Source organism: Pantoea sp. At-9b (genome assembly GCF_000175935.2).
GTDB lineage: Bacteria > Pseudomonadota > Gammaproteobacteria > Enterobacterales > Enterobacteriaceae > Pantoea.
In genome coordinates this window covers 1211102-1441787 of the sequence record NC_014837.1, presented here as the reverse complement: position 1 = coordinate 1441787, position 230686 = coordinate 1211102, and the positions used below count along the sequence as shown (strand labels likewise).

The 230686-nt window shown below is 55.8% G+C and carries 211 protein-coding genes, 10 tRNA genes and 1 riboswitch (1 of these 222 only partly in view); of the genes, 90 read left to right on the top strand and 131 right to left on the bottom strand.

What is annotated here, in order from left to right; genetic code table 11:
- The 3 genes from PAT9B_RS06545 to PAT9B_RS06535 all read left to right on the top strand — a co-directional run.
- Window positions 1-159, top strand: the end of a protein-coding gene (locus PAT9B_RS06545) for an MBL fold metallo-hydrolase (protein ID WP_013508470.1). It extends 618 nt beyond the left edge of the window; 159 of the gene's 777 nt are visible here — the last part of the coding sequence; the start codon falls outside the window, past its left edge; it ends in the stop codon at window positions 157-159.
- A gap of 15 nt (window positions 160-174) precedes the next feature.
- On the top strand, window positions 175-1137 hold the full coding sequence (locus tag PAT9B_RS06540; protein WP_013508469.1) for a GlxA family transcriptional regulator: 963 nt from the start codon (window positions 175-177) through the stop codon (window positions 1135-1137).
- A 128-nt stretch (window positions 1138-1265) separates the two neighbouring features.
- Window positions 1266-1529, top strand: a complete 264-nt coding sequence (locus tag PAT9B_RS06535; RefSeq protein WP_013508468.1) for a GrxA family glutaredoxin — start codon at window positions 1266-1268, stop codon at window positions 1527-1529.
- A gap of 40 nt (window positions 1530-1569) precedes the next feature.
- Here the strand turns inward: PAT9B_RS06535 and ybjM are convergent, their stop codons facing one another.
- Entirely contained in the window at window positions 1570-1935 is a 366-nt protein-coding gene (gene ybjM, locus PAT9B_RS06530; RefSeq protein ID WP_013508467.1) for an inner membrane protein YbjM, read from the bottom strand.
- Window positions 1936-2189: 254 nt separating this feature from the next.
- Here ybjM and PAT9B_RS06525 point away from each other — a divergent pair, with 254 nt between their 5' ends.
- The 3 genes from PAT9B_RS06525 (at window position 2190) to ybjG (ending at window position 5427) form a co-directional block, all read left to right on the top strand.
- Window positions 2190-3878, top strand: a complete 1689-nt coding sequence (locus PAT9B_RS06525) for an aspartate:alanine antiporter (RefSeq protein ID WP_013508466.1) — start codon at window positions 2190-2192, stop codon at window positions 3876-3878.
- Between the two features lie 200 nt (window positions 3879-4078).
- Window positions 4079-4822 (top strand): phosphatase PAP2 family protein, encoded by a 744-nt coding sequence (locus PAT9B_RS06520; protein WP_013508465.1) that lies wholly within the window; start codon window positions 4079-4081, stop codon window positions 4820-4822.
- A complete protein-coding gene (gene ybjG / locus PAT9B_RS06515) occupies window positions 4822-5427 on the top strand; it encodes an undecaprenyl-diphosphate phosphatase (RefSeq protein ID WP_013508464.1) in 606 nt (201 codons plus the stop codon). Before PAT9B_RS06520 ends, ybjG begins: the two co-directional genes overlap by 1 nt.
- 54 nt (window positions 5428-5481) lie before the next feature.
- On the opposite strand, the gene PAT9B_RS06510 is transcribed toward ybjG, so the two are convergent.
- Window positions 5482-6687 carry a serine hydrolase gene (locus tag PAT9B_RS06510; protein WP_013508463.1) on the bottom strand — a complete coding sequence of 402 codons (1206 nt, stop codon included), beginning with the start codon at window positions 6685-6687 and terminating at the stop codon, window positions 5482-5484.
- Window positions 6688-6965: 278 nt separating this feature from the next.
- Between PAT9B_RS06510 and PAT9B_RS06505 the strand changes: the two genes are divergently transcribed.
- Window positions 6966-7622, top strand: coding sequence for an HAD family phosphatase (locus PAT9B_RS06505; RefSeq protein WP_013508462.1), 657 nt, complete (start codon window positions 6966-6968; stop codon window positions 7620-7622).
- Here the strand turns inward: PAT9B_RS06505 and PAT9B_RS06500 are convergent, their stop codons facing one another.
- The 3 genes from PAT9B_RS06500 to PAT9B_RS06490 form a co-directional block, all read right to left on the bottom strand.
- Complete coding sequence (locus PAT9B_RS06500) at window positions 7623-8759, bottom strand: PQQ-dependent sugar dehydrogenase (RefSeq protein ID WP_013508461.1); 1137 nt, start codon at window positions 8757-8759, stop codon at window positions 7623-7625.
- 75 nt (window positions 8760-8834) lie between these two features.
- The gene (locus PAT9B_RS06495) at window positions 8835-9491 is read right to left on the bottom strand and encodes a DUF3313 domain-containing protein (protein WP_013508460.1); all 657 of its coding nucleotides are present in this window, start codon (window positions 9489-9491) and stop codon (window positions 8835-8837) included.
- A 118-nt stretch (window positions 9492-9609) separates the two neighbouring features.
- Window positions 9610-10245: a carbonic anhydrase gene (locus PAT9B_RS06490; protein WP_013508459.1), complete on the bottom strand. Its 636-nt coding sequence runs from the start codon at window positions 10243-10245 to the stop codon at window positions 9610-9612.
- 239 nt (window positions 10246-10484) lie between these two features.
- Between PAT9B_RS06490 and rimO the strand changes: the two genes are divergently transcribed.
- Together rimO and PAT9B_RS06480 are read left to right on the top strand one after the other, a co-directional pair.
- The gene (gene rimO, locus PAT9B_RS06485) at window positions 10485-11810 is read left to right on the top strand and encodes a 30S ribosomal protein S12 methylthiotransferase RimO (protein WP_013508458.1); all 1326 of its coding nucleotides are present in this window, start codon (window positions 10485-10487) and stop codon (window positions 11808-11810) included.
- 129 nt (window positions 11811-11939) lie between these two features.
- Window positions 11940-13601 carry a methyl-accepting chemotaxis protein gene (locus PAT9B_RS06480; RefSeq protein WP_013508457.1) on the top strand — a complete coding sequence of 554 codons (1662 nt, stop codon included), beginning with the start codon at window positions 11940-11942 and terminating at the stop codon, window positions 13599-13601.
- Window positions 13602-13645: 44 nt separating this feature from the next.
- Here PAT9B_RS06480 and gsiD read toward each other — a convergent pair whose 3' ends face one another.
- From gsiD to PAT9B_RS06455, 5 genes are all read right to left on the bottom strand, one after another.
- Window positions 13646-14551 carry a glutathione ABC transporter permease GsiD gene (gsiD, locus tag PAT9B_RS06475; protein ID WP_013508456.1) on the bottom strand — a complete coding sequence of 302 codons (906 nt, stop codon included), beginning with the start codon at window positions 14549-14551 and terminating at the stop codon, window positions 13646-13648.
- Between the two features lie 9 nt (window positions 14552-14560).
- On the bottom strand, window positions 14561-15481 hold the full coding sequence (gene gsiC, locus PAT9B_RS06470; protein WP_013508455.1) for a glutathione ABC transporter permease GsiC: 921 nt from the start codon (window positions 15479-15481) through the stop codon (window positions 14561-14563).
- A gap of 48 nt (window positions 15482-15529) precedes the next feature.
- Window positions 15530-17065 carry a glutathione ABC transporter substrate-binding protein GsiB gene (gene gsiB / locus PAT9B_RS06465; protein WP_013508454.1) on the bottom strand — a complete coding sequence of 512 codons (1536 nt, stop codon included), beginning with the start codon at window positions 17063-17065 and terminating at the stop codon, window positions 15530-15532.
- 68 nt (window positions 17066-17133) lie between these two features.
- Entirely contained in the window at window positions 17134-18990 is a 1857-nt protein-coding gene (gene gsiA / locus PAT9B_RS06460) for a glutathione ABC transporter ATP-binding protein GsiA (RefSeq protein ID WP_013508453.1), read from the bottom strand.
- A gap of 10 nt (window positions 18991-19000) precedes the next feature.
- On the bottom strand, window positions 19001-19966 hold the full coding sequence (locus tag PAT9B_RS06455) for an isoaspartyl peptidase/L-asparaginase family protein (RefSeq protein ID WP_013508452.1): 966 nt from the start codon (window positions 19964-19966) through the stop codon (window positions 19001-19003).
- 237 nt (window positions 19967-20203) lie between these two features.
- Here PAT9B_RS06455 and PAT9B_RS06450 point away from each other — a divergent pair, with 237 nt between their 5' ends.
- From PAT9B_RS06450 to moeB, 3 genes are all read left to right on the top strand, one after another.
- Window positions 20204-20626, top strand: coding sequence for a universal stress protein (locus PAT9B_RS06450; protein WP_013508451.1), 423 nt, complete (start codon window positions 20204-20206; stop codon window positions 20624-20626).
- Between the two features lie 66 nt (window positions 20627-20692).
- Window positions 20693-21928, top strand: a complete 1236-nt coding sequence (gene moeA, locus PAT9B_RS06445) for a molybdopterin molybdotransferase MoeA (RefSeq protein WP_304413507.1) — start codon at window positions 20693-20695, stop codon at window positions 21926-21928.
- On the top strand, window positions 21929-22684 hold the full coding sequence (gene moeB / locus PAT9B_RS06440) for a molybdopterin-synthase adenylyltransferase MoeB (RefSeq protein ID WP_013508449.1): 756 nt from the start codon (window positions 21929-21931) through the stop codon (window positions 22682-22684).
- 77 nt (window positions 22685-22761) lie between these two features.
- Here moeB and PAT9B_RS06435 read toward each other — a convergent pair whose 3' ends face one another.
- From PAT9B_RS06435 to mntR, 8 genes are all read right to left on the bottom strand, one after another.
- Complete coding sequence (locus PAT9B_RS06435) at window positions 22762-24354, bottom strand: ABC-F family ATPase (protein WP_013508448.1); 1593 nt, start codon at window positions 24352-24354, stop codon at window positions 22762-22764.
- 172 nt (window positions 24355-24526) lie between these two features.
- On the bottom strand, window positions 24527-24928 hold the full coding sequence (locus PAT9B_RS06430; protein ID WP_013508447.1) for an H-NS family nucleoid-associated regulatory protein: 402 nt from the start codon (window positions 24926-24928) through the stop codon (window positions 24527-24529).
- Between the two features lie 395 nt (window positions 24929-25323).
- A complete protein-coding gene (locus tag PAT9B_RS06425; RefSeq protein ID WP_013508446.1) occupies window positions 25324-26805 on the bottom strand; it encodes a sugar porter family MFS transporter in 1482 nt (493 codons plus the stop codon).
- A 250-nt stretch (window positions 26806-27055) separates the two neighbouring features.
- Window positions 27056-28579 carry an efflux transporter outer membrane subunit gene (locus PAT9B_RS06420; protein WP_013508445.1) on the bottom strand — a complete coding sequence of 508 codons (1524 nt, stop codon included), beginning with the start codon at window positions 28577-28579 and terminating at the stop codon, window positions 27056-27058.
- Between the two features lies 1 nt (window position 28580).
- The gene (locus PAT9B_RS06415) at window positions 28581-30149 is read right to left on the bottom strand and encodes a DHA2 family efflux MFS transporter permease subunit (protein WP_013508444.1); all 1569 of its coding nucleotides are present in this window, start codon (window positions 30147-30149) and stop codon (window positions 28581-28583) included.
- A complete protein-coding gene (locus tag PAT9B_RS06410; protein WP_013508443.1) occupies window positions 30146-31285 on the bottom strand; it encodes an HlyD family secretion protein in 1140 nt (379 codons plus the stop codon). Before PAT9B_RS06410 ends, PAT9B_RS06415 begins: the two co-directional genes overlap by 4 nt.
- A gap of 185 nt (window positions 31286-31470) precedes the next feature.
- The gene (locus PAT9B_RS06405) at window positions 31471-32580 is read right to left on the bottom strand and encodes an SLC13 family permease (RefSeq protein WP_013508442.1); all 1110 of its coding nucleotides are present in this window, start codon (window positions 32578-32580) and stop codon (window positions 31471-31473) included.
- Between the two features lie 21 nt (window positions 32581-32601).
- Entirely contained in the window at window positions 32602-33060 is a 459-nt protein-coding gene (gene mntR, locus PAT9B_RS06400; RefSeq protein ID WP_013508441.1) for a manganese-binding transcriptional regulator MntR, read from the bottom strand.
- 190 nt (window positions 33061-33250) lie between these two features.
- Here mntR and PAT9B_RS06395 point away from each other — a divergent pair, with 190 nt between their 5' ends.
- Complete coding sequence (locus PAT9B_RS06395) at window positions 33251-33445, top strand: hypothetical protein (protein WP_013508440.1); 195 nt, start codon at window positions 33251-33253, stop codon at window positions 33443-33445.
- A 153-nt stretch (window positions 33446-33598) separates the two neighbouring features.
- On the opposite strand, the gene ompX is transcribed toward PAT9B_RS06395, so the two are convergent.
- Window positions 33599-34108 (bottom strand): outer membrane protein OmpX, encoded by a 510-nt coding sequence (ompX, locus tag PAT9B_RS06390; RefSeq protein WP_013508439.1) that lies wholly within the window; start codon window positions 34106-34108, stop codon window positions 33599-33601.
- A gap of 379 nt (window positions 34109-34487) precedes the next feature.
- On the opposite strand from ompX, the gene rhtA reads away from it, so the two are divergent.
- From rhtA to ybiO, 6 genes are all read left to right on the top strand, one after another.
- Entirely contained in the window at window positions 34488-35396 is a 909-nt protein-coding gene (gene rhtA, locus PAT9B_RS06380; RefSeq protein ID WP_013508438.1) for a threonine/homoserine exporter RhtA, read from the top strand.
- Between the two features lie 319 nt (window positions 35397-35715).
- Entirely contained in the window at window positions 35716-36219 is a 504-nt protein-coding gene (gene dps, locus PAT9B_RS06375) for a DNA starvation/stationary phase protection protein Dps (protein ID WP_041525750.1), read from the top strand.
- A 323-nt stretch (window positions 36220-36542) separates the two neighbouring features.
- Window positions 36543-37289 (top strand): glutamine ABC transporter substrate-binding protein GlnH, encoded by a 747-nt coding sequence (gene glnH / locus PAT9B_RS06370; protein ID WP_013508436.1) that lies wholly within the window; start codon window positions 36543-36545, stop codon window positions 37287-37289.
- Window positions 37290-37373: 84 nt separating this feature from the next.
- Window positions 37374-38033 (top strand): glutamine ABC transporter permease GlnP, encoded by a 660-nt coding sequence (glnP, locus tag PAT9B_RS06365; RefSeq protein WP_013508435.1) that lies wholly within the window; start codon window positions 37374-37376, stop codon window positions 38031-38033.
- A complete protein-coding gene (gene glnQ, locus PAT9B_RS06360) occupies window positions 38030-38752 on the top strand; it encodes a glutamine ABC transporter ATP-binding protein GlnQ (RefSeq protein ID WP_013508434.1) in 723 nt (240 codons plus the stop codon). Before glnP (PAT9B_RS06365) ends, glnQ (PAT9B_RS06360) begins: the two co-directional genes overlap by 4 nt.
- A gap of 117 nt (window positions 38753-38869) precedes the next feature.
- Window positions 38870-41143: a mechanosensitive channel protein gene (gene ybiO, locus PAT9B_RS06355; protein ID WP_013508433.1), complete on the top strand. Its 2274-nt coding sequence runs from the start codon at window positions 38870-38872 to the stop codon at window positions 41141-41143.
- Between the two features lie 2 nt (window positions 41144-41145).
- Here the strand turns inward: ybiO and rlmF are convergent, their stop codons facing one another.
- Window positions 41146-42072, bottom strand: a complete 927-nt coding sequence (gene rlmF, locus PAT9B_RS06350) for a 23S rRNA (adenine(1618)-N(6))-methyltransferase RlmF (protein ID WP_013508432.1) — start codon at window positions 42070-42072, stop codon at window positions 41146-41148.
- Between the two features lie 185 nt (window positions 42073-42257).
- Here rlmF and PAT9B_RS06345 point away from each other — a divergent pair, with 185 nt between their 5' ends.
- Entirely contained in the window at window positions 42258-42890 is a 633-nt protein-coding gene (locus PAT9B_RS06345) for a flavin reductase family protein (RefSeq protein ID WP_013508431.1), read from the top strand.
- Here PAT9B_RS06345 and hutH (PAT9B_RS06340) read toward each other — a convergent pair.
- From hutH (PAT9B_RS06340) to hutI, 7 genes are all read right to left on the bottom strand, one after another.
- The gene (hutH, locus tag PAT9B_RS06340; protein WP_013508430.1) at window positions 42887-44377 is read right to left on the bottom strand and encodes a histidine ammonia-lyase; all 1491 of its coding nucleotides are present in this window, start codon (window positions 44375-44377) and stop codon (window positions 42887-42889) included. The two genes, PAT9B_RS06345 and hutH (PAT9B_RS06340), sit on opposite strands and share 4 nt — an antisense overlap.
- Complete coding sequence (locus tag PAT9B_RS06335) at window positions 44374-45168, bottom strand: ABC transporter ATP-binding protein (RefSeq protein WP_013508429.1); 795 nt, start codon at window positions 45166-45168, stop codon at window positions 44374-44376. The genes hutH (PAT9B_RS06340) and PAT9B_RS06335 overlap by 4 nt, the downstream gene beginning before the upstream one ends.
- 1 nt (window position 45169) lies before the next feature.
- A complete protein-coding gene (locus tag PAT9B_RS06330; RefSeq protein WP_013508428.1) occupies window positions 45170-45898 on the bottom strand; it encodes an ABC transporter permease in 729 nt (242 codons plus the stop codon).
- A gap of 11 nt (window positions 45899-45909) precedes the next feature.
- Window positions 45910-46629 carry an ABC transporter permease gene (locus PAT9B_RS06325; RefSeq protein WP_013508427.1) on the bottom strand — a complete coding sequence of 240 codons (720 nt, stop codon included), beginning with the start codon at window positions 46627-46629 and terminating at the stop codon, window positions 45910-45912.
- A 12-nt stretch (window positions 46630-46641) separates the two neighbouring features.
- Window positions 46642-47490 (bottom strand): transporter substrate-binding domain-containing protein, encoded by an 849-nt coding sequence (locus PAT9B_RS06320; RefSeq protein WP_013508426.1) that lies wholly within the window; start codon window positions 47488-47490, stop codon window positions 46642-46644.
- A gap of 419 nt (window positions 47491-47909) precedes the next feature.
- Window positions 47910-48698 (bottom strand): N-formylglutamate deformylase, encoded by a 789-nt coding sequence (gene hutG / locus PAT9B_RS06315; protein ID WP_013508425.1) that lies wholly within the window; start codon window positions 48696-48698, stop codon window positions 47910-47912.
- Window positions 48695-49912 (bottom strand): imidazolonepropionase, encoded by a 1218-nt coding sequence (gene hutI, locus PAT9B_RS06310; RefSeq protein WP_013508424.1) that lies wholly within the window; start codon window positions 49910-49912, stop codon window positions 48695-48697. The genes hutG and hutI overlap by 4 nt, the downstream gene beginning before the upstream one ends.
- A gap of 88 nt (window positions 49913-50000) precedes the next feature.
- Between hutI and PAT9B_RS06305 the strand changes: the two genes are divergently transcribed.
- Window positions 50001-51356 carry a formimidoylglutamate deiminase gene (locus tag PAT9B_RS06305; RefSeq protein ID WP_013508423.1) on the top strand — a complete coding sequence of 452 codons (1356 nt, stop codon included), beginning with the start codon at window positions 50001-50003 and terminating at the stop codon, window positions 51354-51356.
- Window positions 51353-51895 (top strand): HutD family protein, encoded by a 543-nt coding sequence (locus PAT9B_RS06300; protein ID WP_013508422.1) that lies wholly within the window; start codon window positions 51353-51355, stop codon window positions 51893-51895. The genes PAT9B_RS06305 and PAT9B_RS06300 overlap by 4 nt, the downstream gene beginning before the upstream one ends.
- Here PAT9B_RS06300 and hutC read toward each other — a convergent pair.
- On the bottom strand, window positions 51879-52634 hold the full coding sequence (hutC, locus tag PAT9B_RS06295; protein ID WP_013508421.1) for a histidine utilization repressor: 756 nt from the start codon (window positions 52632-52634) through the stop codon (window positions 51879-51881). The genes PAT9B_RS06300 and hutC overlap by 17 nt on opposite strands.
- A 317-nt stretch (window positions 52635-52951) precedes the next feature.
- Between hutC and hutH (PAT9B_RS06290) the strand changes: the two genes are divergently transcribed.
- Entirely contained in the window at window positions 52952-54508 is a 1557-nt protein-coding gene (hutH, locus tag PAT9B_RS06290) for a histidine ammonia-lyase (RefSeq protein ID WP_013508420.1), read from the top strand.
- Window positions 54509-54519: 11 nt separating this feature from the next.
- Window positions 54520-56205, top strand: coding sequence for a urocanate hydratase (gene hutU, locus PAT9B_RS06285; RefSeq protein ID WP_013508419.1), 1686 nt, complete (start codon window positions 54520-54522; stop codon window positions 56203-56205).
- Between the two features lie 87 nt (window positions 56206-56292).
- Here hutU and PAT9B_RS06280 read toward each other — a convergent pair whose 3' ends face one another.
- The gene (locus tag PAT9B_RS06280) at window positions 56293-57174 is read right to left on the bottom strand and encodes an Rpn family recombination-promoting nuclease/putative transposase (RefSeq protein WP_013508418.1); all 882 of its coding nucleotides are present in this window, start codon (window positions 57172-57174) and stop codon (window positions 56293-56295) included.
- 341 nt (window positions 57175-57515) lie between these two features.
- Here PAT9B_RS06280 and PAT9B_RS06275 point away from each other — a divergent pair, with 341 nt between their 5' ends.
- Window positions 57516-58673 (top strand): M20 aminoacylase family protein, encoded by a 1158-nt coding sequence (locus PAT9B_RS06275; protein WP_013508417.1) that lies wholly within the window; start codon window positions 57516-57518, stop codon window positions 58671-58673.
- Window positions 58674-58676: 3 nt separating this feature from the next.
- On the opposite strand, the gene ybiB is transcribed toward PAT9B_RS06275, so the two are convergent.
- Genes ybiB through PAT9B_RS06255 form a run of 4 tightly spaced genes read right to left on the bottom strand, consistent with a single transcriptional unit; the run spans window position 58677 to window position 63394 of the window.
- On the bottom strand, window positions 58677-59645 hold the full coding sequence (ybiB, locus tag PAT9B_RS06270) for a DNA-binding protein YbiB (RefSeq protein WP_013508416.1): 969 nt from the start codon (window positions 59643-59645) through the stop codon (window positions 58677-58679).
- On the bottom strand, window positions 59632-60285 hold the full coding sequence (locus tag PAT9B_RS06265; RefSeq protein ID WP_013508415.1) for an FMN-binding negative transcriptional regulator: 654 nt from the start codon (window positions 60283-60285) through the stop codon (window positions 59632-59634). Before PAT9B_RS06265 ends, ybiB begins: the two co-directional genes overlap by 14 nt.
- Before the next feature lie 2 nt (window positions 60286-60287).
- The gene (gene dinG, locus PAT9B_RS06260) at window positions 60288-62441 is read right to left on the bottom strand and encodes an ATP-dependent DNA helicase DinG (protein WP_013508414.1); all 2154 of its coding nucleotides are present in this window, start codon (window positions 62439-62441) and stop codon (window positions 60288-60290) included.
- Window positions 62442-62497: 56 nt separating this feature from the next.
- Complete coding sequence (locus tag PAT9B_RS06255; protein ID WP_013508413.1) at window positions 62498-63394, bottom strand: LysR family transcriptional regulator; 897 nt, start codon at window positions 63392-63394, stop codon at window positions 62498-62500.
- Window positions 63395-63612: 218 nt separating this feature from the next.
- Between PAT9B_RS06255 and speB the strand changes: the two genes are divergently transcribed.
- Window positions 63613-64572, top strand: a complete 960-nt coding sequence (speB, locus tag PAT9B_RS06250) for an agmatinase (RefSeq protein WP_013508412.1) — start codon at window positions 63613-63615, stop codon at window positions 64570-64572.
- Window positions 64569-65651, top strand: a complete 1083-nt coding sequence (locus tag PAT9B_RS06245; RefSeq protein ID WP_013508411.1) for an iron-containing alcohol dehydrogenase family protein — start codon at window positions 64569-64571, stop codon at window positions 65649-65651. The genes speB and PAT9B_RS06245 overlap by 4 nt, the downstream gene beginning before the upstream one ends.
- A gap of 67 nt (window positions 65652-65718) precedes the next feature.
- Here the strand turns inward: PAT9B_RS06245 and PAT9B_RS06240 are convergent, their stop codons facing one another.
- The 7 genes from PAT9B_RS06240 to argH are packed head-to-tail and all read right to left on the bottom strand — an operon-like array spanning window position 65719 to window position 72727.
- Window positions 65719-67077, bottom strand: coding sequence for an MmgE/PrpD family protein (locus tag PAT9B_RS06240; RefSeq protein ID WP_013508410.1), 1359 nt, complete (start codon window positions 67075-67077; stop codon window positions 65719-65721).
- Entirely contained in the window at window positions 67070-67948 is an 879-nt protein-coding gene (locus PAT9B_RS06235) for a polysaccharide deacetylase (protein ID WP_013508409.1), read from the bottom strand. The genes PAT9B_RS06240 and PAT9B_RS06235 overlap by 8 nt, the downstream gene beginning before the upstream one ends.
- Window positions 67941-68786: a polysaccharide deacetylase gene (locus PAT9B_RS06230; protein ID WP_013508408.1), complete on the bottom strand. Its 846-nt coding sequence runs from the start codon at window positions 68784-68786 to the stop codon at window positions 67941-67943. The genes PAT9B_RS06235 and PAT9B_RS06230 overlap by 8 nt, the downstream gene beginning before the upstream one ends.
- A gap of 13 nt (window positions 68787-68799) precedes the next feature.
- Window positions 68800-69621, bottom strand: coding sequence for an ABC transporter substrate-binding protein (locus PAT9B_RS06225; RefSeq protein ID WP_013508407.1), 822 nt, complete (start codon window positions 69619-69621; stop codon window positions 68800-68802).
- An 18-nt stretch (window positions 69622-69639) separates the two neighbouring features.
- Window positions 69640-70404: an amino acid ABC transporter ATP-binding protein gene (locus tag PAT9B_RS06220; protein WP_013508406.1), complete on the bottom strand. Its 765-nt coding sequence runs from the start codon at window positions 70402-70404 to the stop codon at window positions 69640-69642.
- A gap of 12 nt (window positions 70405-70416) precedes the next feature.
- The gene (locus PAT9B_RS06215) at window positions 70417-71289 is read right to left on the bottom strand and encodes an amino acid ABC transporter permease (protein ID WP_013508405.1); all 873 of its coding nucleotides are present in this window, start codon (window positions 71287-71289) and stop codon (window positions 70417-70419) included.
- A 10-nt stretch (window positions 71290-71299) separates the two neighbouring features.
- Window positions 71300-72727, bottom strand: a complete 1428-nt coding sequence (argH, locus tag PAT9B_RS06210) for an argininosuccinate lyase (protein WP_013508404.1) — start codon at window positions 72725-72727, stop codon at window positions 71300-71302.
- Window positions 72728-72874: 147 nt separating this feature from the next.
- Between argH and PAT9B_RS06205 the strand changes: the two genes are divergently transcribed.
- On the top strand, window positions 72875-73846 hold the full coding sequence (locus tag PAT9B_RS06205; protein WP_013508403.1) for a LysR family transcriptional regulator: 972 nt from the start codon (window positions 72875-72877) through the stop codon (window positions 73844-73846).
- A gap of 549 nt (window positions 73847-74395) precedes the next feature.
- On the opposite strand, the gene PAT9B_RS06195 is transcribed toward PAT9B_RS06205, so the two are convergent.
- Genes PAT9B_RS06195 through PAT9B_RS06185 form a run of 3 tightly spaced genes read right to left on the bottom strand, consistent with a single transcriptional unit; the run spans window position 74396 to window position 75944 of the window.
- Window positions 74396-74860: a GNAT family N-acetyltransferase gene (locus tag PAT9B_RS06195; protein ID WP_013508402.1), complete on the bottom strand. Its 465-nt coding sequence runs from the start codon at window positions 74858-74860 to the stop codon at window positions 74396-74398.
- Window positions 74857-75384: a GNAT family N-acetyltransferase gene (locus tag PAT9B_RS06190; protein ID WP_013508401.1), complete on the bottom strand. Its 528-nt coding sequence runs from the start codon at window positions 75382-75384 to the stop codon at window positions 74857-74859. The genes PAT9B_RS06195 and PAT9B_RS06190 overlap by 4 nt, the downstream gene beginning before the upstream one ends.
- A complete protein-coding gene (locus PAT9B_RS06185) occupies window positions 75381-75944 on the bottom strand; it encodes a helix-turn-helix transcriptional regulator (RefSeq protein WP_013508400.1) in 564 nt (187 codons plus the stop codon). Before PAT9B_RS06185 ends, PAT9B_RS06190 begins: the two co-directional genes overlap by 4 nt.
- A 149-nt stretch (window positions 75945-76093) precedes the next feature.
- Here PAT9B_RS06185 and PAT9B_RS06180 point away from each other — a divergent pair, with 149 nt between their 5' ends.
- Window positions 76094-76834, top strand: a complete 741-nt coding sequence (locus PAT9B_RS06180) for a MerR family transcriptional regulator (RefSeq protein ID WP_013508399.1) — start codon at window positions 76094-76096, stop codon at window positions 76832-76834.
- A gap of 165 nt (window positions 76835-76999) precedes the next feature.
- Here the strand turns inward: PAT9B_RS06180 and PAT9B_RS06175 are convergent, their stop codons facing one another.
- The 4 genes from PAT9B_RS06175 to PAT9B_RS06160 are packed head-to-tail and all read right to left on the bottom strand — an operon-like array spanning window position 77000 to window position 80728.
- On the bottom strand, window positions 77000-77731 hold the full coding sequence (locus PAT9B_RS06175; RefSeq protein ID WP_013508397.1) for an ABC transporter permease: 732 nt from the start codon (window positions 77729-77731) through the stop codon (window positions 77000-77002).
- Window positions 77731-78666, bottom strand: a complete 936-nt coding sequence (locus PAT9B_RS06170; RefSeq protein WP_013508396.1) for an ABC transporter ATP-binding protein — start codon at window positions 78664-78666, stop codon at window positions 77731-77733. Before PAT9B_RS06170 ends, PAT9B_RS06175 begins: the two co-directional genes overlap by 1 nt.
- The gene (locus PAT9B_RS06165; protein WP_013508395.1) at window positions 78659-79816 is read right to left on the bottom strand and encodes an ABC transporter permease; all 1158 of its coding nucleotides are present in this window, start codon (window positions 79814-79816) and stop codon (window positions 78659-78661) included. The genes PAT9B_RS06170 and PAT9B_RS06165 overlap by 8 nt, the downstream gene beginning before the upstream one ends.
- 3 nt (window positions 79817-79819) lie before the next feature.
- Complete coding sequence (locus PAT9B_RS06160; RefSeq protein WP_013508394.1) at window positions 79820-80728, bottom strand: ABC transporter substrate-binding protein; 909 nt, start codon at window positions 80726-80728, stop codon at window positions 79820-79822.
- A gap of 230 nt (window positions 80729-80958) precedes the next feature.
- Here PAT9B_RS06160 and PAT9B_RS06155 point away from each other — a divergent pair, with 230 nt between their 5' ends.
- Window positions 80959-82431: an MFS transporter gene (locus PAT9B_RS06155; protein WP_013508393.1), complete on the top strand. Its 1473-nt coding sequence runs from the start codon at window positions 80959-80961 to the stop codon at window positions 82429-82431.
- Window positions 82432-82468: 37 nt separating this feature from the next.
- Here PAT9B_RS06155 and PAT9B_RS06150 read toward each other — a convergent pair whose 3' ends face one another.
- Window positions 82469-83206 (bottom strand): GntR family transcriptional regulator, encoded by a 738-nt coding sequence (locus PAT9B_RS06150; RefSeq protein ID WP_013508392.1) that lies wholly within the window; start codon window positions 83204-83206, stop codon window positions 82469-82471.
- 95 nt (window positions 83207-83301) lie between these two features.
- Window positions 83302-84408 carry a sugar phosphate isomerase/epimerase family protein gene (locus PAT9B_RS06145; protein ID WP_013508391.1) on the bottom strand — a complete coding sequence of 369 codons (1107 nt, stop codon included), beginning with the start codon at window positions 84406-84408 and terminating at the stop codon, window positions 83302-83304.
- Between the two features lie 526 nt (window positions 84409-84934).
- Here PAT9B_RS06145 and PAT9B_RS06140 point away from each other — a divergent pair.
- The 7 genes from PAT9B_RS06140 (at window position 84935) to PAT9B_RS06110 (ending at window position 92054) form a co-directional block, all read left to right on the top strand.
- On the top strand, window positions 84935-86050 hold the full coding sequence (locus PAT9B_RS06140; RefSeq protein ID WP_013508390.1) for an ABC transporter ATP-binding protein: 1116 nt from the start codon (window positions 84935-84937) through the stop codon (window positions 86048-86050).
- Window positions 86051-86065: 15 nt separating this feature from the next.
- Complete coding sequence (locus PAT9B_RS06135) at window positions 86066-87115, top strand: PotD/PotF family extracellular solute-binding protein (protein ID WP_013508389.1); 1050 nt, start codon at window positions 86066-86068, stop codon at window positions 87113-87115.
- A gap of 9 nt (window positions 87116-87124) precedes the next feature.
- A complete protein-coding gene (locus PAT9B_RS06130) occupies window positions 87125-87952 on the top strand; it encodes an ABC transporter permease (protein ID WP_013508388.1) in 828 nt (275 codons plus the stop codon).
- Window positions 87945-88766, top strand: a complete 822-nt coding sequence (locus PAT9B_RS06125; protein WP_013508387.1) for an ABC transporter permease — start codon at window positions 87945-87947, stop codon at window positions 88764-88766. Before PAT9B_RS06130 ends, PAT9B_RS06125 begins: the two co-directional genes overlap by 8 nt.
- A gap of 28 nt (window positions 88767-88794) precedes the next feature.
- Window positions 88795-90219 (top strand): M24 family metallopeptidase, encoded by a 1425-nt coding sequence (locus PAT9B_RS06120; protein WP_013508386.1) that lies wholly within the window; start codon window positions 88795-88797, stop codon window positions 90217-90219.
- A gap of 1 nt (window position 90220) precedes the next feature.
- Window positions 90221-90877 carry a flavin reductase family protein gene (locus PAT9B_RS06115; RefSeq protein ID WP_013508385.1) on the top strand — a complete coding sequence of 219 codons (657 nt, stop codon included), beginning with the start codon at window positions 90221-90223 and terminating at the stop codon, window positions 90875-90877.
- Between the two features lie 97 nt (window positions 90878-90974).
- A complete protein-coding gene (locus tag PAT9B_RS06110; RefSeq protein WP_013508384.1) occupies window positions 90975-92054 on the top strand; it encodes a porin OmpC in 1080 nt (359 codons plus the stop codon).
- Between the two features lie 43 nt (window positions 92055-92097).
- Here PAT9B_RS06110 and idi read toward each other — a convergent pair whose 3' ends face one another.
- The 3 genes from idi to PAT9B_RS06095 all read right to left on the bottom strand — a co-directional run bounded on the left by idi (window position 92098) and on the right by PAT9B_RS06095 (window position 95983).
- Window positions 92098-92631, bottom strand: a complete 534-nt coding sequence (gene idi, locus PAT9B_RS06105; RefSeq protein ID WP_013508383.1) for an isopentenyl-diphosphate Delta-isomerase — start codon at window positions 92629-92631, stop codon at window positions 92098-92100.
- Between the two features lie 196 nt (window positions 92632-92827).
- A complete protein-coding gene (locus PAT9B_RS06100) occupies window positions 92828-94723 on the bottom strand; it encodes a methyl-accepting chemotaxis protein (RefSeq protein ID WP_013508382.1) in 1896 nt (631 codons plus the stop codon).
- A gap of 147 nt (window positions 94724-94870) precedes the next feature.
- Window positions 94871-95983: a suppressor of fused domain protein gene (locus PAT9B_RS06095; RefSeq protein WP_013508381.1), complete on the bottom strand. Its 1113-nt coding sequence runs from the start codon at window positions 95981-95983 to the stop codon at window positions 94871-94873.
- A 224-nt stretch (window positions 95984-96207) separates the two neighbouring features.
- Here PAT9B_RS06095 and PAT9B_RS06090 point away from each other — a divergent pair, with 224 nt between their 5' ends.
- Entirely contained in the window at window positions 96208-96501 is a 294-nt protein-coding gene (locus PAT9B_RS06090; RefSeq protein WP_013508380.1) for a hypothetical protein, read from the top strand.
- A 3-nt stretch (window positions 96502-96504) separates the two neighbouring features.
- Here the strand turns inward: PAT9B_RS06090 and PAT9B_RS06085 are convergent, their stop codons facing one another.
- Window positions 96505-97368, bottom strand: a complete 864-nt coding sequence (locus PAT9B_RS06085) for an oxygenase MpaB family protein (protein ID WP_013508379.1) — start codon at window positions 97366-97368, stop codon at window positions 96505-96507.
- 144 nt (window positions 97369-97512) lie between these two features.
- Window positions 97513-99810 carry a beta-glucosidase BglX gene (gene bglX / locus PAT9B_RS06080; protein WP_013508378.1) on the bottom strand — a complete coding sequence of 766 codons (2298 nt, stop codon included), beginning with the start codon at window positions 99808-99810 and terminating at the stop codon, window positions 97513-97515.
- A 157-nt stretch (window positions 99811-99967) separates the two neighbouring features.
- On the opposite strand from bglX, the gene dld reads away from it, so the two are divergent.
- On the top strand, window positions 99968-101677 hold the full coding sequence (gene dld / locus PAT9B_RS06075) for a D-lactate dehydrogenase (RefSeq protein ID WP_013508377.1): 1710 nt from the start codon (window positions 99968-99970) through the stop codon (window positions 101675-101677).
- A gap of 50 nt (window positions 101678-101727) precedes the next feature.
- On the opposite strand, the gene PAT9B_RS06070 is transcribed toward dld, so the two are convergent.
- The 3 genes from PAT9B_RS06070 to PAT9B_RS06060 form a co-directional block, all read right to left on the bottom strand.
- Window positions 101728-104169, bottom strand: a complete 2442-nt coding sequence (locus PAT9B_RS06070; protein WP_041525748.1) for a DUF3772 domain-containing protein — start codon at window positions 104167-104169, stop codon at window positions 101728-101730.
- Between the two features lie 177 nt (window positions 104170-104346).
- A complete protein-coding gene (gene pbpG, locus PAT9B_RS06065) occupies window positions 104347-105300 on the bottom strand; it encodes a D-alanyl-D-alanine endopeptidase (RefSeq protein WP_013508375.1) in 954 nt (317 codons plus the stop codon).
- Between the two features lie 196 nt (window positions 105301-105496).
- Window positions 105497-106084 carry a Yip1 family protein gene (locus PAT9B_RS06060; RefSeq protein WP_013508374.1) on the bottom strand — a complete coding sequence of 196 codons (588 nt, stop codon included), beginning with the start codon at window positions 106082-106084 and terminating at the stop codon, window positions 105497-105499.
- Between the two features lie 167 nt (window positions 106085-106251).
- Here PAT9B_RS06060 and PAT9B_RS06055 point away from each other — a divergent pair, with 167 nt between their 5' ends.
- Window positions 106252-106827, top strand: a complete 576-nt coding sequence (locus PAT9B_RS06055) for a DedA family protein (protein ID WP_013508373.1) — start codon at window positions 106252-106254, stop codon at window positions 106825-106827.
- Here the strand turns inward: PAT9B_RS06055 and PAT9B_RS06050 are convergent.
- A complete protein-coding gene (locus tag PAT9B_RS06050) occupies window positions 106824-107606 on the bottom strand; it encodes an SDR family oxidoreductase (protein WP_013508372.1) in 783 nt (260 codons plus the stop codon). The genes PAT9B_RS06055 and PAT9B_RS06050 overlap by 4 nt on opposite strands.
- Window positions 107607-107724: 118 nt before the next feature.
- On the opposite strand from PAT9B_RS06050, the gene PAT9B_RS06045 reads away from it, so the two are divergent.
- Complete coding sequence (locus PAT9B_RS06045; RefSeq protein WP_013508371.1) at window positions 107725-109539, top strand: glycoside hydrolase family 15 protein; 1815 nt, start codon at window positions 107725-107727, stop codon at window positions 109537-109539.
- 187 nt (window positions 109540-109726) lie between these two features.
- Window positions 109727-110791: a L,D-transpeptidase family protein gene (locus tag PAT9B_RS06040; RefSeq protein ID WP_013508370.1), complete on the top strand. Its 1065-nt coding sequence runs from the start codon at window positions 109727-109729 to the stop codon at window positions 110789-110791.
- Between the two features lie 155 nt (window positions 110792-110946).
- Here the strand turns inward: PAT9B_RS06040 and PAT9B_RS06035 are convergent, their stop codons facing one another.
- Window positions 110947-111972 (bottom strand): CorA family divalent cation transporter, encoded by a 1026-nt coding sequence (locus tag PAT9B_RS06035; RefSeq protein WP_013508369.1) that lies wholly within the window; start codon window positions 111970-111972, stop codon window positions 110947-110949.
- Between the two features lie 163 nt (window positions 111973-112135).
- Between PAT9B_RS06035 and PAT9B_RS06030 the strand changes: the two genes are divergently transcribed.
- Window positions 112136-113746, top strand: coding sequence for an inorganic phosphate transporter (locus PAT9B_RS06030; RefSeq protein WP_013508368.1), 1611 nt, complete (start codon window positions 112136-112138; stop codon window positions 113744-113746).
- Window positions 113747-113758: 12 nt separating this feature from the next.
- Entirely contained in the window at window positions 113759-114676 is a 918-nt protein-coding gene (gene ppk2, locus PAT9B_RS06025; RefSeq protein WP_013508367.1) for a polyphosphate kinase 2, read from the top strand.
- On the opposite strand, the gene PAT9B_RS06020 is transcribed toward ppk2, so the two are convergent.
- The 4 genes from PAT9B_RS06020 to PAT9B_RS06005 all read right to left on the bottom strand — a co-directional run bounded on the left by PAT9B_RS06020 (window position 114673) and on the right by PAT9B_RS06005 (window position 118864).
- Window positions 114673-115878 carry an MFS transporter gene (locus PAT9B_RS06020; RefSeq protein WP_013508366.1) on the bottom strand — a complete coding sequence of 402 codons (1206 nt, stop codon included), beginning with the start codon at window positions 115876-115878 and terminating at the stop codon, window positions 114673-114675. The two genes, ppk2 and PAT9B_RS06020, sit on opposite strands and share 4 nt — an antisense overlap.
- A 76-nt stretch (window positions 115879-115954) precedes the next feature.
- A complete protein-coding gene (gene dusC, locus PAT9B_RS06015; RefSeq protein WP_013508365.1) occupies window positions 115955-116911 on the bottom strand; it encodes a tRNA dihydrouridine(16) synthase DusC in 957 nt (318 codons plus the stop codon).
- A 4-nt stretch (window positions 116912-116915) separates the two neighbouring features.
- On the bottom strand, window positions 116916-118271 hold the full coding sequence (gene rhlE, locus PAT9B_RS06010; protein ID WP_013508364.1) for an ATP-dependent RNA helicase RhlE: 1356 nt from the start codon (window positions 118269-118271) through the stop codon (window positions 116916-116918).
- A 200-nt stretch (window positions 118272-118471) separates the two neighbouring features.
- A complete protein-coding gene (locus PAT9B_RS06005) occupies window positions 118472-118864 on the bottom strand; it encodes a YbhQ family protein (protein ID WP_013508363.1) in 393 nt (130 codons plus the stop codon).
- A 176-nt stretch (window positions 118865-119040) separates the two neighbouring features.
- On the opposite strand from PAT9B_RS06005, the gene PAT9B_RS06000 reads away from it, so the two are divergent.
- Genes PAT9B_RS06000 through PAT9B_RS05990 form a run of 3 tightly spaced genes read left to right on the top strand, consistent with a single transcriptional unit; the run spans window position 119041 to window position 122035 of the window.
- Window positions 119041-119802, top strand: coding sequence for an endonuclease/exonuclease/phosphatase family protein (locus tag PAT9B_RS06000; RefSeq protein WP_013508362.1), 762 nt, complete (start codon window positions 119041-119043; stop codon window positions 119800-119802).
- Entirely contained in the window at window positions 119799-121043 is a 1245-nt protein-coding gene (gene clsB / locus PAT9B_RS05995; RefSeq protein WP_013508361.1) for a cardiolipin synthase ClsB, read from the top strand. The genes PAT9B_RS06000 and clsB overlap by 4 nt, the downstream gene beginning before the upstream one ends.
- Window positions 121043-122035, top strand: a complete 993-nt coding sequence (locus PAT9B_RS05990) for a lysylphosphatidylglycerol synthase domain-containing protein (RefSeq protein WP_013508360.1) — start codon at window positions 121043-121045, stop codon at window positions 122033-122035. Before clsB ends, PAT9B_RS05990 begins: the two co-directional genes overlap by 1 nt.
- A gap of 62 nt (window positions 122036-122097) precedes the next feature.
- Here PAT9B_RS05990 and PAT9B_RS05985 read toward each other — a convergent pair whose 3' ends face one another.
- The 7 genes from PAT9B_RS05985 to moaA form a co-directional block, all read right to left on the bottom strand.
- A complete protein-coding gene (locus PAT9B_RS05985) occupies window positions 122098-122805 on the bottom strand; it encodes a Bax inhibitor-1/YccA family protein (protein ID WP_013508359.1) in 708 nt (235 codons plus the stop codon).
- A gap of 58 nt (window positions 122806-122863) precedes the next feature.
- Window positions 122864-123961 (bottom strand): DUF1615 domain-containing protein, encoded by a 1098-nt coding sequence (locus PAT9B_RS05980; protein WP_013508358.1) that lies wholly within the window; start codon window positions 123959-123961, stop codon window positions 122864-122866.
- A gap of 15 nt (window positions 123962-123976) precedes the next feature.
- Window positions 123977-124429: a molybdopterin synthase catalytic subunit MoaE gene (gene moaE, locus PAT9B_RS05975; protein ID WP_041525747.1), complete on the bottom strand. Its 453-nt coding sequence runs from the start codon at window positions 124427-124429 to the stop codon at window positions 123977-123979.
- A 2-nt stretch (window positions 124430-124431) separates the two neighbouring features.
- The gene (moaD, locus tag PAT9B_RS05970) at window positions 124432-124677 is read right to left on the bottom strand and encodes a molybdopterin synthase sulfur carrier subunit (RefSeq protein ID WP_013508356.1); all 246 of its coding nucleotides are present in this window, start codon (window positions 124675-124677) and stop codon (window positions 124432-124434) included.
- Window positions 124670-125155, bottom strand: coding sequence for a cyclic pyranopterin monophosphate synthase MoaC (gene moaC, locus PAT9B_RS05965; RefSeq protein WP_013508355.1), 486 nt, complete (start codon window positions 125153-125155; stop codon window positions 124670-124672). Before moaC ends, moaD begins: the two co-directional genes overlap by 8 nt.
- Before the next feature lie 2 nt (window positions 125156-125157).
- A complete protein-coding gene (moaB, locus tag PAT9B_RS05960) occupies window positions 125158-125673 on the bottom strand; it encodes a molybdenum cofactor biosynthesis protein B (protein ID WP_013508354.1) in 516 nt (171 codons plus the stop codon).
- Between the two features lie 16 nt (window positions 125674-125689).
- Window positions 125690-126694 (bottom strand): GTP 3',8-cyclase MoaA, encoded by a 1005-nt coding sequence (gene moaA / locus PAT9B_RS05955; protein WP_369700782.1) that lies wholly within the window; start codon window positions 126692-126694, stop codon window positions 125690-125692.
- A riboswitch (molybdenum cofactor riboswitch) is annotated at window positions 126666-126801 on the bottom strand. It overlaps the preceding gene by 29 nt.
- Window positions 126802-126994: 193 nt before the next feature.
- Here moaA and yvcK point away from each other — a divergent pair.
- Window positions 126995-127897, top strand: coding sequence for a uridine diphosphate-N-acetylglucosamine-binding protein YvcK (gene yvcK, locus PAT9B_RS05950; RefSeq protein WP_013508352.1), 903 nt, complete (start codon window positions 126995-126997; stop codon window positions 127895-127897).
- Window positions 127898-127973: 76 nt separating this feature from the next.
- On the opposite strand, the gene uvrB is transcribed toward yvcK, so the two are convergent.
- Window positions 127974-129995: an excinuclease ABC subunit UvrB gene (gene uvrB / locus PAT9B_RS05945; RefSeq protein WP_013508351.1), complete on the bottom strand. Its 2022-nt coding sequence runs from the start codon at window positions 129993-129995 to the stop codon at window positions 127974-127976.
- Window positions 129996-130891: 896 nt separating this feature from the next.
- Here uvrB and PAT9B_RS05935 point away from each other — a divergent pair.
- Entirely contained in the window at window positions 130892-131608 is a 717-nt protein-coding gene (locus tag PAT9B_RS05935; protein ID WP_013508350.1) for an ABC transporter ATP-binding protein, read from the top strand.
- Window positions 131609-131627: 19 nt separating this feature from the next.
- Here the strand turns inward: PAT9B_RS05935 and bioD are convergent, their stop codons facing one another.
- From bioD to bioB, 4 genes are read right to left on the bottom strand one after another with little or no spacing between them, the layout of a single operon-like run.
- Window positions 131628-132299: a dethiobiotin synthase gene (gene bioD / locus PAT9B_RS05930; RefSeq protein ID WP_013508349.1), complete on the bottom strand. Its 672-nt coding sequence runs from the start codon at window positions 132297-132299 to the stop codon at window positions 131628-131630.
- On the bottom strand, window positions 132296-133051 hold the full coding sequence (gene bioC / locus PAT9B_RS05925) for a malonyl-ACP O-methyltransferase BioC (protein WP_013508348.1): 756 nt from the start codon (window positions 133049-133051) through the stop codon (window positions 132296-132298). The genes bioD and bioC overlap by 4 nt, the downstream gene beginning before the upstream one ends.
- Window positions 133032-134186, bottom strand: coding sequence for an 8-amino-7-oxononanoate synthase (gene bioF, locus PAT9B_RS05920; protein WP_013508347.1), 1155 nt, complete (start codon window positions 134184-134186; stop codon window positions 133032-133034). The genes bioC and bioF overlap by 20 nt, the downstream gene beginning before the upstream one ends.
- Window positions 134186-135217 carry a biotin synthase BioB gene (gene bioB, locus PAT9B_RS05915; protein ID WP_013508346.1) on the bottom strand — a complete coding sequence of 344 codons (1032 nt, stop codon included), beginning with the start codon at window positions 135215-135217 and terminating at the stop codon, window positions 134186-134188. Before bioB ends, bioF begins: the two co-directional genes overlap by 1 nt.
- Window positions 135218-135303: 86 nt before the next feature.
- Here bioB and bioA point away from each other — a divergent pair, with 86 nt between their 5' ends.
- Window positions 135304-136596 (top strand): adenosylmethionine--8-amino-7-oxononanoate transaminase, encoded by a 1293-nt coding sequence (gene bioA, locus PAT9B_RS05910; protein WP_013508345.1) that lies wholly within the window; start codon window positions 135304-135306, stop codon window positions 136594-136596.
- 153 nt (window positions 136597-136749) lie between these two features.
- Window positions 136750-137655: an Rpn family recombination-promoting nuclease/putative transposase gene (locus tag PAT9B_RS05905; protein ID WP_013508344.1), complete on the top strand. Its 906-nt coding sequence runs from the start codon at window positions 136750-136752 to the stop codon at window positions 137653-137655.
- Between the two features lie 100 nt (window positions 137656-137755).
- Here PAT9B_RS05905 and pgl read toward each other — a convergent pair whose 3' ends face one another.
- On the bottom strand, window positions 137756-138754 hold the full coding sequence (gene pgl, locus PAT9B_RS05900) for a 6-phosphogluconolactonase (RefSeq protein WP_013508343.1): 999 nt from the start codon (window positions 138752-138754) through the stop codon (window positions 137756-137758).
- 144 nt (window positions 138755-138898) lie between these two features.
- Here pgl and PAT9B_RS05895 point away from each other — a divergent pair, with 144 nt between their 5' ends.
- Entirely contained in the window at window positions 138899-139717 is an 819-nt protein-coding gene (locus PAT9B_RS05895; protein WP_013508342.1) for a pyridoxal phosphatase, read from the top strand.
- On the opposite strand, the gene modC is transcribed toward PAT9B_RS05895, so the two are convergent.
- The 4 genes from modC to PAT9B_RS29615 all read right to left on the bottom strand — a co-directional run bounded on the left by modC (window position 139718) and on the right by PAT9B_RS29615 (window position 142523).
- A complete protein-coding gene (gene modC / locus PAT9B_RS05890; protein ID WP_013508341.1) occupies window positions 139718-140776 on the bottom strand; it encodes a molybdenum ABC transporter ATP-binding protein ModC in 1059 nt (352 codons plus the stop codon).
- Window positions 140776-141465, bottom strand: a complete 690-nt coding sequence (modB, locus tag PAT9B_RS05885; RefSeq protein WP_013508340.1) for a molybdate ABC transporter permease subunit — start codon at window positions 141463-141465, stop codon at window positions 140776-140778. The genes modC and modB overlap by 1 nt, the downstream gene beginning before the upstream one ends.
- Window positions 141462-142235 (bottom strand): molybdate ABC transporter substrate-binding protein, encoded by a 774-nt coding sequence (gene modA / locus PAT9B_RS05880; protein WP_013508339.1) that lies wholly within the window; start codon window positions 142233-142235, stop codon window positions 141462-141464. The genes modB and modA overlap by 4 nt, the downstream gene beginning before the upstream one ends.
- Before the next feature lie 129 nt (window positions 142236-142364).
- Window positions 142365-142523 (bottom strand): AcrZ family multidrug efflux pump-associated protein, encoded by a 159-nt coding sequence (locus PAT9B_RS29615; RefSeq protein ID WP_013508338.1) that lies wholly within the window; start codon window positions 142521-142523, stop codon window positions 142365-142367.
- A 118-nt stretch (window positions 142524-142641) separates the two neighbouring features.
- On the opposite strand from PAT9B_RS29615, the gene modE reads away from it, so the two are divergent.
- The 6 genes from modE (at window position 142642) to gpmA (ending at window position 149351) form a co-directional block, all read left to right on the top strand.
- Window positions 142642-143424, top strand: a complete 783-nt coding sequence (gene modE / locus PAT9B_RS05870; RefSeq protein WP_013508337.1) for a molybdenum-dependent transcriptional regulator — start codon at window positions 142642-142644, stop codon at window positions 143422-143424.
- A 76-nt stretch (window positions 143425-143500) separates the two neighbouring features.
- Window positions 143501-144976 carry a molybdate ABC transporter ATP-binding protein ModF gene (modF, locus tag PAT9B_RS05865; protein WP_083810324.1) on the top strand — a complete coding sequence of 492 codons (1476 nt, stop codon included), beginning with the start codon at window positions 143501-143503 and terminating at the stop codon, window positions 144974-144976.
- A 255-nt stretch (window positions 144977-145231) separates the two neighbouring features.
- Complete coding sequence (gene galT, locus PAT9B_RS05860; RefSeq protein ID WP_013508335.1) at window positions 145232-146275, top strand: galactose-1-phosphate uridylyltransferase; 1044 nt, start codon at window positions 145232-145234, stop codon at window positions 146273-146275.
- Window positions 146276-147424: a galactokinase gene (galK, locus tag PAT9B_RS05855; protein WP_013508334.1), complete on the top strand. Its 1149-nt coding sequence runs from the start codon at window positions 146276-146278 to the stop codon at window positions 147422-147424.
- A complete protein-coding gene (gene galM, locus PAT9B_RS05850) occupies window positions 147418-148452 on the top strand; it encodes a galactose-1-epimerase (RefSeq protein WP_013508333.1) in 1035 nt (344 codons plus the stop codon). Before galK ends, galM begins: the two co-directional genes overlap by 7 nt.
- A 146-nt stretch (window positions 148453-148598) precedes the next feature.
- Window positions 148599-149351 carry a 2,3-diphosphoglycerate-dependent phosphoglycerate mutase gene (gene gpmA, locus PAT9B_RS05845; RefSeq protein WP_013508332.1) on the top strand — a complete coding sequence of 251 codons (753 nt, stop codon included), beginning with the start codon at window positions 148599-148601 and terminating at the stop codon, window positions 149349-149351.
- A 50-nt stretch (window positions 149352-149401) separates the two neighbouring features.
- On the opposite strand, the gene aroG is transcribed toward gpmA, so the two are convergent.
- Window positions 149402-150454: a 3-deoxy-7-phosphoheptulonate synthase AroG gene (aroG, locus tag PAT9B_RS05840; protein WP_013508331.1), complete on the bottom strand. Its 1053-nt coding sequence runs from the start codon at window positions 150452-150454 to the stop codon at window positions 149402-149404.
- A 291-nt stretch (window positions 150455-150745) separates the two neighbouring features.
- Between aroG and PAT9B_RS05835 the strand changes: the two genes are divergently transcribed.
- Window positions 150746-151102, top strand: a complete 357-nt coding sequence (locus tag PAT9B_RS05835) for a YbgS-like family protein (protein WP_041525745.1) — start codon at window positions 150746-150748, stop codon at window positions 151100-151102.
- A 44-nt stretch (window positions 151103-151146) separates the two neighbouring features.
- Here PAT9B_RS05835 and PAT9B_RS05830 read toward each other — a convergent pair whose 3' ends face one another.
- The 7 genes from PAT9B_RS05830 to PAT9B_RS05800 all read right to left on the bottom strand — a co-directional run bounded on the left by PAT9B_RS05830 (window position 151147) and on the right by PAT9B_RS05800 (window position 157393).
- On the bottom strand, window positions 151147-152166 hold the full coding sequence (locus PAT9B_RS05830; RefSeq protein ID WP_013508329.1) for an acyl-CoA--6-aminopenicillanic acid acyl-transferase: 1020 nt from the start codon (window positions 152164-152166) through the stop codon (window positions 151147-151149).
- Between the two features lie 21 nt (window positions 152167-152187).
- Window positions 152188-152910 (bottom strand): glutamine ABC transporter ATP-binding protein GlnQ, encoded by a 723-nt coding sequence (gene glnQ, locus PAT9B_RS05825; protein ID WP_041525911.1) that lies wholly within the window; start codon window positions 152908-152910, stop codon window positions 152188-152190.
- Window positions 152911-152912: 2 nt separating this feature from the next.
- The gene (gene glnP / locus PAT9B_RS05820; RefSeq protein WP_013508327.1) at window positions 152913-153569 is read right to left on the bottom strand and encodes a glutamine ABC transporter permease GlnP; all 657 of its coding nucleotides are present in this window, start codon (window positions 153567-153569) and stop codon (window positions 152913-152915) included.
- A gap of 51 nt (window positions 153570-153620) precedes the next feature.
- A complete protein-coding gene (gene glnH / locus PAT9B_RS05815; protein WP_013508326.1) occupies window positions 153621-154373 on the bottom strand; it encodes a glutamine ABC transporter substrate-binding protein GlnH in 753 nt (250 codons plus the stop codon).
- A gap of 137 nt (window positions 154374-154510) precedes the next feature.
- Complete coding sequence (locus tag PAT9B_RS05810; RefSeq protein ID WP_013508325.1) at window positions 154511-155062, bottom strand: carboxymuconolactone decarboxylase family protein; 552 nt, start codon at window positions 155060-155062, stop codon at window positions 154511-154513.
- A 2-nt stretch (window positions 155063-155064) separates the two neighbouring features.
- Window positions 155065-156402 (bottom strand): aspartate aminotransferase family protein, encoded by a 1338-nt coding sequence (locus tag PAT9B_RS05805; RefSeq protein WP_041525910.1) that lies wholly within the window; start codon window positions 156400-156402, stop codon window positions 155065-155067.
- 133 nt (window positions 156403-156535) lie between these two features.
- Window positions 156536-157393, bottom strand: a complete 858-nt coding sequence (locus tag PAT9B_RS05800) for a MurR/RpiR family transcriptional regulator (RefSeq protein WP_013508323.1) — start codon at window positions 157391-157393, stop codon at window positions 156536-156538.
- A 120-nt stretch (window positions 157394-157513) separates the two neighbouring features.
- Here PAT9B_RS05800 and PAT9B_RS05795 point away from each other — a divergent pair, with 120 nt between their 5' ends.
- The 3 genes from PAT9B_RS05795 to zitB are packed head-to-tail and all read left to right on the top strand — an operon-like array spanning window position 157514 to window position 162082.
- Window positions 157514-158098 (top strand): response regulator transcription factor, encoded by a 585-nt coding sequence (locus tag PAT9B_RS05795; protein WP_013508322.1) that lies wholly within the window; start codon window positions 157514-157516, stop codon window positions 158096-158098.
- Window positions 158095-161154 carry an ATP-binding protein gene (locus PAT9B_RS05790; protein WP_013508321.1) on the top strand — a complete coding sequence of 1020 codons (3060 nt, stop codon included), beginning with the start codon at window positions 158095-158097 and terminating at the stop codon, window positions 161152-161154. The genes PAT9B_RS05795 and PAT9B_RS05790 overlap by 4 nt, the downstream gene beginning before the upstream one ends.
- Complete coding sequence (gene zitB / locus PAT9B_RS05785) at window positions 161123-162082, top strand: CDF family zinc transporter ZitB (protein ID WP_013508320.1); 960 nt, start codon at window positions 161123-161125, stop codon at window positions 162080-162082. Before PAT9B_RS05790 ends, zitB begins: the two co-directional genes overlap by 32 nt.
- Here the strand turns inward: zitB and pnuC are convergent.
- From pnuC to PAT9B_RS05770, 3 genes are all read right to left on the bottom strand, one after another.
- Window positions 162079-162798 (bottom strand): nicotinamide riboside transporter PnuC, encoded by a 720-nt coding sequence (gene pnuC, locus PAT9B_RS05780; protein WP_013508319.1) that lies wholly within the window; start codon window positions 162796-162798, stop codon window positions 162079-162081. The genes zitB and pnuC overlap by 4 nt on opposite strands.
- 30 nt (window positions 162799-162828) lie before the next feature.
- Entirely contained in the window at window positions 162829-163890 is a 1062-nt protein-coding gene (nadA, locus tag PAT9B_RS05775) for a quinolinate synthase NadA (RefSeq protein WP_013508318.1), read from the bottom strand.
- Window positions 163891-164047: 157 nt separating this feature from the next.
- A complete protein-coding gene (locus PAT9B_RS05770; protein WP_013508317.1) occupies window positions 164048-164533 on the bottom strand; it encodes a methylated-DNA--[protein]-cysteine S-methyltransferase in 486 nt (161 codons plus the stop codon).
- A gap of 158 nt (window positions 164534-164691) precedes the next feature.
- On the opposite strand from PAT9B_RS05770, the gene PAT9B_RS05765 reads away from it, so the two are divergent.
- Window positions 164692-166179, top strand: a complete 1488-nt coding sequence (locus tag PAT9B_RS05765; RefSeq protein ID WP_013508316.1) for an AlkA N-terminal domain-containing protein — start codon at window positions 164692-164694, stop codon at window positions 166177-166179.
- Between the two features lie 34 nt (window positions 166180-166213).
- Here PAT9B_RS05765 and PAT9B_RS29610 read toward each other — a convergent pair whose 3' ends face one another.
- The 23 genes from PAT9B_RS29610 to sdhC all read right to left on the bottom strand — a co-directional run bounded on the left by PAT9B_RS29610 (window position 166214) and on the right by sdhC (window position 190611).
- The gene (locus PAT9B_RS29610; RefSeq protein ID WP_071883896.1) at window positions 166214-170359 is read right to left on the bottom strand and encodes a rhamnan synthesis F family protein; all 4146 of its coding nucleotides are present in this window, start codon (window positions 170357-170359) and stop codon (window positions 166214-166216) included.
- Between the two features lie 536 nt (window positions 170360-170895).
- Window positions 170896-170971, bottom strand: a tRNA-Lys gene (locus PAT9B_RS05750).
- 33 nt (window positions 170972-171004) lie between these two features.
- Window positions 171005-171080 (bottom strand) — tRNA-Lys (locus tag PAT9B_RS05745).
- Window positions 171081-171132: 52 nt separating this feature from the next.
- A tRNA-Lys gene (locus PAT9B_RS05740) sits at window positions 171133-171208 on the bottom strand.
- A gap of 166 nt (window positions 171209-171374) precedes the next feature.
- Entirely contained in the window at window positions 171375-172184 is an 810-nt protein-coding gene (gene cpoB / locus PAT9B_RS05735) for a cell division protein CpoB (protein ID WP_013508314.1), read from the bottom strand.
- A gap of 9 nt (window positions 172185-172193) precedes the next feature.
- Window positions 172194-172706, bottom strand: coding sequence for a peptidoglycan-associated lipoprotein Pal (pal, locus tag PAT9B_RS05730; protein WP_013508313.1), 513 nt, complete (start codon window positions 172704-172706; stop codon window positions 172194-172196).
- A 64-nt stretch (window positions 172707-172770) separates the two neighbouring features.
- Window positions 172771-174066, bottom strand: coding sequence for a Tol-Pal system beta propeller repeat protein TolB (gene tolB / locus PAT9B_RS05725; RefSeq protein ID WP_013508312.1), 1296 nt, complete (start codon window positions 174064-174066; stop codon window positions 172771-172773).
- Window positions 174067-174182: 116 nt separating this feature from the next.
- Complete coding sequence (gene tolA / locus PAT9B_RS05720) at window positions 174183-175442, bottom strand: cell envelope integrity protein TolA (RefSeq protein ID WP_013508311.1); 1260 nt, start codon at window positions 175440-175442, stop codon at window positions 174183-174185.
- A gap of 25 nt (window positions 175443-175467) precedes the next feature.
- Window positions 175468-175896 carry a colicin uptake protein TolR gene (gene tolR / locus PAT9B_RS05715; protein WP_013508310.1) on the bottom strand — a complete coding sequence of 143 codons (429 nt, stop codon included), beginning with the start codon at window positions 175894-175896 and terminating at the stop codon, window positions 175468-175470.
- A 13-nt stretch (window positions 175897-175909) separates the two neighbouring features.
- Window positions 175910-176596: a Tol-Pal system protein TolQ gene (gene tolQ / locus PAT9B_RS05710; protein WP_013508309.1), complete on the bottom strand. Its 687-nt coding sequence runs from the start codon at window positions 176594-176596 to the stop codon at window positions 175910-175912.
- Window positions 176593-177015, bottom strand: coding sequence for a tol-pal system-associated acyl-CoA thioesterase (gene ybgC / locus PAT9B_RS05705; protein ID WP_369700778.1), 423 nt, complete (start codon window positions 177013-177015; stop codon window positions 176593-176595). Before ybgC ends, tolQ begins: the two co-directional genes overlap by 4 nt.
- Window positions 177016-177205: 190 nt before the next feature.
- Entirely contained in the window at window positions 177206-177499 is a 294-nt protein-coding gene (gene ybgE, locus PAT9B_RS05700) for a cyd operon protein YbgE (protein WP_013508307.1), read from the bottom strand.
- Entirely contained in the window at window positions 177499-177612 is a 114-nt protein-coding gene (cydX, locus tag PAT9B_RS29605; protein ID WP_013508306.1) for a cytochrome bd-I oxidase subunit CydX, read from the bottom strand. Before cydX ends, ybgE begins: the two co-directional genes overlap by 1 nt.
- 15 nt (window positions 177613-177627) lie before the next feature.
- Window positions 177628-178767, bottom strand: a complete 1140-nt coding sequence (cydB, locus tag PAT9B_RS05695) for a cytochrome d ubiquinol oxidase subunit II (protein ID WP_013508305.1) — start codon at window positions 178765-178767, stop codon at window positions 177628-177630.
- A gap of 11 nt (window positions 178768-178778) precedes the next feature.
- Window positions 178779-180350 carry a cytochrome ubiquinol oxidase subunit I gene (gene cydA, locus PAT9B_RS05690; protein WP_013508304.1) on the bottom strand — a complete coding sequence of 524 codons (1572 nt, stop codon included), beginning with the start codon at window positions 180348-180350 and terminating at the stop codon, window positions 178779-178781.
- A 663-nt stretch (window positions 180351-181013) separates the two neighbouring features.
- Window positions 181014-181889, bottom strand: coding sequence for a succinate--CoA ligase subunit alpha (gene sucD / locus PAT9B_RS05685; protein ID WP_013508303.1), 876 nt, complete (start codon window positions 181887-181889; stop codon window positions 181014-181016).
- Window positions 181889-183055, bottom strand: a complete 1167-nt coding sequence (gene sucC, locus PAT9B_RS05680) for an ADP-forming succinate--CoA ligase subunit beta (RefSeq protein ID WP_013508302.1) — start codon at window positions 183053-183055, stop codon at window positions 181889-181891. Before sucC ends, sucD begins: the two co-directional genes overlap by 1 nt.
- A gap of 75 nt (window positions 183056-183130) precedes the next feature.
- Complete coding sequence (gene odhB / locus PAT9B_RS05675) at window positions 183131-184354, bottom strand: 2-oxoglutarate dehydrogenase complex dihydrolipoyllysine-residue succinyltransferase (protein WP_013508301.1); 1224 nt, start codon at window positions 184352-184354, stop codon at window positions 183131-183133.
- A gap of 15 nt (window positions 184355-184369) precedes the next feature.
- Window positions 184370-187177, bottom strand: a complete 2808-nt coding sequence (gene sucA, locus PAT9B_RS05670) for a 2-oxoglutarate dehydrogenase E1 component (protein WP_013508300.1) — start codon at window positions 187175-187177, stop codon at window positions 184370-184372.
- Between the two features lie 205 nt (window positions 187178-187382).
- Window positions 187383-188099 (bottom strand): succinate dehydrogenase iron-sulfur subunit, encoded by a 717-nt coding sequence (locus PAT9B_RS05665; protein WP_013508299.1) that lies wholly within the window; start codon window positions 188097-188099, stop codon window positions 187383-187385.
- Window positions 188100-188113: 14 nt separating this feature from the next.
- Window positions 188114-189880, bottom strand: a complete 1767-nt coding sequence (gene sdhA, locus PAT9B_RS05660; protein WP_013508298.1) for a succinate dehydrogenase flavoprotein subunit — start codon at window positions 189878-189880, stop codon at window positions 188114-188116.
- The gene (gene sdhD / locus PAT9B_RS05655) at window positions 189881-190228 is read right to left on the bottom strand and encodes a succinate dehydrogenase membrane anchor subunit (RefSeq protein WP_013508297.1); all 348 of its coding nucleotides are present in this window, start codon (window positions 190226-190228) and stop codon (window positions 189881-189883) included.
- Entirely contained in the window at window positions 190222-190611 is a 390-nt protein-coding gene (gene sdhC / locus PAT9B_RS05650; RefSeq protein ID WP_013508296.1) for a succinate dehydrogenase cytochrome b556 subunit, read from the bottom strand. The genes sdhD and sdhC overlap by 7 nt, the downstream gene beginning before the upstream one ends.
- A 638-nt stretch (window positions 190612-191249) precedes the next feature.
- Between sdhC and PAT9B_RS05645 the strand changes: the two genes are divergently transcribed.
- On the top strand, window positions 191250-192533 hold the full coding sequence (locus PAT9B_RS05645; protein ID WP_013508295.1) for a citrate synthase: 1284 nt from the start codon (window positions 191250-191252) through the stop codon (window positions 192531-192533).
- A 52-nt stretch (window positions 192534-192585) separates the two neighbouring features.
- On the opposite strand, the gene nei is transcribed toward PAT9B_RS05645, so the two are convergent.
- From nei to PAT9B_RS05590, 11 genes are all read right to left on the bottom strand, one after another.
- A complete protein-coding gene (nei, locus tag PAT9B_RS05640; protein ID WP_013508294.1) occupies window positions 192586-193374 on the bottom strand; it encodes an endonuclease VIII in 789 nt (262 codons plus the stop codon).
- Between the two features lie 11 nt (window positions 193375-193385).
- Entirely contained in the window at window positions 193386-194033 is a 648-nt protein-coding gene (gene pcp / locus PAT9B_RS05635) for a pyroglutamyl-peptidase I (protein ID WP_013508293.1), read from the bottom strand.
- 7 nt (window positions 194034-194040) lie between these two features.
- A complete protein-coding gene (locus PAT9B_RS05630) occupies window positions 194041-195033 on the bottom strand; it encodes a DUF979 domain-containing protein (protein ID WP_304413506.1) in 993 nt (330 codons plus the stop codon).
- Entirely contained in the window at window positions 195030-195758 is a 729-nt protein-coding gene (locus PAT9B_RS05625; protein WP_013508291.1) for a DUF969 domain-containing protein, read from the bottom strand. Before PAT9B_RS05625 ends, PAT9B_RS05630 begins: the two co-directional genes overlap by 4 nt.
- Window positions 195759-195915: 157 nt before the next feature.
- Window positions 195916-196653: a 5-oxoprolinase subunit PxpA gene (gene pxpA / locus PAT9B_RS05620; RefSeq protein WP_013508290.1), complete on the bottom strand. Its 738-nt coding sequence runs from the start codon at window positions 196651-196653 to the stop codon at window positions 195916-195918.
- Window positions 196643-197575 (bottom strand): 5-oxoprolinase subunit PxpC, encoded by a 933-nt coding sequence (pxpC, locus tag PAT9B_RS05615; protein WP_013508289.1) that lies wholly within the window; start codon window positions 197573-197575, stop codon window positions 196643-196645. Before pxpC ends, pxpA begins: the two co-directional genes overlap by 11 nt.
- Window positions 197569-198225, bottom strand: a complete 657-nt coding sequence (pxpB, locus tag PAT9B_RS05610) for a 5-oxoprolinase subunit PxpB (RefSeq protein ID WP_013508288.1) — start codon at window positions 198223-198225, stop codon at window positions 197569-197571. The genes pxpC and pxpB overlap by 7 nt, the downstream gene beginning before the upstream one ends.
- 163 nt (window positions 198226-198388) lie before the next feature.
- Window positions 198389-199132 (bottom strand): type 2 GTP cyclohydrolase I, encoded by a 744-nt coding sequence (locus tag PAT9B_RS05605; RefSeq protein WP_013508287.1) that lies wholly within the window; start codon window positions 199130-199132, stop codon window positions 198389-198391.
- A 17-nt stretch (window positions 199133-199149) separates the two neighbouring features.
- Window positions 199150-200577, bottom strand: a complete 1428-nt coding sequence (gene phrB, locus PAT9B_RS05600) for a deoxyribodipyrimidine photo-lyase (RefSeq protein ID WP_013508286.1) — start codon at window positions 200575-200577, stop codon at window positions 199150-199152.
- Between the two features lie 13 nt (window positions 200578-200590).
- On the bottom strand, window positions 200591-201547 hold the full coding sequence (locus PAT9B_RS05595; RefSeq protein ID WP_013508285.1) for a 2-thiouracil desulfurase family protein: 957 nt from the start codon (window positions 201545-201547) through the stop codon (window positions 200591-200593).
- A gap of 151 nt (window positions 201548-201698) precedes the next feature.
- Window positions 201699-201899 carry a DUF2517 family protein gene (locus PAT9B_RS05590; RefSeq protein WP_013508284.1) on the bottom strand — a complete coding sequence of 67 codons (201 nt, stop codon included), beginning with the start codon at window positions 201897-201899 and terminating at the stop codon, window positions 201699-201701.
- Between the two features lie 240 nt (window positions 201900-202139).
- Between PAT9B_RS05590 and kdpE the strand changes: the two genes are divergently transcribed.
- Window positions 202140-202814: a two-component system response regulator KdpE gene (kdpE, locus tag PAT9B_RS05585; protein WP_013508283.1), complete on the top strand. Its 675-nt coding sequence runs from the start codon at window positions 202140-202142 to the stop codon at window positions 202812-202814.
- A gap of 155 nt (window positions 202815-202969) precedes the next feature.
- Here the strand turns inward: kdpE and pgm are convergent, their stop codons facing one another.
- Window positions 202970-204610, bottom strand: a complete 1641-nt coding sequence (gene pgm, locus PAT9B_RS05580; protein ID WP_013508282.1) for a phosphoglucomutase (alpha-D-glucose-1,6-bisphosphate-dependent) — start codon at window positions 204608-204610, stop codon at window positions 202970-202972.
- A 25-nt stretch (window positions 204611-204635) separates the two neighbouring features.
- Window positions 204636-205178, bottom strand: a complete 543-nt coding sequence (gene seqA, locus PAT9B_RS05575; RefSeq protein WP_013508281.1) for a replication initiation negative regulator SeqA — start codon at window positions 205176-205178, stop codon at window positions 204636-204638.
- 247 nt (window positions 205179-205425) lie between these two features.
- On the opposite strand from seqA, the gene ybfF reads away from it, so the two are divergent.
- From ybfF to fur, 4 genes are all read left to right on the top strand, one after another.
- Window positions 205426-206190: an esterase gene (ybfF, locus tag PAT9B_RS05570; RefSeq protein ID WP_013508280.1), complete on the top strand. Its 765-nt coding sequence runs from the start codon at window positions 205426-205428 to the stop codon at window positions 206188-206190.
- Between the two features lie 169 nt (window positions 206191-206359).
- Window positions 206360-206635: a LexA regulated protein gene (gene ybfE, locus PAT9B_RS05565; RefSeq protein WP_013508279.1), complete on the top strand. Its 276-nt coding sequence runs from the start codon at window positions 206360-206362 to the stop codon at window positions 206633-206635.
- Window positions 206636-206761: 126 nt separating this feature from the next.
- The gene (gene fldA / locus PAT9B_RS05560) at window positions 206762-207292 is read left to right on the top strand and encodes a flavodoxin FldA (protein WP_013508278.1); all 531 of its coding nucleotides are present in this window, start codon (window positions 206762-206764) and stop codon (window positions 207290-207292) included.
- 356 nt (window positions 207293-207648) lie between these two features.
- Window positions 207649-208095, top strand: coding sequence for a ferric iron uptake transcriptional regulator (fur, locus tag PAT9B_RS05555; RefSeq protein ID WP_013508277.1), 447 nt, complete (start codon window positions 207649-207651; stop codon window positions 208093-208095).
- A gap of 58 nt (window positions 208096-208153) precedes the next feature.
- On the opposite strand, the gene PAT9B_RS05550 is transcribed toward fur, so the two are convergent.
- The 3 genes from PAT9B_RS05550 to nagE all read right to left on the bottom strand — a co-directional run bounded on the left by PAT9B_RS05550 (window position 208154) and on the right by nagE (window position 212631).
- Window positions 208154-208549, bottom strand: coding sequence for a hypothetical protein (locus PAT9B_RS05550; RefSeq protein WP_013508276.1), 396 nt, complete (start codon window positions 208547-208549; stop codon window positions 208154-208156).
- A 235-nt stretch (window positions 208550-208784) separates the two neighbouring features.
- On the bottom strand, window positions 208785-210452 hold the full coding sequence (glnS, locus tag PAT9B_RS05545) for a glutamine--tRNA ligase (protein WP_013508275.1): 1668 nt from the start codon (window positions 210450-210452) through the stop codon (window positions 208785-208787).
- Window positions 210453-210603: 151 nt separating this feature from the next.
- Window positions 210604-212631 (bottom strand): N-acetylglucosamine-specific PTS transporter subunit IIBC, encoded by a 2028-nt coding sequence (nagE, locus tag PAT9B_RS05540; RefSeq protein ID WP_041525907.1) that lies wholly within the window; start codon window positions 212629-212631, stop codon window positions 210604-210606.
- Window positions 212632-212974: 343 nt separating this feature from the next.
- Here nagE and nagB point away from each other — a divergent pair, with 343 nt between their 5' ends.
- The 12 genes from nagB to PAT9B_RS05480 all read left to right on the top strand — a co-directional run bounded on the left by nagB (window position 212975) and on the right by PAT9B_RS05480 (window position 219865).
- Window positions 212975-213775, top strand: coding sequence for a glucosamine-6-phosphate deaminase (gene nagB / locus PAT9B_RS05535; RefSeq protein WP_013508273.1), 801 nt, complete (start codon window positions 212975-212977; stop codon window positions 213773-213775).
- A gap of 60 nt (window positions 213776-213835) precedes the next feature.
- A complete protein-coding gene (gene nagA, locus PAT9B_RS05530) occupies window positions 213836-214984 on the top strand; it encodes an N-acetylglucosamine-6-phosphate deacetylase (protein WP_013508272.1) in 1149 nt (382 codons plus the stop codon).
- 7 nt (window positions 214985-214991) lie between these two features.
- Window positions 214992-216212 carry an N-acetylglucosamine repressor gene (locus PAT9B_RS05525; protein WP_013508271.1) on the top strand — a complete coding sequence of 407 codons (1221 nt, stop codon included), beginning with the start codon at window positions 214992-214994 and terminating at the stop codon, window positions 216210-216212.
- 40 nt (window positions 216213-216252) lie between these two features.
- Window positions 216253-217005 carry an HAD-IIA family hydrolase gene (locus PAT9B_RS05520; RefSeq protein ID WP_013508270.1) on the top strand — a complete coding sequence of 251 codons (753 nt, stop codon included), beginning with the start codon at window positions 216253-216255 and terminating at the stop codon, window positions 217003-217005.
- 305 nt (window positions 217006-217310) lie between these two features.
- Window positions 217311-218978 (top strand): asparagine synthase B, encoded by a 1668-nt coding sequence (gene asnB / locus PAT9B_RS05515; RefSeq protein ID WP_013508269.1) that lies wholly within the window; start codon window positions 217311-217313, stop codon window positions 218976-218978.
- Window positions 218979-219195: 217 nt separating this feature from the next.
- Window positions 219196-219272, top strand: a tRNA-Met gene (locus PAT9B_RS05510).
- A gap of 8 nt (window positions 219273-219280) precedes the next feature.
- A tRNA-Leu gene (locus PAT9B_RS05505) sits at window positions 219281-219365 on the top strand.
- 21 nt (window positions 219366-219386) lie between these two features.
- Window positions 219387-219461 (top strand) — tRNA-Gln (locus tag PAT9B_RS05500).
- 34 nt (window positions 219462-219495) lie between these two features.
- A tRNA-Gln gene (locus PAT9B_RS05495) sits at window positions 219496-219570 on the top strand.
- Between the two features lie 31 nt (window positions 219571-219601).
- Window positions 219602-219678: transfer RNA gene (locus PAT9B_RS05490), tRNA-Met, on the top strand.
- Window positions 219679-219686: 8 nt separating this feature from the next.
- Window positions 219687-219761 (top strand) — tRNA-Gln (locus PAT9B_RS05485).
- A 29-nt stretch (window positions 219762-219790) separates the two neighbouring features.
- A tRNA-Gln gene (locus PAT9B_RS05480) sits at window positions 219791-219865 on the top strand.
- A 101-nt stretch (window positions 219866-219966) separates the two neighbouring features.
- Here PAT9B_RS05480 and ubiF read toward each other — a convergent pair.
- Window positions 219967-221139 carry a 3-demethoxyubiquinol 3-hydroxylase gene (gene ubiF / locus PAT9B_RS05475; RefSeq protein ID WP_013508268.1) on the bottom strand — a complete coding sequence of 391 codons (1173 nt, stop codon included), beginning with the start codon at window positions 221137-221139 and terminating at the stop codon, window positions 219967-219969.
- A gap of 160 nt (window positions 221140-221299) precedes the next feature.
- Here ubiF and miaB point away from each other — a divergent pair, with 160 nt between their 5' ends.
- The 9 genes from miaB (at window position 221300) to PAT9B_RS05430 (ending at window position 230632) form a co-directional block, all read left to right on the top strand.
- Window positions 221300-222724, top strand: a complete 1425-nt coding sequence (gene miaB / locus PAT9B_RS05470) for a tRNA (N6-isopentenyl adenosine(37)-C2)-methylthiotransferase MiaB (RefSeq protein WP_013508267.1) — start codon at window positions 221300-221302, stop codon at window positions 222722-222724.
- A gap of 208 nt (window positions 222725-222932) precedes the next feature.
- Window positions 222933-223997, top strand: a complete 1065-nt coding sequence (locus tag PAT9B_RS05465) for a PhoH family protein (protein WP_013508266.1) — start codon at window positions 222933-222935, stop codon at window positions 223995-223997.
- Complete coding sequence (gene ybeY / locus PAT9B_RS05460) at window positions 223994-224467, top strand: rRNA maturation RNase YbeY (protein WP_013508265.1); 474 nt, start codon at window positions 223994-223996, stop codon at window positions 224465-224467. Before PAT9B_RS05465 ends, ybeY begins: the two co-directional genes overlap by 4 nt.
- Before the next feature lie 82 nt (window positions 224468-224549).
- The gene (gene corC, locus PAT9B_RS05455; protein WP_036624428.1) at window positions 224550-225431 is read left to right on the top strand and encodes a CNNM family magnesium/cobalt transport protein CorC; all 882 of its coding nucleotides are present in this window, start codon (window positions 224550-224552) and stop codon (window positions 225429-225431) included.
- Between the two features lie 4 nt (window positions 225432-225435).
- Window positions 225436-226962, top strand: a complete 1527-nt coding sequence (gene lnt / locus PAT9B_RS05450) for an apolipoprotein N-acyltransferase (protein WP_013508263.1) — start codon at window positions 225436-225438, stop codon at window positions 226960-226962.
- A 437-nt stretch (window positions 226963-227399) separates the two neighbouring features.
- Window positions 227400-228326, top strand: coding sequence for a glutamate/aspartate ABC transporter substrate-binding protein (locus PAT9B_RS05445; RefSeq protein ID WP_013508262.1), 927 nt, complete (start codon window positions 227400-227402; stop codon window positions 228324-228326).
- 162 nt (window positions 228327-228488) lie between these two features.
- A complete protein-coding gene (locus PAT9B_RS05440; protein WP_013508261.1) occupies window positions 228489-229229 on the top strand; it encodes an amino acid ABC transporter permease in 741 nt (246 codons plus the stop codon).
- The gene (gene gltK / locus PAT9B_RS05435) at window positions 229229-229906 is read left to right on the top strand and encodes a glutamate/aspartate ABC transporter permease GltK (protein WP_013508260.1); all 678 of its coding nucleotides are present in this window, start codon (window positions 229229-229231) and stop codon (window positions 229904-229906) included. The genes PAT9B_RS05440 and gltK overlap by 1 nt, the downstream gene beginning before the upstream one ends.
- Entirely contained in the window at window positions 229907-230632 is a 726-nt protein-coding gene (locus PAT9B_RS05430; protein WP_013508259.1) for an amino acid ABC transporter ATP-binding protein, read from the top strand.
- Window positions 230633-230686: the final 54 nt, after the last annotated feature.

Sequence of the window (230686 nt, the reverse complement as noted above, 5' to 3'; positions counted from 1 at the left end):
ACCCATCAGTTACTGCCCTCCGCCACGATCGTCGCCTCACATATGGAAGCGGTGAATCATTGCCTGCTGAGTCGCGCAGAATTACGCGAGTTTGCGCGTGAACAGGGTATTGAACAACAGATCCGCGTGCCGGAAGATGGTGAAACGCTGAACTTTTAACCAAGGTGGGAAACGATGTCTGCATTGCATGTGGTGGTGATAGCCAGTCGGGGGTTCAGCCCGTTCCACTTTTCGGTGCCATTAATGGTGTTTGGTAAAGCCATGCCGCAGGAGGACCTGTTCCGGGTGACGGTTGCCGCAGAACAACCCGGGTTGATTGCGTCTGACAATGGTCTCTCCATCCAGGTAGAACACGGCCTGGCATCGCTTGCCGAAGCCGATATCGTGATAGTGCCGTTCTGGCAACATCCGGAAGAACAGCCGTCAGCCGCTTTATCAGGCGCATTAATTGACGCCTGGCAAGGTGGCGCGGAAGTCGTGGGGCTCTGCCTTGGTGCCTATGTGCTGGCATATAGCGGGTTGTTGGATCACCGCCGGGCGGCCACGCATTGGGAATTTGAACAGGATTTCGCCGCACGCTTCCCACAAATTCAGTTGGACAGCAACGCGCTCTATACCCGCGACGAACGTTTGATCACCTCAGCAGGCACCGCTGCCGGAATCGATTGTTGCCTGCATCTGGTGCGCGAACATTATGGCACGGCCATCGCGAATCGGGTCGCCAGAAGAATGGTGATTCCCCCCTATCGCGAAGGCGGCCAGGCGCAGTTTATCGAACGCGCGGTGCCGGACACCACGCGTGATAGCCAGATCAACGACCTGATCGATTATTTACGTCACCACCTTGATAAGCCACACGATGTGGCTTCGCTGGCGCACGCGGTCAACATGAGCAGGCGCACGCTGACGCGCCATTTCTCACGAGCCACCGGCATGACGCCAGCAGAATGGCTGAGTGCCGAGCGCCTGCGGCGCAGTCAGGAATTGCTGGAAACCACCGACCACAGCATTGAGGTGGTTGCCAGCCTGGCGGGTTATCAGTCACCCATTTCATTTCGCCAGCGCTTTAAGGCGCACTTCAACGTCAGCCCCCGCGAATGGCGGCGTACTTTTCGTGGGCCGGGCGGGCAAATCTGAAGACCGTGCACATCAGAACAACAGGCAAATCCTTCTTTCTTTCACCGACATCAACGGGCATCATGTTCCCCATTATTCACGCTGTGATGTGACATCCATCACAAAACAGCAGCGGAAGGAGAGAAGCAATGTTTGCAGTGATTTTTGGTCGTCCCGGCTGCCCTTACTGCGTTCGCGCCCAGGAACTGGCCGCCAAACTGACCACCGAGCGTGACGATTTTAACTATCAATACGTCGACATTCAGGTGGAAGGCATTACCAAAGCCGATCTGGAAGCCCGTGCGGGTAAACCGGTCACCACCGTGCCACAGATTTTCCTCGACCAGCAGCATATCGGTGGTTATACCGATTTCGCCGCCTGGACTAAAGAGAACCTGGATTTCGCGGTATAAGCCAGTGGTCACGGTGCGTGTTTCGCGCCGTGACGTATCTTCAGGACCGCATCGCCAACATGATGCGCAGCAGACGCACCAGCAACGCACCACATCCCGCCCAGAACAACGCACTCAATCCCCACATGACCATCCAGCCATTGTGACGAAGGTCCAACACCAGCAGCACCCACAGCATACCGAGCACCGTTCCCGCCAGTGCCACCCACAGCGTGCTTTTTAATGGACTTTCAGGTTGCAGTAGCGCCACCAGCATGCCCGGCAGCAAAAACAGCAACAACTCAGGCTGACCACCGATCGACTGTTCACCCGGCGAGACCCAAAAGTGGTGGGCAAAAATAAACACCAGCGTATATAGCATTACGCCCAGCACCGATGCAGGCCAGCGATTATTACGCTGCGACATAACCAACCTCAACGTCAATGTTAACAATATTGAAACTTTTAACTGCCCTGGCACACGTGTGGAAATAAAAAGAAACAGCTGGATGCGGAAGGAATGAAAACTGCCGATAGCTGAGGATGTTAATTATGATTAGAATGACGCCGCTTCAAAATTCGGTCCCTGCCTTCCCGGCAAAACGGGCACCTGCGGTCGCCACAAGATAGCGAAAAACGACCTTTTCATCAACATGTTACAGGTAAATAAGAAGTTAAAGCGTGAATATTAACGTCGCAGATTTGTTAAGCGGAAATGACGTCCTGTTATTATTTGTGGTTTTAGCCCTCGGCCTCTGCCTGGGTAAATTACGACTTGGCTCTGTCCAGCTCGGAAATTCCATTGGCGTATTAGTGGTATCGCTTATTTTAGGTGAACAACATTTCGCCATAAATACCGCCGCCCTGAGCCTCGGTTTTATGCTGTTTATTTTTTGTGTCGGTGTCGAAGCAGGCCCCAACTTTTTTTCGATTTTTTTCCGTGACGGCAAAAACTATTTTATCCTGGCGATTGTGATGGTGGTCAGCGCCCTGCTGCTGGCGTTGATGCTGGGCAAAGTGTTCGGCTGGGATATTGGCCTGACCGCCGGTATGCTGGCCGGTGCCATGACGTCGACGCCGGTGTTGGTTGGTGCCGGGGACACCCTGCGGCATAGCATCAGCGACAATCAGCAACTGAACCTGATGCAGGACCATCTCAGCCTTGGCTATGCCATTACCTATCTGGTCGGTCTGGTCAGCCTGATATTCGGCGCACGCTACCTGCCGCGTTTGCAACATCAGGATCTGCCGACCTGCGCCCAGCAAATCGCGCGGGAACGCGGTCTGGATGCTGACAGCCAGCGTAAAGTTTTCCTGCCGGTGATCCGTGCTTATCGTGTGGGACCTGAGTTGGTGGAATGGAGCGGTGGCAAAAACCTGCGTGAGTTGGGCATCCATCGCCAGACCGGTTGTTACATCGAACGTCTGCGCCGCAACGGCATTCTTGCCAGCCCGGATGGGGATGCGCAACTGCAACTCGGTGACGAGATTTCATTGGTCGGCTATCCCGATGCCCATGCCCGCCTCGACCCCAGTTTCCGTAACGGTAAAGAGGTGTTCGATCGCGATCTGCTGGATATGCGTATCGTGACTGAAGAGATTGTGGTGAAGAACCACAACGCGGTGAATAAACGTCTCAATCACCTGAAGCTGACCGATCATGGCTGCTTCCTCAACCGGGTGATCCGCAGCCAGATCGAGATGCCGATTGATGACAGCATTATGCTGAATAAAGGCGATGTGTTGCAGGTGAGCGGCGAGGCACGTCGCGTGAAAAGCCTCGCGGATCGTATTGGCTTTATCGCCATCCACAGTCAGATGACCGATCTGCTGGCCTTCTGTGCTTTCTTTATTATCGGTTTGATGATCGGCATGATCACCTTCCAGTTCAGCAACTTCAGCTTTGGTATCGGCAATGCGGCCGGGCTGCTGTTCGCCGGGATTATGCTGGGTTTCCTGCGCGCCAACCATCCGACTTTTGGTTATATTCCGCAGGGCGCGCTGACAATGGTCAAAGAGTTCGGCCTGATGGTCTTTATGGCGGGAGTCGGCCTGAGTGCAGGCAGCGGCCTGCAACATGGCCTGGGCAGTGAAGGGGCATTGATGCTGCTGAGCGGTTTGCTGGTCAGCCTCGTACCGGTGGTGATTTGCTATCTGTTCGGTGCTTATGTCCTGCGGATGAACCGCGCACTGTTGTTCGGCGCCATTATGGGCGCACGCACCTGCGCCCCGGCGATGGAGATTATCAGCGATACCGCGCGCAGCAATATTCCGGCGCTGGGCTATGCCGGAACCTATGCCATTGCTAACGTGCTACTGACGCTGGCGGGTACGCTGATCGTCATCATTTGGCCGATTTTGCCCTTATAAAAATTTTTTGACTGAGTCCAGAACTTTTTTTCCGGGGTGCAGTCTGAATTATTGCCACTGCTTTTCTTTGAAATCCCCAAGTTGAGGAGCCCGCCAGTCACTGACTGACGGGTTTTTTTATGTCTGTCGCTTATCACTTAAGGTTCTCTTAAGCGCAAATTGCGACCCTGTGACTCTGGTTTCACTATCCGCAAACATTCATGTCGCTGTCATCAAAACTAAACAATTCAACAACCCGCATCAGGATTCAGAACCCGGCTATTTACCCGCTGTCGCGCCGCTTTTACGCTATCAACTTTATTTTGCTGGCATTTTTAGCATCGGTTTTTTTGCTGTGGTCGCGCCACGAAAGCCTCGATATCGCCATCAGCCAATTTTGGTTTGATCCGCTAACGCAGCGCTTTCCGTGGCAACACAACCGCTGGCTGGACCTGATTAACCATCGCCTGTTGAAGGATGCGATCATTGCTGGCGGCGTACTGATGTTGCTGCGTGGCATACAACTACGCGATGGCCGACGGGTATTGGTGGCCCTGCTACTTGGGCTGGGTCCGTTAGTGATCGGCGTACTGAAGGCGCACAGCGCTCATTCCTGTCCGTGGGATTTGGCGATGTTCGGTGGTAAAGCCGCGAACTTTACCTTGCTCAGTGCGGTGCCGGCCAACAGCGGTCCAGGCCAATGCTTCCCCGGCGGCCATGCGTCGAGCGGTTTTGCCGTGATGGGACTGTTTTTCCTGTGGTGGCCTGAGAAACCCGGTCGCGCCCTGCTGGCACTGCTGGCCGGTATTGCCCTCGGATTATTGATGGGCTACGGCCAGGTGATGCGCGGTGCGCACTTCTTCTCCCATAACCTGTGGGCGGGATGGTGGGTATGGCTGACCCAGATGCTGATTTTTGCTGGCGTTTCTTTTTGGGTAGACAAGACGAGGAACAAAAGAGCGTAATGGAAGAGATCAACCGCACGCTATTTTTATGGATTAACGCCACGCCGGATTCACCGGAGTGGCTGCTGAGTCTGGCGACCTTTATCGCACGGGACCTGATTGCCATTGTACCGCTGCTGATTGTGGCGCTGTGGCTATGGGGACCGCGTGAACAGGTGGCTTCACAGCGCACGCTGGTATTAAAAACCGGCATGGCGCTGATTTATGCGCTGAGCATCTCCTGGTGCATCAGCCAGTTGCTGCCCCATCCGCGCCCCTTTGTGATCGGGCTGGGTCATCAGTTCCTGTCGCATGCCGCTGATGACTCCTATCCCAGCGATCACGGCACCACCATTTTCACGTTTGCGCTGGCATTTGTGTGCTGGCACCGGGTGTGGTCGGGTGTGATTTTGCTGCTCACCGGCATCGCCATCGCCTGGTCACGTGTTTATCTTGGCGTGCACTGGCCGCTGGATATGCTGGGTGGTTTTCTGGTGGGGATGCTCGGCTGCCTGGCATCGCATCTGGCATGGCAGCTGTATGGTTCGCGCATGTTGGCGCTGACCCATCAGATCTACCATGTGTTGTTCGCGCTGCCGATTCGTAAGGGATGGATTCGCGGTTAACCGCCTTTGCCAGGCCGCCGCGGCGCGATAAATTGCGCCGCGGCGGTATGACGGTTAGTTAAACCATTTACCGAATACGCTATCGAATTTCATCACGATGAAATCCCAGATACGGCTGATAAAGCCACCTTCCTGCACATCTTCCATCACCACCAGTGGACGTTGTTCCACGCTTTTGCCATCCAGTTGAAAATCGATAGTACCGACTACCTGATTTTTCTTCAGCGGCGCTTCCAGCTGCGGCGAGGTCAGGGTGTAACTGGCTTTCAGGTTGTTCATCTGCCCTTTAGGAATGGTAACCGAGGCATCTTTCGCTACGCCGAGGTTGACCTGTTTGCGGTCACCAAACCAGACGCGCTGCTGAGCAAAGGGTTTATCCGCTTTGATCGGTGTGACGGTATCAAAGAAACGGAAGCCCCAGGTGAGTAACTTTTCACTCTCCCGGAAGCGCAGTGCATCCGTCTCCGCCCCCAGTACGACCGAAATCAGACGCATATCACCGTCAGTCGCGGATGACACCAGGTTATTGCCCGCGCCCGAAGTATGACCGGTTTTGATGCCGTCCACTTTCAGGTTACTGCTCCACAGCAGGCGGTTACGGTTCATCTGCTTAATGTTGTTGAAGGTAAACTCTTTCTGTTTATTCAACGCGTACTCTTCCGGCACATCACTGATCAGTCGTTGGCCGATGATCGCCATATCACGTGCGGTACTGTACTGCCCATCGGCATCCAGCCCGTGGACGGTCATAAAGTGGGTATTTTGCAGACCAAAAGCTTTGGCGTAGTTGTTCATCAGGCCGATAAAGGAATCCTGACTGCCCGCCACATAATCCGCCATCGCGATACAGGCATCATTTCCCGACTGAATCACGATGCCTTTGTTCAGTTCAGCAACCGGGATACGATCGCCGGGCTTGAGGAACATCAGTGACGACCCTTTCAGTTTCGGGTTACCGGTTGCCCAGGCATCCTGACCAATCGTCACCATGTCGTCGTCATGAATTTTGCCCGCCTTCAGCGCCTGACCAATCACATAACTGGTCATCATTTTGGTCAAACTGGCGGGATCAAGGCGCTGATCGGCGTTGGCCTCAGCCAGTACCTTGCCGCTGTTGTAATCCATTAAAACCCAGGCTTTGGCATCAATCTGTGGAGCGGCTGGCGCCTCTTCAGCCAGAGCGGAAACCGGGAGAAGCATTAATAAAAGGGAGGAGGCAGCAAAAGGCCGCCAGACAGAAGCGTTAATTAGTTTTTTCATGTGTATGACCAGATAATTGTCCTTGTTAAATCGTGGCTCAATCCTGCAAGACGCACGTTGTATAAAAAACTACCGCTTTGTGCCGCAGAAAAAAACCGTCTATCGGTAAAGTTTTATAGAAATTATTACAGTAACCCTGGCACCAACGCCGCCGGGCTGCCACCTTTGATCTGTCGCCATTTGTGAGAAATTGCGTGAAATTCCGATTTTTCGCAGATCAGTTAAGCCAGTCACAAATTTCCGCTAACCTGATTTCAGTCAGCCTGAGGAGAATCATGATGGACTTAGCCGTGTTCGATCTCGACGAAACCCTGATTTGTGAAGACAGCACCAGCCTGTGGCTACGCTGGTTGGTTTCACAGGGTTTTGCCCCCGCCGAACTGATTAGCGCCGAGCAGTCGCTAATGACCCAGTATCACGCCGGTACGCTCTCAATCGAAGAATATATGAACACCACCCTTGCCCCACTGGCCGGGATGGCAACCATGACGGTCTCTGGCTGGGTGCGGCGTTTTATTCACCGCGACATCCTGCCACGTGTGTTTCCCGCCGCACGCGAACGCATCAACTGGCATCAGCAGCGTGGCGATACCGTGATGATTATCACCGCCAGCGGCGAACATCTCGCCGTACCGATTGCCGAGCGTCTTGGCGTGCATGGCGCGCTGGCGATTGGCGTGGAGATTGTCGATGACCGCTACAGCGGCCTGACCTACGGCACCATGACTTACAAAGAAGGCAAGGTGGCACGGCTGAGTGACTGGAAAGCCTTGCAGCAGGAGAGCCATTTTGAACGCACCTGGGCTTACAGCGACTCCATGAACGACCTGCCGTTGCTGGACCATGCCGATCATGCGTATGTCATCAACCCGGACACACTGCTGCATCAGGAAGCGCAGCAGCGTGGCTGGCAAGTGTGTAACTGGGTGCGCTAACTACCCGCGTGGAGCGCTGGCGTTCGCCGCCAGCCCCACTTTCAGCAATTTGCCGTTGCTCTCGTCAGTCAGCACATACAGGAAGCCATCCGGTCCCTGACGCACATCCCGAATACGCTCCCCTCGTTCCGTCAGCAGACGCTGCTGCTCCACCACTTTTTCGCCATTGACCCGCAGGCGAATCAGGCTTTTTTCCTTTAACGCGCCAATAAACAGCGAGTTTTTCCACTGTGGAAAACGCGCGCTGTTGTAAAACGCCATCCCGCTGATAGCCGGTGAAACCTTCCAGTAAAAGACCGGCTGCTCGGTGCCCGCCACCACGCTACCCTTTGATTCCGGGACTTTTTGCCCGCTGTAATCAATGCCCCAGGTCGCCAGTGGCCAGCCATAGTTTTTGCCCTTTTCCGGGATATTGACTTCATCGCCCCCGCGTGGACCGTGTTCGCTTTCCCACATCTGCTGAGTCCACGGGTTCCACGCCAGCCCCTGCGGATTACGCATGCCATACGACCAGATTTCGCCACGTGCGCCCTGGTGCCCGACAAAAGGGTTATCCGGCGGAATGGTGCCGTCAGCCGTCAGACGCACAATTTTTCCCGACAGCTTGTCCAGCTCCTGCGCACTGCTGCTGGCAAAGTTGTCGCCAAAAGCAATCCACAAAAAACCTGCGCGGTCGAATGCCAGTCGCGTGCCGAGATTGGCCCCGCTGGAGAGCTTCGGCGTTTGTTCCAGCACCACGCGGAAGTCACTCAACTGGCGATTATCGTCACTCAGGCGACCATAACCGACCACCGCGCCCGCGCGGCCCGCCGCATCGGCGGTGGTATAGCTGAGCCACACCCGGCGACTTTGCGCAAAATCCGGTGCCAGCACCACATCCAGCAAACCACCCTGGCGCTGCGCCCACACGCTGGGCACGCCGCCAATCGGCGCGGATAAGCCTTTCCCGGGCTGCCAGCTGCGTAGCTGGCCCGAACGTTCCGTAATCAGCAAGGTGTGATTGTCGGGCAGAAATGCCACCGACCAGGGGTGATCAAGTTGGTCCTGCAAAACCTGAACCTGCACATCCGCTGCCAGCGCGGGCAGGGAACCACTTAGCACGCTGCCGAACAGCAACGCGGCACGCATTAATCGCATAGGTGTCTCCTTTTTAATCCACTGCCGTTAAGGGTAGTCAGTCGGTAAAAAAGGATGTGCAGGATTTACAAAACATTAAGGGGCAGTGAACGCCACGGTGTCCCGGACCATCTCGTCAATCCCCGGACGCAGGTCATCAAGGGTGATCGGGGTGCTGTTGTTTGGCAGGTTTTTACCAAAGGCTTTACGCACCACTTTGATTAACGGTTTACCGGTTTGCGCGTCAGTCGCTTCCACTTCCAGGAACAACGCGCTGTTCTGGGTACGATGACCGGTGGCGGCCATGGTACTGGCAACCACCGCTGCCACCGGCACCACTTCATAGAACTGAATACCCTCATCTTCCGCCGTCACGGCGGTGATTGCGCTGCGCACCACCAGGGTGTGCGGCCCTTTCTGCGCCACCAGGGTTTTATGTGTCGCAATCGCGGCTTTCAGTCGCTGATCGGTATATTGGCGTATGCCATCCAGCGTCTGCTGGCTAATTCGCGGCGTGGGATGCGCGGCCGGATAGTAAACCACCGGGGTGTACACCACATTGCGATAATCCGCTCCATGATAATCCGGTGAAATCCAGCGCAGGGTCGGTTTACCGCTGGGCGACTGTGCCGTTTGTAGCTGGCTGTAATCACCCAAAAAACCGGAGAATTGTTTTTTATCAGCAACATGAGATGTACAACCCGCCGCCAGCAAGGCCAGCGTCAGCACAGAAACACCAAGAGGTAAGCGCATAGGTAAGCCCTTGTAAGAAGTCATTGCTTCTCAAGCTTAGTTGGGCCGATTCACCACGGTGAGAAAATTTGAGGAAGTGTGAAAGATAACCACCTGCAAGTGCAGGTGGTTAGGGGAATTATTCGAAGCAAGTCTCAGGGTTTTCGGACAGAGACACAAACTCATCGCCGCCTTTGGTCAGCGCCATGATCTTGCCGCTCTCAATGTCATAAACCCAGCCGTGCAGGCGCAGCATGCCTTTACGCAAGGCAACCGCAACTGATGGATGTGTTTTGATATTGTGGAGTTGAGCGATGACGTTCTCTTTTACCATCTCATTGAGCTTGGTTTCCGGGTTGTCATACTTTTTGTTCTCCACCACCGCGCGCGCCGCATCGGCGTAACGCAGCCAGTGTTCCACCGCAGGCATGGTATCCATGCAGGAGCATTCGGCAATGGCTTTCATCGCACCACAGTTGGAGTGGCCACAAATGATGATTTCGCTCACGCCCAGCGCCACGACAGCATACTCAATGGTCGCTGATACACCGCCTGGCTCCGGTCCGAATGACGGCACAATATTGCCCGCATTACGGATCACGAACAGTTGACCCGGCTCCTGCTGTGTCACCAGTTCCGGCACCAGACGGCTGTCTGAGCAGGAGATGAACAGGGCTTTGGGATTTTGGTTGGACGCCAGGCTTTTGAAAAGATCCTTCCTTTCAGGAAACACATTCTGTTGAAAACTCAGAAAACCTTTGATGATCTCTTTCATTTCTCTGCTCTCACATTATCCACTTCTGCCCTGGCAGTGAACCCAGTCACCGTCAGCGCGGCATCATTTTTTCTTGTATCGATAATAGCTTACACGCACCAACCGGGCATTTAAGCAAAATCACCCGGTGAAGACAACCCCGAGCATGTTGCGGCATTAAAACAGACTATACAATTTCCCCGCAGACACCTGTACAATCGCCCCCCTATCCACACTAATTATGATGAATTTTTATTCTTATGAGCCATGTCACCAATCCTCCACGCGTGGGCTTCGTCTCACTCGGCTGCCCAAAAAACCTCGTTGACTCGGAACGTATCCTGACGGAACTGCGTACCGAAGGTTATGACGTGGTACCACGCTACGATGATGCGGAGATCGTCATTGTTAACACCTGTGGATTTATCGACAGTGCCGTGCAGGAATCCCTGGAAGCGATTGGTGAAGCCCTGAACGAAAACGGCAAAGTGATCGTCACCGGCTGCCTCGGTGCCAAAGTGGACCAAATCCGCGAAGTGCACCCGAAAGTGCTGGAAATCACCGGCCCGCACAGCTACGAGCAGGTGCTGTCACATGTGCATCACTATGTACCGAAGCCGGAGCATAACCCGTTCCTCAGCCTGGTGCCGCAGCAGGGCGTGAAGCTGACACCGCGCCACTATGCCTATCTGAAAATTTCTGAAGGCTGCAACCATCGCTGCACCTTCTGCATCATCCCGTCCATGCGTGGCGATCTGGATAGCCGTCCGATTGGCGCGGTGCTGGATGAAGCCAAACGCCTGGTGGAAGCCGGGGTGAAAGAGCTGCTGGTGATTTCTCAGGATACGTCTGCCTATGGCGTCGACGTGAAACACCGTACCGGGTTCTGGAACGGTTCACCGGTGAAAACCAGCATGGTCAGCCTGTGTGAACAGCTGGCAAAACTTGGCGTCTGGGTGCGCCTGCATTACGTCTACCCGTACCCACATGTGGATGATGTCATTCCGCTGATGGCCGAAGGCAAAATCCTGCCGTATCTGGATATTCCGCTGCAACACGCCAGCCCGCGCATTCTGAAACTGATGAAACGTCCGGGTGCGGTTGAACGCACGCTGGAGCGTATTAAGCGCTGGCGCGAAATTTGTCCGGAATTGACGCTGCGTTCCACCTTTATCGTCGGCTTCCCGGGTGAAACCGAGGAAGATTTCCAGATGCTGCTCGATTTCCTGAAAGAAGCGCGCCTCGACCGTGTTGGCTGCTTCCAGTACAGCCCGGTGGAAGGCGCTACCGCCAACCAACTGCCGGACCCGGTGCCGGATGACGTGAAACAGGCGCGTTTCGAACGCTTTATGCAGCTGCAACAGCAGATCTCCGCTGAACGTCTGCAAGAGAAAATCGGTCGCGAAATTCTGGTGATCATCGATGAAGTCGACGAAGAAGGTGCTGTGGGTCGCAGCATGGCCGATGCGCCGGAAATTGATGGTGCAGTCTACCTGAACGGCGATCGTCAGGTGAAAGTCGGTGATGTGGTGCGCGTTAAAGTCGATCACGCCGACGAGTACGATCTCTGGGGTACACGCGTGTAATCCCCTGCTCCCCCATGCCCGTCATGGGGGAGATCATTTTCCGCTGAAATTATTTTTCTCCGACAGTAAAGCGCCTTTCTTTTACACCGATAACCTCTGTACACGCCCCTTTTGCCCAGAGAGTTCAGGATGCTTAAAAGAATGAAAGTCGTGACCGCCATTGTCGTGATTCTGGTGGTCTTTACAGCCATGCAAGTCGTTTCCGGCTCGTTATTTCTGACCTCGCTCATGGCGGGTCAGCGTAACTTCACCACCAGCGATCAATTATCCCACCAGCAGCGCGAACTGGCCGATGGCTGGCAAACGCTGGTAAAAACCCGTGTCACCATCAACCGCGTCGCTATTCGTATCCTGAAAAAGCAGACCGACGAAGCCTCACTGGCCGCCATTGATAAATTGCTGACGGCGGCGGGTGCATCGCTGAATGAAGCGCAGCAGCACTTTGCCCAGTATAAAAGCCTGCCGCGTATCAAAGGCCAGAGTGACGCTGCCGCTGCGCTGGTCGAGGCCAAATTCAGCGCGATGGCGGATCTGCTGCAACAATCTGCCGCCTTTCTGAAAGCCAATGATTACCCTTCTTACGGTAACCTTGATGCCCAGCAGGCGCAGGATGATCTTGAAGATGCTTACAAGCAGTGGCGTGCGCAGAACGTCGAACTGCTGGCACAAGGCAGCGCCGAGAATGAAAGCGCCTGGCAGCATGTGCTGGCGATGGTTGCCGTGATGGCCGTGGTGGTGTTGCTGCTGCTGGCGGCGGTATGGGTGTTGGTGCGCCGTATTTTGCTCATCCCGATGAAGCAACTGCAAAAACAGATGGAGCGTTTTGCGGAAGGCGATCTGTCCGGCAGCCTGCACGTGGAAGGACGCAGTGAAATGGCAGCGCTGGCCGCCAGCCTGAACCATATGCAACAGGCGTTGCTCAGCACCGTCAACAACGTCCGGGACAGCGCCGATGCGATCTTCAGCAGCGTCAGCGAAATCGCCACCGGCAATAACGATCTCTCGTCACGCACCGAACAACAGGCCGCCTCACTGGAGGAGACTGCCGCCAGTATGGAGCAGCTCACCGCGACGGTGAAACAAAACGCCGATAACGCGCGCCAGGCCACGCAGCTGGCCAGAACCGCCTCCGATACCGCCGATAAAGGTGGCAACGTGGTGGCGGGTGTCGTGAAAACCATGCATGACATCGCCGACAGCTCGAAAAAGATTGCGGATATCACCAGCGTGATCGACGGTATCGCTTTCCAGACCAATATCCTCGCGCTGAACGCGGCGGTCGAAGCCGCGCGTGCCGGTGAACAGGGCCGTGGCTTTGCCGTGGTGGCGGGCGAAGTCCGCAACCTCGCCCAACGCAGCGCCCAGGCCGCGAAAGAGATCAAACTGTTGATTGAGAACTCAGTCCAGCGGGTCAATCTGGGGTCGCAACAGGTTGGCAGCGCCGGTGACACCATGCAGGAGATTGTCAGCGCCGTCACCCGCGTCACCGATATTATGGGGGAGATTGCCTCCGCATCGGATGAGCAGAGCCGTGGTATCGACCAGATCGGCCAGGCGGTGAACGAGATGGATCGCGTGACCCAACAGAACGCCACGTTGGTGCAGGAGTCAGCCAATGCTTCGGTATCGCTGGAGCAACAGGCCAGCCGTTTATCTGCGGCGGTAGCGCGCTTTAACACCGGCGCGCGTCAGGCGACTGCGGTGCTGGTGCGGCCATCAGCACCGGTGGTCGCGCCGCGTGCGCTAAAAGCCCCTGCCGCTGCCGGCAATGACAACTGGGAAACGTTTTAAGCTAAGCACGGCGCGATTTATCGCGCCGTTCTGCACACACCCGGTCAGGTTTTCAACTTCGGATCGAGCGCATCACGCAACCCATCGCCCAACAGATTAAACGCCAGCACCGTCAGGAAAATGGCGAGGCTGGGAAAAATCGCCACATGGGGAGCAATCACCATATCCGCACGTGCTTCATTGAGCATCGCCCCCCACTCCGGCGTAGGCGGCTGCGCGCCCAGTCCGAGAAACGACAGGCTGGCGGCAGTGATAATCGAGGTGCCGATACGCATGGTGAAGTAGACCACAATCGATGAGACCGTACCCGGCAGGATATGGCGCATAATGATGGTCCAGTCCGATGCACCGATACTGCGCGCCGATTCAATGTAAGTCTGATGTTTGAGTACCAGCGTGTTGCCGCGAACCAAACGCGCAAACGCCGGGATACTGAAAATTGCCACCGCGACAATCACGTTACTCATCCCGCTGCCCATAATCGCCACCACGGCAATCGCCAGCAAGATGCCCGGAAACGCAAACAACACGTCGCAAACACGCATGGTGATACGATCCCACCAGCCTTCATAGTAACCGGCCAGCAATCCCAGCAAAGTCCCGATCACCGTTCCTATCGCCACGGAAAAGAAACCGGCAATCAAGGAAATACGGGTGCCGACCAGCACACGACTAAAAATATCACGCCCAAGCGAATCAACACCGAACCAGTGCATCAGCGATGGCCCTTCATTTAGCCGGTCATAATCGAAATAGTTTTCGGCATCAAAGGGGGCAATCCACGGGGCAATAAACGCCACCACGATCAATAGCAACACAAACACGCCAGCCAACATCGCCACGTGCTGACGCCGAAAACGTCGCCAGAATTCACGCCACGGTGTGCGCACCCGGTTTTCCGTCATCGTCGGCATGATTTTTAGTGCCGCCTCGCGTCGCCAGTTTTTCATTGCGACTCCTTACCTGTAGCGAATAGCCGGGTTGATCGCCGCGTACAACATATCGACAATCAGGTTAATCAGAATGAACTCCAGCGAGAACAGCAGCACCTCGGCCTGGATCACCGGGTAATCACGCATCTCCACCGAATCCACCAGCAGGCGGCCCAGACCAGGCCAGTTGAACACCACTTCCACCACAATCGAGCCACCCAGCAGAAAACCAAATTGCAGCCCCATCATGGTCACCACCGGAATCATGGCATTGCGCAGCCCATGTTTTGCAACCACCAGCGTTTCACGTACCCCTTTGGCCCGCGCGGTGCGCATATAATCTTCCTGCATCACCTCAACGAAGGAGGCACGGGTGAAGCGCGCCATCACCGCCGCAACGGCTGCGCCGAGGGTGATGGAGGGGAGGATGTAATGCTGCCAGCTGTCGGCCCCCACCGTTGGCAGCCAGCCTAAATCCACCGAAAAAATTTGCATCAGCAGCATGCCGAGGGCAAATGCCGGAAAAGAGATACCCGAGACCGCCAACGTCATACCGAGTCGGTCCGGCCAGCGATTACGCCACACCGCAGAGACGATGCCAATCACCATGCCAAACAGCACCGCCCAGACCATGCTGCTTAACGTCAGCCACAGCGTTGGAAAAAAACGCGTGGCGATCTCCTCGGAAACCGGGCGTTTCGAGACCATCGACTGACCAAAATCTCCCTGCACCGCATTCAGAATGAAGTGCCAGAACTGCTGGATCAACGGCTGATCAAGACCCAGTTCCTGACGTACCAAGGCCACCACCTGGGCATCCGCATCGGAACCGGCGATCAAGCGTGCCGGATCGCCCGGCAACAGGTGAACAAACAGGAACACCAGCACCGCCACAATCAGCAGCGTGGGAATCAGTCCCAGTAATCGTTTGAGAAAATAATTCAGCATGCGAAGTCCTGCACGGTGAGGGTCAGCCACGCGGGCTGACCCTCAGGGTTACTTCAGGTCGGCCTCATCAAAATTAAATGAGGTATCAGGCATGACGTAAAAACCGCTCAGGTTTTTGTTATTGGCAGACAGCAACTGTTCCACCACCAACGGAATCCACGGATGATCGTTCCAGATGCGATCCTGTGCATCTTTGTACAGTTTGGCTTTCTGCTCGCGATCGGTGGTTTTCAGCGCATCGGCCAGATCTTTATCAACCTGCGGATTGCTGTAAAACGCGGTGTTGAAGATAGCTGGCGGCCAGGAACTGGTGGCAAACAGCGGCGTCAACGCCCAGTCGGCTTCACCGGTCGAGGCAGACCAGCCAGTATAGAACATGCGCACCCCGCTCTCTTTCTGACCTTTGCTTTCCACTTCCGCCGCACGCTGACCGGCATCCATCGCCAGCACCTTCACTTTAACCCCAACCTGCGCCAACTGCTGCTGCGTGAACTGCAACACCTTCTGCGCCGTACTGTGGTTATGTGATGACCAGAGCGTGGTTTCAAAACCGTTCGGATAACCCGCCTCTTTCAGCAGTTCACGCGCTTTAGCCGGATTGTAAGCAATGGCAGGATACTTCTGCGCAAAATCGATAGCGGGCGGCACAATACCGGTCGCTGGCGTGGCATAACCGGCAAACGCCACTTTCGCCAGCGCCTGACGGTTGATGGCATACTCCAGTGCCTCACGTACCTTCGGGTTGTCGAACGGCTTTTGCGTCACGTTCAGGCTGATATAACGCTGCATGATCGACGGGGTGGTGACCACATCGAGCTTGCTGTTTTTCTCCAGCAATGTGGCCTGTTCGAACGGCACCGGGAAGGCAAAGGTGGCTTCGCCGGTCTGCAACATCGCCGCACGGGTGTTGTTATCCACTACCGGACGCCAGGTAATGCTGTCGAGCTTCGGATAGCCCTTTTTCCAGTAGCCATCCCACTTCTTCACTTTCACGAAGTCAGTCTGGTTCCAGGTGACAAATTCAAACGGCCCGGTACCCACCGGATGGAAACCAATGTCCTTGCCGTATTTTTTCAGCGCCGTCGGGGAAATCATCACCGCCGCCGGATGCGCCAGGTTATTGATAAAGGCCGAGAAGGGTTGCTTCAGGGTAATTTTCACCGTCAGCGGATCCACGGCCTCAGTGCTGGCGACATATTTAAACAGGTTATAACGCTTGAGGTGATTATCCGGGTTGCTGGCACGATCGAGGTTAGCCTTCACCGCCTCCGCATTAAAGTCGGTACCATCCTGAAACTTCACGCCCGGGCGCAGTTTGATGGTGTAGGTCAGGCCATCGCTGCTGGTTTGATAGCTCTCAGCCAGCACGTTGGTCAGCTTCATATCTTTATCGAAGCCAAACAATCCCTGATAGAAAGACTTCGCCACCGCCTGCGACAAGGTGTCGTTGGCATCGTAAGGATCGAGGGTGGTAAATGTTGACGCCACGGCAATCACCGCATCTTTCGCTGCCCAGGCCGGTAGCGCCAGCGCCGAACTTAACAACCCGGCAGTGATAACCCCTTTACGCATAATATGGTGCATCGTTATCGTTCTCCTGTAGTCCCTGTCTTTGCGCACACCAGCCGGTGACGCGGATGAGTTGCTGCTGTTCAGGTGCCGCTGATGGCATGACGGGCGACAAAATGGCCCGGTGCCACCTCAATCAATGGCGCGACTTCCGGCTCATCGCCCAACGGGCGGATCGGACTGGGGATTTCATCCACCAGCAACGCCCGTTCCCGACGCCGGTGTGCCGGATCGGCCACCGGCACTGCGGCCATCAGTTTTTTGGTGTAGGGATGGCGCGGCTGCTCAAACACCGCCTGGCGCGGCCCCATCTCCACTATCTGTCCGAGATACATCACCGCCACGCGATGGCTGATGCGTTCCACCACCGCCATATCGTGCGAAATAAACAGAAACGCGATGCCAAATTCGCGCTGCAAATCGAGCATCAGATTGATGATTTGTGCCTGAATCGACACATCCAGCGCCGAGACCGACTCATCGGCAATCACCACTTTAGGGTTCAGCGCCAGCGCGCGCGCAATGCAGATACGCTGACGCTGACCACCGGAAAATTCATGCGGGTAACGTTGCGCATGCTCCGGCAGTAAGCCAACGCGCTCCAGCAACCACGCCACGCGCTGCTCGGCCTGACGTCGGCTCATCGTCCGGTGCACCAGCAGCGGTTCCATAATGGAGAAGCCCACCGTCAGACGCGGGTCCAGCGAGGCGTAAGGATCCTGAAAGATAAACTGAATATCACGGCGTAAGGTGGCCAGCGCCCGCCCTTCCAGCGCATCAATGCGTTGTCCGTCGAAGGTGATGGTGCCGCCCTGACTGGCTACTAACCGCAGCAATGAACGGCCAGTCGTGGATTTACCACAGCCGGATTCCCCCACCAGAGCGAGGGTTTCACCGGCATAAAGATCGAAACTGACCTTCTCCACCGCGTGGACCCGTCGCTTCACCCGATTAAGCAAACCACTGCGGATATCGAAGCGCGTCACCAAATCACGCACCTGTAAAACCGGAGGGCGATCAACACGCACGGTATCCTGGGGCGTCTGGGCTTCTTCACGACCATCACGATGAATCAACGGGAACTTAGCCGGGAGCGGTTGTCCATTCATCGCCCCCAGTTTAGGCACTGCGGAAAGCAGCGCCCGGGTGTAGGGTTGCTGCGGCTGGTTAAACAGTTGCTGCACCGGCGCACGCTCGACCACATCGCCGCGATACATCACCTGCACCCGGTCCGCCATTTCCGCCACCACGCCCATATCGTGGGTGATAAAGATCACCCCCATTTGCATCTCTTTTTGCAGTACGCGGATCAATTGCAGGATTTGTGCCTGGATGGTGACATCCAGCGCGGTAGTGGGTTCGTCGGCAATCAGCAGCGCAGGTTTACAGGACAATGCCATGGCGATCATCACACGCTGACGCATCCCACCAGAGAGTTGATGCGGATAGCGCGACAACACGTTTTGCGCCTCGGGGATGCGCACCAAATCGAGCATATGGCGCGCTTCGGTCAGCGCCTGTTGATGGCTTTTCCCCTGATGCAGACGGATGGATTCGGCGATCTGTTCCCCGACGGTGAACACCGGATTCAGTGAGGTCATCGGCTCCTGAAAAATCATCGCCATATCCGCACCGCGTACACGACGCATCTGACTGGCGGGGGCACGCATCACATCCAGCAATTCGCCGTTACGCCGCCGCAGGGTGATTTCACCGCTAACCTCCCCTCCTGCCTGTTGGATCAACCGCATCAACGCCAGCGAAGTGACCGATTTACCGGAACCGGACTCCCCCACCAGCGCCAGGGTTTCACCACGATGCAGATCAAGCGAGAGCTGGCGCACCGCTTCGGTGATACGTCCTTCATGCTGGAAACTTACGTTCAGGTCCCGTACTGCCAGAACCTGGTCTGGCGTTAATTGCAGCTGCCGATCCGTCATGCCTGCTCCTTTAGCTATCGCGGTAAATGGCTACCTCAACTTCGCCGCCTACATACGCGAATCCGCGGTACATACCTTCACTGTTAAACGGCAACGCCACATTGCCTTCGCGGTCAACCGCAATCAGCCCGCCACTGCCGTCCAGCTCCTGGACTTTATCGTGAATCACACTGGCACTGGCCTGTTGCAACGTGCGTCCGGCATAACGCATTTGCGCCGCCACGTCATACGCCGCCAGCGTGCGGATAAACACCTCACCCGTGCCGGTACAGGAAACCGCCACCGTGTCGTTGTTGGCATAGCACCCAGCACCCACCAACGGTGAATCACCGACACGCCCTGCCTGTTTGTTGGTCATGCCGCCGGTGGAGGTCGCCGCGGCCAGGTTGCCGTGCACATCCAGCGCCACGGCACCGACCGTACCAAATTTACGATCGGGGTCCAGCGGGTCGTCACTGTGGCTCTGGGCTGCGCCGTCATGATCCAGCACCGCCTGATCGCTGCCAAGCGCCCGTTGCAGCTGTTCCCAGCGCTCTGGAGTCGAGAAGAAGTCTGCGGCGACCATCTCCAGCCCCTGCTGGGTGGCAAAGGCTTCAGCACCGGCACCGATAAACAGCACATGCGGGCTGACCTCCAGCACCGCGCGCGCCGCCAGCACCGGGTTACGAATATGGTTAACCCCAGCGACCGCCCCCACCTCCAGCGTGCGCCCATCCATAATGCTGGCATCCAGTTCATGTGTCCCCTGATGGGTAAACACCGCCCCTTTACCGGCGTTAAACAGCGGGCACTCTTCCAGCAGGCGCACCGCTTCGGTCACCGCGTCCATCGCGCTGCCGCCGTCGGCGAGAATTTGCTGACCGGCAGCGACAATCGCCGCCAGTTGCTGACGATAATAGTGTTCTTTTTCGGCGCTCATCGCCGCACGGGTGATCGCACCCGCGCCGCCGTGAATAGCGATAACTGCTTTAGTCATACCGGTTACCCTGTCAAGTAATCAGAACCAAAAACACTGATTTAGAATGGTTTTCATTATTTTTTGGCAACTTTCGAATATAGAAAGGCGTTCCCGCCTTGTAAAGAGAAACTGTGTTGCCGGGTCATAACCTTTTATTGTGGTTTATGCCTTTAAGTTTGACAAAAGCGTGAGCAGTGCCCGGTTTGCCTGGGGTGAAACACTATACTCACAGCAACGATGCTGGCGGAGAAACCCATGAACAGTTATACCCATGCCCTGGTGCTGGTTCAGGGTAATCAGGATGGCACATTACTGCTTAACCAGGCGGCGAAACTGGCGGAAAAACTGGCGATGAAAATCACGCTGGCACACATTAGCGATGATTATCGGGAGATGAATTATGTCTCGGATAGCCTGATGAATGATGTGGTGTCAGACGATGTGATTCGGGCGAAAGCGCTGATGAGCAAACTCTCCGCCAGCGTACCTGTGCCGGTTAAATGCCATGAACTGGTCACGCTACGGCGCTTTAAAGATGTGGAAAAATGCATTGCTGAACAACATATCGATTTAGTCATTGCCGGGCACCATAACCGTTTCATGGGGATCCTCACCTCCAATTCAATGGAATACATCAACCGCTTAAACATCGATGTGCTGATAAAACATTTGCCGTAATAATGCGGCGGCAGGCATTTGCCTGCCATAATAGGCAGCATCTGACATAACCAGGCTGATATGGACATGGAACCCTTTACTGCGGGCTTAATCTCCCTCGAAGACGCCCAGCAAAAAATGCTGGCGCAACTCACCCCGATTACCGACTCTTTGCAGGTATCGTTATTCGAAGCCGCCGGGCGCATCACCGCCCAGCCGGTATTATCGCCGCTGGATGTTCCCCCGTTCGATAACGCCGCGATGGACGGTTACGCGGTGCGTCTCGCCGATTGCACACCCGAACGCGTGTTGCCGGTTGCGGGCAAAGCCTTTGCCGGTGCACCGTTCAACGGGACATGGCCCGCAGGCAGCATCATCCGTATCATGACTGGCGCACCTGTCCCTGCCGGCTGCGAGGCGGTGGTGATGCAGGAAGAAACCGAACAACGTGACGGTGGGATAGTCATCACCGCGCCGGTCAAAGCCGGACAGCATATTCGCCGCAGCGGTGAAGATATTCAGGCAGGCAAACAGGTACTGGACGCGGGCGTGCGTCTCGGCGCGGCAGAGCTGCCATTGCTGGCCTCGCTGGGGATTGCTCAGGTCAGCGTGCTGCGTAAATTGCGGGTAGCGATTTTCTCCACCGGCGATGAATTGCAGGCCGTAGGACAACCGCTGGCAGCAGGACAGATTTACGATACCAATCGCTTTACCGTGTCGTTAATGCTGAACCGCCTCGGTTGCGAAGTGATCGACCTGGGTGTGATAGGTGACGATCCGCTGGCGTTGCGCCAGGCATTCAGCGAAGCGGATCGTCAGGCCGATGTGGTCATCAGCACCGGCGGGGTTTCGGTGGGTGAAGCTGACTTCACCAAAGCCATGCTGGAGGAGTTGGGGGCGATTACCTTCTGGAAGCTGGCAATCAAACCCGGCAAACCCTTCGCTTTTGGCCGACTCGCCAACAGCTGGTTCTGCGGCCTGCCCGGCAACCCGGTTTCAGCCGCAGTGACCTTCTATCAACTGGTTCAGCCGCTGCTCGGCACCCTCACCGGGCAGCAAGCGCCGTTGATGCCGCCGCGGTTACGCGCCCGCGCCAGCCAGCGCCTGAAAAAATCACCGGGACGTCTCGATTTCCAGCGCGGTATCTTCAGCCGGGGCGCAGACGGCATGCTGGAAGTGCGCAGCACCGGGGCGCAAGGTTCACATGTGTTCAGTTCCTTCGCACAGGCTAACTGTTTTATCGTGTTGGAGCGTGAGCGCGGCGATGTGGAAGCCGGTGAATGGGTGGAAGTCGAAGCGTTTAACAGCCTGCTGGAGGGATAAATGCACGCGGAGTTGAGCGATGAAGAGATGCTGCGCTACAACCGGCAAATCGTGTTGCGTGGCTTCGATTTTGACGGCCAGGAGCAGCTTAAAGCATCACGGGTGTTAGTGATCGGCCTGGGCGGTCTGGGCTGTGCCGCTGCGCCTTACCTCGCTGCAGCGGGCGTGGGTCAGCTTACCCTGCTGGATTTCGACACGGTTGCGCTGAGTAATCTGCAACGACAAATTCTGCATCGTGACAGCACCATTGGCATGGCGAAAGTGGATTCTGCCGCGCAGCAACTGGCCACCATCAATCCCCATTGCCAGTTAACAACCCTGCATGCGCAGCTGGATGATGCGGCACTGGGTAGCTTGATTGCCCGCCATGATGCGGTACTGGATTGCACAGATAACGTCGTCACACGTGAACAGATCAACCGCCTGTGCTGGCAACACAAAGTCGCGTTAATTTCGGCCGCCGCCATTCGTATGGAAGGCCAGTTAAGCGTATTTACCTGGCAACCCGGCACGCCTTGCTATCGCTGTATCAGCCGCCTGTTTGGTGAACAGGCACTGAGCTGCGTTGAGGCGGGGGTGATGGCACCGCTGGTCGGTGTTATGGGGGCGATGCAAGCGATGGAAGCCATCAAAGTGTTGACGGCATTTGGCACCCCGGCCAGTTCACGGCTGCTGATGTACGATGCCTTGAGTGCGGAGTTCCGCAACATGAAAGTGGCGCAGGATGCGCATTGCGAGGTGTGCGGGGGCACATAAAAAAACCGCCGCTTCCCGTTGCGGTGGGCGCGATAAATCGCGGCGCAACGGGAGGCGGCGGTGATCAGTCAGCCGGGTTACACAATGCCCTGGCTACGCAGATAATCTTCGTAGTTACCGGTGAAGTCCACCACGCGATCGCCTTTGATTTCCAGCACACGGGTTGCCAGCGAGCTGACGAATTCACGGTCATGCGAGACGAAAATCAGCGTACCTTCATACATTTCCAGCGCCATGTTCAGCGATTCGATCGATTCCATATCCAGGTGGTTGGTGGGTTCGTCCATCACCAGGATATTCGGTTTCTGCATCATCAGCTTACCGAACAGCATACGTCCCTTCTCACCACCGGACAGGACTTTGGCGGGTTTCTTGATGTCGTCCTGGCTGAACAGCAGTCGACCCAGAATGCTACGCACCGCCTGCTCGTCGTCGCCATCCTGTTTCCACTGGCTCATCCAGTCAAATACCGTCAGGTCATCGGCAAAATCGGTGGCGTGATCCTGCGCGTAATAACCAATGCGCGCATTCTCGGACCATTTCACGGTGCCGCTTTCCGGTGTCAGTTCACCCACCAGGGTTTTCAGCAGGGTGGTTTTACCAATACCGTTAGCACCCAGCACCGCCATTTTTTCCCCGACTTCCAACAGCAGGTTCAGGTTTTTGAATAGTGGGCCGTTATCAAAACCTTTCGTGATGGCTTCGACTTCCAGCGCATTGCGGAACAATTTCTTATCCTGGTCAAAACGGATATACGGGTTCTGACGGCTGGAGGCTTTGACTTCATCCAGTTTGATTTTATCAATCTGTTTTGCGCGCGAAGTTGCCTGACGTGATTTGGAAGCGTTAGCACTAAAACGGCTGACAAAAGATTGCAGATCGGCAATTTGCGCTTTCTTTTTCGCGTTATCCGCTAATAAACGCTCACGCGCCTGGGTCGCCGCGGTCATATATTCGTCATAGTTACCCGGATAAACGCGCAGTTCACCGTAATCCAGATCGGCCATATGGGTGCAGACCATATTCAGGAAATGGCGGTCATGCGAAATGATGATCATGGTACTGTTACGTTCGTTCAGTACCTGTTCCAGCCAGCGAATGGTGTCAATATCCAGGTTGTTGGTCGGTTCATCGAGCAACAGAATATCCGGGTTAGCAAATAATGCCTGTGCCAGCAACACACGTAATTTCCAGCCGGGCGCAATTTCGCTCATCGGCCCGTAATGTTGCTCTACCGGGATGCCCACACCCAGTAATAATTCCCCTGCGCGGGATTCAGCACTGTAACCATCCATTTCACCGTATTGCACTTCGAGGTCAGCAACTTTATAGCCTTCCTCTTCGCTCATTTCCGGTAACGCATATATCCGGTCACGTTCCTGCTTCACGGCCCATAATTCGTGGTGCCCCATAATCACGGTATCGAGCACGCTATATTGCTCAAACGCAAACTGGTCCTGACGCAACTTACCGATACGTTCATTCGGGTCGAGGGAAACATTTCCCGCGGTTGGCACCAGGTCGCCGCCCAGTATTTTCATGAAGGTCGATTTACCGCTGCCGTTTGCACCGATTAAACCGTAACGATTACCGCCGCCAAATTTAACGGAGATATTCTCAAACAGCGGCTTACTGCCGAACTGCATGGTGATATTGCTGGAAACTAACACGGCATTGACCTTTGTTACGCAGTGGAGGAAAAAACAGCGGGCATTATGCCAGAAGCAGGCACCGGGATGCCACCATTGCGCAGATCAGGCGCAACAACCTGTTGTTTATCCCCCCAATAAAAAAGCCGAAGGTGATGTCACCTTCGGCTCCCGCTTACAAGGATTGTGCAGATTATTTGATCAGGAAGCTGTCGAGGCTTTTGCCTGCGTCCAGTGCCTTTTTAATCGCGGCTGGGGTACGGCCCTGACCGGTCCATGACTTCTCTTCACCGTTTTCATCAGTGTAAGAATATTTTGCCGGACGTGGTGCACGCTTGGCGCGTTTTTTACCGGTTTCCAGGGCACCCAGTAATTCGTTCGGATCAATGCCGTCAGCCAGCAACATTTCGCGGTATTTAGACAATTTCTCTTCTTTTTCGCGATTCTGCGCTTCTTCAGCTTCTACTTCTTCACGACGCTCGGTCACGACGACGGTTAATTTTTCCAGAATTTCTTCCAGGTCAGCCATCGGCAGCTCACGAGCCTGCGCACGTAATGTGCGAATGTTGTTCAGAACTTTAAATACGTCACTCATCACAATGTCCTTGCTTAAGGGGGTTTAAATAAACTGTAGTGGCAAGATTACCCAATTCAAATAAAAAAATAAATTAATTTTACAACGCGGATAATTCCTAAGGTGGGAGGATATTGATTGCCTGCTTGATTAAACCAGGTGGACCGCTTTATTTACCCCAAATTAACGCTGACAACTTGTACCTCGGGCAGAAAACTGCATCGTTTTTCAGACGATATTCTTTCTGCCGCAGAAGTGAGCACAAAGGTAAACAAAGATTAATGGGATGACGAAAACATGTTTTTAGCCTTACGATTTTTATTTAACGCATAACCTGACTACGTCACATTTTCACGCCACACAGACATAAAAAAGCCGGTATTTCACCGGCCTGTGTCACATTTCCATCCGCGTGTTCAGGTACTTTTCTTCAGGGTTGTCGTCAGTGAAGGTTGTTGTTCTTCATCAGATAACCAGTCGTGCAAATAATGCTCAATCTGTTCCAGCGAACGGTTGCGGGTCTCCGGTACACAGCGAATAACAAAAATCGCGCCACCAATGCCGATGAAGGCAAAAATAAAGAATGCGGCGGATAAACCGACCGATGCCAGCAGAATCGGGAACATCAGCGAGATAAGGAAATTGGCGATCCACATCGCAAATACTGCCCCGCCCATGAAAATACCCCGCAAGCGGGTGGGAAAAATTTCCGACAGCAGTAACCAGGTCACCGGTGACAGCGCCCCTTGCTGGAAACTCAGAAACATCAACATCCCCAGCAGCACCATATAACTGCGCAATGCATCGGGCTGTCCATTAATGGTTTCCGGCATCAGCAAACTTATCGCACCAATAAAGACCAGGCAGGCGGTACAACCAAACTGACCGATCATCGTCATCGTGCGCCGTCCAATACGCCCCAGCAACCAAATCCCGACAAAGGTCATCAGCACCGAAATAGCACCATTGGCGATGGTGGCAAACAACGCGGCGTTATCACTCATCCCGACGGCTTTTAACATGGTGGGGGCGTAGTACATGATGGTATTGACGCCGGTTAACTGCTGAATCACCGCAATGCCCAGCCCAATGAAGAATAACTTCATCAGCCACGGTTTGCGCAGCTCGCGCAGACGCGGACGCTGCGTTTGCTGCTCCTCGGCGAGCGTTTCTTCGATTTCAGTCAGTTCCCAGTCCACATCCTGTGGCGCACGGGTGCGTTCCAATACTTTACGCGCCTCAGCCAGACGTCCCTTCATCGCATACCAGCGCGGAGTATCGGGCATAAACATCATGCCAAACCACAGCAGCACGGCAGGCAGTGTTGCCACCGCCAGCATCCAGCGCCAGGTGGTATCGCCGCCCCACGCCGCATTGAAACCGGCGTTGGAGATATAGGCCAGCATTTGGCCCGAGACGATCATCAATTCCTGTAGCGTCACCAGTTGACCACGTTTATTTGCCGGGGCAATTTCAGCGATATACACCGGCACCGTCGCCGATGCCCCCCCAACGGCCACGCCCAGCACCAGGCGGAAGAAAATCATCCAGTCGACATCGGGTGCCATGGCGGTGCCGATCGCGCCAATCGCAAAGATGACGGCCAGCACCAGAATAATTTTTCTCCGCCCGGCGGCGGCGGCAAAGTGACCGGCAGCCAACGCACCAAAGGCTGCACCGAATAGCAGACTGCTGGTAACCAGACCGGTAGTAAACGGGGTGAGATGCAGGTCATCCCCCATAAACAGCAGTGCGCCAGAAATGACGCCAGTGTCATAGCCAAACAGCAAGCCACCGAGTGTGGCAATCAAGGCAATCACCTTCACAAAGGGTTCAGTGCGCGTTGAGCTGTTCGGCCCTGATGCTTTGTTGGGGGTAAGATAGGTTTCCCGTGACATTATCGACTCCTTAGCGGATGAGAGATTCGATAAAAATAGATTATTTCTGTCACTTGGAATAATAATGAAATTTAAATTTTGCGTAGCATGTCATAAACACAAAGTTTACATGGGACTCAGATCACAAAAAAGCCACGCCGGGGTGGTAATTATCCCAACCCCGTTCAGATAAAATTTTGCATTCGACATGAAATGAAAATTTTCATTTCATTAAAGGATGCCGCGACGTTGCCGTCGCGGCTTTGGCAGATTATTTAACCGCCGTGGCCGGACCAAACACCGCATAATCGGGTAGATTGACCGTTTGATACGGTTCCCAGCCACCGCCGAGGGCTTTATACAGCGCCACCAGATCCAGCGCCGTTTGCATCCGTACCTGGGTGGATTGCGCCTGCGCCTGGGCTAACTGGCGTTGCGCATCCAATACCTCAAGGAACGTGGAGATCCCCTGACGATAGCTGTCCGTGGCGAGATCAAAGGCACGTTGCAACGCACCGGTGGTTTCATCCAGCGCCGTGACCTGCTGTTGGTCAGCGCGATAACTTACCAGCGCATTTTCGACGTCCTGTAACGCCGTGAGCACCGTCTGACGATACGCCAGCGCTGCATTCGCCTGTTGCGCGCGCGCCAGTTTTACGTTGGAGACCAGTTGCCCGCCCTGGAAGATCGGGATCGAGAGCGACGGGCCGATACTATAAAAGTGGCTGCTCCAGTTATCGAGGTAGCTGGCATCCGTGTTGCGTACACCAAGCTGCCCGGTCAGTGACAAGCTGGGGAACAATTCCGCCACCGACACACCAATATTGGCGGTTTGCGCGTGCAAGGTGGCTTCCGCCTGACGGATATCCGGCCGACGGCGTGCCAGGGTTGCAGGAATACCCACTGACACCAGTTTTGGCAACGCGGGCAGCGGTTTTACACTCGCCAGCTCGCTGTCTAACGCGCCAGGGGTTTTCCCCAGCAGCACCGCCAGGCCATTCATTGCCTGACGTTCCTGCGCCTGATATTGCGGCAACTGGGCATTGAGTGATGACAACTGTGCGCGGGCATTCTCGACATCGGTGAGCGGTGCCATGCCATTGCGTTGTTGGCTTTGCGTCAGTTCCGAGGTTTGCTGTGCAATGGCAATCTGTTCCTGTAAGGTTTGCAGCACCGCCTGCGCCCCGCGCAGTTGCAGATAGGCACGCGCCACTTCGGCCTGTAACGACACCAGCGCGTCGTTGCGTTGCTCAATCGCCGCCTGCTGCTGCGCATTGGCCATCTCAATCTGCCGCCGTACTTTGCCCCACAGATCCAACTCCCAGCTGGCATCGAAACTCCCCTGATACAAATTCACCGAATGCGTCAGGCCATTGAGCTGATCCGCGACATCACTGTCGACCTTGTCGTACACCCCGTTCGATTCCAGTAAACCTTTCAGTCCGAGCTGTTGGCGCGTGACCTTGGCCGAGCCGCTCAGAGTGGGTAACAGGCCGCCGCCCGCCTGCGCCAGTTGCTCACGCGCCCCGGCAATGCGCAACACCGCCTGTTGCAGCGTCAGGTTATCGGCAATCGCCCGGGTGATCAGGCTATCAAGCAGCGGATCATTGAAACTTTGCCACCACAGTGGGTTGGTCGCAGCTGACAATGGTTTTGACGCTTCCTGGGAGGGTAAATCACGGTAGCTGGTGGGCGTTTGCGCATGGGGTGGCTGATAATCGGGACCAACCGCACACCCGGCAAGCAGCAGCGCCAGCCCATTCAGCAACGGTGCAAAGCGCACTGGCTTATTCATTTTAATGTGCTCCTGCACTGCCTTCGCTCTTGATCGGCGAAAGCAACCAACAAAAAGGAATCAACAGCACGGCCACAATACTCAGTCCCATAAAGACATCGATATACGCAAGGATGCGCGACTGGGCAATCATCTCCTGATAAAGCTGCCCACTGGCCAGTTGCAACGGATCGCCCACCGCCGTGGTGTAATCACGGATCGCCTGCGCCCAGTGCTGCAACGTGAGGTTAAATGGCTCATTGAGCGGCGTCATGTTGTGCACCATATTGGCGGATTGCGTCTGCATACGTTCGGTGATCGCCGCCGTCGACAGTGAGATACCGATGGATCCCGCCACGTTACGGAACATGGTAAATAACGCGGCTGCATCGGCGTTTAAGCGCTGCGGAACGGTGACAAACGCAATGGTGGTCAGCGGGACAAACAGGAAACCGAGGCCAATCGACTGGGCACTGCGCATCAGGACTAAGGTGGTAAAATCGACGTTGGGCGTCAGACGGGTGGAATAGCAAAACGCCAGCGCCAGACAGCTGAAGCCAAAGGCAATGATGTAACGGGTCTGCACGATCGGCATCAGCTTCAGCACCAGCGGAATCGTCAACACAATCAGCACCGCGCCGGGCGACAGCACCAACCCGGACCAGGTGGCGGTATAGCCCAAATCCTGCTGCGCCAGTTGCGGTAACACCACCGAACTGCCGTAGAGAATCATCGCCATCCCCGCCATCAGCAAACCGGCCACCCAGAAGTTACGGTCTTTCATCACCGTCAGATCCACCACCGGCTTACGCACGTACAGCAACCAGTAAACTGCGCCGACAATGCCCACCACCGCCAGCCCGGCAAACAGGCGGATAAAGTGGGAGGCGAACCAGTCTTCATCTTCGCCACGATCGAGCATCACCTGCAAACATCCGAGGCCGATAGTGATTAACCCGATACCGATGTAATCAATCTTCAGGCGGGCTTTATCCCACTTACTTTCCCACGGGGGATCTTCCAGCAACTGATAAATCGCCAACACCGTCAGGATGCCGACCGGAATGTTGATAAAGAACACCCAGCGCCAGCTGTAGTTATCGGTGATCCAGCCGCCCAACGTCGGGCCAATCACCGGCGCGACGATGATCGCGATGGACGAAAGACCAAATGCTTTGCCGCGATCTTCCGGTTTGAAATAGTCGAGCAGCACCGATTGCTGCGTGGGTTGCAAACCACCGCCGAAAAAGCCCTGCATCACGCGAAACAGAATGATTTGCCACAGCTCTGTCGCAATGCCGCACAGAAATGAACAGACGGTGAACATCACAATACAAATCAGGAAAAATTGTTTACGACCAAACAAGCGGGTAAAGAACGCCGAGATCGGCAGAACGATGCCGTTCGCCACCAGGTAGGAGGTCAGCACCCAGGTAGATTCGTCATAACTGGAGGAGAGCGACCCGGCAATATGCGGCAGCGCAACGTTAACGATGGTGGTGTCGAGGATCTCCATAAACACCGCCAGCGTTACCGTGATCGCCACCAGCCAGGGATTGCTGGCGGGTTTCCAGCTCTGGCTCGCACTCATTCCACAGTCACCTTCGGTTCAACCGACAGCCCCAGCGGCAACGGATGATTGGCATCAAGACCTTTGTCGATGACAATTTTCACCGGCACGCGCTGCACGATTTTCACATAGTTCCCGGTGGCATTCTCCGCCGGGAAGGTGGAGAAACGCGAACCGGTGCCCATCTGGATACTGTCCACATGCCCTTCCAGCTTAAGGCTTGGCCAGGCATCAACACTGATGTCAACCTTATCGCCTGGATTCATCCGCTCCAGTTGCGACTCTTTAAAGTTGGCGGTAATCCAGATCTCGGGCGAGACCAGCGAGAACAACGCGGTGCCTGCCTGCACCAGTGAACCGATGTGGACATTACGTTTGGTGACGAAACCGTCATAGGGTGCGCGCACCTGGGTGTAAGAAAGATTCAGCTCAGCGGTATTCAACTGTGCCTGCGCCTGCTCAACCTGCTGCTGACGCGCTTCGACATTGGTTTCCTGCGCACGCAGTTGCAACTGTACCTGCGATGCCACTTCCACCTGCGCCTTCACACTCAGCAACTGTGCTTCAGCCGAGCGTAATTGCACCGTGGCACTGTCTATGTTGCGCTGTGAAGTGGCACGCGGATCAACTGCACGCTGCCGACGGTAATCGGCCTGGGCATTGAGCAAGTTGGCCTGCGCTTTGGCTTGATCGGCTAACGCCTGGTCACGCTGCGCCGGATATTGCACGCGGGATAGCGCCAGTTGCGCCTGCGCCTGATGCAGTTGTGCTTGTGCCAGCCCAAGCTGGGCCTGTGCCTGATCGCGTTGCGCCACGTTATCCCGTGGGTCAATCTCTACCAGAAGATCGCCTTTTTTCACCCGCTGGTTATCACGCACCAATAGATTCACCACATAACCCGCCGCCTTTGGCGCGATGGTTACCGCATTGCCTTCCGTAAAGGCATCATCGGTGGTTTCAATGTTGCGGTTACTGAACCAGAACCAGAAAATAATCAGCAGCATGATCACGGCAACAATCACGAGGATAACCAGCGGCTTTTTACCGGGGCGTTTACGTTCCGGCTCATTGTTTTCTGATGAATTGGCGTGCGATTCTTCTGGCTGATGTGGATGTTGTGCCGCGGGCGCGGGCGGCTGATTTTTATTATCACTCATAAATTGTCATCTTAATCTTGGCCCCGATCCCCGGGCGTAAGCGGTCAAGTTAACCTTAGATAACAAACTGACAAATTCCAGTATTTCTTTACAAAACGGTGAAAGCACGCATTTTCAGCTAAAATGCGCGATAACATACTGAAAAGGCGGTGACTCACCGCCCGGTTCGAAGAGAATTCGCTGGCTTAACGCAGCCAGTGCAGCAATAGCCAGCCGCTGAGCATCGACCACGCCAGCATGGGCAGGGAAAAGAGATGGAAGCGCCACCAGACACGGCGATCCTGTGCCATACGTAACGCAATCAGGTTTGCCAATGAGCCCGGCAACAGGCCAAATCCGCCAATATTGACCGCCCAGGCAACCACCTCGGAGGGTGGCACTTTTTGCAACAGCAGGATGGTTGCGGGCACATTGCTGATAATTTGCGACAGGCCAATCGCCAGCAGATACAAGCCGCCCTGCCCCAGGTTGCCAATGGCGGCGAAATGCGGCTGGAGCAGCGACAGATGCATCAACAAAAAGACATCGATAAACATCACCACAAATACCAGCAGCAGACTCCAGTCAATGCTGATCAGGACCTGACGCGCCAACAGTAAAAAACAACCCGCGACCAGCAGCAGCGCCCACCCCGTTAGCTTCAGCTCCAGCGCCACCACAAACACCAGGTACAGCACCACGCTGAGGATAAACAGCGGCTTTTGCCATTGGTGTTCCTGACTGGCTTCATGTTTCTGGATAGTTCGCGGTGAAAAACTCCACCAGGTCAGCGCCATCAGTGTCAGCATCAACCAGGCCGCAATCGGCAACATTTGCCCAATAAAGGCCGATACGCTCAGCGATCCGTGACTCCACAACAGGATATTTTGCGGATTGCCCACCGGCGTTAGCATCGATCCCGCGTTGACCGCCAGCGCTTCGAAAATGATCAGGCGCGAGATGGGCAGACGGGAAAATTTACGCAACGTCAGGGTGAGCGGCACCAGAATAAACAGCGCAACATCATTGGTGAGAAATGTCGAAAGCAGTGCCGCAGCACACACCATAAACAGCGCCAGCGCCCGTTCATGCTGGAAACGCTGGATCAATCGCGCGCCCAACACATCGAAATAGCCACTGTTTTCCAGCCCCTTGGTCAACATTAACAGGCCGGTCAGCGTCATGATGGTATGCCAGTCAACCGCAGCAGGTAACTGCTGCCAGCGGAAGTCCGCAAACGGCAGCAATATCACACCCAACAGCAACAACAAATGCAAAATGCGATCACGCATGAAAGAACGAAGCACGATGGGCATGATGGCGGAAGGCCTTAAAAGTTAGCGACTCTCGTAAAACTTCTTGAACACGGCGAGGGTTTCATCACTGACGTGATGCTCAATACCTTCCGAATCGCGACGCGCCGTTTCAGGGCTGATGCCCAACGCCAGCAGAAAAGTTTCCACAATGTGATGACGCGCACGGCTCTCTTCCGCCAGTTTCTCACCTTCGCGCGTCAGGAAAACACCGCGATACGGCACCTGTTCCACCAGCCCGGTGCTGCCGAGACGCTTGAGCATTTTCGCTACCGTCGGTTGCGAAACCCCAAGACGTGCAGCCATATCTACCTGGCGCGCCTCGCCAAATTCACGAATCAAATCAGAGATTAACTCAACGTAGTCATCAATTAATTCACGACGATGCGCTTCGCGCACCTGGCGAAATCCTTCGACATGCTCCTCGATATCTTTAAGCGGTCCCTGCGGCGGGGTGATGGCGCTCTTGGCACGACGACTCATTCAGCTTCCTCTTTATTATTTGCCATACCAGAACTGCGGTACGGATTAGCTGCGCTCATTGTAAACCAGGCACAAATAAGCACAAAATTTTCCTAAATAGCCTTGGCTAAAGGGTATAGCCGGTGCTATATTCGCTGATAATGTAAGCAGCAATGCTCACAAATACGTCGTCAATAATCGGGAGGTGTACATGACCACCATGAAAAGCTGCCTCGACTGTGGCAAATGCTTCCAGGCGGAAAAAAGCGCGCCAGCTTTCGAGCTGAAATCGCTGCTGTGCCTGTTTAGCCGCTCACCGTTCGCGCTGCGTCTGATGTTGATCGAAAAGCTGACCGGCAAAAAACTTGCCGAACGCCCCTGCCCGAATCTGATCTGGCGCGGTTAAGCGCATCCTCTGACCGTTATTGTGTTGCGGCGCGATTTATCGCGCTGCTTTTGTGCGTCTGCGATACACCAGATAAGACAGCGCAACACGGCAGGCATAAAAAAACGGCCCCATCGGGGCCGTTTCGTTTGCAACTCTGGTCTAAGCAAAAACTTAGAAGCTGTAGCCTACGCCAGCAATCCAGGTGCCTACGTCGACGCTGCGGATGCGGCTCTGCTCGTAGCCTACGTCCAGTGCAACGTTCTGAATCGGGTTGAACTGCAGACCTGCACCGTAAGAGAAACCTACGTCGCTGGTGTCAGATTTCTGACGGTCAGCACCGTTAGACTGGTATTTACCGTAGCCCAGACCAACAACACCGTAGATGCTTGCCCAATCGTTCAGACGGTAAGCCGGACCACCGGTGAAGCCGTAGTACTGGCCTTTGTTGTACACGCCAGCGTCAGTGCGGTCTTTTTCGGTGTAGGTGAAAGAACCGATCCAACCCAGCGGGTTAGTACCATCTTCGTAACGGTATTTCAGGTTGAAGCCGTTAGCTTTGTTGGCAACACCCTGGTAATCGCTCTGAGCGTAACCAGCAGAAACGGTGCTCTGCGCCATCGCGGAACCTGCAGAAACTGCCAGTACACAAGCCAGTGCTGAAAGACATGCAATTTTTTTCATAACCACCTCAAATGTGATAAAACTTCTCTCCTGACAACGCCTAAAAATATAACAAATAATAGCGCGAAACTCTGCCGTTAATTTGTTGTCTAACAGATTGTTTGGTGTAACAGAAAGTTAATGAAGTTTCCTATGTCATTCATTTTTCTTATAAAAACCGTCATCTTTCTGCAATGAACATTCTGCCCATCATTTACACCTTTAAGTAAATTCTTAATCCTGTCTGACATTTCTTTACGGAAATGGACCTGGAATTGGTCGTTTTTCACGCTGCCGTTGCGATTATTTTTGCCAAAAGTGCGCCTCCTTATTTGCGCACAATTCCTTTACACTGCTGGCTGTTACTTTGATGTTAATAACAACAGGGATTGATTCCAGCATGTCTGCACCTCTGACTGCCAAAAAACTGACGCCGGTGGTTTTCCCGATCGCCGTGCTGCTGATTGCCATGTTGTCGCTACAAGGCGGCGCATCGCTGGCAAAATCGTTGTTCCCCACCGTCGGTGCGCCAGGTATTACCGCTTTGCGTCTCGGATTGGGCACCCTCATTCTTTGCGCCATCTTTAAACCCTGGCGTCTGCGTTTTACCCGCGAACAGCGTCTGCCGCTCTTGATGTACGGCCTGGCGCTGGGTTGTATGAATTATCTGTTCTATCTCTCCATTCGAACGGTGCCGTTGGGTGTCGCGGTGGGCCTTGAATTCACCGGGCCGTTGACACTGGCGCTGCTGGGTTCTCGCCGCCCGCTGGATTTCCTCTGGGTGCTGCTGGCGGTGGTCGGTTTATGGTTTTTGCTGCCGATTGGCACGGGGATAAGCCACATTGATCCGCTGGGTGCGTTGCTGGCTGTCGGTGCCGGTGCCTGCTGGGCGGTCTACATTCTGGCAGGACAGCGCGCAGGCGCGGAGCACGGTCCGGCGACGGTGGCGATGGGTTCACTGGTGGCGTCGATCATTTTTGTCCCACTCGGCCTGACCTTCGCCCATAGCGGCATCTGGCATTGGGAGATTTTGCCGCTCGCCCTGGTCATTGCCCTGCTCTCCAGCGCCATTCCCTATTCGCTTGAGATGATGGCGTTGACCCGCCTGCCCGCACGGATTTTTGGCACGTTGATGAGCCTGGAGCCAGCCATGGCGGCCCTCTCTGGCATGCTGTTCCTCGGTGAATTGCTGACGTTAAAACAATGGGTTGCTCTGCTGGCGATCATTATCGCCTCCGCCGGTTCCACCCTAACCATGAAACCGAAAAGCCCGCAAATTAACGAAGTGGATTTAAATCCCCCACAATAATGAGCAATATATTCAGCTGGCCATATGGCTGGCTGAATATATAAACCATTCTCATTATCAGTTTTTATTTCTTACTCAGTCCATTTTGTTATTATTTTGCAACATTAAAGAAAGACAATTAACAGCGATATTTTATCTTACTGATAGTATTGATTTTTAATCCAAGACCACGATCAGGCGTGTTTAATCTGCCACGCATGATCAATTTGTGTTTACCTATTCCTGATATTGACTGAACCAATCCTGCAAGCCAGAGATGTGCTGCTATACTTAGTCCCGTGCTTGATTAGGACAACCCATCAACAAGAGGAATTTAATGATGAGTACCGCAAAACTGGTTAAAACAAAATCTTCCGATCTGATTTACACCCGTAACGACGTGGCTGATAGCGAGAAGAAAGCCACCATTGAGGTGCTCAACCGTCTGGTCGTGGAGTTTATTGACCTGTCGCTGATCACCAAACAGGCGCACTGGAACATGCGCGGCGCGAACTTTATTGCGGTGCACGAAATGCTGGACGGCTTCCGTACCGCGATTGCCGATCATCAGGACACCATTGCAGAACGTGTCGTGCAGCTGGGCGGCGTTGCACTGGGCACCACCCAGGTGGTCAACGATAAAACCCCGCTAAAAAGCTACCCGCTCAATATCCACAGCGTGCAGGATCATCTGAAAGCGCTGGCCGATCGTTATGCCATCGTGGCAAACGATGTGCGTAAAGCCATTAGCGAGGTCAGCGACGAAGACAGCGCGGATATCTTCACCGCGGCATCACGTGATCTTGATAAGTTCCTGTGGTTTATCGAATCTAATATCGAATAATCAGTAAATTCTTAAACAGGCGGGTCTTCCCGCCTTTTTTTATGCCTGTGTAACATCCTGGTGCTTTTTTTGACACCGTTAACAAATTCTTCATCCCTGCTTTTCCTGCCCTGCGCTCTGGGGCACACTGTGTGCTGCACCACAACAGCCTTTTGCACCATATTGGTGCCTCATTGTGGTGCATTTCGTCCCATGTAAGCAAAATCGTGTCAGCAACGTTATGCAACCTGCTGATTTCGCGACAAATGAAAAGTTGGCATAGTTTTTTCATATGATCAGCCGCAAATCAGGCCAGCAGGTCTGGAAGGTAATAAGGAAAAATGATGAAGTCACTGATTAAAGTCTCCGTGGCAGCCCTGGCGCTGGCCTTCTCTCTTTCATCCACCGCAGCAGATAAAAAACTGGTTGTCGCTACTGACACCGCATTCGTTCCGTTCGAATTTAAGCAAGGTGACCAATACGTCGGTTTTGATATCGATCTGTGGGCCGCGATCGCTAAAGAACTGAAACTGGATTACACCCTGAAGCCGATGGATTTCAGCGGCATCATCCCGGCACTGCAAACCCGTAACGTCGATGTGGCACTGGCGGGTATCACCATTACCGATGAGCGCAAAAAAGCCATCGATTTCTCTGACGGCTACTACAAAAGCGGTCTGCTGGTGATGGTGCGTAGCAACGAAAACAACATCAAAAGCATCGATGATCTGAACGGCAAAGTCGTGGCAGTCAAAAGCGGCACCGGTTCTGTTGATTACGCGAAAGCGCACATCAAATCGAAAGATCTGCGTCAGTTCCCGAACATCGACAACGCTTACATGGAGTTAGGCACCAACCGTGCTGACGCCGTGTTGCACGACACCCCGAACATCCTGTACTTCATCCACACTGCCGGCAAAGGCCGTTTCAAAGCGGTTGGCGAGTCAATCTCAGCCCAGCAGTACGGCATCGCGTTCCCGAAAGGCAGCGACGACCTGCGTGAAAAAGTGAATGGCGCGCTGAAAACACTGCGTGACAACGGCACTTACAACACTATCTATAAAAAATGGTTCGGCAGCGAACCTAAATAATTCGCATCTTGTTCTATTTTTATCTTTGCAGCAGGGCTGATTCAGCCCTGCTTTTTCCATCGCAACAAATTCTGGAGTTTCACCATGGAGTTTGACTGGAGCGTCATTTGGCCTGCCCTGCCGATTTTGCTGGAAGGCGCCAAAATGACCCTGATTATTTCGGTCCTCGGCCTGGTCGGCGGTTTGATTATCGGCCTGGTGGCCGGTTTTGCCCGCGCTTATGGCGGCTGGATCGCGAACAACATCGCACTGGTTTTCATTGAATTGATTCGCGGCACGCCGATTGTGGTGCAGGTGATGTTTATCTACTTCGCCCTGCCAATGGCCTTCCCGGACCTGCGTATCGATCCGTTCACCGCTGCGGTGGTGACCATTATGATCAACTCGGGTGCCTACATCGCGGAAATCACGCGTGGTGCCGTGTTGTCAATCAACAAAGGTTTCCGTGAAGCGGGCCTGGCACTGGGTCTGTCTCGTCGCGAAACGCTGCGTTACGTGATCATGCCACTGGCACTGCGTCGCATGCTGCCGCCGCTGGGTAACCAGTGGATTGTCAGCATCAAAGACACCTCGCTGTTTATCGTGATTGGGGTGGCGGAACTGACCCGTCAGGGCCAGGAGATCATCGCCGGTAACTTCCGCGCGCTGGAGATCTGGAGTGCCGTTGCCATCATCTATCTGGTTATTACGCTGGTGTTGAGCTTTGTGCTGCGCCGTATTGAGAAAAGGGTGAAAATCCTGTGATTGAATTTAAAAACGTCTCTAAAAACTTCGGCCAGACGCAAGTTCTGCACGACATCAACCTGAAAATTAATCAGGGCGAAGTGGTAGTGATTATCGGCCCGTCCGGTTCCGGTAAATCGACGCTGCTGCGTTGCATTAACAAGCTCGAAGAGATCACTACCGGCGATCTGATTGTCGATGGCATGAAGGTGAACGATCCGAAAGTCGACGAGCGCCTGATCCGTCAGGAAGCGGGCATGGTGTTCCAGCAATTCCATCTGTTCCCACAGATGAGCGCACTGGATAACGTCGCTTTCGGCCCGATCCGCGTGCGCGGTGCGAAGAAGGAAGATGCGCAGAAGCTGGCGCGCGAACTGCTGGGCAAAGTCGGTCTCGCCGAGCGCGCCCATCACTTCCCCTCTGAGCTTTCCGGTGGTCAGCAGCAACGTGTCGCTATTGCGCGTGCCCTGGCGGTGAAGCCGAAAATGATGCTGTTCGATGAGCCGACTTCCGCGCTCGACCCGGAATTGCGTCATGAAGTGCTGAAAGTGATGCAGGATCTGGCGGAAGAAGGCATGACGATGGTGATCGTCACGCACGAAGTGGGCTTCGCACAGAAAGTCGCTTCACGCCTGATCTTTATCGACAAAGGCACCATCGCCGAAGATGGTGACCCGGATGCGTTGATCACCAACCCGCCGAGCGATCGTCTGCGCGAGTTTTTGCAGCACGTATCCTGATCGCCTCTTTGCCGGGCCGCCCTGTATGGCGGCCCGCTTGCCCTTTCAGACTTTTCACCCGTCCCCACTGTCTATACTTCTCCCTTGTGCCGCTGTGCGTTGCTCAAGGAGAAAGCCATGTTGTTTGCCAGCCCACAATGGCGTCGTGCCATCTGCTGGAGCCTCACTCTTGTTGCCTGTCTGCTGCTGATCCCAGCCACTCAGGCGGTCACCCTGCCACAGGCGGCGGTTGCCGCACAGCAATCCTCGTCACCTGCGTCTAACGACAACAGCGCCCCGACGCTGGAGGAGAAAAAAGCCGCTTATGCCGCGCTGGCGAACATTCTGGCAAACAACGACTCGCGTCAGGAGCTGATCGACCAGCTACGCCAGGCGGCTAACAGCCCCTCGACCACCCAGGCGCCGGTACTGGCTCCCCCACAGGCGGAAAGTGACGATCCCACCGTGCTGGAGAGTGTCACCAGCGTCACCCGCGAGTACGGCGGTGAAGTGGCATCACAGTTTCTCCGCCTGCACGACAGCATCACTAACGCGCCGCATAAAGCGTTCAACCAGCAAACCTTTCTCAATGCCCTGAAACACTTCGTCGGTCTGGCGGCCGCCGTCTTTGCTTGCTACTGGCTGGCTCGACGTCTGATGGCACCGGTGTGGCAACGTATGGGGCGTTGGGGGCGCAATCACAACCTTGAGCGCAGCAAATGGCTGCATCTGCCCGCCACCATCGTGCTGGCCTTTATCATTGATTTATTGCTGTTGGCGCTCACCTTATTTATCGGTCAGATCATCAGTGACAACTACCACGGCGACAACCGCACCATTGCTTATCAGCAGGGGCTATTTCTCAATGCCTTCGCCTTGATTGAGTTTTTCAAGGCGGTACTGCGCCTGATTTTCTGTCCCCGCTTCCCGACCCTGCGCTTCTTTCATCTGTCCGATGCGCGCGCCCGCTACTGGAACACCCGCCTGAGCTGGCTCAGTGGCATCATCGGTTACGGTTTATTAGTGGTCGTGCCCATCGTCTCTAATCAGGTCAATATGCAAATCGCGGCGCTGGTGAACGTGCTGGTGATGGGGATCATGACGGTGTGGGCGCTGTGGTTGATCTTTCGTAACAAACGCAATATTCACGAAGAGCTGACGCGCCTTGCCGATCGCAGCCTGAGCTTCTTTGCCCTGTTTATCCGCGCCTTTGGCATGGTGTGGCACTGGTTAGCGAGTGCCTACTTCATCACGCTGTTCCTGCTCTCCATTTTCAATCCCGGCGACAGCCTGAAGTTTATGATGTCGGCCACCGTGCGCAGTCTGGCGATCATTTGTATTGCGGCGCTGATTTCCGGCATGTTGACCCGCTGGATTGGCAAAACGCTCACGCTCTCCCCTGACCTACGACGCAACTATCCGGAGTTACAAAAACGCGTTAATGACTGGGTGAAGGCGATCCTCAAACTGGCGCGGGTGATCACCGTACTGGCTACGCTGTTACTGCTGCTGAATGCGTGGAACCTGTTTGATCTTTGGCACTGGCTGAAATTTGGCACCGGACAGAAGATGGTCGATGTGCTGATCCGCATCGTGATGATTGTGCTGCTGTCCGCGATTGGCTGGACGTTGCTGGCCAGCCTGATTGAGAGCCGTCTGGCCTCGGATTCTCATGGCCGTCCCATGCCCAGCGCCCGTACCCGCACGCTATTGACGCTGTTTCGCAACGCGCTGGCGGTGGTCATCAGTACCATCACCATCATGATCTTGCTGTCTGAGGTTGGGGTGAATATCGCTCCGCTGTTGGCAGGTGCGGGCGCACTGGGGCTGGCGGTGTCGTTCGGCTCACAGACGCTGGTGAAAGATATCATCACCGGGATCTTTATCCAGTTTGAAAATGGCATGAATACCGGCGATCTGGTGACCATCGGCACCATCACCGGCACGGTGGAACGGATGTCGATTCGCTCCGTCGGGGTGCGCCAGGACACCGGAGCGTTAAATATCATCCCTTGGTCCTCGATCACCACCTTCGCTAACTTTGTGCGCGGCATCGGTTCGTTCGTCGCCAACTATGATGTTGACCGCAGCGAAGACACGGAGAAAGTGAATGCAACCTTGCAGGCAGCGGTGAAAGAATTGCTGGAAAATCCGGAGATTCGCGGCATGGTGATTGGTGAGCCAAGCTTTGCCGGATTGGTCGGACTGACCAATCAATCCTTTACCGTGCGCGTATCCTTCACCACCCAACCGCTGAAACAATGGTCGGTCAGATTTGCGCTGGACGACAAGGTAAAAAAACACTTTGATGCTGCGGGCATCAAAGCGCCCCATCAGACGGTAGAGGTGATGCAAACCGGCAGCGACGTGGCCTCCGCCGCCAGTTTCCCGGCACTGCCGCCGGGGCCGTAACGTTAGCGTCTTAGCCGCTGGGCGCGTGCGGCTTCCGGCAGGAAGGTCCAGGCGATAAAGCGGCTCTGCTTCTGGCCCTGCGCCATCTCGATGATGCGGACGTCATACGCATCAAGATCGCGCAACTGGTCACGCAGCGCGGGCAGATTCTCTTTGCGCGATACCAGCGAGGTGAACCACACAATACGGTCGGCAAAAGCGACGCTTTCGGCAATCATCTGGCCGACAAACTGACGTTCGCCGCCGTCGCACCACAACTCGTTATGCTGACCACCAAAGTTGAGCGGCGTGCTTTTCTTCAAGCCGAGGTTACGCACTTTACGTTGACTGCCCGCCGCCGCGTCCTCCGCTGAAGCATGGAATGGCGGATTACACAGCACCGCCTGATAGCGTTCGTTTTTGTGCACTACCCCGGCAAAAATCGCCTCGGGTTGCTTCTGACGGCGTAAGCGAATACCACGCTGTAATCCCGGATTGCTCGCCACGATCTGGTTGGCGGCAGTGATCGCCTCTGCTGTGATATCGGTGCCGGTGAAACGCCAGCCGTATTCGGCATGACCAATTAACGGATAGATGCAGTTAGCACCGCAACCAATATCCATCACATCCACATCGCGCGGGATCACCCCGCCGTTGTCGGTCGCCAGCAAATCGGCCAGCGCATGGATATAATCTGCCCGGCCCGGCACCGGCGGCGTCAGATAACCTGCCGGCAACTGCCAGTTGAGGTTATAGAACAGCTTCAGCAACGCCTGATTAAGTAACATCACCGCCTGCGGATCGGCGAAATCCACCGACAGGTCGCCGTAGCCGTTCGGACGGACTTTGTCCGCCAGGGGCGGATGCGCCGCCGTCAGAGCAGCAAAATCATAACGGCCCTGATGGCGGTTACGCGGATGGAAAGGCGAAGTGGCGGCTGGCTTGTTCATAGGTTCTCCGATCGATAACGCGGCGTAAGATACCCCGTGCCGGACAAAAAAGAAAATCTCTATGGGTGGTGCGCGATAAATCGCGCCGCTACGTTAAGATGGGTGATGAAATTACGCTATTCAATGATGCAGGAACCGTAGCGGCGCAATTTATTGCGCGGTTTTACCCCACGCCAGGAGATGTTATGACGCGTCAGCGCTATTCTTACCAACCCCGTGCCGGTCACGGCTTACCGCACGATCCCCTCAACGCCATCATCGGTCCGCGCCCGATTGGCTGGATCAGTTCACAAAGTGCCAGCGGCCAGCGCAACCTCGCGCCTTACAGTTTTTTTAACTGCTTCAACTACCATCCGCCGATCATCGGTTTTGCCAGCAGCGGCTGGAAAGACAGCGTGCGTAATATCAGCGAGAGCAAAGCGTTTGTCTGGAACCTGGCGACGCGTCCGTTGGCCGAAGCGATGAACGAAAGCTCCGCTTCCGTGCCGCCGGAGCAGGATGAATTTGCGCTGGCTGGCTTGACCCCGATCCGCGCCTCGCATGTTAACGTCAGCATGGTGGCGGAAAGCCCGGTCAATTTTGAGTGCCGGTTGACACAATGCATCCGTTTGCAGGATGTACAGGGTACGGAGCTGGAGAGCTGGCTGGTGCTGGGGGAAGTGGTGGCGATTCATATTGATGAGCAGTTGCTGGAAAACGGCATCTACCAAACGGCAAAAGCGCAACCGATCCTGCGTGCCGGTGGCCCTTCGGCCTACTACGGCATCAGTGAAGCGTTGCGCTTTGATTTGGTACGCCCGGATGCGCGTCGCGCTTAACCCTGCCAGGTTTTGAGAACCTGCACGGCACGCGCCATTTCCGGTGCCAGCCAGCGGTCCTCCTGCCAGTTGGCGACCACCGCTCGCAGGCGACGCAATGCCTGCGACGTCCCGCTTGCCAACTGGTTTTCACCGTGGAAATCCAGCGCCTGTGCCGCCAGCAGATATTCTATCGCCAGAATTTGCCAGACATTACCCACCAGCTTCAACAGCTTCAGCGCCGCGCCAGTACCCAGGCTCAGGTGATCCTCCTGCAAGCCAGAGGTCACATAGTTATCCAGTACCGCCGGTTGTGCTAACTGACGGTTCTCCGCGCACAACGACGCGGCGACATACTGCGCGATCATCATGCCGGAATTGACCCCCGGCTGCGCCACCAGGAACGCCGGTAGGCCGCTGACCAGCGGATTCACCAGACGATCAAGCCGACGTTCGGCAATGCTGCCCAGCTCCGCCATGGCAATCGCCAGCAAATCACAGGCCATCGCCACCGATTCACCGTGCGGGTTCGCCTGCGATACCACACGCCAGTTATCCGGCGTACCGAGCACCAGCGGGTTATCGGTGCAGGCATTCAGCTCGGTATTCACCTGCGTGGCCGCATGATCGAACTGATCACGACAGGCACCGTGCACCTGCGGCATGGAGCGCAGGCTAAGGGCATCCTGGGTGCGCACGCCACGACTGGCCTGCAACAATGGGCTATCGTTCAATAGCTGCCGTAACCGCTGCGCGCTGCGCTGCATCCCCGGACTGGCTTTCAGCGCGATGATTTCCGCATCGAAAGCCAACAACTGCCCACGCAGCGCCTCGAAACTCATCGCCCCGGTGACATCAGCACAGTCAAGCAAACGCATGGCATCATCCAACGCCAGACACGCCATACCCGTCATACAGGGCGTGCCATTGACCAGGCTCAACCCCTCTTTCGCTCCCGGGCGGAACGGGGCCAAACCGGCCAACGCCAGCGCCTGTTCAGCGGGCAGGGTTTGTTGTTGATACGTCACCTCGCCGACGCCAATCAACGCCAGTCCGATATGCGCCATATGGGTAAGATAACCCACCGAACCTTGCGACGGCACCTGCGGGATAATCTGTTGATTCAGCAATGCCAACAACTGCTGCACCAGCGCCACCGAGACGCCCGATTTGCCATGGCTGTAGTTGGCGATGGCGGCACACATAATTGCCCGCACTTCATCTGCGGGCAGCAGTGGCCCGACGCCACAGGCATGACTGAGCAGCGTATTGCGCGATAACTGACTCAGTTGCTCTTCCGCCAGCGTGATGTTGCACAGCGCCCCCAGCCCGGTGTTGATGCCATAGGCGATATGCCCACTGGAAACGATTTCGGCCACAATGTCCCGCCCGCGGGCAATGCGCTGCCAGGCGTTAGCGCTCAGGGCTAATTCAGCACCGTGACGCGCCACTGCGACCACCTCCTGCCAGTTCAGCGGGCCATCGCCCCAAATCACTGTGCCACTCATGCCGGTTGCTCCGTGCGTTGATGGCTGGAGATAAATTGCTTAAAGCGCTGCGACCCCTGTTCACCGAACAGCTGGTCCGGCGATCCTTCACAATCGATAGTACCCTGGTGCATAAACACCACGCGGTTTGAGACGTTACGGGCAAAGCCCATCTCATGCGTGACCACCAGCATGGTGCGCCCCTCTTCCGCCAGACTGCGCATCACCTTCAACACTTCGCCGACCAATTCCGGGTCCAGCGCCGAGGTGGGTTCATCGAACAGCATCACTTCCGGGTCCATCGCCAGCGCACGGGCAATCGCCACCCGTTGCTGCTGACCGCCCGACAGTTGTGCCGGGTAGAAGTCTTTGCGATTGAGCAGACCCACGCGGTCCAGCAGTTGCTCCGCCTGCGCGATGCAGCTTTTTTTGTCACGTTTCAGCACGTAATGCGGCCCTTCAATCACGTTTTGCAGCACTGTCATATGTGACCACAGGTTGAAACTCTGGAACACCATGCCAAGCCGCGACCGCAGACGCTCAATTTGTTTCGGGTTGGCGGCCAGTTGATGGCCACGGGCGTGGCGCTTCATCTCAATGGTTTCACCGCCGACGCTCACCACGCCGGCATCGGGCGTCTCCAGCAGGTTGATGCAGCGCAGCAAGGTACTTTTGCCGGAACCGCTGGCACCCAGAATCGAGATCACGTCGCCTTTGCGCGCCTGTAAATTGATACCTTTCAGCACTTCCATCGCACCAAAGGATTTGTGGATATCAGTGGCGGACAGGGTAATCGGGTGTAAATCGTGCATATCACTCTCCGGCAATCGGTTTAACGGCGGGCAACGGCTTTTTTTCAACGCGATGCACCGGGGTCAGACGGCGCTCAAGCAGCGCGTAAAGCTGGACGATAATAAAGTTCAAAATCAGATAGATAGCGGCCGCACACAGGAACACCTCCATGGTGCGGTAGGTGCGCTGAATGATCTGTTGCGCCACCCCGGTGACGTCCCAGACGGTGACCAGACTGGCGAGGGCGGTGGATTTCACCAGCAGAATCGCTTCGGTGGAGTACGCCGGTAGCGCATAACGCAACATAATTGGCGCGATAATGCGGCGCAGTAACAGACCGCGCGACATGCCACATGCCAGCCCGGCCTCCACCTGACCTGGCGGCACCGCCAACAGCGCCCCACGTAGGATCTCGGCGGTGTAAGCGGCAGTACACAGCGACAATGCCAGCACCGCACAGATAAAGGGTTCGCGCAGAAACGGCCAGACAAAGCTATGGCGAATCACACCAAACTGGCCGAGACCGTAGTAGATTAGAAACAGTTGAATCAACAGCGGAGAGCCACGGAACACCAGAATGTAGCCGCGCGCAAACCCACTCAGCACTCGCCAGCGGCTCATACGCAGCGTCAGAATGCCCAACGCCAGCAGCCCACCACACAGAAAAGCGCTGATAAACAGGCCGAGCGTGACCGGCAACGCGGCGCTCAGCTTCAGAAAGGTATCACTCAGAAAGGCGAAGTCGATCATACTGCTGCTCCTTAATGCTGCGCCGCAGTGCGACTTTGCCAGGCGCGGCCAAGGCGTGATTCCGCCCGACGAAACGCATGGTTGGAAAGCAGGGTCAGCACCAGATAACAGGCCCCGCCCACTAAATAGAAGGTGAAGTAATCGCGGGTGGAGCCTGCGGCAATCTGGCTGGCACGCATCAATTCAACGATGCCGGTCACCGACACCAGCGCCGAATCTTTCAGGCTCATCTGCCACACATTCGACATGCCGGGCAGTGCATAGCGCACCACCTGTGGCAGCAGAATCCGCTGGGCGATGCGCCAGCGCGGCATGCCGATCGCCACGGCGGCTTCGATCTCACCTTTCGCCAGTGCCAGCCGCGCCGCCCGATACACTTCCCCTTGATAGGAACCCGAGATAAGCCCGATCGCCAGTGCCCCAATCAGAAACGGTGGCGCTTCGATAAAACCATCCGCACCGAACATCTGACCGATCAGGGTGATCAACCCGGAGCCACCGAAGTAGAACAGGTAGATCACCAACAATTCCGGGATACCACGAAACACAGTGGAATAGGCTTCGCCCAACCAGCGCAGCCAGCGTTGCGTGGAGAGTTTCGCCGCTGCGACGCCGGATCCCACCAGCGCGCCAATCAGCAACGCCGCCAGCGACAGCAGCAAGGTGGTTAAGGCAGCGCTCAGGATCAGACGGCCCCAGCCGTCAGCACCAAAACTCAGCAGGCTCATCATGGTTGACCTCACTTACGGGGTTACGTCAGTTTTAAACCACTTCTCACTCAGGGTTTTCACGGTGCCATCCGCCAGCGCCGCATGGATGGCGGCATCCAGTTTGGCTTTCAGATCGCCGTCTGCCATGCGCACGCCCATCGCTTCCCCTTCGCCCCAGATTGGGCCACCCAGTTGCGGGCCGCTGAAGGTCAGGTTGCTGTTCTCTTTGCGTGCCAGCATGGATTGCGCAAAGGTGACATCATCGAACACCGCGTCGATACGACCGGCCTGGAGATCAAGAATCGCATCAGCCGAGGTGGTGTATTCGCGCACATCGGCGACGTCTTTGAAGTATTTATCGATAAACGGGGTGTAGACCGTGCCGGAGGCAATACCGATGGTTTTGCCTTTTAACGCCGCTTTCAGTGGCGCAATTGCCGGTTCGATCTCTTTCGCATCATCGTGCAACTTGATGATGTGGGTATCCGGCGGCAGCAGGGAATCTTTCACGGTGATAAAGGTGGCCGGGGTGGAGGCATATGGCGTGGTGAAGCTCACCACTTTTTTGCGGTCCGGGGTGATGACTATCGCATCCATGATCACATCATATTTTCCGGCGTTCAGTCCGGCGATCATGCCGTCCCAGTTCTGCACCACCAGCTTGCACTGCACCCCCATGCGTTTGCACAGATCGGCCATCAGCTCCGGTTCAAAGCCGCCCAGCTTGCCGCCCGGCAGCGTCAGGTTCCAGGGTTCATAACTGCCTTCGGTAGCAATGGTGATCGATTTCCACTCTTTGGCCTGCGCGGCAACACCGCTCAGCAGCAGGCTGGAAAACAGGGTCGTGAGGCAAAAACGGCGAAATGTGGTGCGGTGCGTCATGCGGCTTCTCCTGGTCGATAATCAGTAGGTGCTGTATTTGCGTGGTTTCGCAAATGACATTTCATGTATATACAAGTTAGCCTGCGCCAGATCATTGTCGGCTTGAGTTTTTTGTGAGCCAGATGCAATAAATCGTCTGAATGATGACGCGGTCTGTACTTGTACATACAACCTAGCAAAGGCTGTGCCAGCTCGTGATGATGGGTGGAATCAGGGGATGTGAGGCAAGGAAATGGTGAGTTGCACCATTGGGTGGCGGGCATCGCACCACGCTGGCGCAGGTTTCAGTAACAGGCACGCATGGTAGCGGTGCGATTTATCGCGCGGGTTTTGCTTTCCGCGCCAAAACATTGTGCGATAAATCGCGCCGCTACGGTAACGTGCAAACATAGGTAGCGGCACAATTTATCGTGCGGGTTTTACGCTTTACCCTGCTGCAAAAACGCCTGCAACAGCGGTTTCAGTACCTTCTGCAACTGCGCAGCCCGGGCCTGCTGCCAGGCGAACGGTGGCGTTTCATCCATATAATTAATCTGTGCCAGTTCCAGCTGTACCGCCTGCACGCCCTGCGCTGGCTGCCCATAGGCACGGGTGATATAACCGCCCTTAAAGCGTCCATTGACCACCCAACGGTATTCGGTTTGGGCCGCGCACACTGCCTCAATCGCTGCCGTCACCGCCGGTGAGCAACTGCTGCCTTCATTGGTCCCGATATTCAAATCTGGCAGACGCCCCTCAAACAGACGCGGGATCACCGAGGCGATGGAGTGAGCATCAAACAACAGCGCGTAGCCGTGCTGCGCCTTCAGACGCGCCAGCTCCTGCTGAATCTGCTGATGATACGGGTGCCAGATCTGATCCAGATAACCCTGACGCTGCTCCGCCGTCGGCGTTTTGCCCGGCGCAAAGGTCGGGGTGCCATCAAACAGTGTCTCCGGGTACAGACCGGTGGTGGCGGTGGTGTACAACGGCTGATTGTCCGGTGGACGGTTCAGATCAATGACAAAACGTGAGTAGTGCCCAATCAGCACGCTGGCACCCAGATCGCGCACAAAATCGTACAGCAGCGGAATGTGCCAGTCGGTATCCGGCAAACCCCGGGCGGCATCGCTTAACCCGGCATCGACTTCTGGCGTTAGCTGCGTCCCGGCGTGCGGAATGCTGACCAGCAGCGGCAGCTTCCCTTCGGTAAAATGAAACGGTGTCATTGCGCTTCTCCACGATAGATAACCTGGCACGGCAATTCGCCGCCCAACCAATAAACCAGTTCCGCCGGACGCGCCAGCGGCCAGTGGACAAAATTCGCCACTTTGCCTGACTCCAGCGAACCCTGCGTCTGCTGTAACCCCAGCGCCTGTGCGCCCCACAGGGTCACACCTGCCAGCGCCTCTTCCGGCGTCATGCCAAACAGCGTGCAACCCATATTCAACATCAGGCGCAGCGACAGCGCCGGTGAGGTGCCGGGGTTGGCATCGCTGGCCAGCGCCATCGGTACGCCGTACTGACGAAACAGCGCCACCGGTGGCCGTTGCGTTTCGCGCAGCAGATAAAATGCGCCCGGCAGCAGGACGGCGACCGTGCCATGTTGCGCCATGGCCTGCACGTCGCTCTCGGTGGCGTATTCCAGATGGTCTGCCGACAGAGCACCATAACTGGCCGCCAGCGCCGCGCCGCCCAGTGAGGAGAGCTGCTCGGCGTGCAGTTTGATCGGCATCCCCAACGCTTGCGCTTTATCAAAAACCTGGCGGACCTGCTGTGGTGAGAACGCCAGATGTTCGCAGAACGCGTCTACCGCATCCGCCAGCCCTTCCGCCTGCACCTGCGGCAGCAGTCGCTCGCAAATAATATCCACCCAGCCTTGCGGGTTGTCTTTGAACTCGGGTGGGAAGCTGTGCGCGGCCAGACAGGTCGCCAGCACATCAGCAGGGACACTTTGCGCCAGCTGGCGAATCGCGCGCAGCATTGTCAGCTCGCTGGCTTCATCCAGCCCATAACCGGACTTGATCTCAACCGTGGTCACGCCTTCCGCCAGCAGACGATCCAGCCGCCAGCGCGCCGCAGCCACCAGTTCTTCCTGTGTCGCTGCTCGCGTGGCGCGTACCGTGGAAAGGATGCCGCCGCCCTGCGCGGCAATCTCAGCATAGCTGACCCCGTTCAGGCGCTGTTCAAATTCTGCGCTGCGGTCACCGCCAAATACCAGATGGGTGTGGCAATCCACCAGGCCCGGCGTGATGATGCCACCGTCAAAGTGGTGTTGCTGCCGCGCGTTAAACGCCGGTAGCTCACTGCGCGGCCCTACCCATACCAGCTTGCCCTGGTCCACCGCCAGCGCACCGTCGGCAATCAGGTTGTAGCGGCCTTCGCGCATGGTCACAATATCCGCGCCCAACCACAGGCTGTCGATCTGCTTCGCTTCTGCCATCCCCCGTGTCCCCTTCGCCTTTGGCGATTTACACTGCTCATCAAAGTATGTATATGTATATACAACCAACCGCCGTGTAGGATCAACCATGACGACTTTTTTTGCCCCCAGGGCATTGCTGGCCGATGGCTGGCATGAGCAAGTGCTGATTTCTGTTAATGCTTCCGGAGTGATTACCGATCTCACCCCCAACAGCGAACCGGGTAGCGCCACGCGCCTGACTGGGCCGGTGATCCCGGCGATTGCCAATCTGCATTCACATGCATTTCAACGCGCCATGGCCGGACTGGCGGAAGTCGCCGGTGATCCGCAGGACAGTTTCTGGACCTGGCGCGATCTGATGTACCGCATGGTGCAACGGCTGTCGCCCGAGCAGGTGGGTGATATCGCCGCGCTGCTGTATATCGAGATGCTGAAAGGCGGCTACAGCCAGGTAGCGGAGTTCCACTATCTGCATCACGATGGTGCCGGGAAAGCCTATCCACATGACGATATGCTGCAACAGCTGATGGCCGCCGCTGAAACCGCCGGGATCGGCCAGACATTGCTGCCGGTACTCTACAGCTACAGCGGTTTTGGTTCGCAACCGGCCAGTGACGGCCAGCGCCGCTTTATTCAGCAAACTGACGCCTATCTGCAACAACAACAACGACTGGCAAGCTGGGTCGCTGACAAACCGCTGTTTAATCACGGCCTGTGCTTCCACTCGCTGCGCGCGGTGAATGAAGCGCAGATGCACGAGGTCCTGGCCGCCAGCCCCACTCACCTGCCGGTGCATATTCATGTGGCGGAGCAGGAAAAAGAAGTCAACGACAGCCTGGCGTGGAGCGGCGAGCGTCCGGTGGCGTGGTTGCTGAATCGCTTTGCCGTCGATCAACGTTGGTGTCTGATCCACGCGACTCATCTCGACGATGATGAAATCACGCGTCTGGCCGCCAGCGGTGCAGTGGCCGGTTTGTGTCCGACCACGGAAGCCAACCTCGGTGACGGTATTTTCCCGGCGGTGGAGTACATTGCCCGCGGCGGTCGCTGGGGCATTGGCTCCGACAGCCACGTGTCGCTGAGTACGCTGGAAGAGTTGCGCTGGCTGGAGTACGGTCAACGGCTGCGCGATCGCCGCCGTAACCGCATCACCACCCCCCACCAGGCTTCGGTGGGCGACCTGCTATGGCAGCAGGCGGCACAGGGTGGCGCGCAAGCCTGTGGCATCCCTACCGGTGAACTGGCGGTTGGCAAACGCGCCGACTGGTTAGTTCTGAAAGCTGATGCCTGGCTCAGTAGCGTGGAGAGTGCCTCGCTGCTCAACCGCTGGCTCTTTGCCGGTCAGCGTGAACAGATTCGCGATGTGTATGTAGCCGGTCATGCGGTGGTCGAACAGGGGCAGCATCCGGCAGAAGAGGCCTGTGCCGCACGCTTTGCCGCAGCCATGAGGGCGTTACGATGAGAACCCGTTTCGCTTACGACAGCTTACCGGTCAGCCGCTGGCGCAACGGCGGCGGTGAAACGCGCGAGATCATCAGCTATCCGCCCGGCGCGGCGGATTTTGCCTGGCGCGCCAGTATCGCCACCATCGCTGCCGACGGCCCCTTTTCCCCCTTCCCCGGCATTGATCGGGTGATCACCCTGCTGCACGGAGACAGCGTGTTGCTAACCAGCGCGCAGGGTGAACAGCAACTTCAGCGCCATCAGCCGTGGGCGTTTCCCGGCGAATGGGCGATCGATGCGCGTATCGGCGCAAGCCCCTGTCAGGATTTCAACATCATGACGCGGCGCGATAGCTGGCAGGCACAGGTGACGGTACAACAGCAAGCGGTGCGGGCGACACAGGGTGTGGCCTGGGTGCTGTCCGGTGTCTGGCAAAGTGGCGAAGGCGACGTGCTGGAGGTCAATCAGGGGATGTGGTGGCTGGATGAAGAGACGCTGCTGGCACCGCACTCTGCCGATGCCAGCCTGTTGTTTACCGCACTCAGCCGTGTCCTCTGAAACGGCCCAGCAGCTTGTAACGCGAGCCGGGATACAGCAGGCGCGCGTAGGTCACAATTTTGGTGTCGCTCCAGGTTTGACGGCGGATCAGCAAGCAGGGTTCGTGCTCATCCAGCGCCAGATGCTTACGCTGGCGCAGATCCGGCAATACCGCCTCGACAATATGCTCACCCGCCGTTAATGGCGCGACGCGCATCAAATAGGTGTAGGGCGTCAACTGGTGGTAATCCTGGCTGAGATAATCCGGTGCCACCAGCGGATTCACCAGACGATCTTCCAGCTGTACCGGCATATCGTTTTCGTAATGTACGATCAGTGAGTGGTACAGCGTCTGCCCGGTGGATAAACCCAGTACCGCCGCCTGCTCCGGGTCTGCCTTCATCTGCCCGAGCGATAAAATTTTGCAGCTGTGGCGATGACCGCGCTGCGCGATCTCATCGGCGATATTGTGCACTTCCAGCATCGCGGTGTAGCCCTTCATCTCGGCGACAAAGGTGCCTACGCCCTGCATACGCACCAGAAAACCTTCGCTGGTCAGTTCGCGTAACGCGCGGTTGATGGTCATACGGCTGACGCCCAGTTCGTTAACCAGTTCGCTTTCCGACGGTACACGTTGATTGGCCTTCCAGTGACCTTCACGGATCTGGCTGATGATCGCCTGTTTAACGCGCTGGTAAATCGGCGCAGGCTCATCACCCATGGCCGCGGCCAGTTGTGCTATTGCCGTTTGCTCAACCATATCCTGTTCCTTTTCCTGATAGTGCCCAGAGTTTACTGTCTCAGACGGGAAATGTATATACATCCCGCAGTGCAGCCAGCCCACTGCCTGTGCAGCATTTGCCTTATTACAGTGCAAAGCGCCATGCGACCTGGATATCAATCCGCATCAGCGCGCTGTTCACAGAATGTGATCAATCTGGCACAGCGCTTGCTACTTGTATAGACAAGAATAGACACTTATGCTTCACTCGCATTATTCATGGCATCGCCGACAAAACTTCCACGAGTCAATGTTGTCGGCAATTGCCGCTTTACTTGTATAGACAGGAGTAGACTATGTCAGGTTCGGTTCAGAATATTCGCCTCGTTCCCGGTGAAGTGGACCTCGCCACACTGCGCGCGATTTACCAAGGTGGCGTCGCATTAACGCTGGCCGATGAAGCTCGTGCGGCAATCGATCGCGCGAGTGCTACGGTGGATGCCATCGTGGCCTCGGGCAACGTGGTGTATGGCATCAACACCGGCTTTGGCAAACTGGCGCAAACGCAAATCCCGGCGAGCCGCCTTGCCGAGCTGCAACGTAATCTGGTGCTGTCGCACAGCGTCGGCCTTGGCGAACTGCTGCCTGATAATGTCACCCGTCTGGTGGTTGCCACCAAGATCATCAGCCTGGCACGCGGCCATTCCGGTGTGCGCATCGCCCTGATCGAAGCGCTGCTGGCGTTGTTTAATGCCGGTGTGATGCCGTGCATCCCGGAAAAAGGTTCCGTGGGGGCCTCCGGTGATCTCGCCCCGCTGGCACACCTGTCGCTGATGCTGTTGGGTGAAGGCCAGGTACGCGTTGATGGCGCGTTAATCCCGGCCACCGAAGGTCTGGCTCGCGTTGGCCTGACGCCGTTTGTGCTCGGCCCGAAAGAGGGACTGGCGCTGCTGAACGGTACGCAAGTCTCCACCGCGCTGGCGTTGCGTGGCCTGTTTGAAGGAGAAAACCTGTTTGCCGCCGGACTGATGGCCGGGGCGCTGTCACTGGAAGCCATCAAAGGATCCATTAAACCTTTCGATGCACGTATCCATCAGGCACGTGGTCAGCAGGGACAAATCCGTGTCGCCGCCGCAGTCAGCGCGTTACTCGAAGGCAGTGAAATTCTCAGCTCACACGCCAACTGTGGCCGGGTACAGGACCCCTACTCGATTCGCTGCGTACCGCAGGTGATGGGCGCGTGTCTGGACAACCTGAGCCATGCGGCGCGCGTGTTGCAGATTGAAGCCAACGCCGCCTCAGATAACCCGCTGGTGTTCAGCGACAGCGGCGATGTGATTTCCGGCGGTAACTTCCACGCCGAACCGGTGGCCTTTGCTGCCGATATCATCGCGCTGGCGGTAGCCGAGGTGGGCGCGATTTCCGAACGTCGCCTGGCGCTGCTGCTGGATACCGGTTTATCCGGCCTGCCGCCGTTCCTGGTGCGCGATGGCGGCGTCAACTCGGGCTTTATGATTGCCCAGGTTACCGCAGCGGCGCTGGCATCGGAAAACAAATCGCTGGCCCATCCGGGCAGCGTCGATAGCCTGCCGACTTCTGCCAATCAGGAAGACCATGTTTCGATGGCGACCTATGCTGCACGCCGTCTCGGTAGCATGTGCTTCAACACCGCCGCGGTGGTGGGGATTGAAGCGATGGCTGCCGCACAGGGCATTGATTTCCATCGCCCACTGCAAAGCTCCAACACCATCGAGCAGGAGATGAGCCGCATCCGCGCACAAGTCGCCTTCCTCGATCAGGACCGTTTACTCGCGCCAGATATTGACACCATGCGCCTGTGGGCCAGCAGCAATGCCTGGCCGGAAGCCCTTTCTGCGCTGCTGCCGAGCATGCGCACCACCAATGTTGAATAAAGGAACTGATGATGAGCGAAACTCTGACCCAGGCAGTTGCCCGTGAAATCCGTGCCCCACAGGGGAGTGAACTGCACTGCGCCAACTGGCTGATTGAAGCGGCTTACCGCATGATCCAGAACAACCTTGATCCGGATGTGGCCGAGCGCCCGGAAGATCTGGTGGTGTATGGCGGCATCGGTAAAGCGGCGCGCAACTGGGAATGCTTCGAGCAGATTCTGCGTTCACTGCGCGCATTGCAGCCGGAAGAAACCTTGCTGATCCAGTCAGGCAAACCGGTGGGCGTGTTCCGTACCCATGCCGACGCACCGCGTGTTCTGCTGGCAAACTCCAACCTGGTACCGCACTGGGCCACCTGGGATCATTTCCACGAGCTGGATAAAGCTGGCCTGATGATGTACGGCCAGATGACCGCCGGTTCGTGGATTTACATCGGTGCTCAGGGGATCGTGCAGGGCACCTACGAAACCTTCGTCGAAGCGGGCCGTCAGCATTACGATAACGACCTGAGTGGTCGCTGGATCCTGACCGCCGGTCTGGGTGGCATGGGCGGTGCCCAACCGTTGGCTGGTGTGCTGGCCGGTGCCTGTGTGCTGGCGATCGAGTGCCAGGAATCCCGTATCGATTTCCGTCTGCGCACCCGCTATGTCGACCATAAAGCCTATACCCTCGACGAGGCGTTACAGCTGATCGACGACGCCACCAAAGCGAAAAAAGCCATTTCAGTTGGCCTGCTGGGCAACGCGGCGGAAATCCTGCCGGAGCTGGTGAAACGCGCCAAAGCGGGCGGCATGAAACCGGATATCGTTACCGATCAGACCTCCGCACATGATCCGGTAAACGGCTACCTGCCGATTGGCTGGGATGTGGATCGCTGGCAGGCCGAACGTGCCAGCAACCCGAAAGCCGTAGAAAAAGCGGCGCGCGCCTCAATGGCAACCCATGTCCAGGCGATGCTCGATTTCTGCCATATGGGTATCCCGACCGTCGATTACGGCAACAATATCCGTCAGGTGGCGCTGGATGAAGGGGTGGCAAACGCCTTTGATTTCCCTGGCTTTGTACCGGCGTATATCCGTCCGCTGTTCTGCGAAGGTAAAGGCCCGTTCCGCTGGGTAGCGCTGTCGGGCGATCCGGAAGATATCTATAAAACCGATGCCAAACTGAAAGAACTGTTCCCGCACCATAAAACCCTGCATCGCTGGCTGGATATGGCGCAGGAGCGTATCGCGTTCCAGGGCTTACCGGCACGTATCTGCTGGCTGGGGCTGGGCGAGCGCCATAAAGCCGCGCTGGCGTTCAACGAGATGGTGCGCAATGGTGAGCTGAAAGCGCCGATTGTGATTGGCCGTGACCACCTGGATTGTGGCTCCGTGGCTTCACCGAACCGTGAAACCGAAGCGATGAAAGATGGCTCCGATGCCGTATCCGACTGGCCGCTGCTCAACGCCCTGCTGAACACCGCAGGCGGCGCGACCTGGGTCAGCCTGCATCATGGTGGCGGCGTGGGCATGGGCTTCTCACAGCATGCGGGAGTGGTGATTGTCTGCGACGGCAGCGCCGAAGCGGATGTACGTCTGGCGCGTGTATTGTGGAACGACCCGGCTACCGGCGTGATGCGCCATGCGGATGCGGGGTACGAACAGGCACAGGCTTGTGCGAAGGAGCATGGGCTGAATCTGCCGATGCAGAAATAACCTGGATGGCGGGCGTCAGGCCCGCCATTTTTTTGCCCGGCATAGCGTAACTTTCCGCACCGCCAGCCCCGGCAACGTTTGCATTATTCAGGCATGGAGCTGCTGTAACTCTTTCTCGCTCAGACCAGTGAATTTGATAATGGTTTTAATATCTACGTTCTCCCGCAGCATACGCTGCGCCACCTGCAATTTACCTTCCTGAAGCCCCTGCAGAAGAGACTCCTGCCGCCACTGTTGTTCAATTGTCATAATCTGTTCCTTAAGTTGCGGTTTGGCTTGCATCAATATCTCAACGACCTTATCCCGGTCATCGGTGTCCCCATGGCGCAGCAGATAGAAGATCACGTCGATGGAGAGATTATCATTGTAATCCACCGACAGTAATGTGGCTATCGGGTCTATGTTTTCCAACATATCGCGCAGGCGTATGATCTTGTGTGCCATTTCCATGCGCGCGATACCCCGGTGCGTCATGATCTCCTCATCCGGGATCACGGTAATATCGACCAACGGGAAAGGATGGCAGTAGACCTGCCTTGCCAGTGCTGGATCACGGAATGAATCGAGCCAGTTCATCGGGTAAGGATAGGGACTGATTTTTCCCTGATAAAACAATACCGGTACCACAAGCGGAATTTCGTTATGACCCTCGTCAATGTGACGCTGCATAGCGGCAATGGTATAGCGCATCATGCGTAAAGTCATATGCTTATCAGGCGTGCTTTGGTGCTCAATCAGAGTATAGATATATCCTTCGCCACAATCCGTCTTCATTGAGAACAGCACGTCGGAATAAAAAGCGCTGAGATCACGTTCAATAAAGGAGGTCGGTACCAGTTGCAGCGTATCCAGATCGCAGTGCTGATGGATGACGGGCGGCAGATGGATGTCGAGAAACTGTCTGGCAAGGACAGGCTGACTCATAAATTTTTTGAACAGGGCATCATGCGGCGTTGCGGTGGCACTCATTAAGCTTACCTGCCAGAGTGATGAGAGTGGCCGGACGTTAGCATAGTCGCTATCCAACTGATATATAAGAAAAGAAAATATCAGGGCGCGTTAAGAAATTCATAACATGTTGATAAAACATTCAGAATTAACCCGCCTTGTCCAGTGACAACCAAGGTCTCCTTGCGGATAAAATTCATCTTGCTGCGGATTGAACAGGCTTATTCCATTTCGCTATAGTCTATAGCCAAATTATCCCGTTTCGCGATAGACGCCGCCCCGCGCTTGCCACTACAGTGAGAAGATAATTTTTTGCAGTACCTGCCCATGGACGTACTGCTGATAATGGAGAATCCTGCCCTATGACCCTGCCTGTCGCTTTGCTGGAAAACGCCCTGCGTTGGCGTCGCCAGCTTCATCAACATCCTGAACTGGGTTACCAGGAACAGCGTACCAGCGAGCTGGTGGCACAGGTGTTGAACGATGCCGGCTTGCAGGTATTTCGTGGTCTGGCAGGCACCGGGGTGATTGGCACGTTGGAAAATGGTCCGGGGCCAGTGATTGGCCTGCGTGCCGATATGGATGCGCTGCCGATCACCGAAAAAGGCGATCCGCAGTGGAAATCCACCCGTCAGGGCGTGATGCATGCCTGTGGTCATGATGGTCATACCGCCGTACTGCTGGCGGCAGCCTGTCAGCTGGCGGCGACACGCCAGTTCAGCGGTACGGTGCATTTTATCTTCCAGCCCGCCGAGGAAAACCTGGGCGGCGCACGCAAGATGGTGGAAGAAGGTTTGTTCCAGCGCTTCCCGATGGACGCGGTCTACGCGATGCATAACTGGCCGGGTTTGCCGGTGGGTTCGCTGGCGGTCAATGCCGGGGCAATGATGGCCTCGCTCGACTCATTTGAAATCACCCTGCACGGCAAGAGCTGCCACGCGGCGATGCCGGAAAGCGGTGCCGATCCGATGGTGGTGGCCGCCGAGTTGATTTTGGCGCTGCAAACCATTCCGTCACGCCGTCTGTCACCACTGGCTTCGGCGGTGGTCAGCGTGACGCAAATCCACGGCGGCGAAGCGATTAACGTGATTCCCGAACAAATCGTGTTACGCGGCACGGTACGCTGCCTGCAAACCGATGTGCGTAACCGGGTACGCGGCCTGATCGAGGATTTTGTCAGCACGCTGCCGCGCCCGTTTGGCGTCAGTGGTGAGATTCACTGGTATCCGGGCTATCCGGTCACCGCCAACCATCAACAACCGGCTGAACAGGTACGTCAGGCAGCCGTAAATTTGCTCGGTGAGCAACAGGTACACTGGCAGGTTAATCCGTCCATGGCATCGGAGGATTTCGCCTGTATGCTGGAAGCCTGTCCGGGTGCCTATTTCTGGCTGGGTGCCGATGGCACCACGCCGTCAGCCCCGCTGCACAACGCCGGTTACGACTTCAATGATGAACTGCTGCCCATCGGCATCACCTTCTGGCAGCAGTTGGTGGAAAGTACGCTGGTGAAAGCCTGATCCTCAAATTCCCGCCTGGCTCAGACGCTGTTCTGCGTCAGCCAGGCTGGCGCTTTCGCCGCTGGCGACCAGGCAGCAAGCCAGTTGCAGACGCAGCGCCTGCGGCACCGCCCGTTCTCCTGCCAGCACCGCACGAATCCAGGCAGCGGTATCCAGTGCGCTTTTTGATAGCGGCAGTTCAACTTCCCACTCCGGCTGACGCGCAACCCACTCTTCCGCCTGCGCATTGGCGCCCTGAATGTAGCTGATCGCCGGGCAGCGCTGTGGGTTGGCATAGACCTCGCCCTCGGTGCCGTTCAGCAGCAATCCGGGCGCATCGATATCCTGAAAGAATTTGCCGACACGCGGCACATATTCGGGATGGGATACGCTGGCCAGTCGCAACGCCGCTCGCTCAGCAAAGGGCGTCGCCAGTTTCGCCAGCGTGTGAGCGCTGTTACGCACCCCCATACGCCAGCGCAGCGACAGCTGTTTCGCCATCGGCGGGCAGAGATGATCGATGGTGATAAACGCCAGCGCGCCATTATCCAACTGTGCCTGCGCCTGTTGCGCAGTGGTCACCGGGTTGATATCCAGTGCCGCCAGCACCGCTTCACTGGTCACACGCGTCGGGTCATCACTGATGCCATGCATCAACACCGGAAAACCGAGTTTGACCAGCAACAACGCCAGTAATGGCGTCAGGTTGCCCTGACGGCGGGCACCGTTATAGCTGGGAATGACGATCGGCATCGGACGGCCAGCGGGCGGTTGCAGACGCATCATCTGCTGCTGCATCGCCTGATAAAAGCCGCGCATCTCCGCCTCACCTTCTCCCTTGATACGCAGGGCGATCAGCACACCGCCCAGCTCAAGATCCGGCACTTCACCCGCCAATATTGCGCTATACAGCGCCTGCGCGGTGTCAAAATCGATATCGCGCGCGTGATTTTTCCCGCGCCCAATCTCTTTAATAATTTTATTCAGTTCCATCAGGGGTTTCCGCTTCCAGAGTGCGCCGCATCTCGGCGGCCAACGGGGAGTTGTTTTGTTGTATTAAACCGTCTGTCACCTGCTGGCGATCCGTCAGGCTGCGATTTTGATTGAGTTTCCACTTACCTTCGCGTTGCGTCACGCGAATCTCCACGCCGACAATCGCTTTAACCATACTGTCGATATAAGCGGCGGGGGCATCGCTCACGGCCCACGGCTGCGGCATCCCCTGTTCCTGCTGCGCAGTCAGCCGCTCGACCCGCGTCCTTAGCCAGTCAGCGTTATCCTGTCGGGTGATCGCCCCCCGGCAGTGTAACGTCAGGTAGTTCCAGGTCGGCACCGCTTTGCCGCTGCGCGCCTTCTCTTCATACCAGGCTGGGGTGATATAGCCCTGTTCACCCTGAAATACCACCAGCACCGGCATGCCGTCCTCCAGGGCTTTCAGGTGCGGGTTGGCGCGGGATAAATGCCCCTGCAATACCCACTCGCCCTGCGCATCGACCTGCAATAAAAACGGCAACGGCGTCGCCAGCGGGCCATCGCTCCCGTTAGAGAGCAACAAACCCAGCGGATGACGTAGCACCAGCTGACGCTGCGCTTCCGCATCCGGCTGGTTAAACGCCCGTGGCGTGTACAACATGCTCAACTCCTTCTGCTGGCGCGCCTTTTGCGCGGCGCTACCGGTTCGCTGGTCGCCTCAGGCATAGGCGGCTGTTCAATCGGGAACACCGGCAATGCGGCCAGCAGGCGGCTACCATATGGCTTGCTGATTAAGCGTCGATCGTAAATGACGATCTCGCCGAAGCACTGATGGCTGCGAATCAGACGGCCGACCTGCTGGATCAGGGTAAATGAGGCACTGGGTAAACTCTGGACTTCAAACGGGTAGCGTCTGAGGCTCTTCAGCCACTCCCCTTCCGTCAAAATTACCGGACTGTCCACCGGGGGAAAAGCAATTTTGTGGATATGCACCTGGGACAGCAGGTCCCCTTTCAGGTCCAGCCCCTCGGCAAAGGATTGCAAACCGACCAGAATGCTGGTCTTGCCCTGCTCCACACGTTGACGATGCAACTCCACCAGCCGATAACGTGGCTGGTCACCCTGCACCAGCATCGACAGGCGTAAGTCGGTAACGTGGGTCAAAAACTGTTGCATGGCACGGCCACTGGCGAACAACACCAGCACCCCTTTATGTTTCTCTGCCGCCATCTGAGCGCGGAAAAAGCGGGCCATCTCGGCGATGTGTTCCGCTTCGTGGCTCATCAGCGGTTCATACTGCATTTGCGGGATCACCAACTTGCCCTGGTCGACATGCTGGAACGGCGAGTCCAGCGCCACAAAGCGATCGCCCGCCTTCTCGTTCAACCCGGACATCTCCTGGAGCCGGTTAAAGCTGTTCAGCGAGCGCAGCGTGGCAGAGGTCACCACCACGTGAGGAATTTTGCGCCACAGCAGTTTCTCCAGCTGATCGCTGACGCGAATCCCGGCGCAGTGGAACAACAAATGCGCCTGACCGTCGCGCAGTTCACGTGTCACCCATTTGGAGACCGGTGCATTAGAGGCCTTCGCCATGGCCGCCAGTCGCCACAGCTTGCTGATGGATTCAAACCAGCCAAAGTGACGGTTAAGCTGCAAAATGGCTTTATGCAGCCGCATGATGTCGGCCTTACCGGTTTGATCGCCCAGTTCATTCAGCAACCCTTCCGCCAGACCGCGTAGCGCGTCGCTGAGTTTGAACAGCCGGGCGCACATCGTCAGCAGTTCTTCCGGTAACTCCCCCAGCACAAACCGAAATTCGCCCGGCTGATTATGGGCGGGCAGCAACGGATTGAGCGCATTGCACAACGTCTGCAACAACTCGCGCATTTCGTCACAGTGCGCTTTGAGGCGCTCCGGGTTAGTCAGCGGCGGCGGCGATTTAGGGCGGAACTGCGCCATGATGGTCTCCACCAGACGCACAAACAGATCCAGTTGCAGGCTACTCCAGCCCGGGGTGATCTCAGCGCTCATCTCCAGCGCATCACGCGCCACTTCCGGCAAATGATGACCTTCGTCCAGTACCAGCATCAGGTGTTTCGCGGGCGGCAACACCGATTCGTTTTCCATCGCCGCCATCACCAGCGCGTGGTTCGCCACCACCACATCCGCCTGCTCAATCTCGCGCCGTGCCACAAAGAACGGGCATTCACGATACCAGCGGCAATGATGCCCCAGACAGTTGGCTTTGTCGGTGGAGAGGCGCTGCCACAGGCTGTCATTGATCGCGACATCGGTATGATCGCGCAGCCCATCCCACTGGTAGCGGCTGAGCTGTTTTTCCAGCCCGGCGCACAATTTCTGCTCCTCTTTGGAGCCGGTCACCGCCTCTTCATCGAGATACAGCAGCAAATCGCCCTGCTGGTCTTCGCTGGCCGCCAGCGCAGCAAGGTTGCGCGGACAGACATAACGCCCACGTCCGAATGCGGCGGTAAAGGTGAGGTCGGGAATGATTTTTTTCAGTAGCGGCAGGTCTTTACTGAAGATTTGATCCTGCAACGCCACGTTGGCGGTGCTGATCACCAGCCGCTTCTCTTCCGCACGGCTGACGGCAATGCCAGGGATCAGATACGACAGGGTTTTACCCACCCCGGTGGGCGCTTCAATCGCCAGGTGACGGCCTTCGTCACCGGCCAGACTTTTCGCCACTTCGGCGATCATCTGGCGCTGTGGTGCACGCGGAATAAAGTCAGGAACCTGCTGTTGCAGCGCCTTATACCATTGCGCAATCTGGCTTTTTATCGCTGCTGTCAGGGCCATTATCATTAACTTCTTACGGGAAACGGCCTGTATTTTTACACAGTATCGCCACAGCGTCAGCTTTCGCTGCTATTTTTTCGCGCGGGATTCAGAATATCTCGCATCGCACGGATCAGCGTTTCACGCGCCCTCCCACGACGGAAAGCAAAGGAGAACGGCGCGCGGAAGTGAAAATGCTGCGGCAGCAAGCGACACAACGCCCCCTGCTGTTCCCAACTGCGTGCGTAGTGTTCCGGCAAATAACCGATAAACCGTCCGCTAAGGATCAAGGTCAACTGTGCCTCGATACTTTCCACCGAGGCATTGGTCTGGCGGAAGCCGCGTTTGTTCAGTTCCTGCTGGTTCCAGTAGCGCCGCGTCACCATCCCGGTTTGTTGCACGGTACGCACATCGGGCGCGCCCTGCGCCAGCGCATGATCCGGGCTGCAATATAACCAATGTTGTTCTTCGTACAGCGGAATGGTCACCAGATTGCTGGCGCGCAGGGGAAAATGACCGATGGCCAAATCGAGGCGATCTTCCAGCAATTGTTGTTGCAGTTCATTGGGATCGCGCACGCTGAGATTGAAAAACACCGCCGGAAAACGTTGATTAAAACGGGCGATGGCCGCGGGCAAAGCCAGCGTGCTGTCGGTAACGGTGGCATCCACCACGCCGAGGGAAAAGGTGCCACCCTGCGCGCTTTTCAGCGTCTCCACCTGTTCCTGCCAGCCCGCCAGCGTCGCCAACATTTGCTGGCTGTAACGATAAAACTGTTCCCCTTTACTGGTCAGGGTAAAGCCGCCACGCCCCCGCTGGCAGAGAATAAACCCCAGTTGGGTTTCCAGTTCGCTCATATAGGCGCTGATGGCCGGGGTGGTCATGTTCAGTGCCTGCTGCGCGCGCGAATAGCCCTGGTTTTCTACCACGCTGGCGAAGACCTGGAGCAGTTTGAGATTGGGTAACGGTTGCATAATGTTATTCCGTAGCGGCGCGATTTATCGCGCAATCCTGTGCGCGCTGGCGGAAAAGCCTGCGCGATAAATCGCGCCGCTACGTTAGTCTCTCCCTTTTTCTTAAGAAATTACCGGTAAAAGTTAAGTAATCTCTGAAGTGATTATCTGCTGTCAAGGATTTTTCCCGCCGCTCCGTCAGGTAATGATGTCCGTCTGTTCAATGTAAGGAGCCGGTCATGACCCATTTTCCCCAACCGCAGGGCGGCAATGAGATGCCGCGTTTCGCCGGACGCGGCACCATGATGCGTTTACCGGCCAGTGAGTCCCCCGCCGATCTGGATGTGGCGTTTATCGGTATCCCGCTGGATATCGGCACCTCACAGCGCAGCGGCACCCGCTACGGGCCGCGCGCCATCCGCGCCGATTCGGTGATGATCCGTCCTTATAATATGGCGACCGGGGCAGCGCCGTTTGATTCGCTGCGCGTCGGCGATCTCGGCGATGTGCCGATCAATACCTACAGCCTGCTGAAATCGGTCGATATCATTGAAGAATTTTACAGCGATCTAAACCAATGGCCGCTGATTCCGCTGACGCTGGGCGGTGACCACACTCTGACGCTGCCGATTCTGCGTGCGCTGGCAAAAAAACACGGCCCGATGGGGCTGATCCACGTGGATGCCCATACCGACACCAATGATGAGATGTTTGGTGAAAAAATTGCCCACGGCACCACGTTTCGCCGGGCGGTAGAAGAAGGCTTGCTGGATTGTCAGCGCGTGGTGCAGATTGGGCAACGTGCGCAGGGCTACGCCGCAGACGACTTTCAATGGGGGGTCGATCAGGGCTTCCAGCTGATCCCCGCCGAGCAGTGCTGGCATCGCTCGCTGACGCCGTTGATGGCCGAGGTGCGCACGCGGATCGGTAGCGGCCCGGTGTACCTTTCTTACGATATCGACAGCTTTGATCCCGCCTGGGCTCCCGGCACCGGTACGCCGGAAGTGGGAGGACTGACCTCGATGCAGGGGCTGGAGATCGTGCGTGGCTGTCGCGGTTTGAATCTGGTGGGTGGCGATCTGGTGGAAGTGTCACCGCCGTATGACCAAAGCGGCATGACCTCACAGCTGGCGGCCAATATCCTTTATGAGATGCTGTGCGTGTTGCCCGGCGTCCGTTACACAGAGAAGAAGCAATGACACAAATGAATCTGGTGTTCCCGGCCCGCGTATTGCGCGGTGCGGGGGTAATTAATCAGTTGGGTGCAATCTGCGCCAGTCTCGGGCAGCGTGCGCTGCTGATCGGCGGCCATCAGGCTCTGCACGCGGTAGAAGCGCAGGTGCGCGCTCAGCTACTGGCGGCCGATGTGGCGCTGGTGGCGCAGGAGTGGTTTGGCGGCGAAACCTCGATCAATCACATCAATCGGCTGGCAGCCATCGCCACCGAATTGCAGGCGGAGGTGATTATCGGTGTCGGCGGCGGCAAATCGCTGGATACCTGTAAAGCGGTAGCGGCACAGCTTGGCCTGCCGGTAGTGACCATCCCCACCATTGCGGCGACTTGCTCGGCCGTGACGCCGCTGAGTATTCGCTACGATGATAACGGCAACTTCTTTGATATTTTCCCGCTACCGCAAGCCCCGGCAGCCGTGGTGATTGACAGCGCGCTGCTGGCAAAAGCGCCGCCGCGCTGGCTGGCCGCCGGGCTGGGCGATACGCTGGCGAAATGGTACGAATTCCGCGCCGTCAGCACCCGCCATCCGGCCAAAGAAGGTAACGCGCTGTCATCACTGGCGCACAGCAAGATTTGTTACGACGTGATTGCTGAACACGGCCCGGCCGCTTATGCCGCCGTGCTGCGCGGTGAGAGCGGCAGCTCGTTGGATCAGGTGCTGGACGCGATTTTCACCTGGGCCGGTTTAACCTCGCTGATGAGCAACGGTGCGCACGCAGCGGCATCGCATGCCATCTACGAAGGCTTTACCTTCTGCGATAAGACACGCGAGTTTGGCCATGGCCTGTTGGTGGGCTTTGGTAACCTGTGCCTGCTGGCGCTGGAACATCGTAGCGATGACGAAGTGCTGGCGGAGATGCGTCTGGCGCGTGATTGCGGTGTACCGCTAACGTTGACTGAAATTGCCGATCTGGACACAGCCGAGCTGGAGCTGATTGTACGTGAGTCGGTGCATGCGCCGGATATGGCGAATATGGCGGAAACGGTGACGGAAGATCGTTTACTGGCGGCAATCGCACGCGTTGAGAAGCTGGCAACACGGTAACCGCGCGATAAATCGCGCCGCTACGAGAGGTACAAATATGTGTAGCGGCGCGATTCATCGCGCAAAGTTAATGGTGTTTGACTGCCAGCAACGCCGTAATCTGACTCACATCGCGGATGTCATCCAGCGCCATGCACACCGTTTCCAACTGCACCACCTGCGCTTCTGGCAGTACGCGCGCCGCGAGGCTACGGTATTTCTCCAGCAATGCGTCCAGGCTCAGTGGGTTAGCCGGCGCACCCGAGGGCACCGCCACATGCTGCTGCCACTGTGCGCCCTGCACCGTCTCCAGTCGTACCCAGGGTTCGGCATCCCGGCTTTGTTCAGGATCGATCACCAACTCCACCCGCGCCATCAGCGCTTCCGCATCAGGGTGCAGGCGTTTCGCGTCATCATAGCTGGCGAGGTCCGCCGCACCATACAGCGCGCGCGCCGTTAGCGCGTAAGGCAAACTCATCTGCGCGGCCGCCAGGCTGGCGACATCACGAGTGCCGCACATCTCCAGCAGGAACGGATTCACCCCCACCACAATGCGTGCAATGTCCGCGGTTGCCAGCGGTTGCTGTTGCAACAGGATACCCAGCGCATCAATCGCGGAATGCGTGCCACGACAGGCGGCATAGGGTTTGATCGAACAGCGTGCCAGTTTCCACACCACGCCCAGATCGGCCACTAACGCCTCGGGCTGCTGAGTGTCCGCCGCCAGCGTTTGCAGGAAACCACCCCAGCGTGGCTCAAAGACTGCCGAAGGACCGCTGATACCTCGCTGAGCCAGCAGCGCTGCCTGCACGCCACCTTCCGCCGCACGTGCGGCGTGCAGCTTTTTGGTGTGCGAGCCGTCGTGAATAAAGCCCCACAACCCGCCACTGAAACTGGCGGCGATGCCCAACGCCGAGGCGCTTTGCGCCGCGTTGAGTTGCAGCAACGAACAGACTGCCGCCGCCGCGCCGAAAACGCCACAGCTGGCGGTGGAGTGCCAGCCCGCACCGTTGTGCGCTGAATAACCACCGCAGGCTTCCAGCACCCGGCGACCGATGTCATAACCGATCACCATCGCGGTTAACAGCGCCTGACCACTCACCGGCTGTGGTGCCAACGGCAACACCGCCAGCAGCGCCGGGATCACCACCGCGCCGGAATGATCGCAGCCGCCGGTATCATCCAGCTCGTACATGTGCGCCGCAACGCCGTTCAGCCACGCCGCCTGACGCGCATTGACCTGTTGTGCGCTGCCCCACACCTGCGCCTGAGCATAGCCGCCCTCGGCCTCGACCAGCGCCAGGCACTCGCGCCAGATCGGGCTATCACTGCCCGCCAGCGAGGCACCCAGGGTATCGAGGAAGTGACGTTTGGCCTGCTCCACCAGCGCGGTGGGCAGTTGGTCAAACCGGGTTTCAGCGATAAAACTCGCCAGCTGATTAAGCATTGATCTCTCCGATGACGCGGGTGAAGACTTCAGCCGGATGATCCGGGCCGTTGTCGGGCTGGCTCTGCCAATGCGCCGCCACCTGCTGCGCGGTAGCGATCCACACGTTGTGTTGTTGCAGCGTGTCGAGCAGCGATCGCAGCAGACCGATACGCCCGGCAGTGCCGATGATTTCCGGATGCAGACGCAGCAAATAACACAAGCCAAAGCGATGGAAGCCGCGAAAATCCTGGGTCAGGTTGTCGAGGGTTTCACCGTAAGGGGCAATACGCGACTGCCCCGGTGGAATCGCCGGGCTGAGGTTAAAGGCAAAATAGGGTTCGTCTTCCAGCGTGTAGTGCATCGGCAGTTCCACCAGCCGGGTACCGGGGTGGAAATAGGGCAAATCATCACCGCGCCAGCTGGAGGACCAGCGAATACCCTGCTCAATCAACGCCTGGGCGAGGCCCGGTTTCCACTGCCCTGCCGGGGTGCGGAAACCCTGAATCGGTTGACCGGTTACCTGCGCCAGTTTGTCGCAACCCCGCGTGATGCTGGCAATTTGTTGTTCCAGGGTCAGCGTGGAGAAATCTTCATGGCGATCGCCACTACAGGCAATTTCATGGCCGGCAGCGATAATGCGTTGCACCAGCTCTGGCTGCTCCTCCGCCACCACCGCCGGTAAGCACCAACTGGCTGTTAGCTGCTTTTCCGCCAGCAGGTTCAACAGACGATCGACGCCGCGTAGTGTGCCATAGCGCCATACCGACAGGGTTTTGTCGCGTCCCGCCACGGCCGGAGCCTGCGTCAGAATGCCGTGAATATCGTTAAAATCGATGGTGATGATCGCCGCCGACTGGAAGCCCAGCGGCCAGCGGGAAGATTCAGTCATGCTGCTGCTCCTGCAAGTACCACTGCGCCACCGCATCGCAGCGCGCAAACCACACATCATCACGCGCCGTCATATGTTCAAACAGCTGCTCCAGCAGCAGTAAACGCCCGGGCTGGCCGGAAATTTTCGGATGGAACAGCGTGGTCAGGCACAAGCCTTCATCCATCGCGCCATCGAATTCACGCTGCCAGTTATCGCGGGTGTGGGCATAGCTGGCAATACGATCGCCGCCTTTCGGGAAGTCCGGCTGGCGCGTATAGGCCAATGAGGCGTAATCATCCATCTCCCATTTGCCAGGGATCTCAACCAGCGGCGTATGCCCGGCCACCGGGATGCTATATGGACGGTCGTCGCCACGCATGCTGCTGGAGTAGATCACCCCAGCTTCACGCAGGATCTGTGGCGTTTCCGCATGCCAGTCGCCTGACGGCGTGCGGAAACCACAGGCGGTAATGCCGAGATATTGCTGAAAGATCGCCGCCGATTTGGTCATCACCGCCCGCTGTTCTTCAGGCGAGATCGCCCAGAATGATTCATGACGGTAGCCGTGATAGGCCACTTCGTGGCCCTGTTCAATAATCGCCTGACACTGCTGCGGCCACTGCTCCACCACCCACGCGGGAACAAAGAAGGTGGCGGGCAGTTGAAACGCCCGCAGCAGATCGAGCAAACGCCCGAGCGCGCGGTACGGCCCGTAAGCGCCAAAGGTGAAATACTCTGGCGTTGACCACAGGCTGCCATTCAACATGGCATCGCCGGTGGGACCATCAAGGTCAAACGCCAGCGCCATACAGCCGCGCTTGCCCTGTGGCCAGCGCACTGCGCCCGGTTGTTGCATCAGCCGTCTCCTGTTAGCCCTGGTTTACCGTAGCTTTTGCCACGCCGTTGTCGCTCAGACCCCATTTGCTGAGGATCTTCTGGTAAGTCCCATCGGCGATCATCGCATCCAGCGCGCCCTGCACGGCGGTGGTCAGATCCGAGGCATCTTTGCCGATCGCCATGCCGGTGTACTGGAAGGAGAACGCTTTATCGAGCGGTTTAAAGGTGCCTTTTTCCAGGTCCATGATGTACGGCAGGGTTTCACTGCCCTGCACTGCCGCATCCAGACGACGCTGACGCAGCTGAGTACGGGCATCCGCGGTGCCTTCTGCGCCCACCACTACGATGGCCGGTTTACCGGCAGATTCGCAGTGCTCTTTGCTCCAGTTAGCAATCTCTTGCGGGAAGGTGGTGCGACGGCTGGTGCCGACGCGCTTGCCGCACAGATCCATCGCACTGTTGATGTCACTGCGGGCCGATAAGGTGTAGAACTGCGGGCCGGTTTTGAAGTAGTCGATAAAGTTGACCACCTTCTGACGCTCTTTGGTGTCGGTCATACCGGACATCACCATATCAACGCGTTTGGTGACGACCGCGTTGACCATCTGTTCAAACGCGATCTCCTGCCAGTTGATCTTGACGCCCAGCTTCTGACCAATCGCCATACCGAGATCGTAATCGACACCGGTCAACTGGTTGCTGGCCGGATCTTTAAAATCCATCGGCGGATAGTTCGGCATGATCGCCACGGTCAGACCTTTCTCTTTGATCGACGCTGGCACAGCGATGTCGGCCCAGGCAGACGATTGCAGCAACAGCGCGGCACTTACGGCGCTCAATAACAGTTTTTTCATTCAAATCACCCCGGTCAGTTAAAGAAGAATCGCGTTGATAAAGTTTTTCATCCGTGGGTTTTGCGGGTTCAACAGAATATCTTCCGGTGCGCCCTGCTCGATAATGCGTCCCTCGTCCATAAACACCACCTGGTTCGCCACTTCGCGGGCAAAGCCCATCTCGTGAGTAACGACCAGCATGGTGGTGCCTTCTTTTGCCAGTTGACGCATCACCGCCAGCACTTCACCGACCATTTCCGGATCGAGTGCCGAGGTGGGTTCATCAAACAGCATTAATTTCGGTTTCATCGCCAGCGCGCGGGCAATCGCCACTCGCTGCTGCTGACCGCCGGACAATGACTGAGGGTAGTCATGCGCCTTGTGTGCCAGACCGACGCGATCCAGCAACGCCATCGCCTCTTCGCTGGCTTCACGTTTCGGGCGCAACAGCACACGACACGGCCCTTCGATGATGTTTTCCAACGCGGTTTTATGCGGGAACAAGTTGAAGCGCTGGAACACCATGCCGGTTTGCAAACGCTGGCGGGCAATCTGCTTGTCGCTCAGCGGATAAAGTTTGTTGCCATTGATGCGGTAACCCGCCAGTTCGTTGTCGACCCAGATACCGCCCTGATCGACCTTTTCCAGCTGGTTAATGCAGCGCAGGAAGGTGCTTTTGCCGGAGCCGGATGGCCCGAGAATGCACATCACCTCGCCGTAATTCACCTCAAGGCTGACGTCCTTCAATGCGTGGAACTGGTCGAAATATTTGTTCACCTTGACGGCGCGCACGATGTTTCTCATCTCTCTCACTCCTTAGTGACGACGGCGATGGCCGCGTGAGAAGTAGCGTTCCAGCTGGCTCTGGCCGAAGGACAGCACCGTCACCACGATCAAGTACCAAATACCGGCCACGAACAGCAGTTCCATCACGCGCGCGTTGGCAAAGTAGATGTTCTGGGTGTTGTAGAGCAGTTCCGAGTACTGAATCATGCTCGCCAGACTGGTGGTCTTGATCATGCTGATAAATTCGTTGCCTACCGGCGGCAGGATGACGCGCATCGCCTGCGGCAGGATGATGCGCTGCAATGCCTGCAAACGTGGCATGCCGATCGCTTTAGCCGCCTCGTACTGACCGGTATCCACCGACAGCAGACCGGCACGCACCACTTCGGAGGTGTATGCCCCCTGGTTGATGCTCAGGCCGAGCAGCGCGGCGAGGAACGGCGTCATGACGGTGACGGTTTGCACACTGAACACGCCGGGAATGCTGATGGTGGGAAACACCAACGCCAGGTTGAACCACAGCAGCAGTTGCAGAATCAGCGGCGTACCACGGAAGATCCAGGCGTAACCGACCGCGATGTAGTGCAGCACCGGGTTGGGCGACATGTACATGATGGCGGTGATCACCCCGAACAACACGCCGAAGCCCATTGCCAGAACTGACATAATCAGGGTGTTGACCACCCCGTCGAGAATCGCCTTGGCGGTAAAGAACTGGCCGACAAACGACCATTCGATATTGCCGTGCGCAAAGGCATTAACCAGCAACGCCAGCAGGATCAGGATCACTACCGAGGCGGTGATGCGGCCGTAATAACGACGCGGCACCACCTGATAACGATCAAGATCGTAATGCGGCTGACTGCTGGCGTTGTTCGTTGCCGTGGTGGTCGATTGCGACATCAGCGTCTCCTCAGGCGCGCGGGCCAGCGTAGTCGTCAGCCCACTGCTGCTGGGCCTGCATCAGGGTTTGCAAACGTGCCAGTTGCTCGCGTACACGCTCAGGCGCTGTGCCGCCGTAACCGTTACGTACTGCCAGCGCTGACTCCAGCGTCAATGCACCACGTACCTCGGCGGTCAGACGGCTATCCACCGCCTGTAGCTGCGCATCGCTGAGATCGGACAGGCCACAACCTTGCTGCTCGCACAGCTGCACCAGCTGACCGGTGATTTCATGGGCTTCACGGAACGGCACACCGCGCATGGCCAGCCAGTCGGCCACTTCGGTCGCCAACGTGAAGCCATCCGGTGCCTGCTCACGCATCACCTCGGTGTTGAATTTCAGCGTCGCCATCATCCCGGCCATCGCAGGCAGCACCAGCAGCAGGGTGTCAACGGCATCAATCACGTTACGTTTGTCGTCGCTCAGGTCGCGGTTATAGGAGAGCGGCATCGCTTTCATGGTGGTGAGCAGCGCCGTCAGGTTGCCGACCAGGCGACCAGAACGACCGCGCGTCAGCTCGGCAATATCCGGGTTCTTTTTCTGCGGCATGATTGAGCTGCCGGTGGCGTAGCTGTCGTGCAGCTCGACCCAGCGGAACTGACGCGATGCCCACATGCACACCTCTTCACACAGGCGTGACAGGTTGATGCCAATCATGCTGGTAACGAACAGAAATTCGGCGGCGTAATCACGGCTGGCAACCGCATCAATCGAGTTCTCGCACGGCGCGAGATAGGCCAAATCAGCCGCTGCCAGCTCTGGCTGGCGGGCAATGGCGGAACCGGCCATCGCGGCCGCACCGAGTGGGCAACGCGCGCTGCGGCGATCCCAGTCCTGCATACGTTCGATATCACGCGCAAAGGATTGCGCATGCGCCAGCAACTGATGTCCAAACACAATCGGCTGAGCCTGTTGCAGATGGGTAAAGCCTGGTGCCACACTCTCGGTATGCTGTGCTGCCTGCTCGACCAGCGCCTGTTGCAGTCCGAGCAGCGCAGTAACCACCTTGCGGCCGTTATCGCGCAGGTAGAGACGCAGGTCATTGACGGTCTGATCGTTACGCGAACGACCGGCACGCAGCTTGCCACCCAGCGGCCCTAAACGTTCGGTGAGCGCGCGTTCCACAAAGGTATGCACATCTTCATCTGCCGCAATCGGATGCAGCTGACCGGCGCGGAACTCAGCATCCAGCTCATCAATCGCCGCCAGCATGGTGCTCAGTTCCGCGTCGCTTAGCAGTTCTCCACGCGCCAGTTCACGAGCATGGGCACGACAGCCAGCAAAATCGTAAGGCGCCAGAGCAAAGTAGTAATCCGGGCTACGTGACAGCGCGGTTAAACTGGCCGCCGGTGCCGCTTTAAAACGCGCACCCCATAACAGTTCTGCTTTCTCAGACATGCAATTTTCCCCTTACCAATAATCAATAGCGAGATGAATTAGGTGTCAGCGATAATAAAAACTTATTTTATTGCTACGCTGGTAAATACGGCACATTTCAGGTTCACTACACTTTCACCGCAATAATTCCGGAGTTGAATAGCAAAGATGGAAAGTAAAGTTTCCCAGTCTGGAAACAATGCAATCAATCGCAACGATAATGCGGTGCTGGCATTAAGTAATATCGATTTAAAATTGCTGCGCGTATTTAAATGCGTGGTGGAGGCCGGTGGATTAACCGCCGCCAGCCACGAGTTGAATATTGGTCTGGCGGCAATCAGTAAGCAGGTTTCCGATCTGGAAATTCGTCTCGGCATGACCCTGTGTAGCCGCGGGCGCGAAGGCTTTGAACTGACGCAGTACGGCGTTAACGTCTATCAGGCGACGCTGGAGCTGTTTGTCTCGCTCAATTTGTTCCGCGAACGGCTGCACAACAGCCGCAACGAGCTATTGGGTGACATCGCCATTTGCGTCGTGGATAACACCATTTCCGACCCACAATCGCCTGTTACCAGCGCGGTGCAACAGTTGCACCAAAATGCGCCAAAGGTACAAATCCGTCTGCAAACGGCACAATTAGACGATATTGAACGCGGTATTAGTGAAGGCCGTTTTCATTGTGGTGTCGCGCCAGTTTATGAAATGAAAAGTGATTTCGATTACTTCCCGTTATATAAAGAATACTCAAAACTTTATTGTTCAGTGGGCCACCCACTTTATTCCGGCAGTGCTGACCATAAAATACCCCTGGAATTATTACGCGAACAAAAAGTAATAAATCACTTATATGTTACGCCACGTGATGCACGTCGGGTTATTCCACTCCACGACAGCGGTGTGCAAGCGGTTCAGGTTGAGTCGGTCGCCATGCTGATCCTCACCGGCCATTTTATTGGTTATTTACCCGAACACTATGCCGCTGCGTTTATTGCGCGGGGTCAGCTGTGTGAATTGGGAGATGAATCGATTCGTATGGAGAATCCCTTCTGTCTGATGATGAAGAAGGGCCGCAAAATAAATCCGATTATTAAGTTGTTTATGCAGGCGCTGGCGATCCCGGAGGCGGAGGGAGTGCACTGATTTGGTGCAATGGGTGAGGTGCGCGCGGTTGCCCTCACCCCGGCCCTCTCCCGCAAGACGGGAGAGGGAGATGTGCAATGTGCCAATCCGGGCGCGATCAGTCCCCTTTCCCGCAAGATGGGAGAGGGAAATGTGCAATATGCCAATCCGGGCGCGATCAGTCCCCTTTCCCGCAAGACGGGAGAGGGAAATGTGCAATATGCCAATCCGGGCGCGATCAGTCCCCTTTCCCGCAAGATGGGAGAGGGAAATGTGCAATATGCCAATCCGGGCGCGATCAGTCCCCTCTCCCGCAAGATGGGAGAGGGAAATGTGCAATATGCCAATCCGGGCGCGATCAGTCCCCCTCTCCCGCAAGACGGGAGAGGGGGATGTGCAATATGCCAATCCGGGCGCGACCAGTCCCCCTCTCCCGCAAGACGGGAGAGGGAGATGTGCAATATGCCAATCCGGGCGCGATCAGTCCCCTCTCCCGCAAGATGGGAGAGGGAAATGTGCAATATGCCAATCCGGGCGCGATCAGTCCCCTCTCCCGCTGGCGGGAGAGGGTTAGGGTGAGGGAAACACTAAGCTTTTCCCCAGACACTGCGCCGCCGCATTTCCCACATAATGCCCAAAGGGCACAATCGGCTGATAACCCTGGCCGGCATAAAACGCCAGCGCGCGCGAGTTGACCTTACGCGTCTCCAGCCACATCGCCTGATACCCCTGCTCCCGCGCCTGTTGTTCGAGAAACTGCACCAGCGCCGCACCGATGCCCTGCCCGCAGTGCAACGCATACATCCGTTTCAGTTCAGCGACCCCTGGTTGCAACGGGCGAAACGCGCCACAGCCCACCGGCCTGCGTTGTGCATCGCGCGCCATGGCAAAACAACTACCGGGCTGCTGCATTGCACCAGCATCAAAGCTGGCGCGCCCGCTGCTGCCCGTAAGTTGCGCGAGGGTGTCGGACAGGCGATCCAATAGCCACAGGGCATCCGGCTGTTGAATCGATTCCTGTGCCACCACAATCATTCGGGTGACCTTAAGGTTTTAAACATCACCGTTGTTGCATCCAGCACACCTGCGGTTGATTCGGCATAGTGCGGAATAGAACCGGCGATGTGCCAGTCGAGCGACAGATAGAGATCGGTCGCCACATCGCCGCTGCGCGTATCCAGTACCAGCAAGGTTTTGCCGTTCTGCGCCGCCAATTGCTCCGCCTGCTGCATCAGGCTACGGGCGATACCCCGACGTCGCGCCCGTGGGTGTACCAGCAGTTTGCTGATTTCAGCACGATGGCGGCCATTAGGCATCGCGCTGTACCCGACCATCACCGTCGCGACCATGACGCCGTCGAGCCGCGCCACCAGCAGTTGGTTATCACCGCTGGCAAGGCTGAAAATTTTGTCCTGCCAGAAGCGTTCCATCACAGCGCGATCGTTGGCATCGATAAATCCCACGCTGGCACCGTCCGCCACACATCCCTGCAACACATCACACAATTCCCCTATCAGAGGTTGCGCCTGGCTGGCGCTAAGCTGTTCAATGTCAATCATGGTTTGCACACCACCAGAATGTAACGTGCACCCCCCTGCGGGTGTGCGGTAAAGGAGGATTTGCCGGTCAAATGGAAACGCAGGCAGTCTCCTGCCTGCAATGTCCAGCTTTGCGCTTCCATACTGATGGTTAGCTCACCGGACTGTAACCAGATATGCTGCTCCAATCCCTGAATGGGCGGCGCGTCATAATCAATGCGTGAACCGGGTTGTAACACCCCTTCCACCATTTCTGCTCTAAAATGAGTGGCAGGTGGCGAAACGTTGCGACGCTGGAAACCGCTCAGTTCATCGACCCAAACCGGTTGCTGCTCAGGTTTGAGCAATAAAGGTGCCTCGTCCTCCACTTCGCTTAACAGGCGCGACATGGTGAGTCCGTAGGCAACACACAGGCGGTTGAGTAATGCTGCCGTTGGGCTGGTCTCCGCGCGCTCAATGCGCGACAATGTGGCCCGACTGATGCCGGTGGCCATCGACAGTTCATCCAGTGACCAACCGCGTTGCAGGCGTAATTCAGCTAAACGAGCGGCCAGCCGATCTTCGGTATCCGGTTCAGACATTCTCTTATCTCACATTTGGGAAAATATCTCATATGTGAGATAAAGCCTGAAAACACGATTTCCGTCAAGTTGTACACGGAAAAATTTGTTGTACAACTTGATCGCTGCGGTTAAGGTGTGGCGAAGCAGGTCAGTATGTTGAGGAAGATATGGCCTTATACAGTATCGGCGACGTTGCCGAACGCTGTGGAATCAATCCGGTAACACTTCGCGCCTGGCAGCGACGTTACGGTCTGTTAAAGCCCCAGCGCACCGAAGGTGGTCACCGTCAGTTTGACGACGAAGATGTTCAGCGCATTGAAGAGATCAAACGCTGGATAGAGAGTGGCGTGCCCGTTGGCAAGGTCAAGGCCCTGCTGGAGGGAGAACAAGTCAATGTTCACGACGGCTGGAATACTTTACAAGAGGAGCTGATGAGCGTGCTGCGCCATGTCAGACCCTCAAAGCTGCGCGCCAAAATCGCCACGATTGGCCGTGAACATCCGGTGGATGTGCTTATCGATCACGTCATTGTGCCGGTACGCCAGCGCCTCGGGTTAGATCAAAACACCGCACGTGCCATGTGCAGCCTGCTCGATGGCGCGTTAATCGATTATGTGGCGTTTTGCCTGACCGGTTCACGTAAAAAAGCCGGGAAAGATGCGCTGATGATTGGCTGGGGCGTTGACGATCGCACCCGCATCTGGCTGGAAGCCTGGCGTCTGTCGCAACAGGGATGGCGGATGGATGTGCTGGCGGAGCCGCTGGAGCTGCCACGTCCGGAGCTGTTCCCCGGCCAGAATCTGTTTGTATGGACCGGCAAAAAACTGACGCGTCGCCAGCATGAACAGCTGGAACACTGGCAGGCGCAAGGATTTAACGTTCACCTCCACGACCCCAACACCAAATAAAAAGCACACATCGGCCTTTGCCGGGGCTGATGTGCGCGTTATCATGCCGCCTTCAATGACTTTTCTCAGGTTTTGACATGAACTGGCAAAAAATCTTCATCTCTACCCTGTTTGCCGTGATGGCACTGGGCGGCATGGGCGGCCTGATGTTGGTCGGCTACAGCCTTATTCTGCACGCCAACTAAGCCAGCGCTGCACACGTTCCAGCAGGCGATCGCAGACCAACGCCAGCAGCGCCACCAGCAATGCCCCCTGAATCACATAGGCGGTGTTAAAGCCGCTCAGACCGATAATCACCGGTGAACCCAAACTCTCTGCGCCCACGGTTGAGGCAATCGCTGCCGTGCCAATGTTGATCATCACCGACGTGCGCACCCCAGCCATCATCACCGGTGCCGCCAGCGCCAGTTCGATCTGCCACAACCGCCGCCATGGCCCCATACCGAGACCGGTCGCGATTTCGCGATTGCTGGACGGTACGCTATCCAGCCCCGCCAGCGTGCCCTGCAAAATCGGCAGCAGACCATAGAGGAACAACGCGATTACCGCCGGTGTGGCACCAAACCCCATCACTGGCACCGCAATCGCCAGCACCGCCACCGGCGGAAAGGTCTGTCCGGCGGCGGCGAGCGTTTCCAGCAACGGACGGAACGCCCTGCCCTTACGCCGCGTGGCAAACACCGCACAACTCACTCCAACCACCACCGCCAGCGCACTGGCGCTGACCACCAGCAGCAGATGCGCCAGCGCCAGACGCCAAAAGCTATCCTGTTGATACAGAGGACGCTCCAGTTGCGGAAACCAGTGGGCAAACAGCGGCGCGCTGTGTGGCAGCCCCCATAGCAGCAACAGAAACAACGCCAGCAACCAGTACAACGGATCTTTTAGCCAGCGCATTACCCCGCCTCGCGTTGACGCAGTAAATCACTGAAGTGCAGCACGCCGAGCGGCTGCTGATGTTGATCCACCACAGGCAGCTTGTCGGTACGTCGGGCGATAAACTGCGACAACGCCTCACGTAGGGTCAAGCCCGCAGCAATCGGTTCAGCTTCCAGCCACTCTCCACGTCTCACCGCGTTCCCGGCCCGGCCCAGCGCCAACAGGCGCACGCCGAGTTCACTGTGACCGAAGAATTCACGGGCAAAATCGCTGGCTGGCTGCGTCAGCAATTCAATCGGCTTGCCCTGCTGGACAATTTCGCCGCCATCCATCAGCACCAGTTGGTCCGCCAGGGTCAGCGCCTCGTCGATATCATGCGTCACCAGCACAATGGTGCGCCCGGACAGGCGGTGAATACGCAGCATCTCCTGTTGCAGCGCCTGACGATTGACCGGATCGAGCGCGCCGAAAGGTTCATCCATCAGCAGTAACTCAGGATCCGCCGCCAGCGCACGTGCCACCCCCACGCGCTGCTGCTGACCGCCAGAAAGCTGGTGCGGATAGCGCGTCGCCAGTTCGCTATCAAGGTTTAACAGCGCCAGCAGCTCAGCGACCCGCTCACGGATGCGCGCCTGTGGCCATCCAAGCAGCGAGGGCACCGTCGCGATGTTTTTCGCCACGTTCCAGTGTGGGAACAGGCCGATGGATTGAATCGCATAGCCAATACGGCGTCGCAAGGCACGCACATCCATGCGTTCTATGGCTGCTCCGGCGAAACGGATCTCTCCGCTGTCATGCTCCACCAACCGATTGATCATCTTCAATGTGGTGGACTTACCGGAACCCGAAGTACCAATCAGCACTGTGAAGCTGCCCTTTTCGATATGCAGCGACACATTGCGCACCGCCGCTTTACCGTCAAAAGCTTTATTAACCTGGTGAAATTCAATCATGTTGTCTCTCCAGCAGCGCAGCCAGTAAACGCAGCAACGCATCGGCGATCACCGCCAGCGCCACCACCGGGATCACCCCGAGCAACACCAAATCCAGCGCGCTACTTAATAATCCCTGAAACAAAATGGCGCCGAATCCCCCGGCACCAATCAGCGCCGCCACCACCGCCAGCCCCAGTGTCTGTACCACCACTACCCGCAAGCCAGAGAGCCACACCGGAAGCGCCAGCGGCAATTCGGCAAAACAGAACTGCTGCCAGCGGCTCATCCCCATGCCGCGTGCAGTTTCTCTCACCTCCGCGGGCACCTGCTGCAACCCGGCTACTACGCTGCGCACCAGCGGCAGCAGCGCGTACAACACCAGCGCAATCAGCGCCGGGGCCATGCCGATGCCCGCAATCCCCCAACTCGCCAGCAGCGGAAACTGTGCCGCCAGTCCGGCAAGCGGAGCAATCAACAGGCCAAACAGCGCCACTGAGGGGACCGTCTGGATCAGGTTTAACACACTGAAGGCGGTCTGCTGCCAGCGCGCATGCCGGGCAATGGCAATGCCGAGCGGTACGCCAATCAGTAAAGCGGGTAACAAGGTGCCGCCGAGCAGCGTCAGATGCTGGCTGAAAGCGGCATCAAACACCGTGCTACGGTTGGCGTACTCTTTTAACAGGGAAAGTTGATTAAGATGGCCGCTCATCAACAGCGTGAGTGGCACCAGCCACATTTGCAGATTCAGCAGAATGCGCCACGTTGTCTGACGGCAAAGTTGGCGAATCGCCTCCGCCGCCAACAATAACGTCAGCGCCGCCGCGCTCCAGAAGCCGCTGCCAAACGCGGTTCGTGCCAGCCGACTGCCGCTCTGCGCCAGTAGCGAAGCCTGGTGACCACTCAGCCAGATCAGCAACACAAACAGGCATTCGCTGCTGATCAGCAATAACAATGCGCTGCGCCGCGTTGGCAGGAAGGCCAGCAGCCACAACGCCAGCAACGGCAGCAACAGCCCGCCGCCCAGCGCTAGCTGCCACAGCATCAGCGGCTGGCCCGAGACCAGTCGGTTCGCCGCATAGGTCAGCATCGGCAGCGCGGCAAACGCCACGCTGATCAACACCACCAGCAGCAGAAAAACCGGTTGCGCTCGCCCGAATAATCGCGCCACTGCTTACAGCAACTTATTCTGCTGTAGCCACTGCTGCGCCACCTGGCTGGCATCCTGGCCGTCTACCGCGATCTGCGCATTGAGCTGCTGCAACGTCTTCTCATCCAGCTTGCTGAACACCGGCTGTAACCAGTTGGCGATGTCCGGATACTGCTTCAGCACCACGTCGCGGATCACTGGGGTCGGCGCGTAAATCGGCTGCACGCCTTTCGGGTCGGTTAAGGTTTGCAGCCCCAGCGCCGCCACCGGGCCGTCAGTACCATAGGCCATCGCCGCGTTCACCCCGGAAGTCTGCTGCGCGGCGGCTTTGATGGTGACCGCCGTATCACCGCCCGCCAGCGACAGCAGCTGTGATTGATCAAGTTTGAAATCGTAGGCTTTTTCAAACGCCGGTAATGCATCGCTGCGTTCGATAAATTCCGCCGAGGCCGCCAGCTTAAAGGTACCGCCTTTCTTCAGGTACCGGCTGAGATCCGCCAGCGAGGTGAGCTGGTTTTTCTCGGCAACATCGCTGCGTACCGCGATGGTCCAGGTGTTGTTGGCCGGTGCCGGTGTGAGCCACACCAGATGGTTTTTCTCAGCATCCAGGGTCTTCACCTTCTCATAACCCTGCTGCGCGTTCTTCCATGCCGGGTCTTTCTCATCATTGAAGAAAAATGCCCCGTTACCGGTGTATTCGGGATAGATATCCAGCGCACCCGCAGTAATGGCCCCGCGCACCACCTGCGTGGTGCCGAGCTGAATTTTATTCACGGTCGGCACCCCATGTTTGTTCAGCACTTGCAGGATGATATTGCCGAGCAGCGAACCTTCGGTATCAATCTTCGAACCGACCCGTACCGGGTCGGCGGCCTGCGCTGCGGTGGCGCTCATTGCTAATGCGATCAGTCCCAGTAAACCCTGCTTAATCATGCCGTTCGCCCTCAGTATTGTTATCGTATGGTGAGTTACAAGCGTAGCCTGGCGAACCGGGATGGGCGCGGTCAAGCAGCGGTTGGGGTTTCACTTCGGTCAATTTCTGCTAGCCAATTCAAATCAGTTATAACCAATTCATTGAGCATATAACCAAATGGAATTTTTCAGCCGCCCACTGAGGATTATTCTCATAGCCCCATATTTACAAAAATACAGACAACAACATCATGTCCGACTTAACTTCTCCCGCCCATGTGGCGCTGGCAGGGAATCAGCCTCAGGGTGAAACACAATGGATCCGCAGTGCATCCGATGTGTCAAACCTGATCAACAACAGCGAGCAGTCGCGCAGTAACGCGCGTATCGTCATCGCTATCGCACTGGGTGGGGTGTTTCTTGATGCCTACGACTTGGGTGCGCTGGCGTTTGGTATCAAGGATGTGGCACGCGAATTCCAGCTAACACCGACCGGTACCGGCATGGTAGCGGCGGCGATCACCTTTGGTGCGATCGTGGGTGCGCTGATTGGTGGCTATCTGACCGATAAAATTGGCCGCTATCGGGTGTTCATGGCCGATATGTTCTTCTTTGTGGTAGCGGCGCTGGCCTGTGCCTTTGCCCCCAACGAATATGTGCTCGGCGGGGCGCGTTTTGTCATGGGACTGGGCGTCGGTATTGATTTACCGGTGGCGATGGCCTTCCTCGCTGAATTTTCCAAACTGCGCGGCCAGGGCAATAAAGCCGCCAGCGTGGCGATGTGGTGTCCCACCTGGTACGCGGCGATCAGTATCTCCTACCTGTTGGTACTGCTGCTGTATGCGGTGTTGCCGGAAAGCCATACCGACTGGTTGTGGCGCTTGATACTGGGCTTCGGCGCAGTGCCGGCGATTGTGATTATTGCGATCCGCAGCCGTTATATGAGCGAGTCTCCGGTGTGGGCCGCCAATCAGGGCAACCTGCACGGCGCGGCCGAGATCTTGCGCCGCTCATACAATATCAACGCCCGGGTAGCGGACGATGCCGATCTGAGCAAACAACCCCGCGTGCGCAAAGCCAGCTGGCGTAACTATGGCGCGCTGTTGCAGGGTGTCTATCGTCGTCGCACCGTGCTGGCGACCATCACCTCTATCGCCTCCTCTTTTGCCTATAACGCGGTCGCCTTTGGTTTGCCGGTGATTATCTCCAGCTTCTTTGCTCAATCAATGCTGACCACCATCCTGGTCTCGCTGGCGCTGAACCTGTTGTTTGCGTTTGTCGGCGGTTTGCTGGCGGTCCGGCTGGTACCACGTCTCGGGGCGTGGAAAATGTCGGTTACCGGCTACAGCTGTCAGTGCGTCGCGTTACTCGGTCTGGCGCTGATTGGGCGTCCGGAAGGCGGCGAGCAGGCGGCGGTGGCGATTGCCATGCTGGCGTTGTTCCTGTTCGGGCAGGGCTTTGGTCCCGGTTCGCATACCATGACCTTTGCGTCGCTGAGCTATCCGACCTCGCTGCGCGGCGTGGGCGTGGGCTTTAACCAGACGCTGATGCGTGGCAGTTCCACCGTATCGCTGTTTGTGTTCCCGCTGCTGGTCGCCGCATTCGGCACCGGGGTGTTCTGGGTGATCTTCCTCGCGCCGCTGGCCGGGTTGCTGGCGCTGCTGGCGATTCGCTGGGAGCCGTCGGGTTACGATGTGGATGCAGAGGATTTTAACGCGCAGTAGTGTGCTGCTGGCGGCGCGATTGATCGCGCCGCTACATTCAGGAGAAGTTCTCCAGCACCGATAGGAAGGAGTAGCGATCGCCCTGCCCTTCAGTCAATCTCACTCGTCCTTCAATGTCGGCCAGATGGTGATCCATCAATTGTTGAGCACGCGAAAGATCCTTTTCTTTCAATGCCGCTACAATCATGCGGTGATGGTCTGCCCCGCAGTCATCTTTATGATTTTCTTCATATAACGACATCACCAACGACAGTCGGGCGACGATTTTGGATAACATCTCCGTCAGTACGGCATTACCCGCCATCTCCGCCAAAACGATGTGAAACTTACCGGAGAGCACGGTTTTCGATTTTTCGTCGCCATGCTGATGAATGTGTTCTTCCTCATCCGTCAGTTTTTCCAGCGCGTTAAGATCTGAGATTGTTGCTCGCTCGGCGATTAACTCCAGCAAAATCGCCTCTAATTTACGCCGCGCTTCAAAAAGACTCTTCGCTTCATCAATGCTGGGTTCAGCAACGAAGGTGCCGCGGTTTCTCTTTCTTTCCAGCAAATGATCGCTTTCCAGCACGCCGAGTGCACCACGCACCACCGTTCTGCTCACACCAAAATGTTCCGCGATAGCCTCTTCCAGGATCTTGCTACCTGGTTTTAACGCCCCTTCACCGATGGCCGTCGCCAGCGTGATACGAATGCGCTCTGAGACATCGTCGTGACTATCGGCGCTACTGGCAGCCTTACTGGTTGCTGGCGTCACTCGACTGCGCGTCTTTTTCATTATCCTCTCCCTACTTCGTCCAACGCTACGGGTACAGCTATCATAACAGCCCGTAAAACGGGTTATCTATCTTTGTGATAATATTCTTGCGTAACTTACCGTGTTAACACGATACCCTTTTCAGCACAGATGCTGCGAATATGGCTGGCAGATTGCTGAATAAATCCCAACGCCTGTTCAAAACCATAATGCTGATGCTCATAACTGGGGTAGCCATAATTGGCGCTTTCATAGCTCGCCCAGTCAGGGATTTCACCTGCCATGACCCGCTTCTCATACGCGTTCAACATGGCAAAATAGGCTTCCAGTTCCTCCGCCGTCAGATCAGGGTGGCCTGCACGCCACAGGGGATCATCAATCTGGATGCACTGACGTGGATTGGCAGCGCGACGTTTATCATCGGATGACTGGGCGATTTCCAATGACAGATGTAGGTCCGGGTTAGCCTCGGCCAGCAGCGGGAGAATCGCGGCAAAATCGACGATACCACTGCCGCAGGGACGGGGCTGAAAGTCCAGACCGCCCGGCGCGCGCCCAATATAGGCGTCTTTAATGTGGGTCTGCCGCACCCAACGGGCCAGACGGCGGGCGGCAAAGACCGGATGTTCACCGCGTTGCAGCATATTCGCGGTGTCCAGTACCACCCCAACGCACTCCTCACCGACAGATTCAATCAGGCGCAAAATTTCAAATGAGGTGATTTCATCGTGGGTCTCAATATTCATATGAACACCATTGGCACGTGCAGCAGGCGCAAGTTTACGTAGCACCTTTTCCATTGCCAGTAGCTGTTCATCCCAGGTCACGTCGGTGCGAAAGCGATCCACCGCCAGACGCCCGGGATAGGCCGGCTTGAAGTTACCCGGAGAAACCCACAACTCGCAGCAACCTATCTCCGCACCCGCCTCTATCATCCGCGTTAAACCGGCGATGATATCGCCGTTACCAATGTCACGCAGCTCAGGAGATTCAGCGCTACAGTAAGGGTTTATTTTGCCGAGGCCTGCTTCCAGATACAGGCCCAGTTCATCTGCTTTCGCGCGGATCTCACCTAGCCTGCCTTTATCCAGATCGGGACTCATATCCAGTAAGGTGCTGAAAAAAATCCCGCTTAAACCCAGTACTTTCGCATGATCAAGACTGGCTAAGGGACCACGTTTTTTTGCTTCAGGCAGTTTTAAACCGTCGATTCCTAACTTCATGTCGTATTCCTTTGTGAGAGGGTGTGTCGTCACAGCACCTGCAAGCAACATGCCATCACTCAAGATACATACTGTAACTAATTGATAAATAACGAATTAAATTTAATAATTTTTTGTATAAAGTTTATTATTAAATTTATCATAAAAGTAATTATCAATGAAAAATAATTAAGTAGCGCGAAGAGCCTGCTTTATACAGCGAGAGGATATGCAGTCATCCTATCCAGGTCGCAGCCTGAAAATCGCCTTGCTCCCCTTTCCTTTGCCCCATTTCTGATGATTTTGCACCGTTGTGATGACCATATTGCACCAAATTAGTGAGAAATCATTTCGAATTTACTTTATGAAATTTAGTATCACATACTTTCGCACGAACTTTCGAATATCTTATAAAAGATAATTATCCTTATAATTCTTCACGTTAAGATGAAAACATCTCACAGGCTGTGATCCTGGCATACCGCTTGCTAATCCTTCCCATGTGAATTTTTCGTTTCATCTCGCGACGCAGAACCAGGAAAGCACTATGGCAGATATGCAGAACTCGTCCGAACGTAAGCGCTTAAACGTTCAGGGACTTACTCACAGCTACGGTGGCAATAACGCAATCAGCGATGTTTCTTTCACGATTGAACCCGGTGAGATAGTGGCATTGCTGGGGCCAAGTGGCTGCGGTAAATCCACGGTGTTAAGGGCGATTGCCGGGCTTATCCAGCCGAAAGCAGGAAAAATTGAACTGGGTATGCAGGATTTGGCAATGGTCTCTGCCAGGGCACGGGGTATCGGCATGGTTTTCCAGAACTACGCCCTGTTTCCGCATCTCACCGTCGCGGAAAACATCGCCTATCCGCTTGCTTGTCAGCAAGTCTCGCGTGCTGAACGTAAGCAGCGTGTTGACGAGATGTTGGCGATGGTACGCCTCAGCGAATATGGCAATCGTCTGCCGCGTGAGCTTTCAGGTGGTCAGCAACAACGTGTTGCGGTCGCACGGGCAATCGCGGGTCGCCCTTCTTTGCTGCTGCTGGATGAACCTTTTGGGGCACTGGATCGCGCGCTACGTTTTGATTTACAGGTGGAGTTGTTGCATCTGCAAAAAACGCTCGGGATCACCACGCTGATCGTGACGCACGACCAAGAGGAGGCGCAGAGCCTCGCCAATCGTCTGGTACTGATGAACAAAGGCCATGTTGAACAGATCGACACACCAATGGCGGTTTATGATCAGCCTAAATCCCTGTTCGTTAACACATTTATTGGTCAAACCAACCAGTTAGCGGGCACCGTATTGCGTGTTGAGAATGACACCACGCTGATCGGCTTGCCGGGTGACAAAACGCTGCGTTTGCCGCGCCGTCTGAATTTTACCACCGGGTCGAAAATCACCCTCACTTTCCGTCCTGAAGAGGTTCGTTTGTCAGCGCACCCTGGCGAACAGTGCCAACCAGCAAGGTTGACGGTATCGGTCCCACTGGGCCCCGTGCTGGTGCACGATCTGACGCTCGGCTGCGGCACCACATTGCGGGCCTCTGAAGTCAGAACTCCCGGCACCCGCATTCCCCTTCCCGGATCGCAGCTTTTTGCTGAGATCGATACTACACGCTGTCATGCCTTCCCGGCTGAACCGCAAACCCTGAGTGATTAAATAGAGGTGAACAACATGAAAGACTTTGAGATTAGTCGTCGTCGGTTCGGCCAATTGTTAGCGGGAGCAGCCGCAACCTCCATGCTACCCCTGTCACTGCGTGCGCTGGCAGCAGAGAAAGAAACGGCGATTGCCGCTACGTTTCCAGGGAACTGGGAAGATGCCTATCGCAACATACTCACGCCAATCATGAAAAAAGAGGGTTATGGCCTGACCATTGCTCCTGCTCTGGCACAAGACCAATTGGCAAAAGTGATGGCCAGCCCCGGGAATCCCCCTTATGACACCTTATTAATGTCACCTGGGCAAATGACCATTGCTATTCAAAATAACATTATCCAGAAAATCGACCCCACCAGACTGAAAAACTGGCATCTCCTCGATCCGAGTTTTCAGGGCGAGTATGGCCCAACCGTGACGGTGGAAGTTAACGGCATCGCCTATAACCCGGACCTTGTACCACGTCCGAAGGGGTATAAAGATCTGTTCGAAAACCCTGCCTATAAAGGCCTGGTGTCCTGGACCGGTTTTGCATCCAACACTGCGGTGATGGCTTACACCGAAATCGCCAAAATCTATGGTTCCGGACCTGACGACATGGCTGCCGTGTTTAAGTTATTCAAAGAGCATCCTGAGCAGTTAAAAAGCATTGTTGATAGTACCAATCATCAAATGACCTTGTTCCAGCAGGGTGAGATCGCGGTGTTTATGTGTAGTACCAGTAACGTAGCACGTCTGAAGAGTCTGGGGATGAACTGCGAATTCGTCCATCCTGAGACTGGCTCGCCAGCGGCTCCGGTCAATATCCATCTGACTTCAGGCACAAAAAATGCCGATGCGGCTTACGCCTACATGGATGCGGCCATCTCCCAGGCGGCACAGGATCAGTTCAAGTTACCTCCTGCGGAAATGTTCCCGACCAATAGCGATGTGGCGCTGACACCGGCTATCTCGGCTTACGTTACGCGCGATCAGCTTAAGACTCTGGTCTACCCCGACTGGAACGCCATCAACAAAAATCGCGATGCCTGGATTCGCGAATTTGACACCATTGTTGCCGGATAAGGTGATCTGATGAAACAGAGCGGCTTTCCTTACGTTGTCCCCATGTTATTGCTTTCCGTGGTGTTCTTCGCAACGCCGCTCGCGGTTTTGGTCGGATTTAGTTTCATCACCAAAGGTGGCGTCACCCTGGATCACTATGCTCGTTTTTTCGGTGATGAGTTCAACTTTCGTGTGTTGATGAACACCGCAAGATTGGGACTGGAAACGGTCATCGGCACCACCCTGCTGGGGGTGCCTATCGCCCTGCTTTACTGGCATAGCGGACGGACCTTGCGGCAGGTGATCATTTTCCTGACGCTCATTCCGATGCTGACCAGTAACGTGGTGAGAACTTTCGCCTGGATCGTGATTTTGGGACGTCAGGGGCCAATCAGCGAAGCATTAATGGCGCTTGGCATCACCGGAATGCCAACCAGCCTGATGTTTACCGAGCTAGGTCTGGTTATGGCGATGTGTCAGATTGACCTGCCGTTGATCATTTTACCGCTGATCGCCGTTCTGACCCGTACCCAGTATTCACTCACCGAAGCGGCACAAGTCTCAGGAGCCGGCCCGTGGCGCATTCTGTTCACCCTGTTGCTGCCACTGATGCTGCCGGGCCTGTTGGCAGGCTGGATCCTGGTGTTCGCCAGCACCAGTAGCTCGTTCGTCACCCAAGCGGTGATTGGTGGTGCGCGTAACGTGTACGTGCCACAACTGATCTATCGCGAAGTCGGTACGCTGTTCGATTGGCCTCTCGCTTCCGCCATTGCCGTAGTATTGCTGCTTTCGACCGGCTGCCTGCTGGTGGCACTCACCATGATTTCACGTCACAGGAGATTGAACGGCCATGCTTAATCGACGCGAAAATCCCGTTCCAGCCCTGCTGTATAAAGTGTTTGTGTATGGTTTTGGCACGCTCTGCCTGATTTACCTCATCGCCCCCATCGTGATTGCGCTGATGATGTCCTTCACTGCCGGGCAAACATTGAAATATCCACCGGAAGGATTTTCATTGCGTTGGTATCAAGCGCTGCTCGACCCGGTGCGATCGGGTACTGAACACATAGCGGCGTGGAACTCACTGAAAATCGCCGGATTGGCGGTGTTGGGATCACTGCTGTTTGCCGTGCCAGCCAGCATTGGTATGACACGGATGAAACGCAAAACCGTCAACAGCATCGAGCCATTACTCCTCGCGCCACTGGTACTACCCAGCCTGGTCTACGGATTGGCAGCACTGATCGTCGCCAATTTTATTGGCTTCCAACCATCGTTGTGGCTGACCGTGACCGGACATATCGTGGTGTTTGGCCCGCTGATGTATCGCGCGGCGTCTGTCGTGGCTCAGGGGCTTAACCCGTCTCTGGCGGAGGCATCAACCACCATGGGTGCCAGTTGGTTTATGACGTTGCGTCGTGTCACATTGCCACTGCTGATGCCCGGCATTCTGGCTGGCGCATTCCTGGTGTTTATTCAATCACTGGATAACGTCACGGTTTCGCTGTTTCTCGCGGATGCCTCAACCACGGTATTGCCGCTGCGTATGTTTGCCCTGATTGAAGAGTCACTCGATGTCCGTGTGGCCGCCATCTCAGGGATTCTCATCGCCGTCACCTTGCTCGGTTTGCTGGTCGCACGCCGCGTACTGGCACCACGGCCACAAAATTAATGACTTAATTAAGTACAAGGATTTATCTATGAACACACATGCGACTCAGCCCGCTGGCTATCGCATTGGCTCTCTGCTTGCCGATTTCCAGCCGGACTTTACCTTCTCTGCCCCGTTACCGTTGCCGGAGGAAGAGTTTGCCGAGCGCTTGCGCAAAATTCGTCGTCAGGCGGTTGAAGCCGGGCACGATGCGCTGATCGTCCACGCCGGTAGCGTAGGCTGGTTCCACGCCTCGAATGCGTATCTGCGTTATATCTGTGATTGGATGAGAGAAGGCGTACTTATTATTCCGACAGATACTGATAAGCCGCTGACATTGCTTTCCTTTTTTACCCAATCGGTACTGTTACCACCCGGTGGCGAGCCGTTGCTGGTGGATGAAATCTGGCAGATTGGGCCGATTGGCCGCGAATACGCCGATCGTCCCGGTGACGCGGTACTCAAAACCGCCGAGAAATGTGCGGAAATCTTATCTCGTCTGGGGCTGACGAGCGCGCAAGTGGGCAAAATTGGCGACCGTACTTCCCTCACTTTTTGGGCTGCTGTTGAGTCGCTGATGCCGCGCAATAAATTTATTGCCGACAACCCAATTCTGGACCGCATGCAAAAAGTGCGTTCACCCCGTGAAATTGAGATGTTCCGGGCGGCAGCTCAATTGATCAGTATTGGCACTCAGGCGGCATATCACGTGACAAAACCGGGTGTTACTGACCATGAGATCTTCGCGGCTTTCACAGCGGCGCAGATGGCTTTTGGCGGGGAAACCGGCGATGGCTACCAGATTGGCATCAACGAATTCGGCACCCACTGCGGTAAACCTTATGGTCATGTGGTGCGTGCTGGCGATCTGATCAATTTGTACATCTCCAACGTCACCTGGCGGGGTTACACCGCGCAAACCGCGCGCATGATTGCCGTGGGTGCTATCACTCCGCATCAGGAGAAGGTACTGACAGCCTGTACCGATGGTGTGAAACGTGCGGAACGTTTAATTAAGCCCGGTGCGTTGATGCGAGATATCAACAATGCTGCCTTTGAACCGATGATCGAACAAGGCATGCTGACATCAGCCGAAGCGCGCACCATGCCCTACAACTGGTCGCCCCTTCCTGACGGGGGTGCACGTTTGATACCGCAACAGTATGTGCGCGATATCGACTGGGAAGCACAAGGGCGCAAGCTGATGCATGTCTACCCTGCCACCTATGGGCCTCACAATCCAAACCTCGGTCATTCCGTCGGTATGGCCGGGGCACAAAACAGCTTCAACATTTCCTCTCATAACTATGATCGACTGGAAGAAGGGATGGTATTTGTGCTGCACAGCCAATGGCTGGAACCACTGGCGGCAGGCTGCAACATTGGCGATTGCTATGTTGTCACCAAAGACGGTTTTGAGAATCTTAGCCGTCACACCCCCCTTGAAACACACCGTATTAACAGCGGAGCCTGAGATGAACCAACCAACATCACATACCTTTTTTGACTTTGCGTCATTAACCGAGCGTGAGCGTTACAAGATTTTGATTGGCACGGTGATTCCACGCCCGGTCGCCCTGGTGACCACGGTCAGTCGCGACGGTGTGCCGAATGCTGGCCCGTTCAGCTTTTTCAATGTACTGACTCACGACCCGGCAATTGTAGCTATCGGCGTGGAGAACTATGCCGATATGCGTTTCAAAGACACCGCACGCAATATCCGTGAAACGGGCGAGTTTACGGTGCATATCGTCGATGATGCCCTGGTGGATCAGATGGAGATCTGTGCCATTAAATTTGGTCCCGAAGTCAATGAACTGGAGGAGGCAGGCCTGGAAACCGTGCCGGGCCAATACGTGAACAGCCCGCGCATTCTCGCTGCCCCTGCGGCACTGGAGTGCCGCCGTCATACCACCTTACAGGTTGGCCCGGCGCGAGAAATCATTCTCGGAGAAGTGGTCGGGGTATATGTGCGCACTGATGCGGTCAATATTGAAAATTTGCACATCGACCAACAACTGATGGATGCGGTAGGCCGTATGGGGGGAAATACCTATTGCCGCACGCGTGACCAATTCGATAATAAAACGCTCACTAAAGAACAATGGGAGGAACGCCGGACTATTAAATAAACGCAAACTAAAACACCATTCCTGATTTTTATCTTTTTTCACCATACCCCCCCAACGAGGGGTAATAAATAATTAATTCAGACAGGGTAAAAACGCAATGATGAAACGCTCACTTTTAGCGGCAGCTATGCTGCCGCTACTGGCTGCCTTATGTCCGGTTCAGGCTGCGGAAATATATAATAAAGACGGTAACAAGCTGGACCTGAATGGCAAAATAAAAGTTTCCCATATGTTTTCTGATGACAGTAATAATGATGGTGATGCATCGTCAAATCTTCAGGGTGGTTTTACCGGGGAAACAAAAATCTCCGATAACCTGACAGGTTATGGTAGCTGGTCATATCAATTCAGCCTGCATAATTCCGAAGGCGGTAGCGATACCCAAAATGGTAACGCCACCCGCCTTGGCTATGCCGGGTTAAAATATGGTGAATGGGGATCCATCGATTATGGCCGCAATTTTGGTCTGGTCTATGACGTGATGAGCAACACCGATATGCTGCCCTTCTTCGGTAGCGATTCCGATTACAATGATGTGTTCCTGGCAGGGCGCTCTACCGGCTTGCTCACCTGGCGTAACACCGGTTTCTTTGGTCTGGTGGATGGTCTGAATGTGGCTGCGCAATATGAAGGCAAAAATGACCGCACCGGCAGTACCGACCAAATTACCCGAGCGAACGGTGACGGATTTGCTCTTTCAGCCTCATATGCCTTCGACTTTGGTCTGAGTTTTGTCGGTGCTTTTGCCAGCCTTGATCGTACCGATGCACAAAATACCTTAAGTCGGGGACATGGAGATAAAACCCAACATTGGGCTGCCTCGGTAAAATATGATGCGAATCAGATCTACCTGGCGGCTGCGTATGATGAAACGCTGAATGCCACCCCCATCAGTGGCGGATTTGCCAATAAAGCGCGAAACTTTGAAGCCGTTGCACAATATCAATTTCTGAATGGATTCCGTCCGTCACTGGCTTATATTTCTTCTAAAGGGGAAGATATTGAAAATATCGGCACTGCCGACATCATCAAGTACACCGCCATCGGTGCTTATTATTATTTCAACGTCAATATGTCTTTATTCGCCGAGTACCGTATTAATATGCTTAAAGATAATAATCCACTCGGTCTGGCGACTGACGATGTAATGGCAGTGGGACTGGTTTATCAGTTCTGATGCCCCTGTCCGGAGAAACACGCCTCTGCAATGAGGCGTGTTTTTATACAGCTAGCTGAAACGCATCCAGCGTGGCGGGAATGCGGGCGAAGGTGAAGAGAAACCACGGCGTGAACTGTTCCGGCTGCTGTGCAATCTCGTGTTGAATCTGCGCCACCGAACGATAGCACCAGGCATCGGCTTCTTCCGGGTTCAGCTCCGGTTGCTCATCACTGATGGCAAAAAACACGTGACCATATTCATGTTCCGTCAGGCCGTTGCTGAGCGGCAAGTTGTAGCTCAACTCAAACACCGGGGTCAGCGTCAGCGACAACCCCATCTCCTCGCGCAGGCGACGTTCTGCAGCCGCCTGGGTGGACTCCTGCGGATAAGGATGGCCGCAGCAGGTGTTACTCCACAACCCGCCGCAGTGATATTTACCGCTGGCACGGCGTTGTAGCAGCAGTTCATGCCGCGAGTTAAACACGTAAACCGTTACCGCACGGTGCAGTAATCCCTTTTCATGAACTTCCAGCTTTTCCATCTTGCCAGTGGGACGATCGAGGTGGTCGACGAGGATAACTTCTATGGCGGACATGACAACTCCTTCAGAAAAATCTCAACCATTGTACACAATCGAAGCGCGGCTGACCGTGAAAATTGCGTACATTCCGTGCGTTTGCGTAACGGAAAGTTAATTTTAGCAGCCAATTAGCAGGACAGGATAAAAAACGGGGAATGATTAAAAAGGAAGGAGAAACGGTGGCACCCGAGGCACCACCGTGAAAAAACACTTAAAGTTTAAAGCTTTGCACCACCAGCTCCAGTTGTACGCTCTGCTCCTCCATGGCGCGGGCGGCAGCGGAAACCTGCTCGACCAGCGCGGCGTTTTGCTGCGTGCTGCCGTCAAGTTGGGTAATCGCCACGTTCACCTGATCAATGCCCAGGCTCTGCTCACGGCTGGCAGACATAATCTCCCCCATCAGCGTGGTGACGCTGCTGACGCCCTGCATCAGCTCATCCATGGTTTGCCCGGCTTGCTCCACCAGTTGGCTGCCGGTATCGATGTTAGTGACCGATTCCTCAATCAGCTTCTTGATCTCGCGGGCCGAGTTGGCCGAACGCTGCGCCAGATTACGCACTTCCGACGCCACCACCGCAAAACCCCGACCCTGCTCACCGGCGCGCGCGGCTTCGACCGCGGCGTTTAAGGCCAGGATATTGGTCTGGAACGCGATGCTGTCGATCACGCTGATGATATCCACCACTTTGCGCGATGAGTGATGGATTTCACCCATGGTGCTGACCACCTGACGGACCACTTCAGTACCGCGCGCCGCCACCTGCGAAGCGCCGTCGGCCAGTTGATTGGCATGGGTGGCATTGTCGGCGTTCTGGCGCACCGTGCCAGTCAATTGCTCCATGGAGGCGGCCGTCTCAACAATCGAGCTGGCTTGCGATTCCGTGCGCGCCGACAGGTCGGCGTTGCCGCTGGCGATCTCGCGTGAGGCGGCGGTGATCGCCAACGCGCTGTCTCCCACCTGGCGCATCAGTCCCTGAAGGTAAGCGATGAACTGGTTAAAGCTCTGCGCGACCGCGTCAAATTCCGGGCTGTTGCTGGCAGGCAGACGCTGCGTCAAATCCGCGCCACCGGTCGACAGCGCTTCAATGTTGCGGTTAAGCAGGCTCAGGCGTTTCATCATGGCACGTACAAAGCCGAGCAACACCAGCAGCAAAATTATCGCCAGCGGGATCTGCACCAGACCCAGCCGGGTCAACATGCTATGGGTTTGCGCATTCAGCAGGCTGGAGGGCACATCGCTGGCGAGATACCACGGGCTGCCAGGGATCGCTTGCAGGAACAGCGTGTGTTCGCCATCGTCCGTCTGATACGTCGCCTGCGTCGGCTGGCTGCCCGCCTGGGCCAGTAACGTTTTCAGTGTCGGTGCCAGCGGCAGCTGGGTATCGGACAGATTTTCCAGTTTCGCCGCTGCGTCGACCAGGGCGGCGTTGCCAACCACTTTGCCATCGGCCTCGACAATCAACACACGACCATGAATCGCCTCCCCCATCTGCTTCGCCAGTTGGTTGAAGAATCCCAGGGTCACGTCGATGGTCGCCACGCCCCAGGCGGTGCCGTTACGGTAAATTGCCATCGCGCAGTTAGTCCGTGGCTGTGGGCTGGCAGCATCCTGATACGCTTTGGCCCAGGCGCACTGGCCTTTGGCGGCTGCCATACCGTCTTTGTACCAGGGTTGTTCCCAGTATTTGTCGGCGGCATCAGAGTTCCAGTAGCTATTCACCTGCAACTGGTTGCTGGCGTTGCGGGCGAAGAACGAACTGTCTTTCTCTTTGGCCGGATCGCGTCGGTTTGGCAGTGGCCAGATACCGCCGCCAAATACGTTGCTGTCCTGATACTGGTTAACCAGCGCAGGCAACAGCGTATCAATGCTGGCGCTGTCCATCACCCCGGCGGCTTCGGTAATGGCACGCTGCTGTGCCTGCACGCGGTTCATCTGCTCAACGATACGTCCGGCCAGGCCATCGACTTCGTAACGCACCAGGCGGCTCTCATTGTGGCTCAGTTGTGGCGCAATAAATTGATTGATCACCAGCACGGTGACCAGCATCAGCACAACGAAAAACGCGACGAGCGTCGCGGTGAAACGGGATTGTGTGGTTTTTAACATGAGAATGCCCTTACCCTGGAGTGGCGAGATGCCTGATCCGGGTTAACGGCTTGTTAAGGAGGAACTTGAGGTGCGCACGATCACAAAGCAAAAAAATAATTGATCGTGGTGATGATATAGCGGCGCGATTTGTCGCGCCGCGACCGTTCAGGCCACAGGCGGATCAACCACCTCTTGCCTTGGGCGAAAAATGTGGCTATTGCCATCCGCCAGCAACCGCTGCAACAGTTGCTGACCACCACGCTCATCGGCCTGCGCAAACTGACGCTCCGCTTCGGTGATCGGCGTGGACCATAGCACATTCACCCGGTCCCCCTCGCGCTTCGGCAGACGAAACTGCGCCGCTTCCGGGGCCAGCCCATTCGCCAGCAAAAAACTTTCGAAGCCTACCGGAGCCACTTCTGACGCCAGCGTATGCCCCTCTCCCAGCCAGGTGAGGCGCGCCCAAGGCAGATGCGCAAACTCCGCCAGCGCACTGGCCATCTGGACCGCATTGGCTTCGTTCATCACTTCGCCATCCACCGCCATCGCCAGTTCAATGCGACGATACTGCGGTGCCAGTTCATCAAACAGGTAATCCACCTGCGGCATCGGTCGAATCCCCATGCCGAGGGTGAGGAAGTACCAGACGCCCTGATGCCAGTGCTGTGAAATGGCCATCGGCGGCCAGTTGCCCTGATCGATGGCGTAATACTTCACCGATTCGCCAAACTGCGCCTGGTAGCACTGCATCAACTCGCGCTGCACCACATCCCACAGATGGCCGTCATGCCAGTCCCGCCAGAAATGGCGCTGCTGTTCGGCGCGCGCGTAATAGTCGTTGGTCGACGCTGAGCCAAGCGGTGCCGTCAGGCGATTAGCTTTAATACAACCGGCGGAGAAACTCACCTGTTTGTCCTGATACAGGCTCCAGCCGGGAATGACCGCCAAGAGCTGGCCGTAATACCATAATGCTGCGCCATCGTCGCTCGACTCCCATATCACCTGCAAACCGGCCGGATCGAGCGCTGGCTCCGCTTCCAGCGTGCGACAAAATTCGGCACTGAGCAGCGGCGCGATGCCTTGCTCCAGCGCGTCGCGATCTTCACGCGCCGGTGCAGGCAGCAGATTACGCAACCAGCAACCACGTACCGCATACTGGCTGCGGAACAGATCGTTCGGCCAAATGTAAAAATAGGCCGTGCGTGCGTCCTGCTCGACGATGGCCGTTAATGTGTTTTGCTGATTCGGCACCTCAGCAATCAGAGGGTGGTGTGTCATAACGCCTCAACAATGCCTGGAGGGATCCATTTTCCCCGAGAATAGAGCAGGATCGGCACTCGTGCCATGTAGCACAAGGGTAAAACTCTCAAAGTGCGCCGCGAAAAGATGAGGGTTGCTGAAGTTTCGCGGCATGATGCGCGGGCAAGCATCAAATTAATTCGCGATTCTTTTCCCGTAGCGCGTGCTATTGTCGCCGCATTCGCATCGAAGGAGTTGACGCAATGGTGCTGCAAAGTGTGGATTTTAACCTGCGGGATGTGGTGATTTTCGCCCTGCTGGTGTGGCTGTTTATTCGCTACACCTGGGTGATGTCGGCACTGACGCTGCTGGTTGCGGGGATCGCCCTGCTAATTATTTTACCTGCTGATATTTATTACAGCCTGCTGCCGCTGGCGCTAATGGGCCTCGGACTCGGGATGCTGATCCATCATTATCAGCTACGGCAACTGACCCTGCGTCGTGAGGCCAGAACCCCGCGCACCTACACCAAGGCCAGAGACGAACTGCACCCGTAACCCTTAGCGGCCCATCCGTTGCATCGCCCTGGCATACGCGCCGCGCTGAATTGACCAACGCAACAAACCCGCGACCAGATGTATTTGCCCATCGACCACCCGTTGCTGTACCGGGCTGATGGGCAACTCAGCCAGTTGCTGCGCCCAGTCTGGCAGCAAACCAATCCCTGCCTTCATCATCGCCCGCATCACCGGCTTCGCCTGCCAGCTGGGAGCCGGCGCGTTCATCAATAGTTGCGTGACCTCGCGGGTACGCGCATCGCACACCAACTGTGGGCGCATCGCCTGCAAGTAGCTCTCCACTGCCGCGACACTTTTTGGCACCTGTTCTGCACCAAGCGATTCAGCAATCAGCGCCGCCTCCTGGTAGTAGCGATCCTGTTCTATCAAACTCAGATGGGGATTTTTATAGCGCAGATGGGCCGCGAGAAAGCGACTGGTTTCCGCCACATGCACCCAGGTCAGCAAGTGGGGAGCGCTGGCCGCATACGGCTGGCCCGCATTGTCGACGCCGGTAACGCGCAGATGAATGCGTTTGACCCGCTCGATCAGCGTGTGGGCATCCTGCTGGTTGCCAAAGGTGGTGACCGCGATAAATTGACTGGTACGCCGCAACCGCCCCAGCATGTCATCACGAAAGTTGGAGTGATCCCATACCCCCGCCAGCGCCGCCGGATGCAACATCTGCAACAACAACGCGCTGATACCCCCGCACATCATCGCGGCGAAATCACCGTGTACACGCCAGATGACGCTGTCCGGACCAAACAGACCGGGATCGCCAGGTGGTTGCGAGATATCAAATTCGTTGAGTGACAGGCCATTCAGGCGGAAGACTTGTTGTTCGATGCGTTTGCGGATGTTCATGGTTTTGGGGTAATTGCCCGGCCAGCCTGGAGGCTGACCGGGTTGCTAACATTTCTGCGAATTGTAGCAGCACGATTTATCGTGCCAGTAGGCATCTGCTGCCATTGCTACGTTTGCGCGATAAATCGCGCCGCTACGTGGGATTTAGAGATAATCAAATGATGCGTCCTGCGTCCGCACCGAATCCAGCCCAATCATCACGTTGATCTTACCCGGCTCGGCCACATGCTGCATTTTCTGGTTCCAGAACTTCAGTGCCTCGACGTCAATCTTAAAGCTCACCGTCTGCGACTCGCCAGCCTTCAGCATGATGCGTTTAAAGCCGCGCAGCTCCTGCACCGGACGGCTGATGCTGGCTACCGGATCGTTCAGGTACATCTGTACCACCGTGGCACCATCACGATTGCCGGTGTTGGTCACCTTCACGCTGGCTTCCACCGTGCCATTACGTGGCATAAATTTCGCTGACATCTTCACCGGCGAAACGCTAAAGGTGGTGTAGCTCTGACCATAACCAAACGGATAAAGCGGCCCGTTGATGGCATCGTAGTAATGCGAGGTGTACTTGTTCGGCTTCTCGAAGTTATACGGACGCCCGGTAGGCAAGTGGTTGTAGTAAATCGGGATTTGCCCGACTGAACGCGGGAAGGATACCGGCAGTTTGCCGGACGGGTTGTAGTCACCAAACAGCACATCAGCGATGGCGTTACCGCCTTCGGTACCGCTGAACCAGGTTTCCAGCATCGCGTCGGCGATCTGGTCTTCATGCACCACATTCAGCGGACGCCCATTCATCAGCACGATCACCAGCGGTTTCCCGGTGGCTTTCAGCGCTGCCAGCAGCTTCTGCTGGCTTTCCGGGATCACCAGATCGCTGCGGCTGGAGGCTTCATGCGCCATGCCCTGCGCCTCGCCAACGGCCGCCACGACGATATCCGCCTTCTTCGCATTCGCCACCGCTTCATCAATCATCTGTTGCGGCGAGCGTGGATCAATCGTCACTGCCTGTTCATACAAATTGAGGAAATCCTGAATGCCTTTGTTATCGGTGATGTTCGCGCCTTTGGTGTACAGCAGCGTGCCCTTGCCTGCCATCGCCGCGCGCATCCCCTGATACAGGGTGATGGATTGCTTCGCGACCCCGGCGGCAGACCAACTGCCCATGATGTCACGCTGGCTATCGGCCAGCGGGCCAACCAGCGCCACGGTGGCGCTCTTTTTCAGCGGTAAGGTTTCGTGCCAGTTTTTCAGTAGCACGATGCTCTTACGCGCCACATCACGCGCTTCGGCACGATGCAGGCGGCTTTCGGCGTTGGTGTCCTGCGGATCGCTGCCTTTCGGCCCCAAATGGCTGTAAGGATCGTTAAACAGCCCCATATCGTATTTGACGTTCAACACATGGCGCGCGGCGTCATCAATGTCCGCCATGCTCACCGCACCGCTTTTCACCAGCCCCGGCAGGTATTTGCTGTAATACTCGTCGCTCATACTCATATCGATGCCGGACTTGAGGGCAATACGGACCGCGTCCTGTGGATCACTGGCAACCCCGTGTTTCATCAGCTCTTTAATCGCACCGTGATCGCTGATGGTAATACCTTTGAATTTCCACTCGCCACGCAGCAGGTCTTTCAGCAGCCAACTGTCAGCCGTGGCCGGTGTACCGTTGATCGAGTTCAGCGCCACCATCACGCCACCGCTACCGGCATCCAGCGAGGCTTTGTACGGTGGCATGTAATCCTGGAACATCCGCTGCGGGCTCATATCGACGGTGTTGTAATCACGTCCGCCTTCTACCGCACCGTACAGCGCGAAATGTTTCACACTGGTCATGATGGAATAACGATCGGCCGGACTTTTCCCCTGCATCGCTTTCACCAGGGTGCTGCCCATCTGCGAGGTCAGGAAGGTATCTTCGCCAAAGCCTTCTGACACCCGTCCCCAGCGCGGTTCACGGCTGACGTCTACCATTGGTGCCCAGGTCATGTTCAGGCCATCATCCGCCGCTTCATAAGCGGAAACCCGCCCGACTTCCGCTACCGCATCAATATCCCAACTGGACGCCAGGCCGAGCGGAATCGGAAACACGGTACGCTGGCCGTGGACCACGTCATAGGCAAAGAACAGCGGAATTTTCAGGCGGCTGAGTTGCATCACCTGATCCTGCATGGCGCGAATGTCTGGACGCGTTACGGTATTAAAAATCGCCCCAACCTGTCCGTGCTGGATCATGTCACGGATGGCTTCCTTTGGGTTATCCGGTCCTACGCTTATCAGACGCAACTGACCAATCTTCTCATTCAGCGTCATCTTGCTAAGCAGTTGGTTAACAAAGGCGTCGCGTGCCTGTTCGGTCATGGGATGGTTGCCAAACATCTCGTCCGCCAGCGCGGGTTGCATGGCAAGGGATACAGCGAGGCTAACAGAGCAAATCCATTTCATCAGGTCGGGTTCTCTTAAGTGACTGCGCAATATAAAAATAACCGGCAAAGTGTGCCATAAGTTGAGGATAGCAGGTAGCCGACGATGTCACATCGCCGCTGCTTCGTGTAACGCGTGCTACAGTTGTTTCGCTACCGTTTATGACAAGGATAAGCCCATGAGAAACGCTTCCTCTGACTCTGCCCTGCTGGGCGAACTGCGCCGCCTGGTCGGTCCCGCGCAGTTACTGACTGATGCCGAGCACACCGCCCGATATCGTAAAGGCTTCCGCTCCGGTGAGGGCGAGGCGCTGGCCGTGGTGTTTCCCGGCTCGCTGCTTGAACTGTGGCGCGTATTACAGGCGCTGGTGGCGGCCGATGCCATCATTCTGATGCAGGCCGCAAACACCGGGCTGACAGAAGGTTCCACTCCCCAGGGGAGTGATTATGACCGCCCGGTGGTGATCATCAGCACGCTACGGCTGGATAAACTGCAACTGATTGATGGTGGGAAACAAATTCTGGCGTTCCCTGGTAGCACGCTTTATCAGCTGGAAAAAGCCCTCAAGCCACTGGGGCGCGAGCCACATTCCGTGATCGGTTCATCCTGCATTGGCGCATCGGTGATGGGGGGAATTTGCAATAACTCTGGCGGATCGCTGATTAAACGCGGCCCGGCCTATAGCGAAATGGCGCTGTATGCGCAGATTGATGCTGACGGCAAGCTGCGGCTGGTTAACCATCTCGGCATCGAGCTGGGCCATTCGCCGGAAGAGATCCTGGGACGACTGGATGACGATCGCTGGCAGCAGAACGATGTGATCTGGGATGATCGCCACGCCTCGGATCATGAATATGCCGAGCGGGTGCGCGATATCCACGCCGATACCCCGGCACGTTTCAATGCCGATGCCCGCCGCCTGTTTGAAGCCTCCGGGTGTGCCGGCAAGCTGGCGGTATTTGCCGTGCGGCTCGATAGCTTCGTCAGCGAACCGCAGCAGCAGGTGTTTTATATTGGCAGCAACGATCCGGCGGAACTGGGCGAGATCCGCCGACATATCCTGGCGAACTTTCACCATTTACCGGTGGCCGGTGAATATATGCATCGCGATATCTTCGATATTGCCGAGCTGTATGGCAAAGATACCTTCCTGATGATCGACCGGCTGGGCACCGACAAAATGCCGCTGTTTTTTAGCCTGAAAGGCCGCATCGATGCCTGGCTGGCGAAGCGTAAATGGGTTAAACCGCACTTAACCGACCGGCTGTTGCAGCGGGTGAGCGGATGGTTCCCGGCCCATCTGCCGAAACGTCTGAAGCAGTACCGCGACAAATACGAACATCACCTGATGCTGAAGATGTCCGGTGACGGCGTGGCAGAAGCCCAGGAATATCTGCACGCTTTTTTCCGCGAAGGTGGCGGTGAGTTTTTTGCCTGTGACGCCAAAGAGGGTGCTCACGCATTTTTACACCGTTTCGCGGCTGCCGGTGCTGCGGTGCGTTATCATGCGGTCCATGCTGATGAAGTCGAGGATATTCTGGCGCTGGATATCGCGCTGCGCCGCAATGATACCGACTGGTTTGAGCGGCTGCCGCCTGAATTCGACCAGCAGCTGAGCCATCGCCTCTACTACGGCCACTTTTTTTGCCACGTGTTCCATCAGGACTACATCGTGAAGAAAGGGGTCGATGCGCATGCGTTAAAAGAGAAGATGCTGGCAATGCTCAGCCAGCGCGGCGCGGAGTATCCGGCGGAGCACAACGTCGGCCATTTGTATGCCGCACAGCCGCAGCTACAGGCGTTTTACCGTCGGTTAGATCCCACCAACAGTTTTAATCCGGGGATTGGCAAAACCAGTAAACAGAAGGGATGGGCGGTCAAAGTGTAATATTGATACGTAGCGGCGCGATGAATCGCACCGCTACGGTTAAGGCAACATTACGCCAATGGCTGGCTGTCATCGGTCAGCGCTGCCTGAGCGCGACGTTCGATAATCATGGTCTGCGGGGTCGACAGCACGATGCCCTCTTTGCGCAGGCGCGTCAGAATATCAAACAGCAAATCACTTTTGGCACTCGAAATCTGGCGCTGGCTGGCAACGTTGCCGGTGACGCTCAGCAAGATACCGCCCGGCGTTAAATCTTTAAACCGCACATACGGCTCCGGCTGTTCCAGGATGCGTTCATTCTCCTGATACACTTCCAGCAACAGTTCCTCGACCCGGACCGGATCGATATCCAGCGGGAAGGTCAACTGAATGGTCACCACACCCTGCGCATTGCCCATCGTCGCGTTACGCACGTTCTGTGAGATAAACTGCGAGTTCGGCACAATCACCGTGGATTTATCGCTCAGTTGAATCTCAGTGGCGCGCACATTGATGCGTCGAATATCCCCTTCGATACCACTGATACTCACCAAATCGCCCACTTTTACCGGACGTTCGGTCAACAGGATCAAACCAGAGATAAAGTTCTTCACAATCTCCTGCAAACCAAAACCGATACCGACCGACAGGGCGCTGACGATCCACGCCAGTTTGTTCCATTGCAGGCCCATGATCGACAGCGTCAGCAGGATAATCAGCACATAACCAATGTTGCTGAGCAGCGTCACTAACGACACCCGCATCCCGGCGTCCATGGTGGTTTTTGGCAGGAACTCTTTATCCAGCCAGCGACGCACGGCACGCAGTACATAAATCCCCACCACCAGGCAGAGAATGGCGTTGACCATATGTGCCGGAACAATGTTCAGCGACTCCAGTCCTTTACCGCCCCAGAACTCAATCACTTTCTGGATCAGGCCAATCGGCGTGGTCGAGGCAAAGGTGCCGTTCAGCAGCGCCAGTGCGACGATGCCGACCAGCAAGGTTTTGCCCAACGCCCCCAGCAGCGTCGCAGCCTGTTGCAGGTGACGCTCATCAATATTGAGTGAGCTCTGGATCCGTCTGCCGCTGCTGGTTTGCGTTGAGAACAGGCTGTCGCAACCATCCGTTACCAGCTGACTGAGGAAATAGAACGAACCGAACAGAATGCCACACCAAATCACTTCATAACTGAGGAAGCGCGCCAGCGAAACGTAACCAATCACCAGCGAAATCAGGATCGCCAGCGCCGTCAATGTCAGGCCCATTTGAATCAGGCCAACCAGGGTAGAACGCGCTTCCGGCGGATTGCCCTTCTGCGCCATCCGGCGGCGTACCCGGTTGGTACGCATGCTGATCGCCAGCCCGGTGCTGCCAATCAGCAATGCCGTCAGGCCGTTGGCAAAAATGGTGGTATTCAGGCTGGAGCCAACGCTGTAGTTAAACGACTCTACCGTCTGGAAGATAAACACCAATGCCGCAGTAATCGGCGGGAAGGGTTTTAACGCCAGTGCCACTTCATTGGAAATGGCGGGTAAGCGCCAGCTCGGGCGGCGGGTGGAGAGGAACGCACGCCCCAGACCGGCAATCAGGCCGCAGTAGACGCTGAGCTGCACCAGACGCATGATAAAGTCTTGCACATCAGAGGACACTTCATCGCGGCGGGCAAACGCCAGCGCAAAGAAGTTGAAGGTCAGCACCACCGCTGCCAGGGTAGTGAGCGCAATCGCCGACGCGAGGAAACTGCGGCGCAGACGCCCTTTCGGCATTTTGTGGATGCTGACCCAGGCGAGAAACTCTTCACCGTAGCGGCGACCCAGTGTCATCACCAACATCGCGGCGATCAACCAGCCGATGGTGCCGAAGCGCCAACCCGGTTCCCACGACAGCGCGGCGGTGTCCTGCAATTCACTGAGGAAGTCGCTGATCTTCTCACCATCAAGATCCTGAGTGCTGACCAGCGGTGCCCAGAAACGCGGCCCAAGGATACTGCCGGAGTTGAGCGCCAGCTGGCTTTTTAACTGGTCGCGACGCAGGTTAACGATTTGCGACGATAACATCAGCGCACCGTTTTTGATCCCTTCCGCCTGCTTGATCTGATCGTCCAGCTTGGCTTTCTGGTTCTCCAGCGAGCTACGCTTACGCGCCACCTCCAGCGTTTCGGTCATGCCGCTATCGGGTTTCGGTGCCGGACCCAATACCGCCAGCTGCGCATCGAGTTGCTGACGCTGCGGCACTAACGCCTGACCGAGCGTGTCGGCATTGCCCGACAGCTCCAGCGCCATTTCATTCAGTTGGCTGAGCTTGCTTTCATTATTTTCTCCCGACACCTGACTTTTAATCTTGTCGAGAATCTTCTGCATTTTCGGCAGTTCCACCGAAGCATTGACCTTGGGTGCCGCATCGTCAGCCTGTGGGGCGGCGGCGTTACTGTCTGCTGCCTGGCTGATTGCCGGGGCCAGCAGAACCAGCATCAGCAAAAAAGGCGCAAAAAGAGATCGAAACGTAAACATAAGAGTGAGATTCCAGCGCATTAACCGTCCACAGACGCGTCTTAATGACCCTAAGTGGCGGCTAGTGTAGGCCTTTGACAACGGCGAAACTATAGGAATGAGGGTGTAAAACATTGGTGCTAACGATTAGGCTTTTTGCAGATGCCGCCCCGCTGGGCCGCATCTGCAACATCGACATTATTCGACGTTCTGTCCCTGAGCGCCGGTGCTCGCGGTTTGCGAGGCCTTCTGCTTTTTATACGCCAGTGCTGCCGCCGGGACCGGTGCCGCTTTCCCGGTTTCCAGCCAGTCACGCAGACGGTTTGCATCGGCAAAGTGGGTGTATTTACCGAAGGCATCCAGTACCACCAGCGCCACCGGACGGTTGTTAATCACCGTGCGCATCACCAGGCAGTGGCCCGCCTCATCGGTATAACCGGTTTTGGTCAGTTGAATGCGCCAGTCATTTTTGTACACCAGATGGTTGGTGTTACGGAACGGTAACGCATAGCTCGGATGAGTAAATACCGCCGTATCTTCTTTGGTGGTGCTCAACTGACCAATCAACGGATACTGACGCGTGGCTTTCACCAGTTTGATCAGATCTTCTGCGCTGGAGACGTTATGAATTGACAGCCCGGTCGGTTCCACATAATGGGTGTGGGTCATGCCGAGGGCACGTGCTTTGGCGTTCATGGCGCGAATAAAGGCGTCATAGCCGCCCGGATAGTGATGCGCCAGGCTGGCAGCGGCGCGGTTTTCCGAGGACATCAGTGCCAGCAGCAGCATATTGCGGCGGCTGATTTCGCTGTTGAGCTTCACACGGGAAAATACGCCGCGCATTTCCGCAGTATGGCTGATATCTACCGACAACATTTCGTCCAGCGGCAGCTTCGCATCCAGCACCACCATCGCTGTCATCAGTTTGGTGAGTGAGGCGATCGGACGCACACGGTCCGGATGGCTGGAGAACAGCACTTTGCCATTATCCAGATCGACAATCATTGCACTGCCGGACGCAATCTGCGGCTGCGCCACCGGTGCCAGATTGGACAACGCAGCAGCCGGTGCCGCCAGAACAGGTGTAGTTACTGCCGGTGCACCGATCATCAGCGCCAGCGACAGTAAAGAAATACGTATTTTTACAGACATCGTGTCAAAAAAATCCGGTCAGGAGTTTTGTGCTGTGCTATCGCACAGGCCGCGCGCATCAGGCCAGACGGGATGCGGGCTGGCGACAGCATAATACGTGGTTCTCTACGAAATTTCCTGGAGAGATTGTTTCCGGGCGTTAAAAAAATCGCGCCACAAAAGCGTGGCGCGACCCATGACAGAACTGACCGCCTGGCTAGAACAACTTCGGTCCATAGCCCCACAGCACCACCGTCAGCGCCAGCAGTACCTCAAACACCAGCACACCAATTGCCAGCGTTGAGCCGGAAAAGCGCAGACTTTCTTCTTTATCGATATTGAGGAACACCGGAATGCCGACAAACAGCAGATAACCGGTGTAGACCAGCGCCAGCGTACCCACCAGCAGGCACAGCCACACCAGAGGATAAAGCGCCACCAATCCGCTAATAAACAGCGGTGTCGCCACATAACCGGCAAACACGGTACAACGCTGAATGCTGGGACGCTGCGGATAGTTACGTGCCATCCAGTGAATAACGCGGCCCATCACGGCCACGCCACCTAAGATGATGAGATAAAACAGAATGCCAAGCCCGATACCGGTCAGCATGTTGAGTTGGACATATTGCCCTTCGCCCAGATTCCAGCCCAACTGTGTAGTGCCGATAAAGGCGCAGATCACCGGGATCGCCGCCATCAGCAGAACATGGTGGGTGTAATGGTGCGAAACGCTCTCGTTTTCCTGCTTGATATCGCGCATTTCTTGATTAGGATGCGCGAGAAGTCCCCAGACATGATTCATAAAATCACTCCTCTGATGCGACGGGCTGCCCCGTGGCCCAAGGCCGCGCAGCGTGGGCAGCTTCACTTCAAGTATAATCGGCGCGGCGGTTTTTGCGGCAAGCGGCACAAAATATCGCCGTCAGGTGTAAACTGTTACCAGGTTTGCTGACAACAGGGAGGAGGATTTTGCATCTTGATATCAACGGATTAATTAGCCAGTACGGCTACCTGGCGCTGCTGATTGGCTGTATCGCCGAAGGGGAAACCTTCACCCTGCTGGGCGGCGTGGCGGCGCACGAGGGATTACTCCACTTTGGCGGCGTGGTGCTGGCGGCCATGGCGGGCGGGATTATCGGCGATCAACTGCTGTTCTGGCTGGGGCGTCGCTACGGCACCCGCATCCTGCGCCGATTTCGCAAGCATCAGGATACCATCCGCAAGGCGAATCGCCTGATCCAGCGCCGTCCCAGCCTGTTTGTGATTGGCGTGCGTTTTATGTACGGCTTCCGCATTGTCGGGCCGATTATCATCGGCACCAGCCGCCTGAAACCGCTGCGTTTTTTCCTGCTGAATGTGCTTGGTGCCGCGCTCTGGGCGGTGATCTTTGTCACCCTTGGCTATTTCGCCGGTGAAGTGATCGCGCCCTGGTTACACCAGCTCGATCAGCATTTAAAACATTTGCTGTGGCTGGTGGCGGCGGTGGTGTTTGCCATCCTGCTGCGTATGGTGATCCGTCGCTGGAACCGCCGCCGTGCCGGTTAGTCATGGTGGTATCCCTTAAACTGCGGATTTGCCAGCATAAACCCACCATCGACAATAAAGGATTGTCCGGTGGTGTAGGTCGCCCATTCTGAGCACAGCCAGGCCACCAGACTGGCAACTTCGCGCGTGTCGCCCGGTCGCCCGATGGGGATTTCCGGCATCCGCGTACTGCGCGCGTCTTCGTTACGCATATGGTTCATCGGCGTGGCAATCGCGCCCGGTGCCACCGCATTGACCAGAATGTTATGCGGCAGCAGGCTGAGCGCCATCGATTTGGTTAACCCACCCAACGCATGTTTCGCCGCGGTATAAGCGGCCGCATCGGGCAACGGCGTATGTTCATGCACCGAGGTGATATTGATGATGCGCCCGCCATTGCCCTGATCCACCATGTAACGTGCGGCGATCTGGCCGCAGACAAAAGCGCCGTCGACGTCGACATTAAACACCTTGCGCCAGTCCTCGAAGGTGAGATCAAGGAAATCCGCTTTGGTCATCACCCCAGCATTGTTAACCAGCACATCAATGCGTCCCAATGAGGCGATCAGTTGCGCCAGTTGCTGACCGCCCGCCTGGGGATCGGCGAGATCCAACTGTCGTACCTGCGCCTGCTGACCCCGGCTTTCGACCAGCCGGGCCGTTTCATGTGCGCCCTCCTCGTCTGAACGCCAGGTAATGCCAAGGGTATACCCGGCCTCTGCCAGCATCAGCGCACAACTGCGTCCGATACCGGAGTCGGATGCGGTGACCACCGCCACTTTCTGTTTAACCAGCGCCATAACCTTCTCCTGTGTGTAGGGTGTCTCCACAGTATAGAAGTTATCGTTCTGTGCCCCGCCGCCGCCGCCCATACCGTTTCGGCTATAGTTAACAATGGACTGGCGTAAAGGAGGCAGGATGAGCGCAATCAAACGCAAGATTGAGGATCACGGGGTGATTGGCGATTTACGCACCTGCGCTCTGATCGCCAGCGACGGCACCATCGACTATCTGTGCTGGCCGGAACTCGACAGTCCTTCGGTATTTAGCGCCCTGCTCGACAGCGACGAGGCCGGGCTGTTTTCGCTGGCCCCGCAATGGAAAAATGCGCGCCAGCAACAACTGTACCTGCCTGATACCAATATTCTGCAAACCCGCTGGCTCGGCGAAGAAGGGGTGGCGGAAATCACCGATTACATGCCGATATGCGATGACAGCAGCAAGCTGCCACGCCTGGTGCGCCGGGTAAAGATGGTGCGCGGTTCTGCGCGTTTTAACCTGCTGTGCGCCCCACGTCATGATTATGCACGGGCCGAAACCTGGACCGAAGCGCGGCCCGGCGGCATCGCCTTTCATGCCGAGGGCCAACCCTCATTACGTCTTAGCGCCAGCGTGGTGATGACGCGAGAACCTCACAGCGCCACCGCCGCTTTCACTTTGCAAGCAGGCGAGCATGCAGAGTTTGTGTTTGGCAGCGACGAAGATCCACATCTGGCGACCATTGCCACCGAACGCTGTTTTCGCGACACCCTGCACTACTGGCGACGCTGGAGCCGCCACAGTTCTTACCGTGGCCGCTGGCAGGAGATGGTCACGCGATCGGCGCTGGCGCTGAAACTGCTGACCTCGCATCAACACGGTTCAATTGCCGCGGCCGCCACCTTTGGTCTACCGGAGGAGTTGGGGGGCGAGCGTAACTGGGATTATCGCGCCTCGTGGATCCGTGACGCCTCGTTCAGCATGTATGCGCTGATGCGCCTCGGTTATGTGGAAGAAGCGAAAAGTTTTACCCATTGGGTCGGACGTTGTGTCGAACACAGCCATGATGACACCCCTCATTTGCAGGTGATGTATCGTCTTGATAGCGGCACCGAGTTGCATGAAACCGAGCTGCTCAATCTTTCCGGCTATGCCAACTCACGCCCGGTGCGCATTGGTAATGATGCCTGGCGCCAGACACAGCTGGATATTTATGGCGAGTTGATGGATGCCATCTATCTTGCCAACAAATATGGCGAGGCAATTTCCCAGCGCGGTTGGCGGCACGTCGCCAATATGATCGATTACGTCTGCGATAACTGGCAGCAGCCCGATGCCGGAATTTGGGAGATGCGCGGTGAGCCGCAACACTTTCTGCATTCGCGCCTGATGTGTTGGGTGGCGCTGGATCGCGCCCTGCGCCTCGGCATGAAACGTTCACTACCGATGCCATATGAACGCTGGGATCAGGTACGCAGCGCCATCCGCGAGGATATCTGGCAAAACTTCTGGCACCCGGAGCTGGGCCACTTTACCGCGACACGCGGCGGCCGCTTTCTCGATGCGTCAATGCTGTTGATGCCGCTGGTGCGTTTTGTCGGGGCCACCGACCCGGACTGGCTGGCAACGCTGGATGCTATCAAAACCCATCTGGTCAGTGACGGGCTGGTGCGCCGCTACAACATCAGTGAGACGCCCGCGGACGCGCTGAAAGGCGGTGAAGGATCATTTGCTGCCTGTTCGTTCTGGTATGTTGAGTGCCTGGCGCGGGCTGGTCGGGTACATGAGGCGCACTTCGAGTTTGAAAAGCTGCTGAGTTACGCCAATCCGCTGGGGCTGTATGCCGAGGAGTTTACCCCGCATGGCCATGCGCTGGGCAATATGCCACAGGCACTGACCCATCTGGCATTGATCAGCGCCGCGTTTTTCCTGAATCGGAAACTGAGTGGTGAAATCACGCTGTGGCAACCCTGAAATCAGGCCGGTAGCAATCTGAATGAACCGGTTATTACAGCTATTTACGTAAAGTATGTTCAACCTGTTAAAATCGTGATTCCCATCACCGCTTCAATGCACATATAATGCGCAGCGGGTCACTAAGACCAAGATGGATTCGACACACTGACAAGCCTGAAATACGGCTATAACGACTTGTAAAAACATGAAAAAGAGCATTCGCGCGTTCGCTTCACTCGCCCTCGTACTGGCGGCGTTCAGCCAGTCGGCCTTTGCGGTGGTTTATCCGCTACCGCCCGCTAACAGTCGTCTGATTGGCGAAAATATTCAGGTTACCGTACCTGAAGACAGCAAACTTCCGCTGGAAGCCTTTGCCGCTCAGTTCCAGATGGGCCTCAGCAACATGCTGGAAGCCAATCCGGGCGTGGACGTCTATCTGCCGAAAGCAGGCACCAATCTGGTGATCCCGCAGCAGCTGATTCTGCCTGACGCGCCGCGTGAAGGCATTGTGATCAACAGCGCTGAAATGCGTCTTTACTACTATCCGAAAGGCACTAAAACCGTCGTGGTGCTGCCGATCGGTATCGGCGAACTGGGTAAAGATACCCCAATCAACTGGACCACCAGCGTTCAGCGTAAGAAAGCCGGCCCGACCTGGACGCCGACCAAAGCGATGCACGCGGAATACGCGGCACGCGGCGAATCGATCCCGGAAGTGTTCCCGGCTGGCCCGGATAACCCGATGGGCCTTTACGCGCTGTACATTGGCCGTCTGTATGCGGTTCACGGTACCAACGCCAACTTCGGTATCGGTCTGCGTGTGAGCCACGGTTGCGTGCGCCTGCGTGCTGACGACATCAAATGGCTGTTTGACAACGTGCCGGTCGGTACACGCGTACAGTTTATCGACCAGCCGGTAAAAGCCACGGTCGAGCCGGACGGTTCACGCTATGTGGAAGTGCACAACCCGCTGTCCACCACCGAAGAACAGTTTAACTCACGTGAAATCGTGCCGATTACGCTGACAGCTGCGGTGACCAAAGTGATTGCCGATGCCAGCACCAATCAGGATGCAGTCAACAACGCAATCCAGGCGCGTAGCGGTATGCCGACCAAAATCAATGGTCCGGCCGGTGAAGCCATGCCAGCACCGATTCCGGTGCAGGAAACCCCGGATGCGATGCCAAAAGAAGAGCCGATGACCCCACAGGGTGCCAACATCCCGGCTCCGGCAGCAGCCAACAGCAGCACCGCGAACAACAACTCATAATCCCTGCGCGGGTAATGAGATCAAGCCAGCCTGCGGGCTGGCTTTTTTGTTGCTCGCTATAAAAACCGCGCGATAAATCGCGCCGCTACGTTTCGAGCCCCCCTGTAGCGGCGCGATTTATCGCGCAATCAGTTCGCGATTTATCGTGCAAGGAGTTAGTCGCGTGGCCGCCGCAACGCCAGCCAACCCGCCACCAGGGTAAACGCCAGTACCAGCAACACCAGCAATAAAAATCCGTGTGGATTACTTGCCAGCGGAATGCCCCCCACGTTCATGCCAAAAAATCCCGCCACGATGTTGATCGGCAAGGCCAGCACCGTGATCACCGTCAGCAGGAACAAGGTGCGGTTGCTCTGCTCCATCAGTCGGGCGGCGATCTCTTCCTGCAATAAACGAATCCGCTCCATCAGGCTGGCGAGATCATTCAGCGCGACGCTGAACTCTTCGGTAAAAATACGTAGCTCGCCCAGCGGCTCGCGCTTCAGCCAGCCAGGGGGACGGTTCAACAGGCGAAACAACGCCGCCGGCTCGGGAGCCAGCAAGCGCTGAATGCGCAGCAGCATCCGCCGCAGACGCCCCAACTCGCTGCGATTGGCTTTGATCGCCTGGCTCAGTAGCCGCTCCTCGATCGCGTCCACGGCGGCGCTGGAACGGCGTACCACTTGCTCCAGTTGCGCCTCCTGCTCCCCCAACAGCCACAGCAGCAACGCATCGGGTTGGGCAAATGACAACCGGTCCAGTTGCTGATGCATACGCTCAATCATGCCAACCGGTCGGTAACGTGCGCTGACAATGACCTGTGGGCGGCACCATATCCACAGCGTCGCGTTCTGCGCGTTGTGTTCCTCCTGGCTGAAGGTCACATCGTTCAGTACCGCCAGCAGCGCATCATTTTGCTGCGCCAGCCGGGTGCGTGGTGAGGCGGAGTGGATCTCATCGAAGAAATCACTATCCACCGCAAAGTGGACCTGGACCCAGCGCTCAGCACGGGCATGGTTCAGATTGATGTGTAGCCAGAGGAAATGCGCTTCCGGCAGGGTCTGGCGTGCCAGCTGCGACGCTTCGCGCGCGCTGAGTCGCTGGGGCAAACAGTCAGGTGAAAACAGGTAACCATGGATCAGCCCGGCCACTTCATTATTGAAGTCGGGCAACGTGGTAAGCGGCAGAACAGGCTGGAGCATAGCTATCAGGAAATCCGGCTGCGGTCAGATCCACAGCCTGCGTCAGTAAGATGACAGAGAGATGACAGGCAACCGGCAACATCATCATTCTGTCATACAAAACCGGTATCACACTGCGGGTAACGGGTGCCATCCGGCATCGTCATCCACACCGGGGTGTGCTATGAGCGATAACAGTTTACCGGCGTCAGCGTCGTCATCCATCGGCGGACGTCCCAATCTCCAGCAGCGTGGCGGCCGTTTCTCCCGCTCGCTGTTTCTGCTGCTGGTGCTGGCCGGGCTGGCCTTTACCGCCATCAACCTGTTTAACGATGTGTCCGATACCGGTGCGCCGGTCACCAGCTACACCCCGTTCCTGCTATTGGGGCTGGCGTTGCTGATCGCACTCGGCTTTGAATTCGTCAATGGCTTTCACGACACCGCGAACGCGGTAGCCACGGTGATTTACACCCACTCCCTGACGCCCGGCGTGGCGGTGGTGTGGTCGGGCATGTGTAACTTTCTTGGTGTACTGCTCTCCAGCGGCGTGGTGGCGTTTGGCATTATTTCGCTGCTACCGGTGGAACTGATTCTCCAGGCAGGCAGCGGCAATGGCTTTGCCATGGTGTATGCGCTGCTGTTCTCGGCGATTATCTGGAACCTCGGCACCTGGTATTTTGGCCTGCCCTCCTCCTCCTCCCACACCTTGATCGGTTCGATCATCGGCGTTGGGGTGGCGAATGCCCTGCTGCACGGCCGCAGCGGTACCAGCGGCGTGGACTGGGATCAGGCGTTGAAAGTCGGTTATTCCTTGCTGCTGTCGCCCATCGTCGGGTTTGTCTGTGCAGCGCTGCTGTTGCTGGCGATGAAAGCCTTGATCCGCAATCGTCAGCTGTATGAAGCGCCGAAAAATGACCAGCCGCCGCCGGTGTGGATCCGTGGTCTGCTGATCCTCACCTGCACCGGAGTTTCCTTTGCCCATGGCTCCAATGACGGTCAGAAAGGTATGGGGCTGATCATGTTAATTCTGGTCGGCACCATGCCGATTGCCTATGCCCTCAACCGTTCGCTGCCGCCGGATCAGATCCCACGTGTCGCCGCCTTAACCCAGGTCACGGAACAGCAGCTACTGACGCTGCAACCGGCCACTGCCGCTATCCCGGCACCGCGCGACGTTCTGACCGAGTTTGTGCGCACCAGCCAGCCACGCCCGCAGGTACTGCCTGCGCTGGGCATGATGCTCGGTGACATTGGCGATCAGATTCGCCGCTACGGCTCGATGGAGAAAATCCCGGCACAGTCGGTCACCAATACGCGTAATGATATGTATCTCGCCTCGGAATCCATCAAGCATCTACAAAGCGCCAAAGTGGCGCTGCCGGAAGAGACGGAACGTAATCTGGCGGCGGTGAAACGCGAGCTGGACAGCGCCACGCGTTTTATCCCGATGTGGGTAAAAGTGGTGGTCGCCATCGCGCTGGGCCTCGGCACCATGGTCGGCTGGCGACGCATTGTGGTGACGGTGGGAGAACGCATCGGCAAAACCCATCTTAATTATGCCCAGGGTGCCAGCGCAGAGTTGGTGGCGATGGCCACCATCGGGGCCGCCGACGGCTTTGGTCTGCCGGTTTCCACCACCCACGTGCTCTCTTCCGGTGTCGCGGGTTCGATGGCCGCCAACCGTTCCGGTTTGCAACTCGCGACCTTACGTAATCTGGCGGTCGCCTGGGTGCTGACTTTACCGGTTTCCATTCTTCTTGCAGGGCTGCTTTACGCCCTGTTTATCCATCTTTAACGGTGATTAGCCATGGCCACACACGACAATACGTTTCAAAGCGAGACCTTTAATCAACGCCTGCTCCAGGAGTTCTACGACAGCTACGACGAAGAGCTGGAGATGGAACTGGATGACCTGCGATTTGGCGACGGACAACCCCAGGCGGATGATGAGAAAGCCTGGCGTCGCCGCTATTTCCGCGAGCTGCTGCACCTACAGGGCGAGCTGGTAAAAATGCAGGATTGGGTGATGCGTACCGGGCACCGCATGGTGATCCTGTTTGAAGGCCGTGATGCCGCAGGCAAAGGCGGCGTGATCAAACGCATCACCCAGCGCCTGAACCCGCGCACCTGCCGGGTTGCGGCCTTGCCCGCCCCCAACGATCGCGAGAAAACCCAATGGTACTTTCAACGCTATATCGCCCACTTACCGGCTGCCGGGGAGATGGTGTTGTTTGACCGTAGCTGGTATAACCGCGCCGGTGTTGAACGCGTGATGGGCTTTTGCAACGATGCGGAAGTCGAGGAGTTTTATCGCAGCGTGCCGGAGTTTGAAAAAATGCTGACGCGCAGCGGCATTCAGATCGTGAAATATTGGTTTTCCATCACCGATGAGGAGCAGGAATTACGCTTCCTCAGCCGTATTCACGACCCGCTGAAGCAGTGGAAACTCAGCCCGATGGATCTGGAGAGCCGCCGTCGCTGGGAAGATTACACCGAAGCGAAAGAGGAGATGCTGGCACGCACCCACATCGACGAAGCGCCGTGGTGGGTGGTTCAGGGCGTGGACAAGAAACGCGCCCGCCTCAACTGCATCAGCCATCTGCTGCAACAGGTGCCTTATGAAGAGGGCGAACAGAAGGCGATTGCCTTACCGACGCGCGAACGGCATGAAGATTACCGTCGCGCACCGGTGCCGGATCATATGATCGTCCCGGAAAAGTATTAACCCGCCGTCTGCACGGTCGCGCGGCGACCGTGCTGTTGCTGGAGACGCCAGGTAATCAGGAACGCGCCCAGCACCATCAGCGCCGCCGCCAGATAGACCGACTGCATCCCCCAGTGACCAATCAGCAATCCCGCTACCGGCCCGGTCAGCCCCAGACCTAAATCCAGAAAGGCCGAATACGTGCCCAGTGCCGACCCCTGATCCTGCTGCTGCACCTGCTTCACCGCTTCTACCCCCAACGCCGGGAATATCAGCGAGAAGCCTGCGCCGGTCAGGAAAGCACCGACATCCACCAGCCAGGCGCTATCCGCCTGCCAGATCAACAGCAGCCCCGCGCACTCCAGAACAAACGACACCAGCGAGACTTTCAGGCCACCAAAACGGGTGATGTAACGACCAAAGCCAAGACGCACAATGACAAAACCGAGGCTGAATACCGTCAGCGCGAAAGCGGCACCACTCCAGTCACGGCTGGCGAAATAGAGGGTGATAAAGGTGGAGATCACCCCAAAACCGATGGTGCCAAAGCCCAGTGCCAGGCCAAACAACCAGACACGGCTGACGACGCGATGGAAGGGGATACGCACGCCCGTTGTGACGCTGACCGGCGGCTTTTGATACGCCAGCACAAAACCCACGATGCCCATCAAGGCCACCAGTCCGGCAAAACCACTGATGCCGAACCATTGATTCAGCAGTACGCCGAGCGGCGCACCAATCGCCATGGCGAAGTAGGTTGCCACGCCGTTCCACGAGATGACACGTGCAGTCTGCAACGGCCCGACAATATTCATACCCCACAGGGTAGAGCCGGTACTGCTGAAGCTCTCGCCGACCCCAAGAAAAACACGACCCAATGCCAGCAATAGCAGGCTAAGCATGGGGATGTCACGGCAGAGCGCCGCAATAATCGACAACACGCCACTCATACCACAGCAAATTAAGCCGAGCATCACTACGCGTTTGGGGCCAAAGCGATCCGCCAGGCGACCTGAGTGCGGGCGACTCATCAGGGTAGCGAAATACTGAACGCTGATAATCAACCCCGCCATAAACGAGCTGAAACCGAGCTGGTTATGCACGAATCCCGGCAGCACCGCCAACGGCAGGCCCACGGAGAGATAGCAAAAGAAGGTGAAAATCAGGACGGAAAGAATGCGTTTATTTAACTGAGCATTACTCAGTACAGCGGCGTCAGACATGTGCAGTGGCGTTGCGTAACTGGGTGAAGTTGAAACACTACTATACCCTTAGCCTGCTAATGGGTCGCGGATTTTTTTATGTCTGGTTAATGCAACGTTGCGCATGGCGCTCAATCGCGGCGGCAATTTCAGACGAGACTTTTAAGGTACGGATTTCGCTGAACAGCCCGTCCGCTTCGTGATACGCCTTACGCAGATAGCCCAGCCACTGCTTAATACGTGCCACATGGTACAGGCCCGTATCACCCTGTTTTTCCAGACGGGTGTACTTCTGCAACAACGCCACCACCTGTGGCCAAGCCATGGGGGCTTCGTTGTACTTCACCACACGGCTCAGGTTTGGCACGTTGAGCGCGCCGCGTCCCAGCATCACCGCATCGCAACCGGTGATGCGCAGACAATCCTGCGCATCCTGCCAGTTCCAGATTTCGCCATTGGCGATCACCGGGATACGCAGTCGCTGGCGGATTTCGCCAATCGCCTGCCAGTTGATGCTTTCGGCGCGGTAGCCCTCTTCTTTGGTGCGACCGTGCACCACCAATTCGCTGGCCCCGGCCTGCTGCACCGCATCGGCAATCTCAAAACGCCGATCGCTGGAATCCCAGCCCAGACGCACCTTGACGGTAACCGGCAGGTGATCCGGCACTGCTGCACGCATCGCTTTCGCGCCGCGATAAATCAGTTCGGGATCTTTCAGCAAGGTCGCCCCACCGCCGCTGCCGTTAACCAGCTTCGACGGGCAACCGCAGTTGAGGTCAACGCCCCAGGAACCCAGCTCTACCGCACGGGCGGCATTTTCTGCCAGCCACTCGGGATACTGTCCCAGCAGTTGCAGCCGCACGCGCGTACCGGACGGCGTGCGGCTGTGATGTTGCAGTTCCGGGCACAGACGATGGAAGGATTTGACCGGCAGCAGCTGATCGACCACGCGCAAAAACTCGGTGATGCACAGATCATAATCATTCACTTCAGAGAGCAGCTCGCGCACCAGCGAATCGAGCACGCCCTCCATCGGCGCCAGTAAAACCCGCATCGACTTAGTGGTTACCGCTTTTGTTCGCTGCCGGACGACGTGAACGCGCCGGTTTGCCATCCTGACCCTGACGGCGCGGCGCACGGTTTTCACCCTGCGGACGTGGCGCACGGCCTTCACTCTGCGGACGCGGATTACCGCCCGCTGCCGGGCCACGACCACGACCACCACGCTGCTGTTGCTGCTGGCGGCCATTCTGGATCGGCTCAGCTTTGATGCTCGGGTCCGGATCGAATCCTGGCAGCGCAATGCGTGGGATTTCACGTTTCAGCAGACGTTCGATATCACGCAGCAGTTTGTGTTCGTCCACGCATACCAGCGACAGGGCGGCACCGGTAGCGGCAGCACGACCGGTACGGCCAATACGGTGCACATAATCTTCTGCCACGTTCGGCAGTTCATAGTTCACGACGTGTGGCAGTTCTTCGATGTCGAGACCACGCGCGGCGATGTCGGTCGCCACCAGCACACGAATGCCACCGGATTTGAAATCGGCCAATGCACGGGTACGCGCGCCCTGGCTCTTGTTGCCGTGGATCGCCGCCGCGGTGATGCCGTCTTTATTCAGCTGTTCAGCCAAATGGTTAGCACCGTGTTTGGTACGGGTAAAGACCAGCACCTGCTGCCAGTTGTCGCGACCAATCATCAGCGACAGCAGCTCACGTTTACGTTTTTTATCAACAAAATGCACCTGCTGAGAAACCTGCTCAGAGGCGGTGTTGCGGCGCGCCACTTCCACCTGCTCCGGGTTATTCAGCAGCTTTTCCGCCAGCGACTTGATCTCGTCGGAGAAGGTCGCGGAGAACAGCAGGTTCTGACGTTTGGCAGGCAGTTTCGCCAGCACACGGCGGATATCGTGGATAAAGCCCATGTCCAGCATACGGTCGGCTTCATCCAGCACGAGGATTTCCACGTGTGACAGATCGACCGCGTTTTGATGCGCCAGATCGAGCAGACGGCCCGGTGTCGCCACCAGCACGTCCACGCCACCGCGCAGTTTCATCATTTGCGGGTTAATGCTGACGCCGCCAAACACCACCAGCGAACGCAGGTTGAGGTACTGGCTGTATTCACGCACGTTTTCACCGACCTGAGCGGCCAGTTCACGGGTTGGCGTAAGGATCAACGCACGCACCGGGCGACGTCCGCGTGCCGGTGCATCTTTTGCCGACAGACGCTGCAACAATGGCAGCGTAAACCCGGCGGTTTTGCCGGTGCCGGTCTGGGCGCTCGCCAGCAGGTCACGACCAGCCAGCACCACGGGAATAGCCTGACGCTGGATTGGCGTCGGTTCACGATAGCCCTGTTCTGCTACCGCACGCAAAATATCGGCATTTAAGCCGAGAGAGTCAAAAGACATGCAGGTGTATTACTCCGAACCGCCCTGACCGCTGTTGGCGATGTAGTTTTCAGGGGGGATATGACGCAAGCCTAAAGCTCACGTGTGAAAAGGGCACAAACTACCATGCGTAAGCGCGGCAGTGTAGCAGCTTTCCGCCAGCATTGCGCGACAATCGACGGCAAAAAAACGGCGCGATACATCGCGCCGTTACGAATCAGTTAACTGCGTTTCTTCTGTACGCGCTGCGCCGGTTCTTTCGCCAGCAGGGAAACCAGTGCCGGTCCTACCAGCATGACCACACCAAGGCAGCCGAGCAGCAGGTTATTGTGGATGATGCGTGACACCAGGAACAGCGTCAGCATCGCCGCTCCGAAGTAGTAGGTGGTGGTCACTTCTTCCAGAGAGTCGCCAAGCATACGCAAACGGGCACTACGCTGCGTGACCAGCATGGTGATAAACACCACAACATAGGCCGCCACCAGGGTACTGCTCACTTCAACCAGCGCCTTGTGTTTCCAGCCCCAGACCAGCGCGGCGATCACCAGCAGGTGCATCGCAATATGAACGCAGGTTTGTCCGGTAACAATCTGAACACGATTAGACCATTTCATTCTCTTCTCCTGGCAGACCCAACAGATCGCCCAAGTGTATCTGGCCACGGCCAGACAGATTTCCTCAATGTAAGGCAAATTTCGGATAACACCCTAATTTTCCGCTCCCGTCGCCTCTCATTTGTGACAAAGACTACACTTTATCCTGTTGATGATGAAAAGGAGCGCGTCGCAGTATGACACAAAATGCGCAAGGATTTTCGATAAAAGTCCTGACGATCAATACCCATAAAGGGTTCACCAGCTTCAACCGCCGCTTTATCCTGCCGGAATTGCGCGATGCCGCGCGTGCCACCTCCGCCGATATTGTCTTCCTGCAAGAGGTGATGGGTACCCACGCCATTCATTCCTTACACATTGAAAACTGGCCGGAAACCTCACATTACGAGTTTATCGCCGACACCATGTGGCACGATTATGCCTATGGCCGTAACGCAGTCTACCCTGAAGGACATCACGGGAACGCGATATTGTCACGTTTTCCGATCGTTGAGTATGAAAATCGCGATATTTCTGTTGCCGGAGGCGAAAACCGCGGCATGTTGCACTGCAAAATCAGCCTGCCGGGGCAGCCGCAACCGCTGCATGTCATCTGTGTACATCTCGGTCTGCGTGAGCCGCATCGGCGCGCTCAGTTACGGATGATGTGCGAGATGATCGCCTCACTCCCGCCTGATGCCCCGCTGGTGGTGGCCGGTGATTTTAATGACTGGCAGGTGCGCGCCAACCCATACCTCAAACGTCATGCCGGGCTGGAGGAAGTGTTCAGCCTGAAAAGTGGCCGCCCGGCGCGGACCTTCCCGGCCCGCTTTCCGTTGTTGCGGCTTGATCGCATCTATGTTCGCAATGCCGCCATCAGCCAACCATGGGCGCTGCCGGTAAAACCCTGGTCGCATTTATCTGACCATGCCCCGTTGGCCGTGGAGATCTGCTTATGAATTTCAGCTGGCGCGACGGCAACCAACTGCGCCTGCTGGAAAACGGCGAAGCCTTCTTTCCGCGCGTGTTTGGTGCTATCCAGCGCGCTGAGCGCACCCTGCTGTTGGAAACCTTTATCCTGTTTGAAGATCAGGTGGGCAAGGCGTTGCACCGCGAACTGCTGGCCGCAGCGCAGCGCGGAGTCAGGGTGGAAGTGATGGTAGATGGCTACGGTTCACCGGACCTGTCGGACAACTATGTCAACAGCCTGACCGCCGCGGGCGTGCGCTTTATTTATTACGATCCACGCCCGCTGCTACTGGGGATGCGCACCAACCTGTTCCGTCGTCTGCACCGCAAAATCGTGGTGGTTGATGAGGTGATCGCCTTTGTTGGCGGGATTAATTTTTCGGCCGAACATAACACCGACTTCGGTCCGCAGGCCAAACAGGACTATGCCGTCGAAGTGAAAGGCCCGGTGGTACTGGATGTAGCGCGCTATGTACAACAGGCCATCGGTAGCGAGCAAGTGACCCGCCGCTGGTGGGGGCATCGTTCACATCGTCCGGCCCTCAACGCCCTGCCCGGCGATGCGCAGGTGCTGTTCGTGTTTCGTGACAACCACGACCACCGTGATGATATCGAGCAACACTATCTCGACATGCTGCGTAAAGCCCAACGCGATGTGATCATTGCCAATGCCTACTTTTTCCCTGGCTACCGCTTGCTGCACGAGATGCGGCTTGCCGCCCGCCGGGGCGTGCGGGTACGACTGATCGTGCAGGGCGAGCCGGACATGCCGATTGTCAAAGTGGGGGCGGAGATGCTGTACAACTATCTGGTCGATGGCGGTGTCGAGGTATACGAATATTGCCGCCGCCCGTTGCATGGCAAGATCGCGGTGCAGGATCAGCATTGGTCAACCGTGGGTTCCAGTAATCTCGATCCCCTTAGTTTATCGCTCAATCTGGAGGCCAACCTGATGGTGCATGACCGCGCCTTTAACCAGACGCTGCGCGCGCACCTCGAACAATTGCTGAGTGAAGATTGCCAGCGGGTCCAGGACGATAAACTGCCGCCGCGCACCTGGTGGCATCTGACCAAAAGCGTGCTGGTGTTTCACTTCTTACGCCACTTTCCGGCGATTGCGGGCTGGCTGCCCGCCCATACTCCCCGGCTGGCGCAGATTGATCCCCCGGTACAACCGGAGATGGAGACGCAGGATCGCGTGGAGGCCGACAACAAAGGAGCCAGACCCTGATGAGTAAAAAACGTTCGCGCTGGCAGCGCGTGAAGAAAATCCTTACCGGGTTATTTTTTATCGCCGTGCTGGTGCTGCTGGTGGTGTATGCCCGCAAGGTCAACTGGGATGACGTGTACCAGGTGATTGTCAATTACAACCGCACGCTGGTGCTGAGTGCGGTGGCGCTGGTGATCATCAGCTATCTGACCTATGGCCTGTATGATTTGATTGGCCGCGCCTATTGCGGCCACAAACTGGCTAAACGTCAGGTGATGCTGGTGTCGTTTATCTGTTACGCCTTTAATCTGACACTCAGTACCTGGGTCGGCGGCGTGGCCATGCGTTATCGCCTCTATTCGCGCCTGGGTTTACCCGGTGGCACCATCACCCGCATTTTCTCCCTCAGTATCGCCACCAACTGGCTGGGCTACATTTTGCTGGCAGGCGTGGTCTTTGTTGCCGGTATGGTGCCGATTCCCGACGGGTGGTTTATTGGCGCAACCACGCTACGCATCATCGGCGGCGGTCTGCTGGTGCTGGTCGCGATTTATCTGTGGGCCTGCGCGTTTGCCAAAAAACGCCACTGGACGGTGAAAGGCCAGCATCTGCAATTACCTTCGCTCAGGATGGCGCTGTTGCAGTTCGCGGTATCCTGCGCTAACTGGATGGTGATGGGAGCCATTATCTGGCTACTGCTGGCGCAGCAGGTGGACTATCCACGGGTGCTGGGGGTGTTGCTGATCAGCAGTATCGCCGGGGTGATTATTCATATTCCGGCCGGAATTGGCGTGCTGGAAGCGGTATTTTTGGCGTTGCTCAGCGGTCAGCAGGTCACACACGGCACCCTTATCGCCGCGCTGCTGGCCTACCGCGTGCTGTATTTTATTTTGCCGCTGCTGCTGGCGTTGCTGTTGTACCTGTGGCTGGAGAGCCGCGCCCGGCATTTACGGCAGAAAAATGAACAGAAGATGGCAAAACCGACACCGTCAGAAAACGGCACCTCTGCGTAGCGGCACGATTTATCGTGCGTTTTTTACGCCTGCGCGATAAATCGCGCCGCTACGGTAGAGGGTTAGCGGCGGTTACCGAAAATACGCAGCAGCATCAGGAACAGGTTGATAAAGTCGAGATACAGCGTCAGTGCGCCCATAATGGACAAACGACGCAGATTCTCTTTGTCATTCACATCCACCGTTTCGCCAATCGCTTTCAGCTTTTGCGTGTCATACGCGGTCAGGCCGACGAACACCACCACGCCGATGTAGGTAATCGCCCACATCAACGCCGGGCTTTTCAGCCAGAAGTTCACCAGCGATGCCAGCAGAATACCAATCAACGCCATAAACAGCAGGCTGCCAAAGCGGCTCAGATCGCGTTTGGTGGTGTAGCCGTAAAAACTCATGGCACCAAACATCCCGGCGGTAACAAAGAAGGTGCTGGCGATCGATGAATAGGTGTAGACCAGGAAAATACTGGCAAGCGTCAGGCCGGTGAGCGCGGAATAAAGCATAAACAATGCCGTCGCCAGCGCGCCACTCAGACGATGCACCATCCCGGACAGGACAAACACCACCGCCAGTTGGGCGATAATCAGGCCGAAGAAAGTGATACGGTTGGCAAATACCAACTCCATCACCGCCGGTGTGCGGGCGGCAAACCAGGATACGAACGCGGTCAGCAACAAACCACAGGTCATCCAGCCATACACCTGCGCCATATAGGTTTGCAGCCCGGCGGAGGCCTGCTGCACGATTGAATCGTTACGTGGATATCGGTCCATGATGCACCTCTTAGTAGTTAGACAAACTCAGTAAGTGTGGAGCTTACGCCTTGCCGCGTCAACGGCGTGTCAAACACTGTTGATAACGACCGTCCACGCGTTGCGCAAACCATGCTGTGGTCAGATTACGCGTAATTTTTGGACTTTCCAGCTTGATACCCGGCAGCATTTCGCGCGGCAGGCGTTTACGGGCCATTTTATCCGCCAGGAGGAACACCTGTTTCCATAACACGCTGGTGCTGAATTCAGGCTTTTCGCCCTTCTCCAGGTCGCGACGAATTTCACGATTGCTCATATCCAGCTGTTTACTCAGGCTGCGCACCGCAAGTTCCGTCGCACCCGCGGCATCGCTGCCGTATTGAATCAGATCGCCATCGAGCGCCAGTTTGATACCGCTGGCACGCACCACCGCCGCCTGGAACGCCGCATTGCGGCTGGCATACCAACCGGCGTTAAAGTCAGCGAAACGGTACAGCGGCTGTGAGTAATCTGCCGGATATCCCAGCAAATGCATAATGCCAAAGTACATGCCACCGTGGCGGGTAAAGACTTCACGGCGAATCGACCCCTCCACCGGCCATGGATAACCCTGGGCGTGCGCCTCGGCAAAGGCAATGCTGACCTGCATCGGCCCGCCGGTGTGAATCGGGTTGAGGTTGCCAAAAAGTTTTTGACCGAGCGGCACCATATCGATGAAGTCATCAAAGATAGCACTCAGCTCCTTCTCGCTGCGCACTTTGTCGAGACGCGCGGCGTAGCTTTCACCGGTGGGCGAGGTAATCTGCAACGCGGTGCGCACGGCAAAGGCCGGGATATAGAGTTTAGCGGCTCGCCGGTTGATCTCACCCCAGGCGATTTTCGGTAAGCCCGGGACAACGGCATCGGCACTGAAGTTCGATTCCTGATCGGCCACCGCGATCACCGCGCACAGGTTGCTGACGCTGGGATCGATGTGCTGAGTACGAAAGGCGGTATAAATATCGTCAGCCCAGTCAGCTTTCTGCGTGACGTGGCTGGGCAACAATTGGCGGATTTGGGCTTTAACATCCGTGGGTTGGCGCACCGGAGCCTGGGGTTGTTGCTTGGTACTGGTACAGCCCACCAGCACCAGCGCCGCCAGCAAGGCCACGCGTTTGAGTATTACAGTCGCTTCCATCGGTTTCCCTGGTGGTTATTTCCAGCGTTCTGCCGCCTGATGATCGCTATCACGCGCGTCGACCCAACGGTCGCCGTGCGCGGTGGCCTCACGTTTCCAGAACGGCGCACGGGTTTTCAGGTAATCCATAATAAATTCTGCGGCAGCAAACGCGCTACTGCGATGCGCACTGCTGACACCGACAAACACAATCTCCTCACCCGGGAACAGTTCACCGACGCGATGGATCACTGAAACCTGTTGCAGCGCCCAGCGCTGGCGCGCCTCCTCGACGATTTCCGTCAACGCTTTTTCCGTCATGCCCGGATAATGCTCCAGCGTCAATGCGGCAACGCTGTCGCCGAGATTATGGTTACGTACCTTACCGCTGAAGGTGACCACAGCACCATCGCTGTCATGGGCTGACAACCAGGCGTACTCTTCCGCCACGTTGAACGCCGCGCTACCGACGCGAATACGGGTTTCCATCATCAGCCCCCGGTCACTGGCGGGAAGAAAGCCACTTCATCCCCGGCACGTAACGGATGGCTCATTGGCACCAGCGTTTGGTTGACTGCTGCCAGTAATTTGCCGGACTCCAGCGCCAGTGCCCAGCGGTCACTTTTCGTCGCCAGTGCGCTACGCAGTGCCGCGACATCGGCATATTCCGGGGATAACTCCAGTGCGCTGGTCCCCGTCAGCTCGCGCACCTGGGCAAAAAACAGCACCTTAATCATGGGACACCGCCTGAAAATCACCGGATTTGCCACCACTTTTGCTCAGCAGCCGTAACTGGTCGATGACGATGTCTTTTTGCACCGCTTTACACATGTCATAAATGGTCAGCGCGGCGACCGAGGCCGCAGTCAGCGCTTCCATCTCAACGCCGGTTTTGCCTGTCAGACGGCAACGCGACGTCACGCGCACCCGGCGGTGCTCGGGTTCAGCGACCAGCGTCACCTCCACATTGCTCAGCATCAGCGGATGACACAGCGGAATCAGTTCCCAGGTACGTTTTGCCGCCTGAATCCCGGCAATGCGGGCAGTCGCGAACACATCACCTTTGTGATGGCTGCCATCGATGATCATTTGCAGCGTTTGCGGTTGCATCAGCACCAGCGCTTCCGCCTGGGCTTCACGCACCGTTTCGGTTTTGCCGGAGACATCGACCATATGGGCCTCACCGGCAGCATTGATATGGGTTAACGAGGACATACTTACAACTTCTTCAAATGTGAGACAAAATGACACGGACGGGTACGCGCATCCAACTGATCGGCGATGATACGTTCCCAGGCACTGCGGCAGGCATTGCCGGAACCGGGTACGGCGAAAATCAGCGTCTGATTCGCCATGCCCGCCACTGCACGCGACTGCAAAGTGGCACTGCCGATCTCTTCGTAAGAGATCATGCGGAACAACTCACCAAATCCCTCAATTTCCCGATCAAACAGCGGCAGCAGCGCTTCAGGCGTGCTGTTTTTGCTGTTAAAACCGGTGCCACCATTGATGATGACCACCTGGACATCTTCGCTGGCGATCCAGCGCGAAACCGTCGCGCGAATACGATAACGGTTATCCGCCACAATCGCGTGGTCCACCACCTGATGCCCGGCTTCACTCAGCGCTTCGCGCAGGTAATCACCGGAGGTGTCATTTGTGGCATCGCGGCTGTCGGACACGGTCATCACCGCCACATTAAGGGCAACAAAGTCGCCGGAAGGTTTACTCATGGCCATAACTCCTTTGTCAGCCACCAATGAAGGAAAGATTTTGGGTAATACCGGTGTTGCCCTGATGCAGAAAATGCGTCTGCTTTTTCTGCCCGAGACTGTGGGCGATACGCGCCTGTAACTCCGCCTGCTGTTGATCGGAGGCCAGCAGATCGCGCAGCGGAACGCCGCCATCGCCAAACAGGCACAGATGCAGGTTGCCGATCGCTGACACCCGCAGGCGATTACAGCTGGCGCAGAAATCTTTTTCGTAAGGCATGATCAGACCGACTTCGCCCTGATAATCCGGGTGGCGAAACACCTGTGCCGGACCGTCACTGCGCCCGCGTGGTTGGCGCTGCCAACCCTGCATAAGCAGTTGATCGCGGATCACCTCGCCGGAGATATGCTGACGACGAAACAACTCGCTGCCCTCACCGGTCTCCATCAGTTCGATAAAACGTAACTGAATCGGGCGGGTGCGGATCCAGTCTAAAAAGGTGGTGAGGCTATGGCTGTTGACATCGCGCATCAGTACGCTGTTGACTTTGACCTTGCTGAAACCCGCCTCGAACGCGGCATCAATACCGGCCATCACCTGATGAAACTTGTCCTGCCCGGTGATGGCATGAAACTGACGGGCATCGAGGCTATCGACGCTGACATTGATGGAGGTCAGTCCGGCAGCACGCCAGTCACGCACATCACGTGCCAGTCGATAGCCGTTGGTGGTCACCGCAATCTGGCGAATGGCGGCATTTTCCCGCACCGCGGCGATAATCTCGGTGAAATCACGACGCAGAGAGGGTTCACCACCGGTCAGGCGCACTTTTTCGGTGCCCGCGGCCGCAAAGGCACGCGTCACGCGACGGATCTCATCCAGCGAGAGAAAACTTTTATTGCGCGTACCCTGCGGTTTGTAGCCGTCGGGCAGGCAATAGGTACAACGGAAGTTACACACATCCGTGACCGACAGGCGCAGATAATAGAAACTGCGCGCGTATGCATCAGTAAATTGTGACACCTGAACACCTTTCCAAATACGGGAGATGCAGTCATTTCTTTCTGCACCCTGGCAGCTCGAGGCTGCGGCCTGAACACCGTATCCACAGGACTTAGGCGATCAGGCTTTGAGTGTATGCTGTCCAACAGGACAACGCGGTTGCATGAATGTTAGCGCGATTTGTTGTTCGCTTCCATTGCGGATTTTCGCTATATATATTGATACATAACGTTTTTTCACCGCATTTTCGCGACAGGATACGTTAAAATAGCCGACAGATTTTGATACATATCAGTTTAACTGCTGCTCAACAGTTGAGCGTCAGTGTTAAGGAGCAACATGAATCGTACCCTGGCAGATTTGGATCGCGTGGTGGCACTGGGCGGTGGGCACGGTCTGGGCCGCGTAATGTCCTCGTTGGCACCGCTCGGCTCGCGCCTGACCGGCATTGTGACCACCACCGATAACGGCGGTTCCACCGGGCGCATCCGTCGTTCAGAAGGCGGTATCGCCTGGGGCGATATGCGCAACTGTATTAATCAGCTGATCACCGAACCCAGCGTGGGATCGGCGATGTTTGAATATCGCTTTACCGGCAACGGCGAACTGGCGGGTCATAATCTGGGCAACCTGATCCTTAAAGCGCTCGATCATCTCAGCGTTCGCCCGCTGGAAGCGATCAACATCATCCGTAATCTACTGAAAGTGGATGCGTTTTTGATCCCGATGTCAGAGCAACCGGTCGATCTGGTGGCGCAGGACAGTGAAGGCAACATGGTGTACGGCGAAACCGCCGTCGATGAGATGCAACAAGCCCCCCAGGAACTGATGCTGCACCCGAACGTGGTGCCCACCCGCGAAGCGCTGGACGCGATTGCCGAAGCCGATCTGATTCTGATCGGGCCTGGCAGTTTTTATACCAGCCTGATGCCCATTCTGCTGATGGAAGAGATGGCGCGTGCGCTGCGCCGCACCCCTGCCACCATGGTATTTATCGGTAATCTCGGGCGTGAACTCAGTCCGGCCGCAGCCAGCCTGACGGTCGCGGATAAACTGGCGATCATGGAAAAAGCGATTGGCAAACGGGTGATTGATGCGGTGGTGGTTAGCCCGGCGGCAGATATTCGCGGCGTGGAAGGACGGCTGATCGTGCGTGAACCGCTGGAGGCGGCGGATATCCAATATCGTCATGACCGCCAGCTCCTGCGCATGGCGCTGGAACACGCCATTCAGGCCTTTTAAAGCAAGGCGTGATTCATCACGCCGCGACAAATTTGCCACTCGCGCCGTTAACCGTAGCGGCGCGATTTATCACGCATTATGATGCCGCAATAAACAGCTCACGCAGTTCGTGCAACTGGTCACGTACCCGCGCCGCTTCTTCAAACTCCAGATTCTGCGCGTGTTGCTGCATCTGCCCTTCCAGCTCGTGAATTTTCTTCTGCATCGCTTGCGGGGTCAGTGCCAGATAGTTGGCCTCGGTTTCGGCGGCACTGCGCGTGGCGGTTTTGCCCTTGCCACGGGTTTTGACCACGTTTTTGCCCAGCTCCAGAATATCGGTAATCTTTTTGTTCAGCCCCTGCGGCACAATACCGTTGACTTCGTTATAGCGCTGCTGCTTCTCGCGACGGCGCTCAGTCTCCTCGATGGCACGAGCCATGGAGTTGGTGATCTTGTCTGCGTAAAGAATCGCTTTACCGTTAATGTTACGCGCGGCGCGGCCAATGGTCTGAATCAGCGAACGTTCCGAACGCAGGAAGCCCTCTTTATCGGCATCGAGAATCGCCACCAGCGACACTTCCGGCATATCCAACCCTTCACGCAACAGGTTAATCCCCACCAGTACATCAAATTCCCCCAGGCGCAGGTCACGAATGATCTCCATACGCTCCACGGTGTCGATGTCCGAGTGCAGATAACGCACCTTCTCGCCGTGTTCTTCCAGATACTCGGTGAGATCTTCCGCCATACGCTTGGTCAGGGTCGTCACCAGCACACGTTCGTTGATCGCAACGCGTTTACGGATTTCCGACAGCAGATCGTCGACCTGCGTGGTTACCGGACGCACTTCGAGGATTGGATCGAGCAGACCGGTCGGGCGTACTACCTGGTCAATCACTTCACCGCCGGATTTCTCCAGCTCATAATTGCCGGGCGTTGCCGAGACATAGATGGTTTGCGGTGCCAGCGCTTCAAACTCTTCAAAGCGCAACGGACGGTTATCCAGCGCTGACGGCAGGCGAAAACCATACTCCACCAGCGTCTCTTTACGCGCGCGGTCGCCGCGATACATGCCGCCAATCTGCGGGATGGTGACGTGGGACTCATCCACCACCAGCAGGCCATCGGCCGGTAAATAGTCGAACAGCGTCGGAGGCGGTTCGCCCGGCCCACGCCCGGAGAGATAGCGTGAATAGTTTTCGATCCCCGAGCAGTAGCCAAGTTCGTTCATCATTTCGAGGTCAAACTGGGTACGTTGGGTAATACGCTGCTCTTCCAGCAGCTTATTGTTCTCCAGCAGCACCTGCCGCCGCACCACCAGCTCTTTCTTGATCTCTTCCATCGATTGCAGGATGCGTTCGCGCGGCGTGACGTAGTGGGTTTTCGGATAGACCGTAAAACGCGGCACCACCGACACCACCTGACCGGTCAGCGGGTCAAACAATGACAACCGCTCCACTTCTTCATCAAACAGTTCGACACGCAACGCGATGTCATCCGATTCCGCCGGAAAGATATCGATGACTTCACCGCGCACGCGGAAAGTACCGCGCTGAAACACCTGATCATTACGGGTATATTGCAGCTCCGCCAGACGACGCAGGATGCTGCGCTGATCGATGATCATGCCCCGTGTCAGATGCAGCATCATTTTGAGGTAAAGATCGGGATCGCCCAGACCGTAGATGGCTGACACCGATGCCACCACGATGACGTCGCGTCGCTCAAGCAATGCCTTGGTGGCGGACAGGCGCATCTGCTCGATGTGCTCATTCACCGACGCATCCTTCTCGATAAAGGTATCAGAACTGGGCACATAGGCTTCAGGTTGATAGTAATCGTAGTAGGAGACGAAGAACTCGACCGCGTTGTCCGGGAAGAACTCCTTCATCTCACCGTACAGCTGCGCCGCGAGTGTCTTGTTCGGTGCCAGCACCATGGTTGGCCGGTTGAGATCGGCAATCACGTTGGCGACGGTAAAGGTTTTTCCCGAACCGGTTACCCCAAGCAGCGTCTGATGTGCCAGGCCGTCTTCCAGACCCTCCTCCAGACGACGAATCGCCTCAGGCTGATCCCCTGAAGGTTTAAATGCGGAGTTGAGTTTGAAGGCTTTACTCATGGTTTTTCGGTTCCTGCTGGAGATGTCGGCGGGCAGGCTGCTAATTCTACTCCGCTACGGCGAATTTGCCAGAAAAAAATACTGGATATATTTACAGATATCTTGCACGATAACGGGGAGTGGCAACGACTCGCTTCAGTGCAATTTATGCGGCAGCAGGCAAAACCTTGTTGCGCAAGGTTATCCCCAGGAGGGTGATGCTTTTAACATTTGTCAATAGAGCGTCATAAAATTGCAGTTGTATGACCGACAAGATAAATCTCAGGCTTGATTTTAACTAACATATTGATTTTTTGATAAGTTATCAAAAAGCCCAGTTTCTCAGCATAATGTATCCAGGCCGCGTATTTCCTCGCTTGCGCTCTGTTTTCAGTCTCTAATGCACAAGGTTATCCACAGGAATGGTGGATAACTGACGGCAGCCCCGCCGCCATCGCCTGTGCATAATTTTCCAGGCCTTGTCCTGGCGTGCGAAAAAATTTTTTTTTGCGTTTATTTTTCCCACAGCTCGCGCGGCATTAACTATTCTTTTTCCGGACTGAAGGTGCTGCGAGTCTGAAAAAACCAGTAAATAAGGCCACTTATTCCTGAGCGTTCTGCCTTATTACGGCACAAATGCACCAGAAACGTTAAGCATTCAGCACCGCTAAAGTGCAGGTGTTTTATCACTTCTGGCAATTGTTAAGCATTGCTCAACTTTAATCACTGATTACGCCGCGCCGCTGATGCTTTTTTGCATCACCCTGGCAAACTGGCCTGGTAATTGCAGGTTTCTCCATAAGCATTCGCATCAACGCATTGATGGTGAGAGTGGCAATGATGAATCGTGTTTGACTGTATGCCAGACGACACAGAGCGGGAGCATTCAGGCTAATTATCTGTAAGGAGAATGTCAGATGCTGAGTTTACGTTCGGTGAATCAGTTTTACGGTCAAAATCATATTCTGTGGGATGTGGATTTGGATCTGCCACCTGGCACCTGCACTGGCGTGCTGGGTAGCCCGGGCATGGGCAAAACCACGCTGGTCAACTGCATTATGGGACGGCTGCCCATTAACAGCGGTTCCATGACCTGGCAGGAAGACGGTTCCCCCCCGGAAGACTTGTTGCTGCAACCGGCAGAACAACGGGCGCGCATGGGGATCGGTTACGTACCGCAGGGGCGGCACATCTTCTCGCAGATGAGCGTGGAAGATAACCTGTTAATTGCGCTGATGGCGGCCCATGACGATCGCAGCCGTGCCATTCCGGAAATGGTATTCGATTTATTCCCAGCGCTTTACTCCTTACGCCACCAGCGCAGCGGTGAGCTGCCGATGGATCAGCAACAACAGCTGGCGTTGGCACGTGCCTTAGTGCTGCAACCGAAATTGCTGATCCTTGATGAACCCACCGAGGGCATGTCGCCGTGGCTGGAAGAGGAAATGGGTAACCTGATCCGCCGTCTGAATCGTGATTATGGCCTGACCATTTTGCTGTTGGAGCAGCATGTCTCGTTTATCCGCCGTGTCGCGGACTATTTTCTGCTGCTGCATCGTGGCCGTAACGTGGCACAAGGTAAAGTGGCACAATTGGATGATGTCACCATCAATAAATGGTTGACGGTGACCTGAGCAGCGATGCCGGGCTGTTTTATTGCGGCAGCGTCAGATAACGACCGCACTCGGCCTGCTGTGCGTCATCCGTGAGATACGGAATTTCGCCCAGGCAGGGTGCATCAAGACGCTGACGTAACGTTGCCAGATACTCCTGATGCCGCTTACCCGGCGGCTGAATGGTATTGGCAATCCAACCCGCGAGACGCAAGCCACTGGCCTGTACTGCGGCAGCAGTCAGCATCGCGTGGTTGATACAACCCAGTTTGACGCCCACCACCAGAATCACCGGCAGCTGTTCCGCCACCACCCAATCGGCATAGGTTTGCGTTGCCGACAGCGGGGTGAACCATCCTCCGGCCCCTTCCACCAACACCCATTCTGCCTGTTGTTCCAGCTCACGCAGCCCGGCAGACAGGGCGCTAAAATGGATTGGCCTTCCCTCTTCGGCGCTGACGATATGCGGTGACGTCGGTTCAAGAAAGGCCAGCGGGTTGACCTGCTCATAGCGCAACGCCAGGGAACTGTAACGTTGTAGCGCCAGCGCATCGCTGTTGCGGATGCCCTCAACCGTTGCCTCACAACCCGAGGCGACCGGCTTGTAACCTGCGGTGACGAATCCTGCGGCACCCGCCGCTTGCAGCAACGCGCCACTGGCCACCGTCTTACCGACCTCGGTATCGGTGCCCGTAATAAACCAGCGTTTCATGCCGTTAATACTCCATACATCAGATGATAACTCAGGCGATAACCCGCCTCGTCCTGTGACCAGACCTGCTCCAGTCGTGCCAGCTGGCTTCGCGTCAATAATCCGCCCTGGCGACCATCATGCAGATGAGTTGCGCCAATGCCTTTCAGCGAACGCATCGCGCTCAGCGCACTGGGAAAATGTAAAGTGAGGGTCTGCTGCGTACTGCGCAGCGCCAGGCCCTCGGTTGCGACGGCGATTTGCGCTGCGCTGAGAAAACGGTTGGCGTGCTGACGTCCATCCAGTTGCGCCCAGGCCTGATGGACTTCATGCAGCGAACCGGCCAGCAAGGTGGAAAACACCACGCTGCCTCCAGGGCGGGTTACGCGCAAAAAATGCTGCAACGCGGTGCGCAGGTCACTGCTCCATTGCACCGCGAGGTTGCTCCATACGCCATCAACACAGGCATCCGGCAGTGGCAACGCATCTATATCACCCTGCACATAATGTTGTGCCGAATGCTGGTGTGCGGCACTCTCCAGCATCGCTGGCGAGAGATCGAGTGCGGTCAGGGTACGGCCGCGATCGCGCCAGTAGCGGCTATACCAGCCAGTCCCACATCCGGCATCCAGCAAATGCGGGCCAAATCCGGCGGGTGCCAGCGCCAGTAGCGCATCGCCACTCTGCCGTTGCAGTTCCGCGTACTGTTCATAATGCTGCGCCGCGCGGCCAAAGGCCTGCGCCACCGCCTGTTTATTGACGTGCAGCGTCATACAGCGCCTCCAGCAGACGATCGATATCGTCAGGTTCATGCGCCGCCGTTAAGGTAATGCGCAGGCGAGCGGTACCCGGCGGCACCGTCGGGGGGCGGATGGCACTCACCCAACATCCCGCAGCCTTCAGTTGCTGTGATAACGCCAGCGCTGCGCTGTTCTCCCCGACCACCAACGGCTGAATGGCGCTGTCTGACGACATCAATTGCCATGGCAAATCCGCCGCGCCAGCGCGAAAACGCGTGATATTGCTGTGTAACCGCGCCCGCAGTTCATCACCTTGCTGAATTTGCTGCAACGCCGCCCGCAGCGCGTAGCACTGTGCCGGTGGCATCGCGGTGGAATAAATTAAATGACGGGCAAACTGTTCGACATAATCGGCGGTCGCGTCATCGCACAGCAAGGCCGCCCCGCTCACACCAAAGCCTTTGCCAAAGGTGACAATCAGCAATTCCGGCTGCACCTGCTGCTGCCAGCAGCTACCGCGCCCCTGTTCCCCGGTCACGCCAATGCCATGGGCATCATCCACCAGCAACCAGCCATTGGCGCGTTGCGTTTCCGCAGCAAGCTGCGCCAACGGTGCGCTGTCGCCATCCATGCTGAAGACACCCTCGGTGACCACCAGCGTATTCCCCTCTACCGGCGTCGCCAGCAGCTTTGCCAGACTGGCTGGCTGGTTGTGGGCAAAACGGCGCAGCGTGGCCGGGCTATGGCTGGCCGCATCCAGCAATGAGGCATGTGCCAGCTTATCGGCCACAATCCGGTCCGACTTTTCTGCCAGCAGGTGGATCACCGCCTGATTAGCGGCAAATCCCGAGATAAACAGCAGCGCACGGCGATACCCCAGCCAGTCGGCTAGCTCTTCTTCCAGTTGCGCATGATGACGGCTGAAGCCGGTCACATGTCCCGATGCGCCGGCCCCGGCCCCGGCCTCGGCAGCCCCTTGTTGCCAGGCGGCAATCACCGCCGGATGCTGACTCAAGCCAAGATAATCGTTACTGGAGAAGTGGCAATAGCGTTGTCCGGCAACGGTCAGCTCGCGCACCGTGTTGTGTTCCACACGGACGCGTTGCCGCCAGCCGTCGGCGGCACGCCGCGCCGCCAGCGCCTGTTCGATGCGTTGCGACCAGCTCATTACACCGCCGCGTTGTAGAACTGCGCGGTATCGGCATGCAGCAATTGTTCGCTCAGCTGATACTGCTGTTCGTTATCACCGGCGGTAGTGGCGGTGTGCTCCGGGTTGAGTCCCAGTTTGCGGAACAAAATCAGATCTTTGTCCTCTTCCGGGTTTGGGGTGGTCAGCAGCTTGCAGCCGTAGAAAATCGAGTTTGCCCCGGCCATAAAACACATCGCCTGAGTCTGTTCGCTCATCTGTTCACGACCGGCCGAAAGGCGCACGTGGGAAGATGGCATCATGATACGTGCCACCGCGATGGTGCGGATAAAATCGAACGGTTCAACATCGTCATTGTCGGCCAGCGGTGTGCCTTTGACCTTCACCAGCATGTTGATCGGCACGCTTTCCGGCGGCGTCGGCAGGTTAGCCAGCTGCACCAGCAAACCGGCACGATCTTTTACCGTTTCGCCCAGGCCAACGATACCGCCCGAACACACCTTAATGCCCGCGCCACGCACTTTGTCCAGTGTATCCAGACGCTCCTGGTAGCTACGCGTAGTGATGATGCTGCCGTAAAATTCCGGCGAGGTGTCGAGATTGTGGTTGTAAAAATCCAGACCGGCATGCGCCAGGCGCTGCGCCTGGGTGTCATTGAGGGTGCCGAGGGTCATGCAGGTTTCCATCCCCATCGCTTTCACGCCCTGCACCATCTGCTCCAGGTACGGCATGTCGCGGTCGTGCGGATTTTTCCATGCCGCCCCCATACAGAAACGGCTCGAACCGGCGGCTTTGGCTTTGCGCGCCGACTCCAGCACCGCTTCCACCTCCATCAGACGTTCCGATTCCAGCCCGGTTTTGTAGCGCGCGCTCTGCGGGCAATATTTACAATCTTCCGGGCAGGCCCCGGTTTTGATCGACAGCAGCGTACTGACCTGTACCTGACGTGGGTCGAAATGTTGGCGGTGTACCTGCTGCGCCTCAAACATTAGCTCAAGGAAAGGTTTGTCGAACAGTGCCTGGGCTTGTGCCAGTGTCCAGCGATGTGCCATTGCTTCACTCCAGAAAAGGGTTCATCCTGACGATTAACGTGGTTATACTTGTAAACTATATTTTTTATTTTTGGTTTACAACACCCATGTTCACTCAGGACGATCTCAATTTCGACCGCCAGCATATCTGGCATCCCTACACCTCAATGCGTGATCCCCTGCCCTGCTACCCGGTTGTCGCGGCGCAGGGCTGCCAGTTGCAGCTGGCGGATGGCCGTGAATTAGTGGATGGCATGTCGTCATGGTGGGCCGCCATTCACGGATATAACCATCCGCGCCTCAATCAGGCATTGCAGACCCAACTGACGCAGATGTCACACGTGATGTTTGGCGGTATCACCCACCCGGCGGCGGTGGAGCTGTGCCGTCAGTTGGTGGCGATGACGCCAGAAGCACTCGAATGCGTGTTCCTCGCCGATTCGGGGTCGATCGCCGTCGAAGTTGCGATGAAAATGGCGCTGCAATACTGGTTGGGACGTAACGAAACCCGGCAAAAATTCCTCACCCTGAAACGCGGTTATCACGGTGACACCTTTGCCGCGATGTCGGTGTGCGATCCGCATAACTCGATGCATAGTTTGTGGCGTGGTTATCTGCCGGAGCACCTGTTCGCAGCCGCGCCTGAGCGGGGATTTGCTGCGGTGTGGGATGAGGCGGATTTCGCGGATTTTGCCCGCCTGGCGGAACACCATCACCGACAGATTGCAGCGGTGATCCTCGAACCCATCGTGCAGGGCGCAGGCGGTATGCGTTTTTATCATCCACGCTATTTGCAGCGGGTGCGTGAACTGTGCGATCGCTACGGTTTGCTGTTGATTGCCGACGAGATCGCCACCGGTTTTGGTCGCAGTGGCAAACTGTTCGCCTGCGAACACGCTGGCATCGTGCCGGATATCTTGTGTCTGGGTAAAGCCCTGACGGGCGGCACCATGACGCTCTCCGCCACCCTCACCACCCGTGAGGTGGCCGATACCATCAGCAACAGCGCGGCTGGCTGCTTTATGCATGGCCCAACCTTTATGGGCAATCCGCTGGCCTGCGCGGTGGCAGTCGAGAGCCTGAAGATCGTGAATGAAGGTCACTGGCCTGAGCAGGTGGCGCGGATTGAACAACAGTTGCGTGCGGCCTTGCTGCCGTTGGCTCACCATCCGGCGGTCGCGGATGCGCGCGTTCTGGGGGCGATTGGTGTGATTGAAACGCAGCAGGCAGTGAATATGGCGGCGCTGCAACAGTTCTTTGTCGAGCGTGGCGTGTGGATTCGCCCGTTTGGGCGTTTGATTTATCTGATGCCACCCTATGTGATTACGCCTGCGGAGCTGGCAACGCTGACCGATGCCGTGCGCGACGCGCTGGATTTTTCGCATCATTTTCAGGGGTAGCGAGCCAAACGGTAGACGCCAGATTTGCTGACATTACCCTGAATATAATCTGAACACCTTAAATTCCCCTGATGATTTTATGTCTTTTATTTCAGGGGGATAGTACCTGTGTTAACGTCCCGGCACGCCGATAGCACAGACAGGAATGAGGTTATGAGTGTCGTCTCCGCCCCGCATGATGCGCTGTTCAAAAAGTTTCTCAGTCATCTCCCTGTCGCCAGGCAATTCCTGGAGATTCACCTGCCGCAATCCATTCGTGAGCACTGCGATCTGGATAAACTGCAAGTCGTACCGACCACCTTTATTGAACGGGATCTGAGTGCACTGTATTCAGACGTGCTGCTATCCATGAAAACCGATGATGGAGAGGGCTATATCTATGCCCTGATTGAGCATCAAAGCACGCCTGATAAGCATATGACTCTTCGCATGATGCGTTATACCCTTGCTGCCATACAGCGGCACCTTGATGAAGGCCATCACGACGTGCCACTGGTCATTCCTATTTTGTTCTATCAAGGGAAAACCAGCCCCTATCCCTACTCCATGAACTGGCTGGAATCATTCCGCAACCCGGTTCTGGCTAAACAGATTTTTTGCCATTCCTTTCCTTTAGTTGATGTCACTGTTATTCCTGACGAGGAAATCATGGCACACCGCGATGTGGCCCGATTAGAAATGGCGCATAAAATCATACGCCTGCGAGACATATTGGAAAATATAGACCCAATGGCAACACTCCTGGCTCTGGATTACAATGATGATCTCTCAATCGACGTAGTCTTTTATCTGCTGCGATACGGCAACACCGACGATCGTGAAAAGATCGTCAAAATACTGATCCAGGCTAAACCGCAACTTGAGGGTAAAATTATGACAATCGAAGAACAGTGGCGGCAGGAGTCTCGTCAGGAAGGACGCCAGGAAGGGCGGAAGGAGGGGCGACAGGAAGTGATGTTGGAATTGGCACAACGTATGCTTCGTGAACAATTCGACCTGAACACCATCATGAAATTGACCGGTCTGAGTGAAGGAGAGTTGCGGCAGCTCAATGGTTGAGAACCGCCCCTCAAGTAGCGACACAATTTATCACGTGACGTTGCCTCTGTTCGCCAGCAGCGGGTGATAAATCGTGCCGTCTGAGTATAAATGTAACAACTTATCCCAACGGGTGAATCACCACCCACATCGGGCCTTGTCCGACGGCATAGCGCGCCAGTGGCGTCAACAGACCGCGATCGTCGCTAATTTTATACACCTCGATATGGTGCGATTTCTGTCCCGCCGCCACCAGGTATTGACCACTGTGGTCGATGTTAAAACCACGCGGCTGTGTCTCTGTCGGCTGGAAGCCTTCAATGTTCAGCAGGCCACCATCTTCGCTGACGCTGAACACCGTAATGGTGCTGTTGGTACGATCGCAGGCATACAGGAAACGGCCATCCGGCGTCAGGTGGATATCCGCAGCCCAGCGGGTACCGCTGAAATCCGCAGGCATCATATTCAGGCTCTGCACACGTTCCACTTCACCGTGTGCATTGCTTAACGCCCAGACATCCACGCTGCTGTCCAGTTCGTTGACGCAGTAGCTGTAGTGGCCATTGGGGTGGAACGCCATATGACGTGGGCCAGCGCCCTCTACGGTGGTGACCTGGGCTTGTGCGGCGGGTGTCAGGCTGCCATCGCTGCCCAACTGGAACAAACAAATGCGATCCTGCTTCAGCGCCGGAACAAACAGTGTCTGATTTTTCACATCAATATTGGCGGAGTGACACCCCTCCAGCCCGCCGATCACCTGGCTCGGTGCCTGCGGCAGACCATCGCTGCCAATCGGACTGATGCTGACACAAGCGTCATTGTAAGAACCACAAAACAGGAAGTTACCCTGACGATCGGTAGAAATGTGCGTCGGGCTGCCCGGCAGCGGTGCCTCACCGGCTTCGCTCAGGGTGCCATCTGCGGCAATGCGGTACGCCAGCACGCGAAAATTCGGACGCACGCCAACATAGAGGAAATCTTTCTTCGGGCTGACCACCATCGGCTGCACCTGACCGGCGACATCCGTCACCTGTAATAACGTCAGCGTGCCATCTTCCTGTAACTGCCAGGCGTGAATCTGCTGGCTCTCGGGGCTGGCGGTATACACGACTTGTTTCATGCGTTCTCCTTGTTCGGCTTGCTGAAAGGGTATCACTGTAGCGCGTTTCATTTTGCCGCGCAGGAATCATTTGTGCCCTGCTTTTTGTCTCAAAGCGGTCACCCGGTGTAGACTGTTTGCTTTGTAACCCAGACGGAAAGAGTAATGAGCTACCGCGTAATCGCCCTTGATCTCGACGGCACCCTGTTGACCCCGCGTAAAACCATTCTGCCTGAATCCCTTGAAGCCCTGGCCCGCGCGCAGCAGGCAGGCGTCAAAGTGCTGATTGTTACCGGTCGCCACCATTGTGCCATCCATCCTTTTTATCAGGCACTGAAGCTGGATACACCCGCTATCTGCTGTAACGGCACCTATTTGTATGATTATCAGACTAAAAAGGTGCTGGCATCCGATCCGCTGGAAAAATCACAGGCGTTACGGGTGATTGAGATGCTGGATGAGCAGCAAATTCACGGTCTGCTGTATGTCGATGACGCGATGCTTTACCAGGAGCCGACCGGCCACGTGACCCGTACTCTTAACTGGGCGGAATCGCTGCCCGCAGCACAACGTCCAACCTTCCTCCATGTGCCGAGCCTGGTGCAGGCCGCGCAGGATGCACAGTCGATCTGGAAATTCGCCCTGTCCCATGCCGATACCCAGGCGCTGCAACAGTTTGCCGAGCGCACCGAAGCCGAACTGGGACTGGCATGTGAATGGTCATGGCACGATCAGGTGGATATCGCGCAGCGCGGCAACAGCAAAGGCAAACGCCTCGCGCAATGGGTGGCAAGCCAGGGATTGAGCATGCAAGACGTGCTGGCGTTTGGTGATAACTACAACGACCTTAGCATGCTGGAACACGTCGGTCTGGGCGTGGCGATGGGCAATGCCGATGACGCGATCAAAGCACGCGCGCGCAAGGTGATTGGCACCAATCTGGAGCCTGGCATTGCCGAGGTGATTTACCAGGAAATCCTGTAATCAGGCGGTAATCGACACGCTTTTAATCTGGGCATACAGCCACTGATCAGGCCGAATGCCCAGCTCGTCGCGCGCCCACGGCGAAATGCGCGCCCACAGCTCGCTGATGCCAATGCGCAGCTTAACTTCTACCTGATCATCAATCTCCAGCAACTCAACCACTTGCGCGGGCAGGATATTGCGAATCGAAGTGTTTTGCGGCGGCTGCAACGCCAGCGACACATCAGCTGACGCGATTCGGATGCGTAAGGCGGTTTTCAACGGCTGATTAACCCGGCTGACCCAGATATGTTGATCCCCCAGCGACAGCGCAGTCATCGGATAATCAGGATGCTGCTCCAGCACCTGCACGCGTAACACACTGGTGCGATCGCTGGCCGGCAGCCATGGTCGCATGGCCGCGCTGCTCCAGACCTTCTCCAGTGAGCCAAAGGCTTTGACCTTGCCGCCATCCAGCACCAGCACGTTATCCGCCAGTTGCAGGATCTCGTCGAGGCTGTGTGACACGTACAACAACGGAATATCCACCTGCTTCGCCAGCTTTTGCAGGTAAGGCATCAGCTCGCGTTTACGCGGCAAATCCAGTGAGGCCAGTGGCTCATCCATCAACAGCATATCCGGTGCCGTCAGTAATGCGCGACCAATCGCCACGCGCTGTTTTTCCCCGCCAGACAGCGACGACGGCGAACGACGCAATAACGCTTCAAGGCCCAATAACGCCACCAGGCTATCGAACTGCGCTTTCATCGCTGCCGCCATACCGTATTGCAGATTACCGCGCACGCTGTAATGCGGGAACAGACGGGCATCCTGAAAGACATAACCGATACGACGTTTTTCCGGCGGTAAATTCACTCCGCTGGCGGCATCAAACAATAGCCGTTCATCCAGTTTGATCTGCCCCTGCTGTGGTTGGGTTAAACCGCCTATCGCGTTAATCAGCGAGGTTTTCCCCGCGCCGGAAACACCAAAAATCGCGGTGATGCCCTTGCCGGGAATTTGCACATCCACATCCAGTTGATGCGTGCCCAACTGTTGGGAAAAGTTCAGTGTCAGCATTAAACCCCCAACCGCTTACGGCCCCAGCGGGCCAGCAGTTCCGACGCCACTAACGATAACAACGCCAGCAAGATCGCTACCGCACACAGACGCGCGGCGGCATTTTCCGCCCCCGGTGTTTCAATCAGGGTAAACATGGCTGACGGGATAGTGCGGGTTTCACCAGGTATATTCGACACGAAGGTGATGGTGGCACCAAATTCGCCCAGCGAACGGGCAAAGGCCAGCACCGTGCCGACAATAATGCCGGGAAAGGTTAAGGGTAAAGTAATGGTGAAGAATACGCGCCAGCGCCCTGCACCGAGGGTGCGCGCCGCCTGTTCCAGTTTGGTATCCACCGCTTCCAGCGCCAGGCGAATGGCACGCACCATCAGCGGGAAAGCAATTACCGCCGCCGCCACCACTGCGCCACGCCAGCTAAAAGCAAAGCTGAAACCAAACCAATCATACAACCATGCGCCGATAAAACCGCGTCGCCCAAGGGCAATCAGCAGCAAATAGCCAACCACCACCGGTGGCAGCACCAGCGGCAAATGGATAACACTATCGAGCAGGGTTTTACCTGGAAACTGACAACGCGCCAGAATCCAGGCCATCAGGATGCCCAACGGCAGGCTGCACAACACCGCCACAGTGGAAACTTTCAGGCTGAGAAACACCGCCTGCCATTCGGGATCACTCAATATCATTTCTTCGGCGTAAATCCATACTGTTTAAACACTGCGGCGGCATCCGGCCCCTGCAAATAGTTGTAGAAGGCTTCTACCGGCGCACGCTGATGTTCTTTGACGATCGCCATCGGATATTCGACGGGCTTGTGGCTGTCTTCCGGGAAACGACCGACCACCTGTACTTTTTGGCTGGCTACCGCATCGGAACCGTAGACGATGCCGTAAGGCGTTTCGTTACGTTCCACCAGCGCCAGCGCTGCACGCACGTTATTGGCCGGAGCCAGTACCGGCACTAACGTATCCCACGCGCCCAGCTTCTGTAACGCTTCTTTCGCGTAAATGCCAGCGGGCACATGATCCGGGTCGCCAACCGCCAGACGCTGGCCTTGCAGCAAACTTTTCCAGTCGGTTTGCGCATTAATGGTTACCGCTTTGGCGCTCTCGCTACGCGGTGCCACCAACACCAAATCGTTACCCAGCAGGGTATAACGCGTGTTATCGATGACGCTTTTTTTCGCCACTGCATCGTCCATCCACTGCTGGTCAGCAGAGATAAACAAATCTGCCGGTGCGCCCTGCTCAATCTGACGCGCCAGCACCGAAGACGATGCAAAGGACGACACCACTTCTACGCCGGTTTTTTTCTGGTATTGCGTGGCGATATCCTGCAACGCGTTAGTCAGTGAGGCCGCGGCAAAAACGGTGATTTTCTCCGCAGCCAGTGCCTGTCCGGCCAGTGAGAAGGTCAGAACGGCAGCGGCACCCCAGCGGTAATGTTTTGATAGCATTTTTAGCTCCTTGTTACGTTATATACTGAATACTACAACGCAGGCTTCGATGCTGTCATGGAGTTTATATCGGCAGGATTTGGCGGAAGTTAAGTGCAAAACGCCCGCAGATAGCGGGCGTTGCAGGAATCAATGTTGTGAGCTGTTGGCGGGACGATCGTCGCGGCGGCCAAATTTAGAGATGACGTTAAAAACTTCACCCAGGCCGTAAATCAACCCCAGCATGATCGCCATTACAATTGGCACCATAATGACGGCTACAGCCAGACTTTTTAGCAGTTCCAGCATGGAAACCTCACGTAAATGATAAAAAAGTGATTGTAACGGCTTGAGAATAAAGTGCCATGCCCTTTTCGTGCTTTTACTTTAGCGCATACAATTGGTGCCATTAACTTAAGGAGCCGACATGCAAGCTGAACTCTCTCTCCATATTCGTCTGCAGCAGAAGTTGTTTGCCGATCCACGCCGTATCGAACTCCTGAAGCGAATTAGGGAAACCGGCTCCATCAGTCAGGGGGCAAAACTGGCGGGTATCAGTTACAAGAGTGCCTGGGACGCCATCAACGACATGAACGGGCTGGCGGATCAAACCCTGGTGGAACGCGCGACCGGCGGCAAAGGCGGCGGCGGCGCACAGCTGACACGCTATGGTGAACGCCTGATCCAGTTGTTCCAGCTGATGGAGCAGATCCAACAGAAAGCCTTCGATGTGCTGCAAAACGACAGCCTGCCGCTTGATAGTCTGCTGGCCGCCATCGCGCGCTTTTCACTGCAAACCAGCGCACGCAATCAGCTATTCGGCACCGTGCTGGCGCGCGACCATCAGCAAGTGGTGCAGCATCTTGACGTATTGTTAAGCGATGGCGTCACCCGTTTGCAGGTAGCCCTGACGCAGCGCAGCGCCGAGCGCTTGCAACTGGAAAGCGGCAAAGAGGTGCTGGTGCTGATCAAAGCGCCGTGGATTCAGGTGAGCCGTACTGCCAGCAGCGGCGATAATCAATTGTCGGTGCAGATTACCGCCATCGATCCCGGTGAGCTGGTCAGCGAGGTGTTAATGGCGCTGCCAGGCGGCGAAATCCTCTGCGCCACCGTACCGAATAGTGAGGTAGCCCAGCAGAATCTACAACCTGGCGACCCGGTCACCGCCAGTTTTAATGCGGAACACGCCATCATTGCCACACTGCTCTGAAATCCCGTCCATGATTTGACTTCACCCGCAGCGGTCGCTAAAACTGAGTGACACGATGCATAAAATGGAACAAATCATGGCTTCATTGCAAATTTCGCAAGGCACGTTTCGTCTTAGCGACACCCGAGTACTGTCCCTTAATGATTTAACCATCAACAGCGGTGAAAGCTGGGCATTTGTTGGTGCCAACGGCAGCGGCAAATCCTCGCTGGCCCGCGCGCTGTCGGGTGAATTACCGCCAGGCAAAGGCAGCGTCAGCCAGAATTTTCAACGTCCCACACGGTTATCACTGGAACAGCTGCAAAAGCTGGTGACCGAAGAGTGGGAACGCAACAACACCGATATGCTCAGCGAAGGTGAAGATGACACTGGCCGGACAGCGGCGCAGATCATTCAGGATGACGTCAACGATGAGGCGCGTTGCCAGGCGTTGGCGCAGCAGTTTGGCATCAGCTATCTGCTGGATCGCCGCTTCAAATATCTCTCAACCGGTGAAACGCGTAAGACCCTGTTGTGTCAGGCATTAATGGCGCAGCCGGATCTGCTGATCCTCGATGAACCGTTTGACGGTCTGGACGTGGCCTCGCGCGCCAGTCTGGCGCAGACCCTGAGTGACCTGCATCAGCAGGGTTACACCGTGGTGCTGGTACTGAACCGCTTTGATGATATTCCTGATTTTGTGCAGCACGTTGGCGTGCTGGCGGAATGTACCCTGACGCACACTGGCGCGCGTAAAGCGATTCTGGCGGAAGCACTGGTCGCCCAACTGGCGCACAGTGAAAAGCTGTCCGGTATGGCGTTACCGGAGGCCGACGCCCCCGATCAAATTCCGCATCTGGCGGAGGATGCGCCACGCGTGATGTTACGTAACGGCGTGGTTTCCTATAACGACAAACCGATTATCAATGGCCTGAGCTGGCAGGTGAATCCCGGCGAGCACTGGCAGATTATCGGCCCCAATGGCGCGGGTAAATCCACTCTGCTCAGCCTGGTGACCGGCGACCATCCGCAGGGCTATAGCAACGATTTAACCCTGTTTGGCATCCGCCGTGGCAGCGGGGAAACCATCTGGGACATCAAGCAACATATTGGCTACGTCAGCAGCAGCCTGCACCTTGATTACCGCGTCAGCGCCAACGTCCGTACCGTGATCCTCTCCGGCTTCTTTGATTCTATCGGCCTGTATCAGGCGGTATCGGATCGGCAAAAATCGCTGGCGCGTCAGTGGCTGGCATTGCTGGGGATGGATAACGCGCTGGCCGATGCGCCATTCCATAGCCTCTCCTGGGGCCAACAGCGGCTGGTGCTGATTGCTCGTGCACTGGTGAAACATCCGGCACTGCTGATCCTCGATGAGCCATTGCAGGGGCTGGACCCGATCAACCGTCAACTGGTGCGGCGTTTCGTGGATGTGCTGATTGGCGAAGGCCGTACCCAATTGCTGTTTGTTTCCCACCACGCCGAAGATGCGCCACAATGCATCACCCATCGCCTGAGCTTTGTCGCGCAGGATGAAGGCGGTTATGGCTATCAGCAGGAAAAGCTGCATTAACGAACCGAAAACCCGCGTGATAAATCGCGCCGCTACGCTAGCGGCGTGATTTATCACGCATCACATCATCAATGTAACCGTTACCATTCCATTGCCCACATATTCAGCAAGTACGTCTGATAACCCCACAAAATGAGAATCGTCACCTTGTGTAAACGATACCATTTATCCAGACTGGATCACGCTTTCAGTCTGACCTTTATGCTACTTTGAACGCAGCCATTTTTATCTGTTTGTCGTTTACCAGGACCCAACATGGAAAAATTTAACCCGGTCGATCATCCACATCGCCGTTACAACCCGCTGAGCGATCAATGGGTATTGGTTTCACCGCATCGCGCCAAGCGTCCGTGGCAGGGTGCACAGGAAACTCCGGCGCTGGAAACCTTGCCGACACACGATCCCGACTGCTTCCTTTGCGCCGGGAATACGCGCATCACTGGTGATAAAAATCCTGATTATAAAAGCACTTACGTCTTCACCAATGACTTTGCCGCCTTAATGACCGACACGCCGGATGCACCACAAAGCGACGATATGCTGATGCGCTGCGAAAGCGCGCGCGGCACCAGTCGGGTGATCTGCTTCTCGCCGGACCACAGCAAAACCCTGCCGGAACTCCCGCTCAGCGCACTGGAAGAGATCGTGCGGACCTGGCAGGAACAAACCGCGGATCTCGGTCAACACTATCCGTGGGTGCAGGTGTTTGAAAACAAAGGTGCAGCAATGGGCTGCTCCAACCCGCATCCGCACGGTCAGGTATGGGCGAACAGCTTTTTACCCAACGAGGCCCAGCGGGAAGACCATCTCCAGCGTCGCTACTTCGCCGAAAAAGGCACGCCAATGCTGGTGGACTATGTCGCGCGCGAATTGAACGATGGCAGCCGAACCGTGGTGGAAACCGATCACTGGCTGGCGGTGGTGCCCTGGTGGGCGGCATGGCCGTTTGAAACGCTGCTGCTGCCGAAAGCCCCGGTGAAACGCCTCACCGATCTGACCGAGGCGCAGCGCAAAGATCTGGCATTGGCGATCAAGCTGCTCACCAGTCGTTACGACAATCTGTTCCAGTGCTCCTTCCCCTACTCCATGGGCTGGCATGGCGCGCCCTTTAACGGTGAAGCCAACGAACACTGGCAGCTGCATGCCCATTTCTATCCGCCGCTGCTGCGTTCAGCAACGGTACGCAAATTTATGGTTGGCTATGAAATGCTGGCCGAAACCCAACGTGATTTAACGGCAGAACAGGCGGCTGAACGCCTGCGTTCTGTCAGCGATGTCCATTTCCGCGAGGCGCAATAAATGTCATTAAAATCCATTACACAACAGACGTTCGTCGAGACATTTGGTTATCAGCCGAGCCACAGCATCCAGGCACCGGGTCGCGTTAACCTGATTGGTGAACACACCGACTATAATGATGGTTTCGTCCTGCCCTGCGCCATTGATTATCAAACCGTGATTGCCTGCGCCAAACGCGATGACCGCCAGGTGCGCGTGGTGGCGGTGGATTATGACAACCAGCAAGATAGCTTTTCGCTGGATGCGCCAATTGAGCCGCTCAGCGAGCCAATGTGGGCCAATTATGTGCGTGGTGTCGTGAAACATCTGCAAAAACGCGATGCCAGCTTTGGTGGCGTGGATATGGTGATCAGCGGCAACGTGCCGCAGGGGGCGGGCCTGAGCTCCTCGGCGTCACTGGAAGTGGCGGTCGGCACCGTATTCCAGCAGCTGTATCAACTGCCGCTCGACGGTGCCGCGATTGCGGTGAACGGTCAGGAAGCGGAAAACCAGTTTGTCGGCTGTAACTGCGGCATCATGGATCAGCTGATTTCCGCGCTGGGTAAGCAGGATCATGCCATGCTGCTGGATTGCCGTAGCCTCAGCACCCGTGCGGTACCCATGCCGGCCGATGTCGCGGTGGTGATCATCAACTCCAACTTCCGCCGGACACTGGTGGGCAGTGAATACAACACCCGCCGTGAACAGTGTGAAACCGGGGCGCGTTTCTTTAATAAACCCGCGCTGCGCGATGTCACCCTGGCGGAATTCACCGCCGCTGAAGCGCAGCTCGATCCGTTGGTGGCAAAACGTGTACGCCACGTGATTACCGAGAATGCACGCACGCTGGAAGCCGCCGATGCCCTGAGCGCAGGTGACCTGACACTTATGGGTAAGCTGATGGCCGAGTCGCATGCTTCAATGCGTGACGATTTCGAAATCACCGTGCCACCGATTGACCAGTTGGTAGAGATCGTCAAAGCTGAGATCGGACCGCGCGGTGGTGTGCGTATGACCGGCGGCGGTTTTGGTGGCTGCATCGTGGCGTTGATGCCCACTGATCTGGTTGATCAGGTGCAGGCGGCAGTGGCCGAGCAGTACGAAGCCAAAACCGGTATCAAAGAAACCTTCTACGTGTGCAAAGCCTCTGAAGGAGCTGGCCAATGGTAAATGATGTGCAATCACATGCCCCGGATGGACAACCGTGGCGCATTACCGTGTTACGTAATCGCAACGGTATGGTGGTGACGTTTATGGACTGGGGGGCCACCTGGCTGTCGGCGCGCGTGCCGATGCAGGATGGCAGCGTGCGTGAAGCGCTGCTCGGCTGCGCTACCCCATCGGATTATCTGCACCAGGATGCGTATCTCGGTGCCACCGTGGGTCGCTATGCGAACCGCATTGCCAACGCCACGCTAAAGCCGCTGAATCTGACACTGGCGGCTAATCAGGGTGAGCATCAGTTGCATGGCGGACCGGAAGGTTTTGATAAGCGCCGTTGGCAAATCATCAGCCAGAGCGAAAACGAGGTGCACTATCGCCTCGACTCGCCAGATGGCGATCAGGGTTTCCCCGGCAATCTGATTGCCGATCTGCACTATCATCTCGATGACGACAACTGCTTGTCGATCAGCTATCAGGCGAGCACCGATCAGCCCTGCCCGGTCAACCTGACCAACCATGCTTACTTTAACCTTGACGCGCATCATGGCGACGCGCGCCAGCATCGCTTACAACTGCTGGCGGACCGTTATCTGCCCGTCGACAGTGAAGGCATCCCCAATGCGCCGCTGAAAGCGGTAGAGGGAACCAGCTTCGATTTTCGCCAGCCGAAAACCGTGGCCGATGACTTCCTCGCCGATGACGATCAGAAAGCGGTAAAAGGTTATGACCATGCGTTTCTGCTGAATACCGCGGGTGACAGCAGCCAGCCCGCCGCCCGACTGTGGTCAGCCGACGGCAAGCTGGAGCTAAGCGTGTTTACCGCTGCCCCGGCGCTACAGTTCTACTCCGGTAACTATCTGGAGGGAACACGCGCCCGTGAGCAGGGAAGCTATACTGCTTTCCAGGGCATCGCCTTAGAGAGTGAATTTTTACCGGATTCGCCCAACCATACTGAGTGGCCGCAACCGGATTGCTGGTTGCAACCTGGCGACAGTTGGCAGTCAGTGACGCGTTATCGCCTCACCCCGCACTGACCCGCCGGATGAAAAACGCGCACTGCGTCGCTGACAGGCTTACGCAGTGCGATGTTTTCCGCTATGGTATGGCGCTATCAGTGAGCCGCTTCATCAGGTGGCCGCCGCCGGTTTCTATAATACATCAAGCATTAAGGAGTTAAGCTATGGCCGTAACTAAGCTGGTTCTGGTGCGCCACGGCGAAAGCCAGTGGAATCAGGAAAACCGCTTCACCGGATGGTACGATGTGGATCTGTCCGATAAGGGTCGCACCGAAGCCAAAGCAGCCGGTCAGCTGCTGAAGAAAGAAGGTTTCGTATTCGATTTTGCCTACACCTCCGTGCTGAAACGTGCCATCCACACCCTGTGGAATGTACTGGACGAGCTGGACCAGGCCTGGCTGCCGGTTGAAAAATGCTGGCGTCTGAACGAACGTCACTACGGTGCGTTGCAGGGTCTGGACAAAGCAGAAACCGCTGCCAAATATGGCGACGATCAGGTGAAACAATGGCGTCGCGGCTTCGCGGTGACCCCGCCAGAACTGGATCGCAGCGATGAGCGTTTCCCGGGCCACGACCCGCGTTATGCATCACTGACTGATGCCCAGCTGCCAACCACCGAAAGCCTGGCACTGACCATCGAACGCGTGATCCCTTACTGGAACGACAGCATTCTGCCGCGCATTAAGAGCGGTGAGAAAGTGATCATCGCCGCACACGGCAACTCGCTGCGTGCCCTGGTGAAATACCTCGACAACCTGAGCGAAGACGAAATCCTCGAACTGAACATCCCAACTGGCGTGCCGTTGGTGTATGAATTCGACGAGAACTTCAAGCCGCTGAAACGTTACTATCTGGGTGATGCCGACGAGATCGCTGCAAAAGCAGCAGCCGTGGCAAACCAGGGTAAAGCGAAGTAAAAAAGAAGGCCAGACGCAAGTCTGGCCTTTTTATTCACACCAACGCCAAATTAACCGCGACGCTGTTTAACCGCCTGCGCTAACTGACGCAGCACTTTGTCAGTGTCTTCCCAGCCGATACAGGCGTCGGTCACGCTTTTGCCGTACACCAGCGGCTCGTCGCTATCGAGGCTCTGGTTGCCTTCCACCAGATTACTCTCCAGCATCACGCCGGTAATGCCCTGCTCACCGCCCGCAATCTGCTGCGCCACATCTTCCGCCACCACCATCTGGCGTTGGAACTGTTTGCTGCTGTTGGCGTGGCTAAAGTCGATCATCACCTGGGGTGTCAGACCCGCTTTCTCCAGCCCGGTTTTCACCGCTGCTACGTGGTGAGCACTGTAGTTCGGCTCTTTGCCGCCACGCAGGATAATATGGCAATCTTCGTTGCCGCTGGTTTCGACAATCGCCGAATGACCATACTTGGTGACTGACAGGAAGCAGTGTGGCGCGCTGGCCGCATTGATGGCGTCAATCGCCACTTTGATGGTGCCGTCGGTGCCGTTTTTGAAACCTACCGGGCAGGAAAGACCGGAAGACAGCTCACGGTGTACCTGTGATTCGGTGGTACGTGCGCCAATCGCGCCCCAACTCATCAGATCCGCCACGTATTGCGGCGTAATCATATCGAGGAACTCACCTGCCGCAGGCAGACCGGTATCGTTGATATCCACCAGCAGTTTGCGCGCCAGACGCAGGCCATCATTAATCTGGAAGCTGCCGTCCATATAAGGATCGTTGATCAACCCTTTCCAACCCACAGTGGTACGCGGTTTCTCAAAATAGACGCGCATCACCACTTCCAGCTCGCCGCTCAGCTCATCACGCAGCTTCAGTAAACGCCCGGCATACTCTTTTGCCGCCGCAGTGTCATGAATCGAGCAAGGTCCGATGATCACCAGCAGGCGGTCGTCTTTGCCATGCAGAATATGGTGGATCGCCTGACGGGCTTTTGCGACGGTTTGAGCCGCGCTATCGGTCGCGGGGAATTTTTCAAGCAGCGCAACGGGAGGTAATAATTCTTTGATTTCTTTGATTCTTAAATCGTCGTTCTGGTAATTCATAGGTATTCCATTCAATTTCTGGCCCGGCGCGCGCCGGGCGCAACCCGTCCAATGTAGCCCGTCAGACTGGCGCTGTAAATTACCCACGCCGGGAAAGGGTATAAGCGAAATTTGCATTTATGCGGTTTTACACTAGACTTTTAATAGTAAGCACCACGTATTAAATAATCTTCATTATTTAAATTCACATATCACATCACCGATGGAATTATATTCCGTCGCGGTGCTTTATTTTCGTCAAACTGCACCACCGGGTTTATGACGGCAACGGTCATTAATTAAAGGAGCATAATGATGAATAAGTTTGCAATTATCTTTCTGACGGCAGCAATGACACTGGGTAGTGGTGCCGCGATGGCGGCTGACAGCAATAATGGGACCGCCAATCAGGCAGCGGATGCCGGTGCGGCGGCGGGTGGCGCAAAGCAGAACCTGCCACCGAATAAAGTCGATAACAGCAAAATTAACAACACGGATGTGAATAGCGCGGCCACGTCAGGTAGCACTGACAGCAGTAATATGTCGGCCAGCGAGATTCATAAAAACAGTCAGTGTAAAGAGGGCAAATGCCCGGATATGAATAAGAAGGTTCAGACCCAAACAGGTAGCGGTGATGTCAATACTAAAACCGACGGCACCAGCCAGTAACCCTGTTCAATCAGGCCGTCATCGCGACGGTGACGGCCTGACCATTAACTGACGCGGCCCTGCAACGCGGCAACCTGACGATCCAGCGTGAATACCTGCCAATCAACCTGATGAGTTCCCAGGGTGAATACCGCTGTGGCGAGGGTGTTTTCTTCATCCGGATCCTGTGCTGATAAACGGTAAATCGGCAGTTCAGCATCATGTTGTTCTGACAAAATCGTTTTGGCCGCCGCCCCATCCAGTTCTGACTGACTGGCCTGCCAGTGTTGCAATCTGGCCTGGCGCGATGCCGAGCTGGCGGTGACCACCTGCTGTACATCGTCCATCACCGGGTGAATAAGGTGGTTAGCATGACCTATCACTTGTGCCACCTGCACGATGGAACAGCCCGAGCCGGTCGCTTCGACACTGAATACGCGGCTATCCCCCATTTGTCCCAGGGTATGATGAAAAGCCCCGGCACGCGTATGCGTGGTTAACTGAAGCACGGCTTCGTCCAGCGTCGCCGCATTTAACGCGGCGCGCGCCAGTACCTGACGGGGTAAACCTGCCGGACGGTGTAAGGCACGGATATTGTTCACCGTGTTGACGATGCCCTTCTCATTCACGGCAAAAGTGTGGCCGGGAATCGAGCCGGGATAGGCAAAACTGGTAAACCCCAGCCCATCATCCGGCGTGATGCTGACCAGCGCACAATCCTCGCGCAGCTGCGGGAAGCCATCTTCGTTGTGGGCGATGATCCATTCGCCCGCCGCATTGCTGCCCGCCACCGTGGTACAACCGTCCGAGGTGGAACGGACTAAATCGCCACGGCAGTTCCAGGCGAAGACGTCGTCAACCGCAACGCCCAGCCCCTGCGCCATACCCTCCAGCTCCTGCCAAATCAGCGGATAGCGGGCAATGACCGCCGCGCGCATCGCCTGTAGCTGTTCAGATCCCTGCATGGCGATCACCGTTTGCCACAGCCGGGTTTGCGTCAGTTTCTGATGCCAGGCATCGTGGCCAAACTCACCTAACTGTTTACCGACGGCAAAAGCAGAACCACTGATTGCGATTTTTTTCATGGGGTTATCATTCACTTATATTCAGGAAACGTGCTGCAAAAACTCTCTCAGACGCGGATTGCTGCTGGCATTGAGTAGGATATCAGGTGGGCCATCTTCAGCAATGGTGCCGCCATCAATAAAGATAAGCCGCGATGCGACGTCACGGGCAAAACCGATCTCATGGGTAACGATGACCATCGTCATGCCTTCATCCGCCAGCGAGCGCATCACCTTTAGCACCTCATGGCGCAGCTCCGGGTCCAGGGCTGAAGTCGGCTCATCAAACAGCATCATTTTCGGCTTCACCGCCAGCGCACGGGCAATCGCGACACGCTGCTGCTGGCCCCCCGACAGTTCGGAAGGATAGTGATTGGCACGTTCGCGCAACCCAACGCGATCCAGCAGCGCCAGCGCCTGCTCGCGTGCCGCCGCTTTGCTCTGCTTACGCACGCGGATCGGACCAAACATCACGTTCTCCAGCGCCGTCAGATGCGGAAACAGATGGAATTGCTGGAATACCATACCCGCTTCGCGGCGGATATCACACTCGTTGGCGTGGGGATCGGTGATATGCATGCCCGCCACCAGCAGCGTGCCGGATGAAATCTCCTCCAGCTTATTAATACAACGCAACAGCGTCGATTTACCCGACCCCGAAGGGCCGATAATCACCACCACTTCCCCAGCAGCAATTTTTAAATTGATATCGTGCAGCACCTGAGTCGCACCGAAATGCTTGGAGACCGCCGTAAATTCAACCATGCTCATAAAATATGGATCCTTTTCTCCAGTTGTTTCAGCAGAAAACTCAAGCACAGCGTCACCAGCAGATAAATCAGTGCGACCGCCGTCCAGACTTCCAGCGCGCGGAAGTTACCCGCGATAATTTCCTGGCCCTGACGCGTTAATTCAGCCACCCCAATAACAATAAACAAAGAGGTGTCTTTAATGCTGATAATCCATTGGTTACCCAGCGCCGGAATCATACGCCGTAACGCCAGCGGCATAATCACGTACCACAGCGTGCTGCGTTGCGATAACCCCATCGCCAGACTGGCTTCTTTAAAACCTTTATTAATTGATAGAATGGCACCGCGGGTAATTTCCGCAATATAGGCACCCGAGTTAATAATAATAGTAACAATCGCGGCACTCACCGGATCGATACGAATCGGTAACACCATCGGCAGCGCGAAGTAAATAAACATCACTTGCACCATAATCGGTGTACCGCGAATAAGCTCAACGAAGATCAATGATATCGTTTTTGTGATACGCCCCCCCAAAGCACGGCAGGTTCCCGCCAGCAGTCCAATAACAAAACCGCCCAGCAACCCCGAGAGGGAGATAATCAACGTCAATTGTAATCCCTGCAATAACAGCGGCAGAGATTCCCATATATATTTGGTTTCGAAATTCATAGCACGACCAATTCAGCTGAACTCAGGCCGGTTGCCACCGGCCTGACAGGGTTATTTAGGTTGTTTATCAAACCACTTAACGTAGATTTTGTTGTAAGTGCCGTCAGCGCGTAATGCTTGCAGCGCCGCATTGACTTTCGGCGTCCAGCTACTGTTTTTCTGCATCGCAAAGCCGTACTGCTGCGGCAGGATGCTGTCGGTCTCCCCGGTAGACTTCACTTTGCCATCGCCCGCCGTTTTCACGTAGTAGAGTACGTTCGGCGAATCATGTACCACGGCATCGAGATTACCGGCCTGCAAATCAAGGTAGGCGTTGTCGATATTCGGGAACTCAACGTAGTCCGCTTTATATTTGGCTTTCATAAAGCTGGCAGCAGCAGTACCCTGTTTCAGTCCCACTTTTTTACCTGCCAGATCGCTAAATTTGGTGATGGCATGATCGCTGCTTTTCACCGCCATTAATAAATCGGCGTCGTAATAACCCTCGCTAAAATCAACTACCTGTTTGCGCGCATCAGTAATGGTAATGCCCGCCATTGCCACGTCCAGATTACGTGATTGCAGGCCTGGAATTAATCCACCGAAATCCATCGGGCGTAATTCATAGCTCACATGCATTTTCTGTGCAATAGCGTCCCATAAGTCGATGTCAAAACCGACATATTTATCGCCTTGTTTAAATTCGAAAGGAACAAACGCGGTATCAACACCGACCACCAATTTATCCTGCGCCATCGCAGAAAATGTTGCCGAGCAGGCAACCAGCGCCAGTGTAACTTTTAATTTTGAAAAAAATGCAGACATAATAACCCTCAGCGTCAGTGAAACAGCAGGCAGTAGCATTCGCGCAGCACAATAAATATTGGCTACCATTAATAATCCATGTTATTCAGCACGGGGAATAAGGGCCGGTGACCAACCCTTATTTTCGAGTGAACCACTTATGCGGGGATAATAAAATCCCTGGTGTCGGGTACTGGCGTCTGTGCGCCATTCATTATCATGGAAAGAAAACTGTAATAACCGTTAATACCTATCAGATCGACCACACCTTTTTCACCCCACAGGGTGATGGCCTGTTGCCAGATGTCGTCATTCACTTTTTTCTGCTGATGCAACTGCTGGCAGAAGTGATACACCACCCACTCATCGTCCTGTAAATCATCGGGCAAGCGCTGGGCATTAATGGCCTCAACGGCGTGGGCGGAGATCCCTTTTTCCCGGGCGATGGGTGCATGAATCGCCCATTCCACCGGCTGTGACCAGTGACGAGCCGTAAGCAGAATCGCCAGCTCCGACAGACGTTGACCCAGCGCGCTGCGATATCGTAAGTACTCTCCCATACGCTGTGCATGGGCCATCAGCTCCGGGCTGCGTAACAGGGGTTCAAACGGCGGCAACAAGGCACCGCGCGGTCCGTTGATGATCTCTTCGGCCAACTGGCGCTGTTCATCGCTCCATTGCTGCTCGGCCAGCGGCGGTAAACGGTTCATGATTACCCTCCCGCCAGCTTGCGCGTTTCTGCGCTAATCACCTGATGCAGCGTATCCACGACAAAATCCAGCTGCGGACGAGTGACGATAAACGGCGGTGCGATCAGGATATGATCGCCATACTGACCGTCGAGGGTGCCGCCCATCGGATACACCATTAAGCCACGTTCCATACAGTGCGCTTTAATCGCCGCATGTAACTTCAGTGCCGGATCGAACGGGGTCTTACTGGCTTTGTCCTGCACCAGTTCCACGCCCGCGAACAAACCGCGCCCGCGAGTGTCTCCCACATGCGGCAAGGCGCCCAATACTTCGCGTAACGCCTGTTGCAGATAAGCCCCCTGCTGCTGAACCTGCGCTAGCAGGTTGTCGCGCTCAATGATTTGCTGCACAGCCAGTGCGGCGGCGGCGGCCGTGGCGTGACAGATGTAGGTATGACCATGCTGGAACAGACCACTGCCCGCCTGTAACGCTGCCACAATTTTTTCGCTCGCCAGCACTGCGCCAATCGGCTGATATCCGCCCCCCAAGCCTTTGGCGATAGTGACGATATCCGGTACCACGCCATCCTGCTCAAAAGCATGCAAGGTGCCGGTGCGTCCCATGCCACACATCACTTCATCCGCGATATACAGGATGCCGTACTTGTCGCATAAACGGCGCACGCCCTGAAAATAGCCAGGGGTGGGCGGCGTAGCCCCGGTGGTGGCACCGACGACCGTTTCCGCGCAGAAACCGATGATTTTCTCCGGCCCGGCGGTCAGGATCGCCTCTTCCAGTTCATTCAACAGACGCTGGGTATATTGTTGCTGGCTCTCATCGTCGCGGCGGTCGCGATACTCATTGCACGCCGAAACACGCACCACATCCATCAGCAGCGGCGCAAACTGGCGGCGACGCCACTCGTTACCGCCCACCGCCAGCGCGCCAAGGGTGTTGCCGTGATAACTCTGCTTGCGCGCGATAAAGGTCGTGCGTTCAGGCTGGCCAATCTCGACAAAATACTGACGCGCCAGTTTCAGCGCGGTTTCCACCGCTTCTGAGCCGCCAGAAACGAAGTAGGCATAATTCAGATCGCCCGGCGCGGTGCGGGTTAACTGCGCGGCCAGTTGTTCAACGGTTTCACTGGTGAAAAAGCTGGTATGTGCATAGGCCAGTTGATCAATCTGACGGTGCATCGCCGCCAACACCTCAGGATGAGCATGCCCAAGGCAGGAAACGGCCGCCCCCCCGCAGGCATCAAGATAACGCTTACCACTGATATCGGTGATGTAAGCCCCTTGCGCGCTCACCGCCACGGCGGGCGTGCTACGTAGACTGCGGTGAATGATCTGACTCATGCTCTGTTCCTGCTCCTGAAAACGCGTGTGCTCGATATTGACTGCATCTTGCATGATCCATTTGAATCACGTCAACGCAAATATGATACAAATGCATTGCATTTTCTTATGGCAGGAACAAATGAATCATCTGTCAGGATTTACCCGGGATAACGTAGGCTCCCGAATCAATCAGATAACGTTCCGCGCTCTCAATTTTGCTGACTGCTTCGCGCCCATGGCGTGCCACCAGCATGGCCAGCAGGCACTCGGCTAACCCCATGCCTGACACCACGGAAGGAAAGAAGGAAGGACTGTCGATTGAGAACAGCAAAGTGCAATCTGCCGCCTGTGCCAGAGGAGAAACCGGGGAATCGGTAATGGCGATGATGCGTGTCCCGGCCTGGCTTGCCGCATGCAGCACATCCAGCGATTCACGTGAATAAGGTGCGAAACTGGTGAGCAGCACACAATCTTTGCCACTCAACTCGCGGGTGAAGACTTCGATGTTGCTCGCCAGACCATCGATCAATGACACCTGACGGTTGAACAAACGGTAGACATAAAACAACGACCAGGCGATGGGGAAACTGGCGCGAAAACCACAGATATAGACGTTTTCCGCTTCATCCAGCAAGGTTACTGCCTGCTGCATCGCCTGTTGGTTTTCGTTCTGGGTGAAAGCCAGATTGGCCTGATGCGCCAGAAAAACCTCTTCATACAAGGCTGGCTGGGTGCCTTTGGCGATCAGTTTTTCCGCTTTGGATACATATGTATCATTGCGCAACCCCAGATCATCGATCATCGCGCTTTTCAGTTCGCCCCAACCTTGATAGCCGAGGCGTTGCGCCAGCCGCAGCAGCGTCGCGGGTTTGACACCGCCCTCTGCGGCAAAGGCGCGCATCGACAGCACCACCAGTTTGTTGGCATGTTGCAGGGAAAATTCGGCGGCACGCTGTAACTCTGGCGAGAGTGAACTGAACTGACTGACAATATTTTCCCGTAGATTCATCGCGTTTCGTCATCATAAAAAGGGTAACGGCACGATGTTAACACTCATATGCCGGGGAGATAATGAATATTCCCCCGCTTTTCCGTTATGCTGAAACAACGAAAACGACAGGACAGGATTATGGCTGCGCTGCTGCTTATAGATGATCACCCGTTAGTTGAAGTCGCGCTGAGTGCTGCCTGCGTCAACTCCCCGATTCCGTTACAGCTGTTCGCCGCCGGTGATGAAGCGCAGGCACGCCAGTTGCTACAACAGCACGCTATGGATCTGGTCATCCTGGATATTGGCTTACCGGACAGCGACGGACTGGAACTGTTGCGCCGTCTGCGGGTACATCATCCCGACTGTCCGGTGCTGATCTACTCAGCCGAGCAGAGCCGCCATACTTTGCTGCGCGCCGCCTCGCTGGGTGCCGCGGGTTATGTGGTGAAAAGCCAGAGCATGGCGCAATTATTGAGTGCGATTCTCGCCGTGCTGGGAGGGCAACAGGCGTTCCCTGATCTGCCTGAACGCATTGATTTGCCGCTGACCGAAAAAGAGCAACAGATTGTCGCTCTGCTGGCTCGCGGCCTGTCGAATTTGCAGATTGCCGAACAGCTGCATATCAGCAACAAAACCGTCAGCACCCATAAAAAGAACATCCTCGAAAAAACCGGGGTGCAATCGGTGGTGGAACTGGCCGCATTGTGGAAGGCGCATCAGTGAGGCGTCTGCTTCTGCTGCTGATCTGGCTGTGCAGCTCGCTGGTGCAGGCCGATTTACAGCCTGCCAGCAGTGTGATGCTACCCGCGATGATGCCCGCACCACACAGCACGCCCTGGTCAGCATCCCCCTTGCGCGTGGCGCTACCGGCGCAAAACAGCGCCCCTTGGGCGATGCGCATCGGCGATCAGATCTGGGGGATTGATGCCGATTATCTGAGCGCGCTCAGTCAGCTCACCGGCAGCCACTTCGTATTGCAAACCTATCCCGATCGCGATCGGCAACTGGCCGCGCTGGCTCGCGGCGAGGTCGATCTGGTGTTGAGTACCGACCACGCCTCTTTGCCCTCCGACATCCAGTTAAGCGACAGTTGGTACAGCAGCCCGGTGCGGATCTACCGCAACCGCGATAATCAACGCGCCGTGATGTTCAATAGCCACAATGCGCAACTCACCGTGGCGCAAGCTACACTGGCGCAACTTCCAGATGATTTTGTGCATGCGCACCGCTGGTATAGTCTGCCCGGCGATCTTCAGGCGCTGTATGCGTTGCTCAATCAGCAAAGTGACTATCTGGTGGCCGATGAGACCAGTGCCGGATTCCTGCTCAGCCAGTTGCAGCAGGGGCAAATTTACCAAATCACCGCCGATCCGGGCGCTGGCGATCTCACCCTACGGGCGCTGGCACGCGATCCGGCGCTGATCCAGTGGCTGAATCAGCAACTGCGCCTGCTACCGGCTGAGTTCAGCAACCGGGTTCAGCAGCGCTGGAGCCCTCCGCTGTTGCGCTACCAGGATACACAGACGCTGATGCTGTCTGCACCCGAGCAACAGTGGCTGTCGCAACATCGAGACATTCCTTACGCCGCTGAGGCCGATAACGCCCCCTGGAGTTATCGTGACGCCAACGGCAATGCACGCGGTTTCGCCATCGACTTGCTAAACGCCATCAGCCAGAGTACCGGCCTGCATTTTACGCCACGCTGGGTGGCGAATCCGCAGCAGGCCACAGCGCTGCTGCAACAGCAGCAGGTGATGCTCAGTGTCTTGCCCGCACAGGACGGCGCAACCACCCTGCCGGTGTGGCGCGCCATCTGGGGCATTTATACCCTGGCAACGCGCCAGCCCATGAACTGGCAGGCATTGCAGGGACAACGCGTGGGGATCTTACGCGACGACCTCGCGCAACGCATGTTGCCTGGCGGGATCAACGTGCAGATTTTTGACGATCGCGCCCAGCTGTGGCAGGCGTTGAATAACAACCAGATCGATGCGCTGGTGGATAATGTGCTGTCGGCACGTTGGCGCATCGCCAGCCGCTATGGTGAGCGGATGCATCTGGCGTTCGCCGCCAGTGATATCGCCTGGCCGCTGGCACCGCAAATCAGCGATCAACAACCGGTGCTGCGCGCACTGCTGGATCGCGCATTACAGCAGATCCCCCCGGAAACCCTGAACCAGATGCGTGATAACTGGTCAGTCCCACCTCAGCCCGGCACCACCATGACGATGCGCAATGTGCCGTTGCTGGTACTGTTCGCCGCCGGTATCGCCATCCTGCTGCTGCTGGTGCTGCTGGTACGCCGCTATCTGCAACAACGGCGTGAACGTCTGCAACGTGAACAGGCCGAGCGGGCCAACGCCGCGAAAAGCCAGTTTCTCGCCACCGCCAGCCATGAGCTACGTACACCGATGCAGGCGATTCTCGGCCTGCTGGAACTGGAACAGCAACAACACCCCAGCGCCCGGCTGGAGCTGATGCACAGCAGCGCGCGCTCGCTGATGGCACTGCTGAATGACTTGCAGGATCACGCGCGCATTGAAAACCACAGTTTCCGTCTGGCACCACGTCCTCTGCACTTGTCGCACTGGCTGCAACAACAGCAGCAGTTTTACCATCCGTTGATGCGTGATGGGGGGCCACAACTGGTGGTCGAAGCGCTGACTGCACTGCCCGCAGCCGTGCTGCTGGATGGCGACCGCCTGCAACAGGTGGTGAATAATCTGGTGGCGAACGCGCTGAAGTTTACCCGTCAGGGGGATATTCGCCTGACGCTGGCGGTCAGCGATGCCATCGTACTGGTGGTGGCCGACAGCGGGAGCGGCATTCCGCAGGCGGAGCAAGCACAGCTCTTCGAACCTTGGTATCAGGCACCGTCCGGGAAAACCCATGCCGTGCAGGGCAGCGGTCTTGGCTTGTTTATCTGCCGGGAGATTGTGCAACGCATGGGGGGCAAGCTGACACTCACCTCTGCGCCGGGTACAGGCACCCGCGTTGAAGTCACGCTGCCGCTCGAGCTGGCCGACAGCCAGAGCGAAAGCACTACCGCCAGCTGGCCGCACTATCCGCAGTTGCGTGTGGCGATTGTCGACGACCATCCCACCAATTTGCTGGTGATGCAGCAGCAGCTGGCGCTGTTTGCCATCCACGCCGAGGTGTTTGATGAAGGGCGCGCGTTACTGCGTGCCGATGCCCGTCAGCCCTTCGACCTGTTGTTTATCGACCAGATGATGCCACGCCCTAATGGGCTTACGCTGTTACGGATTCTGCGCCGCCGCCAGCGGCAACGTGGCGATAACGCATGGCGCGTGATCTGTTCGGCTGACGCACAGCTGGTCAAATTGCCGCTGCAACCGCATGAGGCGCTGCTGGTAAAACCGATCGTGCTGCACGATATTGCCCCCCTGCTGGCGCGTGCGAGCCAGGATCCCCTTATGCATCTGTCCGACAGCCTGCATATCCTTGCACAACACAACGAGAGCATGATTCCGCGTATTTGCCAGACGCTGCAACGCACGCTGATACAGGACCGCGACACCTTGCTGGCCGCCAGCACAGCGCAGGAGTGGCCAGCGCTGGCGCGCGCCGCACACCGGATGAAAGGCAGTTGGTTGTTGCTGGGAATGGACACCGTCGCGGCCATGTGCCAGCAATTGACCGAAGCGGCAAAACAGCAACAGCTGGACCCAGAGCAACTCAATTTACTGATATCATTAACGAACAGGTTACTGAAACAACTGGAAAGTTATGGCACACACCCATTCTCACAACACGCCTGACGGCAACCGCACCCGCCTGGCGGCGGCATTTGCTATCACCGCCCTGTTTATGTTGGTGGAAGCGATTGGTGGTTGGATCTCAGGCTCACTGGCGCTGCTGGCGGATGCCGGTCATATGCTCACCGATACCGCTGCCCTGTTAATGGCGCTGCTGGCGGTACAATTTTCACAGCGTAAGCCTAATGCACGCCATACCTTTGGCTTGTTACGTCTCACCACGCTGGCCGCCTTTGTCAACGCGATTGCCTTGCTGGTGATCACCGTGATGATTGTTTGGGAAGCGCTACGTCGCTTTTATCAACCGCAGCCGGTCGCCGGTGGCCTGATGCTGACCATTGGCGTGGCCGGTCTGCTGGCGAATCTGCTCTCCTTCTGGCTGCTGCACCATGGCAGCGAAGAGAAGAATCTCAACGTGCGCGCCGCCGCCCTGCATGTGCTGGGGGACTTGCTCGGTTCGGTAGGTGCCATTGTCGCGGCAGTGATTATTATGTTCACCGGCTGGACGCCGATCGATCCGATTCTGTCGCTGCTGGTCTCACTGCTGGTGGTGCGCAGCGCCTGGTCGTTGTTGCGCGAAAGTTTGCATGAACTGCTGGAAGGTGCGCCGGGCAATATCAATGTTGATAAGTTAAAACGCGAGCTGACACGCAATATCGCGGAAGTGCGCAACGTCCATCATGTGCACTTGTGGCAGGTGGGTGAGAAACCGGTACTGACGTTACATGTGCAGGTGATCCCACCTTACGATCATGACGCCCTGCTGGTGCGCATTCATCGCTACCTGCATCAGCATTATCAAATCGCCCACGCCACGGTGCAAATGGAGTACCAGCCCTGTAACGGGCCGGATTGCGAATTGTGCCTCGACTCAGGCAGCACGCAGCATGACCCTCATCACCATGAAGGCCATGTGCATCAGCACCACTAAGAGGAGAGCGCATGCGAGCCGTGTTCGCGTGCGCTTTTGATCCACAAACGGGAACCATTCAGGGCAATCAGCGTCAGGATGGCGTACTCCAGCGACATCGCGTAGACGCCCTGGCGGGCAAAAATCATCACACTGATGATATTGATCACCACCCACAGCAGCCAGTTTTCCACGTATTTGCGCGTCATCAGAATCATCGCCACAATCGACAACACCATCATGCTGGAATCCCAGAACGGGAAAGCATCCGGTTGCAATTGCGGCATCACCACCTGTAAGCCCAGCCCCTGCATGATCCCGACCGCGCTGCGCGTCAGGAAGGCAAACACCGGGTCGATGTAAAAGGTCATCAGCGCAATGGCCAGCACGCACCCCGCACCCCACCCCAGCGCCCTGGGCAGCGGCAGCCAGCGGATTTTCAGCTCGGCTTCCTGCTCCGCGTTTTGCCGACTCCAGGCATACCAGCCATAGACATTAGCGACAAAGAAAAACAGTTGCAGCAGCAGGCTGGCGTAGAGTTGAATCTGGAAAAAAATCACCGCAAACAGGGTGACGTTGATCAGGCCGAAGACGTAGTTGATGATTTTTTCCAGGCTGGCTAACCAGATACACAACAGGCCAGCCACGGTGCCGACCGCTTCGATCCATGAGAGATCGTAGCCGCCGACGCCGAGAGGAATATGAACCAGAATGTTTTGCGTGCTAAAGAAATCCATAACGGGCACCTGTCTGAAAGGTGCAGCGCGTCAGGCGTTCCCTTTCACCTTGAGTTTGAGTTCCGCTGCAAAGGATAGCATGCGGTTGAGCGGCAGCAACGCCGCCTCGCGCAATCCATCATCGACATGGATTTCGTGCTCACTGCCGCCCTGCGCCAATCCTTCAGCAATCGCTTTTAGTCCGTTCATCGCCATCCACGGGCAATGCGCACAGCTGCGACAGGTGGCCCCTTCTCCGGCGGTCGGTGCTTCCAGCAGCTCTTTTTCCGGTACCGCCTGCTGCATTTTGTAAAAGATGCCGCGATCCGTGGCGACAATCATCTGCGGATGCGGCAGGCTTTTTGCCGCCTGAATCAGCTGGCTGGTGGAGCCGACCGCATCGGCCAGTTCAACAATCGCCTGGGGTGATTCCGGGTGAACCAGCACTGCGGCATCGGGATAGAGCGCTTTCATGCGTTGCAGCGCCTGGGTTTTGAATTCATCGTGCACGATGCAGGCACCCTGCCAGCACAGCACATCTGCCCCGGTCTTTTGCGTAACGTAGCGCCCCAGATGACGATCCGGTGCCCAGATAATTTTTTCACCCAGGCTGTCGAGATGCTCAATCAATTCCACCGCGATACTGGAGGTCACGACCCAATCGGCGCGCGCTTTGACCGCCGCCGAGGTGTTGGCATACACCACCACGGTGCGATCCGGGTGCGCATCGCAAAAACGGTTAAACTCCTCAATCGGACAACCCAGATCGAGGGAACACTCAGCCTGCAAGGTGGGCATCAGGACGGTTTTTTCCGGGCTGAGGATTTTCGCGGTTTCGCCCATAAAACGCACGCCAGCCACCAATAAGGTAGAAGCCGGATGCGTGCTGCCAAAACGCGCCATTTCCAGTGAATCCGCCACGCAGCCGCCGGTTGCTTCCGCCAGCGCCTGAATTTCCGGATCGGTGTAGTAATGCGCCACCATCACCGCATCACGTTCTTTCAGTAACCGTTTGATCTCTTCGATATAAAACGATTTTTCATCCTGGCTGAGACGCGCCGGTTTCGGTGGGAAGGGATAGATCGCGCTTTCAGGATCGAACATCAGGCTCATGACACGGCTCTCGGTTTTCTTAATTTAACAAAATCGCCTTTCATGGCGATTAAGATGGCATGAAATCCACCATCGTGTTTTATATGCTAAACAAGATAGCGGATCTCACCGAGTGTGTCGTGTTTTTTTTACCCAAAGCTGACCGGCTGTGATCCGCTTAGCGTTTCGGCATACCTTCCAGTTCCAGCAGGAAAGCTTTCACCGGCAGCCCACCGGCAAATCCGGTCAGTTTACCGTTGCTGCCGATCACTCGATGGCAGGGAGCCACGATCGACAGTGGGTTCTTCCCATTGGCCGCGCCGACCGCACGCACCGCTTTAGGGTTACCAATTTGTTCGGCAATCTGACGGTAGCTGCGGGTTTCACCAAACGGGATGGTAATCAGCGCCTGCCAGACTTTTTTCTGAAACTCAGTACCGACGGTGTCATAGGGCAGATCAAACTGCTGACGCTGGCCGGCAAAGTATTCGCGTAGCTGACGCTCGGTTTCACATAAGATGGGATGTTGGTCATCACGACTGATCGGCTTGAGCGGTACGCGTTGTGACCCCTCGTTCTCCCACAGGATCGCCGACAGTCCTTTATTGCTGGCAACTAAGGTGAGATCCCCGACCGGGGTAGAGATAATTTTTGCATGATACATAGTGCGCCTCCGGCTTGATATCTGTGGTGCATTATCGCACTTTTGTCGCGATAAACTGGCTGTTTTCGGTCATGCAGATAAACTGGTTAGCTGTCCGAAAGCAGCGAGTTTTCATCGCCTGGCTGCGCGAGGATGCAGTTTATTTGCTGGAGACGATGATGTTTGATCCCGATATTGCTTACCAGGCGCTGACATCGCGCGATAGCCGCTTTGACGGCTTGTTCTTTGTCGGTGTGACATCAACCGGCATCTATTGCCGACCGATCTGCCCGGTAAAAGCCCCGATGCAGAAAAATTGCCTGTTTTTTTCCAGCGCTGAAGCGGCAGAGAAAGCCCATTTCCGCCCCTGTCTGCGTTGTCGCCCGGAACTGGCACCCGGTTTCGCCCCGGTTGATAGCCATCATCGTATTGCCGATCGGCTGATCCGGCGTATTGAGGAAGGACTGCTGGAAGAACAGGAAACGCTGGCGGAAATTGCGACCGAGTTTGGTTTAAGTGAGCGCCAACTGCGCCGCGTGGTGCAGCAGGAGCTGGGCGTCTCACCGATCGAATTACGTCAAACCCGGCGCATGTTGCTGGCGAAACAACTGCTAACCGAAACCTCCCTGCCAGTAACGGAAATCGCTTATGCCAGCGGTTTTAACAGCCTGCGGCGATTTAACGATGTGTTCCAGGCACGCTACCGCATGACGCCATCTCGTCTGCGTAAGCAGTCTTCTCCTTCACCGGTAACACCGTTACAGGAAAGCGCAGAACTGCGCCTGAGTTATCGCCCGCCTTATGACTGGGAAGCGATACTCGATTTTCTGCAACAACGCGTGATGAAGGAGGTGGAATGGGTCGCAGAGGGGATTTATCACCGTACCGTGGCGCTCGGCGGCTGTCAGGGCTGGGTACGTGTCAGTCACTATCCTGAGAAGCAGGCATTAAAGGTGCAGTTCACCACCAGCCTGACACCGGTGTTGCCTGCCCTGCTGCGTCGCCTGCGCGATTTGTTCGATTTGGATGCCCAGCCACAACGGATTGCCGACCAGTTAGCACAAGATCCGTTACTGGCACCGAGTCTGGTCAGGTATCCCGGCCTGCGTGTCCCAGGAGCCTTTGATGGCTTTGAATTGGGCGTGCGGGCGATTCTCGGCCAACAGGTGACGGTAAAAGCGGCGACGACGCTGAGTAGCCGTGTGGCGCAGCGTTTCGGCGCGCCGATGGCGACGCCCTGGCCTGAGCTGTCGCGCCTTTCGCCCAGTGCAGAAACGCTGGCAACAGCCACCCAGGATGATATCGCCAGTCTCGGGATTGTCAGTGCCCGCTCACAGGCGATCCTCGCACTGGCTCAGGCCTGTGCCTCTGGTGCATTACGCTTTAATGGCGCGGTCAATCCTGATGTGGTGCAGCAGCAATTGCTGGCGTTAAAAGGGATAGGTCCGTGGACCGCCAGCTATATTGCGATGCGCGCGCTGCGCTGGCCGGATGCATTTCCCAAAGAAGATATCGCGATTCGTAATAATCTTGGCGGTGTGAGTGCGAAAGACGCCGAGGTACGGTCACAGGTGTGGCGTCCATGGCGCAGTTATGCGGTGCTGCATATCTGGAAGAGTTTGACGCCGGAGAAAGGTGACGAAGCAAAGCGTAACAAGGCGCCCTGAGGGCGCCTTGATCAGCCATTAATTACGTTAACATTCAGGCGTGTTCATCATACAGCGTTTGTGCCTGTTCACGCGCCAGTTCCAGCTTCGGTTGGGCGTTCATGGTAGCTACTGAACGCTCAATCCTTTGACGGGAATACTTACGGATCAGTGCCTGCATCCCGGCATCCATCAGTCGGGTGCGCTCATCACTGGCGTAGCTCTTCGATTTCGCATGATAGATGTAGGTATTGGTCAGGACCGCCAGATCGAAACCGGCATCCGACACGCGGAAGCAGAAATCATTCTCCTCGCCATAACCGTGTGGGAAGCTTTCCTCGTCGAACAGACCAATGGTATCAAACACTTCACGCTTAACCGCGAAACAGAAACCATGTACCAACGGCACGCGCACCAACTGGCGATCCCAGTGTGTCTCGAAGAAGTGGTCGATATCTGCCGGGGTCAGGCTGTCCGGCAGGGCGTTAATCGCCGTCTGCGTTGCGGTGCCTTTGATCGAAGGCACTGATTGGGTACTTGCCGCATTGGAGAGCGGCCCGACTACGCCCAGGTTTGCCTGGCTATCCAGCGCATGGCACAGTTTTTCCAGCGCGCCTGCCGGAACGATGGTGTCACTGTTAAGCAGCAACACATTGCGGCTGGAACCACCACGCACACCATTATTGGCCGTCCGGGTGTAACCCAGTCGAACTTCCTGCCTGATCAGTTTGGCCCCTTTGGCGACGGCAAATTCCGCGAGGAATTGCTCAGTCTCTTTAGCGGAGGCGTCATCAACCAGGATGATATTCCCACGTCCCTGCAATGCCTCATCCAGTGATGCCAGGCAAGCACGCACATCATCCAGGGCATTGTGAACACAAACCACGACATCAAGATCGAGCTGATCCTGCGGTTGCGCGTCGGTGTTCGCCGCGGTGTAACTGATATCAACCACCTGTTCTGACACCGGGGTATGCCAGCTGGCATAGATATGCGGCTGCGGCCCCCATTGGTTCAAACCATGCTCGTAGAGCGCAAACTCTTCCGAGTCACGCACCGATTGGTTGTCTTCCAGCAACGGATACCAGGTAACGCCAGCTGCGTTCAACGCATAGCTGATACTGATCTGATCACGGCGGCTGTAGGTGTTGATCTCATTCCACCACAACTTCATGAAGTTGTGCACCGCCTGCTCGCGCGCATCCAGTACCAGCACATTGCTTTCGATCAGCGGAATAAGGCTCAGCTCATCAATAGCTTTATAACGGCCAATCTGCTCGCTGACGGCTGACGGATCATCAAGCTCCAGCGCCAGAATCTCCTCCGCTTCCTCCAGCCAGGTGTCGCGGATCGGATGTTTGATCGCGCCAATCTGCCGCTCAGAGAGCGCCACGCGCTCCACCAGATCGGAAACCGGGGCATTTAGCTCCACGTTGGCATCAATCCACACAACGTAATCGTAGTTTTCGATATATTTTAACAAGTTAGTCTTGATATATCGCGCTGAACGGCGCGGATCGGCATCGATATACGGCGGACTATGCATCTGGAACACACCGTAACCATCAGTCACCGAGTCAGAGAAACAGTGGTAGTCGACATCGCTTTCCAGGCATTTTGGCAGCAGTAACGCATCAAAAGGCCCAATGATGGCGGTAACCAACGCAATACGTGGTTTACGACCGCCTCGCGCCTGAACCGCACGCTGATAAGTGTCGATATCCGCGTTACGATCACGCACCAGCTGTGGGAAGCTGCCGGTTTCAGAATCAGCCAGGCGCGCCCGATCGAAGTAGTTGATCAGACGGTAGTCCCTGTCGACGAAACGCATGATTGTGCTGTAGTTCTGCAACAGCGGAATCGTACCAAACAAGCGCTCAAAACCATGCGCCAGCGTACCGTCATACTGCCCAGCTTCTTCGTCAAAGTCTTCGAGACGATATTCACCATTGAGCAGTGGGCGCAGGGCATCAGAACGCGACCAGAAGAACGATCCTGCCGGATAGTCTGGACAGTAGGTCATATCATAGGAGAAGCCCAGACGTGCCAATTGTTGCTTAACGATCTCACGATTGCCACCCCAATTAGGCTGACGCGTCACGCCGTAGAAATAAGCCGGGAATAACACACCTAATTTCGGATCGTTATCAAATGAATTCAGGATTTGTGTCGTAATAGACTCCGTGCCCAGCGTGTAATGCAGCAGGAAACGACGCCATCCTTTTGATAACGCCTGGGGCGATTTCTTCGAGTGAATATGCAGAATAAGTTCGTAGGAAAGCAATTCCGCACCAAACTCAACAATAAACGGATAAATATCTCTCCCTTTATTTTCTGTTTCCCGGACAACTAATTTTTTCAGCGTTTTGATACCAGAACGGAATTTGCGCTCGCACTCTTCGACATTATGCTTCCCGCGAGGCAGGGAAATAAACAGGTCGAAGCCTGTCGGGATGGTGTTCAAATGTTTGATGAATTCATCTGCCAGGTCGACATAATACAAGTGCAGATGAACACCAATGGTGCGCGCGAAGCCTTCATTCAATTGTACCGGAGCATCAATGAGTAGCGGTCTTCCTTTGGCACCATATTCTGACGGCCCATAACGGAAGAACGGGGCTTCTAACATGCGCGGCGTGGCGCTTGGCTGACGCCCTTCGGCGTGACCATACAGAAGAAAGTGCTCGAACGGGTCCATACCCGATGTGGCAACATCAGGATAGGCCTCCAGATACCATGGAATATCCAAATCCTGCGCCACCAGTCGGGCTAAGGAAGAGAAACGCCCTTCCTGCTGTCCATGCGTAATGTAATGGTACACCGCAGGTATCTGCGCACGTGCAACGTCGGTATAGGTATCGAGATACCATTGCGCATCGAAATCTGGTGCCTCTGACTGCAAAAAAGCATTCTGGGTCGGATAACGGCCTTCTGCCTTACCGTAGTTCAGGTAATGTTCTTCTGGCTCCACACCCGATCCCGAAACATCCGGATAGGTTTGCAGATACCATTCACGATCCACCTCAACATGCGTCGCTTCAGGCGCGGCTGGAGCAACGGGTTGGCGTCGCAGCAGCGTGTATTTTGCCCGGCGTAAAACGCTACGCAGCGCGCGTTTGGTGGCGCGTACCGGCGCGGTGAGACGCCATGAGGAGGAGTTCAGAATGATGCGGATATCCTCATTCTTGAACGCCAGTTCCTGAGTGGCTAACGCGAGTGATTCAGCCGCCTTTCTGGCTTCATCGCGTAACATCTCATTTTCTTGCCTGCGCAGCACCAGCTGTTGGGTCGCTCGCGTTAAAGAGGCTTCTAATTCCACAATTTGCGCAGCGGTTTTTACATCAATCCGTTCTCTGGCGCTGTCATTTTCCATAATCCGCATGCGGAACTGTTCCTTTTGCTGAGATATTGTCACTTCGGCTTCTGCGATTTGCTGGCGGAGTTGTTCCGCTTCTTTAACTGACCGGTCACGCTCACTGTGAGCTGAACCAATCGTTGTTTTTAGTGAACGTACACTGTATTCATCAAGGCAAGCTTTACCCAAACGGGCAAACACTTCCTGCACATTACGGAGCTGAGTTTCGTCGTTGTCGGCGGCAAACAAACGTTGCAATGCCGGTGTCTGCTCAGCACCTACGCCCACAACCGTTAAGCCATGACCATGGGCAAATTCAAAACACGGATAGGTGTGTCTTAACTCTTCGACAAAACGGAATACGCCAAAGTCACCTTTGCGTTCGTTGCTGTCGTGGATAATAACGACACCACGGCTGGAGAGTTTAGGCAGCCAGGTATCAAAATCATGCTTCACGGCTTCGTAAGTATGGTATCCGTCGATATGCAGCAGATCGATTTCACCCTCTTTGAAGAAGTTGGCACCTTCATCAAAGGTGGTACGCATGAGCGTAGAGAAGCGTGAGTAGAAGCGGGTATTGTGGGCATGCACCGACCCATACACGTTTTCGCCATAGAAGCCGGCATGCTCATCACCTTTCCAGGCATCGATGGCATAACTACGAGTGGGTAAACGCAGCTGTTCAATGGCCTGACAGAAGGCAAAATACGAAGAGCCATAATGGGTACCCAATTCAACCAGCACACGCGGTTTGTGGGCATTTGTCAGCCAGAAAGCAAAGGGGATGTGTTCAAGCCAGGCAGACTGGGTAAGCTCCGTTGGTTGCATGAACGCAATCGCATTCATGGTCAAATCCGGGTATGCGGAGTTCCCATCAATTCCAATCTTAATTTCTGCAGAGGTATTCGAAGCGTTTTTGAATTCCTTTACTGTATTGAATTCTTTTTCAGTCGAGTTCATTTTTTTTCCCAAAGACACTTAAAACGACTTCAGCATAATCCTATTCCGTATAAGAATCATCTTATATATCCAGCATTACCAGGACGGGTAGCAGGATGATTCTTCGCTAATGTTCCGTCCCGAAACAGGGTGTTGGCCGGGCACATCGCCCAGCGCCACCTGGCTGCGCCCTGTGGTCACGGTGAATACATCAAGAATGATAATAATGCGGTGGTTAAATAGTATGTTTGCCTGGGTTCTCTAACGCAATAGTGTCATTTGAAATTTAGATTTTTCTCCGACAAATCGCTATGTATTCGCAGACAAAATCCTGCAACCCTCAGGCAGAGAATTGATTAAGACGAAAAAAAACCGCATCCCCAAAACAGAGATACGGCTTTCTTATTTCCCCGGATATTTTCCAACATCCCAGGAAGCAATATTGGTGGGTCGTGCAGGATTCGAACCTGCGACCAATTGATTAAAAGTCAACTGCTCTACCAACTGAGCTAACGACCCGCTCGATGAGGGCTTACAACCAGAGTGACCAGATGGTGGGTCGTGCAGGATTCGAACCTGCGACCAATTGATTAAAAGTCAACTGCTCTACCAACTGAGCTAACGACCCATCGTGGTTGTGAAGCGAACTGAAGAAACACTGAACCGACTGGAGGTTGAGATGGTGGGTCGTGCAGGATTCGAACCTGCGACCAATTGATTAAAAGTCAACTGCTCTACCAACTGAGCTAACGACCCATCTTCAGTGCTGCCGATACTTGTTAAGATATGTCCCGGCAACGGCGGCATATATTACTGATTTAGCGGGGTAGCGCAACCCTTATTTTCCACCAAATCACTCAATTGCTTACCTTTCATGCGGCCAGACCAGAAATCACACGAAATCCGGTCTGTGCTGCACAAATTACAACCCGGCGAGACGTTTCTGCGCCAGCTTTGCTGATTCGCTGTTCGGGAATTGTTTGATCACTTGCTGGTAGACCGCTTTGGCTTTCGCCGTGTCGTTCTTCTCCTGCATGATCACCCCAACCTTAAACAACGCTTCTGCGGCTTTCGGCGATTTCGGGTAGTTTTTTACCACAGTGGCAAAATAATAGGCCGCATCGTCCTTTTTGCCCTTGTTGTAAAACAACTGCCCCAGCCAGTAATTGGCATTGGGCTGATAGGTAGAATCAGGATAACGTTTCACCCATGCCTGCAGCGCAGTAATGGCCTGGTCATACTGTTTCTTCTCCAGAATCAGCGCCACAGCGGCATTGTAGTCGCTGTTAGCATCACCGCTTTGCGTCGGTGCTGCTGCTGCGCTATCACTGCTGCCTGTAGCGGCCGCTGTCGCACCTGCGCCAGCCCCACCAGCCGCCGCTGCGGCATCACCACCACCGCTGGCCTGAGCGCCGTTATTACCGCTGCTCAAACTGTCGATCTGCTGGTAGATCTGCTTCTGGCGCTCAATCACCTGATTAAGCTGATAGGTGTTCTGCTGAATTTGCCCGCGCAGCGAATCGATATCGCTTTGGTTGTCACTCATCTGCTGCTGCAACTGCTGCAGAAGCTGAGCCTGGGCATTGGAGATACGTTCAAGAGTGGTGACACGGTCTTCGACCGAGCCTGAGCCAACGCTACTGATTGACGCCTGGGCATTAGCGGCCCAGGGGGCCGCTACACCAACCAGTAACGACAGACTCAATAAATGAAGTCTGAAGTTACTCATCATGTGATTATCTTAGTAAACCAGAACGGCACGACGGTTTTTAGCGTAAGCCGCTTCGTCGTGACCCAGAACTGCCGGCTTCTCTTTACCGTAAGAAACGATAGACATCTGATCAGCTGACACGCCTTTACCCTGCAGGTACATTTTCACTGCGTTAGCACGACGCTCGCCCAGGGCGATGTTGTATTCCGGCGTACCGCGCTCATCCGCATGACCTTCGATGGTCACTTTGTAAGACGGGTTGCTACGCAGGAAAGCAGCGTGCTGATCCAGCATCTGAGCGTACTCAGACTGCACGTCATACTTGTCCAGGCCGAAGTAAACGATGTTGTTCTGCTGCAGCTGCTGCATCTGCAGACGTGCCTGCTCGTCAGAAGACATGTTACCGTTCTGGCCAGAACCGTAAGCGCCATCAGCACCCATGCCAGTCTGGTCATTGTTGTTGTTTTTGTGAGAGCTACATGCAGCTACCGCGATAACCGGCAGAGCCAGCATCAAACCCTTCAGCACTTTGTTCAGTTGCATTTCTTTATCCTATTATATTGTTTGCCATACATATCATCCCCCACTTTGGCGGGGGATTGATGCATCACAGATACGGCGACCAGGCAGGCGATTTTACCTGTCCATCAGTTGCCGGAAGACGCGCTTTGAAACGCCCATCGGTTGAAACCAACTGCAACACGGAACCCATCCCCTGAGTAGAGCTATAGATTACCATCGTGCCGTTAGGAGCCAGACTTGGCGTCTCATCCAGGAACGTGTCCGTTAACGTTTGAACGGCTCCCGTTTCCAGATCCTGTTTGGCGACGTGCTGAGCGCCACCGGCGCTGCTGATCATCACCATAGACTTACCGTCGGCTGCCACATCAGCGTCCTGGTTCTGAGCACCTTCCCAGGTAATACGCTGCGGCGCACCGCCGTTAATGCCAATTTTGTAAATCTGTGGCGCACCCGCCTGATCCGAGGTGTAAGCCAGTGTCTGGCTATCCGGGAACCAGGTCGGTTCGGTGCTGTTGTAACGGCCATCTGTAATCTGACGAATCTGACCAGAACCCAAATCCATCACATACAGGTTAAGGCTACCGGTTTTTGACAACGCGAACGCCAGTTTAGATCCATCCGGCGAGAAAGCCGGTGCGCCGTTATGACGTGGGAAAGAAGCAACCTGACGGATTGCGCCATTAGCCAGCGTCTGTATCACCAGCGCAGATTTACCGCTTTCAAAGGTGACGTAAGCCAGTTTGCTGCCGTCTGGTGACCAGGTCGGCGACATCAGCGGCTCCGGAGAACGATGCACCACAAACTGGTTGTAACCATCGTAATCTGACACACGCAGTTCATACGGGAACTGACCACCATTAGTCTGCACCACATACGCGATACGAGTACGGAAGGCACCTTTGATACCGGTCAGCTTCTCAAACACTTCGTCACTGGCAGTATGTGCGGCATAACGCAGCCACTGCTTCGTCACTTTGTAAGAGTTCTGCGCCAGCACCGTACCCGGTGCACCACCGGTATCGACCAGCTGATAAGCGATCTGGTAGCTGCCATCCGCATTCGGCGTGACCTGACCGACCACGACCGCATCGATACCCAGTGCGCTCCAGGCGGCAGGCTGAACCTGCTGCGCGCTGGTTGGCTGCTGGGGCAGACGCGAGCGGTCCAGCGGATTGAACTTACCACTGTTGCGCAAGTCAGCCGCGACGATGCCACCAATATCTTCTGGCGCAGCGCCCGGACCGGCCCACTGGAACGGAACCACACCAATAGGGCGTGCGGTATTCACGCCCTGCGTAATTTCAATGCGTACTTCCGCGTGCAGCATGGCCGCCCACAGCAGTACAAAAAAACCTAAGGTTACACGAAGTGCCTGCTTCATCTTTTCTCCCTTATCTGAACCTGAGTTCATGATAATTCGCACTGTTCCTGAAAAAACACGGGTACTCATAGAGTACGGCAAGCTAACCTTAGTTCAACCTGCCGTATGTTACTGCATTACTGAGGTTTGAAATCCATTGGTGCGTTTTTGAACACTTCATACACCGCCTGTGAAGGTGGCTTCGGAATCCGCGCCTGTTTTGCCGCCGAGACTGCTGCCTGACACAACGCAGGATCGCCGCCCTCTGCTTTCACATCAATCAGTAAGCCATCCGGGGCCAGCTTGATGCGCAGGTTACACTCTTTACCTTTGTATGAATCGGCATCATAGAAACGGCTCTGAATCGCTGCCACAACTTGTCCCATGTAGGAGTTGATTTCAGCGCCTGAAGCTCCGGCTTTCTTCTGATTACCTTGTCCAGCTGCTGCCCCGCCACCGGAAGCGTTACCACTTTTCGGTGCATTCTTACCGGATGAAAGGCCACCCAGCAGATCGTCAACAGCGTTTTCATTCTTCGCCGCTTCGGCTGCCGCTTTCTTCTTGGCATCAGCCGCTGCTTTGGCTTTCGCCGCTGCATCCGCCTTCGCTTTTGCTGCCGCTTCGGCTTTTTCTTTCGCCTCCGCTGCTGCCTTCGCTTTCGCTTCTTCAGCCGCTTTCTCTTTCGCTTCCTGCGCCGCTTTTGCCTTAGCATCTGCTGCAGCCTGCGCTTTGGCTTCCGCATCAGCTTTGGCTTTCGCCTGAGCCGCCGCCTTCGCTTCCTGCGCCGCTTTCTCTTTCGCCGCTTCCGCAGCCGCGGCTTTCGCCTCTTGCTCGGCCTGTTTCTTCGCCTCAGCAGCTGCCTGCTTCGCTTCAGCAGCGGCTTTTGCCTGGGCATCTGCCGCCGCTTTCGCCTGCGCATCCGCCTGTGCTTTGGCATCGGCTTTCGCTTTCGCCGCCGCCGCTTCAGCCGCTTTCTGTTCTTCCTGCGCCTGTTTCGCCGCCGCTTCGGCTGCTTTTTGCTGTTCAGCCTGCTGTTTCGCCTGCTCTTTGGCTTCTTGCTGCGCCTGCAGACGTTCTTTCTCCAGCTCTTTCAGACGCTGTTGTTCGGCGGTCTGCTTCTGTTGTAACTCTTCTGCCTGCTGCTGCGCTTGTTTCTCACGCTGCTGCTCAGCACGCTTGCTATCGCTTTGTTGATTCTGCTGACGATTATATTGATCGACCACGGCACCCGGGTCGACCATCACCGCGTCGATATCGCTACCGCCGCCACCGCCGCTGGATTCGATTTTTTCGTTAAACGAGCTCCAGACCAGCAAGGCGATCAACACGATGTGCAGAATCACCGAAATGATTATCGCGCGTTTTAACTTCTCGTTTTGCTCGGTTGCCTTCGACACTCTCGGTTCCCAAAAACGGTTCGCTTTAAATCGGCTGCGTCATCAAACCGACAGATTTCACGCCAGCCTGATGCAGCAGGTTAAGCGCCTTGATGATTTCGTCGTAAGGCACGTCTTTCGCACCGCCGATCAGAAAGACAGTCTTCGGATTGGCTTCCAGTCGACGCTGCGCTTCGCTCACCACTTGCTCAGGAGGCAGTTGGTTCATGCGGTCATGATCCACCACCAGGCTGTACTGCCCTACCCCGGAAACTTCGACAATCACCGGCGGGTTATCATCGCTGGAGACGGTTTTCGAATCGGTTGCATCCGGCAGATCCACTTCCACGCTTTGGGTAATGATCGGTGCTGTCGCCATAAAAATCAGCAACAGCACCAGCAGCACGTCCAGAAGTGGAACGATGTTGATTTCCGACTTAAGGTCGCGGCGTCCGCGACCACGGGTTCTGGCCATCGTTTACCTCGACTTACTTCGTGTTGTCGGTGGAGAAAGCCTGACGATGCAGGATAGCCGTGAACTCTTCCATAAAGTTGTCGTAACCCTGCTCCAGCTTATTCACACGCTGGTTCAGACGGTTGTACGCCATGACCGCCGGAATCGCGGCAAACAGACCAATTGCGGTGGCGATCAGCGCTTCAGCGATACCCGGCGCAACCATCTGCAAGGTCGCCTGCTTCACAGCACCGAGGGCGATAAAGGCGTGCATAATCCCCCACACCGTACCAAACAGACCGATATAAGGACTGATGGAACCGACGGTGCCAAGGAAAGGAATGTGGTTTTCCAGCGCTTCGAGTTCACGGTTCATTGAGATACGCATTGCACGGCTGGCACCTTCCACCACCGCTTCAGGCGCGTGGCTATTGGCTCGATGCAGGCGCGCGAACTCTTTAAAACCAGAATAGAAAATCTGCTCTGAGCCGTTCAGTTCGTCACGACGTCCCTGGCTCTCCTGATACAGACGAGACAGCTCGATACCTGACCAGAATTTATCTTCAAACGCTTCGGCTTCGCGTCCGGCAGCATTAAGAATGCGGGTACGCTGAATAATGATTGCCCAGGAGGCAATGGAAAAGCCGATCAAAATCAACATGATAAGTTTGACCAGAAGGCTCGCCTTCAGGAACAAATCAAGAATATTCATGTCAGTCACTGCTTGAACTCCGCGACAATAGACTTGGGAAGCGCAATCGGCTTCATTAGATGTGGGTTGATGCAGGCAATCAGGACTTCTGCTTCATTGAGCACTTTGCCTTCATTATTCACGATACGCTGCGAGAACGTCATGGTAGCTCGCGTCATTGAGGTCACTTCGCTCTGGATTTCCAGAAGATCGTCAAGACGTGCTGCCGCCAGATAGTCCACTGTCATACGCCGCACCACAAAACAGATCTGCTGTTCCAGCAGTGTCTGTTGATTGAAATGGTGCTGGCGCAACATCTCGGTACGTGCTCGTTCATAAAAAGCGATATAGCTGGCATGGTAAACCACACCACCGGCGTCGGTGTCTTCGTAATAGACCCGAACCGGCCAGCGAAACAGCGTTGTACTCACTCTACATCCCGGTATCATTTTAAACGTTGCTACTATACGCAAGTGAGATCAGCTTGGGAATGGCCCGCTGACGCCGCGAGAAAATAATTATCACACGGTAACAACCGGAAGGATTTTTGGCAGGTTTCTTGACCAGACGCTGACATAAACTCACATCAGCGCCTGAAATTTCTACAAAAAAAGAACAAAATTCGTCCCGATCGTGGACTTAACGGTAAAACCAGAGAATTCCCGCCACCAACACGATCATCGCCGGCAACGGCGTGAACAAAGCTTGCCAGCGCAAGCGTCGGGGCCGGAACCCGGTGCCATGAATAACACCGGTGCACACCGCCCAAATCACGACCAGTCCATGCCAGACCGAAAGTGCGCTGGTCTTCGCCGCGTAGCGTGACGGGTCCCAGAATACACAGCCCGCCAGCCATAAGGCCAGCAACAGTGAAAGGGCCCGTAACGGGCCCTTATCCATCAGACGATACAGTGTCTGAAACAATCCGCGCATCAGGCTTTATCACCCTTTGCTGCGGCTTCTTCCGCACGCTCCAGCGCCAGTGCTGCGATCACACCGAACGAACAAGCCAGCAGGGTGCCAAGTATCCAGGCAAAATACCACATGCTCTTTCTCCTTACTCAGTACAGGGAGTGCGTATTGCTCTCAATGTGTTCTTTGGTGATGCGACCGTACATTTTGTAGTAGCACCAGGCGGTGTACAGCAGGATGATCGGCACAAACACGATGGCTGCAAAGGTCATGATTTTCAGCGTCAGCGCACTGGATGTCGCATCCCACATGGTCAGGCTGGTGCCCGGCACGGTGCTGGACGGCATGATGAACGGGAACATCGCAATGCCCACTGTCATGATCACCCCTGCCAGAGTCAGCGACGAGAAGATAAATGCCCAGGCACCCTTCTCTGCACGCGAACACAGAATGGTCAGCAGCGGCATCAGTACACCCAGTAGCGGGAAGATCCACAGGATTGGCGTCTGCTGGAAGTTAACCAACCAGGCACCGGCTTCGCGCACCACATCTTTACCCAGTGGGTTAGATGCCGCATGGTGATCGATAACGCTTTTCACCACATAACCATCAATACCGTATTTCACCCACACGCCAGCGAGAATGAAACACACCATCATCACTAACGCGGCAACCTGCGCCACCGAACGGGAACGGACATGCAGTTCGCCGGTGGTACGCATTTGCAGGTAAGTCGCGCCCTGCGCCAGGAACATGGCGACGCTGATGACCCCTGCCAGCAGACCAAACGGGTTCAGCAGTTGGAAGAAGTTGCCGGTATAGAACAGGCGCAGATATTCATCAGCGTGGAAAGGCACGCCCTGCAACAGGTTGCCAAACGCCACACCAATCACCAACGGCGGCACGAAACTGCCGATGAAAATGCCCCAGTCCCACATGCCACGCCAGCGCACGTCTTCAATCTTGGAACGATAATCAAAACCGACCGGACGGAAGAACAGAGACGACAGCACCAGAATCATCGCCACATAGAAGCCGGAAAACGCAGCGGCATACACCATCGGCCAGGCAGCAAACAGCGCGCCACCAGCGGTGATCAACCATACCTGGTTACCGTCCCAGTGTGGCGCGATAGCGTTGATCATCACGCGACGTTCGGTGTCGGTGCGGCCCATCAGACGGACCAGCATCCCTACCCCCATGTCGAAGCCTTCGGTGACAGCAAACCCAACCAGCAGAATGCCGATCAGCAGCCACCAGATAAATCGCAACACTTCATAATCAAACATGGTAGCTCTCCTTATCCACGCGCCGGTTGAGTCGATGCGCTAATCTGCTCATGGTGGTAGCGGCCGGTTTTCAGGCTGCTTGGACCCAGGCGGGCAAATTTGAACATCAAATACATTTCCGCCACCAGGAACAGGGTGTACAGGCCGCAAATCAAAATCATTGAGAACAGCACATCACCGGTGGTCAGCGAAGAGTTCGCTACCGCTGTCGGCAATACCTCACCCACCGCCCACGGTTGACGGCCATACTCTGCGACAAACCAACCTGATTCGATGGCGATCCATGGCAGCGGAATACCGTACAGCGCCGCTTTAAGCAACCACGGCCACTTGCCAATGCGATTGCGGATGACGCTCAGGAACGACAGCGCAATGATGCCCAGCAACAACACACCACACAGCACCATGATACGGAAGGCAAAATAGAGCGGTGCGACGCGCGGGATCGAGTCCGCCGTGGCTTTCTGAATCTGCGCTTCAGTGGCGTTAGCCACGTCCGGGGTATAGCGCTTCAGCAGCAAGCCATAACCGAGATCCTGTTTGCTTTGCTCAAAGGCAGTGCGTACCGCCGGATCTTTACTCCCGGCACGCAGTTCGTTCAGCAACGCATAGGCTTTCATACCGTTACGGATACGCACTTCATGCTGCGCCAGCAACTCTTTCAAGCCGGTTACCGGGGTATCGACTGATCGGGTAGCAATTAAACCAAGCAGGTAAGGAATCTGGATCGCATAGCGGTTCTGCTGCGCATCCTGATCCGGAATACCAAACAAGGTAAAGGAAGCCGGAGCCGGTTGGGTTTCCCACTCAGCTTCGATGGCAGCCAGTTTGGTTTTTTGCACGTCACCCATTTCATAACCGGATTCGTCACCCAGCACGATAACGGACAGCACCGCAGCCATACCGAAGCTGGCCGCAATGGCGAAGGAACGCTTGGCGAACGCAATGTCACGCCCTTTCAGCAGATACCAGGAACTGATACCGAGGATAAACATCGCCCCTGCGGTGTAACCGGCTGCCACGGTGTGCACGAATTTAACCTGCGCTACCGGGTTAAGCACCAGTTCGGAGAAGCTCACCATCTCCATACGCATGGTTTCGAAGTTGAACTCAGAGGCAATCGGATTTTGCATCCAGCCGTTCGCCACGAGGATCCACAATGCGGACATGTTCGATCCCAGAGCGACCAGCCAGGTCACCGTCAGGTGTTGTACCTTACCGAGGCGATCCCAGCCGAAGAAGAACAGGCCGACAAACGTAGATTCAAGGAAGAACGCCATCAGGCCTTCAATGGCCAGCGGCGCACCAAAGATATCGCCGACGTAGTGTGAGTAATAAGACCAGTTGGTCCCGAACTGAAATTCCATGGTCAGACCGGTCGCCACACCCAGAGCAAAGTTGATACCAAACAACTTGCCCCAGAATTTGGTCATATCTTTATAAATCTGTTTTCCCGTCAGGACGTATACGGTTTCCATGATCGCCAACAAAAACGCCATACCGAGCGTTAATGGCACGAACAGGAAATGGTACATCGCCGTCAGAGCAAACTGTAAACGCGACAGCTCGACAATATCTAACATGATGACTCCTTGCTCCTCGCATGAACTCCCTCTGCGGGCGACAACGGTAAAAGACAGACATTGACGTGCAGAATAAGAGTCAGGAACGACTGATTATTGATTCCAGTTTTGTTTTGTTACCGACAGAACAGAGAAATCTGCTGCCCGAAGTGAGCGAGTAACTGTGATGAAAAAGCCCTGAAAACGCATCGCAACAATCGGTTTTCGACAGACGAGAGTGCGGAGGCGACAGAATTGATATAACAACGCCTGGCACAAACTCCTGAAAAAACATGGAAATGATTGAATTGATGTAGCGCAATTTATACCGTTTGCGCTGCGCTTTGCCAGCGGTAAAGTTTGTTATATCTCAGCATTTATTGATCTGAGATAACGTACAAATTTTCCAGATGTGTATTGTTGGGCAGGTTGTTAATTAGTTGTCATGAGACGATGACGTAATTAAGAAAATAATTACCTTTGCCATAAAAATTTAACGAAGCGGCAGGTAAGACTTTCATAATTTTCAAACAGAACGCCTGCGAATTTGCCCTTCTTTACCTTTCTGACAAGGTAAGCATAGACGGCAATTGTGACCACGCAGGATTTTTCCCCACTTTTTCAGTGGCTACAGACATAAAAAAGCCACCCGCAGGTGGCTTTGTGCTTTAACAGACAACAACCTTATTTAGCAGGCAGAACCGCTTTCACGGCGTCACCGATGTCAGCCAGGCTGCGCACGGTTTTCACGCCAGCCGCTTCCAGAGCAGCGAACTTCTCATCCGCGGTACCTTTACCACCGGCAATAATTGCGCCAGCGTGGCCCATACGTTTGCCTTTCGGCGCGGTCACACCTGCGATATAACCCACAACCGGCTTGGTCACGTGCGCTTTGATGTAGGCTGCCGCTTCTTCTTCAGCGCTACCGCCGATCTCACCGATCATCACGATCGCTTCGGTCTGCGGGTCTTCCTGGAACATTTTCAGGATGTCGATGAAGTTAGAGCCTGGGATCGGGTCACCACCGATACCGACACAAGTAGACTGGCCGTAACCGATGTCAGTGGTCTGTTTCACCGCTTCATAGGTCAGGGTACCGGAACGAGACACGATACCGACGCGACCCGGCAAGTGAATGTGACCCGGCATGATGCCGATCTTACATTCGCCCGGGGTGATCACGCCTGGGCAGTTCGGGCCGATCATACGCACGCCAGCTTCATCCAGCTTCACTTTCACGGTCAGCATATCCAGCGTCGGGATACCTTCAGTGATGGTGATGATCAGTTTGATACCGGCATCAATCGCTTCCAGGATACCGTCTTTGCAGAACGGAGCCGGAACGTAGATTACGGTAGCCGTGGCGCCAGTGGCTTCCACCGCCTCACGCACGGTATTGAACACCGGCAGGCCGAGATGGGTGGTGCCGCCTTTACCCGGCGTTACACCGCCAACCAGCTGCGTACCATAGGCCAGCGCCTGCTCAGAGTGGAAAGTCCCCTGGCCACCGGTGAAACCCTGGCAAATGACTTTGGTGTTTTTGTCGATCAGAATGGACATTATTTACCCTCCGCAGCAGCAACAACACGCTGTGCCGCGTCTGTCAGGCTGGTTGCTGCAATGATGTTCAGACCGCTGTCCGCCAGTTTCTTAGCGCCCAGCTCGGCGTTGTTACCTTCCAGACGTACCACCACCGGTACGTTGACACCCACTTCTGCCACTGCACCGATGATGCCGTCTGCGATCAGGTCGCAACGCACGATGCCGCCGAAGATGTTAACGAATACCGCTTTCACTGCATCGTCAGACAGGATGATTTTGAAGGCTTCAGTGACGCGCTCTTTGGTTGCGCCGCCGCCGACATCAAGGAAGTTAGCAGGCTGACCACCGTGGTGTTTCACGATGTCCATCGTACCCATCGCCAGACCCGCACCGTTGACCATACAGCCAATGTTGCCTTCCAGTGCGACGTAGTTCAGTTCCCACTGGGTCGCATGCGCTTCACGCGGGTCTTCCTGGCTCGGGTCACGCATTTCACGCAGTTCCGGCTGACGGAACAGGGCGTTGCCGTCGGCACCCAGTTTGCCATCGAGGCACACCAGATCGCCCTGCTTGGTGACAACCAGCGGGTTGATCTCCACCAGCGCCAGATCGCGCTCGAGGAACATGGTCGCCAGACCCATAAAGATTTTAGTGAACTGGCTGACTTGCTTACCGGTCAGGCCCAGTTTGAACGCCAGCTCGCGGCCCTGATACGGCTGCGGACCCGCTAACGGATCAAGCGCCATTTTGTGGATCAGGTGCGGGGTCTCTTCCGCCACTTTCTCGATCTCAACACCACCTTCGGTCGAGGCCATGAAGACCACACGACGGCTGGCACGGTCAACTACCGCACCCAGATAGAGTTCCTGATCGATGTCAGTCGCGGCTTCCACCAGAATCTGGTTTACCGGCTGACCTTCGGCGTCAGTTTGATAGGTCACCAGACGTTTGCCCAGCCAGTGTTCAGCAAAAGCGCGGATCTCTTCTTTGCTCTTAACCACTTTCACACCGCCCGCTTTACCGCGGCCACCGGCATGAACCTGACATTTCACTACCCACGGGCCAGCGCCAATTTTTGAGGCGGCTTCTTCTGCTTCACGTGGCGTAGTACAGGCGTAGCCCGTCGGTGCCGGCATACCATACCGTGCAAACAGCTGTTTCGCCTGGTATTCGTGTAAGTTCATGATGTTCTATCCATTCAGGTCTGAAAAGACTAATGAGTGTTGGGCGCGTCTTTTACCGGACGCGCCCGGTGAAAATCAGACGTCCAGCAGCAGACGTGCCGGATCTTCCAGCATCTCTTTCACTGCCACCAGATAGCCGACAGACTCGCGGCCATCAATCAGGCGGTGATCATAAGAGAGCGCCAGATACATCATCGGCAACACCACAACCTGGCCATTCACCGCCATCGGACGATCTTTGATAGCGTGCATACCCAGAATTGCGCTCTGCGGCGGGTTGATGATCGGCGTGGACATCAGCGAACCGAACACACCACCGTTGGTGATGGTGAAGTTACCGCCGGTCAGCTCTTCCACGGTCAGCTTGCCGTCACGGCCTTTTACCGCCAGCTCTTTAATTTTCTTCTCGATGTCAGCCATGCTCAGCGCATCAACATCTTTCAGCACTGGCGTCACCAGACCACGCGGGGTGGATACCGCGATGCTGACGTCGAAATAGTTGTGGTACACCACATCTTCACCGTCGATTGACGCGTTCACTTCCGGGAAGCGCTTCAGGGCTTCAACCACGGCTTTGATGTAGAAGGACATAAAGCCCAGACGCACACCGTGACGCTTCTCGAAGGCATCGCCGTACTGCTTACGCAGATCCATGATCGGCTTCATGTTGACTTCGTTGAAGGTGGTCAGCATCGCGGTGCTGTTTTTCGCTTCCAGCAGACGTTCAGCTACACGCTTACGCAGACGCGTCATCGGCACGCGTTTCTCGCTGCGATTCGCAACCGCCGTCGGCGCAGCGGCAGCAGCAGGCTGCGCAGCCGGAGCGGCTTTCGCTTCGGTTTTCTTCGCCAGATGTTTTTCGACATCTTCACGCGTGAGTCGACCGCCCACGCCGCTGCCTTTGATCTGGCTGGCGTCGAGGTCATGTTCCGCGATCAGGCGGCGAATCGCCGGGCTGAGCGCGTCGTTGCTCTCTTCTTCCAGAGACGCAGTCTGACGCTGTGCTGGCGTAGACTCCTTGCTCTCTACTTTCGCAGTAGTCTCTTTCCCGCTGCTGTTGCCTTCTTTCAGACGGCCAAGGATCTGACGAGAGGTCACGGTTGCGCCTTCATCTTCCAGCACCGCATCCAGAACGCCGTCGGCAGCAGCCGGCACTTCCAGTACCACTTTGTCGGTTTCGATTTCGACAATCACTTCATCGCGACTGACCGCGTCGCCGGGTTTTTTATGCCAGGTTGCTACCGTTGCGTCCGCTACGGATTCAGGCAAATCGGGAACGAGAATATCTACACTACTCATTATCTTTCCTTTTTATTAACCAAGGTTCAGCGCGTCGTTAACCAGGTCTTGCTGCTGTTTTTGATGTACGGACATGTAGCCCACGGCCGGTGAAGCAGAAGCCGGACGGCCTGCATAACGCAGTGACGCACCAAACGGAATCACTTCGCGGAAATGATGCTGACTGCAGTACCATGCGCCCTGATTCAGCGGTTCTTCCTGACACCAGACAAAATCCTGCACATGGGCATAAGCTTTTAATGCTTCCTGTACCGCTTTATGCGGGAACGGGTACAGCTGCTCAATACGAATAATCGCGACGTCGTTCTTCTCATTCTTACGACGTTGTTCCAGCAGGTCGTAATAAACCTTACCAGAACACATCACGACGCGTTTTACCTGTTTCGCATCAAGCGCATCGATCTCGCCGATCGCGGGCTGGAAGCTACCGTTAGCCAGTTCGTCGAGGGTGGAAATCGCCAGCGGATGACGCAGCAGCGACTTCGGTGACATCACGATCAACGGACGACGCATACCGCGCAGCGCCTGACGACGCAGCATATGGTAAACCTGCGCCGGCGTAGACGGCACACACACCTGCATATTCTGTTCAGCACAGAGTTGCAGATAGCGCTCCAGACGGGCGGAGGAGTGCTCCGGGCCTTGACCTTCGTAACCGTGCGGCAGCAGCATCACCAGGCCACACATACGGCCCCACTTCTGCTCGCCAGAGCTGATGAACTGGTCGATCACCACCTGTGCACCGTTGGCAAAGTCACCGAACTGCGCTTCCCAGATGGTCAGCACGCGGGGTTCTGCGGTGGCATAACCGTATTCGAAGGCCAGCACCGCTTCTTCAGACAACACCGAGTCCCAGACTTTGAACTGGCCCTGACCATGATGGATATGGTGCAACGGCGTATAGGTTGAACCGTTCGCCTGGTTGTGCACCACCGCATGACGGTGGAAGAAGGTGCCACGGCCAGAGTCTTCACCTGACAGACGGACCGGGATGCCTTCATCGACCAGCGTGGCGTAAGCGAGGTTTTCCGCGCCGCCCCAGTCAAAGGCTTTGTTGCCTTCGGCCATCTCTTTACGATCGTTGTAAATCTTGGCGACACGCGCCTGGACTTCAACCGCTTCCGGTACCTGGCTGATACGGCGAGCCAGTTCCTGCAAACGTTTCATTTCCACAGTCGCCGGATAGCTCTCATCCCAGTCGTGGTTGAGATACGGTGACCAGGTAAAGGAGTGCAGACTCATCGGACGCCATTCCGGCACCACGCATTCACCGGCATCCAGTGCATCGCGGTACAGGTTGACCATCTCGGTGGCATCTTCCAGTTTCGCAATGCCATCGGCTTCCAGACGGTCAGCGTAAATTTTACGCGGCGTCGGATGCTTTTTGATTTTCTGGTACATCAGCGGCTGGGTGGCGCTTGGCTCGTCGGCTTCGTTATGGCCATGACGGCGGTAGCACACCAGGTCGATAAACACATCACGTTTGAAGGTGTTGCGATAGTCGAGCGCCAGACGGGTAACAAAGGCAACGGCTTCCGGATCGTCCGCGTTAACGTGGAAAATCGGGGCCTGCACCATTTTACCGATATCAGTACAGTACGGCGTTGAGCGGGCATCCAGCGGATTCGAGGTGGTGAAGCCCACCTGGTTGTTGATCACGATGCGAACCGTTCCGCCCACTTCGTAACCGCGTGCCTGCGACATGTTCAGGGTTTCCTGCACCACGCCCTGACCGGTTACCGCTGCATCACCGTGAATGGTGATCGGCAGCACTTTATTGCTGCTCGGTTCCGCCAGACGATCGAGACGCGCACGCACTGAACCCATTACCACCGGGCTAACGATTTCCAGGTGCGACGGGTTAAACGCCAGCGCCAGGTGCACCAGACCGCCTTCGGTTTCCACGTCTGACGAGAAGCCCATATGGTACTTCACGTCACCGGTGCCGAGATGTTCTTTATGTTTACCGGAGAACTCGTCGAACAGATCCTGTGGCTTTTTGCCCAGTACGTTGATCAGTACGTTCAGACGACCACGGTGCGCCATACCCAGCACCACTTCGCGGGTGCCGCTTTTACCGGCATGGCGGATCATCTCACGCAGCATCGGTACCAGCGCATCACCCCCTTCCAGCGAGAAGCGTTTCGCACCAGGGAATTTCGCGCCGAGGTATTTTTCCAACCCTTCTGCCGCGGTCAGCTCTTTCAGGAAACCTTTTTTCTCTTCAGTGCTGAATGTCGCGTGTCCCACCACCGATTCAATGCGCTGCTGAATCCAGCGTTTTTCGTCGGTATTGGTGATGTGCATGTATTCGGCACCGATGGAGCCACAGTAGGTCTGTTTCAGCGCTTCATAGAGATCGGCCAGCTTCATGGTTTCTTTGCCGATAGCAAAAGAACCTACGTTAAAGCTTTCCTGAAAATCGGCGTCGGTCAGGTCGTGATATACCGGGTCGAGATCCGGTACGGCGTCCTGCTTCCACAGGCCGAGTGGATCAAGGTTAGCGTGCTGGTGTCCGCGAAAGCGGAAGGCGTTGATCAGCTGCAGCACCTTAACCTGTTTAGAGTTAGCGGCCGGATCAGTGACTGTGGAAGTGTAACGCGTTGCGTCTTTAGCCAGGCGGCGGAAGTAATCGCGCGTGGTGGAGTGAAACTGCTCAGGTTTCACGCCGGTGCCAGGCAGCTGTTGGAACATGTCGCGCCACACTGCATCAACAGAGTCAGGATCGGTCAGGAAATCCTCATAGAGTTGCTCTATGTAAGATTGGTTCGCGCCGGCCAGCCAGGAGGAGTCCAGCCAGGGCTTCATCGCGCTGTTCTGCATTGTGATCCCTTAAGCATTAGTCTGCTTTTTTTGAGGTTTCATTGTTGCCGCTTTCGCGGCTTGCCGTAGTGAGTTCAGCGATACGAGCCCTTGCGCTATCGGCGCCCGACTCGTAAGGGAACCTTTATAAGCGTGGTGTTGACCGCGCTTATAGAGGCTTCCGTAAACTGCCGGGAACCTGAGGTTCCCGGACAGTGGTACGTCTTTACGCTCCGCGATGCAGCAGCATCGACTTAATATGGCCGATGGCGCGCGTCGGGTTTAGTCCTTTCGGGCACACGCTCACACAGTTCATGATGCTGTGACAGCGGAATACACTGAAAGCATCGTTCAGATTGTCCAGACGTGCATCCGTTTCGGTGTCACGACTGTCAATCAGGAAGCGGTAAGCGGCCAGCAAACCAGCCGGACCAATGAATTTGTCCGGGTTCCACCAGAACGACGGACACGAGGTGGAGCAACAGGCGCAGAGGATACACTCATACAGGCCATCGAGATGCTCACGGTCCGCCGGGCTTTGCAGATGCTCACGCGCCGGTGGATTTTCCCCGTTATTCAACAGGTAAGGCTTAATCTTCTCATATTGTGCGTAGAATTGCCCCATATCCACCACCAGATCGCGGATCACAGGCAAACCCGGCAGCGGACGGATGACAATTTTCTTGCTGCCATTACCCAACGCTGAGACCGGTGTGATACAGGCCAGGCCGTTTTTGCCGTTCATGTTCAGGCCATCAGACCCGCACACACCTTCACGGCAGGAGCGACGAAATGCCAGCGTCGGATCTTTCTCTTTCAGCTTAATCAGGGCATCCAGCAGCATCATATCGCGACCGTCTTCCGCTTCCAGGCTGTACTCCTGCATGCGCGGCGCGTCATCCACTTCCGGGTTGTAACGATAGATTGAAAATTCGAGTCTCATGATGATCTCCGCAATTAGTAAGTACGCGCTTTCGGCGGGAAGGCCGCACGCAGTTTCGGTTGCATGTTCACCTCACGGCGCGTCATGCTTTCCGTTTGCGGAACATAGAGGCTGTGGCACAGCCAGTTTTCATCATCGCGATCCGGATAGTCGAAGCGGCTATGCGCACCACGGCTTTCGGTACGGTAGTTTGCCGCTACTGCTGTGGCATACGCGGTTTCCAACAGGTTATCCAGTTCAAGACACTCGATACGCTGGGTATTGAAGTCCGGTGAACGGTCATCCAGACGTGCGGATTTCAGACGCTCACGGATCACTTTCAGCTCTTCCAGACCCTGCGCCATCGCTTCACCTTCACGGAACACCGAGAAGTTGTTCTGCATGCAACGTTGCAGTGCTTTACGAATCTCAACCGGATCTTCACCGGTGGTGTTGTTTTCCCAGCGGTTGAAACGCGCCATTGCTGCGTCGATCTCTTCCAGACTGGCATCGCGCAGTTCACCCTGCTCTGCGATACACTCCGCCAGATGCAGACCGGCCGCACGACCAAACACCACCAGGTCAAGCAGGGAGTTTCCGCCGAGGCGGTTAGCGCCATGTACGGATACGCAGGCGATTTCACCGACCGCAAACAAACCTGGAATCACGACATCTTCACCCTGCTCATTGACGCGCAGCGCCTGGCCGGTGACTTTGGTCGGCACGCCACCCATCATGTAGTGACAGGTTGGGATCACCGGAATCGGTTCTTTAATCGGATCAACGTGAGCAAAGGTACGTGACAGTTCGAGAATGCCCGGCAAACGGGACTCCAGCACTTCCGCACCCAGGTGATCAAGTTTCAGCTTGATATGCGGCCCCCACGGACCATCACAGCCGCGGCCTTCACGGATTTCCACCATCATGGAACGTGCTACCACGTCACGGCCCGCCAGGTCTTTGGCGTTCGGCGCATAACGCTCCATAAAGCGCTCGCCGTGTTTGTTCAGCAGATAACCGCCTTCACCACGACAACCTTCGGTGACCAGCACACCCGCACCAGCAATGCCGGTTGGATGGAACTGCCACATCTCCATATCCTGCATCGGTACGCCTGCACGCAACGCCATGCCGACGCCGTCACCGGTATTGATGTGGGCATTGGTGGTGGACTGATAAATACGTCCCGCGCCACCAGTGGCAAGGATGGTCGCCTTGGCTTTGAAGTAGACGGTTTCACCGGTTTCGATGCAGATCGCCGTACAACCGACAATGGCACCGTCGGCGTTTTTCACCAGGTCCAGCGCATACCATTCGGAGAAGATGGTGGTTTTGTTTTTCAGGTTCTGCTGATACAGGGTATGCAGCAAGGCGTGGCCAGTACGGTCGGCTGCCGCAGCGGTACGCGCTGCCTGCTCACCGCCAAAGTTTTTTGACTGACCACCAAACGGACGCTGGTAGACGCGGCCGTCATCAAGACGGGAGAATGGCAGACCCATATGCTCCAGCTCCAGAATCGCTTCCGGGCCGGTTTTACACATATATTCAATCGCGTCCTGGTCACCGATATAGTCGGAACCTTTGACGGTGTCATACATGTGCCATTCCCAGTTATCTTCATGGGAGTTACCCAGCGCTACGGTGATACCGCCCTGCGCCGATACAGTATGGGAACGGGTTGGGAACACTTTCGATAACAGGGCGCAACTCAGGCCCGATTGGGAGATTTGCAGAGCGGCGCGCATACCTGCACCACCCGCGCCGATCACCACGGCATCAAATTCTCTGACTGGCAAACTCATTTACACACCCCACACTACAACAGTTCCATAGATTGCATAGGACAACAGCGCCACCACAATCACCAGCTGCAACACCAGACGGGTCGCCAGCGGTTTCACGTAGTCGGTCAGGACCTGCCACATCCCAATCCAACCGTGGATCAGAATCGAGAACAGCGTCAGCAACGTGAACACTTTAGTAAAGGAGGAAGCGAAGAAGCCGCGCCAGACGTCATACGTCAGCGTGCCGGTCATCACCACAAAACCGAGAATGTAGAGAATGTAGAGCGTAATTAAGATTGCAGCAGCACGCAGTAACAGCCAGTCATGAATACCGTTGCGTCCTAATGCAGAAGCATTGCTTACCATACGAGGACTCCAGCCAAAATAGACAGCACGACAGTGATAACAAAAGCCGCTTGCGCGGAACGGGTTCCCACCTGCAGGGTTTCTTCCATAAAGCCAAAATCGGCCAACATATGACGGATACCGCCCACCACGTGATAAGCCAACGCAGTCAGGATGCCCCACATAATGAATTTGGCGAAGAAGCTGTCCATGATGGACGCGGCTTGCAGGAAACCTTCAGGAGAAGAGAGAGAGAGACCCAGTAACCAGAGCAGAATTCCGAGAGCGACAAAGGTGATCACGCCGGAGACGCGGTGGAGAATGGACGATATTGCAGTAACGGGAAACCGGATCGTCGAGAGATCCAAGTTAACAGGTCTTTGTTTTTTCACGGTTTTGCCCACACAGCTCTTTTTTATTTTGCTTCCTCCGGTCCTGGGTTACACCCAAGACACAGAACGTGTTGAGGGTGCAACCGTCACCAAAGAAGCAACATCCAGTGTTCAGTGACGCGGGGAAAACGCTGGGTGGCTCCTGGTGTCAGGGTATTCCGGAGACCTGGCGGCAGTATAGGAGGATCACATTCTGATTACAATTCCCCTACAATCTCTTTGGTCACATTTAAGCTGAACAGTGATCGCCCTCACGGATTTCACATTTCATACATTTTTAATTATCTGATTTGACAAAAGTTCAACAATTCGGTTACAAACAAACGCATTAAAGCCCTATGATGCACAAAAGTTATGGGGATACACTTTCCCCTAAGCTGAAGTTATGTAACATTGCCACTCAGAGCATTACAAAGCATCAGGTTATTGGTTACCAAGAAGTTATGTCGTGACAGGATCTTTAACATCCGCGATTTGCAGCATGTCATGCCCGGACGCCACTGCCCCTAACGCATCGTGCACTCTGTACTCTACCTTACACGACAAACGTGACCGCAGAGTGATACTGTGAAGATTGTGGTTTTTATGCAACATGAAGGCTGTATTGGTGTCTAAGATCCTTACCTACCAAGGCGCTATGGAGACGAAAAATGACAGATAAAAAAGTGACGCTAACCCTACAAGACAATACGGCAGTTGAACTGGACGTGATGCATGGCACGCTGGGACAGGATGTCGTTGATGTCCGCGCACTCGGCAATAAAGGCCTGTTTACCTTCGACCCTGGCTTCACATCTACAGCGTCATGCGAATCTAAAATCACCTTTATTGATGGTGATGAAGGTATTTTGTTACATCGCGGTTTTCCGATTGATCAACTGGCTACCCATTCAAACTACCTGGAAGTGTGTTACATCCTGCTGAACGGCGAAGCGCCGACCCAGGAGCAGTTTGAAGAATTCCGCGTTACCGTTACCCGCCACACCATGATCCACGAGCAAATCACCCGTCTGTTCCATGGCTTCCGCCGTGACTCGCATCCGATGGCGGTAATGTGTGGTGTGACCGGTGCACTGGCTGCGTTTTATCACGACTCGCTGGACGTCAACATTGAACGTCACCGTGAAATCGCGGCATTCCGCCTGCTGTCCAAAATGCCGACCATGGCCGCGATGTGCTACAAATACTCGATTGGTCAGCCGTTCGTGTATCCGCGCAACGACCTTTCCTATGCCGGTAACTTCCTGCATATGATGTTCGCCACGCCGTGCGAAGAGTACAAGGTTAACCCGGTACTGGAACGTGCGATGGATCGTATTTTGATTCTGCATGCTGACCACGAACAAAACGCCTCAACCTCGACCGTGCGTACCGCCGGTTCGTCTGGCGCGAACCCGTTTGCCTGTATCGCGGCCGGTATCGCATCCCTGTGGGGACCGGCACACGGTGGCGCGAACGAAGCCACCCTGCGCATGCTGGAAGAGATCAGCACCGTAGACCACATCCCGGAATTCGTGCGTCGTGCCAAAGATAAGAACGATTCGTTCCGTCTGATGGGCTTCGGCCACCGCGTGTACAAAAATTACGACCCGCGTGCCACCGTGATGCGTGAAACCTGTCACGAAGTACTGAACGAGCTGGGTATGAAAGATGATTTGCTGGAAGTGGCGATGGAGCTGGAACATATCGCGTTGAACGACCCGTACTTCATTGAGCGTAAACTCTATCCGAACGTCGATTTCTACTCTGGCATTATTCTGAAAGCGATGGGCATCCCGTCTTCCATGTTTACCGTGATCTTCGCGATGGCGCGTACCGTCGGCTGGATTGCGCACTGGAAAGAGATGCATGACGAAGGCATGAAGATTGCCCGTCCACGTCAGCTGTACACCGGTTATACCGAGCGTCCTTTCAACTCGGCGCTGAAGAAGTAAGTTTAAGGGCGGGTTATCCCGCCCTTTTCATTCCGCAGCATCCATCACATCGCTATCTCTGGCACCCCGGACACCAATAAAACGGGCGGGATGACAACACGCCCTTCTCGATCAGCGTTCCACAGCGTCGGCACTTTTTCCCCTGGCGATGAAACACCTCAAAGCGAAACGCCGCATCTTCATGGTATTTTTTCATGCTGCCTCGCATCTGATACGAGTGGCGCGGCACCGCCAGCAGCGCTTCACTCAGCGCCTGAATCTGTGCGGCATGCAAATCCAGCGCACGATGCTGCGCCAGCAACTGCGCATGCCACAGAATCTCGACCCGTAGATAGTTGCCGAGGCCAGCGAGAAACGCCTGATCCAGCAGCAAGCCGCTGAATTGCCGCCGTCGAAAGCGTGGCGACAATAACCGCTCCTGCACCGCCTCCACCGTCAGGCTGGCATCCAGCACATCCGGGCCGACACGTTGTAAAAACGGATGGGTCGCCAGCGTCTCCGCGTTGAGCAGCTCGATATCGGACGCGCTGTAGAGCAGAATGGTCTGGTCGACATTGGCCAGTCGCACCCGCAACTGACGGGCGGTTTGCGGTGCTGTGCCGGTCGGCACCACGCGCCAGACACCGTACAGCTGGTTATGGCTGTAGAGCGTCAAACCATTGGAGAAATGGGTCAGTAGCGCCTTCCCCCGGGTTTCAATCGCCGTCACGGTTGCACCCAGTAGCGCCGGTTCGTAAGTTTTCAGCTGCGGAAAGGCAAACCACACATCCGTGAGCGGTTTGCCCGTCATCGCCGCCGCCAGTTGATCCGCCGCGCGGCGGATCTCCGGTCCTTCAGGCATGACGACTCCTGTTAATGGGTCGCGCCACCCGCGACCTGTAAATCCTGATCCACCTTGAGCGTGACGCGGATCGCCATCTCCAGCGCCAGCATCACACTGGCCGCCGCCATACTTGGCGCACCCGGATGTTTCACCGCCTGTTCCGGCAGATATGGGATATGAATAAAACCGCCGCGCGCGCTGCCCTGATGTGTCGCCAGCCAGTGCAACAGGCGATACATCACATGATTACAGGTAAAGGTACCGGCCGTTTGTGATACCGATGCCGGTACACCCGCCTCACGCGTTGCGGCAACGATCGCCTTGATCGGCAATGTTGAAAAGTAAGCCGCCGGTCCACCCACCACCACCGGCTGATCAATCGGCTGTTGTCCCTCATTATCAGGAATGCGCGCATCATCAATGTTGATGGCCACCCGCTCCACGGTAATATCGCTGCGCCCACCAGCCTGGCCAATACAAAGAATACGATCGGGTTGCAACGCTTCCAGCGCCTGCGTCAGCACTGCGCCACAGCGGCTGTAAGCCACCGGCAACTGACGCGCGACCACGCGCGCACCGTCAATCACCTTCCCATCAAAGGATCGCACCGCTTCCCACGAAGGGTTAATGCTTTCGCCCTCAAAAGGCTCAAACGCGGTCATTAATACCGTTTTCATTCTTTCCTCACAAAAACATCATGAACCACAGCAGGAAAATATTGACCACCAATAGCATAACGCCGGTCGGCACCTGCGCTTTGATCACCGCATTGCGGTCTGGCAGTTCCAGCAGACGCGCCGGGACGATGTTGAAGTTAGCCGCCATGGGGGTCATCAACGTACCGCAATAGCCGGAGAACATGCCAATCGCCGCCATCACCGCCGGGTTACCGTGGTGTTGCAACACCAGAATCGGGATGCCGATACCGGCAGTGACGATCGGAAACGCTGCAAAGGCGTTGCCCATCACCATGGTCAACAGCGCCATACCGATGGCGTAGACCGCGACGGCGATAAAGCGATTATCCACCGCGAGGTACTGCTCGGTTAAATGTGAAATCGCGTTACCGACCCCGGCGCTGGTGAACAGCAGGCCCAGCGTGGCAAGAATTTGCGGCAGGATAAAGGCCCAGCCGACAGCATCCAGCAAACGACGCGTCTCCTGCATCGATTGCATCGGCTTTTCCCGGGTCAGTTTCAGTGCCACCAGCCAGCCAATCAGGCATCCCAGCATCATTGAGAACAGCGTGACCAGCGTGGAATGATTTCCGGGGCCAAACACCGCCTGTTGCAGGCCCGGGAGATTGTTAAAGGCAAGAACGCCAATCACGGTGACAACCGGAATCGCCAACGCCGGGATAAACAGGGTATTGCCAAGGCGTTTGGCGCTGGCCTGTTTTTCTTCGTCGCTACGCTGGTGATAACGACCCAGACGCACGCCGCCAAACCCGGCAATCAACGCCATGACTACCACCGCCACGCCCACGGCGATATGCAGCGAGCGCGGTGTCATCCATTGTTCAGCGCCATCGCCAATCAGAAAGATCACCCCATACAGCGCCCAAAACAATCCGGTGGTCAGACGCCGTGGATTGGCTCGATCCCGCCAGGAACACACGGCGACGATCAGCAGAATAATGCCTGCCAGCCACATCAGATATTGTTGCTGGAACATCATTTCGCTCCTTTGACTTGCAACGCCTGTTGATTCAACGCACCCAGCTCGCGCGCCAACTGGCGGTCGAGACGGATCAAGCGGGCGGAGTGGATCAGAAAGGCGCAAATCGCCGTGGGAATGCCCCATACCGCGATATGCAACGGCTCAGTCTGGATGCCTGCTGACTCTTGCATAAAGTTGTGCATAAAGATAATGGCACCAAAGGCGACAAAGATATCCTCACCAAAGAACAGCCCGACATTATCGGTGGCAGCCGACATGGCACGCAGGCGATGACGTACCTCCGGCGATACCTCGCCATAGCGATTTTCCGTGGCCCCTTCCGCCATCGGTGCCAGTAACGGGCGCACCATTTGTGGGTGCCCGCCGAGGCTGGTCAACCCCAGTGCGGCGGTAATTTCACGCACAAACAAATAGACAATCAGCAGACGTCCCGCCGTGGCGGTTTTGATCTGCGCGATCCAGGTCTGCGCCCGCTCTTTCAATCCATGGCGCTCCAACAGGCCGATGACCGCCAGCGGCAGCAACAGAATCAACGGCAAGTTGCGGGTATTCAGAAATCCGGCACCCAGTTTTTCCAGGATATCGGCCAGCGGCATATGTGCCGACAGCCCGGTGACAAAACCGGCCACAATCACCACCAGTACCGGGTTAAACCGCAACACAAAGCCGATCACGATGGCGGCAATACCCAGCAGCGGCCAAAGATTCACCACGCTCTCCATGTTTTCTCCCCTTATTAGAAATAAAAAGCCCGGCTTGCTTGCACCTGGTCGTAGCGGCACGATTTATCGTGCGGGTTTTGGCAGACCATGAAATGCCTGAAAACAGCGCGATAAATCGCGCCGCTACGGAATGTGTAGCCGGGTAATTGTTCGAAACTTATACGCTGGTCACCGTGATGTGCTGTGCCGCAAAGGTCGCGCGTAACGCGTGAGCAAATTGCAGCGCGTGAGCGCCATCGCCATGCAGGCACACGGTTTCCGCATTCACCGTCACCCACTCACCCGAGATGCTTTGTACTTTGCGCTGTTGCACCATCGTCAGTGTGTGGGCGATCGACTGTGCCGTGTCCTCAATCAATGCCCCGGGCTGACCACGCGGCACCAGCGCACCACTGGATTGATAACCGCGATCAGCAAATACCTCTTCGCGTGTCTTCAGCCCATAATGTTGCGCGGCACGGATCGAATCGCTGCCTGCCAGGCCCACCAGAATCAAACGGGCATCAACCGCTTTCACCGCACGGGCAATGGTATCCGCCAGCTGTGGATCGGCTGCGGCCTGGTTGTACAGCATGCCGTGTGGTTTGACGTGCACCAGCTGCGCGCCTTCACTTTCGGCCATGCTTTTCAATGCGCCAATCTGGTAGATCATCTGCGCGTAAACGATAGCGGGCGGTAATTGCATGGCGGTGCGACCAAAATTTTCCCGGTCGGGAAAGCTGGGATGTGCGCCAATCGCGACACCTGCCGCCTGCGCCCAGCGCACCGATTGCAGCATGGTCGCCGCATCACCGGCATGAAAACCGCAGGCAATGTTGGCGGAGCTGACCAGTTGCAACAGTTCCTGATCGCTGGCACTGCCTTCGCCGAGGTCGGCGTTGAGATCAATTTTCACGTGATAGTCCCCAGGTCATCTGATCAAATACGCGCTGTTGCTGCTGTTTTGCCTGCATCGCCTCTTCCAGCGTGCAATGAGTAAAATGAATCGGTTCGCCGAGACGGATCTGGGCTAAATGGTAGAGATCCGCTTCAATAATGCAGGCAATACGCGGGTATCCGCCGGTAGTTTGTGCATCAGCCATTAAGACAATCGGCTGGCCGTTAGGCGGCACCTGCACCACACCCGGCACCAGACCGTGTGACAACAAGTCACGCGTGGCTTTACGGTGCAGCGTGCGCCCCTGTAAACGGTAACCCATGCGGTTACTTTGCGGGCTGAGCTTCCACGCGCTGCGCCAGAAGCCTTCCTGCGCTTCGCGGGTAAATTCGTTGTATTCCGGACCCGGCAGCGCGCGGATACGATTGCCCCACAGCAACTGTCGCACCCCGGCTTTTTTACTGAAGTCACGGGTGGCCTTGCCAAGCGGCAGCAGATCGCCATCCTGCAACTTACGTCCTTGATAGCCACCGAATCCGGCCTTCAGATCGGTACTGGTGGAGTCCAGCATTTCTGGCACGGCAAAGCCGCCGTTGACCGCCAGGTAGCTGCGCATACCGTGCACCGGCATCGACAGACTGAGCACCTGGCCTTTTTTCACCGGCAGACGCCAGCCGGTCCAGACGGGTTTGCCGTCCAGATCGGCATTGCAGCCTGCACCGGTCAGGGCGAACCAGCCATCACGCTGGAATTGTGCTTTAAACTGCCCCAGCACAATCTCCAGAACAGCACTGCCTTCCGCGTTGCCCACCAGCATGTTGGCGGTGCGCATGGCCGGTTGATCGAGCGCGCCGCTGACGCTGATACCAAACTGCCGCCAGCCGTTGCGTCCCTGATCCTGCAACGAAGTCATCAAGCCAGCGCGAAGAATTTTTAGCATACGCCCTCCTTTTGCGGCACAAAGCGCACACTGTCGCCGGGACGCAACAACGTTGGCGGTTGTTGTTGGGGATCAAACAGGTTGATGGCGGTTTGCCCCAGCAATTGCCAACCGCCCGGGGTTGCCAGCGGGTAGACGCCGGTTTGGCTGCCGCCAATACCGACCGAACCGGCAGGCACAATCACGCGCGGTTCGGCGCGACGCGGCGTATGTAAGCGGCTATCAAGGCCGCCCAGATAGGGGAATCCTGGCTGAAAGCCAATAAAATAAACCACATAGTCGGTGCTGCTGTGCAGCTCAACCACCTGGCGGGGCGTCATACCGGCATGTTCGGCGACCACCGTTAAATCCGGTCCGGCGTCACCGCCATACACCACCGGGATCTCGACCAGACGCGATTCCGGTCGCTGCGCTTCACTCTCTTCCCACCAGCGTTGCAGACTTTCGATGGCATCCAATGCATTGTGCTGCGGATCGCGCAGCAGCAGCGTCAGATTATTCATGCCGGGAATGACTTCCGACACTTTTTCGTTACCCTGTAGCCGCTGGCACAATCCCCAGATGCGTTGCTGGCTGGCTAAGGAAACCGGTGGCTCCAGCTCCAGCACCACCGCGCGTTCTCCCAGCAGATAACAACGTGCTCGTTGCAAAACCCACCTCCTGATTCACTTTCTCACTGGCAGCCAACCGTTAGTGCTGCCCGATAAACGCGTGTCGCTTATGCTTTAAAGGCAACCAGTTATGCGAAAGTGTCAGAGGTGTGTCAACCGATTTGCGCCCCCGGCCGCAGCTAAGGGCGTAATAGCTGAAAAATCAGGCAGGATTGTCGATATCAATGAAGGTGACGTCGAGGCCATAGCTCTGTGCCAGCCATTCCCCCAGCGCCTTGATGCCGCCACGTTCGGTCGCGTGATGACCTGCGGCAAAGAAATGCAGCCCCTGTTCGCGCGCACTGTGGATGGTTTGCTCCGACACTTCGCCGGTGATAAACGCGTCAACGCCAAACGCGGCCGCGCTATCAATAAAGCCCTGACCGCCGCCGCTACACCAGGCGATGCGTTTGATTTTCTCCGGCGCGTTATCACCGCAGTGCAGTGGCGTGCGTCCCAGCGCCTGGGCAATACGCTGTGCCAGCGCTTCTCCGCTCAACGGCTGCGTCAGCTCGCCCCAGGGGACCAGCGGCATGATTTCACCCTTTACCTCAATATCGAACAACCGCGCCAACTGCGCGTTATTGCCGAGATGTGGATGGGCATCGAGCGGCAGATGCCAACCATACAGGTTGATATCATTGGCCAGCAGCGTGCGCAGACGCTGGCGTTTCATCCCTTTAATCACCGGGGCTTCGCTTTTCCAGAAGTAGCCGTGATGCACCATCACCGCATCGGCATTGCGTTTCACCGCTTCGTCCAGCAAGGCCTGACAGGCGGTGACACCGGTGATAATGGTGTTAACCTCCGAACGGCCTTCGACCTGTAACCCATTGGGCGCATAGTCACTGAAAGTGCTGCTGTTCAGCTGCTGGTTAACGATGTGCTCTAATTCAACATGATTCATAATGGCTCCCTGAGCCGTCAAGCCGCGCTGCGCGCGCGCTCAAAGGCGTCCAGTGTCTTTTTACGTGCGTCCTTATGTTCCACGATCGGCGCAGGATAAGCGAGTGTCATGTTATTTTTCTGCGCCCAGACATGGGGTTGATGGATATGCGCATCCGGCACCACCGCCAGCTCGGGCAACCACTGGCGAATAAACGCCCCCTGCGGGTCAAAGCGTTCGCCCTGGGTGGTCGGGTTAAAGATGCGAAAATAGGGTGCCGCATCGGTACCGGTAGAGGCCGCCCACTGCCATCCCCCGTTATTGGCCGCGAGGTCACCATCCATCAGCTGCTGCATGAAATAGCGTTCCCCGTCATGCCAGTCGATCAGCAAATCTTTCACCAGAAAACAGGCGACAATCATGCGTAAACGATTATGCATCCAGCCCAACGCATTCAGTTGACGCATCGCCGCGTCCACAATCGGATAGCCGGTTTTGCCCTGCTGCCAGGCAGTGAGATGCCGTTGATTCTTCTGCCAACGCACATGGCGCGTCCAGCCGACAAACGGCTGATGCTTGCACAAGGCGGGAAACGCCACCATCAGATGACGATAGAACTCACGCCAGATCAATTCGTTCAGCCAGACAAATGCCAGGCCGCCATCCAGTGCATCCGGGTGCTGTTTGAGGATGCGATGCAGGCACTGACGTGGCGACAATACGCCGGTCGCCAGGTACACCGACAACCGGCTGGTGCCATCCACGGCGGGTTTATCGCGTTCAGCGGCATAATCCACCACGGATTGCTGCGCGAAATGGCGCAGCTGTTGCAATGCGGCCTCTTCGCCGGCGGGAAACAGCGTGACGTCGAAATCCTCCATCGGATAGTCAAAAGGCGGGATTTTTTTCTCGACGTTAATCGGCGCACCCTGGCGGGCACGCGGGGCCATATGGCACTCAGGCAGTCCCTGATGCAGACGACGGACAAAGGCCTTACTGAACGGCGTAAACACCTTGAACATGGTGTGGTTGCCCGTTTGCACACTACCCGGCGCTAACAGCAGGCTGTCATCAAAGCCCTGGCAAATCACCCCCTGATCATCAAGGCGCTTTTCTGCCGCGGCATCGCGCTGACGTTCATTGATTTCGTATTGGTAGTTGTAAAACAGCTGATCCACCTGCTGCTGCTGGCAAAAATCCGCCAGCACCTCCAGTGACGCGGCGAAGTCGTCGCACTGCTGGTAATGCAGCGGAATGCCCCGCTCCGCCAGCGCGGCCTGCAACAGACACAGGCTCTGATAAATAAACGCGGCCTGTTTGGGTGCCATATGATGTTGCTGCCACTGGCCGGGCGTGGCGATAAACAGCGCCAGCACGCGCGCACCAGGGTCGCGACAGGCGGCATGCAATGCGCTGTTGTCATTGATACGTAAATCATTGCGCAGCCAGACGAGATGGGTGGTCATAACACTCCTGAGATTATTGGCCATAGCGCAGACGCAGCGCTTCCGGGTAAGGGTCAAAATAGCGTTGCTGAGCCAGCCACGGGTGCGGGAATTCCGCCATGTAGTGTTTCAGCATGGTGATCGGTGCCAGTAGCGGCTGCACCCCACGACGGTAACGGTCAATCAGCAAAGCCAGCTCCTGACGTTGTGCCGAGGTCAGCTGACGGCGGAAATAGCCCTGCACATGCATCAGCACATTGGTATGGTTGCGTCGGGTTGATGGATGCGCCAGCAGCCGCATCAGCCGGTTGCGGTATTCAAAGGCGTAATCCTCCAGCGACGCCCACGTCTCCATCTTCGCCACGAAACGTCCCAGCTCGCGGTATTCATCCTGAGAATGAGACAACAGCAGCAATTTGAAGCGGCTGTGGAATGCCACCAGTTGATGACGCGTCAGGCCATTGCGCCACATCTGATTGAACTCATGCAGAGCGTAAACGCGCCCGATAAAGTTCTCGCGGATTTCCGCATCGTGCAGACGGCCATCCTCCTCCAGCGGCAACCACGGCAGCTCGCGCTGGAGAAATTCGGTGAAAATGCCGGTTCCGGCTTTACGGTTATTGTTGGTGTCCGGGTCATACACCCGTACCCGCTCAAGACCGCAACTGGGGGATTTAGCACACAGGATGTAGCCACACAGATGGTGCAACGATTGCACCCGCTGCGCCGACCACTGCGCCATCTGGTCAGTGACCTCATCGCCGCCCGTTTTACTGAAGCAAAGATGCACCCGCGCATCGTCCTCTTTCACCAGACGCAGTGCCGGGCGCGGCGTCGGCAGACCAATCGCCATCTCCGGGCACACCGCGTCAAACTGCACAAAGGGGGAGAGTTCGTCTGTCGCAAAGGCAAAACGCTTATGGCCGCCATCAAAGCGGACGTTATCCCCGAGCAGGCAGGCACTGATACCGACAGGAATTTTTTCGCGCATACTTGTACAACCTCCGAAATCTTGTAGAGGTTTTAAGTGTAGCTGAAATGCACGTCAAACACAGCGTCAAGGATGATGTGCCGTGAGAAAATGGCATAAAAAAACCCGGTGCTTCAGAGAAGGCACCGGGTGGAGCAGCAGCGATACAGCGTTACCAGAAAATGCCGCTTGCTGCTTCAGATTGCGCCAGCCAGACTGGCTTCGCGCTGGTTTTGCACCACATACGATGCAGGTAGCTGTAGAAGCGTGCGCGATCGGCACGGAACAGCATCACAGGGAGCGCCAGCACCCCCAGTAACACCACCAGCGCACGGCGCAGCACAACTTTGTAGAACGGGTATGCCTGATACATGGTTGCCTCCTGGTGAGTCTTAGAAAATGTGATCTGACACGAATATTACGCCTGGTTGTGTAATTTTACTACTCATCCGACCACTTTTTTGATCTTTTTTTGTCCATTTCAACGTCAACCTGGAATTAAGTTACATAAATGTAAACGCATGGTTCCTGCTGGGTAACAAACTTCCACACGGACGTCGGCGCAATTTATTGCTACAGTGGGCTGTTATCCATTTTTGCCGCAGGAGTTCGTGTGACCACCATCTTGATCGTTGAAGATGAAAAGGAGATCCGCCGTTTCGTGCGCTTGGCGCTGGAGGGGGAAGGGTTAAAAATTGTGGAAGCGGAGCAGTTGCAGCGCGGGCTGATTGAAGCCGCTACGCGCAAACCCGATTTGGTGATCCTCGACCTCGGTTTACCCGACGGCGATGGCAATGATTTTATCCGCGAAGTACGCCAGTGGAGCAGCATGCCGGTGATTGTGTTATCTGCCCGCACTGATGAACAGGATAAAATCGCGGCGCTGGATGCCGGTGCGGATGACTATCTCACCAAACCCTTTGGCATTGGTGAACTGCTGGCACGGGTGCGTGTGGCATTGCGCCGTCATCAGGGCAGCCAGCCTGACCCGGTGTTGAGTTTTGGTGAGGTTACCGTTGATCTGGCGGCACGACGGGTATTGCGCAGCGGTGAAGAGGTGCATCTGACCCCGACCGAATTCCGCCTGCTCAGCCTGTTGCTGAACAATGCCGGTAAGGTGCTGACACAACGCCAGTTGCTGAACCAGGTGTGGGGACCGAATGCGGTGGAACACAGTCACTATCTGCGCATTTATATGGGACATTTGCGCCAGAAACTGGAAGCCAATCCCACTCAGCCCAACCATTTGCTGACCGAAACCGGTATTGGCTATCGCTTTATGCCGTAGCGGCGCGATTTATCGCGCAGGTTTATCACCACAAAGGTCAAAAGAGCGCAATAAATCGCGCCGCTACAGGCCTGTCTGAACTGGGCGGCATGATGCCATGTATCGCGCTGCCATAAAAAAAGGCGCATTACGCGCCTTTTTCCCTTTCGCTTCGCTTAGGCGTTTTTCAACACTTCGCTCACGATCTCTACCGCTTCTTTCTCAATCAGCTGGCGATGCTCTGCGCCGAGGAAGCTTTCACAGTAGATTTTGTAGGCATCTTCGGTGCCGGACGGGCGCGCGGCAAACCAGCCGTTCTCCGTCATCACCTTCAGACCCCCAATCGAAGCACCGTTACCCGGTGCCGCCGTCAGACGTGCAGTGATCGGGTCACCCGCCAGCGTGTCAGCGCTCACCATCTCTGGTGACAGCTTCGACAGGGCCGCTTTCTGTGCCGAGGTCGCCGCAGCCTGCAAACGGTTGTAGCTTGGTGCGCCAAAGCGCGCGGCCAGCTCATCATAATGCTGCTGCGGGTTTTTACCGGTGACGGCGGTGATTTCTGCCGCCAGCAGGCACAGGATGATGCCGTCTTTATCGGTGGACCAGGCCGTACCGTCGAAACGCAGGAACGATGCTCCGGCGCTCTCTTCACCACCAAAGCCAAAGCTGCCGTCAAACAGGCCATCTACGAACCATTTGAAGCCCACCGGCACTTCCACCAGCTTACGGCCAATGTCGTTTACCACGCGGTCAATCATCGCGCTGGACACCAGGGTTTTACCCACGGCGACATCTTTGCCCCACTGCGGACGATGCTGGAACAGGTAGTTGATCGCAACCGCCAGGTAGTGGTTCGGGTTCATCAGACCCGCCGGTGTTACGATGCCGTGGCGGTCGTAATCCGGATCGTTACCGAAGGCCAGATCGAATTTGTCACGGTAAGCCAGCAGGCCCGCCATGGCACATTCTGACGAGCAGTCCATACGCACCACGCCATCTTTATCCAGATGCATGAAACGGAAGGTCTGATCGATCGCATCGTTCACAATGGTGATATCGAGCTGGTAGTGCTCAGCGATACGCTGCCAATAGGCCATCCCGGAGCCACCCAGTGGATCGACACCCATTTTCAGGCCTGCTTTCTTAATCGCCGGGAAGTCGATGACCTGCGCCAGCCCCTCAACATAAGGTTGAATCAGATCCTGCTCAACGATATGGCCGCTGGCCCACGCCTGATCCAGTGGCAGACGTTTCACGTCTTTCAGACCCGCTTTCATCAGCTGGTTAGCACGATCTTCCACCACTTTGGTGACGTTAGTATCGGCCGGGCCACCATTCGGCGGGTTGTACTTGATGCCACCATCTTCCGGCGGGTTGTGCGACGGCGTGATGACGATACCATCAGCCAGTGCCCCACCGCGTTTGTTGTGCTCAAGGATCGCGTTGGAGATCGCCGGCGTCGGCGTATAGCCGTTGTCCTGCTGCACAATCACATCGACGCCGTTCGCCGCCAGCACTTCCAGTACCGACAGAATCGCCGGTTCAGACAGCGCATGGGTGTCTTTCCCGACATAGCACGGGCCGGTGATACCGTTCTTCTTACGATCTTCAGCAATCGCCTGCGCGATCGCCAAAATATGCATTTCGTTGAAGCTGTGACGTCCTGCGCTACCACGGTGACCGGAAGTACCAAATTTCACCGCATGTTCAGGGTTGTCCACGTCCGGCTTCAGGACATAGTACTGAGAGGTTAATTGTGCAACGTTAATCAAATCGCTCTGCTGGGCGGGCTGCCCGGCACGGGGGTGATTGGCCATTGGCGCTTCTCCCTGACGCTTCGGTTTAAATTGTGCCGCAAACTTTCTCTGTCAGTTCCTGTGGGAACTGCATGGCTAACATGATGTGTTCCACCATGCTGCATTTGCGACCGGTATTGGTATTGGTGATCACCCAGTACGGCGTGCCGGGCACATGCTTCGGCTTAGTATGGGTGCCATTTTGCAGCAGCGTATGCTCATCACCGGCAAAGTAGACGCGAGTGCGTCCTTGCAGTGATGCCGTGGCATCCGCAAAGGCTGCGGGATCAAGACGATAGAGCGTTGACAACACCAGCATAAAGCGGTTAACCGCCTTTTTCTGCTCCGCGTACTCATCGGAAAGTAACAGCTCACGCACCGCGCGCACGCGATCCTGTGGACGTGCCTGCGCCGCTACCGGCTGGGCTTCTTTTGCCGAAGCCTGAGCCACAGCAGGGGTTGCAGGGGCAGACTGACCGGCGGTGAACTTCAGCATGCGGCGCAAAATTTCGGAGGCGCTTTCACCAATGTGCTGGGTGTGGCTGGCAATATAACGGTAGAGTTCTTCGTCAACTTCAATCGTTTTCATCTTTTTCCGTACGATTCTGGCAAATGACAGAACCACGCATTTCTACAACGGCCTTAGCAAAATCCTGCCGTGCAAAATGTGAGCGGGCTCTAACATGAGGATTATAAAGTTAAATCCCAGGCAGCCGATAGCGCTGGCATCGTTTCAGGGCAAAAGTCGGAATATGCCCTAATGCCTGGCAGGCTGGCTCCTGGACAGGTGGATTCATGATAACCTAAGCGCAGCCCACAACCGTAAGAACTTTGCCATGATTTTGAATGCCCGTCTGCAAACTGAACAATCTGCCCCTGATGCTCCCCCAATTCTGTTAATTCATGGCCTGTTTGGCAGCCTGGATAACCTTGGTGTGCTGGCACGTGGCCTGCGTGATGCCCGCCCCACCTTGCAGGTGGATGTCCGCAATCACGGTCTCTCGGCGCGTAGCGACGTGATGAACTATGCGGCGATGGCCGAAGATATCGTCGCAACCCTCGACGCCCACGGCCTGGAACGCGTTGGCGTCATCGGTCATTCGATGGGCGGCAAAATTGCCATGACGCTAAGCGCCATGGCACCGGAACGCATTGAAAAGCTGGTGATGATTGATATCGCACCGGTGGATTACCAGACGCGTCGCCATGATGAGATTTTTGCCGCCATCCGTGCGGTGAGCGCAGCCGGGGTGACACGACGCAGTGAAGCCGCTGCGGTGATGCGCACCCTGCTTAGGGAAGAAGGTGTGATTCAGTTCATCCTGAAGTCGTTTCAGGATGGGGAATGGCGCTTCAACGTGCCGGTGCTGTGGGATAACTACGCCACCATTTCCGGCTGGCAAGAGGTCCCGGCCTGGCCGCATCCGGCATTGTTTATCCGCGGCAGCGAATCACCTTATCTGGACAATCAGTATCGCGACGCGCTGCTGCGGCAGTTCCCGCAGGCACATGCGCATGTCATCAGTGGCGCGGGCCACTGGGTTCATGCCGAAAAGCCTGAGGCGGTTTTACGCGCAGTTCGCCGTTTTTTTGTACTGTAAAAGCAAAAGCTTGCCGTAAACCGTTTAAGGTTGGCGTCGCAAGGAGTGCTGGAGTATGATGTCGCGCTAAAAATTTGCCCCGGATGATTTTTTCGCCGAGGCAGGGGCCGATAATGTATAAATTGCGCAGCGCCTTTCCGCCGTTCGCGCCCACTCAGTTTTACAAAAAATGGCAAAAGAACAAACTGACCGTACCACGCTCGATCTCTTCGCGGATGAGCGACGTCCTGGTCGCCCTAAAACCAGTCCGCTTACGCGTGACGAACAGTTGCGCATTAACAAGCGTAACCAGCTAAAACGTGACAAAGTGCGTGGTCTGCGTCGCGTGGAGCTGAAAATGAGTAGTGAGGCGGTTGACGCGCTCAATACACTGGCAGAGCAGCAAAACATCAGCCGTAGCGAATTGATTGAACAAATGCTGCTGGCGCAACTCAAACTGTCGTAACTCGCGCAGACCGCACGCAGGAACAAAAGTCACGGCTTTACAAGTTCCGCCACTTTGCCCGGTCTGCTATCATTCGCTTAACTGTGCATTCAACTCCTAATCAGGATTTAAGAGGTTACTTAACTCATGGCAATCGTAGGCATTTTCTTCGGCAGCGATACCGGCAATACTGAAAACATTGCAAAAATGATCCAGAAACAACTGGGTAAAGATGTGGCCGAAGTGCATGACATTGCCAAGAGCACCAAAGAAGATCTCGAAGCATTCGATATCCTGCTGCTGGGCATTCCGACCTGGTACTACGGCGAAGCGCAATGTGACTGGGATGATTTCTTCCCGACGCTGGAAGAGATTGATTTCAATGGAAAACTGGTTGCATTGTTTGGCTGTGGTGACCAGGAAGACTATGCTGAATACTTCTGTGATGCGATGGGCACCATCCGCGATATCATCGAGCCTAACGGTGCGGTGATTGTTGGCCACTGGCCGACTGAAGGTTACCATTTCGAAGCGTCTAAAGGCCTGGCAGATGACAAACACTTCCTGGGTCTGGCTATCGACGAAGATCGTCAGCCTGAACTGACCAACGAACGTGTTGATAAGTGGGTGAAACAGATTTTCGATGAGCTGCAATTGAAAGAGATCATCGAAGCCTGATCCCCTGCCCTCCTCAATGTGGGCGCTGGCTCACATTGAGTTAAAGGAATTTCCTATAAAAATAATAGCTACTGTTTTTTAACTTTTTCCCGCAATTCTGTAGAATACCCATAACGGTCATCCGCTTATTCCTCTGGCATCAGAATGAGGCTGAGTGAAATGGAAACAAAGACCTGCATGATCCCCGCCGGCGTTAGAGACACTTTTCCTTACAGCCACTGGTGATTTTCAGGATATTCCCTTGGTTTTCATTTCACTGCTTGAGTTCTATAATGAGACGCAAATGAGAATGCGCGTGATCGACATTCAAGGCCCTGCGCCGCAAGTGACTAGCTAAGTAACAGGACAATATCCGCATGACTGACAACAACTCCGCATTGAAGAAGGCTGGCCTGAAAGTCACGCTCCCCAGACTGAAAATTCTGGAAGTGCTTCAGGAACCCGAATGCCATCACGTCAGCGCGGAAGATTTGTACAAACGCCTGATCGACATGGGCGAAGAGATTGGTCTGGCAACGGTTTATCGCGTTCTTAACCAGTTTGATGACGCGGGAATCGTCACCCGCCATAACTTCGAGGGTGGTAAATCCGTCTTTGAACTGACGCAGCAGCATCATCATGACCATCTGATCTGCCTGGATTGTGGCAAAGTGATTGAATTCAGTGATGAATCCATTGAAACCCGTCAGCGTGAAATCGCCACACGTCATGGTATCAAACTGACCAACCACAGCCTGTATTTATACGGCCACTGTGCGTTGGGAGACTGCCGCGAAGACGAGACGCTCCACGACAAGCAATAAAATGTGCTATGCAGTATGAAAAAACCGGTGCCTGAGCACCGGTTTTTTTATGGCTGAATCACAGCACCAGCGTTTCTTGTAAATAACGCCAGCGCGGAATTGAGGTACTGCAATCCAATACCGCCAGCGAGATGCGGCTCTGGTTGGTGCCGTTCATCATTTGCAATTCACGATACTGAATCGTCACTTCCTTGCTTTGCTGCGAAATGATGGCATGTTCGCTGGTGGCAATACGCATCCCCTCACGCTGACCACGCAACTGGCGGAACAACACTTCCAGCGCATTGACGTCCAACTGCTTGCCCTGCGGCGTCACCATTTTGAAATCCGGGTGGAAGTGTGACAGAAACAATTCAATGCTGTCATCGGTGCTATCTGACTGATTAAAAATACGTTCGATAAGTTGATGTAATACCACCACGCTGTGTTTGGCTTCCTGAGCGAGACTTGTCATTTTTTTTCCTTTATAACCCGCGGAGCAACGTCTGAGAGCGCATAGCCTACCTGAAAAAAAGTTTTTAACACTCGCAAATGGATTAATTCTGTTAAAGTCAGATTAGTTGCAAATCCCGGTAACAAGCACGTTTCACAACTCGCAGCATAAAAGATGGCTAACCCTGAATTACGGCCAATAAAAAAGGGCGATCTCTCGCCCTTTTATCAGGATATGGGGAAAACGACAAAAAGGATTAATCGCCGATTTTCGCCCAGGTATCACGCAAGCCGACAGTACGGTTAAATACCAGCTTAGAGGGCTGCGAATACACGCTATCCGCGCAAAAATAACCTTCACGCTCAAACTGGTAAGGCGCCAGCGCTGCGGCATCGCGCAAGCCTGGCTCAACAAAACCTTGTTTGATGTCCAGCGAATTCGGGTTGATGGTGGTGAGGAAATCCTCCGCCGCACCCGGGTTCGGTACACTGAACAGGCGATCGTACAGACGGAATTCCGCAGGCAGCGCATGGATCGCCGAAACCCAGTGGATCACGCCTTTCACTTTACGGCCATCAGCCGGATCTTTGCTCAGGGTATCAACGTCGCAGGTACAGTAGATGCAGGTGATATTGCCTTCATCATCTTTCGCCACGCGCTCAGCACGGATCACGTAAGCATTACGCAGACGGACTTCTTTGCCCAGCACCAGACGTTTGTATTGCTTGTTGGCTTCTTCACGGAAATCCGCGCGATCGATCCACACCTCACGGCTGAACGGCACTTCACGCGTCCCCATCTCCGGTTTGTTCGGATGGTTCGGCATGGTGATGATCTCTTCATGACCCGCAGGCAGGTTTTCAATCACCACTTTCAACGGATCCAGCACCGCCATCGCGCGCGGCGCATTCTCATTGAGATCGTCACGGATACATGACTCCAGCGAGGCCATCTCAACGATGTTGTCCTGTTTGGTGACACCGATACGCAGGCAGAACTCGCGAATTGACGCGGCGCTGTAACCACGACGACGCAGACCGGACACGGTCAACATACGCGGGTCATCCCAGCCTTCTACCACCTTCTCACTCACCAGCTGTGTCAGTTTACGCTTCGACATTACCGCGTATTCCAGATTCAGACGTGAGAATTCGTACTGACGTGGATGCACCGGAATGCTGATGTTGTCCAGCACCCAGTCATACAGACGACGGTTATCCTGGAACTCCAGCGTACACAGCGAATGGGTAATGCCTTCCAGCGCATCGGAGATGCAGTGGGTAAAATCGTACATCGGATAGATGCACCATTTGTTGCCCGTCTGATGGTGTTCAGCAAACTTAATGCGATACAACACCGGATCGCGCATCACGATAAAGTTTGACGCCATATCGATTTTGGCACGCAGGCAGGCTTTACCTTCTTCAAAACCACCGGCACGCATTTTTTCAAACAGCGCGAGGTTCTCTTCTGGCGTGCGATCGCGGAACGGACTATTTTTACCCGGCGCAGTCAGCGTGCCACGGTATTCGCGGATCTCTTCAGCCGATAACTCATCAACATAGGCCAGGCCTTTGTTGATCAGATCAACCGCGTAGCTGTACAGCTGGTCGAAATAGTCTGAGGAGTAACAAACGTCTCCGCTCCATTCAAAGCCCAGCCATTGCACGTCGCGCTTGATGGACTCGACGAACTCCATATCTTCTTTCACCGGGTTGGTGTCGTCGAAGCGCAGATTGCACTGCCCCTGGTAATCTTGTGCGATACCAAAGTTCAGACAGATCGATTTCGCATGGCCAATATGCAGGTAACCATTGGGCTCAGGCGGGAAACGGGTATGCACGCTGTTGTGCTTACCGCTCGCCAAATCTTCGTCGATAATCTGACGAATAAAGTTCGTTGGGCGGGCTTCAGCCTCACTCATCTCAAAATCCTCAAATACAATACGGGTGATTTGTCCTGGAAAGTAACGGAGTATGATCCACAAAGCGTAGGAGGGAAACAACCGTTTGTTGGTCGTTTTAAAACAAAAAAGGCAGGAATCGCTTCCTGCCTTTGGGGTTTAGCACAAGGACTTAGCCTTTCACCTCATACAGACGGGTTTCACCGGCGACCACTGACCCGCTGGCCAGCAGGTTGAGGCCGGCAAAATCATCGCTGTTGCTGACCACGACCGGGCTAATCATTGAACGGGCATGGGCGTTGAGGAAGTCCAGATCCATCTCCAACACTGGCTGACCGGCAACTACTGTCGCGCCCTCTTCCACCAGACGCGAGAAGCCTTTACCTTCCAGCGCCACGGTATCCAGACCCATGTGCACCACGATCTCAACACCGTTATCGCTTTCCAGACAGAAGGCGTGGTTGGTATTGAAGATTTTCACGATAGTACCGGCAATCGGTGCCACCACGGTTTTACCGGTGGGTTTGATCGCCAGGCCATCACCAACGGCTTTGCTGGCAAAAGCTTCATCCGGTACGGCATCCAGGGCCACCACTTCACCGCTGACCGGGGCCACCAGCGTGGCGATTACGCCTTTTTCGCTGTTCAACACCGCTTGCGGCTGTGGAGCAACAGGCTGTGGTGCGACAGGCGCGGCAGCCGTAGCCGCAACCGGACCTTTGGTCAGGACGGCTTTCATGGCTGAAGCGATGCTTTCGGCCTGGGTACCCACGATGATCTGCACGCTCTGCTTGTTGAGACGGATAATGCCGGATGCGCCAAGGCGTTTCGCCACGCTGTCATTCACCTGCGCGGCGTCTTTCACGTTCAGACGCAGACGGGTGATACAGGCATCGATATTGGTCAGGTTTTCTGAACCACCAATGGCACCGATGTAACGACGTGCCAGCGATTCCGTCTGGCTTTCGCCGCTGCCGCTGTGGTCAACGTTGACATCATAACCGTCGGTTTCATCATCCGCAGCCAGCTCGCGGCCCGGCGTCATCAGGTTGAATTTCTGAATAGTGAAACGGAACACCACGTAGTAGATGGCAAAGAACACCAGACCTTGTGGGATCAGCATCCACCAATGCACCGCCAGCGGGTTACGCGTTGACAGCACCATATCCACCAGACCGGCACTGAAACCAAAGCCCGCAATCCAGTGCATGCTCGCCGCGATAAAGACCGAAAGACCGGTCAGCAGGGCGTGGATGACATACAGCACCGGTGCCACGAACATGAAGGAGAATTCCAGCGGTTCAGTAATCCCGGTAAAGAACGCCGCAAAAGCCGCCGCCAGCATAATACCGCCCACTTTGGCGCGATTTTCCGGACGCGCGCAGTGGTAAATCGCCAGCGCCGCCCCCGGCAGACCGAACATCATGATCGGGAAGAAGCCCGCCTGATAGCGACCGGTGATACCGGGGATACCGCTGCCATTAGCGATGGACTGTGCACCACCGAGGAATTTCGGAATGTCGTTAATGCCAGCCACGTCGAACCAGAACACGGAGTTCAACGCGTGATGCAGGCCAACGGGGATCAGCAGACGGTTGAAGAAGGCATACACCCCTGCGCCGACAGATCCGAGTTTCTGAATGCTTTCACCAAAGCTGACCAGGCCATTAAACACCACCGGCCAGATATACATCAGAATGAAGGCGATAAGGATCATCAGGAAGGAGACCAGGATCGGCACCAAACGACGGCCGCTGAAGAACGACAGCGCCTTGGGCAGCTCCACGTGGCTGAAGCGGTTATAGACCTCTGCCGAGATAATCCCCACCAGGATACCCACAAACTGGTTTTCGATTTTGCCGAAAGCAGCAGGCACCTGATCCAATGGGATTTTCTGAATCATTGACACCGCAGCCGGTGAACACAGTGTGGTCACCACAAGGAAACCAACGAAGCCGGTCAGCGCCGCAGCGCCGTCTTTATCTTTTGACATGCCATAGGCGACACCGATGGCGAACAGCACTGACATATGTTCAATGATCGCGGCACCGGATTTGATTAACAGCGCGGCCAGAGCGTTACCTGCCCCCCAGCTGTCCGGATCAATCCAGTACCCCACCCCCATCAAAATTGCCGCTGCCGGCAGGGTCGCTACCGGCACCATAAGCGCTCGGCCGACCTTTTGCAGATATCCTAAAATACTCACCTTATTCTCCCCCTTTGAGACTGGCGTTTTGCCGTAGTGCGGGTTGATTTTATTATCCCGGCACCCGGTAGCTTAGATGACACTTTTCACCACGAGGCGAAGTGTAGAGATAAATTAATTCGCCTCGCAAATTAAAACCACAACAACTGTGACTTTTATCACCAAAAATGACGTTTTCACCCCCGTACCGCTAGCCTTCACCCCAAACTTATTTTATGATGAAAAATATCAGGACGCACTTTTCCCCGTATGATTGTGCTTAAACGGATTACGCTTAAGAACGGTCTGTAGAGAAAACGGCGACCCCACTTTTCCAATCTTTAACTGAGGTGAAGACATGAGACTGATCCCTTTAGCCACACCTACCCAGGTGGGTAAATGGGCCGCGCGCCATATTGTTAACCGCATTAATGCGTTTAATCCTGGCCCAGATCGTCCCTTCGTGCTAGGTCTGCCTACCGGTGGCACCCCACTGGAAGCGTACAAGCACCTGATTGAGATGCATAAAGCGGGCCAGGTTAGTTTCAAACATGTGGTCACTTTTAACATGGATGAATACGTTGGCCTGCCAAAAGAGCATCCGGAAAGTTACCACAGTTTTATGTATCGTAATTTTTTCGATCACGTTGATATCCAACCAGAAAATATCAATCTTCTGAATGGCAATGCGGAGGATATTGACGCAGAATGTCGTCAGTACGAAGAGAAGATCCGCGCCCTGGGTAAAATCCATCTGTTTATGGGTGGCGTGGGCAATGATGGTCACATTGCCTTTAATGAACCTGCCTCCTCGCTTGCATCCCGTACCCGTATCAAAACGTTGACACACGAGACCCGTCTCGCCAATTCCCGTTTCTTTAACGGCGATGTTGATCAGGTGCCAAAATATGCTCTGACCGTGGGTGTCGGTACGCTGCTGGATGCAGAAGAAGTGATGATTCTGGTTACCGGTCATGTTAAAGCCCAGGCGTTGCAGGCGGCGGTTGAAGGTAACGTTAACCATATGTGGACCATCAGCTGCCTGCAGCTGCATGCGAAATCGGTCGTGGTTTGTGACGAACCCGCCACCATGGAACTGAAAGTGAAAACCGTGAAATATTTCCGCGAAATGGAAGCGGAAAATATGAAAGGTGTGTAAGACCACGTTGTAAAAAACCTGCTGCCGTAGTGCAGCGGGCTTAGCCGGGAGAGAAAGACGATGTACGCATTAGTTAACGGCCGGATTTTTACCGGTCACGAAATTCTGGACAATCATGCGGTAGTGATTGCCGATGGCCTGATTGAGCGCGTCTGCCCACGCGACGCGCTGGATGCCACCCTGCCGCAACAGGATGTTGCGGGTGCGTTTATCGCTCCCGGTTTTATCGATTTACAGCTCAACGGCTGCGGCGGCGTGCAATTTAACGATGATATCGATGCATTGAGCGTGGAAACGCTGGAAATTATGCAGCGCGCCAATGAGAAATCGGGCTGCACCAGCTACCTGCCAACCTTGATCACCAGCACGGATGAATTGATGCAGCGTGCTGTCGAAACCATGCGCGCGTATCTGAACAAACATCAAAACCAGGCGCTGGGTCTGCACCTCGAAGGTCCGTGGCTGAATAAAGTAAAAAAAGGCACGCATAACCCGGAACTGATCCGTTTACCGGATGCAAAACTGGTGGATTTTCTCTGCGCGAACGCCGATGTGATCACCAAAGTGACACTGGCCCCGGAAAACGCCGGAAGTGCAGTGATCCGTCAATTACGCGATGCGGGCATTATCGTTTCAGCGGGTCACTCGAACGCCACCTATGAAGAAGCCAAAAGCGGTTTCGCGGCGGGCGTCAGCTTTGCAACCCACCTTTACAACGCCATGCCGACCTTTGCCGGGCGCGAACCGGGCTTGATTGGCGCGCTGTTTGATGCGCCTGATGTATACTGCGGCATCATTGCAGATGGTTTACATGTCCACTACGCTAATGTGCGCAATGCGAAGCGCATCAAGGGCGACAAGCTGGTACTGGTAACCGACGCCACCGCACCGGCAGGTGCTTCGATTGATAAATTTATTTTTGCTGGCAAAACAATATACTATCGCAATGGCCTTTGTGTGGATGAGAACGGCACCTTAAGTGGCTCCGCCATCACCATGATTGAAACGGTTCAGAATTGCGTGGAACATTGCGGCATTGCGCTGGATGAAGCTCTGCGCATGGCAACGCTCTATCCGGCAAAGGCGATGGGGGTGGAAAAACAGTTGGGCACGGTCGAAGCTGGAAAAGTCGCCAACCTGACTGTCTTTACCCGCGATTTTCAAATCATTAAGACGTTCGTCAATGGAGAGAACGTCCTCAGCGAGTAAGCACTGAATGACCACTGGCGGCCAGACTCAAATAGGAAATGTCGATCTTGTCAAGCAACTCAATAGCGCAGCCGTTTATCGGTTGATTGATCAACAAGGGCCTATTTCGCGCATTCAGATTGCCGAAGTGAGTCAACTTGCGCCCGCCAGCGTCACCAAAATTACCCGCCAGTTGATTGAGCGCGGTCTGATCAAAGAGGTGGAGCAACAAGCCTCCACCGGCGGTCGCCGCGCCATCTCCATCATCACCGAAACCCGCCATTTTCATACCATCGGCGTGCGCCTCGGACGTAACGATGCCACGCTGACACTGTTTGATCTCAGTGGCAAATCCCTGGCGCAGGAAGACTACCCGCTACCGGAACGCACCCAGGAAACACTGGAAAATGCCTTATTCAACGCCATCAGCGCGTTTATGGCTGCCCACCAGCGTAAAATTCATGAACTGATTGCGATTGCCGTGATTTTGCCGGGATTGGTAGACCCCATTAACGGCGTGATTCGCTATATGCCGCATATTGCTGTCAGCCACTGGCCGCTGGTTTCCAGCCTGCAAAAACGGTTCAATGTCACCAGTTTTGTCGGCCATGATATCCGTAGTCTGGCCCTTGCCGAGCACTACTTCGGTGCAAGCCGTGACTGCGCAGACTCCATTCTGGTGCGCCTGCATCGTGGAACCGGGGCCGGTATCATTGCCAACGGGCACATTTTTCTCGGCAGCAATGGCAACGTGGGCGAAATTGGTCATATTCAGGTCGACCCGCTGGGCGAACGCTGCCATTGCGGCAACTTCGGCTGTCTGGAAACCATTGCCGCCAATGGCGCCATTGAAAACCGGGTACGCCACCTGCTGAATCAGGGCTACCCCAGCTCACTGACCCTCAATGATTGCCAGATGCCGCAAATCTGCCGCGCGGCCAATCAGGGCGATGCGCTGGCGTGCGAAGTGATCGAATATGTCGGCCGTTATCTCGGAAAAGCTATCGCCATTGCGATTAACCTGTTTAATCCGCAGAAAGTGGTGTTGGCCGGTGAAATCACCGACGCCGACAAGGTGCTGTTTCCGGCGATTGAAGGCTGCATCAATACGCAGGCACTCAATGCGTTTCGTAAAAATCTGCCTGTGGTACGCTCAGAGTTGGATCATCGCTCTGCCATTGGCGCTTTTGCGCTGGCAAAACGCGCGATGCTGAATGGCATTCTGCTGCAACATCTGCTGGAAGAGTAATCGATGCCTGCCTGCCGGCAGGCCATACCGGATGCAATCTATGACAATCAAAAGCGTAATCTGTGACATCGACGGTGTGTTGATGCACGACAACACCGCCGTTCCTGGTGCTCAGGAATTCCTGCAACGCATCCTTGAAAAAAAGATGCCGCTGGTGGTGCTCACCAACTACCCATCGCAAACAGCCAAAGATCTGGCAAATCGTTTCGCCTCATCCGGTATTGAAGTACCGGATTCCGTGTTCTACACCTCGGCGATGGCAACAGCCGATTTTCTGCGGCGGCAGGAAGGTAAAAAGGCCTATGTCATTGGCGAAGGCGCGCTGATTCATGAGTTGTACAAGGCCGGTTTTACCATCACCGATATCAACCCTGATTTCGTTATCGTTGGGGAGACCCGCTCCTTTAACTGGGAGATGATGCATAAGGCGGCGTTCTTTGTCGCCAATGGCGCGCGCTTTATCGCCACCAACCCGGATACTCACGCGCGTAATTTTGTTCCGGCCTGTGGCGCGTTGTGTGCCGGGATTGAGAAGATCTCCGGCCGCAAACCCTTTTATGTCGGCAAACCCAGCCCCTACATCATGCGTGCCGCCCTCAACAAGATGCAGGCGCACTCTGAGGAAACCGTGATTGTGGGCGATAACCTGCGGACCGATATTCTCGCCGGTTTCCAGGCCGGTCTGGAAACGGTGCTGGTGCTGTCGGGAGTTTCGACACTCAGCGATATCGATGCCATGCCGTTCCGTCCGGATTGGATTTACCCTTCGGTTGCCGATATCGATCTGTTCTGATTTTCCACATCAGCAAAACTTATGGCCCGGCGCAGCAAAAAAGTTCGCCGGGTTTCTTTTTTCCGCGCCCTGCCTTGCTCACAAAATGACCCGAATCAGGATTTCATTAGATACCATCTAATGAAATGGTATTTTTATTGAATTAAATTCAATTTAATCGCCATGACAACATTCTTTTTATCAGCCAATCGTGAATTTGCTTGCATTACCACCACCAAATAGCGCATTTTCTTATACATCACGCAGCGAGGCTGCCGGACAAACGTAGAAATAACATCCCCACAGGGTGAGATCAGGAGTCAGTTATGTGTTCGATTTTTGGTGTGTTGGATCTGAAAACCGATCCTGTTGAATTGCGCAAGAAAGCGCTGGAATGTTCCCGTCTGATGCGCCATCGCGGCCCGGACTGGTCAGGCGTCTATGCCGATGACAAAGCCATTCTGGCGCATGAGCGCCTGTCAATTGTTGACGTCAACAACGGCGCACAGCCGCTGTATAACGCCGATCACACGCACGTACTGGCGGTAAACGGTGAAATCTACAACCATCAGGCACTGCGTGCTGAACTGAGCGATCGCTATCAGTTCCAGACTGGTTCTGACTGTGAAGTGATTCTTGCGCTGTATCAGGAAAAAGGCGTTGATTTCCTTGATGACCTGCAAGGCATGTTTGCCTTCATTCTGTGGGACAGCGTGAAACAACAGTATCTGATTGGCCGCGACCATATCGGTATCATCCCGTTGTATATGGGTAACGATGAACACGGCAACTTCTATGTCGCTTCAGAAATGAAAGCGCTGGTGCCCGTGTGCCGTTCCATCAAAGAATTCCCGCCGGGAAGCTACCTCTCCAGCACCGATGGCGAAATCCGTCGTTACTGGCAGCGTGACTGGATGGATTACAAAAGCGTTGAGCACAACGCCACTGATGCTGCCGGTCTGAAAGCCGCGCTGGAAGAGTCCGTTAAGAGCCACCTGATGTCAGACGTTCCTTATGGCGTGCTGCTGTCTGGCGGTCTTGATTCCTCCATCATCTCTGCGGTGACCAAGCGCTTTGCCGCAAAACGTGTGGAAGATCATGACAAGAGCGATGCCTGGTGGCCGCAGCTGCACTCCTTCGCGGTAGGCCTGGAAGGCTCGCCGGATCTGAAAGCGGCGAAATCTGTCGCGGAACACCTTGGCACCGTGCACCATGAAATCCACTTCACCGTGCAGGAAGGTCTGGATGCGATCCGTGATGTGATTTACCACATCGAAACCTACGATGTGACCACGATCCGTGCCTCAACACCGATGTACCTGATGTCGCGTAAAATCAAAGCGATGGGTATTAAAATGGTGCTGTCTGGCGAAGGTGCTGATGAAGTGTTTGGTGGCTACCTCTACTTCCACAAAGCGCCGAACGCCAAAGAGTTCCACGAGGAGAACGTGCGTAAACTGCTGGCACTGCATATGTATGACTGCGCCCGTGCCAACAAAGCGATGTCCGCCTGGGGCGTGGAAGCCCGTGTGCCGTTCCTCGACAAGAAATTCCTTGATGTCGCGATGCGCATCAACCCGGAAGATAAAATGTGTGGCAGCAACGGCAAGATGGAAAAACACATCCTGCGTGAGTGCTTCTCCTCTTATCTGCCGGAGAGCGTGGCATGGCGTCAGAAAGAGCAGTTCTCTGACGGCGTGGGTTATAGCTGGATCGACACGCTGAAAGACGTGGCCGCCAAGCAAGTTAGCGATCAGCAACTGGCAACCGCACACTTCCGCTTCCCGTACAACACGCCGAACTCGAAAGAAGCGTATCTGTACCGTGAGATCTTTGAAGAGCTGTTCCCGATCCCAAGTGCCGCTGAATGCGTGCCGGGTGGCCCATCAGTGGCGTGTTCTTCCGCGAAAGCGATCGAATGGGATGAAGCGTTCAAATCGATGGACGATCCATCGGGTCGTGCCGTAGGCGTGCATCAGTCAGCCTATAAATAAGGTTTTTAGTATCAAGCAAAAGGGGCCGAAAACGGTCCCTTTTTTTATGGATTGCGTTTGTATTGATCGAAAATTGCCGAATAAATCATCAGCCTGGTTATAAGCCAGACAAACAGGCGCATTAAGGCGAAAAACGGTAAAAAATTTGTTGACGCTACAAAGCTCAATACGCATAATGCGCCCCGCAACGCCGATGAAGGTAACGCGAAAAAAAGATGGCTACGTAGCTCAGCTGGTTAGAGCACAGCACTCATAATGCTGGGGTCACAGGTTCGATTCCCGTCGTAGCCACCATCTTTTTTGCGGGAGTGGCGAAATTGGTAGACGCACCAGATTTAGGTTCTGGCGCCGCAAGGTGTGCGAGTTCAAGTCTCGCCTCCCGCACCATTTCAGTCTTCGGCAGCCGGATGGGGTATCGCCAAGCGGTAAGGCACCGGTTTTTGATACCGGCATTCCCTGGTTCGAATCCAGGTACCCCAGCCAATCCGATGCACTCTCGTGGATACGAGTCGACTATTGGGATATCGCCAAGCGGTAAGGCACCGGTTTTTGATACCGGCATTCCCTGGTTCGAATCCAGGTATCCCAGCCATCGTCGGATGTGATGTAAAGCAGTACAATTTGGCTACGTAGCTCAGCTGGTTAGAGCACAGCACTCATAATGCTGGGGTCACAGGTTCGATTCCCGTCGTAGCCACCATATAAAATTGGGGTGTCGCCAAGCGGTAAGGCAGTGGATTCTGATTCCACCATTCCGGGGTTCGAATCCCTGCACCCCAGCCATACAAAAGACAATTTGACCAAACACCTATTGGGGTGTCGCCAAGCGGTAAGGCACCGGATTCTGATTCCGGCATTCCGGGGTTCGAATCCCTGCACCCCAGCCAAATTGCACAATAAAGCCCGCTTTTGCGGGCTTTATTGTTTTCTGCGTTCACAAAAAACGTATTCCCCGCCGCGATGCGACGGGATGGGCAAAAACGCCGGATTACAGCCCCAGCGCGTAACGCAGCACCTGACGTTTTAACGCACCCGCGTGCTCGGCCGCAATCAACCCCAGATTACGGGCAAAACGCAGCGCTGGCAGTTTATTGCTGAAGGCGAAGTAAAACAGATCCATCCCGCCCTGCATCAGCAAATTATCTTTACGACGCTGACGCTGATACCGCTGCAACACCGCCGCCGATGACCACTGCTCCGCCTGACGACGCGCCTCTACCAGCGTGTCCAGTAACGCATCCACGTCGCGATAGCCAAGATTTACCCCCTGCCCGGCCAGCGGATTGATGGTGTGCGCCGCATCCCCCACCAGCGCCAGACCGGCAGTGACATAGCGCGTCGCATGACGCCGTACCAGCGGGAACGAGGCCGCTGCCTTTACCTGAAAACGCCCGACGCGTGCCGGGAAGTGCGCGTGAATCTCTTTCTCCAGCTGCGGCAACGGCATATTCTGCAACTGGCGAATCCGTGACGGCGCGTCATACCACACCAGCGAGGCATGGCGATCGAACAGCGGTAAAAACGCACGCGGTCCTTCCGGGGTGAACTGCTGCCAGGTGGCGTCCCCCACATCATGCTCGCATTCGACGCTAATCAACATGCAGGATTGCGCATAGTTCCAGCCATGCACGCCAATCCCGGCCAGCTGACGCACGCGTGAATTGGCACCATCGGCCCCTACCACCAGCCTTGCATCCAGCGTGGTGCCATTATCGAGCTGCACCTGCCAGCCACCGCTATGTGGCAGCAAATTATCCAGACTGGCCGGTGCACATAAGGTCACACCATCTTCCTGCATTTTTTCCCACAGCGCGCGTTGCAGCACGCTGTTCTCGACCATATACCCCAGCTCGGGCAGCCCCAGCGACGCCGCATCAAAGGTGACATGGGCAGTTTGCCACTCCCAGGTTTCCAGCTTGCGGTAAGGTGCACAGCGCATCGCCTGCACACGTGGCCAGACGTTAAGCTGTTGCAGCAACGCCACCGATGACGCACCGATGGCAGAAATACGTACATCCGGTGCCCGCGCAGCATCAAACGGGGCGGGTTCCGCCCGCTCAACCACCGCCACGCGGAATTGCTGTTGCGCCAGGCCGCAGGCCAGTGCGGCCCCTACCATTCCGCCGCCAATCACCACCACATCAAAATGTGAATCCTGCATTGCCGTTATCCCTCTTGTTAACGCAGCGCTCATTGTGCGAAGTGTACCGGAAATTCACGTCACGATCAGAAAAGCCCTTACCCTTATACTGGTCACAACAGCAGCAAAGCATTACAATACGCGCCCAGCACTTACCTGCACTGAATTAATGGCTAGTCCAATGACCAAAAAACTGCATATCAAAACCTGGGGCTGTCAGATGAATGAGTATGATTCATCAAAGATGGCTGACCTGCTGAACAGCACCCACGGCTATACCCTGACTGAGGAAGCCGAAGAGGCAGACATTCTGCTGCTCAACACCTGTTCTATCCGTGAGAAGGCGCAGGAGAAGGTTTTCCATCAGTTAGGACGCTGGAAAAAGCTGAAAGAGCGCAACCCTGACCTGATCATTGGCGTGGGTGGCTGTGTGGCTTCTCAGGAAGGCGACCATATTCGTCAGCGTGCGCCTTGCGTCGATATCGTGTTTGGCCCGCAAACCCTGCATCGCCTGCCGGAGATGATCAACACGGTACGCGGCAGCAACAGCCCGATCGTTGACATCAGCTTCCCGGAAATCGAGAAATTTGACCGTCTGCCTGAACCGCGCGCAGAAGGCCCAACCGCATTTGTTTCCATCATGGAAGGCTGCAACAAATACTGCACCTTCTGCGTGGTGCCCTACACGCGCGGCGAAGAAGTAAGCCGCCCGAGTGACGACATTCTGCTGGAGATCGCCCAGTTAGCGGCCCAGGGTGTGCGCGAAGTCAACCTGCTGGGGCAGAACGTCAACGCCTATCGCGGCGCAACCTTTGACGGTGACTTCTGCACCTTTGCCGAATTGTTGCGTCTGGTTGCCGCGATCGACGGCATTGACCGTATTCGTTTCACCACCAGCCACCCGATTGAGTTCACCGACGATATCATTGATGTTTACCGTGATACGCCTGAGCTGGTGAGCTTCCTGCATTTGCCGGTCCAGAGCGGTGCTGACCGCATTCTGACGCTGATGAAACGTGCGCATACCGCACTGGAGTACAAAGCGATCATCCGTAAACTGCGCGTAGCGCGCCCGGATATTGAAATCAGCTCTGACTTTATCATCGGCTTCCCGGGTGAAACCCAGCAGGACTTTGAACAGACCATGAAGCTGATTGGCGATATCAACTTCGATATGAGCTTCAGCTTTATCTACTCTGCGCGTCCGGGTACACCGGCCGCTGACCTGCCGGACGATGTACCGGAAGAGGAGAAAAAGCAGCGTCTGTACATCCTGCAGGACCGCATCAACCAGCAGGCGATGGGGATCAGCCGCCGTATGCTCGGCACCGTGCAGCGTATTCTGGTGGAAGGCACCTCACGTAAAAACGTGATGGAGCTGTCGGGTCGTACCGCAAACAACCGCGTGGTGAACTTCGAAGGCAACGTCAGCATGATTGGTAAGTTCGTTGACGTGGAAATCGTCGATGTGTATACCAACTCGCTGCGTGGCAAGGTGGTTCGCACTGAAGACGAGATGGGCCTGCGCGTAGTGGAAAGCCCGGCGTCGGTGATTGCGCGCACGCGCAAAGAGAACGAAATTGGCGTGGGTCAGTTCCAGCCTTGAAACCCCGACCTTTGAGCGACAGCGCACAAAACGCTGTCGTCTGTTACCTCAGGCAGCACTTGCATTCTGGCAGTGCTGCCCAAATATCTCCCCTGAAGCTTGCGCCCAGGCGTTGCCCCATAAATAATTCCGTAAAGATGCGCTGCGCCTTGCTGCCACGCGTCGGATACACTTTTTCAACTGGCCCTGAGTGACCCAAAGGATTCATTTGAATATCGAAACTCGTGAAATCGCCCTTGAACCGGTAGATAACCGCCGACTGCTCAGCCTGTGCGGTCCGTTTGATGACAATGTGAAACAGCTGGAACGGCGTCTGGGGATCGAAATCAATCGCCGTGACAACCAATTTAAGCTGGTAGGCCGCACGCTGTGCGTCAACGCTGCGGCAGACATTCTGCGCACCCTGTATGTTGATACGGCACCGGTACGTGGTCAGATCCCGGATATCGAACCGGAGCAAATCCACTTAGCGATCAAAGAGAGCCGCGTCCTGGAGCAGAGCGCGGAAAGCGTGCCGGAGTACGGTAAGGCGGTCAATATTAAGACCAAGCGCGGCGTGATTAAACCGCGTACACCTAACCAGGCGCAGTACATTGCCAATATTCTCGATCACGACATTACCTTTGGTATCGGCCCGGCCGGTACGGGTAAAACCTATCTGGCCGTCGCCGCCGCGGTCGATGCGCTGGAGCGCCAGGAAATTCGCCGTATTCTGCTGACCCGTCCGGCGGTGGAAGCCGGGGAAAAACTCGGCTTCCTGCCGGGCGATCTCAGCCAGAAAGTCGATCCTTATCTGCGCCCACTCTACGATGCACTGTTCGAGATGCTCGGCTTTGAGCGGGTTGAGAAGCTGATGGAACGCAACGTCATCGAAGTCGCGCCGCTGGCGTATATGCGTGGCCGCACGCTGAATGATGCCTTTATCATTCTTGATGAGAGCCAGAACACCACCATCGAACAGATGAAGATGTTCCTGACGCGTATCGGTTTTAACTCAAAAGCGGTGATTACCGGTGACGTGACGCAAATTGACCTGCCACGCCATACCAAATCTGGCCTGCGCCACGCGATCGAAGTGTTGTCGGAAGTGGATGAGCTGAGCTTTAACTTCTTCCACAGCGAAGACGTAGTACGTCACCCGGTGGTGGCACGTATCGTTATCGCCTATGAAGCCTGGGAAGAGGCAGACCAGAAACGCCGAGATAAACAGGCTGAAGAGCGTAAACGTGATGCGCTTGCCGCCGCCCAACCCAGCCCGCAGGAGCCTTCATGAGCGCGGTAATTCTTGATTTACAACTGGCCTGTGCCGAAAGCCAGGGTTTGCCGGAAGAAGCGGCTTTTCAGCGTTGGCTGGAAGCTGCCGTCACGCCGTTTCAGCCGGAGAGCGAAGTCACCATTCGCCTGGTTGATGAGGCGGAAAGTCATGAGCTAAATCTGACTTATCGCGGTAAAGACAAGCCGACCAACGTGCTCTCTTTCCCGTTCGAAGCCCCGCCGGGAATTGAGTTACCGCTGCTGGGCGACCTGATTATTTGCCGCCAGGTGGTAGAGCAGGAAGCGGTCGAGCAAGGGAAATCCCTCGAAGCCCACTGGGCGCATATGGTGGTACACGGTACACTGCATCTGCTGGGCTACGACCATATCGAAGACGATGAAGCCGAAGAAATGGAAGCGCTGGAGACCGAGATAATGCTTGCCCTCGGTTATCCGGACCCGTACATTTCGGAGAAAGAAGACGCCTGAGCCACTGGCTCAGGTCATTATGCTGCTGGCGCGGATGCCAGCAGTTTCCTTCCCTCACCAGAGAGAACTAAATAAAAACGCCATGAGCGACGACCATTCTCAAAACAGCGACGCACCCAGTAGTAAAAAGGGATTTTTTTCCCTGCTAATCAACCAATTGTTCCACGGTGAACCGAAAAACCGTGACGAACTGCTGGGGCTAATCCGCGATTCTGAGCAAAAAGAACTGATTGACCAGGACACCCGCGACATGCTGGAAGGGGTGCTGGACATTGCCGAACAACGCGTGCGCGACATCATGATCCCACGTTCCCAGATGATTACCCTGAAACGTAACCAGAGCCTCGAAGAGTGCCTGGCGGTGATCATCGAATCGGCCCACTCCCGCTTCCCGGTGATCAGCGAAGATAAAGACCACGTTGAAGGCATTTTGATGGCGAAGGACCTGCTGCCCTTTATGAGCAGCGCCTCAGAACCCTTCAGCATGGAAAAGGTGCTCCGCCCGGCGGTGGTAGTCCCTGAAAGTAAGCGTGTGGATCGCATGCTGAAAGAGTTCCGCTCACAGCGCTACCATATGGCGATTGTGATTGATGAGTTTGGCGGTGTGTCCGGTCTGGTGACCATTGAGGACATTCTCGAACTGATCGTCGGAGAAATTGAAGACGAATACGATGATGAAGAAGACCGCGATATTCGTCAGTTAAACCGCCACACCTATACGGTGCGTGCGCTGACGCCGATTGAGGACTTCAATGAGGTATTCGGCACCGGCTTCAGCGATGACGAAGTCGATACCATTGGCGGCCTGGTGATGCAGGGATTCGGCCACCTTCCCGCGCGCGGTGAGAGCATTGAAATTGATGGTTACCAATTCAAGGTCGCCATGGCTGACAGCCGCCGTATCATCCAGGTGCATGTAAAAATTCCGGAAGACTCGCCGCTCCCTCAACTGGATGACGAATAACTTTATGGCTTTAGCCTCTCTCTACTCGCGGCAGCGGGTTCGCCTGCTGCTGGCGTTAATTACGGGTGCCATCGGCACCCTTTCCTTTTCCCCATATGATTTCTGGCCCGCGGCACTGATTTCGCTGTGCGGCTTGCAACTGCTGTTACTGGACCGTCGTACTGCGCAGGCGGCCGCGATTGGCTTCGTCTGGGCTTTTGGCCTGTTCGGCAGCGGTATCAACTGGGTGTATGTCAGCATCGCGACCTTTGGTGGCATGCCAGGACCGGTTAACGTTTTCCTGGTGGTATTGCTGGCAGCCTACCTGTCGCTCTACCCGATGCTGTTTGCCATTTTGCTGAATCGCCTGTGGCCACGCGCCACCTTATGGCGTCTGGCGGTGGCGGCCCCGGCATTATGGCAAATCACCGAATTCCTGCGCGGTTGGATCCTCACCGGCTTTCCATGGCTCCAGTTTGGTTACAGCCAGATTAATGGTCCGCTGAAAGGTCTGGCTCCACTGGCTGGGGTCGAAACGATTACCTTCCTGTTGGTGGTCATTGCCGGTCTGCTGGCGTATGCGTGGCATCAACGCAACGTGAAAAGCCTGATCGCCGCCGCGCTGCTGCTGCTACTGCCGTGGCCGCTCCGCATGTTGCAGTGGTATCAACCGCTGCCGGAACGCAGTGTTGATGTGGCAATGGTCCAGGGCAACATTCCGCAATCAATGAAGTGGGATCCACAGCAGTTGCTGAATACGCTGCGGGTGTATACCTCTTACAGTCAGCCGTGGATGGGTAAAGCGCCCATTATCATCTGGCCCGAATCGGCGATTACCGACCTGGAAAGTAACCAGCAGCCCTTCCTGCACGCGCTGGATGAAGAACTGCGCGCCCGTGGCAGTTCACTGATTACCGGCATCGTCGATTCTCGTCTGGAAGGTGATAACCGTTACCACGATTACAATACGGTGATTGTGTTGGGCGGCGAGCAACCTTACAGCTATCAAAGCCAGAATCGCTATCAGAAGAACCATCTGGTGCCGTTTGGCGAGTTTGTTCCGCTGGAAGATTTATTACGGCCACTGGCGCCGTTCTTCGATTTACCGATGTCCTCGTTCAGCCGTGGCGCTTATATCCAGCCCGCGTTGAAAGTCGCGGGTTACAACCTGACCGCTGCCATCTGCTATGAAATCGTACTGGGTGAGCAGGTTCGCGCCAATTTCCATCAGGATACCAACTTCCTGCTTACCGTTTCGAACGATGCCTGGTTTGGTCACTCCATCGGCCCATGGCAGCATTTCCAGATGGCGAGAATGCGAGCGCTGGAGCTGGGCCGTCCGTTACTGCGTGATACCAACAATGGCGTCACGGCCGTGGTGAATGCCAACGGGGATGTGGAAAAGATGCTGCCTCAATTCACGCGTGATGTCCTGACGGCAAAAGTGACCCCGACCACCGGTGCAACACCTTATGCCAAAGTGGGTATCTGGCCGGTATGGCTGCTGACGTTACTGGGTGTGGTGCTGGCGCTGGTACGCCGTCGCCGCTAATCTCCCCCTGCTGTGATCAAGGCGAAGCGTATCCTTCGCCTTTTTTTATCGCATTTTTCCGCTCCCTTCCCCTGCCTTTGCCACATTCTCTGCTGGCTTTTTACACTCATTAATCGCTTTGGCACGATCATTGCTATTTATTTCAGTGTTTTTCGCAAACATCAGCTTTTGTCAGCGTTATGTTCGCCATTAAGCACCGTAATAAGGCAACGATGCGCACCATTGTGGCGCAGAGGTCAAATTTTGCTTTTTATTGGTGCGGAGCGGCTCGCAAAAAAGAAACTTTTTTGTTTCATTGCGTTAACAATTCGCTATGTTAAGCACTATCCTGCGCGCAGTTGCGCTACGGGATAATCAGAAAAGCAGCGGAAAATACACACAACATCACAATCTGCGCAGTTTATCTGCTGTGCACCAGCAATACGAAGGAGTTGGAGATGAAATTACGGAAACTGGGCCTTTGCCTGGCTCTGGCTGGCCTCGCCTCCGTGGCTCATGCGGAAGATGCTAAACCCGCAGCCGCAGCACCGGCCGATCAACAAGTCAGCACGCTGGAAAAGATCAGCAAAAATGGCGTGATTGTCGTCGGGCATCGCGAATCGTCTGTTCCCTTCTCTTACTACGACAATGAGCAAAAAGTCGTCGGTTATTCGCAGGACTATTCCAACGCGATCGTTGAGGCCATCAAGAAAAAGCTGAACAAACCCGATTTGCAGGTCAAAATGCTGCCGATCACCTCGCAGAACCGTATCCCGTTACTGCAAAACGGCACCTTTGATTTCGAATGTGGCTCCACCACCAACAACCTGGAGCGCCAGCAACAGGCGGCTTTCTCTGACACCATCTTCGTGGTCGGTACGCGTCTGCTGGTGAAAAAAGGCGGCCCGATCAAAGATTTCGCCGATCTGAAAGGCAAAACCGTGGTGGTCACTTCCGGCACCACCTCAGAAATTCTGCTGAACAAGCTGAATGACTCACAAAAAATGGGCATGCGTATTATCAGTGCCAAAGATCACGGTGACTCCTTCCGCACGCTGGAAACCGGTCGTGCCGTGGCCTTTATGATGGATGATGCCCTGTTGGCCGGTGAGCGCGCTAAAGCGAAGAAACCGGATAACTGGGAAATTCTCGGCACGCCGCAATCGCATGAAGCCTACGGCTGTATGCTGCGCAAAAACGATCCGGAGTTTAAAAAGCTGATGGATGACACCATCGCCCAGGCGCAGACCTCTGGCGAAGCGGCCAAATGGTTTGATAAGTGGTTCAAAAACCCGATCCCGCCAAAAGGCATGAACATCAATTTTGATCTCTCGGATGACATGAAAGCGCTGTTCAAAGCACCAAACGACAAGGCAATGAACTAACAACCACAATAAGGGCAGGCATGCTGCCCTCTCGATTGCTGAAAACACGGTGCGGACAGACAGACTCTCTCAGGTCGTTCCCCTGAGAAGAGTAAGCAAGACACCGTTCATCAATCTTCCGGGTAGCTGTGCTCAGCTACCCTTTTTTTACCGGAGCTAGATATGGGTATCGACTGGAACTGGGGCATCTTTTTACAACCCGCCCCGTTCGGCAACACGACCTACCTCGGCTGGCTGTGGTCCGGATTTCAGGTGACCATCGCCGTCTCCTGCTGCGCCTGGATTATCGCTTTCTTCGTAGGTTCCTTCTTTGGCATTCTGCGTACCGTGCCTAATCGGCTGCTATCGACGATAGGTACCTGCTACGTGGAATTGTTTCGTAATATTCCGCTGATTGTGCAGTTCTTCTTCTGGTATCTGGTCGCCCCAGAACTGGTAGGGGAGAGCCTGGGCATGTGGTTTAAATCGGAGCTGGACCCGAACATTCAGTTCTTCTCCTCGTCCGTGGTATGTCTCGGCCTGTTTACCGGTGCCCGCGTGAGTGAGCAGGTGCGTGCCGCGATTCAGTCGCTGCCGCGTGGTCAGAAAAATGCGGGTCTGGCGATGGGGCTGACGCTGCCGCAAACCTATCGCTACGTGCTGCTGCCGAATGCCTATCGCGTGATTGTGCCGCCGATGACTTCGGAAATGCTGAACCTGGTGAAAAACTCGGCCATTGCCTCCACCATCGGGCTGGTGGATATGGCTGCACAGGCCGGTAAGTTGCTGGATTACTCGGCACACGCCTATGAATCTTTCACCGCCATCACCCTGGCTTACATTGCTATCAACCTGGTGATCATGCTGTTGATGAGCCTGGTGGAACGCAAAGTGCGTCTGCCCGGCAATATGGGAGGGAAATAATGTACGATTTTGACTGGAGTTCGATTCCTCCCAGCCTGCCCTACCTGCTGAACGGCATGGTGATTACGCTTAAAATTACCCTGACTGCGGTGGTATTTGGCATTATCTGGGGCACCCTCCTGGCAGTGATGCGCCTGTCGGCCTTCGCACCGATCCGCTGGTTCGCCAAACTGTACGTTAACCTGTTCCGCTCCGTGCCGCTGGTGATGGTGCTGCTGTGGTTTTACCTGGTGGTGCCGAGTTTCCTGCAACAGGTGCTGGGCTTGTCGCCGAAGACCGACATTCGTCTGATTTCGGCGATGGTGGCCTTTTCGTTGTTTGAGGCCGCATATTATTCGGAGATTATCCGTGCCGGTATCATCAGTATCGCCCGTGGCCAATCCAGTGCCGCACTGGCGCTGGGCATGACCCATTGGCAATCGATGCAACTGGTGATCCTGCCGCAGGCATTTCGTGCGATGGTGCCGCTGTTGCTGACCCAGGGGATTGTGCTGTTTCAGGATACCTCGTTGGTCTACGTACTTAGCCTGGCCGATTTCTTCCGTACCGCGTCCACCATTGGCGAGCGTGACGGCACCCAGGTAGAAATGATTTTGTTTGCTGGTCTGGTCTACTTTGTGATCAGCCTGAGCGCTTCGTTGTTGGTTAGCTATCTGAAAAGAAAAAGGACGGTTTAAATGATTAGCCTGAAAAATGTATCTAAGTGGTATGGGCACTTTCAGGTGCTGACCGACTGCTCCACCGAAGTCAAAACCGGGGAAGTGGTGGTGGTATGCGGACCGTCCGGTTCCGGCAAATCGACGCTGATCAAAACGGTGAATGGTCTGGAACCCATCCAGCAGGGCAGCATTCAGGTGACGGGCATTGAAGTCAATGACAAGAAAACCAACCTTGCGCAACTGCGCAGTAAGGTGGGTATGGTGTTCCAGCATTTCGAACTGTTCCCGCATCTCAGCATCGTTGATAACCTGACGCTGGCGCAGGTAAAAGTGCTGAAGCGCGATAAGAAGGCGGCACGCGAAAAAGGGCTGAAGCTGCTGGCGCGTGTCGGTTTATCTGCGCATGCTGACAAGTTTCCCGGCCAGCTTTCCGGCGGTCAGCAACAGCGTGTGGCCATCGCCCGTGCGCTGTGCATGGACCCGGTCGCGATGCTGTTCGATGAACCGACATCGGCACTCGACCCGGAAATGATCAATGAAGTGCTGGACGTGATGGTGGAGTTGGCACAGGAAGGCATGACCATGATGGTGGTCACCCACGAGATGGGCTTTGCCCGCAAAGTTGCTAACCGCGTGATCTTTATGGATGAAGGCAAGATTGTTGAAGACACCAACAAAGACGACTTCTTTAACAATCCGCAGTCCGACCGTGCCAAAGACTTCCTGGCGAAGATCCTGCACTAACGCATAACCCGTAGCGGCGCGATTTATCGCGCGTTTTTTCCGGCAACGCGCACG

Coding starts and splice junctions, on each gene's coding strand:
- PAT9B_RS06540 (WP_013508469.1), top strand. CDS start 175: ATGTCTGCATTGCATGTGGTGGTGATAGCCAGTCGGGGGTTCAGCCCG.
- PAT9B_RS06535 (WP_013508468.1), top strand. CDS start 1,266: ATGTTTGCAGTGATTTTTGGTCGTCCCGGCTGCCCTTACTGCGTTCGC.
- ybjM (WP_013508467.1), bottom strand. CDS start 1,935: ATGTCGCAGCGTAATAATCGCTGGCCTGCATCGGTGCTGGGCGTAATG.
- PAT9B_RS06520 (WP_013508465.1), top strand. CDS start 4,079: ATGTCGCTGTCATCAAAACTAAACAATTCAACAACCCGCATCAGGATT.
- ybjG (WP_013508464.1), top strand. CDS start 4,822: ATGGAAGAGATCAACCGCACGCTATTTTTATGGATTAACGCCACGCCG.
- PAT9B_RS06510 (WP_013508463.1), bottom strand. CDS start 6,687: ATGAAAAAACTAATTAACGCTTCTGTCTGGCGGCCTTTTGCTGCCTCC.
- PAT9B_RS06505 (WP_013508462.1), top strand. CDS start 6,966: ATGGACTTAGCCGTGTTCGATCTCGACGAAACCCTGATTTGTGAAGAC.
- PAT9B_RS06500 (WP_013508461.1), bottom strand. CDS start 8,759: ATGCGATTAATGCGTGCCGCGTTGCTGTTCGGCAGCGTGCTAAGTGGT.
- PAT9B_RS06495 (WP_013508460.1), bottom strand. CDS start 9,491: ATGCGCTTACCTCTTGGTGTTTCTGTGCTGACGCTGGCCTTGCTGGCG.
- PAT9B_RS06490 (WP_013508459.1), bottom strand. CDS start 10,245: ATGAAAGAGATCATCAAAGGTTTTCTGAGTTTTCAACAGAATGTGTTT.
- rimO (WP_013508458.1), top strand. CDS start 10,485: ATGAGCCATGTCACCAATCCTCCACGCGTGGGCTTCGTCTCACTCGGC.
- PAT9B_RS06480 (WP_013508457.1), top strand. CDS start 11,940: ATGCTTAAAAGAATGAAAGTCGTGACCGCCATTGTCGTGATTCTGGTG.
- gsiD (WP_013508456.1), bottom strand. CDS start 14,551: ATGAAAAACTGGCGACGCGAGGCGGCACTAAAAATCATGCCGACGATG.
- gsiC (WP_013508455.1), bottom strand. CDS start 15,481: ATGCTGAATTATTTTCTCAAACGATTACTGGGACTGATTCCCACGCTG.
- gsiB (WP_013508454.1), bottom strand. CDS start 17,065: ATGCACCATATTATGCGTAAAGGGGTTATCACTGCCGGGTTGTTAAGT.
- gsiA (WP_013508453.1), bottom strand. CDS start 18,990: ATGACGGATCGGCAGCTGCAATTAACGCCAGACCAGGTTCTGGCAGTA.
- PAT9B_RS06455 (WP_013508452.1), bottom strand. CDS start 19,966: ATGACTAAAGCAGTTATCGCTATTCACGGCGGCGCGGGTGCGATCACC.
- PAT9B_RS06450 (WP_013508451.1), top strand. CDS start 20,204: ATGAACAGTTATACCCATGCCCTGGTGCTGGTTCAGGGTAATCAGGAT.
- moeA (WP_304413507.1), top strand. CDS start 20,693: ATGGAACCCTTTACTGCGGGCTTAATCTCCCTCGAAGACGCCCAGCAA.
- moeB (WP_013508449.1), top strand. CDS start 21,929: ATGCACGCGGAGTTGAGCGATGAAGAGATGCTGCGCTACAACCGGCAA.
- PAT9B_RS06430 (WP_013508447.1), bottom strand. CDS start 24,928: ATGAGTGACGTATTTAAAGTTCTGAACAACATTCGCACATTACGTGCG.
- PAT9B_RS06425 (WP_013508446.1), bottom strand. CDS start 26,805: ATGTCACGGGAAACCTATCTTACCCCCAACAAAGCATCAGGGCCGAAC.
- PAT9B_RS06420 (WP_013508445.1), bottom strand. CDS start 28,579: ATGAATAAGCCAGTGCGCTTTGCACCGTTGCTGAATGGGCTGGCGCTG.
- PAT9B_RS06415 (WP_013508444.1), bottom strand. CDS start 30,149: ATGAGTGCGAGCCAGAGCTGGAAACCCGCCAGCAATCCCTGGCTGGTG.
- PAT9B_RS06410 (WP_013508443.1), bottom strand. CDS start 31,285: ATGAGTGATAATAAAAATCAGCCGCCCGCGCCCGCGGCACAACATCCA.
- PAT9B_RS06405 (WP_013508442.1), bottom strand. CDS start 32,580: ATGCCCATCGTGCTTCGTTCTTTCATGCGTGATCGCATTTTGCATTTG.
- mntR (WP_013508441.1), bottom strand. CDS start 33,060: ATGAGTCGTCGTGCCAAGAGCGCCATCACCCCGCCGCAGGGACCGCTT.
- PAT9B_RS06395 (WP_013508440.1), top strand. CDS start 33,251: ATGACCACCATGAAAAGCTGCCTCGACTGTGGCAAATGCTTCCAGGCG.
- ompX (WP_013508439.1), bottom strand. CDS start 34,108: ATGAAAAAAATTGCATGTCTTTCAGCACTGGCTTGTGTACTGGCAGTT.
- rhtA (WP_013508438.1), top strand. CDS start 34,488: ATGTCTGCACCTCTGACTGCCAAAAAACTGACGCCGGTGGTTTTCCCG.
- dps (WP_041525750.1), top strand. CDS start 35,716: ATGAGTACCGCAAAACTGGTTAAAACAAAATCTTCCGATCTGATTTAC.
- glnH (WP_013508436.1), top strand. CDS start 36,543: ATGAAGTCACTGATTAAAGTCTCCGTGGCAGCCCTGGCGCTGGCCTTC.
- glnP (WP_013508435.1), top strand. CDS start 37,374: ATGGAGTTTGACTGGAGCGTCATTTGGCCTGCCCTGCCGATTTTGCTG.
- ybiO (WP_013508433.1), top strand. CDS start 38,870: ATGTTGTTTGCCAGCCCACAATGGCGTCGTGCCATCTGCTGGAGCCTC.
- rlmF (WP_013508432.1), bottom strand. CDS start 42,072: ATGAACAAGCCAGCCGCCACTTCGCCTTTCCATCCGCGTAACCGCCAT.
- PAT9B_RS06345 (WP_013508431.1), top strand. CDS start 42,258: ATGACGCGTCAGCGCTATTCTTACCAACCCCGTGCCGGTCACGGCTTA.
- hutH (WP_013508430.1), bottom strand. CDS start 44,377: ATGAGTGGCACAGTGATTTGGGGCGATGGCCCGCTGAACTGGCAGGAG.
- PAT9B_RS06335 (WP_013508429.1), bottom strand. CDS start 45,168: ATGCACGATTTACACCCGATTACCCTGTCCGCCACTGATATCCACAAA.
- PAT9B_RS06330 (WP_013508428.1), bottom strand. CDS start 45,898: ATGATCGACTTCGCCTTTCTGAGTGATACCTTTCTGAAGCTGAGCGCC.
- PAT9B_RS06325 (WP_013508427.1), bottom strand. CDS start 46,629: ATGATGAGCCTGCTGAGTTTTGGTGCTGACGGCTGGGGCCGTCTGATC.
- PAT9B_RS06320 (WP_013508426.1), bottom strand. CDS start 47,490: ATGACGCACCGCACCACATTTCGCCGTTTTTGCCTCACGACCCTGTTT.
- hutG (WP_013508425.1), bottom strand. CDS start 48,698: ATGACACCGTTTCATTTTACCGAAGGGAAGCTGCCGCTGCTGGTCAGC.
- hutI (WP_013508424.1), bottom strand. CDS start 49,912: ATGGCAGAAGCGAAGCAGATCGACAGCCTGTGGTTGGGCGCGGATATT.
- PAT9B_RS06305 (WP_013508423.1), top strand. CDS start 50,001: ATGACGACTTTTTTTGCCCCCAGGGCATTGCTGGCCGATGGCTGGCAT.
- PAT9B_RS06300 (WP_013508422.1), top strand. CDS start 51,353: ATGAGAACCCGTTTCGCTTACGACAGCTTACCGGTCAGCCGCTGGCGC.
- hutC (WP_013508421.1), bottom strand. CDS start 52,634: ATGGTTGAGCAAACGGCAATAGCACAACTGGCCGCGGCCATGGGTGAT.
- hutH (WP_013508420.1), top strand. CDS start 52,952: ATGTCAGGTTCGGTTCAGAATATTCGCCTCGTTCCCGGTGAAGTGGAC.
- hutU (WP_013508419.1), top strand. CDS start 54,520: ATGAGCGAAACTCTGACCCAGGCAGTTGCCCGTGAAATCCGTGCCCCA.
- PAT9B_RS06280 (WP_013508418.1), bottom strand. CDS start 57,174: ATGAGTGCCACCGCAACGCCGCATGATGCCCTGTTCAAAAAATTTATG.
- PAT9B_RS06275 (WP_013508417.1), top strand. CDS start 57,516: ATGACCCTGCCTGTCGCTTTGCTGGAAAACGCCCTGCGTTGGCGTCGC.
- ybiB (WP_013508416.1), bottom strand. CDS start 59,645: ATGGAACTGAATAAAATTATTAAAGAGATTGGGCGCGGGAAAAATCAC.
- PAT9B_RS06265 (WP_013508415.1), bottom strand. CDS start 60,285: ATGTTGTACACGCCACGGGCGTTTAACCAGCCGGATGCGGAAGCGCAG.
- dinG (WP_013508414.1), bottom strand. CDS start 62,441: ATGGCCCTGACAGCAGCGATAAAAAGCCAGATTGCGCAATGGTATAAG.
- PAT9B_RS06255 (WP_013508413.1), bottom strand. CDS start 63,394: ATGCAACCGTTACCCAATCTCAAACTGCTCCAGGTCTTCGCCAGCGTG.
- speB (WP_013508412.1), top strand. CDS start 63,613: ATGACCCATTTTCCCCAACCGCAGGGCGGCAATGAGATGCCGCGTTTC.
- PAT9B_RS06245 (WP_013508411.1), top strand. CDS start 64,569: ATGACACAAATGAATCTGGTGTTCCCGGCCCGCGTATTGCGCGGTGCG.
- PAT9B_RS06240 (WP_013508410.1), bottom strand. CDS start 67,077: ATGCTTAATCAGCTGGCGAGTTTTATCGCTGAAACCCGGTTTGACCAA.
- PAT9B_RS06235 (WP_013508409.1), bottom strand. CDS start 67,948: ATGACTGAATCTTCCCGCTGGCCGCTGGGCTTCCAGTCGGCGGCGATC.
- PAT9B_RS06230 (WP_013508408.1), bottom strand. CDS start 68,786: ATGCAACAACCGGGCGCAGTGCGCTGGCCACAGGGCAAGCGCGGCTGT.
- PAT9B_RS06225 (WP_013508407.1), bottom strand. CDS start 69,621: ATGAAAAAACTGTTATTGAGCGCCGTAAGTGCCGCGCTGTTGCTGCAA.
- PAT9B_RS06220 (WP_013508406.1), bottom strand. CDS start 70,404: ATGAGAAACATCGTGCGCGCCGTCAAGGTGAACAAATATTTCGACCAG.
- PAT9B_RS06215 (WP_013508405.1), bottom strand. CDS start 71,289: ATGTCGCAATCGACCACCACGGCAACGAACAACGCCAGCAGTCAGCCG.
- argH (WP_013508404.1), bottom strand. CDS start 72,727: ATGTCTGAGAAAGCAGAACTGTTATGGGGTGCGCGTTTTAAAGCGGCA.
- PAT9B_RS06205 (WP_013508403.1), top strand. CDS start 72,875: ATGGAAAGTAAAGTTTCCCAGTCTGGAAACAATGCAATCAATCGCAAC.
- PAT9B_RS06195 (WP_013508402.1), bottom strand. CDS start 74,860: ATGATTGTGGTGGCACAGGAATCGATTCAACAGCCGGATGCCCTGTGG.
- PAT9B_RS06190 (WP_013508401.1), bottom strand. CDS start 75,384: ATGATTGACATTGAACAGCTTAGCGCCAGCCAGGCGCAACCTCTGATA.
- PAT9B_RS06185 (WP_013508400.1), bottom strand. CDS start 75,944: ATGTCTGAACCGGATACCGAAGATCGGCTGGCCGCTCGTTTAGCTGAA.
- PAT9B_RS06180 (WP_013508399.1), top strand. CDS start 76,094: ATGGCCTTATACAGTATCGGCGACGTTGCCGAACGCTGTGGAATCAAT.
- PAT9B_RS06175 (WP_013508397.1), bottom strand. CDS start 77,731: ATGCGCTGGCTAAAAGATCCGTTGTACTGGTTGCTGGCGTTGTTTCTG.
- PAT9B_RS06170 (WP_013508396.1), bottom strand. CDS start 78,666: ATGATTGAATTTCACCAGGTTAATAAAGCTTTTGACGGTAAAGCGGCG.
- PAT9B_RS06160 (WP_013508394.1), bottom strand. CDS start 80,728: ATGATTAAGCAGGGTTTACTGGGACTGATCGCATTAGCAATGAGCGCC.
- PAT9B_RS06155 (WP_013508393.1), top strand. CDS start 80,959: ATGTCCGACTTAACTTCTCCCGCCCATGTGGCGCTGGCAGGGAATCAG.
- PAT9B_RS06150 (WP_013508392.1), bottom strand. CDS start 83,206: ATGAAAAAGACGCGCAGTCGAGTGACGCCAGCAACCAGTAAGGCTGCC.
- PAT9B_RS06145 (WP_013508391.1), bottom strand. CDS start 84,408: ATGAAGTTAGGAATCGACGGTTTAAAACTGCCTGAAGCAAAAAAACGT.
- PAT9B_RS06140 (WP_013508390.1), top strand. CDS start 84,935: ATGGCAGATATGCAGAACTCGTCCGAACGTAAGCGCTTAAACGTTCAG.
- PAT9B_RS06135 (WP_013508389.1), top strand. CDS start 86,066: ATGAAAGACTTTGAGATTAGTCGTCGTCGGTTCGGCCAATTGTTAGCG.
- PAT9B_RS06130 (WP_013508388.1), top strand. CDS start 87,125: ATGAAACAGAGCGGCTTTCCTTACGTTGTCCCCATGTTATTGCTTTCC.
- PAT9B_RS06125 (WP_013508387.1), top strand. CDS start 87,945: ATGCTTAATCGACGCGAAAATCCCGTTCCAGCCCTGCTGTATAAAGTG.
- PAT9B_RS06120 (WP_013508386.1), top strand. CDS start 88,795: ATGAACACACATGCGACTCAGCCCGCTGGCTATCGCATTGGCTCTCTG.
- PAT9B_RS06115 (WP_013508385.1), top strand. CDS start 90,221: ATGAACCAACCAACATCACATACCTTTTTTGACTTTGCGTCATTAACC.
- PAT9B_RS06110 (WP_013508384.1), top strand. CDS start 90,975: ATGATGAAACGCTCACTTTTAGCGGCAGCTATGCTGCCGCTACTGGCT.
- idi (WP_013508383.1), bottom strand. CDS start 92,631: ATGTCCGCCATAGAAGTTATCCTCGTCGACCACCTCGATCGTCCCACT.
- PAT9B_RS06100 (WP_013508382.1), bottom strand. CDS start 94,723: ATGTTAAAAACCACACAATCCCGTTTCACCGCGACGCTCGTCGCGTTT.
- PAT9B_RS06095 (WP_013508381.1), bottom strand. CDS start 95,983: ATGACACACCACCCTCTGATTGCTGAGGTGCCGAATCAGCAAAACACA.
- PAT9B_RS06090 (WP_013508380.1), top strand. CDS start 96,208: ATGGTGCTGCAAAGTGTGGATTTTAACCTGCGGGATGTGGTGATTTTC.
- PAT9B_RS06085 (WP_013508379.1), bottom strand. CDS start 97,368: ATGAACATCCGCAAACGCATCGAACAACAAGTCTTCCGCCTGAATGGC.
- bglX (WP_013508378.1), bottom strand. CDS start 99,810: ATGAAATGGATTTGCTCTGTTAGCCTCGCTGTATCCCTTGCCATGCAA.
- dld (WP_013508377.1), top strand. CDS start 99,968: ATGAGAAACGCTTCCTCTGACTCTGCCCTGCTGGGCGAACTGCGCCGC.
- PAT9B_RS06070 (WP_041525748.1), bottom strand. CDS start 104,169: ATGTTTACGTTTCGATCTCTTTTTGCGCCTTTTTTGCTGATGCTGGTT.
- pbpG (WP_013508375.1), bottom strand. CDS start 105,300: ATGTCTGTAAAAATACGTATTTCTTTACTGTCGCTGGCGCTGATGATC.
- PAT9B_RS06060 (WP_013508374.1), bottom strand. CDS start 106,084: ATGAATCATGTCTGGGGACTTCTCGCGCATCCTAATCAAGAAATGCGC.
- PAT9B_RS06050 (WP_013508372.1), bottom strand. CDS start 107,606: ATGGCGCTGGTTAAACAGAAAGTGGCGGTGGTCACCGCATCCGACTCC.
- PAT9B_RS06045 (WP_013508371.1), top strand. CDS start 107,725: ATGAGCGCAATCAAACGCAAGATTGAGGATCACGGGGTGATTGGCGAT.
- PAT9B_RS06040 (WP_013508370.1), top strand. CDS start 109,727: ATGAAAAAGAGCATTCGCGCGTTCGCTTCACTCGCCCTCGTACTGGCG.
- PAT9B_RS06035 (WP_013508369.1), bottom strand. CDS start 111,972: ATGCTCCAGCCTGTTCTGCCGCTTACCACGTTGCCCGACTTCAATAAT.
- PAT9B_RS06030 (WP_013508368.1), top strand. CDS start 112,136: ATGAGCGATAACAGTTTACCGGCGTCAGCGTCGTCATCCATCGGCGGA.
- ppk2 (WP_013508367.1), top strand. CDS start 113,759: ATGGCCACACACGACAATACGTTTCAAAGCGAGACCTTTAATCAACGC.
- PAT9B_RS06020 (WP_013508366.1), bottom strand. CDS start 115,878: ATGTCTGACGCCGCTGTACTGAGTAATGCTCAGTTAAATAAACGCATT.
- dusC (WP_013508365.1), bottom strand. CDS start 116,911: ATGCGGGTTTTACTGGCGCCGATGGAGGGCGTGCTCGATTCGCTGGTG.
- rhlE (WP_013508364.1), bottom strand. CDS start 118,271: ATGTCTTTTGACTCTCTCGGCTTAAATGCCGATATTTTGCGTGCGGTA.
- PAT9B_RS06005 (WP_013508363.1), bottom strand. CDS start 118,864: ATGAAATGGTCTAATCGTGTTCAGATTGTTACCGGACAAACCTGCGTT.
- PAT9B_RS06000 (WP_013508362.1), top strand. CDS start 119,041: ATGACACAAAATGCGCAAGGATTTTCGATAAAAGTCCTGACGATCAAT.
- clsB (WP_013508361.1), top strand. CDS start 119,799: ATGAATTTCAGCTGGCGCGACGGCAACCAACTGCGCCTGCTGGAAAAC.
- PAT9B_RS05990 (WP_013508360.1), top strand. CDS start 121,043: ATGAGTAAAAAACGTTCGCGCTGGCAGCGCGTGAAGAAAATCCTTACC.
- PAT9B_RS05985 (WP_013508359.1), bottom strand. CDS start 122,805: ATGGACCGATATCCACGTAACGATTCAATCGTGCAGCAGGCCTCCGCC.
- PAT9B_RS05980 (WP_013508358.1), bottom strand. CDS start 123,961: ATGGAAGCGACTGTAATACTCAAACGCGTGGCCTTGCTGGCGGCGCTG.
- moaE (WP_041525747.1), bottom strand. CDS start 124,429: ATGGAAACCCGTATTCGCGTCGGTAGCGCGGCGTTCAACGTGGCGGAA.
- moaD (WP_013508356.1), bottom strand. CDS start 124,677: ATGATTAAGGTGCTGTTTTTTGCCCAGGTGCGCGAGCTGACGGGGACC.
- moaC (WP_013508355.1), bottom strand. CDS start 125,155: ATGTCCTCGTTAACCCATATCAATGCTGCCGGTGAGGCCCATATGGTC.
- moaB (WP_013508354.1), bottom strand. CDS start 125,673: ATGAGTAAACCTTCCGGCGACTTTGTTGCCCTTAATGTGGCGGTGATG.
- yvcK (WP_013508352.1), top strand. CDS start 126,995: ATGAATCGTACCCTGGCAGATTTGGATCGCGTGGTGGCACTGGGCGGT.
- uvrB (WP_013508351.1), bottom strand. CDS start 129,995: ATGAGTAAAGCCTTCAAACTCAACTCCGCATTTAAACCTTCAGGGGAT.
- PAT9B_RS05935 (WP_013508350.1), top strand. CDS start 130,892: ATGCTGAGTTTACGTTCGGTGAATCAGTTTTACGGTCAAAATCATATT.
- bioD (WP_013508349.1), bottom strand. CDS start 132,299: ATGAAACGCTGGTTTATTACGGGCACCGATACCGAGGTCGGTAAGACG.
- bioC (WP_013508348.1), bottom strand. CDS start 133,051: ATGACGCTGCACGTCAATAAACAGGCGGTGGCGCAGGCCTTTGGCCGC.
- bioF (WP_013508347.1), bottom strand. CDS start 134,186: ATGAGCTGGTCGCAACGCATCGAACAGGCGCTGGCGGCGCGGCGTGCC.
- bioB (WP_013508346.1), bottom strand. CDS start 135,217: ATGGCACATCGCTGGACACTGGCACAAGCCCAGGCACTGTTCGACAAA.
- bioA (WP_013508345.1), top strand. CDS start 135,304: ATGTTCACTCAGGACGATCTCAATTTCGACCGCCAGCATATCTGGCAT.
- PAT9B_RS05905 (WP_013508344.1), top strand. CDS start 136,750: ATGAGTGTCGTCTCCGCCCCGCATGATGCGCTGTTCAAAAAGTTTCTC.
- pgl (WP_013508343.1), bottom strand. CDS start 138,754: ATGAAACAAGTCGTGTATACCGCCAGCCCCGAGAGCCAGCAGATTCAC.
- PAT9B_RS05895 (WP_013508342.1), top strand. CDS start 138,899: ATGAGCTACCGCGTAATCGCCCTTGATCTCGACGGCACCCTGTTGACC.
- modC (WP_013508341.1), bottom strand. CDS start 140,776: ATGCTGACACTGAACTTTTCCCAACAGTTGGGCACGCATCAACTGGAT.
- modB (WP_013508340.1), bottom strand. CDS start 141,465: ATGATATTGAGTGATCCCGAATGGCAGGCGGTGTTTCTCAGCCTGAAA.
- modA (WP_013508339.1), bottom strand. CDS start 142,235: ATGCTATCAAAACATTACCGCTGGGGTGCCGCTGCCGTTCTGACCTTC.
- PAT9B_RS29615 (WP_013508338.1), bottom strand. CDS start 142,523: ATGCTGGAACTGCTAAAAAGTCTGGCTGTAGCCGTCATTATGGTGCCA.
- modE (WP_013508337.1), top strand. CDS start 142,642: ATGCAAGCTGAACTCTCTCTCCATATTCGTCTGCAGCAGAAGTTGTTT.
- modF (WP_083810324.1), top strand. CDS start 143,501: ATGGCTTCATTGCAAATTTCGCAAGGCACGTTTCGTCTTAGCGACACC.
- galT (WP_013508335.1), top strand. CDS start 145,232: ATGGAAAAATTTAACCCGGTCGATCATCCACATCGCCGTTACAACCCG.
- galK (WP_013508334.1), top strand. CDS start 146,276: ATGTCATTAAAATCCATTACACAACAGACGTTCGTCGAGACATTTGGT.
- galM (WP_013508333.1), top strand. CDS start 147,418: ATGGTAAATGATGTGCAATCACATGCCCCGGATGGACAACCGTGGCGC.
- gpmA (WP_013508332.1), top strand. CDS start 148,599: ATGGCCGTAACTAAGCTGGTTCTGGTGCGCCACGGCGAAAGCCAGTGG.
- aroG (WP_013508331.1), bottom strand. CDS start 150,454: ATGAATTACCAGAACGACGATTTAAGAATCAAAGAAATCAAAGAATTA.
- PAT9B_RS05835 (WP_041525745.1), top strand. CDS start 150,746: ATGATGAATAAGTTTGCAATTATCTTTCTGACGGCAGCAATGACACTG.
- PAT9B_RS05830 (WP_013508329.1), bottom strand. CDS start 152,166: ATGAAAAAAATCGCAATCAGTGGTTCTGCTTTTGCCGTCGGTAAACAG.
- glnQ (WP_041525911.1), bottom strand. CDS start 152,910: ATGGTTGAATTTACGGCGGTCTCCAAGCATTTCGGTGCGACTCAGGTG.
- glnP (WP_013508327.1), bottom strand. CDS start 153,569: ATGAATTTCGAAACCAAATATATATGGGAATCTCTGCCGCTGTTATTG.
- glnH (WP_013508326.1), bottom strand. CDS start 154,373: ATGTCTGCATTTTTTTCAAAATTAAAAGTTACACTGGCGCTGGTTGCC.
- PAT9B_RS05810 (WP_013508325.1), bottom strand. CDS start 155,062: ATGAACCGTTTACCGCCGCTGGCCGAGCAGCAATGGAGCGATGAACAG.
- PAT9B_RS05805 (WP_041525910.1), bottom strand. CDS start 156,402: ATGAGTCAGATCATTCACCGCAGTCTACGTAGCACGCCCGCCGTGGCG.
- PAT9B_RS05800 (WP_013508323.1), bottom strand. CDS start 157,393: ATGAATCTACGGGAAAATATTGTCAGTCAGTTCAGTTCACTCTCGCCA.
- PAT9B_RS05795 (WP_013508322.1), top strand. CDS start 157,514: ATGGCTGCGCTGCTGCTTATAGATGATCACCCGTTAGTTGAAGTCGCG.
- zitB (WP_013508320.1), top strand. CDS start 161,123: ATGGCACACACCCATTCTCACAACACGCCTGACGGCAACCGCACCCGC.
- pnuC (WP_013508319.1), bottom strand. CDS start 162,798: ATGGATTTCTTTAGCACGCAAAACATTCTGGTTCATATTCCTCTCGGC.
- nadA (WP_013508318.1), bottom strand. CDS start 163,890: ATGAGCCTGATGTTCGATCCTGAAAGCGCGATCTATCCCTTCCCACCG.
- PAT9B_RS05770 (WP_013508317.1), bottom strand. CDS start 164,533: ATGTATCATGCAAAAATTATCTCTACCCCGGTCGGGGATCTCACCTTA.
- PAT9B_RS05765 (WP_013508316.1), top strand. CDS start 164,692: ATGTTTGATCCCGATATTGCTTACCAGGCGCTGACATCGCGCGATAGC.
- PAT9B_RS29610 (WP_071883896.1), bottom strand. CDS start 170,359: ATGAATGCGATTGCGTTCATGCAACCAACGGAGCTTACCCAGTCTGCC.
- cpoB (WP_013508314.1), bottom strand. CDS start 172,184: ATGATGAGTAACTTCAGACTTCATTTATTGAGTCTGTCGTTACTGGTT.
- pal (WP_013508313.1), bottom strand. CDS start 172,706: ATGCAACTGAACAAAGTGCTGAAGGGTTTGATGCTGGCTCTGCCGGTT.
- tolB (WP_013508312.1), bottom strand. CDS start 174,066: ATGAAGCAGGCACTTCGTGTAACCTTAGGTTTTTTTGTACTGCTGTGG.
- tolR (WP_013508310.1), bottom strand. CDS start 175,896: ATGGCCAGAACCCGTGGTCGCGGACGCCGCGACCTTAAGTCGGAAATC.
- ybgC (WP_369700778.1), bottom strand. CDS start 177,015: ATGATACCGGGATGTAGAGTGAGTACAACGCTGTTTCGCTGGCCGGTT.
- ybgE (WP_013508307.1), bottom strand. CDS start 177,499: ATGCGCGGATTGTTTCAGACACTGTATCGTCTGATGGATAAGGGCCCG.
- cydX (WP_013508306.1), bottom strand. CDS start 177,612: ATGTGGTATTTTGCCTGGATACTTGGCACCCTGCTGGCTTGTTCGTTC.
- cydB (WP_013508305.1), bottom strand. CDS start 178,767: ATGTTTGATTATGAAGTGTTGCGATTTATCTGGTGGCTGCTGATCGGC.
- cydA (WP_013508304.1), bottom strand. CDS start 180,350: ATGTTAGATATTGTCGAGCTGTCGCGTTTACAGTTTGCTCTGACGGCG.
- sucD (WP_013508303.1), bottom strand. CDS start 181,889: ATGTCCATTCTGATCGACAAAAACACCAAAGTCATTTGCCAGGGTTTC.
- sucC (WP_013508302.1), bottom strand. CDS start 183,055: ATGAACTTACACGAATACCAGGCGAAACAGCTGTTTGCACGGTATGGT.
- odhB (WP_013508301.1), bottom strand. CDS start 184,354: ATGAGTAGTGTAGATATTCTCGTTCCCGATTTGCCTGAATCCGTAGCG.
- sucA (WP_013508300.1), bottom strand. CDS start 187,177: ATGCAGAACAGCGCGATGAAGCCCTGGCTGGACTCCTCCTGGCTGGCC.
- PAT9B_RS05665 (WP_013508299.1), bottom strand. CDS start 188,099: ATGAGACTCGAATTTTCAATCTATCGTTACAACCCGGAAGTGGATGAC.
- sdhA (WP_013508298.1), bottom strand. CDS start 189,880: ATGAGTTTGCCAGTCAGAGAATTTGATGCCGTGGTGATCGGCGCGGGT.
- sdhD (WP_013508297.1), bottom strand. CDS start 190,228: ATGGTAAGCAATGCTTCTGCATTAGGACGCAACGGTATTCATGACTGG.
- PAT9B_RS05645 (WP_013508295.1), top strand. CDS start 191,250: ATGACAGATAAAAAAGTGACGCTAACCCTACAAGACAATACGGCAGTT.
- nei (WP_013508294.1), bottom strand. CDS start 193,374: ATGCCTGAAGGACCGGAGATCCGCCGCGCGGCGGATCAACTGGCGGCG.
- pcp (WP_013508293.1), bottom strand. CDS start 194,033: ATGAAAACGGTATTAATGACCGCGTTTGAGCCTTTTGAGGGCGAAAGC.
- PAT9B_RS05630 (WP_304413506.1), bottom strand. CDS start 195,033: ATGATGTTCCAGCAACAATATCTGATGTGGCTGGCAGGCATTATTCTG.
- PAT9B_RS05625 (WP_013508291.1), bottom strand. CDS start 195,758: ATGGAGAGCGTGGTGAATCTTTGGCCGCTGCTGGGTATTGCCGCCATC.
- pxpC (WP_013508289.1), bottom strand. CDS start 197,575: ATGCTAAAAATTCTTCGCGCTGGCTTGATGACTTCGTTGCAGGATCAG.
- PAT9B_RS05605 (WP_013508287.1), bottom strand. CDS start 199,132: ATGAATCATGTTGAATTAGAGCACATCGTTAACCAGCAGCTGAACAGC.
- phrB (WP_013508286.1), bottom strand. CDS start 200,577: ATGACCACCCATCTCGTCTGGCTGCGCAATGATTTACGTATCAATGAC.
- PAT9B_RS05595 (WP_013508285.1), bottom strand. CDS start 201,547: ATGCGCGAAAAAATTCCTGTCGGTATCAGTGCCTGCCTGCTCGGGGAT.
- PAT9B_RS05590 (WP_013508284.1), bottom strand. CDS start 201,899: ATGTATCAGGCATACCCGTTCTACAAAGTTGTGCTGCGCCGTGCGCTG.
- pgm (WP_013508282.1), bottom strand. CDS start 204,610: ATGGCCAATCACCCCCGTGCCGGGCAGCCCGCCCAGCAGAGCGATTTG.
- seqA (WP_013508281.1), bottom strand. CDS start 205,178: ATGAAAACGATTGAAGTTGACGAAGAACTCTACCGTTATATTGCCAGC.
- ybfF (WP_013508280.1), top strand. CDS start 205,426: ATGATTTTGAATGCCCGTCTGCAAACTGAACAATCTGCCCCTGATGCT.
- ybfE (WP_013508279.1), top strand. CDS start 206,360: ATGGCAAAAGAACAAACTGACCGTACCACGCTCGATCTCTTCGCGGAT.
- fldA (WP_013508278.1), top strand. CDS start 206,762: ATGGCAATCGTAGGCATTTTCTTCGGCAGCGATACCGGCAATACTGAA.
- fur (WP_013508277.1), top strand. CDS start 207,649: ATGACTGACAACAACTCCGCATTGAAGAAGGCTGGCCTGAAAGTCACG.
- PAT9B_RS05550 (WP_013508276.1), bottom strand. CDS start 208,549: ATGACAAGTCTCGCTCAGGAAGCCAAACACAGCGTGGTGGTATTACAT.
- glnS (WP_013508275.1), bottom strand. CDS start 210,452: ATGAGTGAGGCTGAAGCCCGCCCAACGAACTTTATTCGTCAGATTATC.
- nagB (WP_013508273.1), top strand. CDS start 212,975: ATGAGACTGATCCCTTTAGCCACACCTACCCAGGTGGGTAAATGGGCC.
- nagA (WP_013508272.1), top strand. CDS start 213,836: ATGTACGCATTAGTTAACGGCCGGATTTTTACCGGTCACGAAATTCTG.
- PAT9B_RS05525 (WP_013508271.1), top strand. CDS start 214,992: ATGACCACTGGCGGCCAGACTCAAATAGGAAATGTCGATCTTGTCAAG.
- PAT9B_RS05520 (WP_013508270.1), top strand. CDS start 216,253: ATGACAATCAAAAGCGTAATCTGTGACATCGACGGTGTGTTGATGCAC.
- asnB (WP_013508269.1), top strand. CDS start 217,311: ATGTGTTCGATTTTTGGTGTGTTGGATCTGAAAACCGATCCTGTTGAA.
- ubiF (WP_013508268.1), bottom strand. CDS start 221,139: ATGCAGGATTCACATTTTGATGTGGTGGTGATTGGCGGCGGAATGGTA.
- miaB (WP_013508267.1), top strand. CDS start 221,300: ATGACCAAAAAACTGCATATCAAAACCTGGGGCTGTCAGATGAATGAG.
- ybeY (WP_013508265.1), top strand. CDS start 223,994: ATGAGCGCGGTAATTCTTGATTTACAACTGGCCTGTGCCGAAAGCCAG.
- corC (WP_036624428.1), top strand. CDS start 224,550: ATGAGCGACGACCATTCTCAAAACAGCGACGCACCCAGTAGTAAAAAG.
- lnt (WP_013508263.1), top strand. CDS start 225,436: ATGGCTTTAGCCTCTCTCTACTCGCGGCAGCGGGTTCGCCTGCTGCTG.
- PAT9B_RS05445 (WP_013508262.1), top strand. CDS start 227,400: ATGAAATTACGGAAACTGGGCCTTTGCCTGGCTCTGGCTGGCCTCGCC.
- PAT9B_RS05440 (WP_013508261.1), top strand. CDS start 228,489: ATGGGTATCGACTGGAACTGGGGCATCTTTTTACAACCCGCCCCGTTC.
- gltK (WP_013508260.1), top strand. CDS start 229,229: ATGTACGATTTTGACTGGAGTTCGATTCCTCCCAGCCTGCCCTACCTG.
- PAT9B_RS05430 (WP_013508259.1), top strand. CDS start 229,907: ATGATTAGCCTGAAAAATGTATCTAAGTGGTATGGGCACTTTCAGGTG.